Source organism: Niastella soli, assembly GCF_017742245.1.
Taxonomy (GTDB): domain Bacteria; phylum Bacteroidota; class Bacteroidia; order Chitinophagales; family Chitinophagaceae; genus Niastella; species Niastella soli.
Map to the genome: position 1 here is coordinate 57672 of NZ_JAGHKO010000011.1, position 216792 is coordinate 274463.

At 43.8% G+C, this 216792-nt stretch carries 166 protein-coding genes (1 of these 166 cut by a window edge); 102 read left to right on the forward strand and 64 right to left on the reverse strand.

Annotated features, from left to right (window positions below):
- Together lepB and J7I42_RS26440 are read left to right on the forward strand one after the other, a co-directional pair.
- Positions 1-78, forward strand: the 3' portion of a protein-coding gene (gene lepB / locus J7I42_RS26435; protein WP_209141897.1) for a signal peptidase I. The gene continues 816 nt to the left of window position 1, outside the view; the window shows 78 of its 894 coding nt (coding positions 817-894); its start codon lies beyond the left edge, outside the window; it ends in the stop codon at positions 76-78.
- A 144-nt stretch (positions 79-222) separates the two neighbouring features.
- Entirely contained in the window at positions 223-4482 is a 4260-nt protein-coding gene (locus J7I42_RS26440) for a gliding motility-associated C-terminal domain-containing protein (protein WP_209141898.1), read from the forward strand.
- 202 nt (positions 4483-4684) lie between these two features.
- On the opposite strand, the gene J7I42_RS26445 is transcribed toward J7I42_RS26440, so the two are convergent.
- The gene (locus J7I42_RS26445; protein ID WP_209141899.1) at positions 4685-5449 is read right to left on the reverse strand and encodes a response regulator transcription factor; all 765 of its coding nucleotides are present in this window, start codon (positions 5447-5449) and stop codon (positions 4685-4687) included.
- The gene (locus J7I42_RS26450) at positions 5446-8613 is read right to left on the reverse strand and encodes a ligand-binding sensor domain-containing protein (RefSeq protein ID WP_209141900.1); all 3168 of its coding nucleotides are present in this window, start codon (positions 8611-8613) and stop codon (positions 5446-5448) included. The genes J7I42_RS26445 and J7I42_RS26450 overlap by 4 nt, the downstream gene beginning before the upstream one ends.
- 208 nt (positions 8614-8821) lie before the next feature.
- Here J7I42_RS26450 and J7I42_RS26455 point away from each other — a divergent pair, with 208 nt between their 5' ends.
- From J7I42_RS26455 to J7I42_RS35750, 7 genes are all read left to right on the forward strand, one after another.
- Positions 8822-11809, forward strand: coding sequence for a SusC/RagA family TonB-linked outer membrane protein (locus J7I42_RS26455; RefSeq protein WP_209141901.1), 2988 nt, complete (start codon positions 8822-8824; stop codon positions 11807-11809).
- 18 nt (positions 11810-11827) lie between these two features.
- On the forward strand, positions 11828-13456 hold the full coding sequence (locus tag J7I42_RS26460) for a RagB/SusD family nutrient uptake outer membrane protein (protein WP_209141902.1): 1629 nt from the start codon (positions 11828-11830) through the stop codon (positions 13454-13456).
- 379 nt (positions 13457-13835) lie between these two features.
- Positions 13836-14327, forward strand: coding sequence for a toll/interleukin-1 receptor domain-containing protein (locus J7I42_RS26465; protein ID WP_209141903.1), 492 nt, complete (start codon positions 13836-13838; stop codon positions 14325-14327).
- A gap of 6 nt (positions 14328-14333) precedes the next feature.
- Entirely contained in the window at positions 14334-15635 is a 1302-nt protein-coding gene (locus J7I42_RS26470; RefSeq protein WP_209141904.1) for an SIR2 family protein, read from the forward strand.
- Positions 15632-17800: an nSTAND1 domain-containing NTPase gene (locus tag J7I42_RS26475; protein WP_209141905.1), complete on the forward strand. Its 2169-nt coding sequence runs from the start codon at positions 15632-15634 to the stop codon at positions 17798-17800. Before J7I42_RS26470 ends, J7I42_RS26475 begins: the two co-directional genes overlap by 4 nt.
- Positions 17801-17808: 8 nt before the next feature.
- On the forward strand, positions 17809-20091 hold the full coding sequence (locus tag J7I42_RS26480) for a hypothetical protein (protein WP_209141906.1): 2283 nt from the start codon (positions 17809-17811) through the stop codon (positions 20089-20091).
- On the forward strand, positions 20091-20390 hold the full coding sequence (locus J7I42_RS35750; protein ID WP_209141907.1) for a T9SS type A sorting domain-containing protein: 300 nt from the start codon (positions 20091-20093) through the stop codon (positions 20388-20390). The genes J7I42_RS26480 and J7I42_RS35750 overlap by 1 nt, the downstream gene beginning before the upstream one ends.
- 80 nt (positions 20391-20470) lie before the next feature.
- Here J7I42_RS35750 and J7I42_RS26490 read toward each other — a convergent pair whose 3' ends face one another.
- Positions 20471-23038 carry a sensor histidine kinase gene (locus tag J7I42_RS26490; RefSeq protein ID WP_209141908.1) on the reverse strand — a complete coding sequence of 856 codons (2568 nt, stop codon included), beginning with the start codon at positions 23036-23038 and terminating at the stop codon, positions 20471-20473.
- A gap of 419 nt (positions 23039-23457) precedes the next feature.
- On the opposite strand from J7I42_RS26490, the gene J7I42_RS26495 reads away from it, so the two are divergent.
- From J7I42_RS26495 to J7I42_RS26520, 6 genes are all read left to right on the forward strand, one after another.
- A complete protein-coding gene (locus J7I42_RS26495) occupies positions 23458-24051 on the forward strand; it encodes an RNA polymerase sigma factor (RefSeq protein ID WP_209141909.1) in 594 nt (197 codons plus the stop codon).
- 62 nt (positions 24052-24113) lie between these two features.
- Complete coding sequence (locus J7I42_RS26500; RefSeq protein WP_209141910.1) at positions 24114-25310, forward strand: FecR domain-containing protein; 1197 nt, start codon at positions 24114-24116, stop codon at positions 25308-25310.
- Between the two features lie 37 nt (positions 25311-25347).
- Positions 25348-28674, forward strand: a complete 3327-nt coding sequence (locus J7I42_RS26505; protein WP_209141911.1) for a TonB-dependent receptor — start codon at positions 25348-25350, stop codon at positions 28672-28674.
- Positions 28675-28685: 11 nt separating this feature from the next.
- Entirely contained in the window at positions 28686-30278 is a 1593-nt protein-coding gene (locus J7I42_RS26510) for a RagB/SusD family nutrient uptake outer membrane protein (RefSeq protein WP_209141912.1), read from the forward strand.
- A 427-nt stretch (positions 30279-30705) separates the two neighbouring features.
- Positions 30706-32094, forward strand: coding sequence for a Gfo/Idh/MocA family protein (locus J7I42_RS26515; RefSeq protein ID WP_209141913.1), 1389 nt, complete (start codon positions 30706-30708; stop codon positions 32092-32094).
- A gap of 277 nt (positions 32095-32371) precedes the next feature.
- Positions 32372-33502, forward strand: coding sequence for a flavin-containing monooxygenase (locus J7I42_RS26520; RefSeq protein WP_209141914.1), 1131 nt, complete (start codon positions 32372-32374; stop codon positions 33500-33502).
- Between the two features lie 33 nt (positions 33503-33535).
- Here J7I42_RS26520 and J7I42_RS26525 read toward each other — a convergent pair whose 3' ends face one another.
- A complete protein-coding gene (locus J7I42_RS26525; protein WP_209141915.1) occupies positions 33536-34312 on the reverse strand; it encodes an ABC transporter permease in 777 nt (258 codons plus the stop codon).
- 3 nt (positions 34313-34315) lie between these two features.
- Positions 34316-35221: an ATP-binding cassette domain-containing protein gene (locus tag J7I42_RS26530; RefSeq protein WP_209141916.1), complete on the reverse strand. Its 906-nt coding sequence runs from the start codon at positions 35219-35221 to the stop codon at positions 34316-34318.
- A gap of 162 nt (positions 35222-35383) precedes the next feature.
- On the opposite strand from J7I42_RS26530, the gene J7I42_RS26535 reads away from it, so the two are divergent.
- The 5 genes from J7I42_RS26535 (at position 35384) to J7I42_RS26555 (ending at position 44458) form a co-directional block, all read left to right on the forward strand.
- Entirely contained in the window at positions 35384-36379 is a 996-nt protein-coding gene (locus J7I42_RS26535) for a sensor histidine kinase (protein WP_209141917.1), read from the forward strand.
- Entirely contained in the window at positions 36376-37116 is a 741-nt protein-coding gene (locus J7I42_RS26540) for a LytR/AlgR family response regulator transcription factor (RefSeq protein ID WP_209141918.1), read from the forward strand. Before J7I42_RS26535 ends, J7I42_RS26540 begins: the two co-directional genes overlap by 4 nt.
- A 124-nt stretch (positions 37117-37240) precedes the next feature.
- Positions 37241-41440, forward strand: coding sequence for a hybrid sensor histidine kinase/response regulator transcription factor (locus J7I42_RS26545; protein ID WP_209141919.1), 4200 nt, complete (start codon positions 37241-37243; stop codon positions 41438-41440).
- Positions 41441-41580: 140 nt separating this feature from the next.
- Positions 41581-42567, forward strand: coding sequence for a glycoside hydrolase family 43 protein (locus J7I42_RS26550; protein WP_209141920.1), 987 nt, complete (start codon positions 41581-41583; stop codon positions 42565-42567).
- A gap of 16 nt (positions 42568-42583) precedes the next feature.
- Positions 42584-44458, forward strand: coding sequence for a glycoside hydrolase family 35 protein (locus J7I42_RS26555; RefSeq protein ID WP_209141921.1), 1875 nt, complete (start codon positions 42584-42586; stop codon positions 44456-44458).
- 101 nt (positions 44459-44559) lie between these two features.
- On the opposite strand, the gene J7I42_RS26560 is transcribed toward J7I42_RS26555, so the two are convergent.
- From J7I42_RS26560 to J7I42_RS26570, 3 genes are all read right to left on the reverse strand, one after another.
- The gene (locus J7I42_RS26560; RefSeq protein ID WP_209141922.1) at positions 44560-45354 is read right to left on the reverse strand and encodes a family 16 glycosylhydrolase; all 795 of its coding nucleotides are present in this window, start codon (positions 45352-45354) and stop codon (positions 44560-44562) included.
- A 236-nt stretch (positions 45355-45590) separates the two neighbouring features.
- Positions 45591-46397, reverse strand: a complete 807-nt coding sequence (locus tag J7I42_RS26565) for a peptidoglycan-binding domain-containing protein (protein WP_209141923.1) — start codon at positions 46395-46397, stop codon at positions 45591-45593.
- 36 nt (positions 46398-46433) lie between these two features.
- Positions 46434-46835 carry a hypothetical protein gene (locus J7I42_RS26570; RefSeq protein WP_209141924.1) on the reverse strand — a complete coding sequence of 134 codons (402 nt, stop codon included), beginning with the start codon at positions 46833-46835 and terminating at the stop codon, positions 46434-46436.
- A gap of 337 nt (positions 46836-47172) precedes the next feature.
- Here J7I42_RS26570 and J7I42_RS26575 point away from each other — a divergent pair, with 337 nt between their 5' ends.
- Entirely contained in the window at positions 47173-47595 is a 423-nt protein-coding gene (locus J7I42_RS26575) for a hypothetical protein (RefSeq protein WP_209141925.1), read from the forward strand.
- Entirely contained in the window at positions 47576-48070 is a 495-nt protein-coding gene (locus tag J7I42_RS26580; RefSeq protein ID WP_209141926.1) for a hypothetical protein, read from the forward strand. Before J7I42_RS26575 ends, J7I42_RS26580 begins: the two co-directional genes overlap by 20 nt.
- A gap of 45 nt (positions 48071-48115) precedes the next feature.
- Here the strand turns inward: J7I42_RS26580 and J7I42_RS26585 are convergent, their stop codons facing one another.
- Entirely contained in the window at positions 48116-49117 is a 1002-nt protein-coding gene (locus tag J7I42_RS26585) for an AraC family transcriptional regulator (protein ID WP_209141927.1), read from the reverse strand.
- A gap of 85 nt (positions 49118-49202) precedes the next feature.
- On the opposite strand from J7I42_RS26585, the gene J7I42_RS26590 reads away from it, so the two are divergent.
- The 5 genes from J7I42_RS26590 to hmpA all read left to right on the forward strand — a co-directional run bounded on the left by J7I42_RS26590 (position 49203) and on the right by hmpA (position 54839).
- Positions 49203-49853: a hypothetical protein gene (locus J7I42_RS26590; protein WP_209141928.1), complete on the forward strand. Its 651-nt coding sequence runs from the start codon at positions 49203-49205 to the stop codon at positions 49851-49853.
- Between the two features lie 38 nt (positions 49854-49891).
- The gene (locus J7I42_RS26595) at positions 49892-50659 is read left to right on the forward strand and encodes a carboxypeptidase-like regulatory domain-containing protein (RefSeq protein WP_209141929.1); all 768 of its coding nucleotides are present in this window, start codon (positions 49892-49894) and stop codon (positions 50657-50659) included.
- A 563-nt stretch (positions 50660-51222) separates the two neighbouring features.
- Entirely contained in the window at positions 51223-51798 is a 576-nt protein-coding gene (locus J7I42_RS26600; RefSeq protein ID WP_209141930.1) for a Crp/Fnr family transcriptional regulator, read from the forward strand.
- Between the two features lie 387 nt (positions 51799-52185).
- Positions 52186-53364 carry a DUF3179 domain-containing (seleno)protein gene (locus J7I42_RS26605; RefSeq protein ID WP_209141931.1) on the forward strand — a complete coding sequence of 393 codons (1179 nt, stop codon included), beginning with the start codon at positions 52186-52188 and terminating at the stop codon, positions 53362-53364.
- 263 nt (positions 53365-53627) lie between these two features.
- Entirely contained in the window at positions 53628-54839 is a 1212-nt protein-coding gene (hmpA, locus tag J7I42_RS26610) for an NO-inducible flavohemoprotein (protein ID WP_209141932.1), read from the forward strand.
- Between the two features lie 67 nt (positions 54840-54906).
- Here the strand turns inward: hmpA and lpxA are convergent, their stop codons facing one another.
- Both lpxA and J7I42_RS26620 read right to left on the reverse strand, forming a co-directional pair.
- Positions 54907-55683, reverse strand: coding sequence for an acyl-ACP--UDP-N-acetylglucosamine O-acyltransferase (lpxA, locus tag J7I42_RS26615; protein WP_209141933.1), 777 nt, complete (start codon positions 55681-55683; stop codon positions 54907-54909).
- Positions 55684-55817: 134 nt separating this feature from the next.
- The gene (locus J7I42_RS26620) at positions 55818-56378 is read right to left on the reverse strand and encodes a type 1 glutamine amidotransferase domain-containing protein (protein ID WP_209141934.1); all 561 of its coding nucleotides are present in this window, start codon (positions 56376-56378) and stop codon (positions 55818-55820) included.
- Positions 56379-56611: 233 nt separating this feature from the next.
- Between J7I42_RS26620 and J7I42_RS26625 the strand changes: the two genes are divergently transcribed.
- Positions 56612-57253: an RNA polymerase sigma factor gene (locus tag J7I42_RS26625; protein WP_209141935.1), complete on the forward strand. Its 642-nt coding sequence runs from the start codon at positions 56612-56614 to the stop codon at positions 57251-57253.
- 40 nt (positions 57254-57293) lie between these two features.
- On the opposite strand, the gene J7I42_RS26630 is transcribed toward J7I42_RS26625, so the two are convergent.
- Positions 57294-58355, reverse strand: a complete 1062-nt coding sequence (locus J7I42_RS26630; protein WP_209141936.1) for a DUF481 domain-containing protein — start codon at positions 58353-58355, stop codon at positions 57294-57296.
- Positions 58356-58444: 89 nt separating this feature from the next.
- Between J7I42_RS26630 and J7I42_RS26635 the strand changes: the two genes are divergently transcribed.
- The 8 genes from J7I42_RS26635 (at position 58445) to J7I42_RS26670 (ending at position 66058) form a co-directional block, all read left to right on the forward strand.
- Positions 58445-58738 carry a transposase gene (locus J7I42_RS26635; RefSeq protein WP_209141937.1) on the forward strand — a complete coding sequence of 98 codons (294 nt, stop codon included), beginning with the start codon at positions 58445-58447 and terminating at the stop codon, positions 58736-58738.
- Between the two features lie 295 nt (positions 58739-59033).
- Positions 59034-60596, forward strand: a complete 1563-nt coding sequence (locus J7I42_RS26640) for an arylsulfatase (RefSeq protein ID WP_209141938.1) — start codon at positions 59034-59036, stop codon at positions 60594-60596.
- Between the two features lie 48 nt (positions 60597-60644).
- Positions 60645-62972, forward strand: coding sequence for an arylsulfatase (locus tag J7I42_RS26645; protein WP_209141939.1), 2328 nt, complete (start codon positions 60645-60647; stop codon positions 62970-62972).
- Positions 62973-62988: 16 nt separating this feature from the next.
- Positions 62989-63984 carry a formylglycine-generating enzyme family protein gene (locus tag J7I42_RS26650; RefSeq protein ID WP_209141940.1) on the forward strand — a complete coding sequence of 332 codons (996 nt, stop codon included), beginning with the start codon at positions 62989-62991 and terminating at the stop codon, positions 63982-63984.
- Between the two features lie 28 nt (positions 63985-64012).
- Positions 64013-64207: a hypothetical protein gene (locus J7I42_RS26655; RefSeq protein WP_209141941.1), complete on the forward strand. Its 195-nt coding sequence runs from the start codon at positions 64013-64015 to the stop codon at positions 64205-64207.
- Positions 64208-64219: 12 nt separating this feature from the next.
- Positions 64220-64618, forward strand: coding sequence for a DUF1622 domain-containing protein (locus tag J7I42_RS26660; protein ID WP_209141942.1), 399 nt, complete (start codon positions 64220-64222; stop codon positions 64616-64618).
- Positions 64572-65432, forward strand: coding sequence for a pentapeptide repeat-containing protein (locus tag J7I42_RS26665; protein ID WP_209141943.1), 861 nt, complete (start codon positions 64572-64574; stop codon positions 65430-65432). The genes J7I42_RS26660 and J7I42_RS26665 overlap by 47 nt, the downstream gene beginning before the upstream one ends.
- A gap of 23 nt (positions 65433-65455) precedes the next feature.
- Positions 65456-66058, forward strand: coding sequence for a YidH family protein (locus J7I42_RS26670; RefSeq protein ID WP_209141944.1), 603 nt, complete (start codon positions 65456-65458; stop codon positions 66056-66058).
- 97 nt (positions 66059-66155) lie between these two features.
- Here J7I42_RS26670 and J7I42_RS26675 read toward each other — a convergent pair whose 3' ends face one another.
- The 7 genes from J7I42_RS26675 to J7I42_RS26705 all read right to left on the reverse strand — a co-directional run bounded on the left by J7I42_RS26675 (position 66156) and on the right by J7I42_RS26705 (position 73306).
- Positions 66156-66443, reverse strand: coding sequence for a hypothetical protein (locus J7I42_RS26675; RefSeq protein ID WP_209141945.1), 288 nt, complete (start codon positions 66441-66443; stop codon positions 66156-66158).
- A 126-nt stretch (positions 66444-66569) separates the two neighbouring features.
- Positions 66570-67859 (reverse strand): DUF3472 domain-containing protein, encoded by a 1290-nt coding sequence (locus J7I42_RS26680; protein WP_209141946.1) that lies wholly within the window; start codon positions 67857-67859, stop codon positions 66570-66572.
- Positions 67856-68557, reverse strand: a complete 702-nt coding sequence (locus J7I42_RS26685) for a beta-galactosidase small subunit-related protein (RefSeq protein ID WP_209141947.1) — start codon at positions 68555-68557, stop codon at positions 67856-67858. The genes J7I42_RS26680 and J7I42_RS26685 overlap by 4 nt, the downstream gene beginning before the upstream one ends.
- Before the next feature lie 265 nt (positions 68558-68822).
- Entirely contained in the window at positions 68823-70286 is a 1464-nt protein-coding gene (locus J7I42_RS26690; protein WP_209141948.1) for a T9SS type A sorting domain-containing protein, read from the reverse strand.
- A 246-nt stretch (positions 70287-70532) separates the two neighbouring features.
- Entirely contained in the window at positions 70533-71081 is a 549-nt protein-coding gene (locus tag J7I42_RS26695) for a hypothetical protein (protein ID WP_209141949.1), read from the reverse strand.
- 12 nt (positions 71082-71093) lie between these two features.
- Entirely contained in the window at positions 71094-71780 is a 687-nt protein-coding gene (locus tag J7I42_RS26700) for an isochorismatase family cysteine hydrolase (protein WP_209141950.1), read from the reverse strand.
- A gap of 206 nt (positions 71781-71986) precedes the next feature.
- Positions 71987-73306: a glycoside hydrolase family 28 protein gene (locus J7I42_RS26705; RefSeq protein ID WP_209141951.1), complete on the reverse strand. Its 1320-nt coding sequence runs from the start codon at positions 73304-73306 to the stop codon at positions 71987-71989.
- Between the two features lie 171 nt (positions 73307-73477).
- On the opposite strand from J7I42_RS26705, the gene J7I42_RS26710 reads away from it, so the two are divergent.
- Positions 73478-73783 carry an antibiotic biosynthesis monooxygenase family protein gene (locus J7I42_RS26710; protein WP_209141952.1) on the forward strand — a complete coding sequence of 102 codons (306 nt, stop codon included), beginning with the start codon at positions 73478-73480 and terminating at the stop codon, positions 73781-73783.
- Between the two features lie 151 nt (positions 73784-73934).
- Positions 73935-75989 carry a carboxy terminal-processing peptidase gene (locus J7I42_RS26715; protein ID WP_209141953.1) on the forward strand — a complete coding sequence of 685 codons (2055 nt, stop codon included), beginning with the start codon at positions 73935-73937 and terminating at the stop codon, positions 75987-75989.
- Positions 75990-76025: 36 nt separating this feature from the next.
- Here the strand turns inward: J7I42_RS26715 and J7I42_RS26720 are convergent, their stop codons facing one another.
- Positions 76026-76535, reverse strand: a complete 510-nt coding sequence (locus tag J7I42_RS26720; RefSeq protein WP_209141954.1) for a YqgE/AlgH family protein — start codon at positions 76533-76535, stop codon at positions 76026-76028.
- Positions 76536-76654: 119 nt separating this feature from the next.
- Between J7I42_RS26720 and J7I42_RS26725 the strand changes: the two genes are divergently transcribed.
- Positions 76655-77635, forward strand: coding sequence for a zinc-dependent alcohol dehydrogenase family protein (locus J7I42_RS26725; protein ID WP_209141955.1), 981 nt, complete (start codon positions 76655-76657; stop codon positions 77633-77635).
- A 28-nt stretch (positions 77636-77663) separates the two neighbouring features.
- Here the strand turns inward: J7I42_RS26725 and J7I42_RS26730 are convergent, their stop codons facing one another.
- A complete protein-coding gene (locus J7I42_RS26730; protein ID WP_209141956.1) occupies positions 77664-78524 on the reverse strand; it encodes an AraC family transcriptional regulator in 861 nt (286 codons plus the stop codon).
- Between the two features lie 149 nt (positions 78525-78673).
- Here J7I42_RS26730 and J7I42_RS26735 point away from each other — a divergent pair, with 149 nt between their 5' ends.
- Positions 78674-79360: a DUF3826 domain-containing protein gene (locus J7I42_RS26735; protein ID WP_209141957.1), complete on the forward strand. Its 687-nt coding sequence runs from the start codon at positions 78674-78676 to the stop codon at positions 79358-79360.
- Between the two features lie 173 nt (positions 79361-79533).
- Here the strand turns inward: J7I42_RS26735 and J7I42_RS26740 are convergent, their stop codons facing one another.
- Together J7I42_RS26740 and J7I42_RS26745 are read right to left on the reverse strand one after the other, a co-directional pair.
- Positions 79534-80409: a pirin family protein gene (locus J7I42_RS26740; RefSeq protein ID WP_209141958.1), complete on the reverse strand. Its 876-nt coding sequence runs from the start codon at positions 80407-80409 to the stop codon at positions 79534-79536.
- 102 nt (positions 80410-80511) lie between these two features.
- Complete coding sequence (locus J7I42_RS26745) at positions 80512-81093, reverse strand: Crp/Fnr family transcriptional regulator (protein WP_209141959.1); 582 nt, start codon at positions 81091-81093, stop codon at positions 80512-80514.
- Between the two features lie 25 nt (positions 81094-81118).
- Here J7I42_RS26745 and J7I42_RS26750 point away from each other — a divergent pair, with 25 nt between their 5' ends.
- Positions 81119-81853, forward strand: a complete 735-nt coding sequence (locus J7I42_RS26750) for an SDR family NAD(P)-dependent oxidoreductase (RefSeq protein WP_209141961.1) — start codon at positions 81119-81121, stop codon at positions 81851-81853.
- A 12-nt stretch (positions 81854-81865) separates the two neighbouring features.
- On the opposite strand, the gene J7I42_RS26755 is transcribed toward J7I42_RS26750, so the two are convergent.
- A complete protein-coding gene (locus J7I42_RS26755; protein ID WP_209141963.1) occupies positions 81866-82642 on the reverse strand; it encodes a hypothetical protein in 777 nt (258 codons plus the stop codon).
- 558 nt (positions 82643-83200) lie between these two features.
- Here J7I42_RS26755 and J7I42_RS26760 point away from each other — a divergent pair.
- From J7I42_RS26760 to J7I42_RS26800, 9 genes are all read left to right on the forward strand, one after another.
- Positions 83201-84910 (forward strand): putative Ig domain-containing protein, encoded by a 1710-nt coding sequence (locus tag J7I42_RS26760; RefSeq protein WP_209141965.1) that lies wholly within the window; start codon positions 83201-83203, stop codon positions 84908-84910.
- Positions 84911-85042: 132 nt separating this feature from the next.
- On the forward strand, positions 85043-86701 hold the full coding sequence (locus tag J7I42_RS26765; protein ID WP_209141967.1) for a DUF5018 domain-containing protein: 1659 nt from the start codon (positions 85043-85045) through the stop codon (positions 86699-86701).
- Positions 86702-86775: 74 nt separating this feature from the next.
- On the forward strand, positions 86776-89805 hold the full coding sequence (locus tag J7I42_RS26770; protein WP_209141970.1) for a SusC/RagA family TonB-linked outer membrane protein: 3030 nt from the start codon (positions 86776-86778) through the stop codon (positions 89803-89805).
- Positions 89806-89812: 7 nt separating this feature from the next.
- Positions 89813-91309 (forward strand): RagB/SusD family nutrient uptake outer membrane protein, encoded by a 1497-nt coding sequence (locus J7I42_RS26775; protein ID WP_209141972.1) that lies wholly within the window; start codon positions 89813-89815, stop codon positions 91307-91309.
- Between the two features lie 24 nt (positions 91310-91333).
- Positions 91334-92686, forward strand: a complete 1353-nt coding sequence (locus J7I42_RS26780) for a hypothetical protein (protein WP_209141974.1) — start codon at positions 91334-91336, stop codon at positions 92684-92686.
- Between the two features lie 77 nt (positions 92687-92763).
- The gene (locus J7I42_RS26785) at positions 92764-94140 is read left to right on the forward strand and encodes an RCC1 domain-containing protein (protein WP_209141976.1); all 1377 of its coding nucleotides are present in this window, start codon (positions 92764-92766) and stop codon (positions 94138-94140) included.
- Between the two features lie 18 nt (positions 94141-94158).
- Complete coding sequence (locus tag J7I42_RS26790) at positions 94159-94881, forward strand: porin family protein (protein WP_209141978.1); 723 nt, start codon at positions 94159-94161, stop codon at positions 94879-94881.
- A 10-nt stretch (positions 94882-94891) separates the two neighbouring features.
- Positions 94892-96127 (forward strand): S41 family peptidase, encoded by a 1236-nt coding sequence (locus tag J7I42_RS26795; RefSeq protein WP_209141980.1) that lies wholly within the window; start codon positions 94892-94894, stop codon positions 96125-96127.
- 35 nt (positions 96128-96162) lie between these two features.
- The gene (locus J7I42_RS26800; RefSeq protein WP_209141982.1) at positions 96163-97419 is read left to right on the forward strand and encodes a S41 family peptidase; all 1257 of its coding nucleotides are present in this window, start codon (positions 96163-96165) and stop codon (positions 97417-97419) included.
- Positions 97420-97672: 253 nt separating this feature from the next.
- On the opposite strand, the gene J7I42_RS26805 is transcribed toward J7I42_RS26800, so the two are convergent.
- Positions 97673-98437 (reverse strand): hypothetical protein, encoded by a 765-nt coding sequence (locus J7I42_RS26805; RefSeq protein WP_209141984.1) that lies wholly within the window; start codon positions 98435-98437, stop codon positions 97673-97675.
- Between the two features lie 81 nt (positions 98438-98518).
- Positions 98519-98695, reverse strand: coding sequence for a hypothetical protein (locus tag J7I42_RS26810; protein ID WP_209141986.1), 177 nt, complete (start codon positions 98693-98695; stop codon positions 98519-98521).
- 114 nt (positions 98696-98809) lie between these two features.
- Here J7I42_RS26810 and J7I42_RS26815 point away from each other — a divergent pair, with 114 nt between their 5' ends.
- Positions 98810-101359 (forward strand): BamA/TamA family outer membrane protein, encoded by a 2550-nt coding sequence (locus tag J7I42_RS26815; RefSeq protein ID WP_209141988.1) that lies wholly within the window; start codon positions 98810-98812, stop codon positions 101357-101359.
- Between the two features lie 9 nt (positions 101360-101368).
- On the opposite strand, the gene J7I42_RS26820 is transcribed toward J7I42_RS26815, so the two are convergent.
- Together J7I42_RS26820 and J7I42_RS26825 are read right to left on the reverse strand one after the other, a co-directional pair.
- Positions 101369-101575 (reverse strand): hypothetical protein, encoded by a 207-nt coding sequence (locus tag J7I42_RS26820; protein WP_209141990.1) that lies wholly within the window; start codon positions 101573-101575, stop codon positions 101369-101371.
- Between the two features lie 22 nt (positions 101576-101597).
- Positions 101598-101939: a hypothetical protein gene (locus J7I42_RS26825; protein WP_209141992.1), complete on the reverse strand. Its 342-nt coding sequence runs from the start codon at positions 101937-101939 to the stop codon at positions 101598-101600.
- Between the two features lie 193 nt (positions 101940-102132).
- Here J7I42_RS26825 and J7I42_RS26830 point away from each other — a divergent pair, with 193 nt between their 5' ends.
- Together J7I42_RS26830 and J7I42_RS26835 are read left to right on the forward strand one after the other, a co-directional pair.
- Positions 102133-103143: a mechanosensitive ion channel family protein gene (locus J7I42_RS26830; protein WP_209141994.1), complete on the forward strand. Its 1011-nt coding sequence runs from the start codon at positions 102133-102135 to the stop codon at positions 103141-103143.
- Positions 103144-103223: 80 nt separating this feature from the next.
- Positions 103224-103643 (forward strand): acyl-CoA thioesterase, encoded by a 420-nt coding sequence (locus J7I42_RS26835; protein WP_209141996.1) that lies wholly within the window; start codon positions 103224-103226, stop codon positions 103641-103643.
- Between the two features lie 404 nt (positions 103644-104047).
- Here the strand turns inward: J7I42_RS26835 and J7I42_RS26840 are convergent, their stop codons facing one another.
- Complete coding sequence (locus J7I42_RS26840; protein ID WP_209141999.1) at positions 104048-104278, reverse strand: DUF4287 domain-containing protein; 231 nt, start codon at positions 104276-104278, stop codon at positions 104048-104050.
- 278 nt (positions 104279-104556) lie between these two features.
- Between J7I42_RS26840 and ytxJ the strand changes: the two genes are divergently transcribed.
- Together ytxJ and J7I42_RS26850 are read left to right on the forward strand one after the other, a co-directional pair.
- Positions 104557-104895: a bacillithiol system redox-active protein YtxJ gene (gene ytxJ, locus J7I42_RS26845; RefSeq protein ID WP_209142001.1), complete on the forward strand. Its 339-nt coding sequence runs from the start codon at positions 104557-104559 to the stop codon at positions 104893-104895.
- Between the two features lie 31 nt (positions 104896-104926).
- Positions 104927-107062 carry a type IA DNA topoisomerase gene (locus J7I42_RS26850; protein WP_209142003.1) on the forward strand — a complete coding sequence of 712 codons (2136 nt, stop codon included), beginning with the start codon at positions 104927-104929 and terminating at the stop codon, positions 107060-107062.
- A gap of 309 nt (positions 107063-107371) precedes the next feature.
- Here J7I42_RS26850 and J7I42_RS26855 read toward each other — a convergent pair whose 3' ends face one another.
- The 4 genes from J7I42_RS26855 to J7I42_RS26870 form a co-directional block, all read right to left on the reverse strand.
- A complete protein-coding gene (locus J7I42_RS26855; RefSeq protein ID WP_209142005.1) occupies positions 107372-110434 on the reverse strand; it encodes a response regulator in 3063 nt (1020 codons plus the stop codon).
- Between the two features lie 12 nt (positions 110435-110446).
- The gene (locus tag J7I42_RS26860; RefSeq protein ID WP_209142007.1) at positions 110447-112663 is read right to left on the reverse strand and encodes a TonB-dependent receptor plug domain-containing protein; all 2217 of its coding nucleotides are present in this window, start codon (positions 112661-112663) and stop codon (positions 110447-110449) included.
- Positions 112664-112677: 14 nt separating this feature from the next.
- The gene (locus J7I42_RS26865; protein ID WP_209142009.1) at positions 112678-113220 is read right to left on the reverse strand and encodes a YfiR family protein; all 543 of its coding nucleotides are present in this window, start codon (positions 113218-113220) and stop codon (positions 112678-112680) included.
- Positions 113221-113423: 203 nt separating this feature from the next.
- On the reverse strand, positions 113424-114782 hold the full coding sequence (locus J7I42_RS26870; RefSeq protein ID WP_209142011.1) for a TolB-like translocation protein: 1359 nt from the start codon (positions 114780-114782) through the stop codon (positions 113424-113426).
- Positions 114783-115392: 610 nt separating this feature from the next.
- Here J7I42_RS26870 and J7I42_RS26875 point away from each other — a divergent pair.
- A complete protein-coding gene (locus J7I42_RS26875) occupies positions 115393-116685 on the forward strand; it encodes a glucuronyl esterase domain-containing protein (RefSeq protein ID WP_209142013.1) in 1293 nt (430 codons plus the stop codon).
- A 396-nt stretch (positions 116686-117081) separates the two neighbouring features.
- On the opposite strand, the gene J7I42_RS26880 is transcribed toward J7I42_RS26875, so the two are convergent.
- From J7I42_RS26880 to J7I42_RS26900, 5 genes are all read right to left on the reverse strand, one after another.
- A complete protein-coding gene (locus J7I42_RS26880) occupies positions 117082-117897 on the reverse strand; it encodes a formylglycine-generating enzyme family protein (protein ID WP_209142015.1) in 816 nt (271 codons plus the stop codon).
- A 213-nt stretch (positions 117898-118110) separates the two neighbouring features.
- Positions 118111-118839, reverse strand: coding sequence for a glycoside hydrolase family 11 protein (locus J7I42_RS26885; protein WP_209142017.1), 729 nt, complete (start codon positions 118837-118839; stop codon positions 118111-118113).
- Between the two features lie 269 nt (positions 118840-119108).
- Positions 119109-119663, reverse strand: coding sequence for a cysteine hydrolase family protein (locus J7I42_RS26890; RefSeq protein ID WP_209142019.1), 555 nt, complete (start codon positions 119661-119663; stop codon positions 119109-119111).
- Entirely contained in the window at positions 119572-120930 is a 1359-nt protein-coding gene (locus J7I42_RS26895) for an MFS transporter (protein ID WP_209142021.1), read from the reverse strand. Before J7I42_RS26895 ends, J7I42_RS26890 begins: the two co-directional genes overlap by 92 nt.
- Before the next feature lie 42 nt (positions 120931-120972).
- Positions 120973-121401 (reverse strand): MarR family winged helix-turn-helix transcriptional regulator, encoded by a 429-nt coding sequence (locus J7I42_RS26900; protein WP_209142023.1) that lies wholly within the window; start codon positions 121399-121401, stop codon positions 120973-120975.
- An 89-nt stretch (positions 121402-121490) separates the two neighbouring features.
- On the opposite strand from J7I42_RS26900, the gene J7I42_RS26905 reads away from it, so the two are divergent.
- Both J7I42_RS26905 and J7I42_RS26910 read left to right on the forward strand, forming a co-directional pair.
- A complete protein-coding gene (locus tag J7I42_RS26905) occupies positions 121491-121940 on the forward strand; it encodes a hypothetical protein (protein WP_209142025.1) in 450 nt (149 codons plus the stop codon).
- 182 nt (positions 121941-122122) lie between these two features.
- Positions 122123-122893, forward strand: a complete 771-nt coding sequence (locus J7I42_RS26910) for a hypothetical protein (protein ID WP_209142027.1) — start codon at positions 122123-122125, stop codon at positions 122891-122893.
- A gap of 52 nt (positions 122894-122945) precedes the next feature.
- On the opposite strand, the gene J7I42_RS26915 is transcribed toward J7I42_RS26910, so the two are convergent.
- Complete coding sequence (locus J7I42_RS26915; RefSeq protein ID WP_209142029.1) at positions 122946-123335, reverse strand: DUF1801 domain-containing protein; 390 nt, start codon at positions 123333-123335, stop codon at positions 122946-122948.
- Positions 123336-123930: 595 nt separating this feature from the next.
- Between J7I42_RS26915 and J7I42_RS26920 the strand changes: the two genes are divergently transcribed.
- The 3 genes from J7I42_RS26920 to J7I42_RS26930 are packed head-to-tail and all read left to right on the forward strand — an operon-like array spanning position 123931 to position 125392.
- Positions 123931-124416, forward strand: a complete 486-nt coding sequence (locus J7I42_RS26920) for a hypothetical protein (RefSeq protein ID WP_209142031.1) — start codon at positions 123931-123933, stop codon at positions 124414-124416.
- Positions 124417-124452: 36 nt separating this feature from the next.
- A complete protein-coding gene (locus J7I42_RS26925; protein ID WP_209142033.1) occupies positions 124453-125145 on the forward strand; it encodes a LytR/AlgR family response regulator transcription factor in 693 nt (230 codons plus the stop codon).
- Between the two features lie 25 nt (positions 125146-125170).
- A complete protein-coding gene (locus tag J7I42_RS26930; protein WP_209142035.1) occupies positions 125171-125392 on the forward strand; it encodes a hypothetical protein in 222 nt (73 codons plus the stop codon).
- A 70-nt stretch (positions 125393-125462) separates the two neighbouring features.
- Here J7I42_RS26930 and J7I42_RS26935 read toward each other — a convergent pair whose 3' ends face one another.
- The 3 genes from J7I42_RS26935 to J7I42_RS26945 all read right to left on the reverse strand — a co-directional run bounded on the left by J7I42_RS26935 (position 125463) and on the right by J7I42_RS26945 (position 129518).
- Positions 125463-125864, reverse strand: a complete 402-nt coding sequence (locus tag J7I42_RS26935) for a hypothetical protein (RefSeq protein ID WP_209142037.1) — start codon at positions 125862-125864, stop codon at positions 125463-125465.
- 338 nt (positions 125865-126202) lie between these two features.
- Positions 126203-127393, reverse strand: a complete 1191-nt coding sequence (locus J7I42_RS26940) for an MFS transporter (protein WP_209142039.1) — start codon at positions 127391-127393, stop codon at positions 126203-126205.
- 130 nt (positions 127394-127523) lie between these two features.
- Positions 127524-129518 carry a serine hydrolase gene (locus tag J7I42_RS26945; RefSeq protein ID WP_209142041.1) on the reverse strand — a complete coding sequence of 665 codons (1995 nt, stop codon included), beginning with the start codon at positions 129516-129518 and terminating at the stop codon, positions 127524-127526.
- Between the two features lie 283 nt (positions 129519-129801).
- Here J7I42_RS26945 and J7I42_RS26950 point away from each other — a divergent pair, with 283 nt between their 5' ends.
- From J7I42_RS26950 to J7I42_RS26960, 3 genes are all read left to right on the forward strand, one after another.
- Positions 129802-131175, forward strand: a complete 1374-nt coding sequence (locus tag J7I42_RS26950; protein WP_209142043.1) for a baeRF7 domain-containing protein — start codon at positions 129802-129804, stop codon at positions 131173-131175.
- Between the two features lie 116 nt (positions 131176-131291).
- Complete coding sequence (locus tag J7I42_RS26955; protein WP_209142045.1) at positions 131292-131849, forward strand: pyridoxamine 5'-phosphate oxidase family protein; 558 nt, start codon at positions 131292-131294, stop codon at positions 131847-131849.
- A 51-nt stretch (positions 131850-131900) separates the two neighbouring features.
- On the forward strand, positions 131901-132290 hold the full coding sequence (locus J7I42_RS26960) for an RDD family protein (RefSeq protein ID WP_209142047.1): 390 nt from the start codon (positions 131901-131903) through the stop codon (positions 132288-132290).
- Between the two features lie 49 nt (positions 132291-132339).
- Here J7I42_RS26960 and J7I42_RS26965 read toward each other — a convergent pair whose 3' ends face one another.
- Complete coding sequence (locus J7I42_RS26965; protein WP_209142049.1) at positions 132340-132876, reverse strand: pyridoxamine 5'-phosphate oxidase family protein; 537 nt, start codon at positions 132874-132876, stop codon at positions 132340-132342.
- A gap of 11 nt (positions 132877-132887) precedes the next feature.
- On the reverse strand, positions 132888-134594 hold the full coding sequence (locus J7I42_RS26970; RefSeq protein ID WP_209142051.1) for a glycoside hydrolase family 13 protein: 1707 nt from the start codon (positions 134592-134594) through the stop codon (positions 132888-132890).
- A gap of 134 nt (positions 134595-134728) precedes the next feature.
- Here J7I42_RS26970 and J7I42_RS26975 point away from each other — a divergent pair, with 134 nt between their 5' ends.
- The 6 genes from J7I42_RS26975 (at position 134729) to J7I42_RS27000 (ending at position 142294) form a co-directional block, all read left to right on the forward strand.
- Positions 134729-135070, forward strand: a complete 342-nt coding sequence (locus J7I42_RS26975; protein ID WP_209142053.1) for a hypothetical protein — start codon at positions 134729-134731, stop codon at positions 135068-135070.
- Between the two features lie 113 nt (positions 135071-135183).
- Positions 135184-137007: an ABC transporter ATP-binding protein gene (locus J7I42_RS26980; protein ID WP_209142055.1), complete on the forward strand. Its 1824-nt coding sequence runs from the start codon at positions 135184-135186 to the stop codon at positions 137005-137007.
- Positions 137008-137143: 136 nt separating this feature from the next.
- Positions 137144-137575 carry a DUF3276 family protein gene (locus tag J7I42_RS26985; protein ID WP_209142057.1) on the forward strand — a complete coding sequence of 144 codons (432 nt, stop codon included), beginning with the start codon at positions 137144-137146 and terminating at the stop codon, positions 137573-137575.
- A 442-nt stretch (positions 137576-138017) separates the two neighbouring features.
- A complete protein-coding gene (gene lon, locus J7I42_RS26990) occupies positions 138018-140420 on the forward strand; it encodes an endopeptidase La (protein ID WP_209142059.1) in 2403 nt (800 codons plus the stop codon).
- A 274-nt stretch (positions 140421-140694) separates the two neighbouring features.
- Positions 140695-141765: a type IX secretion system protein PorQ gene (porQ, locus tag J7I42_RS26995; RefSeq protein WP_209142061.1), complete on the forward strand. Its 1071-nt coding sequence runs from the start codon at positions 140695-140697 to the stop codon at positions 141763-141765.
- A gap of 121 nt (positions 141766-141886) precedes the next feature.
- Positions 141887-142294 (forward strand): response regulator, encoded by a 408-nt coding sequence (locus tag J7I42_RS27000; RefSeq protein WP_209142063.1) that lies wholly within the window; start codon positions 141887-141889, stop codon positions 142292-142294.
- Positions 142295-142426: 132 nt separating this feature from the next.
- Here J7I42_RS27000 and bioB read toward each other — a convergent pair whose 3' ends face one another.
- The 7 genes from bioB to J7I42_RS27035 all read right to left on the reverse strand — a co-directional run bounded on the left by bioB (position 142427) and on the right by J7I42_RS27035 (position 149092).
- Positions 142427-143410, reverse strand: a complete 984-nt coding sequence (gene bioB, locus J7I42_RS27005) for a biotin synthase BioB (protein ID WP_209142065.1) — start codon at positions 143408-143410, stop codon at positions 142427-142429.
- Positions 143411-143514: 104 nt separating this feature from the next.
- A complete protein-coding gene (locus J7I42_RS27010) occupies positions 143515-145023 on the reverse strand; it encodes a sulfatase-like hydrolase/transferase (protein ID WP_209142067.1) in 1509 nt (502 codons plus the stop codon).
- A gap of 5 nt (positions 145024-145028) precedes the next feature.
- Positions 145029-146402, reverse strand: a complete 1374-nt coding sequence (locus J7I42_RS27015) for a class I SAM-dependent methyltransferase (protein WP_209142070.1) — start codon at positions 146400-146402, stop codon at positions 145029-145031.
- Positions 146399-146578: a hypothetical protein gene (locus tag J7I42_RS27020; RefSeq protein ID WP_209142072.1), complete on the reverse strand. Its 180-nt coding sequence runs from the start codon at positions 146576-146578 to the stop codon at positions 146399-146401. Before J7I42_RS27020 ends, J7I42_RS27015 begins: the two co-directional genes overlap by 4 nt.
- Positions 146575-147693 (reverse strand): M42 family metallopeptidase, encoded by a 1119-nt coding sequence (locus J7I42_RS27025; protein WP_209142074.1) that lies wholly within the window; start codon positions 147691-147693, stop codon positions 146575-146577. Before J7I42_RS27025 ends, J7I42_RS27020 begins: the two co-directional genes overlap by 4 nt.
- 68 nt (positions 147694-147761) lie before the next feature.
- Complete coding sequence (locus tag J7I42_RS27030; RefSeq protein WP_209142076.1) at positions 147762-148604, reverse strand: UbiA prenyltransferase family protein; 843 nt, start codon at positions 148602-148604, stop codon at positions 147762-147764.
- 23 nt (positions 148605-148627) lie between these two features.
- Positions 148628-149092 carry a hypothetical protein gene (locus J7I42_RS27035; RefSeq protein ID WP_209142078.1) on the reverse strand — a complete coding sequence of 155 codons (465 nt, stop codon included), beginning with the start codon at positions 149090-149092 and terminating at the stop codon, positions 148628-148630.
- Between the two features lie 50 nt (positions 149093-149142).
- Between J7I42_RS27035 and J7I42_RS27040 the strand changes: the two genes are divergently transcribed.
- From J7I42_RS27040 to J7I42_RS27050, 3 genes are all read left to right on the forward strand, one after another.
- Positions 149143-150129 carry a LuxE/PaaK family acyltransferase gene (locus J7I42_RS27040; RefSeq protein ID WP_209142080.1) on the forward strand — a complete coding sequence of 329 codons (987 nt, stop codon included), beginning with the start codon at positions 149143-149145 and terminating at the stop codon, positions 150127-150129.
- Between the two features lie 66 nt (positions 150130-150195).
- Positions 150196-150573: a hypothetical protein gene (locus J7I42_RS27045; protein WP_209142082.1), complete on the forward strand. Its 378-nt coding sequence runs from the start codon at positions 150196-150198 to the stop codon at positions 150571-150573.
- Between the two features lie 116 nt (positions 150574-150689).
- Entirely contained in the window at positions 150690-151166 is a 477-nt protein-coding gene (locus tag J7I42_RS27050; RefSeq protein ID WP_209142084.1) for a cupin domain-containing protein, read from the forward strand.
- Between the two features lie 44 nt (positions 151167-151210).
- Here the strand turns inward: J7I42_RS27050 and J7I42_RS27055 are convergent, their stop codons facing one another.
- The 3 genes from J7I42_RS27055 to J7I42_RS27065 form a co-directional block, all read right to left on the reverse strand.
- Positions 151211-152275, reverse strand: a complete 1065-nt coding sequence (locus tag J7I42_RS27055; RefSeq protein ID WP_209142086.1) for an oxidoreductase — start codon at positions 152273-152275, stop codon at positions 151211-151213.
- A gap of 183 nt (positions 152276-152458) precedes the next feature.
- Positions 152459-153568 carry a D-TA family PLP-dependent enzyme gene (locus J7I42_RS27060; protein WP_209142088.1) on the reverse strand — a complete coding sequence of 370 codons (1110 nt, stop codon included), beginning with the start codon at positions 153566-153568 and terminating at the stop codon, positions 152459-152461.
- A gap of 137 nt (positions 153569-153705) precedes the next feature.
- Entirely contained in the window at positions 153706-155022 is a 1317-nt protein-coding gene (locus J7I42_RS27065; RefSeq protein ID WP_209142090.1) for a gluconate:H+ symporter, read from the reverse strand.
- A gap of 600 nt (positions 155023-155622) precedes the next feature.
- On the opposite strand from J7I42_RS27065, the gene J7I42_RS27070 reads away from it, so the two are divergent.
- Positions 155623-156630, forward strand: coding sequence for a metal-dependent hydrolase (locus J7I42_RS27070; RefSeq protein ID WP_209142092.1), 1008 nt, complete (start codon positions 155623-155625; stop codon positions 156628-156630).
- A 105-nt stretch (positions 156631-156735) separates the two neighbouring features.
- Here the strand turns inward: J7I42_RS27070 and J7I42_RS27075 are convergent, their stop codons facing one another.
- The 6 genes from J7I42_RS27075 to J7I42_RS27100 form a co-directional block, all read right to left on the reverse strand.
- Positions 156736-157911, reverse strand: coding sequence for a phospholipase D-like domain-containing protein (locus J7I42_RS27075; protein ID WP_236065604.1), 1176 nt, complete (start codon positions 157909-157911; stop codon positions 156736-156738).
- Between the two features lie 65 nt (positions 157912-157976).
- Complete coding sequence (locus J7I42_RS27080) at positions 157977-159197, reverse strand: FecR family protein (protein ID WP_209142096.1); 1221 nt, start codon at positions 159195-159197, stop codon at positions 157977-157979.
- Between the two features lie 2410 nt (positions 159198-161607).
- Positions 161608-162231 (reverse strand): RNA polymerase sigma factor, encoded by a 624-nt coding sequence (locus tag J7I42_RS27085; protein WP_209142098.1) that lies wholly within the window; start codon positions 162229-162231, stop codon positions 161608-161610.
- A gap of 527 nt (positions 162232-162758) precedes the next feature.
- Positions 162759-163196: an RES family NAD+ phosphorylase gene (locus J7I42_RS27090; protein ID WP_209142100.1), complete on the reverse strand. Its 438-nt coding sequence runs from the start codon at positions 163194-163196 to the stop codon at positions 162759-162761.
- A 30-nt stretch (positions 163197-163226) separates the two neighbouring features.
- Positions 163227-163775, reverse strand: coding sequence for a type II RES/Xre toxin-antitoxin system antitoxin (gene parS, locus J7I42_RS27095; protein WP_209142102.1), 549 nt, complete (start codon positions 163773-163775; stop codon positions 163227-163229).
- A gap of 115 nt (positions 163776-163890) precedes the next feature.
- Positions 163891-164922, reverse strand: coding sequence for a GntR family transcriptional regulator (locus tag J7I42_RS27100; protein WP_209142104.1), 1032 nt, complete (start codon positions 164920-164922; stop codon positions 163891-163893).
- Positions 164923-165137: 215 nt separating this feature from the next.
- On the opposite strand from J7I42_RS27100, the gene rhaT reads away from it, so the two are divergent.
- The 8 genes from rhaT (at position 165138) to J7I42_RS27140 (ending at position 176778) form a co-directional block, all read left to right on the forward strand.
- Entirely contained in the window at positions 165138-166226 is a 1089-nt protein-coding gene (gene rhaT, locus J7I42_RS27105; RefSeq protein ID WP_209142106.1) for an L-rhamnose/proton symporter RhaT, read from the forward strand.
- Positions 166227-166258: 32 nt separating this feature from the next.
- A complete protein-coding gene (locus tag J7I42_RS27110) occupies positions 166259-168382 on the forward strand; it encodes a bifunctional aldolase/short-chain dehydrogenase (protein ID WP_209142108.1) in 2124 nt (707 codons plus the stop codon).
- Positions 168383-168527: 145 nt separating this feature from the next.
- Positions 168528-168842, forward strand: a complete 315-nt coding sequence (gene rhaM, locus J7I42_RS27115) for an L-rhamnose mutarotase (RefSeq protein WP_209142110.1) — start codon at positions 168528-168530, stop codon at positions 168840-168842.
- 174 nt (positions 168843-169016) lie between these two features.
- Positions 169017-170291 (forward strand): TIM barrel protein, encoded by a 1275-nt coding sequence (locus tag J7I42_RS27120; RefSeq protein WP_209142112.1) that lies wholly within the window; start codon positions 169017-169019, stop codon positions 170289-170291.
- Between the two features lie 121 nt (positions 170292-170412).
- The gene (locus J7I42_RS27125; RefSeq protein WP_209142114.1) at positions 170413-171801 is read left to right on the forward strand and encodes an FGGY-family carbohydrate kinase; all 1389 of its coding nucleotides are present in this window, start codon (positions 170413-170415) and stop codon (positions 171799-171801) included.
- 697 nt (positions 171802-172498) lie between these two features.
- Complete coding sequence (locus J7I42_RS27130) at positions 172499-173725, forward strand: TlpA family protein disulfide reductase (RefSeq protein ID WP_209142116.1); 1227 nt, start codon at positions 172499-172501, stop codon at positions 173723-173725.
- Between the two features lie 281 nt (positions 173726-174006).
- The gene (locus tag J7I42_RS27135; protein ID WP_209142118.1) at positions 174007-175350 is read left to right on the forward strand and encodes a glycoside hydrolase family 88/105 protein; all 1344 of its coding nucleotides are present in this window, start codon (positions 174007-174009) and stop codon (positions 175348-175350) included.
- A gap of 93 nt (positions 175351-175443) precedes the next feature.
- Positions 175444-176778, forward strand: a complete 1335-nt coding sequence (locus tag J7I42_RS27140) for a rhamnogalacturonan acetylesterase (RefSeq protein ID WP_209142120.1) — start codon at positions 175444-175446, stop codon at positions 176776-176778.
- A gap of 131 nt (positions 176779-176909) precedes the next feature.
- On the opposite strand, the gene J7I42_RS27145 is transcribed toward J7I42_RS27140, so the two are convergent.
- The gene (locus J7I42_RS27145) at positions 176910-177353 is read right to left on the reverse strand and encodes a hypothetical protein (RefSeq protein WP_209142122.1); all 444 of its coding nucleotides are present in this window, start codon (positions 177351-177353) and stop codon (positions 176910-176912) included.
- A 303-nt stretch (positions 177354-177656) separates the two neighbouring features.
- On the opposite strand from J7I42_RS27145, the gene J7I42_RS27150 reads away from it, so the two are divergent.
- On the forward strand, positions 177657-180467 hold the full coding sequence (locus tag J7I42_RS27150) for a family 78 glycoside hydrolase catalytic domain (protein WP_209142124.1): 2811 nt from the start codon (positions 177657-177659) through the stop codon (positions 180465-180467).
- 110 nt (positions 180468-180577) lie between these two features.
- Here J7I42_RS27150 and J7I42_RS27155 read toward each other — a convergent pair whose 3' ends face one another.
- Complete coding sequence (locus J7I42_RS27155) at positions 180578-180943, reverse strand: nuclear transport factor 2 family protein (RefSeq protein ID WP_209142126.1); 366 nt, start codon at positions 180941-180943, stop codon at positions 180578-180580.
- A gap of 278 nt (positions 180944-181221) precedes the next feature.
- The gene (locus tag J7I42_RS27160) at positions 181222-181362 is read right to left on the reverse strand and encodes a hypothetical protein (RefSeq protein ID WP_209142128.1); all 141 of its coding nucleotides are present in this window, start codon (positions 181360-181362) and stop codon (positions 181222-181224) included.
- Positions 181363-181364: 2 nt separating this feature from the next.
- Between J7I42_RS27160 and J7I42_RS27165 the strand changes: the two genes are divergently transcribed.
- On the forward strand, positions 181365-181991 hold the full coding sequence (locus tag J7I42_RS27165) for a hypothetical protein (protein WP_209142130.1): 627 nt from the start codon (positions 181365-181367) through the stop codon (positions 181989-181991).
- 102 nt (positions 181992-182093) lie between these two features.
- Positions 182094-182633 carry a hypothetical protein gene (locus J7I42_RS27170; RefSeq protein ID WP_209142132.1) on the forward strand — a complete coding sequence of 180 codons (540 nt, stop codon included), beginning with the start codon at positions 182094-182096 and terminating at the stop codon, positions 182631-182633.
- A 506-nt stretch (positions 182634-183139) separates the two neighbouring features.
- Here J7I42_RS27170 and J7I42_RS27175 read toward each other — a convergent pair.
- A complete protein-coding gene (locus J7I42_RS27175) occupies positions 183140-184336 on the reverse strand; it encodes a redoxin family protein (RefSeq protein ID WP_209142134.1) in 1197 nt (398 codons plus the stop codon).
- A gap of 972 nt (positions 184337-185308) precedes the next feature.
- On the opposite strand from J7I42_RS27175, the gene J7I42_RS27180 reads away from it, so the two are divergent.
- From J7I42_RS27180 to J7I42_RS27260, 17 genes are all read left to right on the forward strand, one after another.
- Positions 185309-187705: an ATP synthase subunit B family protein gene (locus tag J7I42_RS27180; protein ID WP_209142136.1), complete on the forward strand. Its 2397-nt coding sequence runs from the start codon at positions 185309-185311 to the stop codon at positions 187703-187705.
- Positions 187706-187717: 12 nt separating this feature from the next.
- Entirely contained in the window at positions 187718-188812 is a 1095-nt protein-coding gene (locus tag J7I42_RS27185) for a hypothetical protein (protein WP_209142138.1), read from the forward strand.
- Positions 188813-188827: 15 nt separating this feature from the next.
- Positions 188828-189316 (forward strand): DUF4352 domain-containing protein, encoded by a 489-nt coding sequence (locus J7I42_RS27190; protein ID WP_209142140.1) that lies wholly within the window; start codon positions 188828-188830, stop codon positions 189314-189316.
- A gap of 10 nt (positions 189317-189326) precedes the next feature.
- Positions 189327-195983 carry a hypothetical protein gene (locus J7I42_RS27195; protein ID WP_209142142.1) on the forward strand — a complete coding sequence of 2219 codons (6657 nt, stop codon included), beginning with the start codon at positions 189327-189329 and terminating at the stop codon, positions 195981-195983.
- A gap of 39 nt (positions 195984-196022) precedes the next feature.
- Positions 196023-196802, forward strand: coding sequence for a flagellar basal body-associated FliL family protein (locus J7I42_RS27200; protein WP_209142143.1), 780 nt, complete (start codon positions 196023-196025; stop codon positions 196800-196802).
- Between the two features lie 28 nt (positions 196803-196830).
- Positions 196831-206055, forward strand: coding sequence for an RHS repeat domain-containing protein (locus J7I42_RS27205; RefSeq protein ID WP_209142145.1), 9225 nt, complete (start codon positions 196831-196833; stop codon positions 206053-206055).
- Between the two features lie 10 nt (positions 206056-206065).
- Positions 206066-206428 carry an epimerase gene (locus J7I42_RS27210; protein WP_209142147.1) on the forward strand — a complete coding sequence of 121 codons (363 nt, stop codon included), beginning with the start codon at positions 206066-206068 and terminating at the stop codon, positions 206426-206428.
- Positions 206429-206613: 185 nt separating this feature from the next.
- Entirely contained in the window at positions 206614-207723 is a 1110-nt protein-coding gene (locus J7I42_RS27215; RefSeq protein ID WP_209142149.1) for a bZIP transcription factor, read from the forward strand.
- Between the two features lie 118 nt (positions 207724-207841).
- Positions 207842-208858 carry a 3-dehydro-L-gulonate 2-dehydrogenase gene (gene yiaK / locus J7I42_RS27220; protein WP_236065593.1) on the forward strand — a complete coding sequence of 339 codons (1017 nt, stop codon included), beginning with the start codon at positions 207842-207844 and terminating at the stop codon, positions 208856-208858.
- A gap of 175 nt (positions 208859-209033) precedes the next feature.
- A complete protein-coding gene (locus J7I42_RS27225) occupies positions 209034-209933 on the forward strand; it encodes a hypothetical protein (protein WP_209142151.1) in 900 nt (299 codons plus the stop codon).
- A 9-nt stretch (positions 209934-209942) separates the two neighbouring features.
- Positions 209943-210221 (forward strand): hypothetical protein, encoded by a 279-nt coding sequence (locus J7I42_RS27230; protein ID WP_209142153.1) that lies wholly within the window; start codon positions 209943-209945, stop codon positions 210219-210221.
- 53 nt (positions 210222-210274) lie between these two features.
- Positions 210275-210532, forward strand: a complete 258-nt coding sequence (locus J7I42_RS27235; RefSeq protein WP_209142155.1) for a hypothetical protein — start codon at positions 210275-210277, stop codon at positions 210530-210532.
- Positions 210533-210963: 431 nt separating this feature from the next.
- Positions 210964-211410, forward strand: a complete 447-nt coding sequence (locus J7I42_RS27240; protein ID WP_209142157.1) for a hypothetical protein — start codon at positions 210964-210966, stop codon at positions 211408-211410.
- Between the two features lie 35 nt (positions 211411-211445).
- The gene (locus tag J7I42_RS27245) at positions 211446-211784 is read left to right on the forward strand and encodes a hypothetical protein (RefSeq protein ID WP_209142159.1); all 339 of its coding nucleotides are present in this window, start codon (positions 211446-211448) and stop codon (positions 211782-211784) included.
- A 72-nt stretch (positions 211785-211856) separates the two neighbouring features.
- Positions 211857-212789 carry a glycoside hydrolase family 43 protein gene (locus J7I42_RS27250; protein ID WP_209142161.1) on the forward strand — a complete coding sequence of 311 codons (933 nt, stop codon included), beginning with the start codon at positions 211857-211859 and terminating at the stop codon, positions 212787-212789.
- Positions 212790-213018: 229 nt separating this feature from the next.
- Positions 213019-214482 (forward strand): glycoside hydrolase family 28 protein, encoded by a 1464-nt coding sequence (locus tag J7I42_RS27255; RefSeq protein ID WP_209142163.1) that lies wholly within the window; start codon positions 213019-213021, stop codon positions 214480-214482.
- A 77-nt stretch (positions 214483-214559) separates the two neighbouring features.
- Positions 214560-216245, forward strand: a complete 1686-nt coding sequence (locus J7I42_RS27260; RefSeq protein ID WP_209142165.1) for a GH39 family glycosyl hydrolase — start codon at positions 214560-214562, stop codon at positions 216243-216245.
- Positions 216246-216792: the final 547 nt, after the last annotated feature.

The following is a 216792-nucleotide window of genomic DNA, read 5'->3' on the forward strand; positions in this document are numbered from 1 at the left end:
GATATTGCCGTTGATTCACGGCGATATGGTTTAATACCAGAGGAGAATTTAGTAGGAAAATATATGTTTTGCCTTTGATAACCTGTTGTCTTACCTGTCTTTCTTCGGGGCTGCCGTGATGAAATTCCCCATGACAGACCTTGTAAGTTTGGTTTTTTGGAGTAATTTTCCGTTATGTTTGGCCTGAACCCCTTGCCGGTACTCCTTGTAATCGCCTCTTTTTTGTTCTACACTGCAACCGCCCAGGTTAGCTGTATTCCTGTTTTTTCAAAAGAATATAAAGGATCAGGAGATGTAATGCCTGCTGCTGTCAGGTCGTTGTCGGATGGTACGTTTATAATAGCCGGTAAAGGAAGTCAGGGCGGCGCAGGATTGCCAGGTGATGGACTGGTAACAAGAATGTCTGGAAACGGAAACGTTATCTGGTCATTCCTGATTGGCGGACCAGGTAATGATGCATTTACGGGGGTAACTCCGCTTAATGATGGCGGTTTTTTGTTGTTTGGCTCTACCACTTCGTTCGGTTATACAAATGGTGCAGCCTGGCTGGTAAGGATCGATGGTGCCGGTTCCCTCCTCTGGAGCAGGCAACTGGGCAATGGTGGTGCCGGACCCGACAGAGTTAAAGCGGTACTGCAATTCAGTGATGGCGATATTATTGGTACTTATAATGCCAATGATAGTACCGCGGCAAGCGATGCGGTGGTGTTTAAAATGGCGCTTGATGGCACGCTAAAATGGGCCCATGTTTTCGATCAGGGTAATAACGATAGTTTTACCTCCATTGCATTTGCCGGTAATGTAATATATGCGGCCGGTTTTTATACAATAAACACCCGTCGCGCTGTTATTACCACCCTGAACAGTGCAAATGGCTCGCCTATTGCTTCAAATAATGTTTTTAAGAAAGACGCCACCTATGATCATGAGATCTTTAACCTGGATATCTTTAATAACAGTATTTCCTATGGGTTGTGGTACCGGCAATCATTAAATGCTTCTTATTTTTACGATAACGCGCAGATCCTGGTGAGAACGGATATGGCAGGAAATATCCTGTCTTCGTTATATACCGAGAACGGGAGTGATACCATAATAAGTACGCAAAAAAGGATGACTGACAATGGAGTCCTTGTCTTATACGCTACCCGGGGCCGAAATTACCAGCCACATGTCAGAAAGGTGAATCAGTATGGGCGATATGAGTATGTGACCAGCCTTTCACCGCTTTATTTTGAACAGGCAAAACATGCTATTGACGAAACGAATGATGGGGGAGGCGTATTTGTTGGTTACTATTACACGCTCTCTAATAGAACTTACATTATGACCATGTCGCGGGTGAATGTTGACGGCGAAGGCCCCGCATGTTTCACCAGCTCGGGCATAGGAGCATTTGCTGACAGCGCCACCCGCTATCAGCAGTCATTCACCTGGGCTTCACAGAATGATTATACGCCGGTTATAAATAATGTTGTAGCACCAACTGCTAATGTATTAGTACAAACTCAGATCCTCAATTGCGAATCTTCATTTTGTACTGATAAAACCCCTTTGCCGCCAGATTGTAACAAAACCTACCATTTGAAATTTGGCGCCCCTAAAGCTGTAACTTACAGAGATGCCGTTACCACTTCCGATGGTGGCAAACTGGCGATAGGCGATGACCGGTGGGATGGAATGGTGATGAAATATAATGCCAACGGGGATGTGGCCTGGGCAAAAACATATAACGCGTTATTTTGTACCTCAAGATTCGTCCGGATAATACAGTCAGCCGATGGTAATTATATTATTTTTGCTAACAGGGATTTCAATTTACATACCCGCAACCGCACCTTTGTTTCAGCAATAAAAATTGATATTAACGGGAATGTTATCTGGACGCGTGATATAAACGAATGGAGCAGCGGGAAAATAGTTGATGTTACTGCCACGCCAAATGGCGGGTTCGTTTTGTTGGTCAGTAATGGCGGTTCACAGACCTTAGCGCTATACTTTGATGGCAATATGAATGTCATTTGGAAAAAAGAATGGGTCGGTTATGTTGGTATAAGTTATAAAAAGGTTTTCTATAGTAACGGCGCTGTTTATTTTGCCTGTGAGAATCCTTACTATTCCAGGACTAGTAGTTTTTGGGCCGAAAAAGTTGACCTGGCAACCGGTAACCGGGGGTGGAGTAACATTTTTACTGCTGGTGGCGCTAATAGTTCCTGCATAATCAGCAGATTGTTTGTGAACAATGATACTTCGTACGTTTTTCTTACCCATATTGTTCCTATCAATTCTTTTGATAAAGTGAACTCTCCGGTAATGGTAAAAATAAACCCGGATGGTAGTTTAAACAGTGCTAAAATTTTTCAGGCTGATAATATGGCGTATTCTCCATTTTTTGGAATTAACTATGACATATACCCACTAGCAGTCGATCTCACTCCTTATAACGACTTTATACTTTCACAAAGTGTGGTGGTTGGGACCGATACGTTACTTTGTATTGCCCGGTTCGGTACCGATGGAACTGTTTCATGGGCCGGGAATTATGCTGGTACAAAAAATTATTATCCACTTAGCATTAAAGCGCAAGGTAAAGGAGTGGTGGTTTGGGGCGACGCCCGGGACCGGTATCAACCAGCAAAGAACTGGTTTTTTTCCAACGCTTTTTTTATAAAGACTGATAGCAGCGGTATGATAAATACCGGCGGTGGCTGTGACAGAACTGACAGATCATTCGTCCCAACGCCAATTAGTTTTTCTGTTTCACCCTCACAACATTCTCTGCAGGATATAAAGGCTTTCCCTGTTTTTTTCGGATCAATTACCGGAAATGCTATGAGTCTTGACGCCACACTGTTCTGCAACACACCGGCGAATTGTAATGTGGTAACTCTTAAACCGGGTAATAACGGTTGCAGCCTGCGTGATACCCTTACTTATTACCTGGCAAACAATGCCGGTTGTGATGCGGCGGCCACCTGGCAATATGATACCGCATTTTTCAAAGCAGTGGGCCTGAATGGTGATTCCATTCGGGTTGTTCCTAAGAAAACAGGCGTCTATACCATCAACGCAAGGATTGAAGGCAGTTGTATGGTTACCACACAAAACGTTACCTCCTCAGTGGGATTGTCGGCCAGCCAGATCTCGTTGGGTAATGATGCATTGATCTGCGATAGACAGAAAATAAAGCTGAGTGCAGGCCCCGGCTACGCCAGCTACAAATGGAACGACAACAGTACCGATTCCACGCTGATCGTTACACAAACCGGTAAATATTATGTAGATGTTACTGATAATTGCGGGGGCACCGGTACCGATACCGTTTTGATAAATGCAGCCGGTCTGGTCTTTAAAATAAGCGGTAATACAAACAAATGTAACAATGATGCCGTGGCATTAACTGCCAGTACAGGATATACTAATTACGAATGGTCGCCAAAGGTGAATATCCAGGCTACTAATAATACTGCGCAGGTAAATCCGCCCACTACCATGCGTTACTATGCAACTGCCGAGAAATGGCCAGGCTGTACGCTCATCGATTCCATCCTGATCACAACGCTTGTCTCGCCGCCGGTCAACCTGCCCAAAGATACCACCATATGTGTGGGTGACAGCGTCCTATTACAAGCTGCGCCCTTGTTTGATAGTTATCAGTGGAATACCGGTGAACAGGTCAGTTCAATTGTTGCCAAAACGAAAGGACAGTTTATTGTTACCGCGACCTTTAACAACGGTTGCCAGTCAAAAGATACTTTTATGCTGGATGGGTATACGAATCCTGTTCCTTTGTTGAATAAAAACAGTGTGTTATGTGCCGGAAGCACCAGACAATTGCAGCCGTCACAGCAATATGCAGGTTATCAATGGAGCAATGGAAGTACCGGTAATGCTATGGAAATAAATTCAATCGGCACGTATTGGGTTGTTGTAACAGATGGTCATGGCTGCAAAGGATCAGATACCGCCCGTATAACGGCCATTGCACCGCCGCCTGCCCATTTTCTGCCCGCCGATACCGCTATGTGCCAGTACGGGAAAATGACCATCGTTCCAAAAAACAAATACTACGCCTATCAGTGGAGCGATTTTTCAAACAGTTCTTCCCTTACTATCACTAAACCGGGCATGTATTGGGTAACTGTCACCGATAACAACAATTGTTCGGGCAGCGATTCCATCCAGGTGTTGCCAAAAGATTGTCTCGAAGGTTTGTATGTTCCCAATGCATTTACGCCAAATCGTGATGGCCAGAATGATGTATTCAGGGCATTGATATTTGGGAATGTTACCTCTTTCACGTTTGTTGTATACAACCGTTGGGGTGGAAGGGTATATGAGACTCATGACCCATCGTTAGGTTGGAATGGACAGATAAACGCCCAGGATGCACAAAAAGGGACTTATGTTTGGATGTGCAGGTACACTTTGGAAGGACAACCGGAAAAAGTAGAAAAAGGGATCGTTGAGCTCGTCAGATAATAAATGATCTTCCAGTCTCTCCCGGGAGAATACCTGGTTTTCTTCAGAAAAAGCAAAAGAATTCCCCTACAGATCCCTGTCAGACCTATTTCAGATTCAATCATGGGTTACATCGAAGGCACAAACAATTGTACGAACCGGATGGTTATATTGAGTCAGGAAAGCAATCAGCGAAGACTATGTGTCTTTTGCGTATGATATTTTATTCCCTTGATTTCATCTTCTGATACTCAGTGGGCGTCATGCCGAATTGTTTATGAAAATTTCTACCAAAGATGGTGGTTGATGTATACCCCATCATATAGGCGACTTCATAAATTTTCAGGTGCGGGCCGGCCAGCAGTTCTGCCGCTTTCTTTAACCGGGTAATATTTATCAGGTCTGCAGGGGTAAGACTTGAAATAGATTTGATCTTCCTGAACAGGGTAGTGCGGCTCATGTTCATGAGCTTTGACAGTTTATCAATGTCAAGATCACAGGTATCCAGGTTATTGCAAATGGTATCATTCAGTTTTTCTAGAAATAGCTGATCAGGCCCTGATGGCGCAATACTCTTTATAGGAACAAGCGGTGTGCTAAGAAAAAAATCTTTGATCTTTTCCCGGTTGGTGAGCAGGTTGGCAATTTGCGCCAGCAGGTAATCGGCATTAAATGGTTTCTCAATATAAGCGTCAGCCCCGGTTTCCAGCCCGGTGATCTTCGACTGTAAAGTATTTTTTGCCGTAAGCAGGATCAGGGGAATATGACTGTACTCAAATTGGGTCTTAATATGCCGGCACAATTCAAAACCATCCATTCCGGGCATCATAATATCGCTGACCACCAATTGCACTGGTGTCTTTTCAAGCATGGCAAGGGCCTGGTGGCCATTCAACGCCCGCGCAACTATATAGGCTTCGTTCAGCTCGTCGGAAATAACATCGAGCATGTCTTCATTGTCGTCAACGATCAGTATCAGCGGTTTCATATGTATGGCGTGTTTTTCAGGTTGAATTCAAAATCCTGGTGAATGGGCAGGCCTAATTCAAAAATATTCATATTGTTCAATGAGGGCTTTAACGCAAGGGTACCCCGGTGCAGTTCCGTAAGCGAAAGCGCCAGGGCAAGGCCAATACCGGTACCAGGCTGATGATCTGTTTTTCTGATGCGGTAAAACGGTTGAAAGATCTTTGATTGTAGGTATTCTGGTATAAGATGCCCATCATTTTTAAAAAGAACAAAAAACAGGGTGTCCTCATTGGTGGTGGGCAGTACCGATATGATGGCTCTTGTGCCGGCGTATTTAATTGCATTGCTGTACAGATTATAAATGATCTTGTTAAAAGCTTCCGCATCTACATATGCGTAAACCGGCGCCGCTGGCAGGTTCAGGAGCAGGGTGATGTTGTTTTGTTCTGCGAGCGAAGAAAAGCTCTTATTGGCATCTTCTACCAACTCTGAAATATTGGTACGAACAAAAGACAGTCTGAACTGATTGATCTCTGTTTGCCTGAAATCGAGTAACTGTTGCGTAAGCTCAAGCAAACGGTTGGTATTTTTATCCATTATGCGTAGGCTGTTCTCCACCTCGGGGATTACACCTTTTGTTTTTTTGATAACTTTTGCCAGTGGCACCTTGATCAGCGTCAACGGTGTTTTTATTTCATGGGCCACATTGGTAAAGAATTCAATCTTCGCCTGCAGTATTTCTTTTTCCCTGGCGATCTGCAACAATTCAAGCCGGCGTTTATTCTTTTCGGCCTGCCACCGGTTATAACTTTTTATCACATGCATTATGCCGAGTATCACTAATAAACAATAGGAGAGGTAAGCTGGTGCGCTTGTCCACCAGGGCCTGCGAATTTCAATTTTTAGGCGTTTTTCCAAGGCATTCCAGTTGCCGCTGCTACTGGCGGCTTTCACCTTAAATACATAATTTCCGGGTGAAAGATCAGTATAATAGATCCTGCGGTTTCCTTTCATGTGCGTCCATTGTTTGTCTACGCCTACCAACTGGTAAGCATATTCCTGCATTTCAGGGGCGGTAAAGCTTAATGCGGCAAAATCAATGCTGAAGGTACTCTGGTTGTGTGCGAGCGTAATAGTAGCCGTATGGCTGATAGATCTGTCGATAACCCCTTTTTTATCGGAAATATCCAACTCCTCATTATTTACCTGAAAGCCGGTGATGAATAAAGGCGGAATATAATCACTGCGGTAAAAGTCTGCAGGTTGAAAACTGATCATTCCTTTTGCGCTGCCGAAATACATTATCCCCGCGCTGTCTTTATACGCCGAACTGAAATTAAACTGATCGGTAAGCAGGCCATGAGCAAGCGTGAATACCTGGAAAGCACCGGTATGCCTGTCCATTTTTGCCAGCCCCTGCGTGGTAGTGACCCAAAGGTTTTTTTCGTGGTCTTCCAGTATGTTGATGATGTAATTACCCGGCAGGCCATCGCTGGTGGTGTAATGTAGAAAGGTATTTGTATGGGCGTTCCATCTGGAGAGTCCTTCATCTGTGGCAATCCATATTTCTTTACGGCTGCTTTCAAATATGGCATTTATCCGATCGCTTTTAAGGCTGGCGGGTTGTAAAGGGTTGTTTCGGAATGTGCGGTATTCATTTGTTTTTCTGTCAAGATAATGAATGCCATTTCCGTAAGTGCCGGCCCAAATAATGCCCCTGCTATCTTCGAGCATGGAGGTGTACCAGTTATACAGCGGCATCGAAGGTAAAGGATGGAACCGGTTGGCGGCACGGTCGTAACTATATATCCCAATCGTTGTGCCTATCAGAATGGCGCCTGTTTTTGTTTGGCCAATACAATAAATGAAATCGCTGTTGAGCCCGGTTTGTGGTCCCATATCATAGTGCCGAATGAGGGTATGCGTGTTTGCATCCATTACATCAAGACCATGTTCAAATGTACCTATCCAAATTTCACTATCGGTCACAAGCAGCCCATGAATGTTTGGATAGCTTGTTTTGGGGTGTTTATATAAGCCCGTTTTTTTATCCAGGTAATTAAGCCCGGCATCTTCTGTTCCTATCCAAAGGTTTCCCAACTTATCACCTTTTATCTCTCTTACTACATTGCCTGAAAGGGAGTTTTCACCAATTCTGGGGAAATATCTTTTGAACGGCGTTGTTTTAGGCGGATAATAATTTACACCGCCAAAGTAGGTGCCCACCCAAATGCCGCCTTCCCGGTCTTTACAAAACGCGTAAACGGCATTGTCGGAAATGGCGTAAGGGTCGTTGTATTTTTTTGAAAGGTTTATCGATTCACCGGTTTGCCAGTTCAGGATGTAAACACCATATTCGGTACCTATCCAGCATTCATTGGCCGAAGTTTGTAAAAAGTTGCGGATAAACAGGTCCTTCTGTTTTTTATCGATGTTGATGCCTGCACATTTACCGGTTCGGGTATCGAAGATCTTTACCCCGGCAACGCTGGTGCCTGCCAATATGCGGCCATCATCCAATGCAGTAATACGTTCAATCCACCGCGAAGTTACCGCTTCGTTCTCCTTGAACAGGTCGAAAGTGGCAAACGTGTCCTTTAAGGCATCGTATCGTTTCAGTTGTCCTTTTGCCGTGGAGATCCATATGTTATGGTCCGGCGTTTCACAAACACCTGTAGCCTCAAAATACGTTCCCGGTTCAAACACCCTGAGCGTTTGGGTCGCCCGTTTATAATGCATCAATCCTGCGCCGGCCGTGAACCAACAGTCTCCTTTTGTATCGCATATAATTTCGCTTACACCTGTATTTTCTGTCCCCTTTATAACACTGAATGTTTCTGTAAGGTTTGTATATTTATAAACACCTCTTTCTGTGCCCAGCCACAAATTCCCTGCTGCATCTTCCTGTATGGCATGTACAAAATTATTTCCGATGCTTCCCGGCTTATTGGTTTTCCTGAACACTTTAAAGTAATGTCCATCAAAACGGCTCAGTCCGTCTTTGGTACCAAACCACATAAAGCCCATTTTATCCTGAATGCTGCAAAGCACTGAGTTGTTCGATAGCCCATTCTCTACCTGATAATGTTTGAAGTAGTTTGTTTGTCCGTTGCCAGCCAATACGGAAAGTACTAACAGTATCGGGAATACGGCTTTATATATTAGCGCCGATATAATATTCATTTTAATGGCAATCGTTTTTGTGCTGGATAGTAAATTAAGAAAAATTATGCCTTTTGGTACAGTTGCGAAAAAAAAGTCATTTAGACGCTTAAAAATTCTTCTGTAAAGGGAAGTGGTATTTTAAGTCGATGTTTTGGTACGAGCAGTCGATATGGAAATTATAAAAGTATCGAGGTTTATACTGCCATAACACTCTAAATAAAATGCTATGAGAATTCGATTGCTTTCCAGGAAAGTAGCGGGCATCTTTCTGCTGCTTGTAACTATTTCTTTCGGCATGTCTGCCAGCGCACAATCACCCCGTAAAATTACCGGCCAGGTTACCGATACTACCAGTCAGCCTATACCCAATGTTACGGTAAGAGAAAAAGGCGTATCCAATACCGTTGCTGCCGATGCTGAAGGGCGGTTTTCGATACAGGTGCGCACCAATCATCCGGTGCTGGTATTTTCATCGGTTGAGTATGGGGAAAAGGAGGTGCCTGTAGACGATCTTTCGGTAATTAATGTGCAATTGACACCTGTAAATCATTCACTTGGCGAAGTAGTGGTAATTGGATATGGAACACAGCGGCGGGCGAACGTGACCAGTGCGGTGGCTACCGTAAAATCAGAGAACTTTGTAAAAGGGCCGGTACAGGATGCAGGACAACTGCTGCAGGGCAAAGTGGCGGGGCTTACCATTTCCAATCCAAGTGGCGATCCTACCGGTTATTCACAAATATTATTAAGAGGTAATACTACCTTGTTTGGCGCCAACGCCGATCCATTGATCATCATCGATGGCGTACCTGGCGGACTGAGAACGGTAGCGCCGGAGGATATTGAATCCATTGATGTATTAAAAGATGGTTCAGCCGCAGCGATCTATGGGGTAAGAGGTACCAACGGGGTGATCATCATCACCACCAAACGCGCCAGTGGTACCTATATCAACAAGGTTGATTACAGTACTTCTATCAGCACCCACAAGATCAGCAAAAAGCCAGAAATGCTAACGGGCGACGACTACCGGGCTCAGATCGCCGCGGGTAAACGGGATGCCAGCTGGGACCTTGGAACGTCAACCGACTGGTTGAACGAGATCACCCAGTCGCCGCTATCGCATATCCATAACCTTACCTTCCGCGGCGGCAATAATAAAACCAATTACCTGGCGTCGGCCAATTACCGTTCGCTTCAGGGCATCTTCTTAAAATCTGACAATAAAACCTTTACCGGCAGGATCGATGTGAACCACAGTATGTTTGATGATAAGGTGAAGATAAACCTGATGTTGCTGAACCAGACAGGCAATTTTACACAAACAGAGGATGGCGGAAGTTTTAACGGCTATACCTACCGTCAGGCGCTTATCAGAAATCCCACGTCGCCAATATATGATAGCACCGGCAACTGGTTCGAACAGACCGGTAACTTTAATTATGAAAATCCGTTGTCCCGTATTTATGAAAGTGATGGTGTAACCAGGAGTGTAAATTCAAGAATGAATGCAACGATCACCTATACACCCCTGCAAGGCTTGCGATTATCTTCATTGTTCTCTTACTCACGTCTGAATACCAATGCAGGTTATGCTGAAACCAAAAAACACATTTCCAATTTGCGTGATAACCTGAACGGGTATGCTGCTGTAGGTTCTTCCATCAGTATCGACAGGCTGGCTGAATTAACAGCAGAATATTCCAGATCTTTTAAGCAGCATCGCGTTTCTATCCTGGGCGGCTATGGCTACCAGGAAAATGAATCCTCCAATAACTTCATCCGTAACTGGGATTTTCCGCTCGATGAGTTTGGTTATAATATGATCGGGTTGGGCAATGCCATCAAGGAGGGCAAGGGTGCCATCTATAGTGGAAAAGCCGAGACCAACCTGATCAGCTTTTTCGGTCGGCTTACTTACAGTTATGAAGACAAATATATGCTGATGGCAAATATCAGGCATGAAGGTGCCAGTCAGCTTTATGGCGCTAATAGTCCCTGGGGCACTTTCCCGGCAGTATCTGCAGGATGGCGTATAAGCAAAGAGGCGTTTATGCAGCACCAGCAGGTGATAGAGGACCTGAAGCTCAGGGTTGGTTATGGCGTCACCGGCAACCCGCCATCGATAGCTTTTTTAAGCCAGGCATTGTTGGGTTTTGGCTCCTATATATATAACAACGGCGGATGGATACAGGTGTTGGAACCTGCTACCAATCCAAATCCATCTATTAAGTGGGAAGAAAAACATGAGTCAAACTTCGGTCTGGATTTCAGTCTGCTAAAAGGACGCCTGTCTGGTAATATTGATTATTATATTAGAAAAATAAAGGGACTGTTGTATGATTTCCAGGTACCGAGCCCACCCAACCTCTATCCATCAACCCGGGCAAACGTGGGGGAGATGCAGAATAAAGGAATTGAGATCTTGTTGAACGTGGTACCGGTAAGGACCAGGGACCTTGAATGGACAAGCAGTTTCAATTTCTCAACCAATACCAACAAGTTGATCAGTTTGTCGAATGATCTTTATCAAACTACCAACGATTATTTCACTACTGGTGGAACGGGCGAGCCCATACAAACGTATACAAACATCGTTTACATAGGGAAGCAGATTGGCGACTTTCACGGCTTTAAGGTTATTGATATTGACGATACCGGCAAATGGATCTATGAAGGAAAAGATGGGAAGCCGGTACAGTATTCCGCATTTGGTCATGCCTTTGAAGATAAAAAAGTGATCGGAAATGGTTTGCCAAAATGGTATGCCGGCTGGAATAATAACCTTCGATATAAAAACCTCGATCTCTCCGTAACCATGCGGGGCGCCTTTGGTTACCAGATCGTAAACTTCCAACGCATGTACCTGGAGAATCCGACGATTGCCAATTACAACCGCCTCAGATCATCTCGCGACAAGGTATTTGGCAAAGCAGATCTTACTGCCCCGCTTGAATTCAACAGTTACTATGTGGAAGATGGTGATTTCTGGAAGATAGACAACATTACCATCGGGTATAATTTCACAAAGCTGTCAACGAAGTATATCAAAAGCGCACGGATCTATGCAAGTGCCCTGAACACTATCATATTTACAGGTTATAGTGGAGTAGATCCTGAAGTAAACCGATTAGGCCTGGCGCCCGGTAACGATGACCGCGACCGCTATCCGAATACCCGCACGTTCACCCTGGGTGTTAATATTAGTTTATAATTCTCCAAAACATGTCATATGAAATTTTCAATAAAGAATATCATTATCCCCAGCCTGGCAATCGCAGTGATCTTAGGCGCCTGTACCAAACTTAAGGATAAACCCTATTCGGCCATTGTCTCTAACCAACTGAAACCAACTGATCAGTCAACGGCAGCGTTGCTTGGTTCAGCCTATTCAAACTGGCGTTTTGTATTACTTGACTGGGATGGCTTATGGCGCGCCCAGGAATTGTCGGCCGACCAGGAGGTAATACCCGGCCGACCCAATGGCTGGGTAGATGGTGGGGTATACAGAAGGATCCATGAACACAAATGGACCGCCGATGAGGGCATCGTAGTGCAAACATGGAACAGAACATATGCCGGTATTACCAATTGCAACCGGCTTGTTTACCAGATTGAATCGGGTATGATACCACTCACGTCCACAAAAGACGCAACGCTGGCTGAACTAAAAGCATTACGCGCTTCCTACTATTATATCCTGTGCGATTTTTTTGGCAACGTCCCTATTGTAACGCAATTCGATCTTCCTAAGGGCTTTTTGCCCGATCAAAGTACACGCAAACAGGTGTATGATTTTATTGTAAAAGAATTGAACGAGGCAATACCCTTATTGAGTACGAAGAACGATCAGAGCACTTACGGTAAATTCAACAAATGGGCGGCATATACTTTACTGGCAAAAGTTTATCTGAACGCCGCTGTATACAGCGGTACGGCTGAATGGTCCAAATGTATTGATGCCTGTAATGCGGTCATAAACTCAGGTGCAGGATATATCCTGGAAAAAGATCAGAAGAATGTTTTTGTTACCGAGAACCAAAACTCAAAGGAGATCATCTTTGCCTTGCCACTCGATGAGAACTTTACCAATAACTGGAACGCCTTTGATCTTCACATGCAATCACTATCGCCCGAGAACCAGGCCACGTATAATATGCTCTCTACTCCCTGGGGCGGCATGGCTGCTATGCCACAATTCATCAATTCTTATGATGCAGATGATACCCGTTATCAAAAAAACTGGCTCAAGGGACAACAATATTCATCAAGCGGCACGCCCCTCAAGGGTACAATGGGCGCCACAACTGGCCTGCCGCTAATTTATATCAACACCATTCCAAGTATTGCATTTGGCGAATCGGTCCATGGGTTAAGACTGGGTAAATTCGAGATCAAGATGGGGGCCGCAGTTCAGCTCAGCAATGATTTTCCTGTATTCCGCTATGCAGATGTGCTGATGATGAAAGCGGAAAGCCTTCTCAGGACCGGTAAAGCAAATGAAGCAGCCGATATTGTAACGCAAATACGCCAGCGCGCCTTTTCAACCAACCCCGCAAAGGCAACCGTTACCGGTGCGCAATTACAAGGCGGTTCGGGGTACGATTACGGAAGAAGGGATATTGATAAAACCACCAATGAAGGCGGCGCCGATATAGCCTATGGCAGATTTCTTGATGAACTGGGTTGGGAGTTTGACCAGGAAGGCCGCCGCCGGCAGGACCTGATCCGTTTCGGAGTGTTTACTAAAAAATCATGGTTCTCACACGATGCGAATAACGACAACAACAAAATACTGTTCCCTCTTCCCCGGCCAGAGATAGCTAAGAATACCAAGCTTCGGCAGAATCTTGGTTATTGATAGCAGGCCGCGGTATCTTATTGATTGCTAACTATAATAAATGCCCTTGTTCCAGAACAAGGGCATTTAAATTGTAAGAAGTTTTACGCAGCGGGATAGCCAGGCGTACTTTAACATTGGCTCTTTACTTGTTTTCTGTTAGTGGTCGAGCGCCCATTTTGCTTTATATGCAAATAAAAAAAGGTGAAAACACCTTTTTTTTACATTAAAATAAATTGTAAAATCGAGTTGGGTTTAATCCTTACCAATTACCGTGTCCCCAATAACCAGGTTGATGCCTCATCTTGTGAAATTCTTCTTTTGCCTATGACAGGCGATTATGTCCAATAGCTATGGATGATCAGTTATTATTGATTAATAAATGACCAATACTAAGCTTATGTCTGCCTTAAAAGTATTTATATCCTACTCACACCAGGATGAAGAGATGAAGAATGAGTTGCTCCTGTTTTTAACGCCTATGCAAAGTGCCGGCTTAATTACCATTTGGAACGACCGGGAGATACTGGCTGGTGATTTATGGAATGAAGAAATCATTACAGCCCTGAATGAAGCACAAATCATTTTATTTCTCATTAGCTCCTCTTTTCTTGCCTCCAGCTTTATAAATAAAGTAGAAATTATCAAAGCTATACAACGGTATTATTTAGATCGTACAATACGGATCGTGCCTGTTTTGCTACGAAATTGTGACATTGAAGATCATATTATTGAGGGAGAGAAATATAAGATCAAAGATTTTCAGGGGCTTCCTGCCAATTTCACTCCAGTCAATAAATGGCCCGACCGGGATGACGCATGGATGGATGTAACAAAGGGACTGCGGAAAGTTGTGAACCTGATGCAGAAAAGCGCTAATCTAAATCAATAAGCAAATATGATAGATAGTAAAATATTAGGTGATATTAGGAATCAACGGTGCATTCTTTTTCTGGGGCCATTAATGACAACGGTACGGTCCGAAGGAAAGGGTACTTCATTGAGTGAACTGGTTTGTTCGCGGCTTTCAAAAGAACTCGTAAAAAGTAATATTCTAAGCAGTGATAATGGCGTGCAGAGGAATCCATATTATGTAAATTCCAAGTACATCAATTTCATAGGCGGGCGAAAAGAATTTGAAGGCCAGTTTGAAAGAATTAATTCCGAATTTGTTCAGGGACCATCCTATGTATATTACAGGCTTTCAAAAATACCATTTAATACCATCATTAATTTTGGTTACGATCATCTGATGGAACGGGCCCTTATTAAGGGCGGTTATGAATTTCGTTTCGATTATTATAATTATTGTGGAGATCGAAAACAATATTTAAAAGATAGTGATGAGTTTGAGAATCCCCTTGACAAAAAGACACAGCTGGTTTATAACCTTTTGGGTTCAATTTACAATGCAGAGTCTCAAATTTATACAGAAGATGACCAACTCGAATTTATGCGCCAAATTGCAGGCGACAGAAGGATACCCGATAATGTGTTAAGCCGGATCCGTGATGATAAAGACGGCAAATCGTATATTTTCTTAGGGTTCAACTTTGAAGAATGGCCATTCCGTTTTTTACTCGACCTGCTTGACGTTCCTAAGAAAATGAAAAAATCGGCGTATCCTAAACTTAACAACTACACCATCGCCCTGGCAACTCAGGAGTTTTATACAGAGCGATTCGGTTTGGAATTTATTGATTCATCACCTGAGGAATTTGCAAGGGAACTTATAATTAAATACAATAGTGTCGTTTTTGACCATAAATATGGCTATGTTTCTTACCATGACAGCGATGAGCAATACGTTAAGGACTTTCAGCTTTTTCTTCAAAATACTGGCTTGTCTAAGCGAATAAAATTCTGGAGCAAAAGACAAATTATGCCTGGAGACATAAAAGAAGAGGCTATTAGGAATAACCTTGACAAAGCAACGATTTACATTCCATTTATAAATAAAGACTTCCTCAACGACCCGGCTCTGCAGCATGAAATGAAGGTGATGATGGCTAAGCCAAATGTGATGATCTTTCCGGTAATTACAAAAAACTGCGACTATCTATTTAAGTTCCCGGATTTGAAGCGGAAATCTGCTATGATGTTACCTAAAGAAGATAGCTGGCTGGCAACAGCGGTGAAACAGCCAAGCGATGAGGATTATGTTGCGATGATCAAAAAAATTAACAGCAAAATCAGATGAGTATTGAAAGTCTTGGTGTTGCCAAAAGGGTATCGCTTGACAGATACCCTGGGATCAGACCTTTCCGGAAGGAAGAAGCTGCTTTATTCTTTGGCCGCAACTCCGAGGTAGAGGAGTTACTCCATTCCGTTAAAGTTCATGATCTGCTTGTATTATATAGCAAATCGGGACTCGGAAAGTCATCGCTTGTCAATGCCGGATTATCACCCCGGCTATTGGAAGAGAATGTTCTCCCAATTGATATCCGGTTTCTTACTTCTGCAGAAAAAAGCCCTTACCGCAAGATACTCAACGAGGTCAAATCCTGGATCCCAAAAGATGTAATTGGAGAAATGCCCGAAGCGTTGCAAAACGATTTGTGGGCAATCTTTTCACAATGGCAAAGACCGGAAACACCGATCCTGATCTTTGATCAATTTGAAGAGTTTTTTTATTATGACCGGTTACTACAGGAAGAGGTCATTACTCATTTGTCCTATATAATGAGTACAAAGATACCTGACCAGGTTATAAATAAATTGATCAATTCAACATTCAGAGATGAAAACAAAAAGCAGGACTATCTGACTAAGCCACCTGTAAAAATGCTTTTTTTAATTCGCTCAGACAGGTTAAGTCTCCTGGGCGATCTTAGTATTAAGCTGCCACAGATCTTAAGTAACCGATACCATTTGAAGCCGTTGGGGGTGCAGAAGGCAGAGCAAGCCATTTCAATGCCCGCACAACTTATGAATAACGAGGTGATCGAATTTAATACAAATCCGTATGAGTACAGTTTGGCATCACTGAAGATCATACTTACTACATTGTCAAACAAAGACAATGAAATTGAAAGCTCCCAATTACAAATTGTGTGTCAGGAGTTGGAAAAGATCGCAGAGAGGAAAAGAGGTAATTACGATGGGGAAATTGTTATTGAACCTGATGACTTTGGCGGAGAAAGGGGAATCAAAAAGATCATCAATGATTTTTATTGGAATCAACTGAAAAAGCTTCAGACAAACGAAAAATTGCAACTGTCAGACGGCGATATAAAAGTAGTTCGCAATCTGATTGAAAATGAATTATTGAGTGGAAACAAACGCATCATCCAATCAGCTGCCCGGGTGAATGAGATTTTATGTAAAACCAATCCTAATAAAGTCAAGATCGATGACGTTGACAAGGAAGTTTACCTTACGGACGAATTATTAAAGCTGAGACTGATCCGGGACGAAGAGTCGCATTTAGGGAAGGTATTTGAGATCAGCCATGATACGCTGGTAGAATCAATTGTTGAAGCAAGGGAAGAACGGAAAAAAAAGGAACAGGCGGAGCAACTTATGCAGAAGAATAAAGAACTGGAAGAAGAGAAAAGGAGAGTAGAAAAAGAGATCAGGTTGAAGGAAAAGGCCAGAACTGAAAGGGAAAAGGCATTAGCCGCAGAACAAAATGCCATAGAAGCGGAACGCAAAGCTTTGCATGCGAAAGCAGAAGCCGAATCTGCCTGGCAAATTGCCATTGAAGAAGAACGAAATGCAGTGTCCGAAAAAAACAAAGTGTTAAAGACCCGGAAAAGATTGCGTATTGTGCTGGTGATTATGGCCATATTGTTAATTACAGTATTAGGGTTATTGTTCTATGCCAATAATAACCGTATTGAGAATAAATTCCGAAATGCTACCGGTCGTATCAATACAGGAAATTATGAGGAAGCTAAAAGGGAACTTGGTTTTGCTAAGGGATCCAGTGGTTTTTTTTGGTGGCTTATAAATTGGCCGGCGCTGGACAGATATCGACTTTTAAATGCAAAAATTGATACCCTTATAAAACATAGCCGGCAATATGAAACTCTTTTACAATTGGCAGCACGCTATCAAACAGAAAAGGGCGATAGCTTATATTATGCATATGGGTTGTATCACCAGGCAGCACGATTAGGATTTACACCCGCCAATTCAGAGAAGAGTATTGGCTTACTGTTAAAACAATTAAAGATGGATATGGGGGCTTCTTATAACAGGTATGTAGACAAGGCTGAGGCATTTTGGGCCGCGGGAGCAGTTAATGAAACTAAGTATGCATTAAATATTGCTGAATCGTTACTGGTTGATAATTTTCTAGTGCCCGCTAAATATTACCATGATAAATACAGCAATCTCAAAAAAGAACTTGAACATAAATGAATCATGTTATGAGTGGTAGAAATGTTTTATTTATAGTTTGTTTGACCCTTCAAATTAATCGTTTATTCGGGCAGGATTGTTATAATAAATTTATGACGCTTGGTGAGGATGCTATTAAAAAAAAGCAGTGGGAAACAGCAATAAAACAGTTTCAGGCTGCCAAGTTTTGTGATCCGGTTACCTACGAAAGAACACATAAATTAGATTCCCTTATTAATGCTACCTATGCAATCTGGATAAAGACTTCTGAAGCCGCGCGAATAGCTGCTGAGAATGCCGGAATAAATATTTTGCTAGGAGAATCTAATGCATTATTTATTAAAGGAAACTTCAATGCGCTTGGGGCAAAAATTAACTCTTCTTCGTATTGCAGGCGTGCTGCCGTTACCCGTTATCTTAGCGAAATTAAATCATTTATTCCTGATAGCATCTTAGATGACATAATTGACTTTACTGATTATATATATCAGGGGAAGTCCTATTTGGCTATTCTCCAAAAGAAAAAAAAGGAAAGCCAGCGGGTGGGGAGCAGAAGCAAGAATGCTAATGGCGCTGATTCTATAAAACAGGAAACAGAGTTTGTATTACTTGATTCTAAAAATAATTTCAATGTAATTTTTGCGAAACCATTGCCTGTCCCTACTGGTAAAAATTATTATCGTTTTATAAAAGGGAGTGATAGTATACTAATAAACGAGTCAAATTTTGGGCGTCTTGCCATCAAGACATATTATTATGAACCTGGTTACGATAGTGTAAAATGTATCAAGCCTAATGTTGAAAAGTCATTGAAAGAACGAATGGAAAGCGTGTACAAGGATACAATTGAAACATTGGCAGGAATGGGCATTTCCCTTGAGATGATAGAACCAGTAAAAAATGACTCTACAAAACAGCGATCAAGATTAGATATTTCTATTTATCAAAAAAAGCAGATATCACATGCGGTCGTAGAAAAGGGATTGATAAGTCTTACTTATGTAAAAAGAAACAATGAGTTGGTAGTGGTGTTGAAAAATGACACGACTAAAGGGTTTGAAATAAAAATATATTCTCTTGTTGATCTATCCTGTTTGTATGAGCAGGCAAATGTGGCAACTTACTCAAATCTGTCTGAGGTCAACAGTAGTAATTTATTGAAATTCAATATTATTGGTCAGGAAAAAACTCAGTACTACGATTTTGTTAAGGGTGTTTCAGTGCAGTTCTTGGATAAACCAAATGAAACAACAAAAATCAGTAAAAGTATAAAGTCTGGCTATATAGCCACCCTTAATTATTACACGGTACCCTCCCCGAACTTTTACACAATTAAGGTTCTTGACAACAATATGAATGAGCTGAAGCGTATTAATAACTCTAACTATGGCGGTTATAGATATATTGCGAAAAGTGACAGGTTGTTGGTTTTAGGACAAACATATAGCTCTTATATTTCGTCTACCTTTAATTGGGGGGTGCCTAAAAAAGAACAGCAATCAAAAATTGTTTTTGATACATTAAGAGTGTACTCCTTAAATGACGGTGACAGCATTATTTATACTGCTGATAAAATAAAATTTATTAATGATAGCATAGTTGCTTTACTTAAATATAATTCAGTTGAAGTTATTAATTTTTCAGGTAAGGTTCCTTACAGGCTATTGACCTTAGAAAATATTGGGCAGGTTCAATTTTCTAATTTATCTGGTTTGTTATGGTTGAAATTTAAAAATAAGGATTCAGGAAATGACGGATTTATAACATTGATCTATTCAACAAAACTTCAAAAGGAAATTTATAGGTCACAACGATTGTTGTCCAAAAGTACGGGTTATTTTTTTGCCAGTGCTACAGATGATCCAAATGTGCAGGAACTGTATGCTATAGATACTTTTACAAATGAAATGAAGTGCATGCCTGTAAAAAATATTCAACGTAAGGCCTTTTTAGATAAAAGGATCTATTTTCTTCCTTCACAGAATATCTTTTATACCATCACACCCCTGGAAGATCTCGCCGGTGACAATGAAGACAACATTTTATCAAACCAGGAGTTGATGTTAACAATCTATAAAATTGAAATTACAAAATTGATAAAACAGGCCATCGGTACCCAGATAGATGTCTATAATGTAAACAAGGGGAAACTCAGGACAATTAAAGCGCTCAGTTATTTTGATTATGCAGAACCGATCTTATTTGGTGATTTTTTATGTTATAAACCTAGTTCTTATGACGATATTGTAGGTGATGACGAGTCTGATGTTGGAAAATGTTTTGTTTTTAATATTAACTCCCTCAAGAATTAGTGAGGACTTCTGAAAAAGGGTCCGCTTTCTCAGGTGCCCAAAAAGGGCATCCAATACCCGGAGCTGATTCGCCAGTAAGAAATCCATCTCTGGTATATCCTAATCCGGCTAGCGGAGCATTTACTGTAAGTTCGACAGGCCGGTTTGAGTATGTTATAACGGACCAGCAGGGCGCACTGGTTGAGAAAGGTATTGGGGAGAATAAGACAAAGGTGGGATTGAAATTGATACCAGGGGTATATTTTATAAAAATATTTAAGGGTGGGAGCCACGAAATTTTGAAGGTGATCAAAAGATAGGGGTTCTTCTGCTTTCCAAAACCAGTGCGGGCCTCTGCACTGGTTTTGTTTTACACAGGAGAACCGTTAGATAATGCCCGTTACTTGTCAAATTCCACCTGCAGCATACAACCCTGACCGGGAGCTGAGTGAATATTGACTTTCCCATTGAACACCTCTGCGCGGTTTATGATATTATTTAACCCAATCCCTTTACGTTTGGCGGCGGGATTGAACCCTTTGCCATTATCTATGATCAGGAGCGTCAGTTTTTTTCGATATTCTTTTATGTTGATGTCAATATGGCTGGCCTCCGCATATTTAAGGATATTACTCATTTGCTCCTGTACAATGCGGTATAAGGTAAGCTTTAAGCCATTATCGAGTTTCGATTCATGAAAGCCGCTGTGATCAAAACAGATATCAATTTTCCGGGTTGCCCGAACATCTTTGATCATATCATTGATGGTTTCAATGATGCCAATGTCAGTGGCGCTGGGTGATACCAGGGCGTGCGACAGTTTGCGGATCTCTTCTATAGCCAGATGAATATGTTCTGCTGCTTTGTTGGCGAACGTCTCCCGCTCCTCGTTTTCCTGTAATGAGGTTGACAGAAATAACCTGGCTGAGGCCAGGATCTGGTTTACGTTATCATGCAATTCTTTCCCAATCTCCGATCTTTCCTGTTCCTGTGCATTTATCGTTGCGCGGGCAATCTGCCGCTGCTGATTCAACTTTACTTTCGCCAGTTCGGATTCCTGCTCATGCAATTTCTCTTCGGCCGCTTTTTGCTCGGTTATATCATATATAATACCGAACAACTTTTCTGGATCTCCCTGGTTATTTTTGATAAGGTGACCTTGCGAGCGAATGTTGCGGGTATCACCATCAGGACGAATGATCCGGATCTCAATATCAAATTCCCCACTGCCGTTCATTGTATTTTTTATGCTGCTCAACAAATATTGCAGATCATCGGGATGAACAATAGTCATTTGGTTTTCTATCGTTGGCATTGTCTCTTCAGGTCTGAAGCCAAAAATTCGATACAGTTCATCTGACCAGGTAGTTTGGTTTGTTTTCAAGTCAAATTCCCAACTGCCCAAAGAAGCCAGGTGCTCGGCCTGTTTCAATATATGCTGATTATGCAAGATCTTTATTTCAGACAGCTTTCGTTCTGTACAGTCAATGCAAATGGAAAAATACCCGATCAATTCGCCCTGTTTATTGAATCGCGGTTGTGCCTGTATGGTAAACCATACCTTATGCCCCGATTTGGTATATATTAGAATTTCTGAATTATAGATACGGCCTTTTTTTCTATTTTCATTAAAGCCCTTTATAACTTGCTGATCGGTTTCGGGCCCATATAAAAAATCTTCCAACGCTCTGCCAATGACTTCTTTTAAGGTGTATTCCGTTATCCGGGTAAAAGCCGGATTGATCCATTCTATTTTTTTATCTATGCCAACAACCACAATCGGGCAAACGGCTTCCCGGGCAATTTGTGACAGTTTTTTTAGCTTCCCCTCAGCTTTCTTTCTATCCGAAATGTCCTGGACGAGGATGCTTATCCGGTCATCTCCGTTCAAATCTTTAAACCATACCGCAGAGAATTCACTGGGAAACTGTTCGCCGTTCTTTTTGATGCCGATTTGTTCCCCCCTTACATAACCAATTCTAAATCCTTTATCTACCAGATCGAGATACTGCTTGGTATGAAGGATCATGCCTTTGCGGCCTATCTTTTTAAACTCTTCCTCATTATAACCAAACATCTCACAGGCTTTTGCATTCATTTCCAGTATGGGACCACCGGGTATAGCCAAAACATAGCCAAACAGGCCACTATTCATAATGGCCCGGTATTTGGCTTGCTCCAGGTATATCGTTTGTTCCGACAACTTTTGCTGGGTGATATTCTGAAAAGTACCAAACAATTGTATGGTTTTGTTAAATACCTGTTTGGGCTCGCCAATTGCCCGGACCCACTTTGGATTATTGAGGGTACCACAATCCAGTTCAAGATCGAAATGGGTTCCTTTATCAATAGCCTTTTGAATAGCCTGTTTCAACTGCAGGTAAGCTTCTTTGCCTACAAAAGAATGTACATCTTCCCAGTCAATGATAGTATACTTCGGCAGGTTCAGTAACTTATACATTCCATCTGTAAAGGAGAACTGATTTAATTGCACATCCAGCAACCAACCGCCTATACCGGCGGCCAGTTCGGTTTCGTCGAGCAGCTGTTTGTAGTTATTGATTTCGGTAACATCAGTAATGCTCCCTATCATATAGCGGCCACCATCAGGTTTGGTGATCACCGTTAATTTGCAATTAGCCCCAAAAATATAACCATCTTTACTTTGAACAGGGAATTCTGCCTCGGCTGGCCGCGGGTTAGGGGACCCCATGGCCTCAGTGAATGTAAGTAAAGTACAATCGTGCTGAGGCTCGGGCACCAGGGTTAAAAAGTATTTACCAATTAGCTCATCGCGCTCATATCCCAGAATTCGGCAAAAACTGTTGTTCATGTCAAAAATGAATCCTTCCCTGTCGGCAAAAAGTATTCCTACATCCAGGGAATTGAGCACTGGGCTGAGCTGCGGATTGTTTGTACTGCGTATAACAGGAGCCTTCTCCTTTTTATATTTGGGCTGTGCGCGCATATAAGACATTTTTACTGCTACCGGCACGGCGGTGCAGTGTAATACATCAAGAGTTGAAAGGTCAATCAAATGTCAGCATCATAAGGCGCTTATTCAGGAATAGGTTGAAGGCATTCCCGGTTTACAGGAATGCAGAAGGAGGCAGGATTTTGATCCCTGTTGGTAGCAACTCACTTTGAATTGTAACTAATTAAATTTACAATTTTATTTAAACTTAAGTTGAAATTATTGTGCCCCGCCGGATGTTTTATGAGGTGAATAGGAAGTTTTGGCCGTTATTTCCATGGAAATACATTTTGTAGGCGGTAGGGGAAAGGGGCGCCATTCACGAAAACCCCATATGTATATTCCTTTAAATTTACTTATTTTAGACAATTAATAAAGTGTCTAAAACATCCGGAACATATTGCGAACAAAGTGTGACCCTACGATTGCAAAAGGGCGATAGTGATGCATTTCTGGAATTGTACAACCAATACCATCAGCCACTTTATCATTACGTACTTCGTTTTGTTAAATCGCCTGCTATTGCTGAAGATATTTTGCAGGACGTATTCCTCAAAATATGGGAGATCAGGACCCGGATCAACCCTGACCTTTCTTTCAAATCTTACCTGTACCGGATCTGCCGGAACAGTGTTTTTAAGCTTTTAAAAAAGATTGCCGTCGACGAAAACCTGCGGGTGCAGGTTTTTCAACAGTTTGCGCAATCGGTTGCGGATGCTGACCTGAAAGTTTTATGGCAACAATATGAAACACTTTTACAGGCTGCTTTCAATCGACTGCCACCCCAGCGCCAGAAAGTGTTCAGGCTTTGCCGGGAAGAAGGAAAGACCTATGAACAGGTTGCTGCAGAACTGGGTATCTCCCGCAATACCGTAAAAGAACATATGGTATTGGCCATGAAACTCATCAGGGAACATCTTGATCAATTTGGCGATAACCCCACTCACTTTATATTTTTGCTATTTCTTATTAAAGAGATCCCCGCTACCTTCACCAGTTTGTCATGACCTGATTTTTTTTTCTCAGGCACCCACCCATATCCCTCAATTGAGGATATTATATATTGATTATGCCGGAAACTAAAGAATACTATAGCCAGCTTTTAGCTGACTACCTGAATAATTCCTGCACACCCCAACAGGTGGAGGAGTTGATGCAATGGCTTCAACAGGATGCTGCCAATCGTGTGTTATTGCAGCTGCTTCAGGCTGAATTTAATAAAGCTATGGAAACGGACGTGGAAGTACCTGCTGAGCTCAGCAACCGACTGCAGGCCCGTTTAATTATGGCTGTTCAACCACCTCCATCCAGGTCGTATAAACTATTTTATCGGGCAGCGGCTGCTGCGATCCTTGTGCTGATGCTGGGCGCTGGCTGGTTTTACCTGCAGAAAAAAGGAGTGGTAAAAAAGGGCTCCCCTGATACTGCTTCCACCCGGCCTGTTCAAATCCCGAAAATAAAAAAGGGGGGCGCATTTATAACGCTGGCTAACGGTGAGCAGATTGAATTGGATAAAATAGGAAATGGCCCGTTGAGCGGTCACGATAATATTATAAAACTGGCTAATGACCGTATTACATATGATACTGCATTAAACCCCAATACCGGCACTACTTATCATACATTAACTGTTCCGCGGGGAATTAAAATGATGCAGATCTCCCTGGCTGATGGAACGCTGGTGTGGCTGAATACCGGTTCCTCAATAAAATATCCCACCAGTTTTACCGGCAATGAAAGAAGGGTTGAATTGACAGGGGAGGCCTATTTTGATGTAAAGCATGATGCTGCTAAACCCTTTGCCGTTCGTACAAAAGATATTACCGTAAATGTGTTAGGTACCCGGTTCAATGTAAGCGCTTATGACGATGACGAACAATGTAATGTTGTGTTGGAAAAAGGAAGCGTGGCCTTAAGTGCTAAAGGCGCTACCGGGATACTTACAAAACAGCTGGTGCCTGGTAATTTGGCCAGCTTTAAGCCAGGTGGGGAGCGTATAGCCATAGCAGCTGTCAATACGGAAGAGTATGTGTCGTGGAAAATGGGATACCTCCTGTTTAAACAAGTGCCATTGGAGCAGATCGTGAAGCGGGTTTCCAGGTATTATGATATTCAAATTAACACGAGTGAGCTTGCCCATAGTGATGAGACATTTTCGGGAAGACTCGATCTGCAAAATAACATCACCGCCGTGATGGACCTGGTGTGCCTTGGTACTTCCTATATCTATTTACCAAAAGAACAAAAACTGGCTTTAAAAAAATAAATGCGATATAACCAAATTTGTAACTAACTGCTAACGTATGAAAATTAATTGCTGCAAACGTCCTGGTCGGGGACGTTCCAACCTGCTATTTTTAAAGATCAAGTTCACCGTTTTTCTACTATTCCTGGGCATGTTGAGTGTGTCGGCAACAACTTATTCTCAGAATACCCGGGTTGATCTTAATCTGAAGGATGCCACCTTGCCTGAATTATTTGATGCCATACAAAAGCAAACGGATTATCTTATTTTTTACCGGGACAAATTGCTGAAAAAGGAACTGAGAAAAACGGTCCATTTTGAATTAAAGAACGCGGCTGTTGCGGATGTGCTTACCCTTGCACTGGCCGAAACCGGGTTGACCTATACTGTTAATGGCAGACAGATAATCATTACTCCTAAAGAGGAGGCAACTACCGGTGTCCTCCAACGCGACTCTTCTATCGAGGGGATTCAGCTAGTTGATCCACCGAAAGCCGCAATTACTACTGTTACCAACCGACGCGATACCTCACTGGCCATCAGGGGCCGGGTGTATGATACGCATGAACCGCCTGTTGCGCTTTCCGGGGTTACCATCACGGTTAAAGGCACATCGGTTAGTGCTACTACAGATGCCGATGGATATTTTAGTATCAGGGTCAGCAAATATGAGGTGCTTGTTTTCTCAAGGGTCAGTTTCAAACCTGTTGAATATACTGTTTCGAAAAGCGACAATGCACTTAATATTTCAATGAAGGAAGTGGTGAACGACCTGGAACAGATCGTAGTGGTTGGTTTGTCGGAACAAAAAAAGAAACACATTGCCAGTTCGGTTGCCACCCTGGATGTTTCTTCGAATATAACCGGAAAACCTATAACTACCTTATCACAAAGTTTGCAGGGTGGGGTTACGGGATTACAGGTAACACAAAGTTCCGGCTTGCCGGGCGGGGATGCTGCTGCCATAAAGATCAGGGGCATCAGTACATTGGGTAATTCCGATCCGTTGGTACTGGTAGATGGCATTCCCATGGATATGAACTACATCGACCCGGTGACCGTTCAAAGCGTTACGGTGCTGAAAGATGCAGCCGCCGCTGCCATTTATGGAGCCCGGGCTGCCAACGGCGTAATTGTCGTTACTACAAAAAGGGGTATTCCGGGTAAGGTATCTGTTACCTACGATGGGTATGTAGGGATACAATCGCCCGCCTGTTTGCCAAAGGTGGTAGAGGCGCCTGAATATATGCGCATGTACAACGATGCGCAGGTAAATGCCGGAAAAGCACCTTCTTATTCCGATAGTGATATTGTAAATACCATTAATGGGGTTGATCCGGTGCGTTATCCCAATACCAACTGGATCGATGAAGTGATAGATCAGCAAGCACCGCTCACCAGCCATTCGCTTGCCGTGAGTGGCGGTAATAACGTGGCCCGTTTTGCATTGACCGGTAATTATCTGTATCAGAAAGGGATGCTGCCAATAAACAATACCGGCAGGTTTAATATCAGGGCCAATACTTCTGTTACGCTTAGTAAGAATTTTACCGTTAACCTCGATATGCTGGCCATTAAAAGAAATGTACTTACGCCTAACCGTACGGCAGGTAACAATGGTAATCGTTTGCTTGAAGATATTTACCGGGTCCCACCTACCATCTTACCCAAATATCCCAAAGTGGATGGAAGGATCATTTACGGTCGGTATGTAGATATCGTTAACCCCGTAGCATATGCTGAAAGAGGTGGACAGCGTAAATTTGAAAGCGGACAAACCAGTATTAATCTTCAGCCCAAATGGCGGGTAATACCAGGGTTGAATCTACGCGGCCAGTTCAGTTTCCGATTGAACAGCGACGTTACCCGGGATACCCGCAATACGTACAATTTTTTTGATTACTACACCGGCCAGCTGTTACAAACCTGGACGATGCAGCGTGCTGTGTCTTCTGCGCGCACTACCTATTATTACCTGGGCGCCAATGCCGATTATACCCTTACCCGCGGCAACCATATGATCTTTGCCATGGCCGGATATTCTCAGGAAGAAACCAATTCAGGCGACTGGGATGTGTCCTCCCTGATCTCTGCCTATGCAAAGCTGAATTATTCTTACAAAAATAAATACCTGTTTGAAGGTACCGTACGCACCGATGGTTCTTCGCGGTTCAGTCCGAATAACAGATTTGGCTATTTCCCTTCGGTTGCACTTGGGTGGAATGTGCATAATGAGAACTTCCTGAAAAATGTAGGGTTTATAAATAATTTCAAACTAAGGGCTTCCTACGGTTACCTGGGTAATGAAAATATCGGGTTGTACAAATACCAAACGTTGATCAATTCTTCCAGCGGCGTTGAAACAACATATGGCAATCCCGATATCACCTGGGAAACGGTGCATATGGCAGATGCCGGCGCCGATATAGGATTGTTCAATGGTAAGCTGGAATTCATTGTAGATTATTATAATAAAACAACCAATAACATTATTCTGAATCCTGCCTTGCCGTTGGTTGGTGGGTTTGAAGGTGAGGTGCCGGTGAATGCGGGTAAAGTGGAGAACAAAGGATGGGAGGTGTCGATGAATTACAATAGCAAGGTGGGGAAGAATGCAAGCATCTCTATACGTCCCGGCGTTTCATACAATACCAACACCATTTTAAGTCTGGTGGCCGGCCCCTATATAAATTCAACAAGCACTACCATCAACCAGGAGGGCAGTAGTATTGGCAGTTTGTATGGTTATAAAACTGATGGACTTTTACAGGCAGATGATTTTGATAACACCGGTAAGTCGAAGGTGCCGGTTTTACCCAATGCAGCGCCAGGCGATATTAAATACCTTGACCTGAGTGAAGATGGGGAGATCAACGCAAAAGACCAGACTATCCTTGGCAATCCGGTCCCTCAATTGAACTACTTCTCCAACTTCAGGATCTCCTATAAAAAAATAGACCTTGAATTTTTATTACAGGGCACGGGTAGAAGCAATGCCGTATTGTTGGATATGTTCGCTTTACCGCTGGACCTAAGTAAAGATGGCGGTGTTCCTACAAAATATTACGCAGCCAATTACTGGACGCCTGAAAGGACCGGTGCGCGCTATCCCCGCTTATCAACCGCCCCGGCAAATAATAAATTATCATCAGATTTCTGGTTTCAGAACGGGGCCTATGTGCGGGTAAAATTCATCCAGCTGGGTTTGGACCTTACCTCTTCTTTTATCAGGCGTACGGGCATCAACTCTATGCGGATGTACCTCAATGCCCAGAACCCGCTCACGTTTACCAGGCTTAAATTAACCGATCCTGAAAGCCGGGGTAATCAATGGACATATGGTATTATGAAAACGTACACTATTGGTTGTAACATTCAATTTTAATTCGACACAGTATGAGATCCCTTACGCTTATTATATCGTTTGTTGCCGGAACAATTCTCCTTTCCGGTTGTAAAAAATTCCTGGAACATGATCATCCCACCAGTATTTCAGATGAAGAATGGTGGAACACCTCTGCCGATGCTACCAATGCGCTTAATTCGGTTTATGTAGGAGTGCCCGACGGTTCATCTGGCCGGCAGTTGATGTTTTTATCTGCTTTAAGCGACGAAGCGGTTGCCCGTCAAAGTACGCGCGGTGATTACGAATCGTATGTAAAAGGAATACAAAATCCCACCTGGGATGTTGGCGCTGGTATTTGGGAGGATGATTTTAAAGACATCCGGCGTGCCTGCCGCTTTCTGGAAAATGTTGACCGCTGCTTTATGGATGACTCACTGAAAACCCGATACAAATATGAAGCAAGGGCATTGCGGGCCTATTATCATATGGAGCTGATGATGTTTTTTGGCGGTATTCCTGTTATAACAACATCGGTAACGCCTGCTGAAAGTTATCTGGAACGGAAAGCGGAAACAGAAGTATATGATTTTATTGTAAGCGAGCTTACAGACTGCGCCAATCACCTGCCAGCTACTTATACAAACGCCGATCTGAAAAGGATCTCGGCAGGCACCTGCTGGTCGTTGATCAGCCGGCTTGCGTTATTCTATAAAAATTATGAGGTGGCAAAAGAGGCTGCCAGAAAGGTGATCGACCTGGGTGTGTATGAATTATATAAGACTACTTCAAACCCAAAGAACAGTTATGCTGATCTTTTTCTGTACACCGGTGAAGTAAATAAGGAAAGAATATTCTTCAGGGAGAATACCAGCGGGGGCAACCAATGGAATACGTTTGCCCCTATGGGTGTGGGTGGGAAAACAGTTATTTCTCCAACCGCAGCAGTGGTGAATAATTATGAAACCAAACAGGGAAAAACGATCTGGGAGTTGGGGGCCGATTCGGCTGCTATTTATCAAAAAGATCCCAATTACAAAAACAACCGCGATCCGCGTTTGATCGCTTCCATATTGTTGCCTGGCCAAACCTATTCCTCTTATGTGTTGAAGCCGTTTGATGCGGCACAAAGCAACCTCGACCGGCTGGGTGCACAAAATGCAACGGCTACAGGTTTTTGGGTAAATAAATACCTCGACCCCAAGGATCGCACCGGAACACGGACCCTCGATTATATGATCATCCGCTATGCGGAAATATTGCTCAACTATGTGGAGGCATTGGTGGAGCTGGACAAATGGAGTGATCCCGATGTAGTGAAATACCTGAACGACATTCGCGCCCGCGCCACCATGCCGCCTGTAGATGTTGCAAAATATAATACAAAGGAAAAACTGCGGGAACTGGTACGCCGGGAACGGCAATCAGAGCTTGCTTTTGAGGGCGGCCGCTTTTATGATATCCGTCGTTGGGGCATTTTAGGCAATGTCATGAATGGGCAGGTATATGGAGCTATTGACCCCGCCACCAATCAACCGGTAAAAGTAGAAGTGCGGTCCTGCAATGTAGCCCGGGATTTTCGCTGGCCGGTGCCACAAAGGGAGATACTTGCGAATACACATATGGCGCAGAATGATCTGTATTGAGTTGACGGGTTGACCAGTTTATGAGGGAGACGGTTGATATTAGTTCATGAGTTCATGAGTTCTTGAGTTTTGCGCGAAGCGCTACGCCGTCTGCCCTCTGCCGAAGTTGAGGCTGAGCATAGGATCTTTCAAGTTTCCCGTTTCAAGCTAGCCTAAAGCAAGACTAGCTATTAGTCGGAGATTGCCGATTGCCGATTGCCGATTGCCGATTGCCGATTGCCGATTGCTCTCGGCTGAGCCGAGACCGATTGCCGATTGCCGATTGCTCTCGGCTGAGCCGAGGCCGATTGCCGATTGCTCTCGGCTAAGCCGAGACCGATTCACGGACCTGAGCGAAGCGAAGGACCGGGTTTGCCGTTTGCCGTTTCACGTTTGCCGTTTCACGATTTTAAATTCCAATAACAATTAAAAAACAAACAGTATATAAATGAATAGAAGAAATCTTATAAAGCAGTTGGGTTTAAGCATAGGCGCAACAGTTATAGGCTCAGAAGCAGTAGCCCGTTTGGCAGATGGAACACAGGTTTATGAGATACCTGGTAATCCCTTACACAAACGAATTGATAAACCCGTTACTGCCATTACGCTGGGGGCGGGTGGCCGTGGGAATGTGTATGGGAACTTTGCCGCCAAATATCCCAACCTCTTAAAGATCGTTGGGGTGGCAGAACCTATCCCCATTCGAAACGAACGATATGCCGCCAAACACCAGATCGCCGATACCAACCGGGTTGATACCTGGGAGCGGATATTCGAGCGGCCGAAATTTGCCGATGCCATTATTATTACAACGCCCGATAATCTGCACTATGCGCCTTGTATGAAAGCGCTGGAAATGGGTTATGATGTGCTGCTGGAAAAACCCATTGCGCCAACAGAACAAGAATGCCGTAACATACTTGCGCTGGCGAAAAAAACGGGTCGTATTGTTGCCGTATGCCATGTACTGCGTTATGCCCCTTACTTTGTAAAAATGAGAGAATTGATAGCACAGGGGAGCATAGGCGAGGTGATGAGCATACAACACCTGGAACCTATTGAACACAGGCATATGGCGCATTCCTATGTAAGAGGTAACTGGCATAACTCCAAACAAACAACGCCCATTATTCTGGCCAAATCGTGCCACGACCTGGATATCATAAAATGGATCATTAATAAACCCGCCAAACAGGTTGTTGCCATGGGCGATCTGAAATGGTTCAAAAAAGAAAATGCACCGGCTGGAAGCACAGCACGATGTACGGATGGTTGCACTGTAGAGCGCACCTGTCCGTATTCTGCCATCCGAACGTATCTCGATAAACGGGAACGGGTTGGCGTATTCGATCTGCCAGATGATAAAACAAAACATGCCGACGCGATCATGGAGAAATTACGCACCACCAATTACGGCCGTTGCGTATACCGTATGGAGAACGACCAGCCCGATCATTATGTTACCAATATCCGGTTTGGAGATAATGTTACAGCCAGTTTCTCTATGGAGGCATTTACCTCATATGGCGGACGCCGGACCCGCGTTATGGGTTCTATGGGCGATATGGTGGGCGATATGACTGAACTGGTGGTCACCGATTTCAGGACCGGCAAGCAAACCAAAATGGTACCCATTGCGGAGGATGTAGAAGGATATAAGAATAACGGGCATGGCGGAGGCGACTGGCTGCTGGCGCATGATTTTGTACAGGCCGTAGCACAGCAAGATCCCAAATTGTTGACCTCTACCATCGATGAGTCTATTGAAAGCCATATTATGGGTTTTATGGCTGAAGAAAGCAGGAAGAAAAACAAGATCATGGATATTAAACTGTAACCCCTTAAAAAAGACAGGTGTAAACATAAAAAGCCCCGGTGTGGAAACATCGGGGCTTCAGTAATTAGTACTGATCAGTGTATTATTAAAACAGTTGACCAGCTGATTTGACTAAAGGTTTTTAATAATTATTCTTTTCTTTTTTCATATTAAAAAATTTCTTCCTTTTTGAGCCCGCTTAGCCCCTCCCGGCTGGTGGGGTGGTGATGGCCGTATGGTTTAGGAGGTTGCCGTTAAAATCGTATATTTATAAGGTTACCAATTCAACCACGATTGCATGCAGCCATTCACTCAAACCAATACCCTCATTGTTGGGGCCGGTATTTCGGGGCTGGCAACTGCTGCCTGTTTGAAACGGCAGGGCATTGAATATGTTGCTATTGAAAAACATGCCCAGGTAGCCAGCGCCTGGCATAACCACTATCACCGGTTACACCTGCACACCAACAAACGGATCTCTCAATTACCATACAGGAAATTCGGAAAAAATATCCCCCGCTATCCAAGCCGGCAACAGGTAATTGACTATTTAAACGACTACCAGCAGACATTCAATATTCAGCCGGTTTTTAATACTATTGCTACGGCTATAAAAAAGGAGGGGGACTATTGGCTGACTCAAACTACCAATGGGAACTTTCAGTCTGAATTTTTAGTAATGGCTACCGGCCCTTACGGAAAACCAAAACCTTTTGTGCTACAGGGAATGGAAACTTTTCCCGGAAAAATATTACACAGTGCTGCCTACAAAACAGGTAAAGATTTTGTTGGACAAAAAGTGCTGGTAATTGGTTTTGGTAACTCTGCCTGTGAAATTGCGATTGACCTGTTTGAACAGGGGGCCACACCTGTTATGGCTGTTCGTTCTGCTGTGAATATTGTTCCCCGCGATGTGCTGGGTATACCTATACTGGAGTTAAGTTTAATACTGAATTTTCTGCCACCTCGTATAGCCGATCTGTTGAGTGCGCCATTGGCAAATATCCTTATTGGTGATCTTACCTCATTAGGATTAAAAAGAAAACCTTATGGGCCGCTGGAACAGATTCAGCGGGAGGGAAAGGCGCCTGTGTTGGACATTGGGACTATCCGGCTGATCCGTAAAGGGCAGATCAAAATTGTAGGGGATCTTGATCGTATAGATGGCAAACTGGTTCATTTTAAAGAAGGAACAACACAACCCTTTGATGCCATTATTGCGTGCATTGGCTACAGCCGGGATGAGATTAAAATTATTGAAACAGATAGCAACCGTTTCGATGATCTGCGGGTAAGCGCTATCCACCAACAGTATTTCGGTAAGGATGGCCTTTATTTCTGTGGATATTATGTAAGTCCCACCGGCCAGATCCGTGAAATTAGTGGGGATGCCCGGAAGATTGCAAAGGATATTTCCCGCAGACAATAAAATTTACCCGTCGTCTTTGTTTGTATTAAATGTTCAACCCCTTTCTTTCTGTTGGTATATATTCCAAAAGCCCAGCAGCAGCACCAGTACAAAACAGGTTAAGGAGTTAAAGATCAGTTTAGGTAATTGATCAGGATGTTTGGTGAAATCTGTAAAAAAAAGCAAAGTAGAATACATGTACGGATAATAAATTATCTGGTCCCACTCCATCAATACCAGGCCTGCCATCCACAGTCCGAGCCCGGCTCCCAGCGGTATAACAAAATTTCTGAAACGTACGCTCATCCAGTATTGAATAGCCATTACACCTAATATACCGGTGTATATCCTGATTGAAAGCTGCAACATTAGATGCCAGGGTATGGTTTTATGAGAAAAGCTATACTCATTTTGGAAAGCATTAATTGTATACGCTGAAGTGATCATGAATAAGTTGAACAGAATAAGAAAGCTTATGGTAAGTATTTGTACGATCACAATCTTGGAAAAGAAAATATCAGCATATTTTCTTGGTGACGTATACACCTGTTTCCAGGTCATATTCCTGAATTCCAGTTGCAGTACAAGATTTATAAGCAGGATAACATAAAACGGCAGGATCACTGCTGCGGTGTTTTTCCAGTTGTAACGCAAAAAAGTAACCCACGGAGTGCTCCTGAATTTGGGTATCATATCCGTAGCTTTCTCAATACAAATTATTGCATTGATGGCTGGAATAAAACCGGCCGCCAGCAGTGTTAACCAAAAGGCGCTGGTATGCCGCAATTTCAAAAATTCAGACCGGGTGTTTAAATAAAAGGAGGTTGTCATACATTATTCAGATGTGATGTGAACGAATAGATCTTCGAGGTTGTGCCTGGTAACGCATATCTGGTACACTTCTATTCCATGCTGAACCAGCAGGGCATTCAATTTTGCCGTATGTTGCGAACTGACAAAATCTACTATTATCTTTCCTTCGACTGTTTTAACGGAAAATTGATTGGCCAGCAATTCCATCGCCGCTGTTACATCATTTATTTCCATTTCTATTACAGATCTGGATGCTTTGATCTGTTGTAAGTCAGTTAACGTGCCTTCAAACAACATTCTGCCTTTATGGATAATACCTACCTGTGTAGCTGTTTTTTCAATTTCATGAAGTAGATGGCTCGATACCAGAATGGTTTTACCATATTGCCTGTTAAGTGTTATTATAAGTTCACGCATTTCAATGATACCGCCTGGGTCAAGACCATTTGTTGGTTCATCCAGGATCAATAGTTCCGGATCATGTAGCAAGCTTAGGGCAATGGCCAGTCGCTGTTTCATGCCCAGTGAATAGGCGCGTACCTTTTTATGACGGGCATCGGTAAGGCCAACGATTTTTAACACTTCATCTACGCGTTTCCTGGTAACCTGATAAGTTAGCCGGAAAACCTCCAGATTCTCAGCTCCGGTAAGATGTTGGTATAAGGAAGGCTGTTCTATGAGGGATCCGATCCTTTTCAGCAGCCCAGTCCTGTTCGTCATAAGGTTTGATCCAAAAATGCTGATAAGTCCTTTCTGATCTTTTAGTAAACCCAATAATAAGCGTAGTGTAGTTGTTTTGCCGGCTCCATTTGGGCCTAAAAAACCATAGATGCTTCCAGCAGGGATCTGCATCGAAATGTCATCCAGCGCTTTTTGATTGTGGAAGCTGTAAGACAGTTGATCGATCTGCACTATAGCGTTGCTCATGTGGAATGGATTGGTTTCGGTATAAAACTGCTAATAATTTGAACAACCGGAAAATGAATTCAATCAACAGGCATATTATTTATACGAACCGGACTTTTCTGCCGGTCAATATTTTACCATGAAAAAGGCGTGGTAACAGGGAATATTCACTAATTTCCCAATATGAAAAAGATTGTTGCGGGGCATATTGCAGTATGGGCACTGGCTTCCTCTTTTTTTTTGATTCCGTTATATTTATTCGGTTTTACTAACAGGACCCTGTATGCTATTCTTTGTTTCCTGACATATATAATTGTATTTTATGTTAATACGCTATGGATCCTTCCCCGTTGGATAAAAGAAAGGCAATTTCAATGGCTGGTGCTTCACTGGTTGCTTTTAATACTATTGTGTACGGTCATTAGCCTGGCGTTCAACCATTTTTTACATGTATTTACCCGACGCGGGAATTTTAAATTAGAGCTCGTCAATACATTTTTAAGAACCCTTTTATTTGTAACAATTATAATATTAGCCGGAGTTACCTACCGGTCTATTATCGACTGGTTCAGGAACGAGCAGCAGAGGCAACAACTTGAAAACGAAAAATTGCGGACCGAACTTGATTTTCTAAAGGCGCAAACCAATCCGCATTTTCTTTTTAACACACTAAATAACATCTATGCTTTGGCTTGTCAGCAATCGGTAAAAACGGCTGGTGCGGTCATGAAGCTGTCAGAGATCATGCACTTTATGATTTATGAGAGCGGAAACGGACTGGTGCCTGTTGCACGCGAGATTTATTATATTGATCAACTGATCGAATTACAGGAACTAAGAACGGCCGGCCGGCTGATGCTTGAGTTTTCGGTTACGGGAGATACCACTGGTTATTCTTTGGCTCCGCTCATACTTATGGCCCTGGTTGAGAATATTTTTAAACATGGTGTGCTGAACGATGAAAAACATCCTGTTTTCATTAATCTGTATATAAATGAAGGAAAGTTGCAGTTCTCTGCTAAGAATAAAATTAATCACGCAGCCAGTGGTTTGCCGGGAGGGATCGGATTGGCAAATGTGCGTCGGCGAATAGAACTGTTGTATCCCCAAAAGCATCAGTTTTCTATAACAAGTGACAATGTATATTATTCAGTATTTTTAGAGCTCCAACTTATATGAATCAGGATACTCCGATAATTGGTTGTATTGTTGTAGATGACGAGCCGCTGGCTCTCGGTATATTAGCCGAATACATACAAAAGGTTCCTTTTCTTAAATTGCTCGGTACCTATAGCGATCCCGTAATGGCACTGAATGCTATGCAACAACAGGTAGTGCATTGTATTGTTTTGGATATTCAGATGCCCGCTTTAAATGGATTGCAACTGGCGACAATGCTTTCGCCCGATTGTAAAGTGATCTTTACCACTGCCCATCCGAATTATGCTGTTCAGGGCTTTGAATTGAATGCAACTGATTATCTCTTAAAACCGGTTTCCTTCGAACGTTTTTTAAAAGCCGTAAACAGAGTGCTCAACCTGTTGCACGCTAAACCGGTCTTGACTGGTACGAGTGGTGAAGGATTGGTGGATACCAATGAAGTTCTGTTTGTAAAGAATGACTACAAGATCGTAAAAGTTTTAGTATCGGACATCCTGTATATCGAAGGATTGAAAGAATACATTACTATTTATACATCAGATAAGAAGATCATTACGCTTCAAAATATGAAAAAAATGGAAGCCGTTTTACCAGCAGGTCGTTTTGTACGCGTGCATAGGTCTTACATCGTTGCACTGGATAAAATAGATCACATCAGTAAAAACCGCATATTCATTCGCCAGACTGTTATACCGGTAGGTGACACCTACAAAGAATCCTTTTTTTTACTGGTAAATAACAAAAATCTTTTCTAACTCTTTTAAACCCAGCTATATATAAACGTGTATTTGACGTTTATGTTTGTCCTAATTATTTTTATATTTGCTTGTAGCGTTTTTTTAAATGGGTCCTTATTCTAACTAAACCGCTACCCAAAACTTGCTTACAAATTATACCAAACGATTGCTTGTCCAGCTTGGACTTCTGCTTGCTATATTATCAAGCTGTTTTCCTGCCATTGGCGGCGACTCCATACCTATCGGCCGGCTGAATATAGACCGTGGCCTCTCTAATAATTCCGTTCGGTGTATTTTTCAGGACCATAATGGTTTTATGTGGTTTGGCACGTATGACGGATTAAACCGGTACGACGGTCATGACTTCAAAGTATTTAGGAACGTCCTGGAAGACACCAATTCGCTGCCTCATAATTTTATCTACGTGATCACGGAAGACAGCTCCTGTAATTTATGGATCGGTACAGGCCAGGGGATTGCCATTTACGATATGGTAACGGGTAAATTTCATTTGGCATCCTACCAGCAGCAAAACAATAGCCCCCAATACCGGATCACAAGCCACGTTGGTAGTATGGCCGTTGACAAAGCCGGCAATGTATATGTTGGCACTAATGGAATGGGGCTTATGGTGGCGACAAAAGGCAGCCGTACTGCAACGCAGGTGCCCCTGTTGGAACATGGTAGCTGGACAAATGATTACAATGTTACTTCTATTCAATTGGACAGAACAGGTAAGGTGTGGTTATTTATTGCACGCCTGGGATTGTACCAGTATAATGAAAAAACACAGCAAATTGTTCCTGTAAATACAACCCTTACGGATGCTTCAGTTATACAATTTGATAAAAAGGACAACCTGTGGATAGGCGCCACCGCCGATCTGTATCAATACCAACCAGCCACTCGTTCCCTGCAACTCAAATATGCCGGGCAAAGTAGTAACCGGCAGCCAAACAGGATTGCCAGTTTACTGGTAGACAAAGAGGACAATATATGGGTCGGCACACACGGTGGCGGCGCCATGATCTTTGACCGGGAAGGACTTCCCCTAAAACAGTTGCAGGCTGGCGATAGTCCCTACGAGCTATCAGGTGAAGTAGTGTCGGCGGTATATGAAGACCGGGACGGACGAAAATGGATAGGAACACTCAATGGCGGTATTGATATCTATAATCCCGAACAGCAATTCTTTCATACTATCTCGCATACCCGGTTTGGTAAGAACGACCTGGTGAGCAATTTCGCTTCCTGTTTCCTCGAGCATAGCGATGGAACAATTTGGGTTGGAACGGATGGTGGCGGGCTCAGCATCTGGGACAGGAAAACGGGCCGCTTTTCCAATTATAAAAATAATGCCCGAAACGCGGGTTCACTGACCAACAACCATGTAAGCAGTATTATTCAGGATTACCAGGGAGATGTATGGATAGCCACTTTTGGCGGCGGCATCAGTAAGTGGGACCGGATAACAAAAACTTTTACCCCTTACAAGTGCCGGAATGAAGTGGCAGGCATGGAGAACGATAATGTGTGGATCATGTTTGAGGACACGAACAAGGTATTGTGGGCAACTACTTTTGGCAATGGAATGCTGTATTATTTAAACCGCGAGAAAGACCGCTTCGAAATGTTTAGCCAGCACCTGGTAGACCTGTTATCTATTTACCAGGATAAAGACGGTGTATTATGGGCCGGTACGGCGCATGATCTGATCAGGATCGACCGGGCTGATAAAAAACATGTTCGTTATGAGATCGGTAAACCGGTACGTGCCATCCTTGAAGACCGGGCCGGTAATATGTGGATAGGTGCGGAAGGGGGCGGGCTGATACTTTTTGACCGGCAAAGCGGCAAATTGGTAAAACGCTTTACGGTAAAAGATGGACTGTCGAACAATGGCGTATTGAACATCCTGGAAGATGGCAACGGCAACCTTTGGATGAGCACGTTCAACGGGTTATCGCAGTTCAATCCTGCAACTAATATTTTCAGGACCTATTATCAGGATGATGGGCTGCAAAGCAACCAGTTTTTGTATGGTGCCGCCCTGAAATTCCACAGCGGCGAAATGCTATTTGGTGGTATTCGTGGGTTTAACATTTTTAACCCTGCATTCATTCCGGTTGCAAAAAACAACCCGGCCGTGCTTATAACAGATATGCAGATCAACAACCAGCCATTGTCGCAGGCTGGCGCATATATAAAACAAACGTGGCAGGGAAAAATAACCACTATTCAAATGCCATTCAACGATGCATCCCTGTCTGTCGATTTTGCTGCACTGGAATATGGTAAACCTAACAAGATCAGTTATGCGTTTTTCCTGGAAGGCTGGGATAAGGACTGGAACTATGTCGGGAACACGCGCCAGGCCAATTATACCAAATTACATGAAGGTAACTATGTGTTACACATCAGGGCCACCAATACGGAAGGCAACTGGTCGTCAAATGAAATGACGCTACAGATAAAAGTGCTGCCCCCCTGGTACCGGTCGTGGTGGGCTTATAGCCTGTATGTAATACTATTTATTTGGGCGGTTGTATTTTATCAACGCTATAGAATAAACCAGGCCAAACTTAAATATGATGTAGCGCTGGCAAAAGCAAACGCCAGTAAAGAAAAGGCGGAACGCGAAAAAGCAGAAGCAGAATATAAGATCCACCTTGCCGAAACCGAGATGGAAAAAATAAGAGTGGAGAAGGAACAGGAGGTCAATGATAAGCGGCTGTCTTTTTTTACCAACATCACGCATGAATTCAGGACACCCATCAGTTTGATCATTAATCCTGTAAAAGAACTGCTTCAGGGCAGCGATATACATAAAAAGGACCAGGGCGCCCTGAAAGTTGTTTATCGCAATGCCCGCCGGTTGTTAAGCCTCGTTGATCAATTGCTTTTATTCCGCAAGGCAGAAGCCGGGGCAGACCGGCTGCGGATCGTAAAACTTGATCTCCCTGTTTTATGCAAAGAGGTTTTCCTGGCGTTTGAACACCAGGCACAAACCAGTAATATACAGTACACCTGCAAAACACCTCCTGGTCCCGTTGAGATCTATTCCGATCGCGAAAAACTGGAGATCGTTTTTTTAAACCTGTTGTCCAACGCTTTTAAGTACACACCGGCCGGCGGCAGCATTACCATGGAATTGACCTGCAATACCGATACGGTAACCTTGTCGGTGAAAGATACAGGTTATGGCATTCCCGCCCATGTAGGCGAACAATTGTTCGAACGCTTTTACCAGGTACAGCAAAATACACCGGCTAAACCTGGTTTTGGGATTGGTTTATATCTTGTAAAGCATTTCATCAACAGCCTGAAAGGTACCGTGTGGTATGAAAGCGGGGAGGGAACAGGAACGGTATTTTATATTCAGCTCGGGAAAGGGTGCCAGCATATTGACGAGGAACTGATAGAGTCGTCAGCAACGCCATCAACCGGTATTTTTGAGGAACTGATTGACGCAGAGTACGCACCTGAAATGCCTGCTAAGGACGCGAACAGATTAAGCGAGCTCGATGCACTGGTGAGTGAAAAAAAGTCTATCCTGCTTGTGGATGACGATAAACAAACGGTTGCTTACCTGTCTGGGCTCTTTGCAGACAATTTTATTGTCTTTACTGCTGATAATGCTACAGACGGTTTAAAGCTGGCCGGGAAACAGATCCCCGATATAATTATCAGTGATATCAATATGGAGGGCGTTAGTGGCATTGAGTTTTGTATCAATATCAAAGAAGATCCCCATTTAAGTCACATCCCGGTCATTCTGCTCACCGGCAACAGCGCGCAGCAAACCAGGCTGGAAGGGTTGGAGGGAGGCGCAGACGATTATATCACCAAGCCGTTCGATAAAGATCTCTTGATGGCGCGGGTGCAAAATATTCTCAAAAGCCGAACCTCTCTACAAAAGTATTTCTACAATACGATCACCTTTGGAAAGACCGCTTATAAAGTAGCACCCGAATACCAGCAATTTCTTGATAACTGCATCCGGATCGTTGAAGTACACCTCGATAATCCGGACTTTGGGATAAAAATGTTAGCCACTGAGCTGCACATGGGACAATCGAACCTGTACAAGAAAATCAAATCGATCTGCGGTCAGCCGCCAACAGCATTTATCCGGTTTATCCGGCTTCGCAAGGCGGCCAAATTACTTATGGAAACCGATAATAATATTACCCAGGCCGCATTTGAATCGGGTTTCAATGATCTCAAATATTTCCGGGAACAATTCACCAAACTATTTGGACTAAGACCCTCTGACTATGTAAAAACCTATCGCCGGGGCCGCGGTAAACATCCCGCCGCTGAGGACAACGATGATATTTAGCCGCTGGACCGCTTTTTAAATATTAATTTCCCCCTGTTTATTCCTGATTACCCCCTGTCAACGGCAGGGGTAACCTGTATTTTGCAGCTCCCGGGAACTGGTTCCCGGCGTTTTAAACTTATTAAATTGAGCTCAGGCTTATGAATTACTACAAAAGATCATTTTGTATGCTGATAGTGTTCAGTATACTGCTGACAGGCTGTTCCGGTCAGACAAAAGCACCCTACAAGCCCTCATTCACTCCAGGTGCTGTTTGGCTGGATGCAAACGGGGAAGTGATCAATGCACATGGGGGAGGGCTCTTGTATGAGAAAGGGACCTATTACTGGTTTGGTGAGAAAAGAGGAAAACGGGCCTCTGAAGGGGTAAATGTATATTCATCAAAAGATCTGTACCAATGGAAAATGGAAGGCCTGGCTTTGGCACAATCGCAGGATAGTGCCAGTGATATTGCAGTTGGCTGCATCATGGAAAGACCTAAAGTGATCTACAATGCCCGGACAAAAAAATATGTAATGTGGTTTCACCTGGAGTTGAGCGGACAGGGGTACAAGGCCGCAAGGGCCGGCGTTGCGATTAGCGATAAGGTAACAGGACCTTACCGGTTTTTAAAAAGTTTCCGGCCTAATGATAACATGTCAAGGGATATGACCCTTTTTGTTGATGAGGATGGTAAAGCTTATCATATTTATTCCTCCCGGGAAAACTACGATTTGCGAATTGTACAATTGAGTGATGATTATACTGCTGCTACAACAAAAGACAAGCTCTTGTTCAGCGAACATCGGGAAGCGCCTGCTATTTTTAAATACAATAAAAAGTATTATCTCATTACCAGTGGTTGCACGGGATGGGCGCCGAATAAGGCAGGCATTCATGTGGCAGACTCTTTATTCGGAGAATGGGTGTCGGCAGGCAATCCGTTACAGGGCAATGGGGCAGATTCAACCTATGGCGGACAACCTACTTATATCCTTCCTGTAGCAGGAAAAAGGTCTTCTTTTATTTTCATCGCTGATAAATGGAACCCAAAAGATTTAAAAGATAGTCGCTATTTTTGGCTGCCAATTGAATTCAGGGACGGAATGCCATTTATTGACTGGCGAAATGAATGGACCTGGAATTAAAACGAAAGCGCTTGATATGCACAACTCAATCGAAAAAAAGTTATTCTCTGTAGTTATTGTCATTAGTCTTTATTTTTCATCGATAGCCCAACAACCAACAATCAGCCCGGCACACAGTTTTCAGTTAGCAGATACTGCTTTTTTACTGGATGGAAAGCCTTTTCAGATCATTTCAGGTGAAATGCATTACCCACGGGTGCCGCGGGAAGCCTGGCGTGACAGGATGCGAAAAGCAAAGGCAATGGGGTTGAATACTATTGGGACTTATGTGTTCTGGAATTTGCATGAACCACAAAAAGGAAAATATGATTTTTCCGGCAACAATGATATTGCTGCTTTTGTAAAAACAGCACAGGAGGAAGGTTTGTGGGTGGTCCTTCGCCCCAGTCCGTACGTTTGTGCTGAGTGGGAATTTGGCGGCTATCCCTACTGGCTTCAAAATATAAAAGGATTGGAAGTAAGAAGCAAGGAGCCGCAATACCTGCAGGCCTATAAAAATTACATCATGCAGGTAGGAAAACAACTGGCTTCCTTACAGATAAACCATGGTGGCAATATTTTGATGGTTCAGGTTGAAAATGAATACGGCGCTTATGGAAGCGATAAAGCATACCTTGACATAAATCGAAAGCTGTTTATTGAAGCGGGTTTTGATGGATTGTTATATACCTGCGATCCGGAACCATTCCTGGCAAAAGGAAACTTGCCCGGTAAATTATTTACTACTGTAAATGGGTTGGATAAACCCTCAAGAATAAAACAGTTGATCAAACAAAACAATGAAGGTAAAGGACCGTTCTTTGTCGCCGAGTGGTATCCTGCCTGGTTCGACTGGTGGGGAACAAAACACCATAAAGTGCCGGCAGAAAAATATACGCCGGGACTGGATTCGGTTTTATCTGCCGGCATGTCGCTCAATATGTATATGTTTCATGGCGGTACTACCCGGGATTTTATGAATGGGGCTAATTATGACGATAAGCATTCTTATGAGCCACAGATCAGCAGTTATGATTATGATGCACCATTGGATGAAGCCGGTAACCCTACACATAAATACATGGAGTTCCGGAAAGTGATTGAAAAAAGTTTGCCTGCTGGCCACATCTTGCCCGAGGTTCCTGTAGCAAAACCAACGATCACCATTCCGGCCATCAGTTTTGTAAGCACCACCAGTCTGTTTGATGTATTGCCTGCTGCAAAAAAGAATGCCACGCCCTTAACTTTTGAAGCGTTGAATCAGGCTTATGGATTTGTACTATACCGCACAACGATCAATGGCGGCAGTCAAGGCACGTTAAAAATAAAAGACCTGCGTGATTATGGAATTGTTTTCATCAATGGAAAACGGGTAGGTGTTTTAGACAGGCGATTGAATCACGATAGTCTCTTGCTCCAGCTTCCCAATGGAAAATTACAATTGGATATTTTGGTGGAAAATCTTGGCCGAATTAATTATGGGCCCTATCTCTTAAAAAATAAAAAGGGAATTACTGGGGGAGTGCACTTTAATGGAAAAGAATTGAAGGGTTGGCAAATGTTCTCTCTTCCATTTAATGATAGTAAAGTTGTTGCTCAGAAAACCAGCCAATCATCGTCTGATGCTCCTGCGTTAAAAAAAGGGACCTTCCATCTGGATGCTGTTGGTGATACTTATCTCGACCTTAGCAGCTGGGGTAAAGGCATTGTGTGGGTGAACGGACATAACCTTGGCAGATATTGGAGCATCGGCCCGCAACAAACGCTTTACGTGCCTGTTGAGTGGCTGAAGAAAGGAACAAATGAAATGGTGGTGTTGGAATTGTTGAAACCCGGACAAACACAGCTACAGGCGGTTGATAAACCAATTCTGGAGCGACTGAATAAAGAAGAAGAAGGTATAAAGAATTAGGAGCTTTAAACTATAAAAAAAGCCAGGTCCTGTACTAACAAGGAGCTGGCTTTTTTTATTGTAAACTTTAAGACTGGGAAGCTGGTATTTGATAATGCTCTTTATAAGGTAGCGCTTCTTTGAATGGTTACATTTCTGGCTTTCATAACCGTGTTTCCAGTTGGGCCAGGTGTACCTGATGAACCTTCCATCTGAAGGTCAATAATTAAGTTAAGCGGTTCGTTAACGAAATTTTGACCTGTTTGTGTTGATACTTTCGTACCATCTATCCAGTATTCGATACTCACGTTACTGGTAGTGCCAATCCTTGTTAAATAAGCCGTGTAAGTATGCCAGTTGGCCGGGCCCGAGATCACAGTGCCAACACTTGACCACTGACCGTTTTCATTTTTGTAGGTGTTTGTCCAGTTGGTGGTGCTTCCTTTAAACTCCATAATATCACTTTCCGGAGGCCATTGATTAGCACCGTTTAACCAGAATGCGGGCCAGGTACCTTTTACAGATGGGCATTGGAACTCACCAGAAACCCGCCATTTAGGCCATGACGCACTAACGGTTACCTGTTGTTTGGCATAACAAGTGCCAGAGAAATAGTGAATGGCTGGCTTATCACTAACAGTACCAGGGTAGGCGGTCATTGTCAGGACCCCGCCTGAGGTGGCAATATTTTGGGTTCTCATCCGGGCCGATCCATTATGATCTATACCCCATGGATAAAAGTTGTTCCAATAGGTACTGTAAGCGCTAAATGACGTGGTGGGAAGCATGGTTACCCAGCTTAATTCAGTTGTTGCCGTTTGTTGCTCCGGTGCTGAGTTGTCTGCAGTTGCTTTCCTACAGGATACCCCTGTCATAACAGCAAGAAAAACAATAACGATTAGATTTGATTTTTTCATAATGGCATTTTGACGTTAGTTAATTTGTAGCTTCCCTATAGATCTTAAAATTTAAAAGGCAAGACAAATCTCAACTAATATCAATTGATAGAGGGGGTACATTTTCGTAAATTAAGGGGGCAAATGCTGATTCTCGCACAATGGCCGTCATCCCTTTGCAGTTCTCAATGGCTAACAACAAGGGCTATTCTGAAATAGGTTGGGTCAACGTTTTAACACCTGCTATAAATCCCCGCTTAAAATCCCTCAATCGAAAATACGTCCAACTTTGACCTTAAAAAGTTGCGGGTCCTTTTAAATACACCGATCCCGTTGCTCGATCCGTCGGTATTGGTATTTCCTTCAAGGGTTTCAAAACAATCACCGCTCACGTTTACGATAATGCCGGTGTGGATCCAATCGTTGATCGTTTTTTGCACCAGGAATATATCACCAGGTTTTACCTGCGAGGGATCATTGCGTACCTGGTTATAGGAGATCAGGTTAGCCTGTTGTTTTCCATACATCGCAACCACATCACAACTATACGTTAGGGGCATAAGGGTGGTAAAATCTTTTCCCATGCCAGACGCTGCCTGGTCAAAAATGGTTTGTACAAACCCCATGCACCACAACCAGTCATTACCTTCATTGCCCTGGCAATAACTTCTAACCCAGGGCCCAAGATTCTGGGTGCCGTTCATCTGCAATTCCATAGGTTTTCTTTCATAATGATTATTTGCTACTTTAATTACCAGGTCCCTGAAGCCTGAACCGAAGACCGTGGTTTTATAGGCGTCTATCATCGGCATGCATAACCTCCTGAATCCTTCATCGTCCACTATGCCGGTTTGATCCTGTTGGTTGGCCAGCTGAAAATTTTTTACTGCCAGCTCCGTTGCAGGGCCGAAATCACTATCAATAGAAGTAGCGCTATTCGGGCCGCCAGCCTGTATGGCATGTATGTTCAGCCATTCCTGGATCTTTTTTACATCGTTTCCCTTACTTCCTTTCTGGCACGTTTTTGAAATGATGATCTCTTTTTCGTATTGACTTTTTTTCATGTAAGAAATTTTTATGAGGGGTTAAATGATCCAATGTTAGGGCCAGTGCAGGTCTGGAGCAGGATTAGGGGCCAGGGGAACTCTTTTGCACACATAAGCCAGTATCCACACGCCGTCCAATGCAAAAGTTTCAGTTACCAATTCCGGGTTGGCTGGTGGAGCCGGCTGTGCGGCTACTTTTCCGGGTGAAGAATTATTGGGCGTCTTAATTGCCATGCCATAATATTTTGCTTTTACATACCTTTCTGTTTTTTTAACCTGAGCGGCTTGTTTTTCTATTGGAGCACTTACCGCTGCCGATCCCATTTTTCCCATTAGCGAGTTAGCTAAATACGATGCCCTTGTTTGTGTTTTAGCCCCAATTACAGGCGATACCCTGGTTGTTTTTACCGTGGAGACTTCGCTGATTTTTTCTGTCTTTAAATCAGGAAACAACATTTCGAGTGCGGGTTTGTGTAATTCGGTTAAAACAGTTTTAAGGCCCTTTCCTGTTTTCCGGCAAATGAAAGTTGAGATCTTGTGGTCAATTAGATTACATAGTTATTATCGGCAGGACTGTATTCGAACGCTAAAAATCATTTTAGCTATTACCTTTTTGGTATGAATGATCTGTTAGTTGTTTGTCAATGATTTTAGGCTGAAAAGTTATAACAATATGAAAGAATTAAAAAGGTGAAAAACACCCGTTTTTCTTCTTTCCACTTCCCCTATTCGCTCCATTTGCATCATTCATTTTTTTATTGTTTCTTACACACTCAATAAGAAAACATTATCTGTGAAAAAATTTGAATCCATCATTGAGAAGTACCAGGAAAGGGGAGTGAGGATAGACAATATTGAATATGCGATAGAATCAGTTAAACACGGGGCTAAAAGAGACCATATTCTGGAGAACCTGAGTGCTGATTACAGGGGCATGAATTTGACTGATGCCAACGGTTTGCTGAATGAGCTGTTTGCAGCCAATGGCGGGGAGTTTAAAAAGGAAAACCGGGGCGGTTACCTGTATGGCATTTTTTGTCTGATGCTGGGTCTTTCTTTGGGTTATTATTTTTACTATGTCTTTACTTATGGTGGTAGAATAAGACCCATAACTGTTTTGGGTGGTGCCATCGCTTTTACTTTTCTGGGCCTGGTTCTAACAACAAAAGCGCTGCTTGGAAAATACCGGGATTCTGATGAACCGTTTAAGGATTAATGATTCTCTACATAATTTAAAAAACAAGAATGGGAGTTCATATTTGTTTAGGGATAGTGGAGTTAACCAGGATAATGACATTAAATTGGTTTATTCCTCCTCTGACCCTTGTGATGGATTGGCTTTAATGCTCTTTAATAAAACAGAGAACTATAGAACATTACAAAAGTTAAGCGAGATCCTTACGGCGGATGAAATGCAAGCCATTAAATGTACTTATGGTGAAAAAAGTATGAGTGTTTCTGAAGGGTATGAGAATTTTGAACCTGAATATGACTCACCTGCGAAACTTCAAACCATAGTGGACAAGATAAAGCGTTTTTACATTAAGAAGATCCGTCTTGACAAAACATTGGATGACGATACTTTTACCGAAGTGCTATTTGATATTTCCACATTAAGTGAGCTTTTTTCAGCGCTTGATATTGCCAAAGAACAAGGGTTACAAGTCGCATTGACGCTAGACGACTTTTAAATAGGGAACTCCTGGCGTGTAGTCAGGCTAATAGTAAATAACCTATTACACCTGACGCTTCCTGATTGCCCTCGGCGTTGAATTCGTCCAGGTTTTAAAGGCTTTTCTAAATGAAGTAAGGTCTGAATAACCTAAGATGTCGGAAACCTCGGATATTTTTATGGCCGGGTTTTGCATAAGCTGGAAGGCAATTTCTTTCCTTATTTCTCCGGCAATGTCGCGGAAGGTGGTTTGTTCCTGCAGCAGTTTGCGTTGCAAATTGCGGGGTGTCATATTTAATGCCATAGCGGCTTCATCAATTGTAGGGATCCTCCCCTTGAATTGTGTAAGTAATACCTGTTTTAGATTTTCGGCTGCACTGTTGGTTTCCAGCAGCGCCTGCTTCTCAGTCACAAGAGAGTTGAAGAGCTGGAACATGGATTGATCGTGGGTAAGTAAAGGGGTTGATGCGTCTTCTTTGCTTAAAACAATGCGGTTGACATCTTTATTGAAAAGCACCTCGCAGCCGAAAAATTTCCGGTATTCTGAAACTTCCCGCATGTCGAAAGTCAGTTCAATCCGTAACGGAACAATGTGTTTACCCGTCAGGGTATGTAATGTATTTACGATGGCTGCGATCAAAAAATCATTGGCATGCCGGGCTGGTTCCGGATGTTTCATCAGCCACAACTTGTTCTGCGTTATTTCCAAAACAACTACCTCATTGGCGACATACGTATATTCAACCATGGGCGATCCCAAATGGCCATAACGGCACAATATCTGAAGACCCTGGTTAATGTCTTTACTGCTTTGGATCAGAAAACCAACCATTCCCTGGATCAGGTTGTTTAACTCCATGCCCACATGCAGGCCAATCAATGGATCGCCCGACAGCTTTAAAAGAGGTACCCAAATAAGCGCTGCTTTCTCCCATTCAACCATTTTTTCGGAGTCATTAATTTCTTCGGGGCTGATACCCGTCACCTGGCAAAGCGTATCGAAAGCGGCCCCAAATGAAGTAGCCGTTTGAAATATACTGCGGATGAGCGTTCCCTGACAAGCCATGACGTAAATTATATCATTTTAAGCAGAAAATACCCCTTTTTCAGCCTGCAAAAAGTAGGTGCTTTGTATTGTTAAATCAAAATATATGGAATCAAGTAAATACGTATTTTTAAAAAAATGGGTAACTGGTAACCTGGCCGTTTATTCAGGTGCGTTGGGCTTTTTGCATACGTTTATTGCGCACGGTATTACCGGCGAACACGATAAGCTGTTGACAACCCCGCAGTTTATTATGCATACAGTTTCTTTGTATGTTTTTGTTTTCTTATTGGTAAGAATGCAGAACAAAACATTTCAACAGATAGGGGAAAGGAAACCCCTGGCCGGCATCTGGCCGTTTTTGATTTGTACCCCCTGGATGTTCTGGCTGGGTTATTATACCCTCTACATTCCCTTCGATATTTTATTTATGTTCCTGTCAATTGGGATCATCAATGCCGTCCAGTTAAAACCGCTGGTAAAATTTCCAACAAAATGGGTGTGGCAATGCATCCTGGTCTATTTTCTCGCAGCTGTTACCGGTATTGTAATGGGCCTGGCCGCTTTTTTTCTTTTCTATCAGCATTGGCAGGGTATTTTGAAGGACCTGGCCATCTGGCTAACCATCAGTATTCCTGCGGCGTTCGTAGTGTCTTATGGCTTCAGATCTATTTTTAAAAAACAGCTCATCATGCCCGAAGATCATGAGGCTGATGCTATTCATGAAAAGAAAACATTGCTCTCAAAAGTTGCCTGAAATCGTCGGGTGAAATAAAAGTTCAAAAATTATTACAAATGAAACATACAATGTGGAGTGTGCTGATGCCATTCTTATACAGCGCTGTTGTAGCAGCCTGTAGCAAAGACGATAATGACAAAGAAGTCTCCGCTCAAACGCCCGGAACGAAAAATGGTACAGTGAGTGGTATAGTTACCGATGCCAAAAATCAGCCGGTGAAAGACGTTCGCATAACTGTAGAGCATACCGTATGGTATAATAGCTATCTTTTTGCTACCAGTGACAATGAAGGAAAATACCAGGTGTCGATACCTGATGATCCTGCTGGTGACTGGACGGCCAAGGCCCAGCTTACTAAAACAGCTTACGGACAAACCTATAAGTTTGACCTGGAGCCAGATAAAACCGATGCATTCAATAAAGCAGGGGGCGCTGTTCGAAACTTTAAATGGAAACTAAGCGGCCAACGGCCCGGGGGCACCGGTTTCTATGGTGCCCATGTTGATCTGTACCAGTTTGGGGCAGATGTGGATATGACCAAAATAAGGTTATCATTCACTCCTTTTCCCGGTGAGACCAGTTTTATTGATGGTACCCCTGCTGCGCCATTTGAAAGGGCTGTAGAAGATGTGGCCGGGACCTATATGGTGAAAGATGTACCCATTGGAAAATACCTCATCAAAGCAATCTATGCCGGTAAAAAATTATTACTCAATAACCGCCATATTGATGATAACAATGAAGAAAGCAAGACCGTGGTTTTTGGTAAAGCCGGTTATTTGGGTGAAACGGAGTACAATATTGAGTTCTTTGTAACGGAGTAGCAAGTTGACCGGGAGTAAAGTTGATAGAGTTGATATTGATCTTTGCCGTTTTTACTACTGACTATTGCCCATTGCCTTTATCTATTCAAGGTATGTATAGAAAAACGGAAGCATTTCGGTATAAATGCGCCCATCTTTCCCCGGTAGTTTATCAGCATGTCTGCCCAGATATTCTTCTGCAAAATGGGGGATGCCGTATTTTTCCAGTTCTTTCAAGGTAAGTCCCAGACAATACTTAGACCATTGTAGGCAATACCCAGTGCATTCCCCCATAATCAGATGCCGATTCCACCAGTATTCAATACGGTTGCTGTAACTGCTGAACTATTGGTAGTACAGTGTTGTTGATTTGAATCGATTTAGGGGGCTCATAAATTGGCTAAATTGGAAGATTGGGCCAGATTTACGGAACGGCGATGCTAAGGTTTTCTATAACGCTTTAGCGGTCGATCGTCGCTGAAATGGCTCCTTCTCCGCTCAGGGCGCCCAGGACCCCGGAATCCGGATCCGGAACAGAACCATTTTTAGTAAATTGCCTTTTTAAGCAACTAATGTATAGCCCTGTGACCGAACATCTTGTCGCCCATATAAAGAAGTTTATTTCCCTTGACGCAGAAAAAATAAGGTTACTGGAGTCTTTCTTTGAGCAAAGGACTTACCGGAAAAAAGAGGTCCTGCTGAGTGAAGGCGACCGGTGTTATGAGAAGTTTTTTATCGTAAGCGGCTGTGTGCATTTATCCTACCTGAAGCAAAATGGAATAGAACAAACCACCGATTTTGCGCTGGAGAACTGGTGGATCTCCGATTTTATGGCCTTTCAAAACGGTTCGGTCGCTCAATTTTCCATTCGGGCTGTAGAAAAGACCGAAGTGCTATGTATTTCAGCCGACAGGCAGCGGAAATTGCTGGACCTTATGCCTGAACTGAATGCCTATTTTCACCTGGTTTTTCAACGGGCTTTTGCTGCCTCTCAATTCAGGTTCAGATTATTGTCCGAGTTTTCCAAAGAAGATCTATACCGCCACTTCAAACAGCATTTCCCGGAATTCTTACAGCGTGTTCCGCAATACCTGCTTGCTTCCTTTCTTGGTTTTACGCCTGAATATTTGAGTGAGATCAGAAAAAAGCATCTTTCGTAAATATAAAATAGAGGATGTATCAAAAATAACTGGCCAGGGAAGGGCTTGGGCGTGGCAGGGAGCTTGCCCGGACCTCACAGGGACTTTATCCTTGTTAGGTCCTTGTGAGGTCCTTGTGAGGTCCTTGTCAGGTCCCTGTGAGGTGCATGGAAAACCCTATCCTGACCCCATCAATTTCCTTTGCTTACATCACCATGCCCACACTGTATATGGGGGTTCAGTGCGGGTTTGGTGCGGGTTCGGTGCGGGTTTTAATAGGGAAATGGCTTGTATCAGTATATCTGGAATGAAGCTGACTGGAATGAAAAAGGGTGCCCCAAAATTACTTTAATGATTTGGTCGCTTTGGTGCTTTTTTCGGATATTCACTATCAATACCAATTAACACATGAGAACAATTATAATAGTAACGGGTCTGTTACTGCTTCTAACGGTTGAAATACTACATATTTATTTCATTATGCCATTCCCGGGTAGCCAGCATAACAATTCCATCGGGTTTGCCTATTGGCTTGATAATAATATCTGGTGGGTCAGGACCATCACTTTGCTGACGCTTATTTATCCTGTTATCCTTTTTTTCAGGAATACAAGAATTTGGAAGAAAGTCCTGTTAGCAACAGGATTATTGCTGTATGCGGTGGTCTTTTATTTTTTTAACTTTCGTTTTAAAGCTGATAAAATGTTTTATCAGTCTGTTCATAGCCGTTTTGCTACTGCGCAAACCAATGAGATCTCCAACAATAAACTGGTCATAGGACTAGTGGTCAATGGCGAAGCAAAAGCCTATCCGGTTCAGTTAATAGGGTATCACCACCAGGTGCGCGATACCGTTGGCAATATGCCTGTGATGGTTACTTATTGCACAGTATGCAGAACAGGAAGGGTATTTAGTCCGGTTGTAAATGGAAAGAATGAAACATTCCGATTGGTAGGTATGGACCATTTTAATGCCATGTTTGAGGATCAGTCAACCAAAAGCTGGTGGCAACAAGCTACAGGCATAGCAGTGGCAGGTCCGCTGAAAGGGGCCTCTTTACAGGAACTGCCATCTACACAGGCAACCCTGGCGGCCTGGTTGCGGCAATACCCCGGATCAATGGTGCTGCAACCTGATACTGTTTTTTCAAAACAATATGCAGACCTGGCTGATTTTGATAATGGAACTATTAAAAGCGGGCTGGAAAAAAGGGATAGCGGGTCCTGGCAGTTCAAGTCATGGGTAATTGGTGTTACGCACAATAAAGTGTCAAAGGCGTATGACTGGAACCACCTGGTAAGCGCCGGCCTGATACAGGATTCATTGCCTGGTTTGCCCATGGTACTGGTGCTTGAAAAAGACAGCGCATCATTTCACGTCTGGAACCGGCAGGTAAAGGGTAATGACCTGCAATTCATCCAGGATACTACAAGAGTAGCCTTCCATGATCTCAACACAGGATCAACCTGGAATATGAGTGGTCAATGTATTAGTGGGGCGCTGGCTGGCGTGCAGTTACAACCAGTGCCGGCCTACCAGGAATTCTGGCATTCATGGCGAACGTTTCATCCGAAAACGCTTAGGTAAAGTTGACCAGGTGGGTCACTCTTCCAGAGTGACTCACCTTTTATGATATCAAGGTGAGCAGTTCGCCAGCTGGCGGACGACCCACCTAATCCTACAATGGCACAAGCGGACGCTTGCGTCATTCTATATGAGTATTAACACCTTTTTTGTAAAAATAGTAAAAGATATTTTTATCTTTTATTGTCAATGCCTAATTTTGTGTCTTCAAAGATCAGGGCCCCGATCTCTCAATCAAAAAGACAAAAAGGTATAATCTATTACATATGACAAGTGAGCAGAAAGCTATCATTCTGGCTACCGTGCCAGTATTGAGAGAAAACGGGGTATTACTGACAAAACACTTCTACAATCGCATGTTTTTGCACAATCCTGAGCTGAAGAACATGTTCAATATGGGCAACCAGAAAAACGACCGGCAACAAACGGCATTGGCACTGGCTGTTCTTGCATATGCTGAAAATATCGCTAATCCAGGTGTGCTGATGCCTGTAATTGACAGAATTGGCCATAAACATACCAGCCTGGATATTCGTCCTGAACATTACAGTATTGTAGGCAAACATCTGTTGGCTTCCATCCAGGAAGTGTTAGGAGAGGCAGCTACGCCTGCCATCATTGACGCCTGGACAGCAGCCTATAACCAGTTGGCGCAAATAATGATCGGTCATGAAGCCGGTATCTATACACAACAAACGGAGCGTACGTATGGCTGGACTGGCTGGCGGCCGTTCCTGGTGAAGAAGAAAGTGGTTGAATCTGCAGAGATCACCTCCTTTTATTTGTATCCTGCCGATGGGGGTAAGGTTGCAGAGCACCTGCCAGGTCAGTTCATCAGCTTGCGGGTTTTTTTACCGCAGTTACAACTGAAACAGGCCCGGCAGTACAGCATCTCCAGTGCACCCAATGCTGATTACTATCGCATATCTGTAAAGAAAGAAAAGGGGGCAACGCTGAATACCGATGGGTTGATCAGCAACCACCTGCATGATAGTATAAAAGAAATTGACCAGGTTGATCTTACCGCCCCTGCAGGCAATTTTACCCTGACGGGAGAAGTCGACGCCCCGGTTGTATTGATCAGCGGGGGAGTAGGCTTAACGCCGCTTATGAGCATGCTGCACAGCCTGATAGAGAAGAATCATGCATTTCCTATTACCTGGCTGCATGGCTGCCGTAATGAAAGCGTACATGCCTTTAAAGACCATATCACGTCCATCGTTACAGAAAACCCACAGGTAAAACAGCATGTATTTTATAACCAGCTTACCAGTCAGGAGAAAGAGGCGGGTATTTTGGAAGGCTACCTGGATATAAATAAAGTGCCTGATCTTGACCTTGTTGCTGATGCACATTATTTCATCTGCGGGCCAACCCCATTTATTCAAAAACAATTCAATGACCTGGTGGCCGCAGGCGTGAATAAACAACATATTTATTTCGAAGAATTTGGCCCTCAGGTATTGGCCTTGAACTAGAACTAGAACACGAAGGACATATCCGTGCCACGGTTCGAAACCGTGGCACGGTTTAACCTGGTTGATCTTATCCATTTCGGCCAATAATACCTTTTCGACTGGTTTGAATAAAAGACATTATCTCATCCCTTTCTTCACTGATGGGTAGAGACTCTTCAATTCTTAGTAATGCTTCATTGAGAGACAGGCCGCTATTGAAAATGTTCCTGTATATATCAAGAATATGATTAATGGAGGTAAGTGGAAATCCCCGCCGTTTTAAACCGGTACTGTTTATGCCGGCATACCTTAGGGGAGTATGCGCTGCTTTTACAAACGGCGGCACATCCTTATCTACTGTGCTGCCGCCTGCAACAAATGAATGCCTGCCTATGTGCACATGGTCATCTACATGACACATGCCTGCTACCCAGCCCCAATCATCAATGGTTACCGACTCATTTAACTGAGTACAGTTTATGATCACCGCATTATTGCCGATGGTACAACCCGCACCAATGCAACTGTAGGCATTTATCATGCAATTATTTCCGATGGTCGTTTTGACAGGGCTTTGGTGCGCCCGATCAATAGTTACGTATTCCCTGATTATCGTATTGTTTCCTATCTCCACATAGGTGTTCTCAGCCGTCCCCTGTTCTTCATGTGGGAAAGATGCAATGACAACTCCGGGAAAGATCCGGCAGTTAGCGCCTATTTTAACACCAGGCATAATGGTCACACTGCTGCCTATCCAGGTACCACCGCCAATTTCAACATTCTCATAAATAGTGGAGTAAGGATCTATTTTTACATTTTGTGCTACCTTGGCGCCATCCTTAATATATGTATATGGGTGTATCATGAACCCGGGCTTTGTTAGAAAACTAAGATACCTTAATTTTTTTTATAAAGCCACAGTGCTGATTTGGGTGCCTGGTGCAAAAAGATTATGCCAGGTAGCGCGTTAGCACAACCTGGCATTTAATTGATCTACACTCACGCATGCTCATGTATGCCCTCTGCGATCTCTTCCAGCATTTTTCTGTTGAATGCTTCGAGGTCTTTTGGGCTGCGGCTGGTAACAAGGCCATTGTCTACCACCACTTCTTTATCAACCCAATTTACGCCTGCATTCTTCAGATCAGTTTTAATAGAAGGGTACGATGTCATAGTACGGCCTTTCAACATCCCTGTTTCAATCAGCAATTGCGGGCCATGGCAGATGGCGGCAACTGGTTTGCCTGCCTCCAGAAAATGTTTTACAAAGGCTATACATTTTTCATTGGTCCTTGCATGATCGGGATTCATTACGCCACCGGGCACTACCAGCGCATCATAATCTTCGGGATGGGCGGAATCTATTTGCACATCAACCGGCAATTCTTTTGACCAGTGATCGTGGTCCCATGCTTTTACTTTGTCCTGCTCAGGAGAAATGATCTGGGCATTGACGCCCGCTTCCTTTAATGCCTGTAACGGGCTTGTTAACTCTACTTCTTCAAATCCATTGTCTGTGATTATTGCTACTCGCTTTCCTTTTAATTTTTGTGTAGCCATAATATAAGGTTTTTAAAATGTAAATAAGTGAGAAGGCATAAAAACTATACCTCGAAAAGAAAGATGAATAGGTGGTAATTGCTGATTTTAATCTACGATTAATCCACGGTTACACCATTGAAATTCAACGCGCAATTCGTTTGCCAACATTTCTAAGACTTGTCCAATACCAATGTCGGCAATCCCATTTTGAAAGGTCAGTCAGATATCTTTGTTATGGTAATCACATTTCTATGAGATTACTTTCTTCACCCATACTGGTTGTAAATGCCATTGCTGACATTTTAAACCAATCCGCTATGTTGAAAAAAAGTTTCCAGCCATCCGTATTGCACGAGGAGGACCTCATTAAACTCATCAGGCAAAACGACAGTCTTGCGTTTGATCTGTTATATAAAAAATACTGGAACCGGTTGTTGCATTTTGCTTTCAGGTATGTAAAAGATGGATATGTATGCCAGGAAATTGTGCAGGAATTGTTTGTACAGTTGCATACTTCGGGGGCACGGTTAAAGATCAATTCTTCGCTTTCCTCTTATCTCTTTGTCGCCATCCGAAACAGGATCTATAATTATTTGCGTAACCGGGCCCTGTATAAAAAGCATATAACCCTGGCCGGTAAAAGAATTATGTCGTCGCATAATAATGTTGAACAGGCTATCAATTTCATGGATGTGCAAAAGAAGATAAATGATACCCTGTGCGAGATGCCCGAAAAATACAGGGTGGTATACTTATTACACGACAAAAATAATTTTACTGTAAAGAAGATCTCAGAAGCCCTGAACCGCCCGGTTAATACGGTTGAAAAACAATTAAGGAAGGCTATGTATATGCTGCGGGACCGGTTGGTGATGCATGAAATGACAGTATAAGAAAGCTGGATAAGATAGTTGAAAGATAGGTATCTCTATTTTAAAATTTGTAGGATACGCTTACAGAGACCCCGAAATCGAAGTCACTGTTCTCAGATGACTGGTTGTCGAAATTTGTATAGGGATTCACTGTTAGATAGAAGTCCCTGATCAGTTGCCACGAAAAACTGGTATTGCCTGAATACCGGATGCGGCCTTTTTGTGTAAGGCCAAAGAAAACGGTTTGCGTAGAACTGATCTGGATGTCGGGATGGGAACGTTTAAAAAAGTTAAACTTCAGCAAGATGGGCACTTCAAGCAATAGCCCACTGAATTCGTCTGAGGTGCTTTTTTCCTGGTTAAAAACAAGACCCGTTATGGCATATAGCTGTGAATATTTGCGCACCATCAGCTTATTACCTCCACCTACCATTTGTTGATACCGGCGGGCAATATCTAATTCCAGGTTTCGCTGGTAAGCCAAATTAACGGCGGCAAACCAGGTTGGGCTGAAGTTATAGGCGGTGAAAAAGGAGGCCTCTTCCCGGTCTCTTGAGTATTTGGAAGAATCCAGGGTGCCGTTCATAGAAACTGCCAACTGGTAATCGAAATACCTGGTAAAATAGAATATGTTGGCACTTAGATTTAACTGGCCAATATCACTTGATTTGGTATACGTGAAACCGGTGGAGAAAGATCCGTTCAATTGCTGAAAGAAATTCTGTCCGAAGGGTGTGATGGTGTTAAGGCTGATGATCTCAGCATTAAATACGGTACTGGAATCGAGCAGGATATTTACTTGTCCATCTTTGTTTGATGGTTTTATCATCCCTAACAGGAGCTTTTTGTCATTTGTTTCAATTCTGAAACTTCTGTAGGTGGTAAGGAACCTTATTTTGTATTGTTTTACATGGATGAATTTAAGGTCCACATCATCTATGGTGATCTCTCCGTATTGGGCGCCTTTTACTTCACCTATCAGTACCTGCCCATTGTATAAAATGATGGTGTCTTTGATCTGGGCAAAAACACCATTGCCCAAAATTATAAATACCAGTAAAGTTATAAAAGTATACAGGTGACGCATATACCATAGACACTGGCGACGGGTTTGGCTCGCCATTTTTTTAAACTGTTGGCGGAATAGCCGTTGCGGGGGTGTCCTATATATACAGGAATACCATTGTGGATGGTATAAATTTTTTGTTCGCCATGACTAGCCGCAGACGATTCACCGAAGAGCAAAAGATTGCCATACTGGACCAGGCAATGAAGAAAGGCATTACTGCAGTCTTGCGTGAACACAGCCTTTCTTACAGTGTATTTGCCCGGTGGAAACAACAGCTTATAAAAGAAGAACCCTCCAACCAATCATACAGTAAAACCAGGTCGGAGCTGAAACATTTAAATGAAGAAAACATCCGGCTTAAAAAAATAATTGCCAACCTGGCCCTGGAGCTTAATAAAAAAGAGGAGGAATTAAAGCGAATGAATTCAAAACGGTAACTGAATGTATGGAAAGACGTAATTGTATAGCTATAGTCCTACTGCTTCTAATTGCTGTATTTGTTTTTGCTGCAGGAAGGAGGGATGCGATCAATACTATAAAAAGAAGCGCTATCTCCTGCGGTCCAGCCCAAAAAGCAAGCGAACATAAATCCTGGCCAAAAAACGATAATAGCGGTAATGGGTGTACGCACCAGACAGTTAATGCTGCCTTACCGGGCCGGGTAAAGCGCGCCAGGATCCATGGCTGTTAAAAGGGGATAACAATATTTCGAAACTTTATAAATCAAAACAAATGGCAGACAAAAAACCAAACATACTCTTCATCATGTCTGATGATATAGGCTGGTTTAATTTAAGCTGTTATAACCTGGGGGTCATGGGTTATAGAACACCTAACCTGGATCGTATTGCCAGGGAAGGTGCGCTGTTTACAGATTTTTACGGGCAGCAAAGTTGTACTGCAGGTCGCGCCGCATTTATTACCGGGCAGTCACCAATAAGAACGGGCCTGACAAAAGTAGGGTTGCCGGGCGCTACGCTTGGCCTGAATGAAAAGGATCCCTCTGTTGGCGACTTCATGAAAAATTTAGGCTATGCCACGGGGCAGTTTGGTAAGAACCACCTGGGCGACCGTAATGAACACCTGCCTACTGTGCATGGTTTTGATGAGTTTTTTGGAAACCTGTATCACCTGAATGCTGAAGAAGAGCCTGAAAATCCTGACTATCCAAAAGATCCCGAATTCCGTAAAAAATTTGGTCCGCGGGGTGTGTTGAAGTGTAAAGCAACCGAAAAAGATGACACTACCGTTGATCCCCAATTTGGTAAAGTTGGCAGGCAAACCATAGAGAATACAGGCCCGCTGAATAAAAAACGGATGGAAACGGTGGATGAAGAGTTTCTGGCCGCAGCAAAGGATTTCATAGATCGTAAGACGAAAGAGGACAAACCCTGGTTCTGTTACTTCAATACAACGCGGATGCACATCTGGACGCATCTTAAACCATCTTCTGAGGGTAAGACCGGTTTGGGGGTATATCCGGATGGGATGGTAGAACTGGATGGCTATGTGGGAGAACTACTTAAGCAATTGGATGATCTTAAAGTAACCGATAATACGATTGTGGTGTTCACCACCGATAATGGCGCTGAAGTTATGTCGTGGCCCGATGGTGGCACTACACCATTCCGCGGCGAGAAAGATACCAATTTTGAAGGCGGTTGGCGGGTGCCCTTTGTAATGCGCTGGCCTGGGGTTGTTGAACCCGGCCGGGTAATAAACGAGATCTGTTCCCTGCAGGATATGATCCCCACTTTTGCTGCAGCCGCAGGCGAACCTGACCTGGTAGAAAAGGTAAAGAAAGGGGCTACTATAAATGGCAAAAACTTCAGGGTTCATCTGGATGGGTTTAACCTGTTGCCATTATTAAGCGGCAAGGAAAAAGAATCGCCCCGCAAAGGCTTTTTATACTGGAGCGATGATGGCGACCTGATGGCTTTACGTGTTGGCAACTGGAAAATAGAATTCATACAACAACGAGCCCATGGATTGGATGTGTGGAGAGAACCTATGGTCTCAATGCGTGCACCTAATTTGTATAACCTGCGAGCTGATCCTTTCGAAAGAGCAACTGAAGATGCTAATGTGTTTTATAATAAATGGATGGCTGACCATGCTTTCATGCTGGTACCGGCACAGGCGATCGTGGCGGAGTTCCTCAAAACCTTTGATGAGTTTCCACCCCGGGCGAAAGCGGCCAGTTTTAGTATTAACCAGGTCATGGATAAATTAATGCCCACAGATGCAGTTTTGGAACCACCTATAAAATCAAAGGCCAAACCTGCGACTACATAAATAACTGCACAGGAAGCTGAATTAATAATTAATAAAATAATACAGATCATGGCCACCGCGAATGAACAATTTAAGGGCGTTATAAAGCTCGATGTTCGTGACTCAAAACCCGATTGGACGCCATTCGAATTAAAACAGGCCCCCAAAGGAGCACCTAATATTCTGATCGTACTGTACGACGACACAGGCCTTGCGGCCTGGTCGCCGTTTGGAGGACGGATCAACATGCCCACTTTACAACGGCTGGCCGATAACGGGCTGCGGTATTCTCAATGGCATACAACGGCCTTATGCTCGCCAACGCGTTCTACCTTCCTTACCGGCCGTAATCATCATGTGAACCGTTGCTCCTGTATAACAGAAGGTTCTCAGGGATTTCCGGGCTGGGCAGGCAGATTGCCGGCCGAGTGCGCTACTATTGGCCAGGTGCTTCAGGATAACGGCTTTAGTACATTCTGGCTGGGAAAAAACCATAATGTACCTGAAGAAGATATTTCCAGTGGCGCCAGTCGCTCCGAATGGCCGCTGTCAAAAGGCTTCGACCGCTTCTATGGTTTTGTTGGCGCTGAAACCAATAACTGGTATCCCGACCTGTCGGAAGATAATCATTTCATTGAGCAGCCATACAGTCCGGAAGAAGGGTACCATTTATCAAAAGACCTCGCTGATCAGGCCCTCAAAATGATCCGTGATCAGAAATCGGGGAATCCTTCCAAACCCTGGTTTATGTGGTTCTGCCCCGGAGCCAATCATGCCCCGCATCACTGCCCACAGGAATATGCGGATAAATACAAAGGCAAATTTGATGACGGATATGAAGCCTACCGGGAATGGGCATTGGAAAGAATGATCGCTAAAGGTATTGTGCCGAAGAATACCAAACTTACGCCCATCAATCCCATGGAGGGCGATATGGCAAATCCTACTGATGCCGTACGGCCGTGGAATACCCTGAATGCCGAGGAGAAAAAATTGTTTTCCCGGATGGCCGAAGTGTATGCAGGTTTTTCTGAATACACCGATGAGCAGGTGGGACGGATAGTGGACTATCTGGAAAAGACAAATCAATTGAATAACACCGTTATCTTTTATTGTTCCGATAATGGTGCTTCCGGTGAAGGTTCGCCAAACGGCTCCGTGAATGAGAACAAGTTCTTTAATAACTATCCTGATGAGCTGACTGAAAATATGAAATACCTGGAAACGCTGGGCGGGCCAGATACGTACAATCACTATCCAACAGGTTGGGCAGTTGCCTTTAGTACACCATTCAAGATGTTCAAGCGGTATTCGGAATATGCCGGCGGCACCTGCTGTCCATTGGTCATTCACTGGCCCGATGGTATTAAAGCCAAAGGGGAAGTGCGTACGCAGTATCATCATTCAGTGGATATTGTGCCCACGATATTGGAAATAGTAGGGCTTGAAATGCCAAAGGTATACCGGGGCGCAGAGCAATACCCGTTGAATGGTGTTTCCATGAAATACAGCTTTGATAATGCGAGTGCACCCACCAACAAAATGCGCCAGTATTATTCCATGCTGGGCACCAGGGGCATGTGGATCGATGGCTGGAAAGCTGCGGCCATACATGCACCTCTCAGTAGCAAAGGACATTTTGATAAAGACCAATGGGAGTTGTACCATGTAGATGAAGATTATTCAGAATCAACCAACCTGGCTGATAAATATCCCGATAAGCTAAAAGCCCTGATCGACGCCTGGTTCGAAGAAGCAGATAAGAATTTCGTACTGCCATTAGATGATCGTACCGCCATGGAGATCCTGGGCGTAGAGCGGCCGAAGTCAGAACCAGCCAGAACACGCTATGTTTATTATCCCAATACAGAGCCCGTCCCGGAAGGAGTGGCAGTAAATATTCGCGGCCGCTCTTACAAAATAATAGCTGATGTGGAATTAAGCCATGAGGTAGCTGGGGTCATTTTCGCCCATGGTTCCCGCTTTGGCGGTCATACGCTTTTTATCAAAGACCGCATGTTGTATTACGTATACAATTTCCTGGGCATCATGGAGCAAAAGTTCGTGTCAAAGGTGGTTAATGCCGGTAAACATACATTGGGAATGGAGTTTATGCGGGAGAAGGCCGGAGAACATGGCGAGTCACTGGGAACAACCAGGCTGTTTGTGGATGGAAAGGTGGTGGCCGAAGGGCCCATGAAAACCCAGGCTGGCAAATTCACTTTATCGGGTGATGGGCTTTGTGTAGGGTTCGATAGTGGGGATAATGTAAGCCAGGAATATAAGAACCCGGCAAGATTTACCGGCGGCACCATACTGGGTGTGGGGATCGATGTAAGCGGGGAAGTTTATCTGGACCTGGAAAAGGAAGCAGCGGCTGCGCTATCAAGGGACTAACGTTAAAACGAAAAAAATGGAAACGCAAACGCAATCAAAGACAGTTCGTAAAGAAACAACCATTGAAGATCGCTCCAAAATGGTTTTTATTCCGGGTGGAAAATTTATGATGGGCTCCAATAACTTCTACCCGGAAGAAAAGCCAGTTCATGCCGTAACAGTTGATGGTTTTTGGCTGGATAAATATACTGTTACCAATGAGGAATATAAAAAATTCGTTGACGAAACCGGTTATATAACGGTGGCGGAAAGACCGCTGAAAGCAGAAGATTACCCTGGCGCCAAACCCGAAATGCTGGTGCCGGGCGCACTGGTTTTCAAGAAAGCAAAAACTGCGGTCAACCTGAGTGATTATTTCAACTGGTGGGCATGGGTGCCCGGCACAAGCTGGAAGCATCCCAAAGGACCAAAGACCGATATCAGGGGCATGGAAAAACACCCGGTAGTGCATGTGGCGTATGAAGATGCAGAAGCGTATGCAACCTGGGCAGGAAAGGAATTGCCAACAGAAGCGGAATGGGAATATGCAGCCCGGGGCGGACTGGAAGGGATGAATTATACCTGGGGCAATGAAGACACGCAATTGACCAAACCAATGGCCAATACCTGGCAGGGTGAATTCCCGCATCAGAATTTATTGATAGATAAATATGAAGGCACTTCGCCCGTGGGTTCGTTTGTACCAAATGGATATGGTTTATATGATATGGCTGGTAATGTATGGGAGTGGACAAGCGACTGGTATGTGGCGAATTTGGATGAAACGGCTAATAAAGTAAAAACCTGTTGTACTACGCATGTAAATCCAAGGGTAGTGTCGGCTGAAGCGAGTTATGATCCCTGTCAGCCTACAATAAAAATTCCCCGGAAAGTAGTAAAAGGTGGATCGCACCTTTGTGCGCCCAACTATTGTTTGCGGTATCGCCCCGCGGCACGCCAGCCGCAGATGATCGATACCGGGATGAGCCATATCGGGTTCAGGTGTATAGTGCGAAAACCCGAACAGGAATAAAGTAATATGAAAACAAAAATAAGCAACAATGGGAAAGGTAGCCAGTACAACAAAAACAAAAAAGGATGCTAGTTTTAAACCTGCCAATATACAGGAACATTTGATCTTTAGCCGTGCGGTGGAAGCGGTGATCTGGGGCATGCCGGCAGTAAATTTTGAATTTCGTTTTTATGGACCAGAAGAAGCGTTGTTTAATATAAAACCAGGAAGCTGCCAGATATAGAGAACGTGTAACATGCGTGAATTGATTGAAAATATGACAGGGGCTTTAGATGCATGGGGCGAATTAACAGAAGTAGTGTTGAATGCCCTTTCATTGGTGTTTATTGTCGTTGGGGTTGTCATTTCTTTAATTCGAAGCATACAGGAACGGCAACGCCGGCCCGGTATGCATCCCATGCATTCTTATTTTAGAAAAGTATTTGGCGGTTGGTTGGTGGTAGCGCTGGAAATTCAACTGGCCGCCGATATTGTTGGTACTATTGTTTCACCTACTACTTCTCATCTTATTGAACTGGGCGCCATTGCGGTGATACGAACGTTCCTGAATTATTTCCTGAGTAAAGAACTTAAAGAGGAAACAGAATATGGAAAAGGACTTCTCACACAAAAACCTGAAAGGAGCGTCGTTTAAAAATGAGGACCTCGCGCATGCTCGTTTTGCGGAAAGTGATCTGCGTGGCGCCGATTTCAGTGGCTCAAATCTGGATGGCGCCGATTTTACCCATGTAAAAACAGGGATCACGCCTATTAATATAGTGCTGATATTTCTGACAACGCTCGTTGTATCTGCCTTTTCCGGTTATGTTGCTATGTTGGCGGGGCAAACAGTTCAGGAAATGCTCGATTCAAAAGTGACCAATGTAAGAATGGCGGGCATCATTTCTATAGCAATTACCATTCTTTTTATTTTGATCTCTTATTGGCGGGGTGTAGGTCGTGCCGTTAGTCAATTGATCATTCCCGCTATAATTACAGCTTTTATAATTGGAATAATTGCAAAAGTTTCAGGCCTTGGTACAGGCATGGGCATGCTTTATTTGATCTTGTCATTGGTGCTGGTGGCCGTGATGTTTGTGGTGGGCACCATTGCCCGGGCAACTGCGGGCGCCCTATCGAATATCCTGTTTTTAATAGTGGCTATGTCAGGTGCTTTCTTTGGGAGGAGCGTGGGTGGCGGCATCGGCACGGTGATCATGGCGCTCAGTTGTGCCATCATCAGCAAAAAAGCATTGAAGGGTGCGCCCGGTTTTGATTCCTTAAGAAGGATCGCTGCGATCATTACCAGAAAGTATGGCACTTCTTTTCGAAATTCCCGTCTCACGGATGCCGATTTCTCGCGTTCCCATCTTCACAATTCCGATTTCTCAGAAGTAGATACGTCGGCGGTACACTGGGGCAATTCAAAAAAAATAAATTGTATCTCAAATGAAAAGATATTGGCATGATCGACCATTTTTAAAATATAACAATGGAAGACGATAAGCATAAAGACAATCCTAAAACGGGTGATCTGGAAGATGACAAGGTCACTGATGTCCAAAAGAAGATCGAGGAAAAGATAGCAGAAGATGAATCATTGGGCGGAGAAGCCATCTCCAGTGAGTTGTCAAAGGACAGGACACATATGTCCGAGCACCGCACCAGGATGTCGGAACACCGTACCGGGTTATCTGAACACCGTACTGAGCTCTCAGAACATCGTACGGAGTTATCAGATAGAAGAACTGATCTGTCTTTTGAAAGGACCGCCCTCTCTTATGAGCGCACGCTCATGTCGTGGATAAGGACCGCTATCTCATTGATCTCATTTGGGTTTACTATCTATAAGTTTTTTGAAGAAGTATATAAAGGGGATGAGCATCCGCGGCTGCTGTCACCGAGAAAAGTGGGAATGATCATGATCCTGTTTGGGTTTATCGGTTTGTTGTTTGCCCAGTTCCAACACCACATCGCCTATAAAAGATTAAAGGAAGAGTATCCGCAGATCCAGCGATCGCTTTCATCGGTATTAGGTATTTTGATCCTTATGTTTGGGCTTATCTTATTTCTTGCTGCTGCTTTCAGACAATAAATAAAAACAAAAAGGTGCACCCATTACAGGTACACCAATTTTTCAAGGAAAGGCGAAGGTTAATTAAAGGGACCGGTTTTTCATCAGGATTTTACATTTAATAATATCGGGTAGGTTTCATTTTGCCGTCAAATTGTAAAACATAATACAACCTGTCTTTGCCAGCGACACAGGTAGTGAATGATTCCACCCAACCATGAACAGTGGAATCATCTACCTGGTGCTTTTCTGTCAAAAAGCCATTTGAAAGGGTATGAGACAGATCTATAAAAAGGCCATCTTCCCTGCCAGGAAAATGGTACACGTGAATACATGACCTTTCAGTATTGGCAGCAGGTGATAGTTGATCATGATGGGCTAACGTTCCCAGAAAAACATTGACCATACTGGCAGGTTCCTGTTGTCCGAAACATGAAGGATACAGGCAGACAATAAAACTCAATGAAAAGCAAAAAGACCGGGTAATCAACCGCATCATGATAACTAATAGGAAATGGTTCTTGAGGGACGTTTAAGGTAATTTATTAAGGTCTATCGCCGGCGCTACTTGTTTGGCCGGTCTTTCAAATAATGTTTTATAGGTGGTATACTTATTGAAAAAGCCACAGTTCTTCAAAAAGAACTGCCCTTTTTCAGTACCACCGGTATAGTCCATGCGATAACCTATTCTGGCGGTATTGTCGTAGGTAAAGCTGGCTTTGTTCAGCTCTATCCATTTACCATTGTTATCGCAGATCCATTGGTTGCCGTATAATACCTTGCGTGCTTTATCGCCCTGGTTTGGATTGAAGTTTTCCAAAAAGGAATGAAAGCGTTTCAGGTAGGTATTGGTTTTGGGCCGTTTAAAGGAGGCCATCAAAAGCCACTCATTTTTTTCGGGCGAAAAAAAGTAGGCGGTATAGATAGTATTGTTCTGGCCATCAGGTTCGCCCTTCAACAGGAATTTATAGGTGGTGCCTGCTTTCCAGTTATAAGGCATAAAACTTTGACCGCCCGAACCTTCGTTGCCAAAATCCTGTGCATTTACTTCTGCCCCTTTTTTCAGCAGCACAATGCGCTCATCGGCAGGAATATTCTTTGGGTCATTGGTGGTAAACGGGCTCCATACCGAGAACAATATTCTGCGTTCGGTCTCAGAATTCACCTGCATCCCAAAATATCCCTGGCCAAAACCACAGGCCATGGCGTAAGTGCCTATTACATCCTCGCCCTTTGGAAAAGTTACTTCGTTGTAAAACCATTGTGCTTTTACACTGTCGGCAAAGGCATAGTTTAAATGAACGGAAGGTCCTCTGCGACCCCAGTAAAAGAACTTGCCTTCGTTGTTTTTAGTATATACAGTTTCTGCATTTATTACAGTGCCGCTGATTGCGTAATCACTAACATCGGCAAAATGCTCGCCTGATTTGGTAAGGCCTTGCAAGGTAATTTTTATATAACCGGTGTCTTTCAATTTCCATTCGCCTGCTTCATACAACTGGAAATTGTGACCTTTTATCATTACTATTTTAAGCTCTCCGTTGATGCCGATCTGTAATTTACTTTCGTTGTCTGTTCTTGCCTTTATCGCAAGCTTTAACACACCGGATTTATTGATGCGTAGGTAGGTGTTGAATTGTGTTTCTTTGCTCACCCAGTTTTCAATGCCGGCATTGGTGATCATGTTTGCATTGCTGGGCGCGTTGACAGCCCAGGTGTTTCCACCCAATGGCAGAACGATCGCGGTATCTATACCATTCCCTGCCTTAACTGCAACGCAGAAAAGCAGGGAACAGGTAAATAACAGGGCTGTATATTTCATGTAGTTCTTGCTGATTTGTGGTTTACCTGATAGGTACGATCCAGTAACTTGAATGTAGCGCCGATGTCATTATCAGCAGGCGCCCTCCAAATGGCAGGTTGCGAACCCTGAGCCAATAACTGAATACCGTTAAGTACATAGCTATTAATGACCCCTTTAACATTGTCAAAGCTCAGGGCGAAACCTTTTCCGCTAATGGTAAAATTACCAGTGGTTTCTGTTGCCTGCAGTCTTCCGGGCCCAGCCGACCATTGACCGTGTACCGACCGGGTTGTGATATTGGATTTTTCACAAGCTACTTCATAATCTGCTTCCAGGAATGGTTCTGCGTTCTTTAGGGTGTATCTTATATTGACTAAATATTCTTTGCTTGCTTTTTGTTTTATAGCAATTGGTTCGAAAGGCGGTTTAAGCCGGGCGCTCATTTTGGAACGCCCGGTAAACTCATACGGATGATTGACATAAATGGGAAGGCCGTAGCCATTTAATTCCCTGTTTGACGGAACTTTAAATATTTTCCAGGAGTCGTCTTTATATTTATTTTTATAGAAATCGAATGACTGTTGATGTGGGACCTGTACCCAGTTGAATTTCCTGTCACCATTTAATGAAAAGATATTTGTAAATAAAGCGCCGGTTGGCAAAGCCATGGCAGCCATCGTTAAACCGGTATTTTTTATAAAGTCTTTCCTGTTCATTATTTGGATGAGTTTGCGGTAAAAATAGCCGATCACTACATTGAAAAACCACGAACACGTTTTTGTTCTATTTTTCTGAAATCCCCGTCCGGCGCTAGTTTTACCGTTCTCTGAAAGGATGGCGAAGAACTATAATATGAGCCTTTTTTTAAGGGCTGTTGGATGAAGTCAATGAAATAAATGATGAAATAAGTGAATGGGGGGATCAATAAAAAAAGCTGCTCAAAAGTAATTTTGAAGCAGCTTTCTTACTAAGGTTGCCGAATTATTTTTGCATCACTAAAGACTTACCCCGCCATTCCTTACCATTAAATACAGAAAGCATATATACCCCAGCCCGCAGCTCAGCAACCGGTATTCTTACCATACGCAATCCCTGCTTGTATTGAAGGCTCTTGCGTATGGTGCCATATTGGTCGGTGATCTTAATGCCATAGATCAATTCCTGTTCACTGCTTTTCGCAGTTGACTGATCTGATGTAACAATTACTTCGCTGCTTGCCGGGTTGGGCGATAGGCTGAACCAGGACCCTGTTCTTACTGAAGTAGTACTAAAGTCCTGCACGTAAGTGCCACAGGGACCCTGAGCAGTTAAGCGGATAGTACAGGTATTGGAATTCCAGGCAACATCTGGCGCCTGAACAGTCATGCTTACGCTGCCGCCTGAAGACCACCAGGATGCGCCAGATGGTACAGCTATTGGTGTCCAGGTGAATCCTGAATAGTAGGGGTCTGTAATATTATAGGTTGCAGTTCCTGATCCGCCGGGAATAAGGAATGAAAAGGAGGATAATATGGGTCCGTTATAATTATTTGAACTTGAAAAAGCAACGGTATTGCCCAGTGGCAGATAAGGATCTACGGCAATCCGTTTTACTATTGTGTATGGTGCGCCACAGATTGGAGTAATGGTAGCAATAAGATCAACATTGCCGCTATTACTTCCCTGTTGTTTATTAACTGTTACAGTCGGGGAGCAGGTTGCGCCCGAAAGATAGGCATAAGTGGTGTTGGAGAGCGTCCAGCAGATGGATGCACCCGCCGGTAAATTGGTAATACTATAGTTTTGGGAATTGACGCCGGTGCACATGCCAATAAGCCCATCAATGGTTTGCAAAGGCGTTTCATCTATTTGGATTTTGTGTATGTGTACCCAGCCTTCATTGGTGCCCGGGGCGCTTTGGGTTGAAAACCACACATATTGCTTGCATTCCGTTAGATCAAAGGAAAGCACTTGCGACGTGGGGGTCATAGTACCAAACGGAGATGTTCTGGTAGAAATGTCTACTTCTGCAACATCCATATCGGTGCAGACATTTGCGTTGAATTCCGGATTATCGGTGAAGCCTACCTGTAGGGATGGTCCCGTGAGTTGGTGGTTATCGTCGACAAAGCTACCAGTAACGGTTATTACATATCTGACGCCCTTTTTAAATGGGTATTGGATAACAAACCCTCTTCCTCTTGCAAAGGAACCATCTGGCCTGCGGGTCATCATATCGATGTTTCCATGCCAGATATCTGAACATCCATGTGTGGCGATAAATGGGATATTAGGATAATTGTCAAAATAGCCACCACCGGCAAGCTGGCAGGCTGGACGGTTACAGCCGGCAGTGGTTTGCGTAAATGTATTAGTGCCAACATCCCAGACCATTGAGTTAGTGGTTTGGGAAAAAGAAAAAGAAACAAACAGGTTGATGAGTAGAGTAGATAAGATTCTTTTCATATAAGCAAGGTTTATTGATGACGTAGCTTTGAGGGAGCAATTATAAAATTTACACCTTCTTTAAAAAAGAACCTGCGAAAAAAGCATCAACCTGATAAACGTGTTGTTTTGGGGGATATCTGTGACAATTTAGCCAATAACCGTGTGTGTTTGATATATTGAATAATGTAATGCAATGGCCGGTGTCAATGGTCAACAAAAAATCCCGCCTGGCGGGATCTTTTGTTTATTATGAGTGTGACAACTTTAATTATGCATGACCTCCATGCCTACTCCTAAGGCGGCCCGTTCAATACTGGCTGCAAAGAGTGGTGTTTCCGATCGGTTGTGATTGATGGAGTGTGGCTGCCGTTGCGCCCGGAAGGCTTCAAAGGAAATACCCTGGCGATCGAGGCCCTTCATCATTTCGTCTGTTGCAGTTGATACCACCCGGTTGGTAAACTCACATTGGGTGGCATTAATAGCCCTCACGCTGAGTTCCCAATGTACATGCAGGGTTAACCGGCCGGTTGGACTGAACACATCTGAAAATGATGTCAGGATTAAATGATGCGGCTCGGAGAGTTCTTCCTGATAATGTTGTACCATAGGGCTTCCGCCGATCACTTCTACGTTGATCGACATGCGACGGCCATCGGTACCCACTGTTTTTGCTGCGGAAACATGCGCCGGTGAACAACTTTGATACTCTGCTTCCGACAGGTTGAATGCCCATTCGGGTATATTGATGCTTTCAATTGGCGCATTGATAATAGCAGTAAAGCTGGAATCAACCAACTGTTCTACAAGTTTCATATAATTAGTTTTTTAGTGATTATAATCGGCTTCATGAGCGGTTAACTCCTTTTCCTTCAGCATCCCGATCAGTTCATCGGTGGTAAGAATGGCATGGGCAAAATTAGGGCCATTGATATCATGGGCCGCATGCATGTTCTCCCAGGAGTTGGCAGCGGTGGCGTCTCTTACCAGCGTTACATGATACCCCAGTTCCATCCCATATCTGCCCGTGGCTTCTATACAGGTATTGGCAATCATACCGATCAGAACAATGCGATCAATGTCGTGCTGTTTTAACTGTTGATCGAGGTCGGTATTAGCAAAGCCGCTCGATGACCAGTGTTCTTTGATAATGGTATCACCTGGCTGTGGTTGAAACCTTTCATGGAATTGGCCACCCCAGCTGTCTTTAGCAAAGACCTGCCGTTCTTTGGTGCCCAACTGCAGGGTAGTGGGGTATTTCCAGTTATTGAAATCAGTGGGTTCTGAACGATGATGTGGAACGTAGAATATTTTTATTTGCAGCTCACGGGCAGTTTGTATGATCCTGGCCATATTATTGAGCAGGTTTACCCCCTCGATAACTTCTTTTGATTTGTTGTACGACTTGCCATCGGGGTGTAAGAAATCATTGTAAGGATCTATCAGCAGCACGCCGGTCCTTGTGGTCTTATAGGTGCCATATCGAGCAAAAGCCCTCGTATTAAATGTATCCATTGCATTAACATTAATAGTTGGATATAATAGGTGCGTAGGGTGGAAGAATATTCAATATAAGGCGGCTTCCCGGGGAAGTATGTTAGTATCGCTGATCCATTGGCCAGTAGTTTACAATCGGTATACAAATATAATATGAAAGACACCTCCTGAACAAGTTTTTTGGTGCTGTTCAGGAGGTGTTGCATTGACAATAGTCAAATAATTTATTGAGGTGCGCCAGTAGTTACATTAATACCTGTAATACTGGATGAATAAGTGCTTACAAAAGCATTTCCACTGGATACGGTTATTCTGGAACCATTGATAAATGATGCTCCATTAATATAGTTGGCTGTCATGCCGGTAGTGGCCGTGATCTTTACATTATCAAAAACCAGATCCGTCATTGGTTTTTCTGGTACCGCCCATAAAAGACCCGCTTTGGGCGAGCCGGTTGCGGTGATGTTCTTAAAAGTAATATGCTTCCATACTGGAGTGGTGGTGGTTATTGCTTGAGCCGCATCTGCTGAGGCACTTGATGGAATGGTATTATCCGGGTAATACTCGCACAGGTTAATTGGACTTGATACATTGGTCATCGTTATATCGGTATACGTTAAATATTGTACGGTACCGCTGCGGGTGCGATTAGATTTAAGATGAATTCCATTGGAGGTGCCGTTGAAGGTGCAATTGCTTACTGTGATGTGATCGATGCTGGCGGCATAACTGCCAATTGATAACCCGTGACCTGAACCGAATGTACAACCGGTAATGGTCACATACTTACTGTTGTTGTTCATGGCGATGTTGTCGTCGCCACAACTGATATTGCAATTGGTGATATTGATGTTGGGCGACCAGGTATCGATGCCGTCGGTGTTAGGCGAGGTGGAAGGTGAACTGATGGTCACTCCTGAAATAGTAACGCTGTTGTTGTTCTTACTAACACTGATATGACTGTTAGGTGCATTCTGGATCTTAATACCTGATATTTCTACAGTAGTGGCGCTGCTTAATCCGATCATTGCCGGACGGGCAATAGCCGCGCCTGATGCTTTGGTGTCCTTATAGGCTGTCCACCAGGCGGATCCCTGACCTTCAATAGTTCCAGGCCCGCTTACTTTTACGTTGGTCAGTCCACTCATATCAATAAGCGATGCTACATCTGCTGTGCCGCCCGAGCCGGGATACGTACCATAAGCCAGTGCTTTTAAGATAGTACCGCTGGAGAGTTGTAAACCTACATTGTTCTTTAATTTAACAGGCCCGCACAGGAACGTTCCCGAAGGTACTACAACAGTTCCGCCACCGGCTGCTGAAGCCGCATTGATGGCATTGAGCACGGCAGTAGTATTGTCGGAAGAACCGGTAGAGGCGCCATAGCTCGTGATGTTAAAAGTTCCTGCAGGAATTACCGGTACAGAAACTGATTCGGTGGTTGCGGTGCGGGAAGGTGTTGTTGCAGCAGCAGGTGTTTCCTTTTTACTGCACCTGGTCACCAACAGGCATGACATAGCAAGGCAAACAATCGTTTTTTTCATACGTAATCGTTTTTGAATTGTTAATGGTTTATTTGCAAGCGGGCAAAACTACAGGTAGTAAGATGGAAGGATGTTTAAAAACCGGTCGTTTTGGTTTACTAATTGGTCATGGAACTTATTCAGCATATATAGTTCTATCTTTAATATTGAACCATTCTAAAGGAACAAGCAATGAAAACGCCATTTATACTCATTAATATATTTACTGTAACTCCTGACAATCAACAACGCCTGGTCGATCTGCTGACAAAAGCAACAAAAGAAACGGTAAAAAGCATGGACGGGTTTATTACCTCCACGCTACACCGGAGTATTGACGGAACAAAAGTTACGATGTATGCCCAATGGGAAAGCCGTGAAAAATATGAGGATATGAGGCGGAATGCAACTGCCTCACCCTATCTGGAGGAAGCGCTCAGCTTTGCAAAATTTGAAATAGGTGCGTATGAGATCGTTGAAATCTTCAAAAAGGCTTAGGTAGTGGATGTACGACGGATATTACAGAAAAAATACATAGAGACTTCCCTGATTTTCAGCCCGGGCACAATGGCTTTGACGCATATCGCAGGAATTTATATCTGTTTGACAGGATGTGTACTATAATCCACTTTCTGATCGTTTATTGTGAATGATCCCGAAAAAACTGCGATTGATTGCCTGCACATTTGTCCTGGGGTGGCCTGTAACCGGTGCTTGTCAGGAGTTGAAAGACCCCAAGGAATACCAGGCGGTGCTTTCTGCCGTGGCTGCGGCTGTTAAAAAGAATCACTATAATCCGACGCCATTCAATGATGAACTTTCCGAGCAATGGTTCCAGAAGTTCCTGGAAACGGTCGATCCATTGAAACAGTTTTTTCAGCAGTCAGACCTGGTTGCCCTCAAAAAATACAGCACACTGCTCGACGATGAACTCCAGGGAGAAAAGGAACTTAAGTTCCTGCCCGCTGTGGTTGCCCGCTACAGGAACAGAGTAATAGAAGCGGGCGCCGAATACAGCAAACTATTGAAAGAACCATTGCACTTCGAACAGGAAGAATATATCCATTATGATGGCAGCGCTGTTTCCGACTTCGCACAAAATGCAAACGCATTGACCGATGCCCGCCGCAGGTATGTGAAATACCTGGTGTTACAAAAACTGGTACAGTTACAGAACCTGGACACGCTTTCACGCAGTGAATCGCAGTTGGAAGAAATAGCCCGGCAAAAAGTGACGGTGAAATTGGAGAAGTGGATGGAAAACAAAAAAGCGGAAGCCGTTCAGGAAAAGCTATTCGGACAATACGTGAATTGCTTTACTCATTTAATGGACCCTCACACTACTTATTTTTCTACTACAGAAGCTAAAAAATTCCGGGACAAAATAGGCAACAAAGTGGCCGGCATAGGAGTTACCCTTGTTTTGGATGAAGAGGGTGCGAAGATCGTACGGCTGGAAAGTACCGGCACGGCTGCCATGAATGGGTTGGAAGCGGACGATGTGATCGTTCGGGTGGGTGAGGGGCTCACCGGTGAAATGACAGAGCTCGCAGGACAGTCGTCAAGCGAAATAGCGAACCTGGTACGTGGGGAAAAAGGGACTTCGTTACGGGTGGAAATAAAGAAACCAGGTGGGAAGCTGGAGATAGTCACCATGCAACGGTCTGAGCTCGACCCGCAGGAAACTGCGGTAAAAGCACTTATAGTGCGACGAAATAATAAGAAGGTCGGTTATATAAGTTTTCCGATCTTTTACCAGGATGTGGATCCCGCTGGGCCGCAGGTAGCCACCGATGTGGCCCAGGCCATCAATCTGCTCAAAGAACAACATGTGGATGCTATTTTATTCGACCTGCGCAGGAATGGCGGTGGTTCGGTACAGGAGGTAATACGGATGGTATCGCTGCTTATTAAAGGCGGGCCGGTTGTACAGGTAAGGGAGCGGGACCGAATGCCAGTATCGCGCAGCAACCAGGATGTGAAAATGCCTTTTGGTAACAAAGGGGTGGTGGAACAGATCTATGATGGTCCGCTGGCTGTATTGGTAGATGAGTTCAGCGCCTCAGCGACAGAAATATTTGCATCGGCCATTCAGGATTACAAACGAGGTGTAATAATTGGAAGCACTTCTACTCATGGGAAAGGCACTGTGCAAAGAACAGAGCCATTAGAGAACGGAAAGTTAGGTACCCTTAACCTCACTCATTTCCAGTTTTACCGGATAAATGGAGCCTCTACACAACGAAAAGGCGTGATCCCTGATATCGTATTGCCCGACCCGAACGAGTGTTTGAAGACGCGCGAGAAGGACATGCCTTCCGCTTTGGCCTGGGATATGGTGTCGCCTGTTCCTTATGAAGCCTGGAAAGGAAAACTTGACCTGAAAAAGCTGAACCAGTTTGCCGCGAACAGAATTGCTGGTGATACCGCATTTTCTATAATAGTAAAAAATTCAGCTCAGACCTGTGAACAGATCATGAAAGACATTCCATTAAAAATGGACAGCTATAAACAGAAGCTCCGGCAACAGACTGATCTAACAGCGGTCAATACCCGCGCTTTACGGTTGCCTGCCGGCAGGGAAATGGACCTGGACGTTTTGTATCCCCGTAAGAATGAGATTTGGATCAAGGGGGTGCGTCAGGATATTTATATTGAACAGGCCGTAGCCATTGCGCTTGAAATGTGCAATGATAATAAGTAACAGCATACTGTTTTTATAGGTGAGTGGCAGGCCGTTTTAATCTATTCTTTTATACAATTCTTCCCAAAGCGATTGTTCCGAAGCCTGGAAAAGCGTAGTAGCAGATGCCTGTACGGGCAGCCAGCTTCCTTCTTTGATCTCCTCTTCCAGTTCGTTCGCATCCCAGCCGCTGTAACCGATAAAGAGCCTGAGGTGGTTTATTGCGTCGCTGGCGGTGTTGAGGTATTCAACGGCCTGTTTAAAGTTACCGCCGTAATATACCCCATCACCTACCAATGTACCTTCAGAGATAGTCCCGGGAATCCGGTGGATGAAGTATAGCTTTTCTCTCTCTACCGGTCCGCCTTCATACAGCAGGAATGGTTTGCTGGTCCGGAACTCCGTCAGTTCATTAAACTTTCGTTCAAATACCTGGTTCATCACAAACCCCAGGGCACCCTTCTCATTGTACTCCGTTATATAAATGACCACTTTGTCGAAATAAGGATCATCCAGCGCAGGCGCGCTGATCAAAACAGAACCGGCTTTAAGTGTTTGATTCTCCATAATTCAATAAGAGCCGCAAAGATGGAACCATTTTGCGATAATTTGTACTGAAATATGTCGGGAAAATACAACAAAAGGCCCCTGGTCTTTTGGACCTTTAGGTAGTAAAATCAAGGAATATGAAAGCATTAGTATTGAATAGTTTCGGTTCTGCGCCTGTATTGCAAACAGTAGATAAACCGGTCCCTCATGCCGGACAGGTACTTATTAAAGTAAAAGCAAGCGGGCTCAATCCACTCGATGTTAAAATTATGACCGGTCAGGCCGGACATGCGCAGGCAAAACTGCCCGCTATATTGGGCGTTGATGTTAGCGGGATCGTAGCGGCAGTGGGAGAAGGGGTATCGAATGTTAAACCCGGCGACGAAGTGTATGGCATGGCGGGTGGGGTAGGAAATAACCCGGGCAGCCAGGCTGAATATATGACAGTCGATGCCCGGTTACTCGCGTTGAAGCCAACCAACCTTTCTTTTCATGAAGCGGCTGCCGTACCATTGATCTTTATTACAGCCTGGGAAGGCCTGGTTGATCGTGTTAACGTGCAGCAGGGACAACGGGTCCTGGTCCATGGCGGCGCCGGTGGCGTTGGGCATATTGCCGTACAAATTGCAAAAGCTCGGGGGGCGGAAGTATTTGCCACCGTACGAAAACCACAATTTGATCAGATAAAAAGGTATGGTGCGGTGCCCATCGATTATACGGCAACGACAGTGGAGGAGTATGTGAATGAATATACCGGTGGAAAAGGGTTTGATGTGGTCATGGATAATGTGGGTGGTACCACGCTCGACGATTCCTTTAATGGGGTAAAACAGTATGGTCATGTAGTGAGTATAATAGGGCGGGGAACACACAGCCTGGCGCCACTGGCGTTACGCGGCGCTACCTATTCAACCGTTTTCACGTTGATACCGCTGTTATTTGATAACGGCCGGGCGCATCATGGGGAGATCCTGCAGCAAGCCACTAAATTAATAGAAGCAGGGTTGGTTAAACCGGACGTATCTCCAGCTGTATACAGTTTGGAAACAGCAACGGCAGCCTATGAGGAGTTGAAAGGAAAGACAGGAAAAGGAAAGGTCGTAATTGACGTAAATTAAAATAGTGATGATCGCAGCAGTTGATTATTTATACAGTAATTGACTGCTGCTGTTTTCGATAGGCCGTTGGGGTGAGCCCCTTATATTTTTTAAAAAGCCGGTTCAGGTGACTTTCATCGGTAAAGCCGAGTTCAGATACAATCTCATTGATGCGCATATCGCTGTGCTGTAACCGGGTTTCAACCAGCTTCAGCTTGTAATTGATAATATACTGTTGAACGCTTTCGCCGGTATGTTTTTTAAAATAGCGGCTGAGATAACCATCTGCAATCCCAAGCTGGCCGGCGATGATGTCGGCCTTTAATTTCTCCCCATCGTAAATGTTTTCCTGAATATAGTTGAGGATCTTAACAACGGTATTGGTGGTGTTATCTACCACTTTGTTTGACATGGTCATGCCGATATTTCTTGCTACGATGGTGATGACCGTGTTCACGATCTGTGAAATGATCTCCTGGTGATACAGTTGTTTCTGTGTCCACTCCCCCAGGAGCGATTCCATCATTGCTTTTGCCAGTATTTTATCAGGCGGATTGCGCAGAATGCAACCCGGTTGATGGCTGGCGTTATTCAGCATATATTCCAGTTTTTGGGTCCATTCTTTGTGCCGGGGATCGTTCTGTTGCTGTGACTTTACATAGATGTCGTTAAAGCGAATAAATACCAGTTCAGTAGTAGTGTCTATTTGGAAGGAATGCCAGTCTTCCGGTGTAATGAGGAACAGGTGACCGGGTTGATAGTTGAAATTGTTTTCATTGATACATTGAACACCGGTACCACTGGCTATATAAACCAGTTCAAAGAAGTTGTGTTTGTGTGCCGATTTAGGGCAAACGTCTACCTTGGTATAATAGATCTCAAAAGGCTGGTAAAGACTTTCCTTCTGCATATGCCATAAAGTAACGTAATTCCATGTAAATAGTTTGTTAACGAGAGCTAATATCCTCATTTACAGCCTAAATTAAAGGAGGTAGGATGCAACCATTTTCTTTCTCTGACCTTCTTTTATGCATTATTTTAGCAAACAACACTTACGTCATGATGAAACGCCTGCCAATTATTGTTTTATTGACATTTACGTTGCCTGTTCTTTGTTGGGCACAAACCGACAGCGCGGCCAAAGCTGCAGCGGCAACAGCTAAATCTAACGCAGAAGTAGAAAAGAAAGCAGCGGAATGGGCAGCCGGATTGAAGTTAGCCGATGCGGGAAAAGAGAAAAGAGTAGCGGCGGCTGTTACCACGCATTTAAAGACCATTCGCGACTGGAACAATGAGCATCCTTTCACTACGGTACCTGCGGGGATAAATCCAGCTACTGGTAATAAGCTGTCTGAGATGGACCGCCAGATCATTGCCAATTCTGCCATGCCGGCTTCCGTACATAAAGACCTGATGGATATCTTAAATAAAGACCTTACGCCAGAACAGGTAGAGTATATCCTCGATCAGTATACCATTGGTAAAGTGGCCTTTACCATGAAGGGCTATAAGGCGATCGTTACTGACCTGAAACCGGAAGAGGAAGCTAAGATCCTGGAGTATCTAAAACAGGCCCGTGAGCAGGCGATCGATTATAAGAGTATCAAACAGGTATCTGCCATTTTTGAGATCTATAAAACAAAATGCGAGCAGTATTTGAACAGCAATGGCCGCAACTGGAAAGAATTGTTCAAAGCGTATGTGAATAAGGTGAAAGCTGAAAAGGCAGCGGCGGGAAAGAAATAATGGTTAACCAGACCTGTAAGGTTTGCCATCGGGTGTTGAGCAATCAGTGGGTTTAAGCGATCCTGACAGGTCTGGTCCCTGGTTAAGTTTGCATTACTTTAAACAAGACCTGTAAGGGGCGCATAAACAGGCAAATGCAAGCTCAAATGGCGCACTTTACAGGTCTTTCACATTTATTGATAATTGATGATCCCATATTTACCCGCATGAAAATCCCGGTAGGCGGTGGCAATCTCCTGTTGGGTGTTCATTACAAAAGGCCCGTACGAAACAATGGGTTCGGTGTATGGTTCCCCACCAAACAAAATAAGATCGGTGGCGGACTGGCCCATATTACTGATCTCGATTGCTGCCTGTTCGTTATCAAACAACAGAAAATCGCCCCCGGTGAATTCTTCATTATTCACTACAGCACCCTGTAAAGGAAGAAAGGCCGCATATTCCCAATCCTTATTGGTGTCGATGGTAAAATGACCGCCTGCGTTCAGGTGAAGATGATAGAGTAATTGTTTTGTATAACTTGGGATCTTTGACACCAGGTTTTCATATTCACCGGCAATTACTTTCAGCCAGCCTGCATTGGCTGGTAATATGTGTTTAGGCATGTCGCCAGCCTGCACCGGAAGATAATCAGGCCGGGTTGCCTTTTGACTGGCGGGTAAGTTGATCCAGAATTGCATGGCATGGGTTAACAGATCATTTGCTTCAACGTCTACATTTACCGCTTCATCATGTATAATGCCATTGCCGGCTTTCATCCATTGGGCGCCACCTGATCTTACTTTGGCGTGATGCCCGGCACTATCATGGTGATCAGCTTCCCCATTGATGATATAGGTAAGCGTGGCAATGCCCCTGTGCGGATGAGCACCTGTGCCATCAACTTCCTTAATGGGGGCATTGGGGGAGTGGCTGGCGGGCATCAGGTGGTCTAAAAAAACAAATGGGCCAACGGCATCTGCGTACCGGTTGGGTAAAATGCGATTGATCTTGTATTCGCCAATATCGGCCCGGTGGCCCTGCGAGGTAAAAATGATTTTCTTCTTCATTGTTGTGTATCCTTTTCAACACAAAATTGCAACCAGCGGGGCCCGCAAAACGATGATAAATGTCACAAAATAGTGGTGTAATAAGTCACAATAAAAGAGGTGTTATTTCTTTGCGGCATGACTACGCAGGCGGCTGAGCGTTTCCCGGCTGATGCCCAGGTAAGAAGCAATGAGGTGCTGGGGGAAGCGTTGCAGGAATTCAGGGTAGGTTTGAACCAGTTCGGCATATCGTTCTTCGGCCGACAGGCTAATGGAGGAAACTCTTCGTTGCGTGGCGATGGCGAAGTTATCGTCCATCTTTTTTGTCATTTCATTAATGGCTGGAATGGCGCTTAAACTGCCCAGGAAATCGGCTCTTGTAAGCGTTAATAGTTCACAATCTTCCCAGGCGTCGATATTGTAGCGGGAGGGGGTGAGCATGATATAACTTTCCCGGTCAGATACCCACCAGTTCTCAATAGACAACCTTAGGATATGTTCTACGCCTTTGTCGTCAACCCGGTATTGCCGCATGGCCCCTTTTACAATAAAGGCGGCATATTTGCATACTTCTCCTTCCTGCAAAAAGAACTGCCGCTTTTTTAATTTCTTAGGAACAAATACTTCTTTGATCACCTCCACCTCAGCGGCGGTGAGTGGGGTGGAGGAGTGTTCACTGATATATGTCAACAACGTTTCATGCATGGTTAACGGGTTGAAACAAATATAAATGATCTGTAGTATTTTGTGTGGCATGAAGATCATCATTATTGGCGCTACCTCGGGTATGGGCAGGGAACTGGCCCAACAATACCTGGCATTAGGCCATACGGTGGCCATTACCGGCAGGCGGGCTGAATTATTACTGGAATTGAAAACGCAATTCCCAGCCCTGTATACCGGCTGTTTTGATGTGCAGACTGATGATGCGGTGGACAGGTTGCAGCTGCTTATTACGCAAATGGGCGGTCTTGATCTGTTGATCTATAGTGCCGGTTATGGTGATCCTTCTACAGAATTGGTTCCGGCAATTGAAATAGATTCCACGGCCACCAATGTGATGGGTTTTGTAAAAATAGCTACCTATACTTTTAATTATTTTCTGCAACAAGGTCATGGCCAGCTGGCGGTGATCTCCTCTGTGGCGGCGCTAAGAGGCAATAGCTGGACGCCCGCCTATAGTGCCAGCAAGGCCTACGTTAGCAATTATGCGGAAGGACTGAACATAAAAGCCCGTAAGCTTAACACAAATATTGTGATAACGGATATTCGTCCGGGTTTTGTAAAAACCAAAATGGCCAAGGGGAACGGACAGTTCTGGGTGGCGCCGGTTGAGAAAGCGGCCCGGCAGATCAGGGCGGCCATTGACGCTAAGAAACGGGTGGCCTACGTTACAAAACGCTGGTGGTTGATTGCTTTTATTATGAAACGACTTCCTTATTGGTTATATAATAAGATCGGGTAAAGGATTGCCGTATTAATTACTCCCCGAATTTATTGGAGTCTTCGTGGAATCACTTGCTACAACCGGGTGATCCTGTTTCCACATGTATTTAAAGGACTCTCCACAGGCTTTGATGTAGGAATAGTAATCATAGTCTGTTTCAAAGCCCTGTATTGTTTCATAAGTGGGGCGGTATTCAACCATAAATGAATCCAGTGCCGGTGAGGTAAGCCCGGTAATACGCCTTACCAGCGCTTTGCTGAAGCGATGATCTACATATTTATCCTGCTCCTGTCGGATCAGAAAAGACCGGAAGCGGTCCAGTCTGGCCATCCTTTTTGCATTAAAGATGGCGTCAAAACTTACCCCTACACCAAAGCTGCTGGGAGTGCTTAGGTAATCTGGTGCAAAGTCGAAGATCTTTTTGTTTTCCTGGCGGTTGGCCAGAGAGTCCATATGGTAACTGGGCTGCTTCACGGTTACTGAAGGCAGCATATCAACCGATACAGGCAAACTGATATCCAGAGGCTGATCGGGTGTTAATCTGCTAACAAGAAATTTATCGGTAGCTTTTCCGAGGTAGGAAAAATATATAGAATCGTTGTTGGGTACTTTTATTGAATAATGCCCCAATGTATCAGTGATAGTGCCTATACCGGAAGTACTCAGCACGCTTACATTGGGTACACCATAACGGACCTGCTTATCATACACGGTACCTTTTATCACCACCTGGGCAACGGTTACCTGGCATAACAGAACTAAAAACAGCAATAAAATATTACTACGAAGGATCATTAATCGCATCATGCTCGCCTGATTTTAAAGGCATTAGTATCTGGTCGGGAGTTTTCCTGGGTGTGCCCTGTAAAAATAGAGATTTCCTGGAATAATAATACAAAACAAGACAAACCGGGTGCTTTTATAGACGAAACCAATTAAACAATTCCCTGTACTCCATCCTATATGCAATCCCTTGCCGCTGAAGCTTTATTAGTGCAATCGAATTCGTAGTTGGTGGCTTACATGCTGCTCGTTTTTTCCAAACCCCGTATTTAGTAGATATACATTTTTTTTAATAGGAATCATCCATTATACGCTTTGGTATTTTTTCGAATATGAAAAAATAGCGGATGAATGGGGTTATTAGAGTGATGAATTTCCGGTTTCAATATATAAATATTCGTCCCTTGGAAGGCCCAGTTCATCAAATGTTTGCTCAGGTAGGTACAATGCAACCCCACAGCCACTCCATTGCTTGGTAACTTTCACCAACACATAAAAGATTTGAATCTCATTTTTCGTCAATCAAAATCAGTCACCGAGGCATCAACAAATTGGTGTCTAAAACTCCAAAACCATAATTGCATGATGAGAATGCCCTACTATCGCTTGTCGGCGAAATTATTGATCTGCTCACTATTTACCCTGTTACTTGTAAACTGTAAGAAATCGGATAAGGTGACAACTCCACCCCCTGCCATTTCTTACAAGCAGAAAGTTATCTCCATTGCTGAGGACGTGGCTATGACTCCGGTGAAGCCCGATAGCACCGGCGGTCCTATTGCTGAATATACCATCAACCCATTGCTTCCGAAAGGGCTTTCTTTGAATACTGCAAATGGTGAAATAAGCGGTACGCCAAGTGATACACTGCTGCCTACAAAATTTGTAGTTACAGCAAGAGGTACTGGTGGTACTGCAAGCGATACCATCACCATGCTGGTAGGTACTGTTGGTTTTAATTATGGGCCAACAGGGGTATTCACTTTTGAAAAAGATTCAAAGGACCTGATCACTACGGCTATTGCGCCTATGGTACTGGCTGGTAACTTCAACCAGTATTTTTGTTCTCCTTCTCCGGATAGTCTGAATTTTAAAACAGGTCTTGTCTTCAATGCAAAAACGGGTCAAATTAGCGGTACACCTACCAAACTGACCAATACCTTAAATACTGAAATTCCCACACCGGTATCTTTTGTTATTACAGGTATTACCACCAACAATAAAGCCGCTTCAACAACCATCAGCATAATTGTTAATGATAAGAAGCCAGCATTTCTGTATACTTTCAACGGTACTTTCACTAAAGATCTCTCTATTGGATCTACGCTGAACCCGACTGTATTAACTACTTCCGGTTTAATTAAAAGATACCGGCTGGCGCCTGGCAGTCCTGCATTGCCTGCAGGGTTAACTCTCGACAGTACTTCTGGCTCAATAACAGGAACGCCTACTGCAGCGGCCAATGTAACGGTTGTTGTGCGAGGACTCAATACCGGTGGGTATCAGGACGTGAATGTGCGCATGGTGGTCAATGCTACCGCAATACCTTCCCAGGTAAGTTATATGATGTCATTATTTAATGGTAACCTTATAGACACGCTCTGTCCCCGGATCAACTCAGGTAATACCATTTACCTTACAAAATTGCCAACGGAGACTTTAGCCGGGGCCAACGTTTATTTGAATCCGTTAATAACTGCCGGTCAGGTGAGTGGTTATTCAGTTGCTGCGACACCATTTGTTACTGGTGAGTCGCTGAACATCAATTCAACTTCTGGTGTTATTTCAGGAACGCCTCCCGGGAATTTTAGTGGTGGCGCAACTCCTTCTCATACTGTTACGCTTACCAATCCTGCCGGCATTGCATATAATGGCTCATTTACTATGAATATAGTGGCTAATGATCCTTTCTTCACATACAATTCAACCGGTAAGGGCACAAACGCAACCAATAACTATTTGTTTGTACAAAACCAGCCGGTGAATGTTGCCAGTAGTCCTTATCCTGGGTATACATCAGCCGAATTGTCGCCTGTGAACGGTGCCGGGGTTGTAAGCTATTCAGTTATTGCGCTGAACCCTGACAGAAATCCATTTGCTCCAGGCACCGGTTTAACACTCAATACAACTACCGGTGTTATCAGTGGCACTCCCACAATAAATACATACAATTTTAACTCTCATGCTTTTTATGATTGTGTTGTAGTAGGGAAAAAAGCCGATGGCAGCTTTACCCTGTATAAATTAAGGATCAAAATTTATAGAACGCTTGCTGAATGGAGCCTTTTATAAAAATCTGAATATTCCAATACCTGTGATGCCTGCTTATGGGCAGATCGAACCCTTAGCATTTTTTTGATTGAGACTATAGATTACAAAGGGGTCCCGATTCCTCGGGACTCCATTTCTAAAAAAAACAATTCAATGAAATATACCTTCCCGAAAACAATAGGCACTTTTCTATTAGCAGTTGGTTTGTTTAGTTGTAAAAAGGACAAGGATGGAGGCGCAGCTTCCTTCCAGTCCATTACTTTTAAATTTGGTGCAGACTCAACTGCCATTACCATCGATAACGCGGTGCAGGAAATAAAGCACATGCCCCGTGGCATTGATGTAACAAAACTGGCCGCTGCAGCGGTGCTGCCTGCCGGTTACAGCATCAGCCCCGATCCTTCAACTGCTACAGACTACACCAAAGGAGTAACTTATACTGTTAAGACCGGCGAGGGTAAAACCTATACCGTACAAATAACTGTGCCCGTTTATGATCCGGTAAACAATCCCTATGGTATTTATAATGCCAAACAGTTGAGCAACGTCCGTAATGGCCTCAACGAAAGCTACATGCTGATGAACGATATCCAGCTGCCTGCGCTCAATGCAGCTGGATCATCAAGCACCGGTATCAGCGACTATGAGGATTATGGCTGGTATTCTATAGGCACAAAGTATGTTGATGGTGGCCCTGTGGTATTCAGGGGTTCACTCGATGGACAAAATCACGTAATAAAAGGTTTAACCTGCCTTTTCCGCGACAATACCCAGCCAACCGGTATCGATGCTGGCCACAGATACAAAAGTAATAGCGGCCTGTTTGGTTATGCGGTCAAAGCCACCTTTAAAAACATCGGGATTCAACTGGCTGCCACCGGTATAGTTGAAAGATCCGCTGATGGAAGCAATGGATTGGGCTATATAGGCAGCCTGGCCGGATTTACAGATTCCTGCACCTTTACCAATTGTTATGTAAACGGTAATAATACGGTTGTAACTGGTAGTCAATATACCGGTGGCCTTATAGGATCGGCTCAAAATGCAACCGTTAGTAAATGCTACGCGAACATCACTGCACCTGCAGGTAGTTATGCGGTTTCAGCTAATGATGCAGGTGGTTTAATTGGTACTGCCTATAATAGTGAGATCGCTGATTCCTATGCTGCCTGTTCAATACTTGGTACTGTAAATGTGGGGGGGCTGGTCGGGGCTGTAAATTCCTGTACTGTAAAAACCAGTTATGCATCAGGTAATGTAGTAGAATTACCTTTTAATACCACCAGTAGCCTGACGGCACCCAATAGTATGGGCGGTTTGGTTGGTACTTTGTCTTCAATTCCAACTATTGCTTGCAAAATTCAGAATTGTTATGCTACCGGGGCCGTAACAGGCGCCAATGGCACCAATTCAGATTTTCATAAAGGTACCCGCATTGGCGGGCTGGTGGGGCAAATAGCTACTTCTGCCAACATAGTATTGGTTACCAACTGTTATGTATGCGGTGTTGTATCGCGTGTACACACAAGTGCCACTGCGCCATTCCTTATTGGTGCACTGGTAGGCACCACACCGAATGGTATTTTTATTACCAGTGGTACCTGTACCAATTATTGGGATAAAACAACCACGGGTCAAACCAACCTGGGTGGCGGTAATGGAAATTTTGCCTTTGACAATGCCTTTACCACCAATGGAAAAACAACCCAGGAAATGAAAGCGGCTGCAACTTATGCTAACTGGGATTTTTCATCTGTATGGAGTGTGGCTTCCGGCACCAATAACGGCTATCCGTATCTGCGTTCGAAATAAATATAAACAACAAAAACTACAGGACTGAACATTTCCTGAACGGTTTTCATTAAGGATGAATTTGTAAGCGAGTTATGAAGAAAATTCTTGTTCCCCTATCCCTGGCAGCCCTGGTGTCAGGTGTGCTCCCTGCCCGTTCTCATGGGCAAACGCAGGGAGCCCGGCAAACAGCGCCCAAAAAGTCAGACACTGTTGTAATCCCCCCTTCACAACGTTTGAAAAACTGGAGCGACAGCAGCACCGCCCAAACCCTGGGTGATGTGGTTGTGGTGGCTTATGGTACACAAAAGAAAGCATCTTTAACAGGCGCCGTTGCACAAATAAGCGATAGTCAGTTTGCAAAACGGCCTATCACCAATATTCTTGATGGTCTCACAGCCATTGGGCCCGGTTTGCAAAGCACACTGAGCAGTGGTCAACCGGGAAGTACTTCCAATCTCCGCGTAAGGGGGTTTGGGTCTATTTCTGCCGGGAGTTCCCCGCTGATGGTGGTTGATGGAATGGTGTATGATGGCGATCCCAGTGGTATCAACCCCGCCGATGTTGCTACAATGTCGTTGTTGATGGATGCCGCTTCTACTGCTTTATACGGTTCACGTGGCAGTAATGGCGTCATCGTGATCACCACCAAAAAAGGAAGCAGAGGTAAAAAAACAGCCGTTCAGTTCAAAATGAACCAGGGGGTGAATGTGCGGATGCTGCCTGAATACGCTCAGGTGAATGCGTATGAATATTATCCGTTGATGTGGGAGTATTACCGCAATGGCCTGGTCAGCAGTCAGGGCGGGTATTTGGCCAATAAATATGCAACGGAAGGGATCAAAGAGAATCTGGGTTATAACCCTTTCAATGTGCCCGATGATGAGATTGTAGATATAAATGGAAAGCTGAACCCCAATGCAAAATTGTTGTATGCCGATGACCTGGACTGGGAAAAGGCGGGCACGCGCAAAGGGTTCCGCCAGGATTATACCATGTCTTTCAATGGCGGAAATGAGAATGCAGATTATTACGCATCGGTGGGTTATATAACCGACAAGGGTTATACCCCCACAGCCGATTTCAAACGCTGGAATGGAAGAGTGAATGCCAATGCCCGTCTGAACTCTTTTATAAAAGCCGGTGTGAATGTATACGGCTCAACTACCAATACCAATCAAACCCCGGCGTATGGGTCCGGTTATATAGTTAACCCTTTTTATTTTTCGCGAACTGTGGGGCCCATCTATCCGGTTCATGCGCATGATCCTAATGGGGCTTATGTGCTCGATAAAAATGGCCAGCACATTTATGATGATGGTATTCATACCAATGGTAACCGGCCTTTTTCACCGGGCCGTAATGCACTGGCCGAAGGGGAATTAAATGTGAATTACCTCACTGGCATAGCTATGGGCGCCCGTACCTATGTTGATGCAACACTGGCAAAAGGCCTCAAATTGACCACCAACCTGGGGCTTGATCAGGAAACAACAGAATCCTACAGTTATCTGAACCCAACCATTGGTGACGGTTCACCAGCGGGATCGTTATCGAGAGGCAATGCACGCATGAAGAGTTATTCGTTCAATCAGCTTTTGAATTATAATAAATCCTGGGATGGACATAGTATAGAAGCGATGATCGGTCACGAAAACAGTAGCCGTGAAACCATCAGTTCCAACATAACGGTAAGGAACCAGATTGCTCCGGGAAATAAACTGGAACTGGAAAACTATACTACCGTTACAGAAGCTCCCACTTCCAGTACAGTTGAAAAACGTATTGAAGGGTATCTGTCAAGAATAAACTACGATTATAGCAATATCTATTATTTGTCGGCTTCGCTTCGAAGAGATGGAAACTCTCTTTTTGCAGCAAGTAAACGGTGGTATAATTTCGGAACGGTATCGGGCGCCTGGCGCATCAGCAAGGAAGATTTTTTCCATTCTTCCTTTGTAAACGACCTGAAGCTGAAAGCTTCTTATGGCTCGGTGGGTAACGATAATGTAGGTACTTATGTTTACCAGAGTGGTTATATGGTCAATAACAATGCCCAGGAGCCTGGTTACATTTATGGCCTTATTGCCAATAAAGATCTTACCTGGGAATCGAACCGTAGCATGAATATCGGGGTTGAATTCTCGCTTTTTAAAGGAAGGATCTCGGGAAATATTGATGTATACAACAGAATTACTTCAGGACTTATATTCAATGTGCCCCAACCATTATCGGGTGGGGGTACCCCCAGCGGCGCTTTCAGCATCTGGATGAACGTTGGTAACTTATATAACCGTGGTGTTGAACTCACCTTAAATACAGAGGTTATTAAAGGCAGAAACTTCAACTGGGACTTTACGCTTAACGCAATGACGGTAAAGAATAAGATCACCTCAATGCCCGAATCGATCAAGGAAATTATTTCCGGTACTAAAAAACTGGAAGTAGGGCATTCTATTTACGACTTCTATCTCTATTCCTGGAAAGGGGTAGATCCCGCCAATGGAGATGCTTTATATGAGCTGGATGATAAGATTGCCTATGAGGATAATGCACCTTATGACGATCCTGATAAAACTATCAAGGGCGTACGTTATACCACAGCCTCAGCGAGAGCGAAGCGTGACTATCAGGGTTCAGCCATCCCTGATCTGCAGGGAAGCTTTCGCAGCGATATGCGTTATAAGAATTTTTCGCTCAACCTGGTGTGCACTTACCAGATCGGTGGCAAAACATACGATGGCGTTTATGCCAGTATGATGACGCCCTCTTTTGGTAATTCACTATCTAAGGATATCCTGAAACGCTGGCAGGCTACAGGCGATCAAACGGATGTTCCGCGTATGGACTATTTGAAAGGTGCCGGTTTTGCCGGTTCTTCAAACAGATGGCTGGTAAGCGCCACCTCGCTTACGGTGAATAGCATCAACCTGGGATACGACTTCAATCGCGCAGCTTTACAGCGCCTTCATTTATCAGGATTGCAAACCTACCTGAGTGTAGAAAATGCGTATCAGTTCTCGGCCCGCAAAGGCATGAATGTTCTACAGACGTTCAGCGGAACAACCGGAGATGTATACCTCCCCAGACGAGTTTATTCATTAGGTGTAATTGCAAATTTATAATACAGACATGCGACTTAATAAAACTTTTCTCTTTATAGCGGTGTTCGGTTTGCTGGCGTCTTGTAGCAAATCATATCTGGAAACAAAGGCTACAGACCGTATACCTGAAGATGAGGCGTTGACCACTACTGCAGGATGTTGGAAGTTGTTGAACGGTGTACACCGGATCATGTATTCAAGCCAGTTAGGCCGTCAGGACCTGGTAGGACAGGGCTCCAATATGATGTTTATGGATGTTATGGGTGATGATATTACCATTTCCTCTACCACCGACTGGTTCATATATCCCTATTTATGGTTGAGCTCGCACCGGAATCAGACTTCCGCCCTGGTGTATTTCAATTATAATTTCTATTACGAGATCATCAATAACATAAACCTGTTGATCGATCACGTAAATGATGCCAGGGGTAGTGATGAAGATAAAAAAGCCATCCTGGGCCAGGCGTATGCATACCGGGGCTGGGCCTATTTTCAAATGATACAATTGTTCGGGGAGCGATATGATGCCGCTGGTGATAACGACGGTCCCGGACTTAGAATAACGCTGCATTCGCAGGAGAAAGCCACTCCCCGCGCCAGTGTACGGGTGGTATATGACCAGATCAATGCCGATCTCGACAAGGCCATTGATCTGTTAGGCGGTTACACCCGAACTAATAAGTCGCACCTCGATAAAAGCGTGGCGCAGGGATTGAAAGCAAGAGTGGCCCTTACCCAGCAGGACTATCAGGTGGCGCTTGACATGGCAAAAGCGGCGCGTACCGGTTATACCCTTATGGATTCGGTTACCTACATGAGCGGGTTCAATGATTACAATACCCCTGAATGGATGTGGGGAATGCACCAGCAGGAAAATCAAACCACCTACTTCGCTTCCTTCTTTGCCTATATGTCGTGCAATTTCCCGGCGCAGAATATTCAGACCTCGCCAAGGACCATCGTGGATACCTTGTACTATCTGATCCCATCAACCGATGTTCGCTGGCAGTTATGGGATTCTACCGGTACCAACCATTCATTTCCGGTTCCACTGGATGCTGACGGAAAAGAAATTGGGGCCCGGGTGAAATTTATGCAACGGAAATTTAAAGTAAAAGACCCGGCCATGAGTATTGGCGATGTACCGGTGATGCGGGCGGCTGAAATGTATTTAATAGAAGCAGAGGCAAATTTTTATTTACACAATGATGCTGCTGCTCAGCAAGTATTGTACGAACTGGTAAAGAAAAGGGACCCGGCTTATAAGATAACTACAAAAAACAGGGATGCATTAGAGTATGAAATTTTTGTTCAGCGCAGAATAGAGTTGTGGGGCGAAGGGTTCCGGTTCTATGACCTGAAACGGCTGGATATACCATTAGACCGGTCCAGGCATGATAGGGCCTGGTCATCATACCTAAAGAGGACTGGAAAACCCAGTATAGATGAGCGATGGCAGTTCCTGATCCCGCAGGCGGAGATCGATGCTACGCATGGTGTTGTAAAACAAAATCCTTTATAAAGAACTTAAAAACTACATACTGTTATGAAACAAAGAATTTGGAGTCTGTCACAATTCCTGGTAGTAATACTACTGATGACAGGTTTGCTTATACAATCCTGCTCTAAAAAAGTAGGCGATTCGAATCCGGTTGATGACACGCCTGTAGAAACAGAGACCATGAGGTTAATTCCTGACAGTATGCTCAGGGTGTATTTGAAGGCAAACATTTGTCCCAATGCGTTTGATAAAACCGGAAAACTGATCGATATCACCAGTCCCGAAGTGAAGAATTTTGCCGGCACTATGACAATTGACACCCTCACTTGTCCCAACCCGTTTGTTCACTCCCTGAAAGGCATCGAGTACTTCTCGAAAATGAGCAAACTGATCGTAAAGAACTGCCCGGTAGATTCAGTAAATCTGAGAGCTACGATGGCGCTCGATACCATCAAATTGCTGACCAATAAAGATCTGCAGTATGTAAATGTGAAAGGTTGCACCAGTATGCGTTTTTTAAGAGCGGCTGCCATTCCGATTACTACGCTCGATCTGTCGAACCTGACGGCGCTGAACTATGTTAATTTAATCTCCCTGACCCGCCTGAGTACGCTGAAAACAGATAACGATGCCAATCTGCGGCACCTGATGACCTTTGGGATGTCATCCTTAAAAACAGTGAACGTATCTACCAATACAGAGTTGCGCAGGTTGTACCTCGAAGAATGTAAGGTGGTGAATACACTGGATATAACCAAGAACCGTAAGTTGGATCAACTGGTTGCCACGTATTGCGCCCCGCTGAAAAGCGTTGATCTGTCAAAAAGCGATAGCCTCAGGATCATTTCATTGGAGGGCTGTGGCGTGGATACGGTCGATTTCAGTCACAATCCCGAACTACTTTCTGTAGTGCTGATGTGGACCCCCGTGCGCAATCTCGACATGAATGCCAATCCGAAATTACGGTTACTCTGGCTCGATGGTACTACCCAGCTTAAAACATTAGATATACGTACACAAACGAATTGGGATTATTATTTCTATACTTCGAAAGCGCTTAACTACATGTCAGATGATGACGCATACATGGTATACCAACAGGGTCGAATTTCACCGATACGCACAGATGTTTATAATACGGAAGCAAAGGCCAGCCGAAAAGATTTAGGCGATGCCGAGAATTTATACGCAGGCTTGCGTGTGCCCCAGTACCTGGATGCCAACGGACTTACCCTTAAACAAATAAAGATCAATGTTGCGGCAAAAAATAATTATTCGCTGGTAATGTCCAGAAGAACGGGCGGTCTGGTAACACCACCACAGGTCACCGTGTATGCGGCCGATAAGACCACCGTAGATTGTAACGATTATGACCCCCTAACTTTCAAGTGTAACTAGAAACCGTAAGTATGTTCAGTAAAGTAAAAAAAATACCGGTATTTTCTTTTTGTCTCGGCCTGGTTTTACTAGGGGCCATGACAGGGTGCAATAAAGACCCTGAATATATTCCTGTTCATGATAAGAGCACTGTTATTTTTGACTTCTGGTTAGAGAAAACAACCAGCAACCCGAAGTTGAACAGGCCCTACCAGGGAATGCTGCTGGGCGATACCGCAATAAGATTGATGGTTGACTATGGCACCGATATTACTGCCCTGGAACCCACTATTACTGCTTATTCCGATAGCGTTGAGCCAAAGGGTAAACAGAATTTTACCAATCCGGTCAGATATACCGTAACGAGTAACGGCAAAACTGCTGCCTACACCGTGCGGATCACGGTGAATCCCATACAATCCCCCATAGTAAAATCCATTGCGGGTGGCTACAGTCAGGTATTGGCCCTGAAGAACGATGGTACTTTATGGGTTTGTGGTAGCAATGCACATGCCCAATTGGGTGTAGGCGATTACAGCAGCCGTAACAGGCTTACACAGGTTCCAATTTACGATGTTGACCAGATCTTTACCGGGGATGCGGCCAGCATTATCAAACTGAAAGATGGTACCGCCTGGGGCTCAGGGAACCAATTTGGTCAACTGGGTCTGGGGCACATTAACAGTGTGGTAACCTTTAAGCGGGTCCCGTTCCTGGATGATGCAACACAGATCGCTATCACTTTCAACGAAGTGTTTGCACTGAAAGGAGATGGTACCGTTTGGGGCGCTGGCAGAAATTATACCCAGGCACTGGCGCAGGGCGATAATGAGCTGCGGGCAACATTTGTAAAGGTCCCCGTCAGCAATGTAAAACAAATTATTGGCTGTGGCGATGATCTCCTGGTTCAAAAAAACAATGGTGAAGTATGGGGTTGGGGACTCAATTTCAATGGTGAGCTGGGGCTTGCCGACAAAACAAGACGAACCACTCCGGTTTTATTACGCACGCCTTCAGCAGGGGTTGCAAAAATATTTACCAGTGGGTCCACTACCTTTTTGTTAGATAATAATGGCAAGGTTTGGGGAACAGGTGCCAATGGCCGTGGTCATTTGGGGATGAGTGATTTTAAGAATCGCGATACATTTGCCCGGATTTCCTTTTTCGATACAAAAGCAATTGATGTTATCGTCCCTCATACCGGGGCTACCTTTTTTAAAGAAACAAACGGTACGATTTGGTCTGCTGGCGATAACGTATATGGGCTCATGGGCAAAGGCACCACCTCTATTGTTTCCGATAGCACTCCCATAAAATTAAACGGTTTTACTGCCACCACCCTTACAGGAACCGGTGGCGCCTCGTATGCCCTGAAAGGGGATGGTACTTTATGGGGCTGGGGAGCCAATGCTGCAGGAACGTTGGGTACCGGCCTCGATACCACCTATATTTCTTCTCCTATTCAAATAAAATAAGTTTTCAAAAAAATAAATATGCGTAAAAAGATCTTTGCAATGCTGGGTATTTCTACAGCATTGCTGTGTGGAAACCAGGTAAATGCACAATGGCATGTGGGCATTGAAACAGGTGTTAACCGGAATTATCTTACAACCAATACTTCCGACAAACCTTTTTTTGAATACCAACCATCATATGGTTATTCTGGCGGTGTGGCTATTCGTTATGAATTTCCCAAGCTCTCCTGGTTCGGCGGTATTCAGGCGGTACCGACCTTTGTTCAGAAAAATTACCGCATCCAGCGCACCGGTTTTTATTCTGATATGTACCAGCAAACCACCAACAATTTCGTGGAACTACCGGTGATGGCGCAATTCCGGTTTGGCGGGCATTTTAAAAAAGAGCAAAGCCTGTACGGTATACTTAACGTTGGGGGGTATGGTGAGTACTGGGTGAGTGGTCACGTGAAAGGACGTACGCTGTCGCCCATGGACCTGGAAAATTACCTGCCTTTTGATGAACCCTATACATTCAATTCCACCAAAGACAGACGTTTTCAATGGGGTGGACTGGCCGGCGTTGGGGTGCAGTATTCGCCCAATAAAAAATATGTGTTTTCACTGGAAGGCAGATACACACCTTCTTTTTCCGATATGCAAAAAGCATATTCCGAAAACCAGACACCCCGGTATAATGATACCTACAGCCTGTTGCTGAGCGTTCAGTGTCAATTGCCGGTATTAAAACATAACAAGTAAAGCATAGTGCATGTCAGGAATTAAAATAATTTTCAAATATACCGTTGTGGTGGGTTTGTTTGCGGGATTGTATTCCTGCAAACGCGAAATACCAAAGCGGGAGCTGATCAGTAATTATGAGATAAACGATTTTTCAGAATTATTTCATGTATTCTGGACTGGGCTCAACACCAATTACCAGTTCTGGGATGTAGAAACGGTGAACTGGGACAGTATGTACCGGGTCTATAAGCCAAAATTCGATTCGCTGAATTTGCGTCCCTATTCCGATACCACCACCAACCTGGGTTTTCAATACATGGCCGATATGACCAAGGACCTGAAGGATGGTCAGTATGTACTCCAATTGTGGTCGGGTGGTGATTACCGGTTTGAGGACAGCCTGTATAAATCGTATATCAGCTTTATTCCAAAATTGCAAAGAACACAACGCATCCGGCCCGCCCTGCCCGATACCTTGTTCGATTACATTTCCCAGTATAATTACCTGGATGAATTTGACTATGGTGTTTATAAGAATTATAATACCAATGTGGTTTCACAAATTACTACCGGAAGGATCAGAAAAGGGGCAAAGGATCTTTTGTATACCGGTATCAACAACTTTATGTTGAAAGAATCGTATGATGCCAAATACGTAACCTACCCACCCCGCCCGGTAATCAAAAACCTGTTTGACAATATTCACAAGGGCAACTGCGATGGCATTATCATTGACCTTCGTAATAACCGGGGCGGCAACCTGGAGGACGTGGATTTTTTTGTAGGTCAGTTTACGGCAAAACCGGCTTTGTATGGCTACATCAGGTATAAATCAGGGAGTGGCCGGTTAGATTATACGCCTGCATTGCCTTTGAATATTACCCCGCAAACGGGGGCTACCGATTTCAAAAAGCCCATTGTAATACTGGCTGATATTTACTCTTCAGCGCTTTGTGAATCGGTGATCCAGGCATTTAAAGGCCTGTCTAACACCAAAGTAACGGTCATCGGCGAGCGCACTTATGGCACCGCCGGCCTCATCACCGGTAACGATATCAGTACGAACGGAGGTTCCTTTAATATGGGTTCTTTTGCAACTGCCCGGATGTCGAATGCCGCCTTGCTGGACAAGAATCATAAATTTAATTTCTCCGGTATCAGTCCCGATGTGGAAGTAACGTACGATGCGGCATCTATAAATACCATGTTGCAAACCGGCGTCGATATTCAACTGGAAAAAGCGATAGAGTTTCTGAATCAATAGGGGAGATAATCATTTTGCGTTTTAATGTTATAATTATGGTTACACGTATTAATAATCTGATAAATAAAATAAACAGCAGGTGGGGGCGAAGCGCGCTGCTTTTGTTGGTGCTGAGCAGCACCTTAGGCGCCTGCAGAAAAGAAGTTAAACCGGAGCGGTTGACCAGCTATTACGGGAGGTCTTATACGGAGATCTTTGAAGCGTTCTGGAATGGGATGAATACCAACTATATGTTCTGGGATGTAGAAACGGTTAACTGGGATAATATGTATAAGACCTACAAGCCCCGGTTTGAATACCTTGACCAGACTAAAAATGACCCCCAAAATCCCCAGCGGGCAGTACAGTTCCTGGTTGATATGACCAAGGACCTGGCGGATTCTCATTTGTCGCTGAGCTTTAACGGGTTGACTGACTATATGATCAGCGGTTATCCTGTCACAGGCACCAACGTTTTCAATCCTTCAGCTATCAGGCATCAGTTAAGAGGTGATGAACTGTATGTTCCCAGGAGCACATTCGATGTGATCATCCCTAAATACTATCTCACCAAAGCTGAGATGGGGACCGGAACTGCAAACGATGGCACTGTCTGGCGTATTAATATGGGAATAATCCCCCGTAATAATAAAAATATCCTGTACCTGGAGTATAAGGATTTTGAATTGCAAAGCCAGTATTATGCAGTTAATACCACCGCAAACCCGGTAAAACCGGTGCTGGATAATTTCTTCCGGTATACAAAAGATCCCTCCATCGATGGATTGATCCTTGACTTACGGGGAAACCCCGGTGGCAGTGTGCCTGACCTCGATTTCCTGTTGGGCCGCCTTGTTACATCACCGGTGCATGTTACCAATACCCGCACCAGGAATGGAAATGGCCGGTTGGATTATACTCCCTGGGTAAAAGGTTATGTGCATCCGCAACAGGGAAGTACTGACTTTAAAAAACCTATTGTCGTATTAGTAGATAAGAATTCGGTGAGTATGTCGGAGATGACCTCCATGTCAATAAAAGCCATATGGCCCAACGCAAAACTGGTTGGTGAACATACCTGGGGGGGTACCGGACAGATACCATCTTCAGATGTAAAATACATGGGTGGCCAGTTTGTTGCGGCCAACTTTGTACAGGTATATTGTGCGGGGGTGGAGTTAAGGGATGTTAACATGGTCTGTTATGAAAATAAAGGCCTCACGCCCGACATTCAAATAGCTTATGATACCACCGCTATCAAAAGAAATATCGACGTACAGTTAGAGAAAGGTTTGGAAGTGGTGACCAAATAATTCAAAAGATTTGATACCGGTCAATGCCGGGGAATTTCCGCTATGGGTCATCGGGAAGTGCCCTTCCGGGAGCCACTCCCCGGCGCCGACCGGTAAATAATAGATAAATGAATTCATACCGGTCCATGCCGGGGAAGTTTTCGACTGGGTCATCGGGAAGTGCCCACCGGAAACCCATCCCCCGGTAATGACCGGTAAATAAAAAAGTCCCCTGACGATCTTGTCGGGGGACTTACATTTTTATAAGTTGTTATTAAAACTTGATCTGCAATTTCTGGCTAACCAGTTTGTCGTCTTTGTAATACTCGTACAGCCATTCTTCATTTTTCTTAAATACAACGCCAGCCACAGAACCGTTCTGTGCAATGAAATAATCGGGCGTGGAAGTTTTCAGTATGGTCAATACCTTTTTGGGTGTGGTATCTATCAACTGAAATCCATTGGGGGTGGCTTGTGCATATAAAGTACCGGTGGCATCTGTTATGATAGTTGCAGCAATTACAGCCGTCGCAACTGCCGCCGGGGTTGTGGCTACCGGCGCAGCAGGTACAGGTACTGCACTGGCGGTTGGCGCTGGCGCGAATGTACTGCCATCATACTGATAGGGAGCTGCTTTCACAGAAGTATAGGCATCTCTTAATGCACCATCATACGCCGGTTGAAATTCCTTTTCGCGGCTTTTACCTTCTTTACTTTTAAAGATGATATTGCCCTGGCAGTCCTTTAACTGGATCGTAAGATTGGTAACAAAGAGCCCTTTTTTCTCTGTTACATCGGCCAGTAATGCGCTGCACTTGTTGGCAGCTACATCCTGTGGCAACTGGCTGTTACTCATAATGGCAGTAAAGCCTTTTTCTTCTAGCAGGTCTCTTAACGTAGTGTTCAATCCATATTGGTTCTCCGACTTGGAAAAGGAGAACTTTTCGGGTACAATCACATACTTGAAATTATTGATACTGGTTTGTGCATGGGCGGTTATGGCAGCAAATGCCAGCATAAGTAAAACGGGTGCTTTCATAATATAACTTGCTTCAGGTTGTTACGAATTTAGGTAAAAGTAAAACAAGTTATTAAAAAAGAGCGATCAGGGATAATCCGCTTATTTACTGGGTATTACACACCAAATGGTATTGGTGGCATCATCCGCTACCAACATATAATTCTTTGTCATAGCCACGCCCACGGGCCGGTCGTATACTTCGCGGTTATTTTCATCGGCTATAAACCCGGAAAGAAATGGTTGCCGCATCCAAAAAGGGCCACTGCGATCAAACAAGCTAAATATATTCTAAGCATAACGATCATATTGCATGTATTGCTTCAACTCATATGCCCTCCGTACTATATCTAACAGGAATGACTTTTGCAAGGCTCCCCAAAAGCCGCAACTATGACCAAACTTGCCCTGCTAATTGGTTTACAATCCGTTGCTCTTATGCAAGCATTGGCTCAATCGGTACCCCTTACAGATTCATTAGTGGTAACCCGGCCGGCTGGCAAACAATACATTGCATCGGGCAGTAAAATGTTCTGGTGGGGCGAACACTATCGCCGTGAATGGGCTACCGAGGTGCGTTTCCCCGTATTGAACCTCGAGACGGCCAAGGGCGGATTAACTCCCCAGAAAATGGGCGGTGGGCATCAAACCAAAACACTTCGGTTAATTGGTGGCGATGGAAAGGAATATGTGTTGCGCACCATTGATAAAAGCCTGGACGTATTGGTGCCCGACGAGTTTAAAGGAACATTTATAAACGATCTTGTAAACGATCAGATCAGTACAGCGCACCCTTATGGTCCCGTGGCCATTGCCAAACTGGCTGATTATTTACACATACTACATACGAATCCTGTAATATTATATGTTCCTGGTCAGCCGCGGTTGGGCGAGTATGATTCGGTCTTTGCCAATAAATTATGCCTGTTGGAAGAAAGGCCTTCCGGAAAAGGATGGGACCACACCGCATTAAGCGATAATGCCGATGATATAGACAATTCTGAAAAATTATTCGAGAAGCTATTTAAGAATACGAAGAACCAGGTTGATCAACAGGCGTTCCTGAAAGTTCGTCTGTTCGATATGATCATAAACGACTGGGACCGGCACGAAGATCAGTGGGTGTGGTGTGCCCATGAAGACAGCTCCAGGACCTTATACGAACCTTTTGGCCGGGACCGCGACCAGGCGTTTTCCAGAACGGATGGTATTTCCCTTTGGTTGATCTCAAGGCCCTGGGCCTTACGGCCTTTACAAAATATGCATTACAAGGTAAAGGACATGCTGGGACAAAACTTTTCAGCCCGTAACCTTGACCGGCAGTTGCTGAACCAGCTTACAAAAGAAGACTGGGAGCAAACGATCCACACGGTTCAACAGGCATTACCCGATTCGGCTATCCGCGCCGGTATCAATACCATGCCGGATGAAGTGAATGCCATCTCTGGTGATTTCCTGGTGAAAAGATTACGGCAGCGAAGAGATCATTTGCCTGGTTACAGCATGAAATATTATCGTTACTTAAGCCGACATGTCACTATTACCGGATCAGAAAAGAATGAGTCCTTTATTTTTTCAAAGATAGATAACAGGCATCTGGCGGTGACCGGCCTCAATGAGAAAAGCGATACATTCTATTACCGCGTGTTTGATCATAATGCCACCAAACAGATCAATGTATATGGACTGGAAGGTAAGGATCGGTTTATTTTTACCGGCGATGGAAAGAATAAATTCCTGATCCGGGCCATTGGTGGTAAAGGCGTTGATAGTTTTATAACAGCAGGAGAGGGCAATGGTCAAAAAGTACGGGCATATGATCATAGCGATAATAATTTCTTTGCTGATCACCAGTTCAGGATCAATCATAGTTCAGACAGCCTCTTTGACTACAAAAGGAATTCGGTTAAATATGATTGGTGGATACCCCTGATCATTCCCGGGTACAATCCCGATGACCAGGTTATTTTAGGACTGGGGCTTTTATACAAAAGACAGCAATGGGGCAAAACGCCTTTTGGCTGGCAGCAAAGTTTTGTGGTGAATTATGCATTTGGTACCGGCGCACTGGGTTTTGGTTATAAAGGACTGTTTAAACAAACCTTTGGTAAGTGGGACCTTAATCTGGCAGCAGCCTACAAGGGACCCCGATATATTTTAAACTTTTATGGTTTAGGGAACAATACCGAGCTGTTGGTAAAATCAAGATCTTTCTATCGCACCAAAGCAAAGAACTGGTATGTTAGTCCGGGTATTAGCAGGGATTGGAGTAACAGCTCCCTGCGGTTTGGTTTACAGTTTGAGACCATGCAGATCCTGCCTAACGAAAATAAGTTTGTGTCGGGCGCGTACTCGGAATTGGATTCAGCCGTGTTTGCTACCAAATATTTTGGCGGAGTGAATGGTACCTGGCAATATTCCTCCCGGAACTCCTTAAAGTACCCTACGAAGGGACTCGGTATAGAAACCGGTTTTTCCTATTATAACAACCTGCAACAAACGTCGAGACAATTCCTGAATTTGAATGGTTCCGTAAGTTTGTATTACACTTTCTTCAACCGGTTAACCTTTGCGCATCGCAGCGGCGCAGCAACCAACATAGGTAACTACGAATTTTACCAGGCCAATACACTCGGTAACTCCGAGAATTTAAGAGGGTACTGGCGCACCCGTTTTGCGGGCAGAAGCAGTGTGTATCAAAATACAGAGTTGCGGTACCGGCTCGCTAATTTAAGAGGTTATGTATTTCGTGGTCAGCTTGGCCTGCTGGGATTTTTCGATGACGGACGGGTTTGGATAAAGGGGGAGCGCTCCAATGATATACATACGAGTTATGGAGGAGGTATTTATTATCTCCCTTATAATTTAATGGCGTTTACTGCCTATTTCTCTACTTCAAAAGAAGTGTCGTTTGTAACATTAAGGGCCGGTTTCTTTTTTTAAACGGGTTGATCAATAATCTTCGAGCGGTTTGCCTTCTTCTGTTTCTGGGTCTTCATCAACCTGTTTTCCTTTCAGGTTTTTGGAGGTTATCAGCTCGGCTTTTCCTTTTTCCTGTTCAGGCATTTTATCAACGCCCTGTTTGTCCCTGTTCTCAGGAACGGTTTCACCGCTTTTTGTTTGTTTGGATTTATTATGGGCGGGTGCTTGGTTTTTCATTATTAACAGTTTAATAGTTATACTATTTCAGTTCTTGCTGTAACCTGTTGTTGATCGCTTCTTCCAGTGATTCCGGCCAGGTAGCTGCATCCTCATCTATTGCCGTTAAACGTTTGAGGTCTGGGTCCCAGGTAAATATATGTTCATCACCGCCGTTTACACTCACATAAAATCGTTGTTCGTCATTGTAGGTAAATGCCTCCGTACTTATCTGGTAGGGAACATCATCTACCAGCAGATCGTACAATTTGCGATTCTGTGGTTTTCTTTGTGTTGGGCGATTGTCGGCAAAGGCCTGGGCGAGTTGTTGACTGGCCACTTTTCCTGAAGTGCCTTGTTTGTTTTTGACTCCTTTTCCTGACATAGTATTGATTTTAAGCTCCTGTGCACAGTAATTATGCCAGCAGGTACTGTCTTAAGTATTCAACAATACGTGGAATGTATGGTGCTGGCATTAAAATGGCTGAGGGAAATGTTTGCCCCGATCTTTTACCGCACTGGCATAAGAATTAATGTGAATGTGAGGTGCAGTTTGCTATTTTTAAAATGCGGGTGCCATGCAAATAGAAACGGGCCAGAATGAATCTAAAAAAGCCGAACGTGTTCGACAAGCAAATGTAAATCATACAATTTGGCTGGGTACTTACATAATATTGGGGTTGATATGCCTTGGAATTTACTTCGTTGTACGGCTGCGGGTTTTGGGCATCGTGACAAGGTATCATACACTCATCCAGAAATCCTTTCTTGCAGGCTTTTTTATTTTCCTTGTACTTACAACATCCAGATATGCGCAGGCCCTTATTAGCAAGTATAAACATGTAAAAGCCATTGCCTATAATCTCATACAACTGGTGCGCATCATTGCCGGGATCGGCATAGGGATGATCATAATAGCATTTCTGTTTCAAAACTGGTACACGGCTGCTGTTTCTTTGGGTTTGATCTCCCTGGTGCTTGGGTTCGCCCTGCAAACACCTATCTCATCTTTTATCGGGTGGCTTTATATAATTGCAAGAAATCCGTATAAAGTCGGTGATCGCATTCAGATCAATGATTTCAAGGGCGACGTGGTTGAAATAGGCTATTTGGATACCACGCTTTGGGAATTCAGTGGCGATTACTTAACCAATGACCTGCCGAGCGGCAGACTGATCCGTTTTCCTAACACCCTGGTATTTCAATATGAAGTATATAATTATTCGTGGCGCAAGTTCCCTTATATCTGGAACGAGATCCCGTTTCATATAGCTTATGAAAGTGATTTTGCCTTTGTGGAAGAAGTCCTGCGCCGGATCACAAAAGACGTGTTGGGACCTGATCTGGAAGAAAAAGTTAAAGAGTTAAAAGTACTGGTAAAACAAACAGCCATTGATGAACTAACCATCCGTGAATACCCGTTTATAACCTTACGCATAAACGCTAATACCTGGGTAGAAGCATCGGTGAACTACCTCGTTGATCCCAAAAAAGCATCTTCTGTCAGAACAGAAATTATCAGACGGGCCGTTCCTGAATTACTCAGGCAAACTGATAAGGTCATGTTCCCTAAATCGAATAACCGATAAGACAGTAATGTTATGTTAAGGGTATTTCTATCCTTAATACCTGGAAACAATTACTTTTGCCGCCAATAATTACAGGTATTATGGAATATTCAAAGACCTATACGGCAAAAGACGAGCACATAGACTTTCAGAACATTATGGATGGCTTATATTATCCTTTTTATATGGAGTGGTGCCGGCACGATTACATCAAAGAAGTGCTGGGTTTTGATTTTATAAAGGAAGCAGAGAACGGGGTGAACATGGTATTATCAAAATACACCTTGCAATTTGTTCGGTCTTTGAAAAAAGGAGATGAATTTGTTGTTACCTGCAGCCCCCTGGTAGATAAAACCAATAAATCGGTATTGCATTTTAAACAAACCATTCTGTTGAATAACAAGGTGGTGACCAAAGCGGTTTTCTCCGGTACCTGCGTAGGCGCCAATGGCAGGCCCTTTCTGCCAGAAAATTTACTGGAAAAGCTGGCCGGTGTGCCCGAATGGGATGGACAATTATAGGCCGGAGGGACGCAAGCCTGGAAAAACTACCACATTTTGACCATTAATTGTCAAATGTTAGCCATTTATAAACTGTAAAAAGCGTTGGCTACCAATAGGAAAACCGACCTAAACCCTTGCAGGACAGCCCTTTTGCAAATTTTTTGCAGGGTTTGCCATCATTAAATCGGTAAAAAGCTGGTTAGGCAGGTCGTCAGCAGCGCTGTACTTTTACATCATCAACAACGGTAGCACGGAAAGAAGCAAAGAAAATGAGAAGCTACCCGAAGCCAAAAGCTTCACACACAAATTAGATTTATCTTTTTTTCATATGGCAAGCAATCGTTAGAGGTCGTCTGTTTCTACAGAGGACTTTTTTCTTTTATGGCATTTCCCAGTGTAAAGTCTATTTATAGTTTTACCTGCTATTTATCCCCTTCTTTCTTAACTCCCTTGAACAAAGCAAATAACGCCATTGCATGGCCGTGCCCCAGTTCAAATTCATCCTTCAGCCATTGAACGATTTCCCCTGCTTTTATGCCTGCGGTTAATTTTCCCTTGGTGAGAAAGCCTTTCTTCTCGGCCAGCTTTTTGAATTCAGTAGGTGTTTTACCGGTCTTAGTCTGTATGTTGTCTAAATAAGCCTGAAATGACATATGGTTGTGTTTATATGTCAAAGGTATTCCAGTGGTATAAAACGACTGATGGCTGAATGTGACAACTTAAAGGGGCGTTTATGACATGTAGTAATTGAAGCGATTCGCGCCAACCGCCATCCCGTGATCACTATGGTTTTAGTGAGTTTTTCCTGCTGCCTTTTCAGATGCTTTTTATATATTTCGCTTCAGGAAATACGCCAGCCGGGGCGGCAAACAAAAGGCTTCCGTGGTTGTTATATCTCAAATCATATTATCTTAATTATTTATTTTGCAGCATGAAAAGTTGGAAAAGCGTGGAAGTGATAGAAGATTTCTATACCCTTTTGGAAAATTCGAACTCAAAACCCCAGATCATCTTCAAAGACAGCAGGACTTGTGGTATTAGTGCCCATGCAAAACACCGGCTGGAAGACGGGTTTGAACATATAGCAGGCAAGGCCGATTTCAATTACCTCGATCTACTGACTTACAGACCAATTTCTAACCTGATAGCCAAGGAGTTAAAAGTTACTCACCAGAGTCCCCAGATCATTTTAGTAAAAGACAAACAAGTGGTCTATACATCTTCGCACCATGCTATAGATCCGGCAGTTATAGCTCGTCATTTGTCGTAATTTTTACGACATTTGCCCTTTTTCAATCACTATGAAGGTTTGCATTGCTGAAAAGCCAAGCGTGGCCCGGGACATTGCAGCGGTAATTGGCGCCAAACAGAAAAAGGATGGTTATTTGGAGGGAAACGGGTACCAGGTTACCTGGACCTTTGGGCATTTTTGTACCCTAAAGGAACCACATGATTATACCGATCAGTGGAAATACTGGCGGCTGGAGGACCTGCCCATGATCCCCCCGAATTTTGGCATCAAACTCATCAACAACGATGGTGTACAAAAGCAGTTCAAGGTAATAGAACAGCTGGTACAGCAATGTGAAGAAGTGATCAACTGTGGTGACGCGGGCCAGGAAGGGGAGCTGATACAACGCTGGGTGTTGCTCAAGGCGCAATGCAATGCGCCCGTTAAAAGATTATGGATCTCCTCTCTTACCGAAGATGCCATTCGCGAAGGTTTCCAGAAATTAAAAGATTCCAATCAATACGATAATTTATATGCCGCAGGCAGCGCCCGTGCTATTGGCGACTGGCTGCTGGGGATGAATGCTACCCGTCTGTTCACCAAAAAATTTGCCTTGGGAAAAACCGTGCTTTCCATTGGGCGGGTCCAAACCCCTACACTGGCCATGATCGTGGCCCGGCAAAAGGAGATCAATGCATTTGTTTCTGAAGAATACTGGGAGTTAAAAACAGTGTACCGCGATGTGGAGTTCACGGCTACCATCGATCGCATAAAAGTGTTGGACAGGGCTGAAAAAGGCCTGGCTTATTTGAAAGAACATCCTTTTGAGATCACTTCTTTTGAAAAGAAAGAAGGGAAAGAAGGCAATCCCCGGCTGTTCGATCTGACTGCCTTACAGGTGGAAGCCAATAAGAAATTTGGTTATTCTGCAGATGATACCCTGAAATATATCCAGAGCCTGTACGAAAAGAAAATGACCACTTACCCAAGGGTAGATACCACTTACCTCTCGGAAGACCTGCATCCAAAAATTGAGGGTATTATGCGCGACCTGACGCCTTATGCGGCTTTGACGGCGCCGGTGCTGGCCAATCCCATCCCGAAATTAAAAACGGTTTTCGACGATAAGAAGGTTACCGATCACCATGCCATCATTCCAACCGGCGTATATCCGTCAAATTTGTCGCCAGAAGAGAAGCGGATTTACGATCTGGTTGCGCGGCGTTTCATTGCAGCGTTCTACCCTGAATGTAAAATTTCCAATACGACTGTATTAGGCAAGGTAGGGCAGGTGCCCTTTAAAGTGACCGGTAAACAGATCCTGGAACCGGGCTGGCGGGAAGTATATGCCAATGATGTAAAGACCGAAAAAGAAAAAGAGGAGGAAGAAGAAAAAGTACTGCCCGTGTTTGTGGTAGGTGAGAGTGGTCCGCATACTCCCCGCATCCATAAAGGAAAAACTTCTCCGCCCAAAGCATATACGGAGGCTACTTTATTGCGTGCCATGGAAACGGCGGGTAAACAGGTGGATGATGAAGAAATGCGCGAGTTGATGAAGGACAACGGTATTGGACGCCCCTCTACCCGTGCGAATATTATTGAAACCCTTTTCCGCCGCAAGTACATTGAGAAAAAGAAGAAAAATATCTACGCTACACAAACCGGTATCGATCTCATAGATACCATACAGACCGAACTGCTCAAAAGTCCCGAGCTCACGGGGATCTGGGAACGTAAATTACGCCTTATCGAAAAAGGAGAATACCCCAAGGATACGTTCAAACAGGAGCTGATACAAATGGTGATTGACCTTACAATAGAAGTAAAAACGGCTACGTACAGATCAATTACAATTGTGGAAAAGCAACCGGAGAAGAAAGAAAAAGAAAAGGAGAAGGACGACAAACCCAAAAAGGAAGCGAAACCAAAAGAGCCTAAGAAGGCTGTTGTGATTGAAGAACAGCAATGCCCCAAATGCAAATCGCATCCATTGAAAAAAGGGAATACGGCCTATGGTTGTGCCAATTTCAAGGTTTGCGGTTTTAAAGTGCCATTTGAAGTGTTTGGCAAAAAGCTCACCGATAAACAAGTTACCGATCTGTTAACCAAAGGTAAAACGGGTAAAGCAAAGGGGTGGATGGTAGGTGGAGCGGAACAGGAGGGGAAATTGAAGTTGAATGATGTGTTTGATTTGGAGATAGAGTAGGTAAGTTGATCAGTTGATCAGGTTAACAGGTTGACACGTTAACAGGGAAGGGTTGATAGAGGGGACAGAGGTGATAGCGATGATAATAAGGAAAGTAAGAAAGATAGGGTATGAAGTAGGCCGAAGAGAGGTATCGAGCCGAAGGCGAGAATTTTCTCATTGCCTATTTCCCACTGCCTATTGCCGACACACCGCCCTGAACGCAGCGACGGAGCTATTGCATCGAACGCAGTGAGATGCCCTGGTTTTATTTCCCGTTTCACGTTTCACGATTTCGCAAGGCAAAATTGCCGATTGCCGATTCACCACTCACAAGCCGTTCCTGCAATATTTACTGACAATCGCGTGGATCTCTTCCAGCTTAAATGGTTTGGAAATGTAATCATTCATCCCCGATTCAAGACAACGTTCCTTGTCTTTCTCCATGGCATCGGCCGTTAGCGCTATAATAGGTGTTTTATGGTGCTTTGTCGTTAACGACCGTATATGACCAGTGGCTGTAAAACCATCCATCACCGGCATGTTGACGTCCATAAACACCAGGTCGGGCTCAAATTCTGACACCATTTCCAGCGCTTCTTTACCGTTTGTGGCTTTTATAACATCTATTCCCATCTTTCTCAGCACTTCCGAGATCAATAACATATTCATGGGTTCATCCTCCGCTACCAATACCCTGGTTACACTCGGCATAGTTTCAATCACAGGAATAGTTTCATGAACTCCATTTTCAAATGCTTTGTTGAAAATAGTTGATAAGATAAAATTTAACTCATGCAGTTTTACTGGCTTCGACAGGAATTTATTGATCCCTATTTTTTCGGCTTCCTGTTGGTATAAAGTTTTTTCCAAAGAACTGAGCATTAAAATAAACGGTTCTGTATGTCCTTTCAGGATCTTTTTTATTTCTTTTACAAGCGATATTCCGTCCATTACCGGCATCTGATGATCGGTAATAATAAGGTCGAATGGTTCATTTTTACTAACCGACTGAGCTATGATTGAAAGCGCTTCCGCGCCACTATAACAGATTTTACAGGGAATGTGCAGGTAGTCAAATATGCCGCGCATGAGTTTACAATTGGTTTCATTGTCATCAACTACCAGTACTTCCCGCAGCAGGGGTTTTGACTCGAAGGTTATAGGCGGTGTAGCATTGGCTACTTTTAGGGCAAGGCTGAAAGTAAAACTACTCCCACTGCCGGGTATACTATTTACTGCCAGGCGGCCTCCCATTAATTCGACCAGCCTTTTTGAAATGGTAAGTCCCAGTCCGGTACCTCCATACTTGCGGGTAGTTGAGTTGTCTGCCTGGGTAAAACTTTCGAAAATGTCATAGAGTTTATTATCAGGGATCCCAATCCCGGTATCTTTCACGGTGATGTCGATATCCATATACATGTTGCCATTGCAGTGGTGCACCCCGTTTGGTTGTACATTCACAAATATTTCACCCAGGGAAGTAAATTTGACGGCATTGCCCATTAAATTTGTCAATACCTGCTTCATTCGAAGAGGGTCTCCAATGAGTTGCGATGGTAATCCCGGGTCTATTGAACATACCACTTCCAATCCTTTTTCGGCTGCTTTAATGGATAGGATATCTACGGTTTCTTCTATCAGCTCAGAAATACTAAAAGGTACTTCGTCGATCAGCAGTTTACCTGCTTCGATCTTTGAAAAGTCAAGAATATCGTTGATTATATTCAACAGGTTATAAGCTGACTTGCCCACATTTTTTAAATATTCCCGTTGTGTCTTTTTTAACTCTGTGGTCAGTACCAGGTCGGTGAAACCAATGATGCCATTCATTGGAGTTCGCAATTCGTGGCTCATATTGGCCATGAAATCACTTTTAGCTTTACTGGCTTTTTCAGCATTCTCTTTTGCAACAATGAGCTGCTGCGACATTTGAATGCGTTCGATGGCAGCACCCAGGGTAACGGCAAACGATTTAAGGATCGAGAACTCGGTGTCTTTCCACAGTCGTTCATAGCAATTGCTTAAGGAAACAAAACCCCAAAATTGATCCTTGATAAAAATGGGAATAACAACTACGGACTTAACATTCCTTTCTTCAAGTATCCGTTGCAATGAGGGGTCTTCCATATTGCTGGTAAAGCGATAAAGAACGCCGTTATTTTTCAATATCGTATAAGCATGCGGCATGATGTTGATGCTGTAATAGACGGGGGAATGGGCATCAATTTTATCGGCATGCTTCAACCATCGCATAAAGGAATCGGCGTATATAAGGCCGTCTTTTTCATTGTGGCGTATTTTGTAGATATTTATACCATCTACATCAACCCCCTTGCCTAATGACCGGATTGTTTTTCCAATGGCTTCATCCAGCCGGTCGTTGGAGATCAGTTCATAGGTGGCCTCGGCTACCGCCTGCATCAACTGGTCTTTCTTGTGCAGGTTATCGGTTGCTACTATTAATTCCTTTTCACTTGTTTTCAAATTATCGCGCATGGCAATAAGCGCTTTACCAAGTGTATCTTCTTCGCCCAATGGATCGAACGGTATTTCGAAATTCCGTTTTCCTATCTGAAGGGCGAATAAACTGGTGACCCGTAACTTTTCAGAAAGATTATTTACCGCCAGTACCATTTCACCAATTTCATCATGGGTAGTATGATGAGTTAATTTGCTGGTTATTCCTTTTCCCAGGTCATTCACAATATTCCGGATATGATTGATGGGAGAAATGATCCTTTTGATCAGGTATAAGGAAAGAAGCCAGCCAGACAGCACTAAGGTTATAGTCAGAATAATGATAAATGTGCGTAGTCTTGTTCTTGAGTTTTCCAGGTTTTCACTGGCACGAGAATAAATTCTCCAGCCATAATTGTGCATGTTTAGCAGGGAGTTCATAATGGAAGCTGTTTGCGGCAACACTTCATCTTCTAACTTTCGTTCCGCTTCCATTTTTGCCACCGGGTCATCATAATCCGTGAATTTTTGTAAGGAATACATGATCTCCTTTTCTACTCCCAGTAGCTGTTCATAACGTGCAAACACATTTTGCAGGCTGTCTGTGATATCTTTTTGTCCCCATTCTTCAGTATAGGTTATTATTCTTTTTTTTAACTCGCTATATCCCGGCCCGTGAATTTTTCTGAGCAACGCTTTATCTTCTTCATTAGTGCGCAAAAATACCCAGTTAGTGGTGTACATCTTTGACTCCAATACCATTGCATTTAGATCATCGATGCCTTCCATGGAAGGCAATACCACAGCTGAGATCCTCTGTGATAATTTATGGTTATGTCTGAGGGTGATAATGGTGGTAATGCCATTGGCAACAAACAGTATTCCCATAAAATAAAAGCCCAGCTCTATTCTTTTTCTTATACTCAGTTTCATTCGCTGTTTTTTTTATTTTAACTGCCAGGTACATCCACCCATTACCATGAAAGGGGTTTTGTCTGTATAGAAGAATTCATGGGCCGTTTGGTTCAGTAGGTTTTTTCCGCTGAAACACAACTGAAGTCCCTTAACCGGTTCATAAGAGATACTGGCGTTTAGGATCAATTTTCCCCGCAGGTGATCGATACCATGGACCCCATCATTATAGACGAGATTGGTCAGGTGGTAATAATCCTGTTTGGTATAGTAATAACTGTTTACTGTGATATTTATGTTAGGAGCTATTTTATAATCAATTACGCCGCCGCCATATAAAGCGGGGGTGCTTTTCAATGTACTGTGGGTGCCAATGCCTGAATAAATATCGTCACCGGGCACAGTACCGGGCACAATATTGGGTACAACACCAGGCATATTAATGGATGCTGCATAATCAACTATTTGGGTGCGTTGCAAAGTAGCAAACGGCTTTATTTTTAACTTTTTTGTGTTTACTGTTACCGAAAAGGTCAGTCCTGTCTGATCCAGTTGCATAGGTAAATTGGTGGCCTTCACTTCTGTTATATGTATTGTGTCAATACCAGTGATCATAGTATAAGGCATCTGCGTAATAGCCGAATTGTAATTTTTGGAATGGATATTGAAAACTTCCACATCCAGGCTCACCATACGGCTTATGTTACTTCTATAGCCAGCCTCCACCATTTTAGCTGTAAGCAATTGAAGATTTTTGTTTCCGCTCAAGGCCGTCACTCTATAGGTGTTAACGCCTTCAGGGATCAATTGAAATGTTTGTGCAACGTAGGTATCGAAGATATTCGCCGAACGCGGTGCTCCTGAATACACCAGCCGCAACAGGTTCTTTGTATTAAGTTTCCAGGTGGCAGCCAGTTCAAAAGACAGATAGGTTGTATCGGGATAATTAAAGTGGCTGGCCGCCAATCCACCAACGAGGCGTAGGGTATTGTTCAACAATTTGTATTCTCCGCGGAGCGATGCCGATTGGGAATTTATCACTGTTCTCGCATTGAACATGCCGGTATAGTGCACCTGATCGGCATATTTTCTGTCGTCGTATATGGCACTTTGAATACTTATACCTGGTTTTATCAAAAGGCCTTTCCGGGCAAGATTGTATTCGATATTGCCATTTATAATTTTGAAATCGTATTTGTTTTCCGATGAGTAATCGGATAACTGCGTGCCTTCGTTATAGGAGAACTGGCCCGTTAACCCGTTTATATTACCCTGCAGATCGACATACCGGGTATCGGAATGCGCGTATGACAATGGCGTGAACCCGTTTTCTGTGGCAACCCGTTGGGCAAGTGAATGCTGCATGCCGGTAGAAAAATTGAATTTCGATCTGTCCGAGATCCGGTAGCTGGCGAACAGGTTACCAGCTATTTTTTCCATTGAAAGCCGGGGCTTCGGATAGATTGTTCCTAAATCCCGCACCGTATCTTGTTTCAGGTCTATTAAATACGCCGGCTGGTCAAAGTATTGATTCCTGTTGTATTCAAAATAGCTTTCCTGTGACCGGTTTCGGTGTTGATAATTTCCAGATGCAATAATACTTAACCGGTTAAACCGGTATCCGATGGAGGCATTATCAATAAAAGTATGGTTGCTGCCCTGCTGGTTGTTCACCGTTGCATACAGTCCCTTTTTTTCAATTTGCCGGGTTATGATATTTATAACCCCATTCACCGCATTGGGGCCATACAAGGCCGCCGCTGGTCCGCGGACCACTTCAATTTTTTCTACATCATGTAAGTCAACAGGCAGGGTCTCCCAAAATGTGCCGCCCCGAAGGTAACTATATATAGGCCGGTTATCTATCATAACCAGTGTAGTGGTATTGGAAGTAAGGTCGAACGAAGCGTTGGGGGGGACATTATCCATACCTCTTAAGTGAATATCGTAATTGCCATTGCTTTGTTCCCTTACAATAAGACCTGGTACCAGGCGCAAGGCTTCCATAATAGAGGAACAACCAGTCTTCTGGATCTCTTCCCTGGTCAATACGGATGCTGATAGAGGCGCATCGAACAACATTTCGGCGCTTTTGGACGCCGAAACAATTTTTACATTCAACAGATCTTTCAGGCTCAGGCCTTCATAGTTATTGGCAGTAATGGTATCGGTTTGGCTGAACCCTTTATGCAAAAGAGTGCCGATGGTTATTATTGTAATAACCAGTTTTCGGGTAACGGATTTTCCCATTTGCTTTACAAGCTTTATTTTACGATGGTTCCCAGGTTTAACAATTCAGTCGCTATATCCAATGTTCGCTTTTCAATAGCTGTTTTATTGATTTCCAGTTTGAGATGATCGTCTACAATTACGAAGTTGATACAGGAGCCCTGACGGGCAACACCTTCTGATTCGCTAACTAACAGAGTTGGCATGCCACTGGTACTGGTGGCAATTCGTTTTATGCTACCACTTTCTTCATCGCTGATGAATAATATCTGACAGTTAAAATTGGGAGCGGATGCTGAGAATTTTTTTACAGCGATAGCTCGGCCGCTAACAGCTTTATTGGCTGTAAAGTGTGTAAGTTCATCATATAAAGGGGTGTCGCCTACTATTCCAATTACAAAATCTCCTGCGTTTTTTTCATAGGGCCAGTTAACATATTTGGTGAACCGGTAAATGATATTGGCCTGAATGGCATAATTGCCTTGTGACCAGGCTTCAATGAGTGGAAAAAAAAGAAAGACAAATATTACCAGTACAGCCTTGAAAAGGATAAAGGGAACCTTAACATGGGTTTTCATTTTTATATGGTATGTTCATAGCGTTAGTTAGGAAATTGGGTTGTTCAATTATTGGCACTTCATTGTAAGGCTGTTCAATAATTAATATCATGTGTTAAAAATACGCTAATGTATGACCCAGTAAATGAGTGGAAATACAGATCATTAAAAATTTAGATAAATACCTATTGACTTCATTAAAAGAAACCACTTAGTTCATTCATTTAATTATACTTCCTGTTCAACCATTGTTTTGGTACCGGAATTATACAAATGTTCATTGACCGGTTATCTGCCGATAACATGGCTGATTGAATTTCTATTTTGGTGCCATCGGGGCTCATGGTTGGATGCGGGTGATCGGCCGCGGTAGCCTTGTGGCCGGTAGAAAGCAGGAGCATTTCGCCGGTATGCCGGTCGATCAGATAAATACTGCGCGAGAAATCGTCGCCTACTGCCCAACGTCCATCGGCAGAGCCCCCCACATGCCATAAACCGCTGCCACTTTTTGTTTGTCCGGCAATCACCATTTCTCTTGTTCTTAAATTTACAATGGCCAAACCCGTGGGTTTCTCCCGCGTGCCCGATGGACCCCAGGCGGCTTCCTGTCCGGGGTTCACCCCATTCCAGGCAGTTCCCGTTGCACCATTGTTGTTGGCGTTGGCTATTTTGCGATGGCCCATGATGGCCATGGCTACTTCATCTTTTGTGATAACGGCTTCATGGGTTACCCATTCATATTCTGATTCGGGATACAAAGGCCGTAAGCCCGTGCCATCGGCCATTACCGTCCAGGTACGTTGGGGTGATTTGCCGCCGGTTTCCCAGCAGAACACGATCTCACCAGGCACCCAGGGATTGGTTTGGATATGTCCTATTTGAAATGGAACGGAGACAATGTATTTCATTTCACCGGTTGTAAGGTCCATGCCTGCAAGCCCTGAAGGACCGGCGCCCATATTACGCGGACCGAAATTGCTTTCCAGTTTAATGCCAGGTGCCAGGTGTTTAGCTGCTTCAGACCGGTTAACACGGAAGTACACGTTATTTTCTTCAGCGTCGAGTGCCATATCGCCGCCACCATTTAAGGAATCTGAAATAATACCGCATACGCGTTGATATACGGATGCTGGTTGCATATGACCGGCTTTGCTGTCGGCAAATACTTTGGCCAGGTCTGTCTCTATTACTTGTAAAGCGCTGTTGCGTTTGGTGGTATCGGTGGGATGCATGTAGTACAGTTTCATTGATTTTCTTGCCACACACAACATGCCGGTATAACCACCTTCAGTTACCTGTACGTGGTCGCCTGTTTTTTCATTCACTGCCAGTACTTCGTTTTTCGCCCGGTTACTGCGGAATATAAGCCACTGACCATCGGACGTCCATTGATTATGGGTTTGATAAATTTTTGAATCGCCGGCAGGGGTGCTTGTTAAAAAAGTAAGCGGTACGCCGGTGACCGGGTCTTTTATTACTTTTCTTTCCGAGGGGAACCGTTTACCAATTTGTGCGTGCAGGGAAGGGGTGGATAGCAATGAAACAAATAAAGGGGCTATCAGTAATGAAGTTTTCATTTTCATACAGCAATTCAATTTGTTCGCCATAGCGAGATCGTTCATTCAAATATATTGGTTGTGACCATGATAACCATCCTGTTGTATAGGGCGGGGGTATTTTTTATCAAATTTTAATTTGGATATTGTTATTAGGTTATTAAGTTCTTGAGTTTGTTGGTTTTTGAGTTCTAAATTTCCGGGACCGAACATCAGCGAGGTAAGCTGGAAGCTGCAAGCCGGAACTGTGGGATGGTGCCGGTATTGTGCTGGGTTTGCGGTGCAGGTTGTTCGGATGTTGTTCGGATTCTCTTCGGGAATGTTCGGGTGTATCGAGGGAAAACCCGAACAAAGTCCGAACAATATCAACTTCAATACCGGCAGAAGGCCAGAGCCAGCCAGGTTTTATCAATAATCATTGAAGACACATTTAGACCATTGTAGACCATGGTAGACTCTAATTGGAAAACATAGAACATTGTAGACGGGGATAGGCATGCCTGTGATTTACGTACCAATAAACCCATGTACCTTTGTATTGTATTCGCGGGTTTGGTCATAACCCAATAACCTAAGAACTTAATAACTTAACCTTAGCATGTAAAGAGCAACACTTCAAATAGTTAATCTTGAACTTATGAATAGTAAGCGCTTTTATTTAACGATTGCGACATTATTGGTTTACAGCCTTGGATTTAGCCAACAACAAAAGCTTGCCGATACGGTAGCCGGTATTCCGGTCAATTATAAGGAAGATAAAGCAGGCACGTATACCTTGCCCGATCCATTGACATTGAACAATGGTAAAAAGGTGACCAGTGCCGACGGTTGGATGAAAAAGCGCAGACCGGAGATTCTCAACATGTATCAGGAGATCCAATTTGGTAAAGCGCCCGGCAAACCGGACGCGATGGCTTTTAATGTCTTTGATAAAGGCACGCCGGTGTTCAATGGTACGGCCATTCGTAAACAGGTGACTGTTTATTTTACCAAAGACACTTCAGACCATAAAATGGACCTGTTGATCTATCTGCCCGCCAATGCGCCAAAACCAGCTCCCTTGCTGCTCAATATTTCCTTTGTGCCTAATTGCTTATCAGTTGGCGATTCTGGCGTAAAAAAGGGTTTTATGTGGACGAAGGAAGGCAAGAAAGTATCCGCCACCCAAACGGCTTTCAGGAAGTTTGAGGTTGAAAAATTCATTACCAATGGTATTGGCGTAGCGCTGGTGTATTATGGTGATATAGAACCGGATTTTGCCGGCGGTCTTCCTTATGGCATTCGCTCGCAATACCTGGGGGCCAGTGGAAAACCGGCGCCTGAAGACTGGGGGGCCATTGCAGCCTGGGCCTGGGGCTTAAGCCGGGCTATGGACTATTTTGAGACCGATAAGGACATCAATGCCAAAAAGATCGCCGTAACAGGTGCTTCCCGGTTGGGTAAAACGGTCTTATGGACCGGCGCCCAGGACCAACGCTTTGCCATGGTCATTGCCAGCATCTCGGGGGAGGGCGGGGCTGCATTGAGCCGGCGCAATTTTGGGGAGACCATTGGGCATATTACAGACCCTGCCCGCTATTTATATCAGTTTGCTGCCAATTACCACGACTATAGCAATCGGGTAGACCAATTACCTATGGATGCACATATGCTGGTGTCGTTGATAGCCCCCAGGCCATTGTTATTGCAAACGGGGAATACCGATTTCTGGTCAGACCCCAGAGGCGAGTATCTGTCGGCCCGGGCTGCCGAACCGGTGTATAAATTATTTGGAAAAACAGGCCCTGGCGACCATGATTTCCCTGCTCCGGGCGATACCAGTTTATTAAATCCGCTTGGATATTATATGCATGAAGGCGGGCATGCCGTATTACCCACTGATTTAGATGTATTTGTGACATTTATTAAGAAGTACCTGATAGCGAATTAAAAGGTCTCTGTGACAAATAATAGTCATGGCCGGCTGTTTTACAGGCGGCTTTTTTATGAATAGATAACAAAAATAGCTGTCCGAAAAAGCCCTGGGGATCACAGGAATTATTCGCTGAAACCGTTGTAGAATACCGATTTAGCTATTTTATTGCAGGCTTTGCCATCATAAAATCGGCGAAAACCTGATTATGAGGGCAAGCAGGCGCGCTGTACTTTTACATCATCAACAACGGTAGCACGGTAAAGAGGAAAAGAAAAAGAGCGCTACCAGAAGCGAAAAGCTTCACCCACCTACGCTAAAGCTTCGGTGGGCAACGCAACAAGATTTATCTTTTTTTTCATATGGCAAGCAATCGTTAGAGGTCGACTGTTTCTACAGAGGACCTTTTTTCTTTTATAGCCTGCCCCGGCATATCCGTAACCCCTGATCGGGTCCCTTGCCATTTGCCTCGTAACCGGCCCTGAATGCCGGTTCACAACAAAAATCAGCCCCCATCCAGCCTCCGCCCTTCCAGATGCGACCTTTCAGCGTATCCTGACTATCCCAACACCATTCGCGTACATTGCCCGACATATCGTAGAGGCCTATCTCATTGGGTTGTTTGCTGCCTACCGGTTTTGTTTTATTCCTGTTCTTTTCCAATGCCGGCCAGCTCCAGTTGCCGGTTAAGTATTTGTCGCCCGAGTTCTGCCAGTACCAGGCTATGTTATTGATGGCATTACCGCCACTGTAAGCATAGTTCTTACTCATTTGTCCACCACTGGCTGCATATTCCCATTCTGCTTCGGTAGGCAGGCGGTAGCCATTGGCGTTCGCATGGGTGGTTATCGTCCATTTTATCTCATCGAGTTCATTGGTATGTATTGTATCCCTTTTATCCTTATCGATAGTGTAGTATGGTTGTAATCCTTCCTGTATACTTCTTTTATTACAGTACTCGATACAATCGTACCAGCTAACTGTTTCTACTGGTAATTGATCGCCTTTGAATGCAGAAGGATTGTTGCCCATTACGGCTGTCCATTCTTTTTGGGTTACTTCAAACAGGCTGAGATAAAAATCGGGTAGGGTGATATTTTTCCCATAGTAATTGGTATGGGTGCTGGTAAATCCACCGCCCTTTATAAAAACAAAGTTGTCAGGTTTCCTTTGGGCGCAGGAGAAGTTAATGACCATTACTGTTACCAATAAAATATGTTGTTTGCTCATTGTATTTCCTTTTGGATCAAGAATGGCACAAGGCCACAGGAAGTCAAGACTTGCATCCTGGTTCTTGGGCCTTGTGCCTTGCCTCGCATGCGTAGCTTTAGCGTAGGCTTGCCTCGCCCGCCGAATCTCAGCGCAGAGGCAGGGCTTACCTTACACGCCGCAGCTTTAGCCTGGGCGTTTGCCTTTGTCCTTGAGCTTATTACTTTAGATCTATTACCACACGGTAGCGTTTATATAACCGCTTTTGTTACCCCAGGCTTCCAGGGCCAGGATCTGGTAATTGTAGCTACCAAAGCCCTGGCCGCCGCGGCTGCGCCAGTTGTTGATGTGGTTGGTCATGTTAACCGAGCGGTTTGATCCGGTGGAGGAGCCGCCCCAGGTGTCTTTGTACTGCCAGAAGGTGGCGGTGCCAATAATAGAAGGCGCATTGACCCGTTGCTGTTTGTAAAAACTGTACGAGTGCCCATCACTGCTTACATTGTTAATATAGGTGCCCCCGGTTACGCTGCCCATTTCAGCAACATAATATTCGATCAGCGGGTTGGTAGTCCAGCCATAGATACCAACGAAGTTGTAACTGCCGCTGAGCGCGCCAACATTATAGCCGATGTTTCGGGCTGAACCGGGATTCCAGCCTTTACCACCCACAATGTCGGTAACGTTACTGTAACTGATGGCGAAGTTGCCTGCGTTGCCAAAAGTGATGCTGCCTGATCCGCCTTCCCGGTATAACGACCAGAAATACCCGTTATTGGTCCCTGTACTTTCAGGTTGGGCATTCTCGTTTACATACCCGGTTTGGCGTTCTCCGACAGGAGTTGTTTCGGCAATGCTTTTTTTGTTGCAACCGGCTGTGATGGAGGAGCCGGTAATGAGCAGCAAAAGGGCTGCTCCGGAGGTGACCTTCCTGGCCACTTCCGATAGGAAAGTGTTTGATCTCATAATGGCAAAAATTGTTAGTGAACTATAAATTTAATTAAGTCTTTTCAAACAATGTAACCGATTGCAATAAAAAAGTTTTATGACGACCGTAATTCCCGCAGTACATATGGGTATTATAATATGTAACCGTTTACATAATAATGCCTGAAAATGCACAATATGGGAGGTATATTAGTGCTGAAATATATGTATGTAGGGGAGTGAAACGGGGCGCAAAAAAACGCCAACGGTTGGTTGGCGTTTGCGTATAAAGTATATGTGGGAGGACGTTATTGAGGCATCCACTCGTTTACTGAAACAACGGTTGCCTGACGAAGAAATACTTTAGTGGTTAACACGCGGTGTACTTCCTCATCGGCGTCTGCGCAGCCATCTGCCAGTACGGTAAGGGCATAATCTTTATCGGCTGCTTCGCGCAGGGTTGATAATACTACACCGCCAGTAGCCACACCCGTTAGTGTCAGGTGGTTAATACCCTGTGAACGAAGTACAACTTCCAGATCGCTGCCGGTAAAGGCGCTTACTCTTTTTTTGTGCACCACGATGTCATTTTCTTTGGGTGCAAGGGCGGGGTGAATAACTGAATAGGTTTCCATGGGAATGTTCGCTATTCTTTCTTTGAAGTTGTGAAAACCTTTGTTGTTAAGGTTTATCTCCGGGAAGCCGGGTCTAAAAGTAAGCGTTACATAAATAACAGGGATGTTATTAGTGCGGGCCTTTGTAATGGCTTCCTTAATTGTTTCCAATACCTTGTTTGTGTTGGGCAGGTTCTGCAAGATGCCCAACTGCATGTCCATCACTAACAGCGCTGTTTGTTGTTTCATGTAGATGTTGTTTAGTATGATTGATGGTTCTGATACCGGATGATTCTACTTTGGTATTTTTCATTTCGCCTGAAAGGAACTTTGAAAAAACGCCTGCGATCACCAATGCAATAACGCCTTGCGCCAGGATGCAATTCTGTGGGCCTATATAATTGGATAGCCAGCCTACCAGCAAACTGCCAATAGGAATGGTGCCAAAAGCGGCCATGGTAAAAAAGCTTACCGCCCGGCCACGCATGGCAGGGGAGGAGGCCAGTTGTATAATTGTATTGCTAATAGGGATCACGGACATGGTGCCATAACCAGCCAGCGTAGCCAGTAATAAATTCAAGGGAAATAAATGCGTGTAGGAGAACGCGATCAGCGCCAGTCCTACAATAATGATGTTGATGTGCAATATCTTTTTCATATTATGGCCGGGTTTACGCGAAGCAATGGACAGCGTGCTGATCACGGCTCCCAAACCAATAAAGGCGCTAAGATACCCATAGGTAGCAGCATTGCCTTCGAAAATTTCTTTGGCGTATACAGGTATCAGTGTATTGTACGTATTTACCAGCAGACATGTTAGGGCCAGCAACAGTACTGTATTGCCAATTTCGTGATGGCGCTTTACATAATTTAATCCTTCTGTAAAGTCGGCAGAAAGCTTTTTCCGGGCAGTGGTAATCAATTGTTGGGGAACTTTCATCATGAGCAGGGAGGCGATCACGGCTATGAAACTGATGGCATTGGAAGCAAAACAAACACCTGCACCATAACGGGCCAGTACAAAACCGGAAAGCGCCGGGCCTAACAGTCGTGACAGATTGTTAAGCGATGAATTAATGGCTATTGCATTGGGCAGGTCTTCTTTGTTATCGATCAGGTCGTTTACCATCGATTGACGGGCCGGTACTTCAAAAGCATTGGCAATACCCAGCAAAACACTTAAAGATAATATTAACCAAACCTGATGATATCCTGTAATGTAGAATACTGCCAGCAGGGTTGCCTGCAACGCAGCGACGATCTGCGTAATGAGCACCAGTTTTTGTTTGTTATAGCGATCGGCGGCAATGCCACCGGCGGGGGATAGTAAAAAGGATGGGAACTGTTCGGCAAAAGTGGTTAGCCCGATCATGAATACGGAATGGGTCATGGTGTATACTACCCAAATAACCGCGGTACGTTGCATCCAGGTACCTACTCGCGAAATCAGCTGGCCGAAGAAAAACAAACTGTAATTGCGGCTCTTAAACGATCTGAACGTATTAGTAAAACTCATTTCTTCTCCTCTTCTTCTAACATTTTATTAAAAATCAGTTAATCAATCAGCAGCAGCCAGTTTGTCAAGTATGGGCACTACTTTCTCCAGTAATGCCACTTCTTTATCTGTAAGCAGGGTCTCTATCCGTTTTTGCAGAAAGGCATCTCTTTCATACCTGTTTTGTTTTACCAGTTTTTCACCGGCAGGAGTAAGAGAGATATGCGATTTGCGTTTATCATCGGGCGAACCGGTGCGGGTTATCAGTCCCTGTGATTCAAACTTCTTCAGGATCTGCGACATCGATTGTGTGGTAATGCGCGTTAGCACCGCCAGTTCCGATGCCAGGATGAAATTGTTCCTGGCGATAAAACCGATGGTCTCCAATTCTGTCATGGAATAGGATGAGGTATACGAGGCTTGCTTACGCAATGCCTTATGCAATGTAGCAACTGCCATACGCAGCGATGATGGTAACCGGTTTTGTGCCATTAGTCAATCAAACTTGTTAGTTTACCTTACAAATTTACGATTTTTAAGTAGCACCCGGAATTTATCAAAGTTGTATTAATCTTAATTTAATGTCAACGCCCGATCAAAAAAACTCCCCGGCTCAAGATAACCTCAATAATGTGAAGTCATTGACGGAAGTAGGCGGCGTGTTTGTCCTGTCGTCTCTGCCGTTGTTGCGGGATATTTCGAGTTTAAAAACTTTGAAGCAGGTAGGTGACAGCTTTATGGTGCAGTACCTGGACCAGCTGACCGATCAAACCCTGGCCAGCTTTTCATCCCTGAGGTCCGTTGGCGGCGATCTTTCGCTGATATCTTTACCCAATTTGGTCAGTCTCAACGGATTGTCGTTATTGACCGGCGTACAGCGGGTTTTCATTTACGATAACCAACAATTGACCAATTATACCGGGTTGAAAAACGTCATACCAACGCTTCCTGGTGCTAACTGGCAGGTATCCAATAACAAATACGATCCCACCTATCAGGATATGATTGCTGGTAAATACGTGGCGCCATAATAAGCTGGTAAACAATAGTAGTAAAGCACGCCCCGTGCGCCAGCTTGCGTACGGGGCGTACAGTTATTGGCAAATCTTCACGAAAAAACCCTTAAATGACACACTTATTTGATTTAACAGAAAGAAACAGATAATTTTTATAGTTTCGCATCCGTTACTTTGTAATCTTGGACTGATTTGCTATGAAGACAATAACCACTTACTTATACATAATTCTGCTTATAGCAGCCATTTCTTCCTGTAAAAAAGATTCAGCCGGCGGTAGTGCCAGTACTAAAGTAGTGTCTTATACCGAGGAGATCACGGCCGTGGGAAGTGGTCGTGTGGTGGAGTCATATGATGTCAATTACGACGCCCAGGATAGAATTACCAGTGTGCAGTCAACTACCAGACCAGGTCACCGGATGGTGTATCAGTACTCTTCAGAGAACTCATTCACTTACGATAAAATTGAAGACAATAAAATTAAGGTACACCATATTTATTTTGTCAATAACCTTTCTTTAATAGACAGTACCTGGCATTACGAGAACAAGAGTGATCCGAACTATACGAACGACACTTTATCGGAAAGGTTTTTTTATAATGAAGACAAAAAGCTGGTTAAACAAAAGCAATACCTGAATTCCTATCTGTTGCCGCCGGTGTTATATAATACCGTCAACTATCAATACGATCTGAAAGGTACGCTTACCAAAGAACTGGATGGCGAAGGTGAAACTTCTTATAGCTATGAAACTGACCAGGAAAATACCGTACAACTGGAACCCTTCTATTTTCCATATAATAAGCAACTGCCTTCCCATACCTATACAATGCGTCATGGTACCACCACTCAGGTAATCCATGGATACGCTTTTGATGACCATAAAAGAGTAAAAACGGATACAGCTACATCCAATGATGGCCGGGTAACTATCATAACGATCAGGAATTATACCTATGAGCGCTAGGGTACACCTGAGGTTATGTAGTTGTTAAGGATAATGAATTAAAACACCTGACCTATTTAAGTCTTTCCAGCACCCCTTTGCGTTTTATTAAATTCTTATAGTCCCATTGAACGGTCTGTGATTTTTTTAGCCATCTTTTTAGATCAGTTGTATTTACTTCATCAACTGTAGTATAACGTGCTTCCGCTGCTTTAAAACTTCCTTCTTTTGCCAGGCCAGGCTCTTCAAAAGATTGGCCACTCCAAAAAAGTAAGCGTATACAGGACTTTAATTTACTGTAACCAACAATAGGGTTGCCATCCAAAAACCAAACCGGATGGGCATGCCAGATCTTGTTTTCTGCCTTGGGTAAATGGCGATCAATTTCCTGTGACAGCAGCTGGCAAATGGCGCTATCGTTGGTTGATTGTGAGTCATTATAGGCCTGGACTTCTTTATTCATTACTGGTGTTTTTGATGGTAGTTGATCTTGTTAATTTACAATTTATTTTCCTTTAGATTCGGCGGTGCTGGAATTTTTAGCGAAGTGAGTTGTAGCCTGGTCTTCTAAAATTAAAGCCCTGACATACAAATCGTCAGGGCTTTATATTTAGAATGGCCCACCATTCAGGTAAGCCATTCAGGGTTTATCACAGGAACGCCGTTTGAGCGCTAATCTTTTTACAAAGCTATTTTAGCAGGAGGCCATTGCCCGATCGCAATCGGTGAAAAGGCGTAAACAGTCGGCAAGAAAGGCCATGTTTTCATTAGCCGCATTCAACGACTCAAAATGCCTGTTGACCGATCGGTAAGAGGGGAACTGCTGTCGCCGTTCTACTTTTGAGGTGTCAATAAGGAAGTTTTCAGGGCGGTTATAAATATACAGTGAGTTTTAGGTAGAGGTCCCGACGGTTCTGTCGGGACTTTTTATTATGTGATCATTAAAAATGGTCAATACATAAGTGGGGGTGAACGACTGAATTTGCCTGTTCAACGACTGGCAGCTGAAAGGCGGTTTTGGTGGGTGTACATTTAAATCGCAATTAAAAATTAAAACTATGACACCGCAATTTCCACTAATGAAAGTAACCTACATGGTCCCTTCTTCAACACTCAGGTCTTCTTCCAAACGCCTGCCATTGCTGAGTCTTACCCTCGATTTTAACAATGGATCATTGAACCTCGATGCCGATTGGCAATATCTTATGCAGTTGAACGGACATAGTAAGCGGGAGTGGTTTACAAGATCACGCGAAAGGGTGCAAATAGCCATGAATATTCGTGGCAATCAGCCTGTTGATCTGGCAGAGATAACTGAAGAGGGGTTGTTGCTCCCACTGGATGGAATTCTCAATGACCATTATGGGGCAGCTAGCTGTACTGGTTTACTGGTCATTGACACCGTAGGCATGTATTCAGGCGCAGTCAATAATGATTGGGATATTTCTATTTATCTCTACGACCGGCAACAGAACAACATGGAATTTAAAGTAAAGGTGCCCCTGCTTACAGGCGCAACAAACTTTTTTGAATACGCTAACTAAAAGTCGATCTTAATTTACTGTGCAAAAACTGCTGCTATGACATGTCTCATTATTGATGACAATGCAATTGCCCGCTCAGTATTGAAAAAGCTGGCGACCCAGGTGCAGGACCTTGTTGTTGCCGGAGAATGCACTACGGCCATGGAAGGATATAATTATCTTCAGGAACACACCGTTGATTTTTTGCTGCTGGATATTGAAATGCCGGGGATGACGGGCCTGGAACTTACGCGTAACCTGGGCAATAAAAAACCTGTTATTGTTTTTACCACCTCAAACAAAGAGTATGCACTGGAGGCATTTGAGTTGAATGTAGCCGATTATTTATTGAAGCCGGTTACAGCCGCGAGATTTCTTTGTGCCATTGAAAAAGTGCGGCAGTGGTTAGGCGACAAGGAAGCCATTAAGGTAACGGACGATCCTTTTATTTTTGTCCGGGATTCCAATATTGTGCGGCAACTCAAACTCGATGAGATCCTCTATGCCGAAGCCATGGGCGATTATGTAAAACTCTTTACTGCCCATAAATTCTACGCCATTCATACTACGCTCAAGGCGGTGGAAGAACGGTTGTCGTCTTTAGACTTTATCAGGACCCATCGTTCTTACCTGATAGCCCTGAACAAGATCGATGTAATACAGGATGGGGCATTAGTGGTGGCCGGTAAATCTATACCGGTGGCCGATGCTTATCGAAAAGCCCTGAATAAACGGTTGAATATCTTGTAGTGTCTTAACGTATAAATTCCGCAAAATGAAAGTCTTTGTTTTACAGGCAGGTCTGCTTGCGTTATTGTCTGCCTGCCACACAAATGATCATCCTGCTGCATTCCAGGAACATGTAAATAGTTTGCAACTCAATTTTAAAAAGCCATATCAACCGGCTGGTGACTGGCTAACGGATAGTCTCAGATCAGTGCGTGCAAAACAATCGTATGCCGCGGTAGAGCGGAAACTACGCGAAAGTGATGATTGATGTGGTATAAATAATAAAAGCCCCAACATTACTGTCGGGGCCACTTGCGGATCTTTATTGTGGTCGGTTATTACTTCACTTTGTTTACCACTGTTTGTTCAACATAAGTCTGATTTTTGTTGATGCTATATACTTCAGTGGTATTATTCTTAAAAGATTTTACAGTTACATTCAGGGCTTGCTCTTCAAAGCCATCAGATTTCAACAGGAATTTCTTGTTGATACCAGAACCTTTGAATTTATTAGTGTACACTATATTACCAGCTTCATCACGGAAAGTAACAACGATCTCATCTTCATCTGCATTGATCAGGCTCAGTTCAAATACAGGTGAGTTGTTCAGGTTGCCGATGAACTTCAGTTCAGTGACAGCAGCTGTTTTAGGCTCTTCATTAGCCAGTGTTACAGTTGAAAAACCTACGGTTAAAGTGATTAAGGTAAAAAGGGCGATTGTATACTTACTTGTTTTCATAATTGTAATCTTTTATAGTTATATTTCTTGTTTACTTATTTTTCCGAACGTTTCACCGGTTGTTGGTGTTTGTTGCGTTTCGTAATGCAAACATACATCGGGGTTGGGCCTCCTGAAAATCAACATAAGGCGGTTTTTAGTATGGGTAAGACCTTTATAAAAAGTTAAAACCCGCTATGGTAGCGGGTCCTGTTAAGAATGGCTCATGATGCCCAATCGTTTTTCACGTGTTAAGATTCCCCATAATGAGGAGTAGAACGCGTATGTTTTGCTTTTTATAGCTCGTCTGTTAAAAGAAATAATTACCTCAAGGCTGATAAACTAACAGCTGTTATTAGTTACATCTTTGTACTATATACCAACACCACTGCAACCAGTCCCGCTACAAAAAAGCCGGTTACCAGTGCACCAACGCCATGTATCAGCTGATTGCTGATAAAGGTGCCAATACCGGAGCCTACAAAGAAAAAGATGGTGCCGTATACGGAAGCCGCCAGCCCGGCTTTATCACCCAATGGTTCCAGTGCAATGGCTGAGCTATTAGGGTCAGCTGCAATGAATATGCAGGAGATGAGCCCAAGCAGGATAAAAAACAGCGGTGCAGGCGGTGGGTCACCCAATATGTATGTTGACAAAAGAAGGATAGTAGCTACTGCAAAGAAACCTGCTAATAAAATGCGGATTGTTTTGCGTGCGCCGTATCTTTTTGAAAAGTAGGAATTGCTCACAGCAGAAACAGCCATGAAGAGACCAATTGATCCGAATATAATAGGAAATAAGGCTGGCCGTTGATAAATAGTGCCAATAATGCGCTCCGAGCTGGAGATATAGGAGCTGAATACTGAAAAAAGAAGCGTGGCAATGGTAACGTATCTTAAAAAGATGCGGTTCTGTATAATGGATACCAGCTTGTGTGCTGTGCTCTTAAGATCTCCTTTTGATCTGGCCGATACCGGATGTGACTCTTTCATGCGGAATGACCAAATAAATACGATCACGGCAAAGGCTGGAGGAATGGAGAAAACCACCCGCCAGGAAAAGTATTTCAACACCAATGCACCTAACGCAGGCGCCACTACAGGAGTGAACAGAAATACGAATAGGACCAGCGACATAACCCTTGCCATGGCATCACCTGCATACCGGTCACGTACAGCTGCAATAGAGGTCATAAAAACAGCTGCAGCTCCCATGCCGGCAATAAATCGGAAAACATACATCCAGTACAGGCTACCCGCAAATGCGGTACAAAAGCCAGTGATAACATACAAAACAATACCGGCCCGTAAGATAGGTAAACGGCCCAGCCTGTCTGTAAGGTAACCAAACAATAGCTGGGTTACCTGACCCATAAAAAAGCATGAAACCAGTTGAGCGGTCTCTGTACCTGAGTTGCCTGATGAGAAGTGTTTACGTACATCTGCAAAGGCTGGCAGCATAATGTCTATACCCAATGCCGTCAGGATCATAGAACTGGCCGTAAAGGCAATAAATTCCTTTGATACCAATGTTTTCTTTACAGGGTCCATACTTATTTATAAAGAATAAATTATGGACAAAGTTGCAGAAAACTATCGGGTATCAACGGTGGTAATGGAGACATTTTTAGGGGGTAATTGCGTCAATTACCCCCTGTTTCATAATGTGACTGATGTTTTTTCACGGCTTCTCTTTCCCTTCTACCAGCAATTGACGCAGGTTTGATAGTAACTGATCTGAGGTATTGGAGTTGGTAAGAATTACGTACCCCATTTTCAGGTCCTTGTATACTTCAAACCGGCATTTGAAATCACCGTTATTACCGCCATGGCCAAATGATTTGCCATAGGGCGTTTCCCTTATTTCCAGGCTCATGCCCATATAAGTTGGGAACCTGGGGTGATAGGTAGTATCTTCAGAATGTTTTGAAAGAATGGTGTCGTACATAGCAGCAGACAGCCCTTTTTGTTCTAACAGATAAAGCGCAAACTTTGAAAAGATGATGGCTTCGGTATGCATGGAGGCTGCCATATTCGGTTGTTCGGGCGCATCGATCTTATTGGGCAGTTTGTTGTAATGCCCATTGGCCTTCATGTGTAGGAGGGAGTCATTTTTTGAAAAGAAGGTGTGGTACAACCCAATGGGCTCAATCACCTCTTCCTGTAATACTTTTTCTACTGGTTTGCCGGTGATCTTTTCTACCACCATTTTCAGGTATTGGAAACCTTCACCCGAATAACCAAAGGCGGTTCCCGGGGTGAACTTAAGGTCCAGCCGGCCGTTTTCGTTCATCCAGCGCCAGTTAGGAAACCCTGTTCGATGTGTTAATACATGGCGGGCGGTGATCAACTTATATCGCTCGTCATGTTCAATGTCCTTGTAGGGAAGGTATTCATGCAATGGTTTGTCGAGGTTAATAACATCGCGTTCTGCCAGCCGTTCCACCGCAAAGGCAAATACGGGTTTGGTAATGGAAGCGGCTTCAAATAAGGTGTTATCATCTACCTTTTCACCTGTCATGCTGTTACGAACGCCATAGGTTTTATGATAAACCATTTTCCCATCTTTTATCAGCGCCAGCGAAACACCGGGTATACCATAATACTTCATGTAGGTTTCAATAAAATTGTCTAACTGGCTGGTGTTGGAAGATGTAAAATCAAACAGTATGCCTTTATCGGGAAGCAGATCAGGGGCAGGGTTAGAAGGAAGAATAAGATCGCGTGCTATGGTTTTTTGTGCGGTCTTTACTTCCACCGTTTCCGGTTTTTTCTGCATGGTGCCATACACTTTGTCGTCGGTTTGATAATAGGTATCGTATAAACTGATCTCGTATTTACCAACAGGAAGGGTTGCAGAATAATTTCCCAGGCTGTCCAGCGCGGTTTCAACCCACCCGTTTTTATTGGCGATCAAACAAACCTGTCCGGGTAATTTCGTTGTTACAGGTTTATCCCACTTTAATTTTCCCGAAAGGGTACCCAGTTTGGCGTTTGTGGGCAGAATAAGTACATCGCCCAGGCTGTTAGGATTCATATATTTCTCACCTCCCTTGCCCCAGGCCGAATAGGAAAAACTGCCATCCCCGTCTTTATCGAAAACATGGAAATCGAAACCAATCGATTTACCAACTACCAGCTCATTGCCTAACTGCATACGCCATTCGTAAATACGGGTGCTGCCATTTCGAACCATGGCTACCTCCATAATGCTCCAATTGGCGGTACTGGCAAATGGATCATAAAAAGCGTTATTGATATTGCGCAGTTTCTTACTGTACATAAAAGAGGCCACACCTGATCCTGATAACAGGTGGCGGGCATCAATACTTACTTCCAGTCCATCCTGCGTATTCCAGCGTACATTGTCAGACGTGTCTTCAATAAAATCATCATCAGTTATGGTGAACGCAACATATAAAGAGTGATTATCGAGCCGGTAACCCAACTGAAAGAACCCCGAGAAGTCTGCTTCGTTTTTAGGGTTGGTAGGGGAGAGGTCCATACCAATCGGGTACTTTTGGGCATTGCCGGGCCAGTCAGACAAATTACCGTCAACAGTGATTGGACCAAGTGGATAAGCATAGGCAATGTTGCCATTATGACCCAAAACAGGGATCGAGGCGAGCCAACAGCAGGTAAACAGGGAGATGATTTTAATGAGGATGTTTGACATGGTAACTAGTTAATTGAAATATGACGATTGGCGGAGTAGGGAGGTTACAGGGGAACGGCGGATATCTTAAGGTAGTATTTATTGTCAATATGTTGCATGAAAGGTGACGAATGGCAACGAAAATGTTTAACCACCAAGCTTTTTTATTGCGGAATATTTAAAGCATTATGGGCTATAAATACCCCATTTAGCTATTGGCAATCAATAATAAGTTCGGTTATGGTGTCCGTGACTATAAACAACGCTGGTATATTTATTGAGGCGTTACTGAAAACGATATTGTATGGGAAAGGATAGAGAAAATAAATGGCAACCGGGTAAAGGAAAACCATCCGGTGCAAACAAAAATCAACCAGACATTCCGGCCGACCTGCCGACCAAACATCCCAATAGAAATACAAATAAACGAGCTGATCATACAACCACAGGGTCCACACAAAATAGAAACACCAATACTGGTTATAATGAAATAGTAACGAAAACACAGGTGGAAGAGCTACCCGGTATATTGACCAGGGATGTTTTTATTGAGCTGACTGGTTTTGACAAGCCGCCCTGTATCAGTTTACTGATGCCAACACATAAGGCGGGCGTGGAGGTAAATGAACAGGCCGATATGACAGCATTTAAAGCCGCTTTGCAAAAGGTTGAAAAAATGCTGAACGAAAAAGGGATTGATCAATCCTCCATTAAAGACATGTTGCAACCAGGATATGATCTCTTAAAAAATAATACATTCTGGCTTTCGCTTAATAATGGATTGGCGGTTTACATAGCCGATGGCTTTTTCAAATATGTAAAACTGGGTAATCCGGTAATACAATTGATACAGGTTAATTCTTCATTTTATGTAGGCCCGTTGGTACCCTATATGGTTAGAGGGGAGACTTTCTATTTGCTCGATATTGCTAAAAAATTCCCCCGTTTTTATCGGGCCGATGGATTTGGCATTGAGCGATTACAAATAGATGAAATGCCTTTTGGGGTAGATGATGTGGTGCACTTTGAAGAGAAAGATGGCGATATGTTATTCAGATCTGGCAGTGGCGGAAAAGGCGGCGCTAACTTCCATGGCACAGGCGGCGGAAGACCTGAAGAAAATGAGAACATTGCTACTTACCTGCAGGAAGTGGATGATACGCTTTGGGAAACCCAGTTACATGGGCAGAACGCCCCCTTATTACTGGCTGGACAGGAATTCCTGATCCCTATTTATAGATCGGTTTCCAAATATAAGAACATCTGGCCCGAAGCATTGACCGGTAATCATCATCAACAAAACGATAACGATATATATGAAGAGGCGATGAAGGTAATGAAACCCTACTTTGACCAACCATTACAATACGCGCTCGAAGATTATCTTAATAAACTGGCAACAGCCCTTACCTCTTCCATGGTCGATGCCATTATTCCGGCCGCTTATTACGGAAAGATTTCGCATTTGTTTGTGAAGAAGGGCTTTCAGGTATTCGGCACATTTAATGAACAGGAAAATAAACTGGCTATGCAGGAGTTGGAAGGAAATATGAATAATGCGGATGATCTGGTTGATAAAGCAGTAATAAAAACCATTCAAAACGGCGGAGAAGTATATTATCTGGAAGCAGACCAAATGCCAAATCAAAGTGAGCTGGCGGCTATATTCAGGTATTAGTGTAAGATGGGTTACCCACCGGTTGGCGGACGGCTCACGTGACTGGTTCTTCAGTTGGAGCCCACGAGATAGCATGTCGTGGGCTCTTTTTATCTTTGTACCCTTAATCGATTCCTATGGGTAAATTTTTTGATTCCATTCAGCCCCATCATGCTGAGTTTATTGAAAAGCAAAAAATGTTCTTTGTGGCCTCTGCGCCGTTAAGCGGTGAGGGGCATGTAAACCTCTCGCCCAAGGGGCTCGACAGCTTCCGGGTATTATCGCCTACCCGGGTAGCTTATCTTGATATCGTGGGCAGCGGCAATGAAACCTCCGCGCATTTGCTGGAAAATGGCCGCATCACCTTTATGTTTTGTGCATTTGAAGACGCCCCCAACATTCTGCGGTTATATGGCAATGGCGTTACTGTTTTGCCAGGCGATGCGCAATGGGCGGAACTGTCGGCCTTGTTCACCCTGCACTTATCAACCCGGCAAATAATTGTGGCTGAGATCCACAAAGTCCAGACCTCCTGCGGTTTTGGTGTTCCCCTGTACGACTATCTCGGCGAAAGGGACCATGCACAAAAATGGGCTGAGAAAAAGGGGCCCGAAGGCCTGGAAGCCTACAAAGAGGAAAAGAACCGGATCAGCCTCGACGGATTGCAAACAGCCCTGGGGGTGGCAACCGGGTAGTTTTGTAAATAGCCAATTCTTTCCTATTATGTGAGTCCTTAATAAACCCTTATGAACGAAAACTACCCTTTACTGAAAGACAGAATTCAATCTACTTTTATTGACTTTATTTTTCTGATAGTGTTGCTGGGAATAGGATCTGCGATTATGGATAAGTTTGAAAACGTCCCAGACTGGGTACCTATGACGCTGTTTATTGGTCTTTTTATAGTATATGAACCACTTTTTACAACCCTGGGTTGTACGATGGGTAATAAGATTAAAGGTATCCGGGTTAGAAAGCATTCAGATACCAACCGAAAGATCAATTTTGTTGACGCCCTCATCAGGTATGCGATAAAATGTATGTTGGGCTGGCTTTCATTTGTAACTATTGGCTCAAACCCAAAGCGCAGAGCCATTCATGACCTGGTTGTCGGTAGTGTAATGGTAAAAGTATAACCTGATAATTTAAAAGGCTCACAAAATGTTTATGAGCCTTTTGATATTGCTACATATTCAACTTCCCTTCAATAGAATCATCCATTGTTTTGCCGGTTGCTGCACCAGTCATCATTTTTAAGAAGGCAATGGCTTTGCCATGTTTGGTGTCCCAATAGTACCCGTCCTGTGGAATAAATTTTATGACTGATATTCTGGGGTCATCTTTGCCTTCAGTGAACCAGGTTTTCATAATTGGTTCCCACAGTTCGTCAATTTTATTCCGGTCATTTACAATTTCTGCTTTGCCGGTGATGTACATAAAATCGGAATGGGCTGAACCCTGGAAGAACAGTTTTACCGTGCAGTTTAGCGTTATGTCCTGGTTCTTATGGCTGTCTTTAGCGCTTAGGAACCACAAATTACCTGCGTCATCTATTTGTTGAACCGCCATTGGCCGTACACCGCTTGTTTCGTTGGTAGCATGCCCCGTATCGAAAAAGCAGGTCTTTGTTTTATCAATAAGCTCACGGAGTTTTTTAACGGCAGCTTCATTGTTAAGGTCTTCGCGGTTTTTTTCCTTTTGTTGTTTGTTAATACTATCCATAAAAAACTGTTTTATTTTAGTTTAAATATCAACGCCTGCCAGGGCAACAAGGTAACATGATGCCCTTCCTGTTGCAGCGACGTTTCATTGTTACTGATCAGTTGAAATTGTTTTTTATGTAATTCTTTGGGAATAGTATAGGGTACCAGTTCGTCTGAAAAATTAAGCACTATTAAAGTGGCCGTTTTTTCCAGCGTGCGGGTATAAGTAAAGATCTGTTCATGTTCCGGATCATAGAGTTTGTATTCGCCATAGATCAACTCCAGGTGGTCTTTTCTTAACTGCACCAGGTGCCTGAAATAATTCAGTGGAGAATTGCCATCCATATCCTGCGCTTCCAGATTGATGTATACATGGTCGGGATTTACTTTTATCCAGGGTTCACTGGTTGTAAAACCGGCATTGGGCGTAGCATCCCATTGAAAAGGCGTACGGCTGTTATCGCGGGCGCCAAACTGCTGGTCTTTAATGAACTGATCCAGGTCGCCTTTTTGAAATTGCAGGTAATGGTACATGTACAGGGTCTCAATGTCGCGGTAGTCCTGGATAGATTCAAACTTGATATTCGCCATGCCCAGCTCATCGCCATTATAAAAAATAGGGGTAGAACGCATGGTCAATAAAAAGGTGATCAGCAATTTGCTGGAGGGTACCCTGAACTCAGGTTTATCATTGCCCCATCGGGTAAGCATCCGCGGTTGATCGTGATTGCCTAAATAGATAGTGCCCCAGCCTTCTTTGGAAAATACATCATTCCATTCGGTATACAGTTTTTTAAAGGCAGGCAGGCTATAGCCATTCGGATCAGGACGTTTAAAACCTTCTTTGGCGTAACCCAATCCCATGCCTTTAAAATGATACAGCATATGCAGTTCCTGTCTGTCTTCATGCACAAATTGCAAGGCTTCCTCTTTTTCAATACCCGGTGTTTCTGCAATGGTCACCATGTCAGGGTACTTGCTTAGTACTTCCAGATGCATTTCATGCAGGTATTCATGCAGTTTAGGTCCCTTTGCATAAAAGTAACTCCAGTCGTTGTCATATTTTTCTTTCACCTCTTTTTTCGAAAGCACCGGCCAGCTTGTATCTTTTGCGATATAGGAGATAGCATCCAGCCGGTAGCCATCAATGCCTTTGTCGAGCCAGAAGCGCATCATTTGATAAATTTCCTGCCTTACTTTAGGGTTCTCCCAGTTCAGATCAGGTTGTTTGTTACTGAAGTAATGCAGGTAATAGGAGTTGGTAGCCGCATCAAATTGCCAGGCATCGCCTTTTTTGTCGAAAAAGCTATAACGGTGTGGCGGCTTCCCTTTTTCGGCCGGCCACCAATGGTAATATTCGCGATAGGGATTATCCCGCGATTTCCTCGATTCCACAAACCAGGGATGTTCATCGCTGGTGTGATTTACCACCAGGTCCATCAACAACTTTATACCTCTGGCATGCAGACCAACCAGCAGGGTATTAAAATCGGAAATGGTGCCAAATGTGGGCATAATAGCTTCATAATTACTGATATCGTACCCATTGTCGTCATTGGGCGAAGCATAAATGGGGTTCAGCCATACCAGGCCAACCCCAAGGCTTTGAATATAATCCAGTTTTGAAATAAGTCCGGGCAGGTCACCAATGCCATCGGCATTGCTGTCTTTAAAACTGCGGGGATATATTTGATAGATCACTGTTTCCTTCCACCATTCTTTATCCTTTATCTCCATATATAGTAATTATTTTTTAATGTCTGAATCAGTTTGCAATCTGCATACCATAGTAGCCGCCGTAGCTTTAGCGAAGGCGGCTTCACCTGAGCCAGGGCTATGGCGACCGGGTATAAGTTTTGAAAGTATAGGTTATGAAAAAGCGAAAACGTCCACGTACAGACCCGAACAACCAGGTTCATAGTGAATTTGAGACCACAATTGGTAATAGTTTCAATACGGTGCGTAAGGAAACTCCCATAAAAAATAAAAATGAGGCAGATGAAGACGATCCACTGAACGAGGTGCCTGGTGATGAATATGACCTTGTAAATGAAGGGGATATAGCAAGTGAACCGCCGAAGAAGAGTCACAGCCGGAGGAAAGTTGATAAGATGCCCCTTTTGATCGGGATCTTAGGCATAATCGGATTGATTGGGGTGATAGCAGTGGTAAGGGCAATGAGTGCTCAGACTGACCAGAAGTTGCCCTGTTGATCAGTTGGAAAGTTAAAAAGTTGATAATTAATTGGAGAGCTGAGTATGCGCTATCTTCTCAACTCGTCAACTCGTTAACTGATTAACTTTTTCAACCTACCTTTGGCCCTCGAATGAAACATTTAAAAGCACTAGAAAGATACTTCTGGAAGTACCGTTTGAGACTATTCCTTGGGATCGTTTTTATTATAATTTCCAACTACTTTGCCGTACTGGCACCCCAGGTTACCGGCTACGTGTTCGATGTAGTGCAACGGGCTTTTGGTATTGAATCAAAAAAAGAACCCGTACAATACGACTGGCTGGTAAATTGGTTCATTCATTTTGCCGAAAAGAGCAGAACTATTTCCGTCATTGCTTTTTGTGGTATTGTTATTCTGGTATTGGCCCTTATTCGTGGAGTTTTCATGTTCCTGATGCGGCAAACGATCATCGTTATGAGCCGCCACATCGAATATGACCAAAAGAACCAGATCTTTCAACACTACCTCACCCTCGATGTCAATTTCTACAAGACCCACAGCACCGGCGACCTCATGAACCGCATGGCCGAAGATGTTAGCCGGGTGAGGATGTTTACAGGGCCAGCCATCATGTATTTAATAAATCTGGTGTCGCTTATTTCGCTGTCGGTATATTATATGGTGAAGAAAGATGCGTTGCTTACCCTCTATGTATTGGCACCGTTGCCAATTCTGGCCGTCACCATTTATGTTGTAAATACCATCATTAACAAAAGAAGTGAACGCATACAGGCTTTGTTGAGCGATCTAACTACCAATGCCCAGGAATCTTATTCCGGCATCCGGGTTATTAAGTCGTTTGTTCAGGAAAAAGCCATGTACCGGTTTTTTGATAAGAATAGCGAGGAGTATAAAGAAAACGCTATTGGACTGGCTAAAATGGAAGCTTTGTATTTTCCTTCTATGACCCTGCTTATTGGGCTCAGTACGTTGTTGGCCATCATGATTGGCGGCATTTACGCAATTTATGGCAAGCACGATATTCATATGAGTACCATTGCCGAGTTTGTGATGTATATAAACATGCTCACCTTCCCGGTTGGCGCTATTGGCTGGACGGCAAGTATGATACAACGGGCGGCCGCTTCTCAAAAACGTATTAATGAGTTCCTCGACACCAATTCTGCTATAGTAAACCCCGTACATCCCGTTAAACCGGCGTTACAGGGAGCCATTACATTTGAAAATGTTGACTTTGTATACCCAAACACTGGCATTCAGGCGCTTACCCATTTTAACCTGCATATAAAAAAAGGACAAAAGATCGCCATTATCGGACATACCGGCAGTGGTAAGACCACTATTGCGCAATTGTTATTACGCATGTACGATCCTACAAAGGGCAAGGTAAGCATTGATGGTACCGATCTGCGTCAGACAGACCTGCAGGATTTGCGCCGCCAGATCAGTTATGTGCCGCAAGATGTATTCCTCTTCAGCGATACCATAAATAATAATATCCTGTTCAGCCCTGGGGGGACCGTTAATAACGAAACCGTAGTAAAAGCAGCCCGTTCGGCCAGTGTTGAAAAAGAAATAGAGCAGTTTCACGAAAAATACGACACCATGGTAGGGGAGCGGGGAGTAACCCTAAGCGGCGGACAAAAACAACGTATCTCTATTGCACGCGCTCTGGCAAAGGACCCGCAAATAGTGGTGTTTGATGATTGTTTAAGTGCCGTGGACGCCCGTACTGAGAAAGAAATACTGGGTAATCTAAGTATATACCTCCAACATAAAACAGCCATCATTATCACCCACCGCATTTTTACTTTATTCGATTTTGACACCATTGTAGTGCTGGATGAAGGGAAGATTGTGGAGACCGGAACACATAACGAATTATTGTCATTGAATGGATATTACGCGTATTTATACGAACAACAGCTGCAACAGGAGCGGGAAGAGGGCTAAAACGATACACAATTGGGGATAAATAAGGGAAATTACTTCGTAAAATGCTAATGAAATTTTGTTGATTCTAAAACAATATTATATTTGTAACGCTTTTTTTTGTGAAAATTTGATAATTGTTAACTGCAAAACTTAAATGACTGTGGCGTACGAAAACAACGACAAACGTATGGAAAGCGTTTATAGCAAACGCATAAGAGCTGGGAAAAGAAGAACCTACTTCTTTGATGTGAGGGCTACCCGTGGAAATGATTACTACATTACCATTACGGAGAGCCGCAAAAAATTCAACGAAAACGGGTACGACAGGCACAAAATCTTCCTTTACAAAGAAGACTTCAACAAATTTCTGAAGGCATTGACCGAAGCAGTAGACTATGTGAAAACTGAATTGATGCCCAATTTTGATTTTGACGCCTACAACCACGATCAAGTTGCAGATACAGATATCGATGATGTTATGGACGCCGCCCCTGCTGCTGCACCCGCTTTACAACCAGTAAGCAGTGCTGCCACCAATGGTGCTGGTTCAGCTGCAGATGCCGGTGAAGAAGTTGACAAATGGTAATTTCCCATAAACGGTTTTATGATCTAGCAAGCTCCCAAAAGGAGCTTTTTTTCTTTTTAGGGCAGTAGGCGTTTTTCGGCCGGCTGCATTGCTCGATCGCCGTCTCCTGATTCACTCATTTGTACGTTTTATTCGTTATTCAGCATCCTGATCCTGAAAACGTATTTTCTTTTTGCCTTTTTCACATTGCCCATAGCCCATAGCCTTTTCTCTCTGTTTCCCCCAACCGCAAAGCATCTTTTGCAAACAATCTCTTCTATTTATATACCTGATATTCTTTGTATTAAGGCTGATTGTCTGTTTAAACTGACAAAATATGTAGTTATTGACCTGAAACCCATGCCTTTATTGCACTGGCATTAAACTTGACATATATGGCAATTGCCTTCAATTCATGGTATTTTAAGCAAGAGTATGTTATTTTGTCACAGATAATCTTTGTATGAAAGAAGCGAAAATATTATTCACGCCTGAAGATGAAATGGATTTTATTCCTATTATCCCTCTCAACGAAAATGAAGGAGATAACAGTGCAGATATAGTCATTCCGTCCGAACTGGCCCTGTTGCCACTGCGTAATACCGTTTTGTTCCCCGGGGTTGTTTTACCAATTACCGTGGGTCGCGATAAAAGCATAAAAGCCGTAAATGACGCCTATAAGGCTGACAAGCTGGTAGGGGTTATAGCACAAAAAGACAGCAATGTGGAAGATCCGGCGGTTACCGACCTGGAAGACATAGGCACGGTAGCCAAGATCATAAAAATGATCAAAATGCCCGATGGCGGCACCACTGTCATTATTCAGGGTAAACGCCGGTTTAAAATAAAAAGCATTACTGCCGAAGACCCTTATTTCAAAGCCCAGGTAGAACTGCTGGAAGAGCCGGATGCCCCCAAAAACGAGGATTTTAATGCCTATGTGGCCACTATCAAGGAACTGGCTGGGCAAATCATTCAGCTGTCGCCCAATATTCCCTCCGAAGCCTCCATTATTTTAAAAAATATAGAGAACCCCTCTTTCCTTATTCACTTCATAAGCAGCAACCTGAACACCGAGTTGTTGGAAAAGCAGAAACTGCTGGAAATGAATAATATCGAAAAGCGGGCTGACCTGTTGATGAAGCTGTTGCAACGGGAACTGCAGTTTGCCGAGCTTAAGAACAAGGTGACTACCAAAACCAAGACGGAGCTCGATAAACAGCAGCGCGAGTATTTCCTGCAACAGCAAATGAAAAGCATTAAAGAAGAGCTGGGCGGCGATACCAATGAGCGTGAGATCAAGGAAATGATGAAAAAGGCCGACGCCAAGAAATGGTCTGAAGCGGCTAAGGAAATGTTCAAAAAGGGCATTGAAAAGCTGGAGCGCATGCATCCCAGCACCCCCGATTACTCCGTAGTGTACAATCACCTCGACCTCATGCTTGAACTGCCCTGGGGTGAAGTGACCGAAGACCAGTACGACCTGAAAAAAGCCAAGAAAGTGCTCGACCATGACCATTATGGCATGGATAAGGTAAAAGAGCGTTTGTTGGAATACCTGGCCGTATTAAAGCTAAAGGGCGACATGAAAAGCCCCATCCTGTGTTTTGTAGGCCCTCCGGGTATAGGTAAAACCTCCCTTGGTCGCAGTATTGCCACCGCGGTTAAACGGAAATATGGCCGCGTAAGTTTAGGTGGCTTGCACGATGAAAGCGAGATCCGCGGTCATCGCAAAACCTATATAGGGGCCATGCCGGGCCGTATCATTCAATTATTGCGGAAATTAAAATCATCGAACCCGGTGATCATCCTCGATGAAATTGATAAAGTGGGGAGCGATTTCCGCGGCGATCCATCATCAGCTTTGCTCGAAGTGCTGGACCCTGAACAGAATAATAATTTCTACGATAATTACCTGGAGCTGGAGTACGACCTCAGTAAAGTATTGTTCATTGCTACTGCCAATGACATCAATAATATTCAACCCGCGCTGCGCGACCGACTCGAGATCATTAACCTGAGCGGGTATGCTGTAGAAGAAAAGATACAGATAGCCAAACGGCACCTGGTACCCAAACAAAAAGAAGCGCATGGATTAAAACCGGTCGAATTTAAAATTGGCGATAATATTCTGGAAAAGATCATTCAGAATTATACCAGGGAAAGCGGCGTTCGTGAGCTGGACCGTTACCTCGCTTCTATAATGCGCTACGAGGCAAAGGAATTTGCCATGAATGAATCGGTAAAACCCTCCCTTACCGAAAAGGATATAGAAAAGATCCTGGGCAAACCCAAGTATAACAATGAAATGTATAAGGCAGCCAATATGCCCGGTGTGGCCATTGGACTGGCCTGGACATATGTAGGCGGCGATATCCTTTTTATGGAAACCAGTCTCAGTGATGGCAAGGGAGAGTTGAAACTGACCGGTAACCTGGGCAATGTGATGAAAGAAAGCGCTGTAACTGCGCTAACTTATTTACAATCCAATGCTAAAAAGATAGGGATCAATCCATCGCTTTTTGATAAAAAGAACATTCACGTGCATGTGCCTGAAGGCGCCGTGCCGAAAGATGGTCCAAGTGCCGGTATAACTATCATGACAGCCATTACATCGGCTTTAACAGGCAAACGGGTAAAACCTTATCTGGCCATGACCGGTGAAATTACCTTGCGCGGTCAGGTGTTGCCGGTAGGGGGCATAAAAGAAAAAGTGCTGGCTGCCCGCAGAGCAGGCTTGAAAGAGATTGTGATGTGCTGGCAGAATGAACGCGACATAAAAGAAATTGAGCCCGCATTTATAAAAGGATTAACATTTCACTATGTAAAAACAATGCAGCAGGTATTGGATATCGCATTGGGATAATGGAATGTCAGATCAGCTGGGCCTTTAATTGGATTTTAATACGGACAATGACATCTTTTTGAACAAATAACTGATAAACCCTGTTAGTATAATATTCAACCGAGATTTTTTTTCATGTTGGTTGTTTTAAGGGTTAAAGAAATTCCTCCATGTCAATGGAGGAATTTTTTTTTTGTATCCGCCGTAGCCTTGGCAAAGGCGGATTGTGCCTTGTTTCTTTTTTGCTATTTTCGCTTTGTCCGCCGGAGCCCTGGCGTAGGCGGATATGCCCTCCATGAAAATCAAACTGCTTATATTAGGTTTTTTATTTATCCTTGCCCATTCAAATGCGCAAACAGTAGGGGGGAATACGGTCTATAATTTTTTAAAGCTCTCCAATACGCCCCAGTTGACTGCCTTAGGCGGGATCAATATTACCAATCAAACCCACGACATAGGGCTTGCATTCAATAATCCGGCTTTATTACGGCCTGAAATGCATACCCAAACCACCATGGTCTTCAATTCCTTTTATGCGGGTATAAAGAACTATCACCTGATGTCGGGATATCATGCTAATGCGCTCAACACCACTTTTGCTGCTGGTATTAATTATTTTAGTTATGGATCAATAGCCGAAACTGATATGACGGGGAATGTGCTGGGTGCCATGCGACCAGCAGATTATGTTGTGCAGGTAAGTGCCACCCGCCAATATGGGGAGCGCTGGCATTATGGCGTTACTGCAAAATTCATTCATTCATCTTATGGTATCTATCGGTCATCGGGCATAGCTATGGATATGGGAATTGCCTATGCCGATTCCGCTAATTTATGGCAGGCCTCGTTGGTGGCAAAGAATATGGGCGCCCAGGTAAAACAATATACCGGCACTGCTAGTGGCGATCTGCCCTTTGATCTGCAACTGGGTATTTCCAAACGGCTGGCCCATGCGCCATTGCAGTTTTCATTGACTTTTTTCCAGCTGCATAAATTTGATACTCGTTACAACGACACTTTATTTAACAATGAAACAGGTTTAGCTCAGGATAGCAAGGAAAAAAAATATATATTTGACAAGTTTTTCAGACATGTTATTCTGGCTGTGCAATTATATGTTGGTGATAAAGTAGAAGTAACAGCTGGATACAATTACCTCCGCCGCAAAGAACTGAACATAACAAACGCCGGCAACGGACTAAACGGTTTTTCAATGGGTGTTGGCGTGTTATTCAAAAAAATCCAAATCCGCTACGCGAGGAGTTATTATCAAAATAATTCTTCCTATAACCAATTCGGCTTAAACCTCAGGCTAAACGATTATTTCGGCTCGGGCGGGTTGTTGAATAGAGCAGGAAATAAGTAATTGTTTTCCCTTAATTAATCTTAACCGCTTTCCTTAAACTTTAAAAATTTAAGGGACATGGAATCCTGTTTATCCCACAAAATCAGTAATCTTAATTTTCGCCAAATAAACCTTTTTCTTAATGATCAAAGTGATTATAGCAGATGATCACAAATTAGTACGCGAAGCCTGGAACCTGCTGCTCAGCAGGGATAAAAGGTTGTCGATAATTGCCATATGTGAAAATGGTAGGCAGGTTATTGAAGCCTGCAAAACGCTTTCACCCGATGTGGTTTTAATGGACATAAATATGGAACCGGTGAGTGGTATCGAAGCTACCAAAGCCATCCGGACCCTTACTGATGAGATCCGTATTATTGGGATCTCTGTTCATACCGATCTTCCATACGTTAACGCACTTATGCATGCGGGTGCCAATGGCTATGTTACCAAAAACTCTTCCGGCGAAGAAATGATCCGCGCTATTATGCTGGTGATGGAGGGCAAGCAATATTTCTGTAAGGAGATTTCCGATATAATTAGCAGCTGATTCGATGATGTAGGAAGTAGGAGGTAAGATGTAAGAAATTCATGACTCATATAATAAAAAAGGATCACCTGTTTTGCAGATGATCCTTTTTTTATTTGTATTTTTTACTTCCTACTTCTTACTTCGGCTGTTTTATCCAACAAGCTCTTTTTCGTCTTTGAAAGCTTCGCGAGGGGTGATCCCCAGCAGATTGAACATCGCCTGATCTTCATCAAATGAAGGGTTGGGTGTGGTCAGTAATTTCTCCCCGGTAAAGATGGAGTTGGCGCCGGCCATAAAGCACAATGCCTGGTCAGAAACGCTCATAGTAGCACGGCCTGCACTTAAACGTACCATGGCTTTTGGCATCAGGATGCGGGCTGTGGCGATCATTTTCACCATATCCCACACATCTACTTTCTGATTGTTTTCGAGCGGTGTACCGGCTACAGCTACCAACGCATTGATGGGCACACTTTCTGGGTGCTCAGGCATGGTGCTGAGCGTATGCAGCATTTTAATGCGGTCTGCATGGGTTTCGCCCAAACCAACAATACCACCACAGCAAACGGAAATACCGGCTTTACGAACGTTGTCCAGGGTTTCCAGACGGTCGTCGTAGGTACGGGTAGTAATGATCTCTGTATAATATTCTTTAGAGGTGTCCAGGTTGTGGTTGTAGGCATACAAACCAGCGTCGGCCAGTTTCTGGGCTTGTGTTTCGTTAAGCATACCCAGGGTACAGCACACTTCCATTCCCATTTCATTTACGCCTTTTACCATGTCAATAACACGGTCAAAGTCGCGGTTGTCTCTTACTTCACGCCAGGCAGCACCCATACAAAAACGGGTGGAACCGGCTGCTTTTGCCTTGGCGGCATATTCAAGCACCTGGTCTTTTTGCATTAATGCATGTACATCAACACCTGTACTATAGCGGGCAGCCTGCGGACAATAAGCACAGTCCTCCGAGCAACCACCGGTTTTTATAGAAAGCAGGGTACAAACCTGTACTTCTCCTGTGTCGTTGTACTGCCTGTGTACCGTGGCAGCACGATAAATGAGCTCAAGCAAGGGGGAATTGTAAATTTCCTGTATTTCTTCAATCTTCCAGTCGTTTCTGATAATTGCATCCATACCAATTAATTATAAATAATTTTTTAAGTTAGTGCTGTAGTTTTGTTTCCCTGTTTTGATGCCCTAAGGGGGTGTGAAGATAGGGAAAAATCATCTATGCGATTTTATCGTAAAAGTACTGTGCTGTCCTTTAACAGGGGCAGCTGGTTATTGAAATATTTGTTCAAAATAACCCTGAAGCTGTTTACCGGGCTTATGCTGTCATTGAGATACTGATATTGTCCGTCTGAAAAATACCAGGCGTTCAAGTTCATAAAATTCATATTGCGTGGTGTATTGGGCTCATTCTCCCGGTAGCCATGATCGCCTTCTATAATAACTACCCGTGGGCGGGTAAAAGGTTGGCTGGCTGCCTGTACAATAGAATCTATCCAGGTATTTGTATATTGTAATTGCTCCAGGTAAAGGCCACGGTTGTTTCTGGTGTCATATGTATCGTTGGTATATAGCTGGTTGGGTACGCCTTCCTTATCAAAGTAAAAAGGTGAATGTGGCATCATAATGTGGCAAAACACAAATTTGGGTTGATTATTCTGCGTTTGTAATGCCTGTAGTAAAAGTTGCAGATGCTGGCGGTTACGGGCAATAAAATTTGTTTGCGTGGCTTTGCGCGCTGCCAGGTTTTTTTTAATAAGAAAAGGTAAGTGCAATGTATTAATGTTCCATAAAATGTCTTTTTGAATACACCCCCAGATGGTTTCTTTATACATAGTGCCATTTTCATAATCGTTAAAATAGCGTGATGTATGCACGGGATACTTGTCCAAATCGCACAAACCGTAATTGTAGATGGTATAGCCAGCATTTGCCAGCAATTGTGGCAGGTGGCTCATTTTTAAAGAATACCAGCCTTTTAACATGGTATGTGCATCTGTAAATTCGTTTTCAAGGGGGGCATTAAAATACTGCAGGTTTAAGGTTGAAGCAAGGGAAAGGGGGGTTGAATTGTAATTACTTTTTGAATTATGAACAATATAAAAATGGTTGGCAAGCAAAGTTGAATCGAGCTGGCTGTTGTTAAACCCCAGATATTGTTGCAAACCAACCGAACTGGCATATTCATCAAATACAATAAAGAAAATATCGGGTTGGTTTTTAGCGGGCCCTGTAATGGCTGCGGTGACAGGCGGGTTGTTAGTTGCATACGTTTGTGCCTGCCGGCTGGTTAACAGTTTGCCAGCTATTTGCAACCCCTCTATGGCGGTAAGCAACAAAAACAGATAGGTGAAGTATTGAGCTGTTTTTTGTATTTGCCGGCTGCGTTTAATGATCAGGGAAAATGCTATAAAGACAATCAGTAAAAGCGGCAGCAGTATTTTATAGGAAGCAATAAACCGTAGTATGGGCGTACTTTTAATAAAATCGTGGAGCGCACCAAAAAAGAAAAAAATGATCAACGCGCCGGTAGTCCAAACTCCCCCTTTTGCCCATGTTTTAAACAACCATTTGCCGGAAAGTAACAGTCCTGCAGCCAGTAAAACATAATACAACAAATACTCCACTGTTAACGTTGCCGGTATTAAGCGAAAGTATTGGTTCAGCGCATGCAGTACAAAAAAAAGTGGAAGTAAAAAAGTATGAAATGGTAGCTGTTTAAGGTGTGCTGGTGGCATAATGGTTATCCTTTTCTTTTCATATAGTACAATATCCGGTGGGTGCCGGGAACCGGTACCTTTTCAATGATGCTGAAATACCTGGTGAAATATTGCTCAAAATGGTGCACATCGTAATCAATGAATGTATCGGGTCTTGTCTTCAACATCTGCTGTACCTTTTCATCTTCCTTTGGCACAAATTCAATGATCAACTGGGGGGCTATGTCGTTGAAATAATCAGCCAGTACCGGTAACGAGATGTTCTTGCCAATAACGAGGTGGTGAACAAGGGCCAGTGCTGCTACCAGGTCGGTTTTAATGCGGTCATGAAAGGCAGCCCTTTCCCGGTTATGAAACCCGATGGCCGGGGAAGGGTTGGCTATGTCGAGCATCAGGGGCGTTATATTCCCGATATTGTTATTCTTTATCTCCTGGTAAAGCCTCGAGATACAACGGGAGTCTGAATCGGTAGCTATGACCTGCATGCCATGGCTGGCGAAGAGCCGGGAAAAATAGCCATCATTGGCGCCCAGGTCAAGCACACTACGGGCGTTGTTTGACTGGCAGAATTGCTGAATGATCTTTTCTTTCTCCTGTAAATATTCCTTGCTCAGAATGGTATCTTCGTAATAATTGCTCCAGGTTGTTTTATAGGACTTATTAGCCGGAAAGTCGGTGATGATGTTGACCAGGTGGCTGATCACATCCAGCAGTTTTTTCTTGCTGAATGCCGCGGTTTGTTTGTTGGCCCGCGAGCTGGTTGTGGCGGTATGTTGCAGGTATACGTGCAACCATACACCCAGGCTCAGGCGGCTTTTTAGGGGCAACAGTTTGGCCACAAAATCAACCGGGATCCCATCAATATAAGTGCTGAGTATTTTTTGAATATCGGTCTTTAGGTAATGTTCCAGGTATAATGGGAACAGGAAACATTGACAAAACTGCCTGTACGCGATCCAGGGTTGTTTAGGATCGTATGTATCGAAGGACAGTGTATCTATGAAGATGGGCTTTCCTTTGTGGAATTGAATATTGTAGGGCGTGCCGTCCTTCAATATCATGCCATGGTGCAAGGCTGTTTTTAACACCGAAAGTGTGAGCAGGGCTGCGTCCTGCAGTTGTTCAAAACACCATTCGTAGGCGTAGCTGATAGGGGAGATGGGTTGGGGCAGCAGGGTAGTGTACCATTCTGCCAGGCCCGTTTTATTTTCAGCTATTTCCTCATGGGCAATAAGCTGATGGCGGTCTACCAGCTGTTTGTACAAACCGGAATCCAGCAATTGACGGTATTGTGCAGCGTAATATTGATTTACCTGCCGGTATAACATTCCTTCCGACTCAAATACAAAACCCGAAGGGTCCTTAAATGAGGAAGGATGGCGTGTATAATTTGTCATTTAGCTATATCGTCTCCCTCAGTATCCTCTTTTTTTGGCTTCCAGAAGAAAGCCTTAACTTTCCACCATAGGTTTTTAAAGTAGAACAGTGCTCCCAAAATAGCGGCAATGATCATTTGTATCAGATAACTGCCGCTACCCGGGTCTACATATAATAGGATACTTGCTTGTGTCACAGGTAGCTTAAATTTGTTTTCGGCGTTAAAGATAATAAAGTCTCATACATTAAGCGAATGGTCTGCTCTATATCGCTCTTATGCAGCATTTCAACCGTTGTGTGCATATAGCGCAGCGGAATTGAGATCAGTACTGATGGACAACCATCATTGGCATAGGCAAATGCATCGGTGTCGGTACCGGTACTGCGTGAAACAGTGCGCATCTGCACTGGAATGGTGTTCTTTTCAGCTACATCCGTTACCAGGTTCAGCAGTTTGTTATGTACCGCCGGACCGTAAGCCAATGAGGGGCCTTTTCCGCAAGCTACATCTCCCTCAATGATCTTGTTGATCATGGGGGTATAGGTATCGTGCGTAACATCGGTAATGATGGCCACATTGGGTTTTATGCGACGGGCGATCATTTCAGCACCACGCAAACCAATTTCTTCCTGTACGGCATTTACAACGTATAAACCGTAGGGTAATTGCCTTTTATTTTCTTTTAATAAACGGGCTACTTCAGCGATCATAAAACCACCTACGCGGTTATCGAAAGCACGACCTATATAATAATCATTGGCCAGCTCATCGAACCCATCCTGGTAGGTAACAACAGCGCCAATGTGTATACCCAGGTCTTCCACCTCTTTTTTATTACGGGCGCCGCTATCGAGGAAAAGGTTCTCTACTTTGGGTTGAGGGTCCTTTGCATCGGGGTTGTGTAAGCGGGTATGAATGGCAGGCCAGCCAAAAACAGCTTTAACCGGTCCTTTCTTCCCATGAATAAATACCCGTTGTCCGGGGGCTATCACATGGTCAACACCACCATTGCGTTTCAGATAGATCAATCCTTCGGGGGTGATGTAGTTTACAAACCAGCTGATCTCATCGGCATGGGCCTCTATTACCACTTTAAACTCAGCTTTGGGATTGATAACGCCTACAGCTGTACCATAAGGGTCAACAAAGGTGGTATCAACCAGCGGGGACACATATTCTAACCATAATTTCTGTCCGCTGCTCTCAAAGCCAACAGGTGAAGGATTGTTTATATAATTTTGGAAAAATTTAAAAGCCTTATCGGTCAATGTGTATGTACTTGCAGAAGCGGTCGTTTTACTTTTAGCCATATTTACAGTATTAAAAGATAAAATCCTGTTCTATATATGATAAAATTATCGATTTAATTGGCGCAAAATTACTTATTTGGGATGAATATCGTCAATAGTGACGAAAACATCATCAATCCATCCAGCACAAAATAATAAAGGTAATCGCTGAAATTCTTTTTGGCTACCGGGTATAACAGGGCGGTTATAACGCCGGGAATAAGTAAGAGAACAGTAGTGAGGGCCGAAAGTTCATAGAAATATAAGGCTATAGTGCTGATTGCAAACCCTACCAGGGTCAGGGCAAACAGCTTATTGATGCCCGCTACGTTAAAATAAGTGATCATACTGCGGATGCCCGATAGTTTGTCATAATCCCGGTCGCGGTAATCGAAAATGATGCAAATAGCATAAATGAGCAAAAAACGGCTGGTGCAGAACAATACCGTAGCCATGTTCCAATGATGGTCATCAATGGCAATGGGCAAAAAAGTGGTTACATACATCCATACAAAAGCCAGGAAAATAGTTTTGCCTATCGCAATCTTGCTGAGCCAGGCAAAAGGGCCAAATTGTAGTTTGGGGGCTGAATACAGAAAGGTAAGAAGTACTGCGCCGGCCAGCCAGATCCAGTGTTCAATGAATTGAAAAAAATACCAGATAGAAACAAGGGTGCCAATGGCAGTAAGCGCCAGGTGCAGTGTTTTATGATGCTCCGTCCAGCGGATGCGGGCATTTTCACTGGTAGCATCGCCACTCAAATACCAATGGAAATTATAACTGCAAAGGGTAGAAAAAAATACAAACACCAGGTACGCAAGATGGTTGTACTGCAGATGGAGTAATTGATTGGTTTGAATTACCATCATCAAGGCACAACCGGCAATAAACAAACTGGTGAACAGAAACAGATCAAATAAATATTTCAACATCCTGAATCACTGTGGTCCGCAAGTTAAGACCTTTCTATTACAAGTTGCTCAGTTGTTACTGTATCACTGACATTTCCGCCTCTGTCTTTCACTATGATTTTAAAAATAATAGTGTCTGGTTCCTTGCCATTTGGTGCGTTCGGCTGATTGCGGGGGTTCTCTGAAGCAACAAGATCTGTATTTAATATCGTCAGTTTTATTTCGCCTTTTGATTTTTCAGGGAAATCTGGAAGCCTGTAAGGTAAAATGGGGAACTGCACTGGCTTTTGAATGGAATTAAGCCGCTCTTTATACAAATAAACCGAATCCAGGTCGCCCTGTTTATCGGTAAACCCTAATAATATTTCTGTATAACTACCGCTTAATACCGATACCTGGGTAGGGTTAACTGATTTTATTTCAACGGTAGGTTTGTCCTGAAACTTATCTTTGCCGCAAGCGGCAAACAGTATTAAACCAAGGGCGCTATATAAAACAAGCTTTTGCATATGTTGTTATTGTCGTGACAAATTTAAAGCCTAAAGTCTGCAATAAATTTATGATTTGTGAAATTGAAGATAAAATTTTTACCCTGGAACCGGTTGATTTTGAACAATTGGCACTCGAGGTCTTCCAATTCCAATACAATAATAATGCTATTTATCAGCAATACGTAAATGCATTGTCAATAGTTGGGTCAAGCGTGCGATCAATAGACCAGATCCCTTTTTTGCCTATCCGGTTCTTCAAAACGGCCGATATAAAAACCACCGTTTTTGAACCGGAAGCCGTTTTTGAAAGCAGTGGTACTACCCAAACCGTCAACAGCCGCCATTATGTAAAGGACCTGGCCATTTACCAGCGTAGCTTTTTACAGGCCTGGGAGCAGTTTTACGGCCCTGTGCAAGACTGGTGTGTGATAGGGCTGTTGCCAGCCTATCTGGAACGCCAGAACTCCTCGTTGGTGGTAATGGTGAATGAAATGATCAAGCTGAGCGGGCATGCACAAAGCGGCTTTTATTTATACGAACATGAAAAGCTGGCGGCTGTATTACAGGAACTCGAAAGACAGGGCCAAAAGACCTTATTAATCGGCGTTACCTTCGGATTGCTTGATTTTGCGGAGCAGTTTCCCATGCCATTAAAACATACTATTGTAATGGAAACCGGGGGGATGAAGGGGCGCCGCCGGGAAATGACCCGCGAAGAAGTGCATACCATCCTTAGCATGGCCTTTAAAACCCCGTTAATTCATTCAGAGTACGGCATGACCGAACTGCTCTCACAGGCTTATTCATACGGACATGGGTTGTTCGATTGCCCCCCATGGATGAAGGTGCTGGTACGACAGGATGATGACCCGCTCGATGTTCGGGTAGCCGGCAGCGGGGTTATAAATATCATTGACCTGGCCAACCTGTATTCCTGTGCCTTTATTGCAACCGATGATGTGGGCACTGTACAGGCCGATGGAAGTTTTGAGGTGCTGGGCCGCGTTGATACCAGCGATATTAGAGGCTGTAATTTGTTATTAGCCGGTATTTAGATTTTAACAGCCTCTTATGCAACGATATAGATATATATATAGTCAATTACTAAAAGGAAACCGAATATGAAGTTATTAGTATTTTTAGCTATGGCCGCCACCATGCCAGCTTTATCATCCAAGTGTAACAAAACTCATAAACCCGATGAGTTTTTACAAGGCAAGGTGATCAGAATTTCATGCGCCAGCTTTGTTGTTCAGGTAACGAACAACGATTCAATAGGTGAAGATGGCTGGAAGGACCAATCGAATAACAACGCATCATATGATAATGTGTTTGCCGCAAGCAACCCCTGTAAATTACCTGCAGGTGTAAAAGCAGGCGCCACTATTAAGTTTAAGGTCAGCCCGGCAAAAGCAAATGATTGTATAACGTGTATGATGTTCGATGCGCCACCCACCGCCCGATTCGATATCAATGAAATGACGGTGGTAGAGAAATAATAATGATTTAAATGAATACAAAAAGGGGCATGCCAACAGGTGTGGCCCTTTTGTTTTTAAGGGCAGTCTGGAGTTATTTTAGTAACTTACTGTACAACCCTTTTAACCAAAAAGTCATGGAGACCAAAGCTACGCACGGTTTTAAAATTGATGCTGGTCAGGACCGCTTCGAGGAAAAAATTACTTTTCTGGGCGGCACCTTTGAGTGTAAAGTATCAGCCAATGACAGCAGAAATGGTTTATGTGTATATGATACTACCAAAATGAGTAAAGGCGGTCCGCCTTATCATTTTCACTATACACAGGATGAGTGGTTCTACATTCTGGAGGGCGAATTTGTTTTCAAGATCGGGGACGATATATTTAATGCCAAAGCCGGTGATGCCGTATTTGCACCCCGGCAAATTCCACACACCTTTGCCAAAATAGGTGATGCCAATGGCAGAATGCTGGTGGTATATCAACCTGCCGGCACCATGGATGAATTCTTTCAACAGGCCAGTCAGTTGCCTGATGGTACCCTGCGCGATTTTGAACGGTTATACCGCATTCATGGAATGGAAATAGTTGGCCCGCCCCTTAAGTTTGAATAAACCCTGCATCGCCCTCCGAAGCTTTAGCGAAGGAGGGCAAAACACTATCTATAATCAACCGCCAGTAACCCCGTACAGGGAATGGTGCATTGTTTTTGATGGCTTTCAAAGGCCAGTTCTATCAGCCGGATGGTGTTATAACCATGTTCAATTCTTTCCTGCACCGGTCTGCCGTTCACCAGACTTTCATACAGGTTGTAGTAATAGGCGGCATAGTCTCCTCTAAAGGAAGGAAAAGGCCCGCGAATCAGTTGTCCTTTAATTTCTGTATGCAGCGTGCCATAAAATTCTTCTTTTTCCTTGCCCCAGTTCTCCCCAACAGGTAATTCACCGGCGCGCAACAGCGCTTCCTGCGGATCTTCGCCCGATTTTACAAACGATCCTTTGGTGCCATGGATCAAATAGCGCGGCCCGGGTTCCCGCACCAGCATACCCGCCTGCAGTATTACTTTTAAAAAGCCATAATCGAGCCGAAGGTCAAAGTAATCATCCACTTTGGCATGAGGTCGTTGTTTCCGGATGTCGGCAGTAATGGTTTGTGGCATGCCAAATAAATATAAAACCTGGTCAAGCAGGTGGGGGCCAAGATCGAACAAAATACCACTGCCTGGTAATACATTTTCACGCCAGGCTTGTGGCCGCGCCTCGGCGCGATACCGGTCGTAATGCCCTTCAAAAGTGTGTACCTCACCCAGTAGCTTTTTGTCGAGAATTTCCCGGATGGTAAAAAAATCGCTCACATAGCGGCGGTTCTGATATACACTTAATATTTTACTATTACTATTGGCGATCTCCAGTAGTTGTAAGGCTTCTTTGGAGGTATTTGTCACTGGCTTTTCCAGTACCACATGTTTGCCGGCTTCCAGTGCTGCCTTGGCATAAGGGAAATGCGTTTCATTGGGCGTGGTGATCACTACCAGGTCGATCTCCTCATTTTGCAGCAGTGCTGAAAAATCTTTCACCACCTGCACAAAAGGATATAATTGTTTTGATTCCTGTTTATTCCGTTCTACCACAGCAACCAGTTGGTAGTTGTTATTGGTGGTTATAAAAGGGGCATGAAATACTTTGGCAGATATTCCAAAACCAACAAGGCCTACTTTGATCATGGTTTTTCTTTTATAAAAGTATCATTAGTGAATAAAGAGTTATTAAGTTCGTAGGTTCTTAAGTTCAAAAGTTAGATAAAAACAATACGTACCAAAGAACTTAATAACCTAATAACTTATAAACCTGAAACCCAGAACTTTGAACTAAAAACTTACAAACTAAATAACTACGAACTAAATAACTTACAAACTGATCTTCCTATCGCGGGCAACTATCTTCCATTCTCCGGTGAGTTTCCCATTTTCAACAGTATACCCTCGCTCATGCAATGCAACGGTTGGACAAACATGCATCGGAATGCCATACAATACATCGCCAGGTTTAAAGGAATGGCCTTCGCCGGCAAATAAGACCAGGTGTTCTTCGCTATGAGATACTGCTTTTAGTTCCGGTGCCTGGGGAAAGAAAACCCTTTTGGTTATTTCATTTTCAGCGGCAACTGATTTATGGCCCAGGTCAACACAAATATGGGTGCTGTTGGGCAATGACACCACACGGGTTACTACAATGGCAGCAATTTGAAAAGGTTGTTCGGTGCATTGATCGAGGTAACTTTTATCCCAGAAAACAAAAGTGCCCGGACTGCATTCCACCACCGGTCGTTTGGCGTGAATGGAATAACTGGGCGAGCCACCGGCAATAACGTTTATCTTGTTATAGCCGTTCTTTTGCAGTGTCTGTAACAACTCTTCTACTTTAGCAAAAGCTTCATTGCTTACGGCTGCACGTTCTTCCAGGGTGCCGCGGGTATGTCCGTCATAGGCATGCAACCCCGCAACAGACAGGCCCTTGGTTTGCGCGCAATATTTGTATAATTCAATGGCTGGTTGATCCGGGGTAATGCCCGTACGGTTCTGCCCGATATTTAAATCGATATATACTGAAATGGTAGCGTGCACCGCAGCAAAAGCTTTAGCTATAGCTTCAGCGCAGGGGATATTATCGACCAGACAGGAAAAATGGGTGTTGGAGTATTGTTGCGTTACTTTAACAAAGCGGGCCAGTTTAGGACCAATAGGTTGATAGGCCAGCACCACATCAGGCGCGCCGCATTGACCCAGCATTTCGGCTTCAGCAATAGTAGCACATTTAAATTTGGTAATGCCGGCAGCCAGCATCAGCTGCGTGGCTTCTTTTGTTTTGTGGGTCTTTGCATGCGGACGCAGGCGTTGCACATCATCGATCATTTCTTTCAGGGTATCAATATTGGCCTTAACCCGTTCAGGAAATATTACCAGGGCGGGCGTATCCAGTTTGTCGATATCCTCGATCAAATACCAGTTTGTATCCATGGTTGGTTTTTTATATTCGTGCACTGACAGAAGGCAATTGTACAGTAATGCTGCCGGAAATTTTTCAGGTTTGCCGTTTGCCGTTTCACGTTCCAACCAAAGGTAAGTATTATAGCAGGTACGAAAATAGCGGCCCGTTACACAAAAATATCCATGATCAAAACTCCAATGAGTCCCATAACTGAAACAATGGTCTCCATCATTGACCAGGAGCGGATGGTATCGCGGATGCTGAGGTTGAAATATTCTTTATACATCCAGAAACCGGAATCATTTACATGGGAGAACAACAAGCTTCCGGCGCCAATTGACAATACCATCAGATTGGGATTAACCTGCATTTGCGGAATAATGGGCCCGATGATCCCGGCAGCGGTGAGACCCGCTACGGTAGCAGAGCCAACGCAAATGCGAATTACCCCGGCTATCAGCCAGCCCAGTAACAGCGGATGCACAGGCCAGCCTTTTATGCTTTCAGCAATGGTAGTGCTTACGCCACTGTCGGTGAACACCTGTTTTAGCACACCCGCGCCGGCTACCACCAGTAAGATCAACGCCACATCTTTTATGGCATCGCCATAAATATCCATGATCATTTTTATCGGTTTGCCGGTATGAAGACCTAAGGAAAAAGTAGCTATCAGCAGCGACAACAGCATCACGATCACCGGATCGCTTATAAAATCATTCAACTGTTTCGGTGTGCCCGACAAAGACGTCACCAGGGGAATGATAGTGGTTATTGTTAACAGGATCACCGGCAGCAGGGCCGTTAAAAAACTATTGGCGGCATGCGGCAGGTCTGCATTGGCGATCACTTTGGGTTGAAACGTTTGCAATGGTTCACTTCGAATATGCTTCAGGGTTTTGGAAAAAAGTGGTCCGGCCACAATAATGGCTGGCACGGCCAGCATGATACCGTATAACAGGGTAAGACCCATATTGGCTTTCAGTTGCGTTACCAGTGCGGTGGGCGAGGGGTGGGGCGGTAAAAAGCCATGGGTCACCGATAAGGCGGCCAGCATGGGCAAGCCAATATATACAGCGGGAAGTTTGTATTGGTATACAACCGAAAAAATAAGAGGCACCATTAACACAAATCCTACATTATAATACAGGGGAATGCCCACTACAAAACCAGTTACCATTAATGCCCATTGCAGGTGTTTTTCTCCAAAAGTGCGCATGAGCACCTGGGTGATCTTTTGGGCAGCGCCGCTTTCTGCCACCAGCTTCCCAAGCATGGCGCCCAGGCCAATGATCACAACCAGCGAACCCAATGTATCGCCAATGCCTTTTTGTACAGAAGTGGTGATCTTATTTAACGGAATGCCGAGCCAAAGGCCGGCACCTATGGAAACAATAAGAAAGGCTAAAAATGGATTGAATTTTGCCCAGGATATAAGCAACACCAGCGCAATTATGCAGGTAAAGACAATAAGTATTGTTGTCATGGTATATGGATATGGCAAGTAATGGTAGCGGGTATACGAAATTCCCCAACTAGTGGTCATATTTCCCCCCGCTACTAATATAGCATTCTTTTACCGAAAGGCAATGCGGAAAGGGCAGAGGGGAGAAGGCAGAGGGCAGAGAAGAAAGGCAAAAGGCAATAGGCAATGGGGAAAAGGCAATAGGAAGATGCCTCACGAAATCGTCAAACGTCAAACGGGAAACGTGAAAGGGTTCGCGACAATCGAGATGCTCTTCGGCAATCGGCAATCCTGAATCGGCAATGGGTTCTCGAAATTCGAGCCTTCCGCCAACTGGCGAATGAAAACGTGAAAAAACGCCCCTCGCTTCGCTCGGATCTGTGGACTTAGAACTCAAAGACCAACGAAACAAAAAATAGAGAACTAAAACCATAGAACAGAGAATCGTAAACTCTGAACCCTGAACTCGGAATCCTGAACCTGGGACTTTCAACTTTGTATAAAGAGAGAACCACCCGTTGTCGGAGGCCCACTTATAAACTATGCTTTCATCTCTGCCCTCTGCCTTCCTGATCAACTGATCACTGGTCAACTTTACCAACTTATACCTAACTTGGCGCTATGGATTCACTTACGCATATAGTATTAGGTGCTTGTATCGGTGAAGTGTTTATTGGGAAAAAGTTCGGCAAGCGGGCTTTGTTGTTGGGGGCAGTGGCGCAAAGCCTGCCCGATATAGATTTTGTTGCTTCGTTCTGGATGACGCCCACCCAGGACCTGATTGCCCACCGGGGCATTACCCATTCGTTATTGTTCCTTTTGCTGGTTACACCATTGTTGGCCTGGCTGGCCAACCGGTGGCGCCGGCCCCATAATATTGCCTTTACTACCTGGCTTTGTTTTTTTGCTACGGAACTATTGACGCATCTGGCGCTTGATTGCTTTAATGCCTATGGCACCGGGTTATTGGAGCCCTTCTCGCACCAGCGGTTTTGTGTGCATGCCATGTTTGTGGCCGACCCATTGTTTACCATTTTACCGCTGATTGTTTCAATAGCCTTGTTATTTATGAAGACCGATCACAAAAGAAAACGCTGGGCGGCGATAGCCATCGGCTGGTGCGTTTTCTATTTGTTTATTGATGTAGTGAATAAATCGATTGTTGAAGGCGCCGTAAAACGGGTGACCGGACAAAAGCATATTACCTACCGGCGGCATTTTACTACGCCAACGCCTTTAAATAACCTGTTGTGGTATGTGGTGCTGGAAGACGATAAGGGGTACCATATCGGCTACAGATCGGTGTTCGACCGGAAGGAGGATATTGACTTTACTTATTTTCCCCGCAATGATTCCTTATTAAACCCGGTGAAAGACCTGGATGAGCTGAAGGACCTGTTTATCTTTTCTCAGGGTTATTATACCATTGAGAAGGATGGGAAAACGCTCGTATTTAATGACCTTCGTTTTGGGCAAATGATAGGCTGGTACAAACCAAGGGCGGGTTTTGTGTTTCATTATTATCTGCAACGGCCTTATGGCAATGATATGATCGTACAACGCGGCCGCTTTGCCAACTGGGATAAAGCGGTGTTTATGTCAATGTTGCATCGGATAAAGGGGGAGTAGCTATAAGGAGCTCCCCACTGGCGAGGCCTGCTAACGGCCTGTTGCAGGTCCTGAACGGGCCTGCACTGAGTGGAGTCGGAGTGTCGCGGACGGCATTTTATTAACTCACCTGCTCTGCTTAAAGTAGAATGTAAATAAATAAACTATTATCCGCACCAGCCAGTAAGCACAATATTGAATAAACCGCTGGAAGAAGTTATACTTTTTATTAAAACCATCAACCGTTACCAGCACGCAGTCATTTTCAATTACCGCTTCCAGCTTTTCGTTCACCAGGGAGGCAAATTCCACATCGTTTACATCGATATTCAGCTCCACGCTGGCATATGCACTGATATCATTTACATTATACGAACCAATGGTGACCCATTTTTTATCGCGGGTAGCCATTTTGCCATGTAAAACGGCCTTGTTATATTCATACAATCTGATATTACGTTTCAGTAACCAACGGTACATATAACGTTCGGCATGTTTGGCCAGCGGCACATCCGATTTGCCGGCTACTATGACCTGGATATCTATATTGCGTTTTGCCGCCCTCGACAAGTGATGCCTGATGATGGTCCCCGGTAAAAAATACCCCGACATAATGATCACGTTCGATGTGGCTTTTTTTAGCATATCGATATAGCTCCGTGAGATCTGGTTCTTGCTTTTAGCCCAATCGTTCCGGCGAATGCGAAGGAGTGTATTACCAGTATTAGGCAGGTTGGGTATATTATTCCGGAGCATTCTTTTAAATGTCATTTGACCGGGCTTTGTCCACAAGTCGGTACAGATTTTAAACAGAACGCCCGCTGCCGGTCCTTCCATATACAGCGCCCAGTCGAGCCATGCCGGTTCATCATGAATATCATTATAGCGATTGCTGATATTGATGCCGCCTACCAATCCAAAATGGCCATCAACCACCAATACCTTTTGGTGCATGCGGCGGCCAAAGTAAAAATGTTCGCTTTTTAAAAGCGGTTCAAAAAAGCGGAAGTGAACACCGGCTGTTTGTAATTCTTTAATAAATCCGGTCGATAATTCTTTGGAGGCATAGCCATCGGCCAGCAGGTAAACTTTAACGCCCCGTTTGGCAGCTTCCATCAGCGCGGCGCCTACCATTCTGCCGGTCTCATCACTTTCATAAATATATACCTGCAGGTGGACAGAGTGCTGTGCCAACTTGATCAATCGGGTGAGCACGGAGAAATATTCCCTGCCACCCCTGACCAGTTTTACTTTATTATAGGGAAGATAACCTGTAGAATTTTTATCGTAACCACGTAACATAGCTGCCAAGCTACAAAAATTATGTACGCGGTGTTAATGACTTTGAATGGGTTGCCGTCAGCTGATTATTTTTTACCAGGGTGAACAGTAACGATGCGGTTCGAAATAGTGAACCTAACGCCGCCCGTATACTCCAGCATTTGCAATACGGTCCATATGTCTGAAGCCCGTTGCACTTCGCCACTGAAATGCAGGGAGGGTACGCCTTTATCGTATGCCACATCCATGTCGTACCAGCGGGCCAGTTCATTCATGACCATATTGAGCGATGTGTTGCGGAAAACAAAATCCCCGTTCTTCCAGGCAATTTCCTGTTTTATGTCGGCTTCTTCAACCGTAACATTGGAGTCTTTAGCTATGAGTTTTTTGCCAGGGGAAAGCATATTGGTTTTATTATTCCGGTTCACTTTTACCAGTCCTTCAACCACCGTTGTTAGCGAACGGTCATCTTCTTTATAGGCAGAAATGTTGAAGGCAGTACCAACAGCCTGAACTTCCATGTTGTCAACCGAAACGGTAAATGTTTTTTTGCGTCCGGAAGGCAGCAGCGAGGACTCTACTTCAAAATATCCTTCTCCGGAAAGGGCCACCCGGCGATCGGGGTTATTGAAGTGTATAGGGAATTGCAGGGTGGAAGCGGAGTTCAACCAGATATGAGAGCCATCTTCCAGAATAACCTCGTATTCGCCACCACGGGGTGTACGAATGGTGTTGAATACAGTTGCATTTGAAGGTTCACCGGTTAATTTATATTCCAACAGTCCGTTCCTGATTTTTTTCACAACCACATTGCCTTGTTGGGCAACATCGCCATTATTCATTTCACTCAATGCAACGGTTGATCCATCGCCCAGGATCAATACTGCTTTTTTTGAATCAGGTGCAATACCAGGGGCTTTCTTTTGTGCTATTACTACAGATCTGGCGGCTGGTATTTGTGGCTTGTTTAAAGCAAAATAGGCGACCCCTCCGGCCACCAGGATGACTAATGCGGCAACCATGTACCACCAGATCCGGAAGTACAGGCGTTTGCCTGTCTGTTCAGTGATGAAGAGTTGCTGAGATAGTTTCTCATACGCCGCCTGATGGTCATAGGAGCTCAATTCGTTCAGGTCATTGCCCAGCTTCTCCTGATCGAGCATGTCTTCGTATAATTTATTGTTGTCGCCATTTTCCTGGAGCCAGGTTTCCAGCTCCTGCTGTTCCGTTGGGGTCAGCTTATCCTGCATGTTCCCAAGGATCAGCGAGGCGATGTAAGTTGCTTTTTCAATTTGTTGTTCATTCATAAGAAAAGTTTAATACATGATTAATGGTGCTGGCTGCTGCTTCCCTTTTCAAATTCAATTTTGTGCAGCAAATTAGGTGTAGCGATTTGATGGTACTGTAAAAACAACATTTCATATGTATTGTACTAAAGGGTGTAGTGAAAATCTTTAATAAATTCCCGAAATCGTAAAATAATATTTAAGGAATGGGTAGGAATGCTAATGGTTTAGCCAATGGATTTAGTGTTTCTCTTAATATTATCGTAACAATCGAAGCTTCAGAAAGACAGCCCTCTAATATTATAAAACAAATAATACCTACGAATGATCTAATAAAATATCAAAAACCGAAAAAGTAATGATTGTAATCAAGCAAAGTATGGTAATTGTTAATATGAATGGGTATTTATTGATAAGTTGCTAATCAGATGATGAGTTGCAAGGATAACTTATTTACAAGTTAACACATTAACTGGTTACTCAATACGGAGTGGAAAAGTTGATCAGTTGATCTGTTGACCAGTTGATCAGGTTAAAGGCAAATAAACACATTAATTGATTATTCAATACACTGTCTACAAGTTGAAAAGTTGACTAGTTGACCAGTTGATCAGGAAGGCATGTTGATAAGGTTGACTGGGTTGATAAGGATGATAAAGGAAGTAGGAAGTTGATCAGACAGCTGGTGGCTTGAGGTGTTGGCCTGAAGAAGAAGTCTCAATGCGAAGTAAGCGGAGTTAGCAGATGACGAGAACGGAGTAGGTAGATATACGAGGTATATTGATTTATAGAAAGTCTACAGCAAGGCAAGAAAGGCGAAGCGTTTGCGAGCCTTGAGCGGTATAAGCGAGTTGTGTAATAGGCGACGGTTCGTGTTTCAGGTATACTTGGTAGTTTATGGTTCGCCGCATAAAGCGAGAAAAACGACACGTAGCGAACCATGAGTGAGTAAGTCTGCTATGTAATAAGGTAGAATGCGTAGCGAAGGATGTTGAAAGTGTACGAGGTGCGCTAAGTGAAAGATGAAGCGTAGCGAGTCGAGAGGGAAGTAGCTCAACTATGTAATAAAGCAGGTAAGTATTCGAAGTATAACTTGTATTTATTTGGTGCCGCATGAAGCGAGAATGGTGAAAGGCGTACAGAGTGCGCGCAAAGTAGGAAAAGCAACACGTAGCGAGTCATGAGCAGTATTGCGATCGAAATCAAAGTGTAGAAAGTGTGGGAAGTAAGAAAGTTAAATCGAGCAGCGCGAAGCGGAGCGAGTAACCCTGAAGATCGGGGAGAAATAATTTGCAAAGTAGTAAGGTTAAAACGAGCAACATGGAACGAATCGACCCATGCAAAGCCTATTGCCTATTGCCTATTGTCTATTGCCTATTGTCTATTGTCTATTGCCTATTGTCTATTGTCTATTGCCTATTGTCTATTGCCTATTGCCTATTGCCTATTGCCCGGGCTAATAAAAAAGCCGGGTAAGACTACCCGGCCGTGGGGGATTCCTGCGCCTCTTCTGTACCATGAAGAGGGATAATTGATGCACATGAGGAATGCGAATAGAAAAGTAATCCTGCCAGGCAGAATATAATATCCTAATAAGACCACAGGGCATTTGCATGCCATATGGACATTGTAAGTTTGTTTTACAAACTAATCAGAGATGCCTTTGGAAAATTGAACTACTACTGGGGAGCTTTCAGGTACTTTATTCTACATACACTATGTATATCTTCGTGCATAGTAGAATCGGGTTTTGTTGCCTACGGGCAAAAAAATAGCTTTATAAAGAGATTCGAATTTTAAAAAGAAAGGGAGAGTAGAAACACTCCCTTGTAGTGACCCAACCAAACAGTCACATGAGATTCCCGCTCGACATTCCGTCTATTCGTCTGGCTGAAAGAACAAATAGTACAGATGATCACATCGGGCGGACAAAAAAGGCCTTGTTAAGGCTAATTGTTCATTTATAGTTCAGGGTTAATAACAATTGTTGTGGGTGCTTGTATCTCACATTTCATATACACATATCTCATACAAATCTCATGCATCCACTTAGGTTGCTACCTTCAATGGTCTTATAACCCCTTACACTAATATCGCCTGCAACAGCATAAACAACTCTTAACGCCTGCCTAAACAATATTGTATCCTGTACCTAACGGTACAGCATCTGCTGTGTCTTCTTAAATATTATTTAATGAAATTGTCAAAATGTTTTTGATGGCTATACTCTATAACAATTCTCATTATATATATTTAAGCGTAAAGAACACGTGTTAGTGTGTATCCCGCACGGCCGAGTAATTATCAGTTTAGTATTAAAACAACTAAGTGGCCAATTATTACTAGTCTAAACCGAAAAAAATTTAATAAAAGTGAAGAAATGCGTATTTCCACCTATTTTACGAGGGTGTTTTTACAATAAAAAGGTAATTTAAGCGGTGATATTCAAGTTTTGGCAGCTCTCTGTAGTAACCTTTAAAAAACCACATAGTAGTAGTAGCGCCAACACATCACGGTCACGAAGCCTGATCTTTAATAATTGAATGGCCCTTACTTTTTGATTCCTAACGGTATGAATAGAAATGTTCAGCAGATTTGCTATTTCCTGGTTCCTTAATCCTTCCAGGTATCCCATTTTAAGCACCTTTCGGCATTGTTCAGGCAGATTGTTGATCTCTTGCATTATTTCTTTTAATACTTCCGCCCTGATCATTTCATTTAAAACAAACTCTTCTTTTTCGCCCATTAGGTAGGCCAATTGCTTTTTGCTGAGAGAATCGCGTTTGGCTTGTTTTAAATGATTCAAACAGGCATTACGTACCGTGATGTACATAAAGGCCTTTATATTTTGCGTGGTCTCAAAATCAGACCGCTTATTCCATAGTTTAATAAAAGATTCACCAACAATATCTTCTGCAGCAGCTCTGTCGGTAAGCAGGCGTTCGGCAAAAAGGCATAACGGACTGTAAAACTGCTTTAACAGCGTTTGTAATGCCTCGGGACCCCCATTTTTTAAAGTATCGATGATATCATTTTCCGACTGAACTGAACGCATTAGAAAGTGAGTTTTTCTACCTTGGTTAAAAAGTCAGTTTAATTTACAATAAGTTACGGTAAATACTAAACGTTTTGTGTATATGGCATGCTATTCTTTTCTTTATTTCTGGTTCAGGACGCATGGGGATACTGGCAAAAATTAGATAAAATAAGATAAGGAAGGTCGATCGTGATCTGCTACCGGAAAATAAATGGATAACCGGGTGGTAGTAACTGCAAATTAATATTATAATAATCTTTATGAGTACAAGATTACACGTAAAAAACAAATTCTCAAAATCAAGTATAGATTAAGGTGACTCCGTTACCGCACAAATTATCTTATAAAACGCACATAATGACAGGAATCGTATCGTGCTTGCTGCATTTACTGATTATGATCAGTACGCAAAAACAATATTGCAATAAATGTATGCCAAAATGTGTGTTGTTAACGAAATTGGGTTTAAACACCTTTTTTAGTCTTCCCAACGATCGACCTTCCTTTCGCTTCTTGTCGCTGCCCTTTGCCAAACTGTTAGAAACTTACCCCTTGTAACTGATTACCTCCGTTATTTTTACCAAATTGATCAGGTGATGATTTGTATTCAATACAAAATTGTATTCCTGCTCAATGATGGGCGATGGGATCTTAAAAAGCAAATGATCTGCCTCTGCCAACAACAAAGAACCCAGGTCCCGGTTTTCCTTGCTATATGGCCGCTGTAACCAGTTGACTGGTAAGTCGCTGACCTGGAATGTTCGAATGGAATGCTCGGGTACGTCAAAGGTGATATAAGAAAGGGCAGGGGGCATGGTTTCCAGGCTTGTATGCCGGCTGTATTCCAGTAATGAAAGCGCCCGGCTTTCCGACAGATAAATACAGGGAACACCTAAATAGTTCCATCTGCCACCATTCATTTTGGCGCCCACCCCCGTTAGGTCATGGGCATGTTTCGTTTTTCCAATCCTGTAAAGCTGCATATGCCAATTGCCGTTAGGTTAATAATAGAACTAGTACACCCCGTATTCAATACGGCCTAATTCTTTTGTTACTTCTTCAATACCGTACAGGGTATCTAACATGTCAAGGGGCGCTTTGCCACCCAGGCTCCAGCTTGGTTCCCGTATCCAGCGATTAAAGTTATCCCTGTTCTCAAATACTTCCCGCCCATAATCAAGGACTTCCGCCAAATACATTATGCGCTCACTGGTTGACCGGTCAAATTTTTCCTCGCCTTTCTTCTTAATAAGGGTGGTGCGCGAAACCGATAATAGAACGCTTAAAGTATTGTAATCCAGATCGGTTTCTGATTTAATAGCTTCCAGTTGTTTTTTACTGATGCCATTTTTTACTATGCCGATCTTGTAATGGGAGGTGAGTGATTCAAAATTAAAAGGCCTTTTTACCGGCCCGGTTGTTGCTGACTTCTTTCCTTTTGGTGAGGGGTGAGGAGCATCTTCTGATACGAAGGATTCGACGGAGCCTGTTGTATAGGCATTGTGTGATTCATCGCCAATAATAGCATTATTGGTTTGATGAGGATTTTTAAGCTCATTCATAAGGTTAATGGTGTTTCCACAAATTTAAAACTTTCCACCTATTGCTTACACCATTTCCCTCCCTTTCTACATTTTATTGATTCCAGGCAATTTTCCAGACAAGTTAGGGTACACGTTATAGTGATGAACGTTGTGTCAGGTAAAAGGGGATCTCAATATGTTCGGTCGATTGGTCCAGTATCAGCTGCGCAGTCTTTTCTCCCATCATTTGAAAATCTGTAGAAATGGTAGTGATGCCATTGAGGATGATCTTTTTCAGTGGCGTTTCGTTGTACGAAATTACGCCTACGTGTTTGCCTACTTTTAATTTGGTGGCTAGTATTTTTTCTATCAGTATCACCAGGTCGTTCTCCATGAGGTTGATAAATACTTCTCCCTCCTTAATTGGCTCATTGGCTATATCATGTACTACTTTGTAGTTGAAGGCATATTGCTGGCAGAAACGGTAAAAACCTTTTAATATTTCAACCGGATGATACGTGTATTCGGGGAAAATGATCTTGATGGTATGGTATTTACTCAACGGCTCCAACGATTGCTCCAGCGCATCATAAATATCTTTTTCAAAGTTCTCGTAAACGGCGCCGTATTTACCTTCAACGCCCGGTACCAGTTTATCCATCAGGATCAGTTTCTCTTTGGGCAGGGTATTGATGATCTCGACAGCGTTTTCGCTGCCTTCGAGGAAATGTGGAATGATCACATAATGACTGTAATCATTTTTCTTATTATGAATAAGCCGTTTAAAAAAGGCGAAGTCATTATTGTAAATATAAAAATCAACTGAGGCCATTTCGCCCAGGGAGGCCACAAACGCATCGTAAATGATCTTTTTGTGTGGGCTCAGTTTATTGAAAAGAAGAAATATCTTTAGGTGTTGTCCTACCTCTGTGTTTTTTACAAAGTACCCTTTGCCAGGGACCGACCCCAGAATACCGATTTTTTTCAGGTGCTTGTATCCTTTTTCGGCCGTATCTCTTGAGATCTCAAATTCAAAGCTCAGTTCATTGATCGATGGCAACAGCTCATCTTTCTGGATCTTGCCTTCCCCAATAGCTTTTATAATAGAGTTGGCAAGCTGCAGGTACTTGGGCGTGGCAGAGTAATAGTCGATAAATAAATGCTGAAATATGGAATCTTTTTTCATGATAACCTCGTCAGATGATCCGGGTGCAATAGCACCGCAACAAACAAACCATCAACCTTTTTTTAATCCTCCCAAACTTAGTTAAAAAGCTAAATATGAGCAGTTTTTTGATTAAAAAAGACCATGATGGGCCATGATGGACTAATAATCGGTATCTTATACTTTCACCTTTTTAATCCGGCATAAGGCTGGCCATATCGAAAAAATTGCTACAAATGAATGCTATTCTTGGAGTTATATTTCACTTTTTAGGCGGATTTGCAAGCGGAAGTTTTTATATACCCTACAAAAAAGTAAAGGGTTGGGCCTGGGAAAGCTATTGGATCGTAGGCGGTCTGTTTTCCTGGCTGATAGTACCACCATTAGCAGCGTGGTTAACCATTCCCAACTTTTCGGAAATTATTAGACAGGCTGGTGGTGCCACAATAGGCTATACGTTCTTATTTGGTATCCTGTGGGGAATTGGCGGATTGACTTATGGCCTGGGCGTGCGTTACCTGGGAGTTTCGCTGGGTAGCAGCATCATCCTGGGGTTGTGTATGGTGTTCGGCTCTCTGATCCCCTCCATCTATTACGATATTTTCCCAGCCGAAGGCAAAGATACTTTTAGTCAGCTGATAGGGAATAGCTGGGGGCAAACCGTCTTATTAGGACTGGCAGTTTGTATAATTGGCATTATCATTTGCGGAAAGGCCGGTACCAGAAAAGAAAAGGAAGTATCAAAAGGCGGAGTAGATCCACATGGGGTGGTGACTAAGACCGAATTCAAGTTCGGCCTGGGTTTAGCGGTATCCATTATTTCGGGTGTGTTGAGCGCCTGTTTCAATTTTGGGTTGGAAGCCGGTAAGCCGATGGCAGAAGTGGCCAATAATTTGTGGAAAGCAGCTCACGCCGGTGAGGGTGAGTTTTTATATCAGAACAACGTAACATATGTGGTAGTGTTATGGGGTGGGTTAACCACCAACTTTATCTGGTGTATGATCCTGAATGCCCGCAACAAGACCTTTGGCGATTATACCAACAAAAAAACGCCACTGCTGAGCAATTATGTTTTTGCCGCATTGGCCGGTACAACCTGGTTCCTGCAATTCTTCTTTTATGGCATGGGAGAAAGCAAATTGGGCAATGGCCCCAGCAGCTGGATCCTGCATATGGCCTTCATCATCTTAACGGCCAATGCGTGGGGTTTGATCCTGAAAGAATGGGCAGGCGTAAGTAAGAAAACTAAAACAACGGTTATTATTGGCATTATTACCATCATTGCTTCCGTATTACTGGTAGGATATGGTAACTCGCTGAAATAACATATACAAAGAACAAATTAAAGAACAGAACTATGTCAGCAACAAGTGCAGTAAAGTTTAAGCATGTAAGCTATTTGTGGGACGATGCCAAAGCGGCCGCCCTGCAAGGCGATGAAGTAGCATTGTTAATTTACCGGAGTAATTTGCTGGGTGCCGATCTGCGCCTTACAAACTACGGCGGTGGCAATACATCTTGTAAGGCCATTGCCAAAGATCCCCTTACCGGTAAAGAAACCGAAGTGATGTGGATCAAAGGCTCAGGTGGTGACCTGGGTACTATGAAGAAAAGCGGTCTTGCTGCTTTATATGTTGAGCGTTTACGCAGCCTGAAAAACGTTTACCGCGGTATCGAGCATGAAGATGAAATGGTAGAACTGTTCAATCATTGCATTTTTGACCTGGCTTCAAAAGCCCCTTCTATCGATACCCCGCTGCATGGTTTCCTTCCTTTCAAACACATCGATCACCTGCATCCTGATGCAGCCATCGCTATTGCCGCTGCAAAAGATGGAAAGAAAATAACACAGGAATTATTTAATGGAACAATAGGCTGGGTTGAATGGCAGCGTCCTGGTTTCGACCTTGGGTTGAAACTGGCGAAATGCCTGGAAGAAAACCCCGGCATCCGTGGCATCATGCTCGGTTCACATGGTTTGTTCACCTGGGGTGATACTGCTTACGAAAGCTATATCAATACTCTGGAAGTAATTGAACGCTGTGCTGAATACATTGAAGAGAACGTAAGCAAACAAAAAGCCGTTTTCGGTGGTGCTAAAATTCAGTCACTGCCCGCAGCACAACGTACTTCACAAGCCGCTGCACTGGCGCCTGTATTGCGTGGTTTCTGCAGCAGCTATCAGAAAATGGTTGGCCACTTCACCGATGATGAAAGAGTATTGAACTTCATCAACTCAAACGATCTCGACAGACTGGCTCCCATGGGTACCAGCTGCCCCGATCACTTCTTGCGTACAAAGATCAGTCCGCTGGTGTTGAACCTGACACCTGGTGAAGACCTGAGCGACGTAAACAAGATCAAAGAGAAACTGACACCACAGTTCGAAGCGTACCGCGCTATGTATGCAGATTACTACAATACCTGCAAACATCCCAACAGCCCGGCCATGCGCGACCCCAACCCAGTGGTTATCCTGTACCCTGGTGTAGGTATGTTCACTTTCTCAAAAGACAAACAAACTGCCCGCGTAGCAGCGGAGTTCTACATCAACGCCATTAATGTAATGCGTGGTGCAGAAGCTATTTCATCATATACTTCGTTACCCCGTCAGGAAGCTTTTAACATTGAGTACTGGTTACTGGAAGAAGCCAAATTGCAACGTATGCCCAAGCCCAAAGCTTTAAGTGGCCGCATTGCACTGGTAACCGGAAGTGCTGGTGGTATAGGGAAAGCTATAGCCAAAAAATTTGCCGACGAAGGCGCTTGTGTTATTATCAATGATAACGATGCTACCCGCCTCGAAGGTGCTAAAGAAGATTTCAGTAAATCATACGGAAAAGACGTATTCGCTGCAGTTGTACTGGATGTTACCAAAGCCAGCGATATCAAAGGCGCTACCGATGCAGCAGCCCTGGCTTTCGGTGGTTTGGATATCGTAGTGAACTGCGCCGGTCTCTCAATTTCAAAACCAATTGAAGAGCATACTGAGAAAGACTGGGATATTCTGTATGATGTACTGGTAAAAGGCCAGTTCTTTGTAACCCAGGCTGGTGTTGAGGTGATGCGCAAACAGGCTATCGGCGGCGATGTGATCAACATCGTGAGCAAGAACGCCCTCATGAGCGGTCCCAACAACGCAGGTTACGGTTCTGCCAAAGCAGCCCAGTTACACCTGAGCCGTTTGAACGCAGCTGAATTAGGAAAAGATCACATCCGGGTGAATGTAGTGAACCCCGATGCGGTTATCAGTGACAGCAAAATTTGGGAAGGTGCATGGGCTGAAGGCCGCGCCAAAGCCTATGGCATTACAGTACAGGAATTACCTGGTTACTACGCCAAACGCACTTTGCTCAACGAAATAATTTTACCCGAAGACATCGCCAATGCCTGCTTCGCAGTTACAGGTGGTTTGCTGAATAAGTCTACTGGTAACGTTATTAATGTTGATGGCGGAGTTGCTACCGCTTTTGTAAGATAAATTTCCAGAGATAGGAAGTAAGATGTAAGAAGTAAGAAGAGGTTTTCGAACCTGTATTTCCTACTTCCTACCTCATACTTCCTACTTCTGTTTCTTAATAAGTATAGGAATCACTTTAAAAGATCGAGCACAAAAAACATTGCTTATGCCACGTATAGGAATCAAGATGCAACTCTTTAAGGGACAGGAAGCAGAGTACAAAAAACGTCACGATGCCCTGTGGCCCGAACTAAAGGAATTATTGCACGCAACCGGCATAAGCGAATATTCGATCTTTTTGGATGAGACCACCAACAGCCTGTTTGGCGTTTTAAACATAAACGACCCCGCTGCGTTGGACAATTTACCCGCTCACCCCGTTATGCAAAAATGGTGGGCGTACATGAAAGATATTATGGAGAGTAATGCAGATAATTCACCCATTAGCATTCCGTTAAAAGAGGTGTTTTATTTGCCCTAGGAAGAAGAAGTAAGAAGTAGGTGGTAAGAAGAAAGCAGCGTTCGCCATTTTTGAGCTCGCTATTAGTTCTTAACCTCGCAAATGTATTTCCTACTTCCTGCCTCAGACTTCCTACTTCAGTATCTTTGGTGTATAAAATTTTCATTTACAAACAATCCTCTTAAATACGATTGTATGCTGATAGATAAGTACAAAATAGACGAGCACAATAATAATCTTCTTAAAGATCATAAACGCCGCTTTGATTTTGCAGCAGAAGGTGTTGCCGGTTTAGATAGTATCCTTAAAAAACTGGTCGACTTCCAGATTGCCATCCCCAGTTGGGCATTAGGCACTGGTGGTACCCGTTTTGGCCGTTTCTCCGGTGGTGGCGAGCCCCGCACACTCGAAGAAAAGATCGAGGATGTAGGTTTGTTGCATTCACTTAACAAAAGCGGTGGCGCTATCTCGCTGCACATTCCCTGGGATATTCCAAAAGACGCCAAAGCTATCAAAGCCCTGGCTGCCCAGCATGGTTTGCGCTTCGATGCCGTGAATTCCAACACGTTCCAGGATCAGCCCGATCAAAAGCACAGCTACAAATTCGGCTCTCTGCAACACGTTGATAAAGCTACCCGCAAACAGGCTATTGATCATAATATTGAAGTAATAAAACAAGGGGTAGAACTGGGCTCAGATTCTATCACTGTTTGGTTGTCGGATGGCTCCTGCTTTCCCGGTCAGTTGAATTTCCGTAAGGCATTTCAACGCACACTGGATAGCCTGCACGAAATTTATGCAGCGCTGCCCGATAACTTTAAAATGTTTGTTGAATACAAAGCGTTTGAACCCAACTTCTACTCAATGACAGTAGGCGACTGGGGACAATCACTGCTGTATGCCAGCAAACTGGGCCCCAAAGCTTATACGCTGGTTGACCTTGGCCACCATTTGCCCAATGCCAATATTGAGCAGATCGTAGCCCTGTTACTGAGCGAAGGCAAACTCGGCGGTTTCCACTTCAACGATTCTAAATACGGTGATGATGACCTTACTGTAGGCAGCATCAATCCTTATCAGCTGTTCCTGATCTTTAATGAACTGGTAGAAGGTATGGATGCCCGTGGCATGCAACACGCTACCGATCTGGGTTGGATGATCGATGCATCACACAACGTAAAAGACCCGCTGGAAGATCTGCTGCAATCAGTAGAAGCCATCAAGATCGCTTATGCACAGGCGTTGCTGGTTGATACCAAAGCATTACAGGCTGCCCAGGATGCCAGTGATGTGGCCAAAGCACAGGAGATTTTGCAACAGGCATACCGTACCGATGTACGTGCATTGGTAGCTGAATCCCGTTTGCAAGCCGGCGCCGCATTACAGCCATTGCAATTGTACCGTCAGCTGAAAGTAAGAGAGAACTTAATAAAAGAGCGCGGTCAGAAGACCGTTGCTACTGGATTATAAAAACCGTTACAGGTTACAGGTTACACGTTGCAGGGTGGTTTTACCCCTTGAAATCTGTAACTTGTAACCTGTAACTGTTTCTTAATATTACCGAACGAACTAGTGAGTGAAATAGCGACTAATGAACAAAACTTCCGTCATAGCGATTTTTGATATTGGTAAAACCAATAAAAAGTTATTCCTGTTTGATGAGCAGTACAATATTGTGTTGGAGAAAAGCCAGCAGTTTGCAGAAATAACCGATGAAGAGGGAGATGCCTGTGAAGACCTGACCGCCCTTACCAACTGGGTACGTAGCTGTTTGCAGGATGTGTTTAATGACCCGCGTTTTCAGGTGCGTGCATTGAACTTCAGTACCTATGGCGCCAGCTTTGTTCATATTGATAAAGAAGGAAAAGCCGCCGCCCCATTATACAATTACCTGAAGCCATATCCTGCCGATCTGCAGGAAGGGTTCTATCAGAAATATGGTGGCGAAATAACCTTCTCCATTTATACCGCCTCACCGGTATTGGGTAACCTGAATTCAGGCATGCAATTATACCGCCTGAAATACCAGAAACCCGAGTTGTTCGATCAGATACATTATTCCCTGCATTTACCGCAATACATGAGCTACCTGGTAACCGGTCGCGCTTATAGCGATATCACCAGTATTGGGTGTCATACCGGTTTATGGAACTTTCCGCAGAACCATTATCACGAATGGATCTATCGGGAGGCCATCAACGAGAAACTGGCGAATATTTTCCCGTCAGATCAATTAATGCCTTCCCAATGGCAGGGGCAGGCCCTGCTCACCGGGGTCGGACTGCATGATAGTTCTGCCGCCCTGATCCCTTATTTGTTTCACTTCACCGAGCCATTTGTGTTGTTATCAACCGGTACCTGGTGCATTGCATTGAACCCATTTAACCAAACCCGGTTAACGTATGAAGAGTTGCAACAGGATTGTTTGTGTTATATGGAATACCGGGGCAAACCCATCAAGGCATCGCGTCTGTTTGCCGGGTATGAACACGAGCAGCAAACAAAACGGCTGGCAGCCCATTTTAATGTAGCCCTCGATTATTACAAAACGGTAGCCTTTAATGCTGATCTGTTATCTTCCGCTCCTGTAGCCTCCGGCCCTGGTGCCGATAACAAGACCGGCAGATCAGCTATGGTACAGGAGTCAGCATTTGGCGCCCGCGACCTCAACAGCTTTGCTACCTACGAAGCCGCATACCACCAGTTTATGGCCGATCTGATGACGCAACAGGTAGCTTCGCTGAACCTGGTGTTGCATAACAGTCCGGTTAAAAAGATCTTTGTAGATGGCGGGTTTGGCAAGAATCCATTATACATGAATCTGCTGGCAAATGCATTCCCCACGCACGAAGTATATGCGGCCTCTATGGCCCAGGCATCGGCATTGGGCGCTGCACTGGCAGTTCACTCCGCCTGGAATAAAACCAATCCATCTTCTGATCTTATTGAACTAAAAGCCTATTCACTTGTAAAAGCATAAATTAGTTTTTGCTTTAGATCGCACCCTTGGACCTACGCGAGGTCTGCAATCAGGGAAAACCTACGTACTAAAGAACTAACAAACTAACTAACCAGATAACAAAGCAGGGTCATCCTTACGGGCGACCCTGTTTTGTTATAGGTATACTCCATGGGAGATATACACCTGTTCCGGCTAATACCCGGACATACAGTAACTATTAGCCGGAGATATCCCGTTCCTATAAAGGGGCGGGATATCTCCGGCTTAACTACGGGATATATACGGGATATCTACGGGATATCTATGGTAATAGCATGAATATAAAGTAGTTCTGCAGGCCTGTAAATATGGGTTTGCATAAACTAAACCAGGAGGGTGGGACAGCTATTCCTGGGGTATGGTTACATCCTAAGTGAGCAGGCTCATCAGCCTGTTTTGCTACTAATTACAAACAGCGAGAGCTAAACGAAGAGGTGTCACATTAAATAATTCTCGTATTAGTATATGCGCACTTATCGCCAAAAACAACACGCTTTTGGCTTAAAATTACACGCTTAATAAAAAAGAACCGACTACATTACAATTTGTAAGAAATCTTGTTTATGTTAGCTGCCTGAAAAATTGATTTCCCTAAACCTGTACTGGTGACAACCGATTGCAAATTCTTCCCCCCGATAAGTACTTGCTTAGGGCTGCTATTGACAGCCATGGACATATGAAAAAGAGATTTTTCCCCTGTATCATTTTAATACTGTCTTGTATTGGTTCCTTCATGGAAACTTACGCCCAAAAAGGCGTGGACAATACTTTATTTCAAATTGAAGGACAGGTTCTGGGAAAGGATACCGGAAAGATCGCCATCTGGTATACAGACGCATTAAATCAACCCCATTACGATCAACTTTGGCTTGATCAGGGCAGGTTCACATATGCTGGCCATATACGGGCTGTCGGTGAAGTTACGATCGTGACCGATCTGAATTTCAGATATTTTGATGACCTCAGTTTTATCCGGCTAATAGCAGAGCCGGGTTTAATAAAGATCGTCAAAAAAGTAGGCGTTAAAAAAGCCGCCATTTCCGGGTCAACTGCACAAATAGAAAAGGAGAAATGGGATAATGTTAAACGGGAGTATACCGATCCCGAAGAGCGGTGTTTTACAATACTTGATTCTTTAAGACTGCTTGATAAAAAAAATAATCAGCTTATTCATTCGGCACAAATTGATTCATTGCTTAAGAAGGCGAGCGTTTACAGGCAAAAGGGGTACAAAATGGATGTTGGTTATATTGTAAAGCACCCTGAGTCGTATGTAAGCGGGTATCTTTTATCAAAACTGTACAGGCAACTGTCCATTGATTCGGTGATGCAATTCTATACAACCCTGGCCGATAGCGTAAAGCTCAGTACGGTGGGTTGCGAGCTGCTGACGAAAATATATGCGCTTACTGATAACAAAGAGTTCAAGGCTAAATACCCATTATTCGACCCGGAATTGAATAAGCAGTTGCTGGAGGGGACCATGCATAATTTCACTTTAAAAGATATTACCGGTAACCCGGTTGACTTTAAAAAGTTCAAAGGGAAATACCTGGTCATAGATATTTGGGCAAGCTGGTGCGGGCCCTGTATTGCCAATATGCCTGCGTGGAATGAACTGATAAAAAAATATGATAACAGTTTAATTCAATTCATCAACGTGTCGATAGATATTGACACAGATGACTGGAAGCAGGCTGTAACGAAACACAATCCAGGGGGTGTTCAATTGCAGGAGCCGTCTGACTTCAACGGTTTATTTGCCCTGTATTGCAAGGTAAGGGCCTTACCTAAAATCATAATTGTTGACCCGGCTGGTAAAATTATAAACTATGAAGGGCCACACCCTAACCAACCGGAATTCAAAATATTATTAGACAGCCTGGTTAATACAAAAAACTGACCAATGTCATTAAAAACATTGCCTATAAGCACAATGAGCTAGATCATCCAGTTGTGATCTATGTTTTAACAATTGAGATAACCGCTCCGTTTCTACGTAGCGGTTTTTTATTTGTAATTGGCAGGATAGCACAGGATTGTGAGGTGTGGGCACAGGGTTATTTTTAGTTATTGAGTTCATGCGTTTTTAAGTTATTTAGGTCATATGTTCTTTAGTTTAAATGTAAGTAACTTAGGAACCCAATAACTCACTAACTAATTAACCAAGCACGATTGAAGCATATGAATAAAGTAGCTCACACTTTAGCAGGTTTACTCATTGTATCGCAAGCTTTCTCCCAGGCGAAACCCGGTACTGATGTTACCGCACCACTGCACGCTTTACAACCCGATTATCCCGTTCCTTACGGCGCCATGAGCGAAGCCGATATAAAGAAAGTATTGGATAAGGTATTCAATTACCTTGATGGGGTTACACCGGCGCAAATGATCAACAAACAAACAGGGCAGGAGGTGACCGATGCGTCACAATTTGATACGGCCTATGGAATAAAACCTGGTGATTTCCGGCTTACTGCCTATGAGTGGGGGGTAACCTACAGCGGTATGTTGTTGGCTGCAGAAACCAGTGGCGATACCCGTTACAGCGACTATGTAAAAAAACGATTGTCTTTTATAGCCAAATGGGTACCGGCCATAAAAAAGAAAGTAGCCGATGGTTCATTAAAGGGTAATTATGTTTTTCGTCAACCTGTAGAACCGCATGCCCTGGATGATTGCGGCGCCGTTTGTGCCGCCATGATCAAAGCTACCCGCAGCGGAATAAACAATGACCTGCGGCCGTTGATCGATAATTTCATAAACTATATCAGCACCAAAGAATATCGTTTGCCCGATGGTACGCTGGCCCGCAACCGGCCACAGAAAAATACCATGTGGTTAGATGACCTGTATATGGGCGTGCCGGCGCTGGCCCAAATGGGAAAGCTTACGGGCAAAACAAGTTATTATGATGATGCCGTAAAACAGATAAAACAATATACCCAGCGGATGTTCGATAAAGAAAAAGGTGTGTACATGCATGGCTGGGTTCAGGAGATGAACCCGCATCCGATGTTTTACTGGGGGCGTGCCAATGGCTGGGCTATTATGGCCATGTGTGAATTGCTGGATGTGTTACCGGAAACTCATCCCGGTCGCCCATTTGTATTACAGCAATTGCAGGCCCATGCAAAAGGACTGGCAGCTTTTCAATCAGGTTCCGGTTTCTGGCATCAATTGCTGAACCGCGAGGATTCGTACCTGGAAACATCGGCCACTGCTATTTATGCTTATTGTATAGCCCATGCCTGTAACAAAGGCTGGTTAAATGCCAAAGCCTATGCGCCTATGGCCATGCTGGCCTGGAATGCAGTCACCACAAAGGTGAATGCTACGGGTCAGGTAGAAGGAGTTTGTGTGGGTACGGGTATGGCTTTTGATCCGGCGTTCTATTATTATCGCCCGGTGAATGTGTATGCCGCTCACGGTTACGGACCGGTTTTATTAGCCGGGGCTGAAATGTTACGGTTAATTAAAAATGATGCTTTTAAGATAAACGACAGTTCATTGCAATATAATAAGTAACCAGTTCTTTAGTTTTTTAGTTTGTTAGTTATTTAGTTAATGGGTTTTGAACTAACAAACTGATAAACTAAAAAACTAACAAACTATACCCATATGAAATCGATAGGGTTGTCATTATTACTAATAACATCTGTAATAACTACCTATTCCCAAACTACGAGCTTTAAATTCGACTTTGGTACCACTAAAGCGGCCAACGGTTATATAGCCGTTACACCCAATACCCTCTTTTCAAAAGAAACCGGGTATGGCTTTGAAGCAGGGGCTGTGGTGCAGGCCATCGATCGGGGTGGCAATGCGCTTACCGGGGATTATCTAACCAGCAACAAACCCTTTTATTTCTCTGTTCAATTGCCCGATGGCAATTACGATATAAAACTGATCCTGGGTGATGTGAAGGGAACATCTGCCACCACGGTGCGCGTAGAGAACCGGCGGCTGATGCTGGAGAACATTCGCACTGCAAATGGAAAGCAGGTTACCAAAACCATTACTGTTCATGTTAAAGACAGCCTCATCAGAGATGCACAACAAAAAGAAACAGGTACAGTAAGATTGAAGTCGCGCGAGTATACGTATCGGCATTGGGACAACCTGCTTACGCTGGAGTTCAACGATTCCCTGCCCAAAGTATGTGCGGTGGAAATAACACCTAACCAAAAAGCCACCACTGTTTTTCTGGCGGGCAATTCTACGGTAGTTGACCAGGACCGGGAGCCCTGGGCTGCGTGGGGACAAATGGTCCCGCGTTTTTTTGAACCTGGTAATATCGCCATCGCCAATTATGCCGAATCGGGAGAGACCATGAAAGCCTTTGCCCGGGAACGGCGGCTGGAGAAAGTGTTCAGTCTGGCCAAACCGGGTGATTATTTATTCATAGAATTCACGCACAACGATCAAAAACCCGGCGGCAATCACCTCGATCCGTTCACTACCTATAAACAGACCATCAAAGAATGGATAGGGGAGGCACGCAAAAAAGGCATGACGCCTGTGCTGGTGACCTCTATGCATCGCCGTAATTTCGATTCAAGCGGTCATATCATCAATACCCTGAGTGATTATCCCGAAGCTATGCGGCAAACCGCGGCGGAAGAAAAGGTAGCGCTCATTGATCTGAATGCGATGAGCAAGACCTTGTATGAAGCCTGGGGACCGGAGCAATCACTCAAAGCATTTGTACATTATCCGGCCAATACTTTTCCCGGACAGGAAACTGCCCTGGCAGATAATACGCATTTTAGTCCGTATGGCGCTTATGAACTGGCGCGTTGTGTGGTGAAAGGAATGGTGGCTGCCAACCTGCCCATTGCGAAATATTTGGTCAAGGAGAAAATAGCCTTTGATCCGGCACATCCAGATGCAATTGGTCAATTTTACTGGCCTTTAAGCCCGGCTGTGACTGCGGTAAAGCCAGATGGGAATTAGTTGGTTAGTTGATCAGTTAACCAGTTGATCAGTTGACCAGGGCCGTTTCCCGTTTCACGATTTCCGGTCATAATGCAAACAACCGCCTTGTGGGCGGTTGTGCTGATAATGTGTGCAGATAATAAAATAGATCAGTATTTTTTAAAGTTGTCTGTTTGGTCCTGAACGTTGCCGGGAATGGTTCTGTCTATCCAATGCAGCGTTAATTCGCTGTCATTGATCTTAATGATCTCAGTGGTATCGCCATTTGCTATGAGCAGGTTCGTCGGTCCTTCAATAACTTTATAGTTGATAGTAGCGCTGCTCTGGCGATCCTCGCTGGTAATCCTGTTCCCTCTGAATTCCAAAGTATTTTCTCCCTTGGAAAAGATGGCAGCATCATTGATCACATTTCCATTAAAACTCAATGTCCAGTGTGAATCTGTCTGATACCATTTCCCTTGCAGCTTTTCGGGAAGGGTTGGGGCTTTTTTGTTATCAACTGTAATATTGTTTACAGTATTGCTTTTATTACAGGCAAGGGCGAATACGGATAAGGTTAACGCTAAAGCAAGGGTACACGGGGGTGTTTTCATACGATTTTAATATATGGGTTTTAAAGGGCGGCGCAAATGTATAAGTTGCACTCGGGGTTTGCAAGCTAGTTGCACAAGGGGAGGTAATTATATATAAAGCAGCCAAATAATTGACCATTTTAACGTTGACCATTCACGATTTTATTCTTACTTTGGCTCGCTCTGTGAATCAGATCACTATACACTTCCCTTGTTATTATTACGATAGTCGCGTTCGTATTTTTTCGAATGTGGGTTCCCTGGTATATAATAATGGATAACTATTATCGTTTTCCCTAAAACCTATTCAATATCTTATAAGGCATGAAAAAAAGTACACTTGTAGCCTCTCTCTTAGTGTTGGTTGGTTCTGTACCCGGTTTTGCACAGCCTCAACAACCTGCAAGACCCGTCGTGGTGAATCCGCGCGTTGAAAACCTTACTAATCCTGCAGGCCTCGAATTGACGCAGCCCCGTCTGAGCTGGGAAATAACCAGTACTGCCCGGGCTATTATGCAAACCAAATATCGCATTCTGGTGGCCGACGATTGGTCAAAACTGGTCCTTAACACCGGTAATATCTGGGACTCCAAAGAGGTGACCAGCGAACAATCGCTGCTGGTGCCCTATGGTGGTGCGCCGCTCAAGGCCGGTCAAACCTATTACTGGAAAGTAATGGTATGGGATAACCAGGGCCAGCTGTCTGACTATAGCAAGGATACCGCCAAATTTACCATGGGTTTAATGCAGCCTGCCGACTGGAGCAATGCCCAATGGATCGGTTACGATGAACTGGATGCGGCCAAAAGGTATGTGCCCGGTGTTCATGCCCCCGGCGCCAACAAAGATTACAAAGCGGTGGTAAGCGGTAATCACGTATTGCCATTACTCCGTAAATCATTTACAGTAAGCAAACCCGTTAAAAGAGCTACTGCTTTTGTTACCGGGTTAGGTCAATACGAACTGCACATCAATGGTGTTAAAATAGGCGATCAGTTTATGTCGCCCGGCTGGACAAACTACGACAAACGCGTTTTATACGACGTATTGGATGTAACCAGCCAGGTTACCAATGGCGACAACGCCATCGGGGTGATGCTCGGTAATGGGTTTTATAACATTCCCAACGAGCGTTACCGCAAAGCGTTGCTGGCTTATGGCAACCCCAAAATGATCATGAAACTGGTGGTTGAATATGCTGATGGTACCAAATCGGAAGTGATCTCTGATAACAGCTGGAAAACAGCCCCCGGTCCCATTACCTTTTCAAGTATCTATGCTGGTGAAGAATACAACGCTACCCTGGAACAGGATGGCTGGGACAAAGCAGCTTTCAACGATGGCAGCTGGAAGGCCGCGGTTGCTGTAAAAGCGCCTGCAGGCAAACTGGTTGCTGAAACCGGTACCCCGGTAAAAGTAATGCAAACCTTTGCCCCGCAAACCTGTGCGAAGAACAGCGATACTACTGTACTGTTTGACTTCGGACAGAACGCCAGCGGTGTTATCAAAATAACAGTGCGTGGTCAAAAAGGACAGGTAGTTCGCATTTTCCCTGCTGAACTACTTGGTGAAGAAAAACGCGTTAACCAAAAGAACAGCGGTAAGCCATATTTCTATTCTTATACCTGTAAAGGTACCGGTGATGAAGAGTGGACACCCCGCTTTTCTTTCTATGGCTTCCGCTATGCAGAAGTTTCATATGCAGCGCCAGATAGTATAAAAAGCAAAAAACTGACTGCCGTAATTAAGGATATCAAAATGCTGCATACCCGCAACTCGGCTCCGCAGATAGGTAAGTTCGATAGCAGGGAAGACCTGATGAATGATACCTATACACTGATCGATTGGGCTATCCGCAGCAATATGCAAAGCGTATTGAGTGATTGTCCGCACCGTGAAAAACTGGGTTGGTTAGAACAGTCCTACCTCATGGGCGAATCGATCCACTTCAATTATGACATTTACAGTCTGTATAAAAAGATCATTGCCGATATGATGGCCGACCAAACCACAGATGGATTGGTTCCTGATATCGCTCCGGAATTTGTAAAGTTTGATGACGGTTTCCGCGATTCACCCGAGTGGGGCAGTGCCGCTGTAATACTACCATACCTGATCTATCAATGGTATGGCGATAAAACGGTGATGCAGGAAGCATGGCCTATGATGACCAAATACGTGGCTTACCTGAAGTCAAAAGCCAATGGTAATATCCTGTCGCACGGTTTGGGCGACTGGTACGACCTGGGACCTAAATTCCCCGGCCTGGCCCAGTTAACTCCTAAAGAACTGACCGCAACCGCCATCTATTATTACGATATTGATCTGGTATCAAAAATGGCGAAGCTGATGGGTAAATCAGCCGATGCTACTCAATATGCTACTTTGGCTGCTGATGTGAAAAAATCGTTCAACACGAAATTCTATGATGCAGCTTCTCATAAGTATTCAACCGGCAGCCAGACTGCGATGGCCATGCCTTTAGCGGTAGGACTGGTTGAAGACGCTAACAAAGCAGCTGTGCTGGACCAATTGAAAACAGATATCATCACCAACGAAAGCGCGCTTACAGCCGGTGACATCGGTTTCCATTTCCTGGTTGATGCGTTAACCAAAAATGGTTCTTCTCAGATGGTGTATGATATGAACAGCGACGAAAAAGTGCCAGGTTATGGTTACCAACTGAAGAAGGGGGCAACTGCCTTGACCGAATCATGGGCAGCGTTGCCGGAAGTATCGAACAACCACCTGATGTTAGGTCACCTGATGCAATGGTTCTATGATGGCGTGGGTGGTATACACCAGGAAGATACATCCGTTGCTTACAAGAACATCATCATCAATCCCGAGCCGATCATGGGCTTGGAAAAAGGTAGCGTATCGTTCAACTCACCATACGGTAAAATTTATTCTGAGTGGGATCACCAATATGTATTCCACGTATTTACCATACAGGTACCACCAAATACAACAGCTACTATTTACCTGCCTACCCCGCCCAATGCTAATATTATGGAAAGTAATTCACCAATGAATTTACACAAGGAGATAAAGTCGTTGGGGTATGAAAAAGGCCGTCAGATCTACAAAGTAGGATCAGGTAAGTATAAGTTTATTATCAAGAAAGGCGCTTAATGCTGAACAATTAACGCAAAAGATAAAATACAGAACGCCCTGATCTCGGCTCAGCCGAGATCAGGGCGTTTTTATTTTGACGTTATGTAATGCCTGTTATGGCAAGGCCATTATTTTTTGCTTTCTACCACTGCCAGGTTGTTGATGAGCCGCCATTCGTTATCCGTATCCAGCACGAGCGAATTGTATGAAACAAAGTAGTTTTCTGAACTTTCCAGGCGCAGTTTGACCAATGCAATAGTGTTACTTTCATCTATTTGTTCAATCACCATTTTTCTCGGCAGACCGCCGAAAATGCCATCCCGGATATTTTGTAGGTACTTTTCCTTGTCGATGATCGTTACCCCAGGTGTTCCCATAAAACCATTGTTTGTTACCCGGAAGTCCTTATGAAGCACTTTATCTAATAATGCTACATCGCTGTTATCGCCGCCTTTTACAAAGTTTGTGATGGCTTGTTCTATTTTGTTTGACATAAAAATCATTTTACTGGTTAGATGATTGTGGTTGTTATGATAGAAAAACAGCCGAGTGAACGAAAACGTGACAACAATTTTAAAAAATTGGAATGTTTTTTTATTGCGGGTGACCTTGTCGCTTTTTTATTAGTTTTAGTGTACGGTTAAACGAAAATGATAGCAATGATCAATTTTTGGCGAATAACACTTAACCTTTTACAGCTTGCAGCATTCCTGTTTTGTGTCTTTAATTTAATTTTCTTATTCCTGGCGCACGGCAGTGGTCACCATATCCCTTATAAAACGAATATGATCCTGGGATTGCGGTGTGGTGGGTCTTTGATGGTATTGCTATTGTGCCGGTTGGTATTATGGGTGATGAAAAGAAAAGAATCTGGCGTTAAGGATTTATCTAAAATGTATTCATAATTCGCCATGTATGTTAAAATTATTTCAGTTGAAAACAATTCCCTATTTGCTCTTCATTTCACTGGTCTTCGCTGGGTGTAGCGATGTTGCCACTACTGAAAAAAGTAAAGGCGCCGATTCAACCAAACGAGTTGGCAGTTCTACTGTTAAAGCTGTTGAAGAGAAGGGGGAGTATAATGAGGAGGGGTATAATGAGGAGGAGGAGATCAAAAATTTTATCAGGCAAATGTCTCAATTATGTGAGAATCCGGTTATAAAAGATACTGTTTTTATTATGGGAAAGGATTCTGTTTCCTTAGCCTTTAATCATAATTGCACAGGTGACTCTTTTCCGCTGCCTGCGAAGTATCTGGAAACGTATAAACTGGACCGCTTTACCGGGCATTCCTTAAAAAGCGACATCGCGGTTAAGAAAAATGGAGTAAATGTTTTGAATAAACGAATAGAGAAAGGGGATTTTGAATCGCTTATTGACGGAAACCTTAAAGAATATGGCGTTCTGTTGTATCCACACATTGGAGCGGTCGGTGATACCATTTACATCGATTATAGCATTTCTATACCGCTTACAGATATTGGGATTGGGGTGAGAGCCAGTATTTTGAAAGATGGCAGTGTTCAATATACTCGCAACTGATACCTACGCGTCATTTCAAGAATAACATGCAAGTCCATGGCTACACGGGGACTTGTTTGTTGTGATTTCCCAGGTACGGCCGTTAAACCAAGGAATTAAACTATGCGCACATACTTATTTTTATCATTGTTGATAGCAGGATGTAGTTATTCCAGCAAACATAAAGGAACAGAGCTGACCTTCATTGAAGATGTTAAAAGTCTGGTGGGAAAGCCGGTCAAAGGACTGCGATCGGATAATATCAGCTTGCTTGGCGAAAGTATGATCGTAAAGGACACTGTTTTGGAAGATGAAGGAGTCAGCTGGAACGGGGCCGTTCTTTATTATAAACAACAGGGCGCCATTTTGCTTGAATCAAATTGGCAGGACAAAGAACATGTAAGCAGGATTACATTGCTCGATCCCTTGTTGAAAACAAGGAATGGTATTACTATCGGGTCCGAATATCGGGAGATATTACCGGTGATCGATTTTAAATCGTGGGTGAATTTCCCTGACGGTTATATCATGTTCAGGGATATGAAAAATCCATGGATTGTATATTCAATGAATACGGATTCTTCCGCCGGGCTTTTAAATCAACCTCTTGATCAAAAGACGATCCCCGGCACATTAAAAGTTGAAAGCATCATTGTTCAGTGATCGTTATTTTAGCTTTATGTGAGTACAGTATGGCCTCTGGACACCAATAGTAAAATCGGCTGAAATCCTTCATGGGTAAGGGATTTGTGTATCAGGTAGGGGCTTTGAGATCATAAGATGGCTTAAAACATGGTTATGATAGTAATTTGCGACACCGTACTTTTACATCATCAACCCGCCTACGCCACTCCTTCGTTAAAGTTTCGGAGTGCAAAGCAAGGCTACGGCGGGCGAAGCAAGAAAGTAGCGGAAGAATGATCAGAAGTAAAAGCTTCATTCCAAATCAGATTTTATCTTTTTTTCATATGGCAAGCAATCGTTAGAGGTCGACTGTTTCTACAGAGGACCTTTTTTCTTTTTATGGCAATCCCCAACAGTCCTGCATAGCCGGTGTGGTAATCTATTCAAACCTGAGTCTGGTGAAATTTCTAAAATCTGGTATTGGTAACAAAATGCAGGTTCAATTCCTGTTCGATACTTTACAAAGCGCCGCAGGCCATATGCACTTATCTGATGGTAATTACAAGAACGTCAATTTCTTTTTGATCTTTCACAAGTTCAAGGCCAAGTTTTGCTAAACTGTCTTTTGTTGATTGTAAACGGTCAACATTGTTTTTAAAAAATTCTATATCATAGTATTTTGTCAAACCTGTGGCATCATAAATTGGATAACGCAATTCGTTTTCTATATAGCTGATGAATGTTTTGATGGGGATACCCTCTCCACTGAATTCTAAACCGGAAGAAGAGAACCTATTGTATGATTTCGTTGATTCCTTTATTGAAATTTGTTTCCCTTCAATGAGTTTTAATACATAGCAGGGTATGGTCCTTTTTTGTACCTCGCCTTTAACAGGGAGGTGATCGTTAAGCTCTTTTTGGAAGAGTGCTTTTAGATTTGCTTTGTCATTTTCTGCTACAATAAAGTCAATGCAATAGGAATTTTGATTACTTTCTAAACTGTCCTCTTTTGTAGGATATATTATTTTTCTAGTGGTTGAGATCTCATAGGCATCTTTTAAAATTATAGCTGGAACGAGATTGATTATTGTTATTCGTCTGTTTCCGAATGTCCCAATTCGTGGCTTTTTCATCATTGGTGTTATTCCTTTTAACGCTGGCTGTAATACGAAGGAATATATAGTAGTACTATCTAGGTTTACCGGATTTTGGTCTTCAGATAATAATTTTGTTCCTCTGTTTTCTGATAAGTTAAGCTGATTTGCAATTATTAAATTATTAATTACTGCACTATCTATTTTTACCATTTCAGTAATGCTTACAACATAATTGTTTTTGTCAATAAGAACAGCGTGACCTGCAGTTTGTAAGTCAAAAATATTCCATAAGTTATTTGAAGGGTCAGACGCAAACCAAATTTTACTTGGCCTTTTTTGTAAAAAGGTTTTTAGCTTTTGTTCATTATCATTAGATACTCCTATTATTTGAACTTTGTCGCCGAATATTTTTTGAAGCTTACCCAGGTTTATCATTTCAGGTATACAGGGAGCACACCAGGTTCCCCAAAAAGCAAGTATTGTCGGCTTGCCTTTTAAATCTGAAATGTCAATCGTTGTACCTGGAGCGTTTACAAGTTTATCAAAATAATATTTAGGGGTCTTGTCACCAATTTTAACAAGTCCCTGTCCAAAAGAAAATGCAGCCGAGAAAATAAAGGCGGTTGAAATAATAGTAAGTTTCATTATGTTTTGGTGTTTCCGTTAGTATAACATACAGTACTTAAATTTAAGGCTTAACCGACGTTGGAACAAAAAAACAGAAATGATGATCAAAGCGCTAGCATTCGCCCGGGAGCTGAACAACAACGTTAGCCGGTACGCTGAAAGGTTTGGCGGGCTAAGTCGGGTGGTAAATCATTTTCATGCTTTACCGATCTGCCTGAAGTTGATTGGAGTATTTCTAATGAGTGGCGATCGCATCGACAGATCACAACTATTCTCACACGTCTACTCAATTAAAAATTAAATTTCTCTGAGTCAAAGTACAACAAGCATTTTGTCTCTCACGGGATCGTATAGTTCTAATTTATATATTAAGTTTGTTAAATGTGAAGAATGGGAATGGCCAGGCTTTACCCCAAAGAAAAAGATATCAACATGTAGTGGAGCTGATTAAACCGATAGGTGTGTTGTTTTAAACAATAGGTGCGTAGATTTTGCCAAAAATCGTGTAAATGAAATTAAGACTGTTGGTACTGCGTTAATCACGTGAATACAAATACATATTCGCATTTTTCTTTTTACTTTCTTTTTTTATACCTTTGAGTCATCAATAAATGTAGTTGGCATAAAAAATAAACCATAGCACTTTTCCCATGCTATTATTTTTTAATATTATTTCCCGAATGCCCATTATTCCTTTATTGTTAATGAAAATGTAGAAGACTACAGCTATTTTAATTAATGCTAGTAGATTGTTCCAACATTAAATTTGATTGAATTTAATCGATTCAGGTGGCATCGGTCTGCTTAAAGATCAGCTACGTGTATGCATTTATAAATACCAACCCTAACCGACTTAATCATGAGGAAACCATTTTTATTCTATTATCTGCAAGCAAACGATCTCTTCTCTGCACCGGAAACTTACTACCGGAAGTAGTACACTATTAACATATTGAATTTTGATTCCGCTTTGATTTACAAATGCGAACTATGAATGCTATGTCTATACGGCAGGTAATTGCTATTGTCTGCACTTTATTTTTTATAAGTTTTGTTGCTGTGCCTGCTTATTCGCAGGAAGGAAAACTACCCGGGGCAGATTCCATTGCCTCTAAAGTAACAGGGGAGGCTAGACGTGAATTATCGGGTATCAAAGATAAAATGCATTGGCCGGTAACGGATACCACGCTGCCATTAAAGGAACTGAGATCGGGAAAAAAGGAATTGATGGGTTTGGTAGCTGAACCGATGGCTATGCGACAACAGTTGGCCTCAAAGATCGCGTTGTTTGATGATGGTAAGTTTGTTCAACCCGGAAAGGTAAACGCCTCAATTGATTATACGTATCTGAGAGATACTTCGGGTATGGAACTGGGTGCTTTAAAAAGCCTGGGCAGTGTTTATAGTTATAACCTAAGCGGCGGTGTTAGTTTATTTGATCTGCCGGTGAACCTGGCATTTAAAGGAATGAACGGGGTTTATAGCACCGACTACACGTCCTTTAATAAATTGCTGCAATTCAATTTTGATCAGAAAAAGTACCTGCAGACCATTCAGCAAAAAGCAGCTGAGAAGCTTGATCCTGAAACGCTTACCGCGTTAACAATGAACCGGATCAATGCTATAAAAGCAAACTATGAAAAGGCGCTGAAAAATGAGATTGCAGACCTGCAAAATGATTATAAAGAGAAGTATAAAACAGCCGTGCAATTACCTGATGGGATAACCGATCTGTCAAAAACCGATCAGTCGGTGTTGAAATCAAGGATAATAAATGAGGTCAATGCGGCTTCCCCGGCTATGAAAGATTCAATTGCAGCTGGTAATGAGGCGCATGAGGGAAAGCTGGCGATGCTGGAGAAAGTGTATCAGAAAATCTTAGCGAGCAAGGAAAAGTTTGAGAACAATAAACAGGTAAAACAGCTGAAGTCGAACCTGCCTTTTACCAAGGACAATTATAAAACGTTTTTAAAGGACCCCACTAACCTGGAAAAGCTCGTTGATGAGCATATGGAATTAGGCCCTTTGCAGCGAATATTCATGAATATGAAAAAGCTGAACCTGGGACAGAATGCGGTAAAAGATGGCGACTTTTCCTTACAGAATGTGGTGAATTCAGGTATCAATACTGAATTCCAAAATAAAAAGGCGAGCGTAGGGTTTATTTATGGTAGAAATAATAACACCAACAACTGGTTGCAGTCGGGATTGACCAGTGGTGTTACCAATGAATATTCCAGTGTTACGGGGTTTAAATTTGGCACCGGTACCGGAAGTGCTTCCCAACAGTATCTTACGGTGAACTTTTTTGACTTCAAGGATTTTTCACAGCTAGGTAATAGCGACAAACCGCTTCAATCGGCATACATGGCGATGCCGCAACGCCGCGATGGGGTTATCTCTTTTCATTCTGATTTTGAAGTAGCGCCTAAACACGCTGTAAAACTGGATGTGTCAAAGTCTTTTGGTTCCTATATTAATAATATTTCTGCCGATAGCCAGGCTTACAAGGCAAACCCGTATAGTAGTTTATTAGGAAATGCCGGTAAATCGAATTACGCGGCCATGGTAGATTACAATGGCGAGATCTTAAGTACTGATGTGCACGTGTTTGTAAAAAAGGTAGGCTTGGGCTATAACAACCCTGGTAACGTTTTACTGCGGTCGGGAGAATCAAAAGTAGGATTTGGCGTTGCCAGAAAAATGAACAAGCAATTGACCCTGCGTTACAATATTGATTACAGCAAAAGGGATTTTGATCCGGCAAAACTGTATACTAATAAGGCATTGAATAACAAATTGCAGGTAAACTACCGGATTAATCGCAACTATCGGATTGGATTAAGCTGGCAGCATACGGCCTATAATTCAAAACTATTTGCGGAAGGGACCAATAAAGGAAACAATTCCCGGTTACAGGCAGATGGCGCTTATACCGTGCGGGCGTGGGGCAAAAAGCTGATGAACAATATTACTGTTAGCCGGCAGGTAATGAATATCCCCATGTTGCTGGAGGAGAATTACAAGAGCACTGCGGTGCTGGTAATGCATTCCTCAACCATGACGGTAAATAAAAATCCTTTATCGCTGACCTTATTATTAAACAGATCGAATAATAAAGATTACCTGTTCAATACCTCTATGTTCTCTTCCGAATCCAGCTATTCATATCCAATAACAAGTACGATCAGACTGGGTAATAGCCTGGGGTATTATGACAATGCTGGCTGGAACAAACAGGTAGGTATTAAACAACAGGTAAGCGCGGTGTTAATGAGCAAGCTGAACATCGATGTAGACCTTACTTATAAAAAAGCGGTAAAGACCATCCGGTCAGAACTGGCAAATCAACTTTTTGTAACAGCCGGCATGCACCTGAATTTTTAAATGAAGCGGATTATGAAACTATTCAATATTATTTTAACCGGGTTATTAATTGTTTCTACTGCCGCAACGGGGCAAGTGGTAACTTATTTTCAACCTGAGGTATATGGCAGAACGGTTGATGGCCTGGGCTCTTTCCAGGTGCAGAACCTTACAGGTGCTGCACTAAGGAGTCAGGTAGTAATAACCGTTCAGGAAAATGTAACTAAATCACCGGTTGTTACCATTACCACACCGGTTACCACTATTCAACCGGGAACGAGCAATTTCCCCCGGAATGTTTTTGCAGGCAGTCTGTTCCGCTTTTCCTCTAATGCGTATGCAAACATTACCAATCAAACCAAAAATTTTCCCCCTGGCCAATATACTTTCTGCTATCGACTGGTGAGTGCTGATGATAAGCAGTCAGATGATTATGAAAATTGTTTTGACGCCGAGATCCAGCCATTGGTGCCCATGGCGCTTATATACCCGGCTGATGGCGATAAGATTTGTGAAAAGCGGCCTTTATTGACCTGGCAACCACCCATTCCGTTTAATTCATCTATGCGGTTCAGGTTATTGCTAACGGAAAAGAGAGAAGGGGAAGCAATTGAGAATCTGCTGGTGAATGCCCCTTTGTTATTACTTGACAATATTACTACTACCAGTATAAACTATCCCTCCAGTCATCCGGACCTGCAGGAAGGGAAGACCTACGTATGGCAGGTGATAGCGCATCAGAATAATCTGGTGATCTCCAGGTCAGAGATCTGGGAGTTTACGATACAGTGTACAGAGCCCCATAAACAACTGCCAACAGACAGCTATCGCGAATTAAAGCAAATGGTGAACGGTAATCACTATATAGCCAACCGGGCCTTAAAATTCGCTTTCCAGAATAATTACAACCTCAAACGGTTGACTTATGCTATTTACGATATCGGCAATGGGATGAAAAAACTGAAAGATTGCCCCGAAGTAACATTGAAACAGGGATTAAATGAAGTGGATATTGATCTTACGGAACTGGAGCTGGAACCAGGTAAGCATTATTTGTTGAAAGTGTATCCCTTCAATGAGCCGGATGTGCAATTGCGCTTTATTTACCAGGATAAGGATGTTGAATAAGAAATCAAATTAACAATGACAAAAGAAATCATTTGTGTAACCAGGTTTATGTGCCTGGTGTGTGTGGTCATGTGTTTACAGGCATGCCGGCAATCTGTTGTTATAGCAAGACCAGAAAGGCATTTGGCGGAGTTACATAAGAACGGGGCGGATCTGTATATAGACAGGATTGACAGCCGCCTGGTAATGAAAGCCGATAGTTATGATACCTATGTTGCTTATAAAGTAGATTTCAGGGACAGTGTACAGGGAGATAAAAAGCTAGAACAGGAGCGAAATGTTTACTATGATTACAAGATGGCCAATGATTGGAAAGTTGTAGTTGATAGCGACACTATTTCTCCTGTTTTTTATCAACCCGTGACCGGTCTCAATGCTATGAATAAAGAAGGAGTACTGGTGTTTGAGTTGCCGGTTGGTAAGCATCCTGATGCATTGTTGTATGATGATTCATTTGGCGACTGGCAGAAACAATTTATTGCTTTAAACCCCACTTTAAAATAGGTTAAGAGAAATGCGTAACAGAACTAAAAAATGTACGGCCTGGTTCTTTCTGATCGTTTTCGGAATAGAGACCTTCTTCCCCGGAATGGCGTATGCGTTAACGTCCGGCCCTGCGCAACCGGAGTTGACAAAGTTTGAACCTGCAGGCGTGAATGATATGGTTGATTTGTTTTCCGGAGATTTGAAATATAACATTCCATTGGTTGATGTGGGTGGTTACCCCATCAATTTATCGTATCATTCGGGTGAAGGAATGGAAGATGAAGCTTCATGGGTAGGTTTTGGCTGGACGGTGAACCCGGGGACCATCAACCGGTCTGTACGGGGATTACCCGATGATTTTAAGGGGGATAATATTGAAAAAACATACGATAGGAAAAATTTTCAAAAGATTGGTGGTACGGTAATCTTAAAGCCTTCCATCTTTGCCTGGGAAATTGGTAAGCTCTCTGGAAGTCTCACCTTTAAAGTGGGTGTATATAATGATAATTATTATGGCGCGGGAGCGCTGACCGGATTAAGTGTTAACCAGGACCTGGCGCAAAATAAAAAAACTTCACTTACTGCTGGATTGGATATAGGCCTCGACAGCAGGGGAGGGGCAACCTTTTCTCCTTCTTTGTCCTTAAGCCGGGAACATGATTTTATACAAGGAGAAACCGTAAGAAGTTTATCGGGTTCCCTGGCATATAATACGAGGGCTGGTTTAAAACAAGTAGACCTTGGAGCAACCTGGTCTACACATACAGGCAGTTTGGCCTGGTCTACCTTTAATTTTTCTGCTGTAAAGTATTTTGGTCAAACCTATACACCCACCTTTAATACAAATACGGCTAATGATGGATATACCTTAAACTTTGATCTGGGGCCAAGCCTTTTTGGCGGCTACCTGGGTATAGGCGGCAGCGGTTATTTTTACGAGGAAAGAATATTGCAAAAGAAAGTAAGCGCACCGGCTTATGGCTATATGAATTATTTAGATGGCCGTAAGAACACCAACGCGCTGGTTGATTACAACCGGGAAAATGAAGGCCCCTATGTGCCCGGTTCCCCGGCTATTCCCATACCGGTTCCCACCTTCGATTTGTTTATGGCTACCGGGCAGGCAGGTAGTCAGCAGTTCAGGCCTTTTTTCAATGGCAATTATGTTGTTTTTGATAAGATGCATAGTAACAGAACGGTCAATGCATCTGCAGGAGTTACTATCGGTGTAGGGCTTTATCACAAGAATGGCGGCAGGATCGACTATACCGGTGGTAACGCAAGCACGGGAAAGTGGGTAACCAATAATAATTTTCTGCAAGAAGGAGAACCTGAGTTTGATCAGGTCAATAAACCTGGTACGGAAGCTGTCAATTTTAAGAGCACCGGAGAAATTACCCGCGCTGATAAAGGCTACCGGGATAACATTCAGGAAGAAAAGACCGTTCAGGTAGTAACCAACGGTGCAGGACACTTCTTCACTGGCCCAAAAACCTGGAACGCATTTAAAGTTAAAGATGAGCCGGAAGTTTCAACCGCCAATAAACCCCTGAAAAAAAGTGACCGGGACAGGCGAACAACAGTAATAAGCTATTTAGATGCCGATCAGGCATCGAAATACGGGCTTGATAAACAAATTAATGGAGTAGGCAGAATGACAGATGGCAGACTTCCGCATCATCTGTCTGAAATTACGGTAACGGATAATGGCGGCCAGCGGATGGTCTATGGGATCCCTGTTTATAATAAGACCCAGGTGGATGCCAGTTTTTCAATCGACAAACCCGATGGTGCCAAATTGGAAAGGGCATTAAAAACAGGTCTGATAGAATATACAGCCGGGGTGGATAATTCTACCGGCAATCAAAAAGGGCGCGATAATTTGTTTACGAGGGATGTAGTGCCTGGTTATGCCACTTCGTTCTTACTAACTGGTATTTTATCGCCTGATTATGTTGATGTAAAAGACGATGGTATTACCGACGATGACCTGGGCACTGCCTATAAATTTAATTATACAAAGACCACCGATCCTTCTAAACCTTTCAAATGGCGTGCTCCATATGCGATCAATACCGCCAACTACAACCCCGGATTTGAAAGTGATAAAAAAGATGACAAAGCCAGCTACACCTATGGTGAGAAAGAATTGTGGTACCTGAATAAGGTAGAAAGCAAAACCATGATAGCTGTTTTTGTAACCTCAGACCGTGAAGACGGGTTGGGTGTGCAGAATGAGAATGGTGGAATAAATGGTGATGTAAGACTTAAAAAGCTTGACCGGATAGAATTGTATTCAAAAGCCGACTGGGTGAAAGATGAGACTTTAGATAAAAGAAATGTAATACCTGTTAAAGTAGTTCATTTTGAATACGATTATTCAACGCATCCCAATGTGCCTAATAATACAGGTGCAGCAAAAAATAAAGATGGTGGAACCGACGTGGGTCAAAACGGTGAGCTGAATGTAAATAAGGACAAAGGAAAGCTGACCTTAAAAAAGGTGTATTTTACATTTGGTAAAAACACGAGAGGTCAATCCAATCCGTATGAATTTTCATATGAACAACGGAAAGTATCTGATGTGTTTGGCTCAACCTTTTTAACGCCTCCGGCTACTTACCAGGACCCAGTTAATGTAACATTAAATAACCCTGAAATATCAAATAGTTATACTACCCGCCAGGTGGACCGCTGGGGTACCTACAAACCCAGCTGGTATAATCATTTAACTGGTAATTCGGCTACTAATGGCCAAATGAACAATTCCGAATTTCCTTATACCATCCAGGAAAACAATCAGGGTAATTCGGGTACAGACTATCGTAAGTTGGCGGGCCATTTTGCTTCCATGTGGCAATTGAATAAGATCGTGACCCCGACGGGGAGCACAATAAGCGTAACGTATGAAGCGGATGATTACGGCTTTGTTCAGAACCGGCGGGCTATGCAAATGTGTTTTGTCAAGGGTATTGCTTCTATTGCTAATAACAATACTACTAATAGTACCGGGATGATAGGATCAGATGGGTTTACGGTTGAGTTGCCTAAGGATGTTCAGCAGGCAGATTTTAATAGTAAATACCTGGGGGGGGAAGATGGCCAACCGCTTAAAAATATATATTATAAGATCTATACAGATCTGGATAATACTGGTCATAAAGAGTATGTGCAGGGGTACGCTGAGATCGATTATCCGGCTTGCCGGTGGATCGATGATAAAACCGCCTTTATTGCGGTAAAAAAGATCGATCAGGTTAACCCGGTAACAAGAGCGGCCTGGCAAATGCTGAAAGCTGATCTGCCCCAGTTTGCCTATGATAATTATGATAATTCAGATGTTTCATTTGGTAAGGGCGCAATAAAGGCACTGGTACAATCCCTTGTAAATGCGAAAGAGTTTTTCAGGGGATATGAGAACAGGGCAAAACATAGAAGTTACGGCGACAGGATCGAATTGTCAAAAAGCATGATCCGCCTGTACAATCCCGATCAAAAGAAAATGGGCGGCGGCGCCCGGGTAAAAAAATTGACGATTGAAGATGCATGGCACGATATGTCGCATAGCTCCGGGAAAACGGCTATGTACGGGCAGGAGTATAATTACGCTATAAAAAAGACAAATGGGGAGGAGATCTCCTCCGGGGTGGCGGCTTATGAACCACAAATTGGTAATGAAGAAAACCCCTTACATCAACCCATACCCTATACCGAAAAAGTAAATTGGGCGCCTGATAAATACCATTTTACTGAATTGCCTTTCTGTGAAACCTTTTTTCCGCCGGCTTCCGTAGGCTATAGTAAGGTGACGGTTACCAATTTTGGCGACACCTATGCGCAACAGGGCGGGCTATTGGAAAAGCACACCGGTTATATTGAAAATGAATTTTATACAGCAAAAGATTTTCCTACTTACGTAGATTACATGCCCCTACAAGCTACTGAGTATGAAAACAACATGCTCCTGAAATTATTTGCCTTCACTTATATAAAAAGGGTAACCACTTCCCAGGGTTTTAAAATAGAATTGAATGATATGCATGGGAAGCCCAAATCGGTTAAAATCTTTAATAAAGGAGGCGATGAGATCTCTTCTACGGAAACGTTCTATAACGTGGATGATGATAAGGCGGCAGAAAAGCATTTGAATAACACGGTTGATATTGTAGAGGGAAATACCGGTGGCAAAATTGAGACCGCAGTAATGGGAACAGACATCGATCTTGCAACAGATGTGCGTGAAAGTGAGAATGGGACCTTGGGTGCTGGTATTGGCGCTTACTATGGCGCTATGCCATTTTTTCCTCCATTTATCCCTTATTTACCGTATGCGGCGGTTAACTATAGCGCTAATTATTCTAGAACCACTTACCATTCTGTTTCATTAGTGAAGGTTGTTCAAAAGTATGGTATAGTTAAAATGGTGCGTACAACAAAAAACGGTTCCTCCATCGAAGCTGAAAATTTATTATGGGATGGAGAAACGGGAGCTGTTTTGTTAACCAGGACACAGAACGAGTTCAATGATAATATTTATTCTTTTACTTATCCTGCTTATTGGGCGGAAGGCCAGGAAGGCATGGGCGGGGCGTACAAAAACAGCGGCGCCCTGCTACTCAATGTAGCCATGCAGTCGCCGAATATTATACCGGATCAATATAAAAACGTTGTCTTTCCCGGTGATGAGTTGATCAGTACCGCACATAAAGGATGGGTTATACAAACTAATGATGGCCAACTGCGGTTTATTGACAGGGCGGGTAATCCATTATTAGGAAGTGGTAACTATGTGGTAGCCCGCTCAGGCCGGAGGAACCAAACTTCCGTCAGTGCCGGTAATATAGTTTGTTTAAACAATCCGGTTATTGGATCGGGCGACAACAGGCGATTGCAATTTACTGTGGGTAATAAAGTACTGGATGCAAAAGCGGTGTTGTATGGTAATGAATGGGGGATGCCCGTAGCCAATAAATTAGAGACTGTTACAACCTGCAAGCGTTTCAACGGATACAATTCAAATAATACAAATACCAAACTTGAATATCATAATAGGTGTGATGACTTTAGCGCATATTTAGTAATTAATCAACCCCCTCCAACACCGGTAATAATCAACCGAAGTTCTATAAACTTCCTTTCATTGACAGATATCCCAGCCGGTGCAACCATCGTGTCAGCAAAGGTGAAGCTTTATCCAAAAACTACTAGCGGTGCAGCCACCTCGCTTATTTCCAGGATAAAGACCCCTTTTTATTGTGGTATGCCAGGACTTACCTGGGAGGGGCCTCAGATCTCAACTGCTAACCAGGTACAGTTACCGGCTTTTCCTTTCGTTACAGCTCCATATGAATTTGACGTAACGGCGATGTTGAATGATTGGTATACTTTACAGGATAATCCTCAATTTGGAATTGGTATAAGGCTGGTAGATGAAAGTCCCACAAGCGATAAATTTGCCCAATTTCGTGGCCCTTTTACCGGGCAGGGACCTTCACTGGAAATATGTTATCAGTATAATGGATGTTTTGATCCGGTCAATAAGAACATCAATCCCTATGTGCAGGGTCTTTTAGGTAACTGGCGGCCAAGGCAAAATTTTTCTTTTGTGGTTGACCGCGAGCAAAAGCCTGGGGTGTCAACACAACCTGATGGAACTAATATTCGCAAAAATGGCGCTTATGTTACCTTCAATCCATTCTGGGAGTTCAGGCCATTGGGCGGTTTATACAGCAACGTACAGCCTGAAAGATCGTTGACAGCAGAACGATGGGTATGGGCGGCCAAATCAGTTTACTATGATCAAAAGGGAAATGAAATAGAAAGTGTAACGCCCCTGAACCGCGACCGGAATGGTGAGATAGATGTTTCTAACAATGGGTTGCGGTATAGTTCGGCTTTATTTGGTTATCGGGAGTCTGCAGCCATTGCAGTAGCAGCCAATGCGCGTCATAACGAAATAGCGTTCGACGGATTCGAGGATTATAATTTCTCGCTACAGACGGTAAACCCAGTCGAAAGCTGTCCTATGAAACGTCATTTCGATTGGGGAGATATTTCACTAACAAATACTAATTCAGGTAACTGTTTAAATACGCAGTTTGTACATAGCGGTAAATACAGCATGAAGCTGAATAGCGTGCTTGTTTCCAAACCGGCCGGGAATGCGGCCCCGCCTGCCACTATTCTTTCTTATGATAACGCGTTGGGTGCCGCCAAACTAGCATCAAATGAACTGGCTACTGGTTTTTCACCTATTGCCGGAAAAAAATACCTGTTAAGTCTGTGGGTGTATGATAATAAGCCCGCGACCAATAAGATTGACGGGTTATCAGTAAAAATAAATAACCAGGCGCAGGACCTCACGAATACGATCGTACCGGTAGTAGAAAAATGGAAGCGGTTGGAATTGGTATTTACAGCAGGTACCAATTTTAATCTCCAGTTGTCAAAGTCAGGAGCTGGCGAGGTTTATATCGATGATGTACGCATCCTGCCTTATGACGGCCACCTGAATTCATATGTATATGATGACCGCACCATGCGGTTGATGGGCCAGCTGGATGAAAATAATTTTGCCACATTTTATGAATATGATGATGAGGGTACGCTCATTCGGGTAAAGAAAGAAACAGAGCGTGGTATAATGACGTTGAAGGAAAACAGGCAATCATTCAGACAGCGGTAATAAAAAATAAATTATTCCGGAAGTGTAACAGTTTTTAATATGATGAAAAGAAAAATAATTCTGATTATAGGATCAATAGTACTGCTTTCCGCAGCGGCAATAGCAGGCAACTGGGCAGGGTGGTTTACGAAGACGGTCACAAATACTGAACTGCCAGATGCAAAGGAGGAATATAAGCGGATCGCCGAACGGCTTAAGAACGATACGGCCGTTAATATAGAAGGATTGATCACTTTGTATGATGGGGAAAAACCCGGTGTAATAAAGGAAAAAACAACTTACCGGTTGATTAAACACCAGGACCAGTATTATTCACAATTTGGTTTGCTGCAGTCATTTTGTAATGGCAGCATGGTAGTGCAACTCGATACGACGAACCGGGTGATCGTGGTCGCTGATGCAAATGACGGGAGTGGAAAACGAAAAAAGAGCATGCAGCCATCTCTCGACGTTTTATTTGATGAGAAAGCAGATTTTAAGATCACCGGCCAGATTGTTCAGAATGGTAACAATGAACGTACTATTTCATTTCAGGACGAATTCAGACCGGAGATAAGATCGTATGCACTCACGTACGATCCTGCAACCTACCAGGTAAATCGGGCAACGATCCAATGGTGGAAGGATGGCGGCGCTTTTAAAGAATCAGTTGATACCAGCCGCATATGGATCAGCCAGATAGATTACCGGCGGTTAACCCTGGTTGATATGAATATCAATGAAGAGATCAATAAAATAATTACCATAAAAAAGGATCAGGTCCTACCTGCATTGCAATTCCAAGACTATCAATTGCATGTAGCTAATCCTGAACAGTAAGACTTTCTTTATGACGGTAAAACACTTTATGAAAAGACTCCTGGTATTGGTTATCCTGGTTTGCTTTCCGGTTTCTATGTTGCTGGCGGCCAGTGAATCCTATATTAAAATATTGTCTGGAAAATTAAAGCAGGGAGATGTTTGCGAGGTAATAGATGACAAGTTTAGGGACCTGTCGCTTGCCGACTGGAATAATATCCAGCACCTGTCTGTTGATAATATCCTTTCTTTTGAATTGCTGTTTGATACCCCGGAATATTTCCAGGACAGGACTTTTACCTGTACGTTAAATGTATCAATAAAGTATTTCACCAGCCGTGACCAGGTTGTGCCGGATGAAATTAACAATGTAGACCTGGTAGTTAAGTACCAAAAGGGTAATAACGCAGTGTATCCGGCAACTGCTTATTATAAATTTAAGAATGCATTTAAGGTTACTGTTACAGTAAATTCAATCACTTCCCCGGAGTGGGGTAGTGCACTCCCTGGTGTTTTCAGGCTAAAGAACCAGATCCTGGTTGAAAGGAAGTACCCGTTCAGGGGGAGTGTTACCGGCCCATTGACTACTAATTTGCAAAATAGTAATGGAAATAGTAACCAATTGTCCGTGTCCTGGAATACAACGCAATGGGGTGATCCGGAAGAATACGATGTTGAATGGACCTTTATCGATGCACAGAGCGATAATGGAAAAGAGATTGTAAATACATATGGAAGTGGCCAAACCTTACCGGAATCCAAAGCTACTGAGTGGATGGTAAATAATAGTTCGAGGGTTACCGTTACCACGCCCACTTACACTATCAATTTGCCATATCCTAATGGATACATCCTGGTGCGGGTGCGGGGTGCTTCGTACCAGGCAGGTACCAATTTGCGATTGCTTGGCGATTGGAGTTATAGTAGCGGCCCGGGCGGAATGGCTGTGTGTGAACCGGTAACGGCGCATGAAGCAAGTATGAACTATCAATATACTGCTGCCTTTGCTGAAGAGGGAAAACGCAAAGAAGTGATCACCTATTATGATGCTACCTTGCGCAACAGGCAGGCAGTGACATTGAATAACAGCGATCTTACGCTTATCCCCAATAGTACAGCCGACGAGCGGCAGGAAACAGCTGTTGTCGCGGAATCTATTTATGACGAGATGGGACGGTCTGCGGTTAGTGTATTACCCGCGCCAACCAACAGCAAAAGTTTAAACTACTACGAAAAGTTCAATGTAAATAACAGTGGGGAACCGTTTAGTCACAAGGATATTAAGTTGCGGGATAATTGTAATATAGATGAACCCGGCATGGATCCCAATTTTGGTGCCTCTAAGTATTTTTCGGCTAATAACCCTTTTAAAGCCGACGATCATTTCTATTTTACAAAATATGTACCCGATGCACAAGAGCATCCTTATGCATTGACGGAATACATGCCTGATAATACAGGGCTGGTTCGCCGTCAGGGCGGAGTGGGTAATGGGTTTACAATTGGCAGTGGCAAGGCTACCCAATATTTTTATGGAAAGCCATTGCAAAAAGAGCTGGACCGGTTATTCGGCTCAGAGGCGGGTGATTTTTCACATTACCTGAAAAACATGGTAATAGATCCCAATGGCCAGATAAGCGTTAGTTATATAGATGCCAACGGAAGAACCGTGGCCACAGCGCTGGCCGGTGGATCACCCGATAAATTAGATGAGTTGCCATCTGCGGCTGCCGCTAAAACTGGATCAGAAGCGAGCATACCTTTCAACGAAGACCTGATTGCTCCCAATGATCTTAAAAGAGATGCCAGTGCCTTGTCAATGAGCTCTTCTGCCACTTTTATGGCATCAACAAAGGGGATATTTACCGTACATTATTCAGTGAACCCGGCTGCTTTAACCACTACGCATAGCCAGGGCCAGTTTTGCAGTAATTGTTATTATGAAGTGTTGGTAGAGGCGCGGAATAGTTGTGGTGCACCCTATGGTTCCACCACCAGTGCACCGTTTACCTTAAATGACGTTGCATGCAATCCCAATGCTGCCCCTTATACCGGAAAGCTGGATATTAGGGTCGATGAGTTGGGGTCATACAATGTTACCTATACCTTGCGGTTGAGCGAGCAGGCGATCAACTACCAAACGCAATATTATCTTGACCACAACAGCGATCTGAAAAAGCTGCAGGCTTTTTTTGAAGAGAAGCTGAAAGAGATAGATCTGGCAGGTTGTTATAGTTCCTGTGAATCTTGCAAAACATTGGGTAATACCCCAGCTGCCTTCCGGCAAAAAGTGCTTGACCTGCTGGCAACTGACAAGTTTACGGGTATTCAGGCCAGTAGTGAAATAAATACCTGGATCGATAATACCTGGAACGATTTAAAAGCAAAATGTAATAGTTTATCCTGTAATAGTTTGACCAACGCTACTTCAGCCTGTGAGGATTACCTGGCCAGGATGAAAACAGATGTAGTGCCAGGAGGCCAGTATGCGTTAATAAATTATGATGAAACCCAGGGAATTTATAGTTATAAAGAGAGGGGAATAAACGTATTGCGTTTTTATAACGACGGCAGCAATCAGGATATCTGTAACACAAATTATGTGGACGCAAACGGGAATACGGTAAATATAAGGGATTTGTCGGAGTCGGATTTTATCAAGGCATATATAGACCATCCTGAATGGGCAGATAAGTTTGTTAAAAAACACGTGGAGTATTGTAGTTATGTGTTCTGTAAAGATCAGAATTATTCGCCCGTTAGTAATAATAATGAAGCCAGCTACAATTTTGATAAAACGTTACGTGACATGGTCAATACGGGTGATGAAGCTGTCAGCAGAGGTTTTTATACCCGGTCGAACATGAATGCGCTGCTGAATGTCGATCCTTTCTTTAATGGAGGTCGCGGCAGCAGCATGAAAACATCCATGAGTAACGATCTGATAAATCTTTCTAAGGTAATTGGTTTTAATGTTTCGGGAAAGCCTGTTAAAGATATCTTTCAATTTGTTGATTGGATGTTGTATTGCAAACCTGTAACAAACACGAACGATCCTGACATCTTCATGAATACCTGGTCATCCTGTGCGGTAGATCCCACCTGCCGTTCTACATCGATGGAATGGGAGTTATACAGGAATTATTATTTGCAATTGAAAAGTAAATATGTTCGCCAGGTAAAATCAACATCAGATCAGTCATGCAAAAATTGTTTTATTGGAAATGAGGCAGCTACTGTAGCTTGTAATACCCCACCGCTAACCTGTCCTTCACCTGCTGAGTTTACTGCGGAGAGAAGAAATTACAGAGATTTTTGGGATGATATTTATGTTGATATGCTGTATTATTACCAGGATTTTTATATTGTACATCCCGGTGGGCCAGTAAACAGGGATGTAACGTTAAAGGTTAGAAGGAATTATGGTCCTGAAACAAATTTCGCATATGACTATATCTGGGTAACTATCCCTGCAGGCAAATCGGAGGTAATGGCAGGTTTTGAGGTTACCTGTACAAGCGCCCGTATTACGTGCCATTCCAACAGCTTTACATACATGGAAGAATTAACCTGCCCGGATGTTCCTGTTCCAATAGAATCAAGCTGTCCCAATGATCCTTTGCATGCAGCTTACCAGGAAAAATCACGGATATTTAATGAGTATGTAAACCTGGAGGGTATAATAAACTGCCTGAATTCTGGTACTAATCCGCTTCCTTCTGATGCGCAAAACATCGATAGGTATCGTGCCGAGGTCTTGAGTAGTATTGACGAAGAAAAGGCGTTATGGATTAATCAATTAACAGCGGTACGGAATGAAGAGCCAGCGTTCAGCAGCGTTTCCCCTAACACCATTTTGTTATTAGCTGAAGATCTAAAACAAGTAGCAATAACCAATGTTCAAAATGCAACTACCCCCGAAACCATCCGGATTGCAAGTTCGATAGCCAATGGCGGCGCCACTGCAAAAGGGTTTCACAATTTTGCTGAAGTATTTAGTTATTATATTAGTTCCTCGGTTATTCAACAAGGCTTTAGTGCGGATCTGTTGGAAAGACCTTATCCGCATGATAAAACGCCAATTGACGTTAATCCTTCTTCGGGACAGATAACCAGCGATATCTGCGCTAATCTGAGCTTATTAAAAAGCAGGTACAGCGCTTCCGGGTTTGGAGGCAGTTTTTATGAGTACCTGAAACAGGAGTTGGAGGATGATATGCAGCTTACCAGTGACCAGTTGCTTGACCTGGAAGCTAAATGTGCGGCTGGTTGCAGATATATGAAAGACCCGGTGTTATTCCCTGTTGCTTTGACCACGCCTGTTTCTGCTAATAGCGATCATCCGTTTATAAACTGCAGCAGAATGGCTGGTCTGCAGAGTCAGTTTAACGCTGCGTATCCCGGTGTGAATGTGAACAGTAAGCTGTATTATCTTTTGTTTACTAACTTCTGTAATCATAAACTGGGCTATTCATTGGGCTATACTGAATATGAAGCATTTTCTCAAAAATGCGGTAGCAACAGTACAGCAGTATTATATAACAAGCCGGCGCAATCTGCCATACCTGTTGATGAATTTGCCTGCGAACGAAATGCTATAATGGGAGCTTATGAAAGTGCAGGCCAGGTATATGAAATGTACATTGCAGTAGAACGCCAGCGATTCAGGAACAGGTATATTTCCAAATGCCTTGCAACGCAAGCCAATGCATCCATTGAAGGGAAACAGTATGAATATCATTTCACGCTGTATTATTATGACCAAAGTGGTAACCTGGTAAAAACCATTCCGCCTGAAGGCGTACGGTTGTTAACAGAGGAACAGTTGGCACAGCTTAAATATATGCGTGCTACAGGGTATGCCCTGTGCGGTAATGACGGCATTACCAAAGAAACGGATAAGAATATTGTATTAAATACACTGAGCTCCAATTTTACGACTGCAAAGTCATTGGAGTTGTGGTTAAATAATATGGATGCCATTGCCGGTGGCCAGGTGCGGTTTATAACACCAGACCATAAATACATGTACCAGGCTGCTATAGCCAATAAGAAGTTGTGGGTGGAATTATACACATTGCAACCGGGTACAGCCGGAGATATCGCCATTACTCAAAGTAACCAGCTGGTGGCCGATATAAGTTCGTTTACCATTCAGGAATGGTCGCATGTGGTTATACAATCGAATAACCTTACGAGTGATCCCTGGGATGCATATTTAAATGGTGTTAAATTGACAATGAATACGGGTGCCAATATGCCGGGTTATCCATTTGATTGGTCAATTACAGCCGGTTATACCCTTCCTGATGAGGTGATGGGGCCTGTAAAACATGTAAGGTTATACAGCCAGTTGTTGGGAAGCACCCAAATAACAGAGAATTATTCCAATCTTTGTTTTTCCATTGCCAGCTCGTTACAGGGGCAAGGGTCGCCCTTGTTAATTTGGGGGAATTTTGATAACGGCATCCATAGCCAGCCAATAACTGAAACTGCTTCTGTTTCAAATCCTGGCGCTTTGCAGGTAAATGCCAATCTGAATATGGAGCAATCCTATCTCCCTAGTGTCGTTAATACATTTACGGTAGAGTTTTGGGTAAATCCGCAGGGAACGCATGAAATTGATGCGGAGGATATCGTTGGTACACAGGGTTGTATTGATCAAAAATATGCAATCTATCCGAGCTATGGAGGCAGTAGCAGTTCAGGTAATGCCTGTATGGGCGTTTCGGTAGGTACGAACGGCGTGAGTGTATATGAACATGCAGACGGGTATATGCCGCCATTACTGGCATGGGCGGGTACGGTTAAAGGCTGGACGCATGTAGCAGTAGTATATAATAATAAAGTTCCTTCTTTATACATTAACGGACGGTTTGTAAAAACCGGTCTTACGTCAACTAAGCAAACGATAAGCCCCAGTTATAATTTTGTCGGCGGCGGTTGGGGTTATATGCCCGGTGGGATCGATGAAGTACGCATTTGGAATATGGCCCGCACCGAGCAGCAGATAATGGACAATTACGTTAAGGGAATTGCTGATCCTGCATCTGCAACGGCGCTGGCAGGGTATTGGCCGATGGACCCTGAAAATGGCAGCGTGTTGGCTGATCTAAGCAGCAGTAATCATAACGTTGCACTACCGGGTTCAGGCTATAGCTGGATAACGGAAGGCGGTAACACTGCTAAAGTAGAAGGTGCAGTAGCGGCAGGTAGTTTTATTGTGCCCCAACATGGGATGGCGACAACGTATATGCACAACAGCCTCAACCAGGTAGTGAAGCAGGTGTCGCCGGATGGTGGTACGGCCCGTTTCTGGTACGATCGGCTAGGTAAGTTGACGGCTTCACAAAATGCGGAGCAATTACAGCCCCTGGCGCCAGGCGCAAGCAGCAACCGGTACAGTTATACGAAGTATGATGCATTTGACCGGATAGTGGAACTGGGAGAGAAAACAAATACCGGTGTAGAAATAAATGAAACAGTTGCCCGTAATAATGCCACCCTGCAGAACTGGATGCAAAGCGGCCAGAATGGACAGATAACCCAAACCATTTATGATGAAGCGCCGTCCTATGCGCCTGGTTTGCTGACCAATTTACGAAAACGAGTGGCCGCTAGTATTGTACTTTCTGGCGCTATCGGTTCACAACGTACAGCGGCAACTTATTATTCCTATGACATCAGCGGAAATGCAAAAACCCTGTACCAGGAAAATAGCAAATTGTTGGAGTTTGATGCATTGACCGGCCTGAAACGGATCGATTATGATTACGATCTGATCAGTGGAAAAGTAAATAAAGTGAAATACCAGGAAGGGAAAGGCGATCAGTTCTATTATAGATACCGGTATGATGCAGATAACCGGGTAGTGGACGCCACTACCAGCCGGGATGGTTTGATCTGGAATACGGAAGCCAGGTATCGTTATTACCTGCATGGACCATTGGCCAGAACGGAGTTGGGAAATATCCAGGTCCAAGGGCTTGACTATGCTTATACATTACAGGGCTGGATGAAAGGGATCAACAGCCAGCAACTGGATGCCAGTAAGGATATGAACCAGGATGGTTTAGCCGGAACAACATTCCAGTACGTTGCACGGGATGTAATGGGCTTTAGCCTGGGTTATTATAATGGCGATTACCAGCCAATAGAAAGCGGTGCACCTGCTTTTGGGATGAGCTACCAACCGTTAGGGACTGCAGTAAGCGGAACTGATCTGTTTAATGGAAATATCAGCAATGCCACGCTGGCCATTAATAAATTCGATAATGGCGCAGTAAAAGGGTATAGCTATCGGTATGACCAGGTAGACAGGTTAAAACAAATGCGGATGCATAACCTGGCTGCCGGTGGTTCTAACTGGAACATCAACAGCGGCGTTATGCAGGATTACCAGGAAGACATTACATACGATGGCAACGGGAATATTTTTACCTACAAACGGAATGGTAATATTGCCGGCAACTATCCCATGGATGATCTTACGTATCGGTATAACCTGAATAGCGATGGGAAGCTGGTGAACAATAAACTTCGGAGTGTAAAAGATGATGCATTAGACGGAGCTTATGGAACAGATATTAAGACCCAGCCAAACCTGGATAATTACAGATATGATCAGATTGGTAATCTGATCAAAGATGAGAAAGAGGGAATTGACCCAATATCCTGGACGGTATATGGTAAAATAAGCCAGCTTACAAAAAATGGACAGAATATTCAGTATGCTTATGATGCAGCCGGCAACCGGATAAGTAAATTAGTAACTGGTTCCGGTAACAACATCTTGTATACCTTCTATGTGCGGGATCCGCAAGGCAATGTATTAGGGGTTTATACAAGAAATGCATCCCTTATTCCCTCACCAGATGATAAAACAAAGTGGACAGAACAACACCTGTATGGAAGCAGCAGGTTAGGTATTTGGCAACCCAATATGGAGGTTGCCACCACCTGGCAGCCGCCTGGAGAAGGGAATGGACAATTAAATTTAGGTGAAAGGGCATATGAGTTGTGTAATCACTTGGGCAACGTACTGGCGACCATTAGCGATGATAAAACCGGAATTGATGATGATAATAATAAAATGGTCGATTACTACACTGCCAATGTATTAACGGCCAGTGACTATTATCCTTTTGGGATGCGAATGCCGGGCCGTATCTTTAACAGTGGAAATTACCGGTATGGGTTTAATGGCAAGGAAAATGATAATGAGGCAAAAGGGGAGGGGAATCAGCTGGATTATGGCATGAGGATTTATGATCCGAGAATTGGAAGATTCCTTTCTGTAGATCCACTAACAAGAAGTTATCCTTGGTATACGCCCTATCAATTTGCGGGTAATAAACCTATTTGGGCCATAGATTTAGACGGCTTAGAAGAATTAACGACTCAGCAATTAGAACAAGCGAAAAGAGAGAATAACGCCAGGTTGGAAACCATAAAGTCAAATGCTCGTCTTTATGGAATTTCTTTACGCGGTTCAAGTGATGCCATTTATAACGCTAATACTTTGGGTATTTCAGATTGGACGGGTGCCACAGATAATTTAGAGGAATATTCCGATGTGGAGGAGCAAAAAGCTTATTTAACTGGTAAGATTGCAGGAAATATAATTGTTGGAATACAGAGCACAATAGAAGTAGGCGGAGGGTTAACTGCTTCAAAATATGGATTAAGGACAGCGGCAGTTACTGGTGTTGAAAGTGGCGGATCGGGAGTGCTTGTTGGTGGAGGTATAGCTTTGGGTGGATTGATAGTAGCTGGGCATGGCGCCTTAGTAGGTAAGATCGGGGCAACTGGTTTGGCAGATGCGATAAAAGATCTATATAAAGTAAATGCCAATAGTACCTCGAATGCCTCCGGTCAGCAAGCAAAAAGCGCAAATAATGGTACTACTCCTTCAACAGGAACTGGTGCAAAAGGAACTTATAAGGACGTTGGTGGACATCACGTTCATGCAAAGGCTGGATTTAAAGATAATCTTTCGTATGATAAGAATGTAGGCTTCTCTATAAGTCAGGATTATATGAAGTCTAGAAATTGGGATCACCAACTTATGACCAATAAGCAAAGAGAGTTGTTTAAAGAACTGGCAAATAGCGGAAGAGCTAATACTTTGAAAGAACATAGCAGGATCGCAATAGAGGCTTTAAAGGCTGGTGGTGCTACTGATATGGAAGCCAGGAAGTTGGTAAATGAGTCTTTAAAAAATTTACAATCGCAAGGGGTGACATATCCAACAAACATCCCATGGCATTATTAAATTATTAAATATGAATGAGCAATTATTAAATTTTGGTAAGCAGTACATTAAAGAAGTAAGAGATAATAGTATCTATACTTTGGAAAATATCATCAATGGAAAGATGAAAGGAGAATTGAACCAGGAGATGTTTCGATTGATAAACAATTTGCCTCAGGCGCAAGTTGAGCTACTTAAACGTGTTGCATATAGAATGATTGATCTTACATTACATAATACTTTAAATATGTTTGAACAATCCGATTCTTGGGCTATATCTAATGTGTCTGAAGGTGTAGAATCGATCAATGATATCTCTGACGGTCTTGCAGGGGAATTATATACTGAAGATGGGTGGATTAAGCAGTTTAGTGAGTATCCAAGTAGTCTTTAACTTGGTATTGGTCAATAATTAGTCTGAGAAAAGTTTCAATAGCGTTGTTTCTTTTTAAATAGAAGGGTGCGTTCCGTAGAAGGCGCAAGCCTCCACTTGTGCCTTCTATGTGGTTTATTGGTTAATAACCGCTCTGTAAACTGAGACCTGACTTAATATTCTTTACCCTAAAAACGAAATTATAAATGTTGAAATCAGGAATTTCTACCCTGTTCATCATGCTTGCCCTTCAATCGGGCTTGTTCGCACAGGTATACGTAAAAAATACCGGAAACGTGGGCATTGGCGTTACCCAGCCAACGGCCAAACTGGAACTTCCCAATGCAGGCAGTGCCAGTTTACGCGTGGGTGTAACCAGCAACATGGCCAATACCCATGCACAATTCATAAACTCATTGGCTGTACTGGCTGATAACAACAACCAGCTTTCCTCGCTAGGCGCCGTAGCGTGGAATTATTTTAATAATGGCAATAGTCCTTCCTGGTCTGGAGCAAACCTGAATTATTTTGGTAACGGTATGACCGGAAACCAATATGGGCTGTCCGCATCTAACCTGGGCGCACTGGTGTTCCAGAATGTACAGAATGGATTAATAGCATCAAATGGCGCCAATATCCATATTTCTCCACAGGGTAATCTGTCTACCACTTTCCACGTAAATGGCAATGTGGGCATTGGAACCACCAATCCGGATTTTAAATTGCAGGTGAATGGCTGGTCCGAATTCGGTGATTCGCATGATCCTACCAGATACGGTACATTGCAGGTGACCAGAAACCCAGACCAGGGGGATGAAAAGTTTCATATTTCGTTTATCCGTGGTGGAAATGCCGTTACAGGCATGGGGTATGCCTACAATAGCAATCTTTTTGGTATATGGGCTTCACCCTATTCTGGAACTTATGGTGATCCATCAATAGGCATTACCCCTGATGGCAATGTGGGCATTGGAACAAGTTCTCCTTATTATAAACTGGATGTATTGGGAGATGTTAGAGGATTTAATTTTTATGCATATTACTATGGTTGGGCCGATTACGTTTTTAATGCTGATTATAAATTACCTGCTCTGCGGGATGTAAAAAGCTACATTCAACAACACCATCACTTACCGGATGTGCCTTCTGAAGAAGAAGTAAAAAAAGATGGCATCAATCTGGGTGATCAGCAGGTAATACTGCTGAAAAAAATAGAAGAATTGACCTTATATGTTATTGAACAAAATGAGAAGCTGCAACAACTGGAACAAAAGGTGAATGACTTGCAGGAAGAGAATAAAAAACTAAAGAAGTAATGCGTACGCATGTAGCTGATAAAGCAGCTGCAATAAAATTGGTTAAAAATGGATGGCCGGGCATACGCCCGGCTTTTTCTTTTTTAGCTCCAAAAGTTGGATTCTGTAAATTGCACCCATGACCAACCCAACCACCACCATCCCCGCAGCCGAGATGCTGCAATTGTTTAATGCCATTCTACTGAAGCAAGGGCTTACGCCTGAGAAAGCCATGCAATGTGCGGAAGTATTCACCAACAACAGCATTGATGGCGTATACACGCATGGCGTGAACCGCTTTCCGCGGTTTGTTGAATATATTCAGAAAGGGTACATCGACATACAGGCAGAACCTACCCTGAAACACCAGTTTGGCGGGGTACAGCAATGGGATGGTAACCTGGGGCCTGGTCCGTTAAATGCCATCCACGCCACTAATAGCGCTATGCAGCTGGCACAGCAGTATGGCATCGGCTGTGTATCCCTGGCCAATACCAATCACTGGATGCGCGGTGGTACCTATGGCTGGCAGGCAGCTAAAGCCGGGTTTGTATTCATCGGCTGGACGAACACCACCGCCTTAATGCCCACCTGGGGCGCTGTAGACAATAAACTGGGCAATAACCCGCTGGTTATGGCTTTGCCTTACGAACAGGAAGCCATTGTGCTGGATATGGCCATGTCGCAATATTCGTTTGGGGCACTTGAACTGGCCGATATGAAGAAGGAACAATTGCCGGTATACGGTGGTTTTGATACTAACGGACAACTCTCTACCGACCCTGGCGCCATTCGTCTCTCACGCCGGCCCCTGCCCATTGGTTACTGGAAAGGAGCGGGGTTATCGCTGTTGTTGGATATTCTGGCTGCTGTACTGTCGGGCGGATTATCAGTAGAAGGGATCACCCGGCAAAAAACGGAGATGGCCGTGTCGCAGGTGTTCATCGCCATCGATACCAATAAACTCGGTAATCATGCGGCCATAGCACAGGTAGTACAAAACATTATTGCCGATTACCATCGATCAACACCCGAAAACAATAAAGCTATTACCTTCCCCGGCGAGCGGGTATTGCAAACCCGGCAGCGGAATTTAAGACAAGGGATACCTGTGGTAAATGAAATATGGGAAACCGTGAATAAATTGAATAAATAAGGGCTAGCGGCAGGGGTTGGTAATATTTACCTGGGTGGGTAGTGGAAATACGAGTTAGTGGTTAGTAAAAACAAGTAGTCGTTTTCAAGTATAGGGGTCCAACCTTTGGTTTGCAAGCAGTTGCAGAAACAACCAATTATTTTTATCTTTGTGCCCGGTAACCCAACCCCTAAACATGAATAAAAGTGTAATGCGTTTACTCGCATTCCCCCTTTTTATTGGTGTATTTTATTCCTGTCAGTCAAAAAAGACTGGAAAAGGTCCTGATTCGGTATCCCCTGCAATAATAAAAGCAATGGATACGGTCTCCACTGCAATGGATACTGTCTCCACTGCAATGGATACGGCCACTGTTGCAGAGGAAGAAAGCCCGCTGGTTGATTCCAACTTCAAAAATTTCCCAATAGATTTTAGTAATGATAGCGGTCATTACCCCGCCAGCATCTTAACTACCGGCCAATTTCATGAAGATGAAGTGAGCAGGGAAGACCTCAAACGTACCTGGTTTGGGATCTTCAGAAATAATGGGGGGTACTACCTCGACAGCGCCACCATTCGTACAAAACGGGTGGAGGATCCCGTGCTTGATGAAAATGGAAGTAAAACCGGCTGGGAGATCAATACCACTAATGCTGATACCTCCATTTTGCTGATTGCAGGGATTGATGGGTTATCAAAAAAGGCAATTGTGCCGGCTCAGCTATCTAAAAATCAGCTATTACCAGGAGAAAAGGTCTCATTTACCTACAATGGAATAGTATATACCCTATTTGCCACTGGAGGTATGAAAAAAACGAGCCCTAAGAGTGAAGCCTACGTTATTAATTACGAGTTATTCCTTAAAGCAACTATAAATGGTGTTGAACGCAGACAACTGTTGATGTCAGCAGCTGCATTGGATGATGCGATGGCGGAGATCCTTTTTGCTGGTGACATTGATGGCGACACCATTCCTGATCTTATAATAAATACATCCTATCACTATAATGCTGAAGTGCCAACGTTGTATTTATCAAAACCTGCAGGTGCCCAATTACTGAAAGTAATGGGATTGCATGTGAGTGTAGGATGTTAAATAAGAATTATGAAAAGACACTGGTCGTATTATGTATCTCCTTTCATAATTGGGGCTGTAGGATGCCTGGTCCCTGTAGCATTGGGCATTCTTGCTCTTAAACATGAAGGAATTGACCAGTTCCTGGTGATCCTGTTTTTGCCGGTATGCCTGATTTTGTTAGGATTGGATTATTTTATAAAATCATTGACAACCGGTCGTGTTCTATACATCTGGATTGTGGAGGTAGTATTATTTGCTGTTTTATTTTTTTGCCTGAACGGTTTTTCCTTTGTTCAAAGGTGCTAGTGTTGTTATAAAACGAAATATCATTATAAAAGACCCTAAACTGTTGACCCTTTATGAGAAAGTATATAATGTACCATTGCTCGCCCTTTATCGTGGCAGCCGTACTTTGCCTGATACCAATTGTGTTTGGTATAATTACTATAACCAGCAGACACGGTGTAAGCCTGTTATTATTCCTTCCTGCATTACTGGTATTTTTGTACATAGACCACGTCATAAAATCATGGACTAAAGGAAATGTAAACTATGTATGGGCCATAGAAGCCCTAACGGTTTGCGCTATCTTAGTAACGTGGCGGTTTGCGCTTTAAAACATAAAACCTCTTTGCCGTTATGGAGCGACCATTGCTGTATCGTTTATCTCCCTGCATAATTGCTTTTATAATTTGTGCGATCGGGATTGTTTCGGTACTGTTAGGTAGTGGGTATAATTATTTTTTTAAGATCTTGTTTGGTCCAGCAATACCGATATTTTTAATTGCTGATGCAATAGTAAAGTCAGTAATAAAGGAGCGTATATTATATCTCTGGCTTATTGAGTTAGTAATAGTTGGCATAACAGCTTTTGTGATCAGGTCCTATTTCATATAAATCGGCCCTTTCCTTTTCAACCTGTTAACCAGTTAATCCAGTCAACTTTTCAACCAAGTTTTCAACATTACAAGAAAAGGAACGGTATTTGGTTTTTAGAATAATAGCAGCAGGATGGTGTGATATTATTCTAAAACTTAATTTGATCACTATGAAACCTTACCAGTTTCTTCCTTTGTTTGTAAGCGTTCTATTCGCCTGTAACAGGAATGATAGCAAAAAGGCGCCCATGTCCATTCAGGCCCCACCCACCATCGCAGCCCTTACCAATATCCCCGGCGCAGAATCATTCGACAGCTTTAATACAAAATTCCATACCGACTCCGGTTTCCAGCTTTCCAGAATTCCTTTTCCCATAGACGGCCAATGTGTAAACGACGTGGAGAATACCCGCTGGTCAAAAAAGAACTGGGAATTCTTAAAAACACCCGTCAGCCTCGATGTAGATACAACAGAATGCAGGCACAGCCTGGTCATGAGCGACTCCATGGTCACTGAAAAGTTCTGGATCGATCAAAGCGGCTTTAAAGTGGAGCGCCGGTTCAAGTTGAGAGATGGCAAGTGGTTCCTGGTGTATTATGACGACATAAACATGTGATCAACCATTATTATAAACCTTCACACCATTCTTCCATGCGAAAAAACTGGCCTTATTTTATCGTAGCGTCGTTCCTTAATGCCGTATTGATAACCGGCGCATTCCTTGAATTTAAATTACGCGGCATCGCGGTGTCAGAACTGCCCACGCCACAACCCACCTGGTACGAGCTCAATCCCTTTGTGTTTTCCGGTGGCGTCTTTATGATCAGCTTCTTGCTAATTATGGCTATTATAATCATTAAAGACCTGCCCTCCTACGTTAAAACTACGGCGGGCAAAGTAGGCGGCGTTAGCAATAAGCTGCAGACCTTTAATGATAGCCTGGCGAACCCTCAGGCCACCCCGGTGAGCGGTCCGTTTGATGTAGCATAACTCGTTTAGCGTACAATTGACACTTGATATTCATCATTTGTCTTATATTGCTGCTTCAAACGATGTTCCATAATGAAGATAATCTGCTGGCTTTTACTCCTTTTTGCCCAAATCACTTTTGTAACCGCACAAAGCAATAAATCCGTATATCTCTTTTCTTACTTCAAAAGCAATGGTGAAGATGGCTTACACCTGGCCTGGAGTGCGGATGGTCTGAAGTGGACGACATTGAAAAATGACAGTTCCTTTTTAACGCCCACCGCCGGGAAAGACAAACTCATGCGCGACCCATGCGTTATTCGTGGGGCCGATGGGCTTTTCCATATGGTTTGGACGGTAAGCTGGAGCGAAAGATCTATTGGCTACGCCTCCTCAAAAGACCTGATCCATTGGAGCGCACAACAGACCATTCCTGTAATGGAACATGAGCCAACCGCCCTGAACACCTGGGCGCCCGAAGTTTTTTATGACGATGCCAGCAAACAATACATGATCTATTGGGCGACTACCATCCCAGGTCGTTTTCCCAATGGCGATACTGCCAGCGATAAAAACCATCGCATCTATTATGTAACTACCAAAGACTTTAAAACCTTCAGCAAGGCGGCACTTTTGTACGACCAGGGCTTTAATGTGATAGATGCCACTATTCAAAAGAATGGCAACCAGTATGTGATGTTCCTGAAAGATGAGACCCGTTATCCGCCACAAAAGAACCTGCGTACAGCCCTCAGTACCACATTGACTGGCGGCTATAGTACGCCTTCGAAACCCATTACCGGAAATTACTGGGCAGAAGGGCCCACGGTGTTAAAAAAGGACAACCAGTGGATCGTGTATTTTGATAAATACCGCGACCATAAATACGGCGCCGTTACTTCTACCGATCTTGTACATTGGACTGAGATCTCTGATCTGCTGGAAATGCCAAAGGGCATCAGGCATGGGACGGTGGTTACTATTACGAAGAAGGAGTTGGATAAACTGTTGAAGGAAGGGAAATAGGCAATGGGAAAAGGCAGACGGCAGACGGCAGAAGGCAGAAGGCAGAAGGCAGAAAGCCTCTGCGCGGCAACGGATTGTTCTTCGCTACGCTCAGAGCCATGAACTCAAACCCTACGAACCTACTAACCTAAACTTAGAACCCGAATGAGTAAATTCCCTTCTCAGGATACCGCAGGACAGTAAGAGAGCCGTTTCCCCTAATTTTACAAGCATTAATGCTTGCCTGGATATGATGAAACGGTTGACTTTATTGAAATTCGCGATAATTTCCTGTATTGCCTGTAGCATAGTAATGGCTGCCAACAGCCAGCTTGCCACTCGGGGTAAAAAGCCTTCCGGACACAAAGAACCAGCCTGGGTAAAAAAAACGGGCGCCCGCAAATTCCCTTCCTCTAAAAAGAAATTCTCAGTTAATCAATACGGTGCCAGGCCAGATTCGCAAACGGTAAATACCAAAGCCATTCAGACCGCTATTGATGCCTGTGCAAAGGCAGGCGGCGGTATCGTAGTATTTGAACCCGGCAGCTATGTTACCGGTGCCCTCTTTATAAAAAGCAATGTACAGCTGCAGCTCGATAAAGGCGTGGAATTGCTCGGCAGCCAGCACTTTGACGATTATCCCGAAATAGATACCCGCATCGCCGGCATTGAAATGAAATGGCCCGCAGCACTGATCAATGTGATCGGTGAGACCAATGCAGCGCTTACCGGCGAAGGGACCATCAACGCCCGCGGTAAGTTCTGCTGGGATAAATACTGGGCCATGCGAAAAGAATATGAGCAAAAAGGCTTGCGCTGGATCGTTGATTATGATGCCAAACGCGTGCGTACCATCCTGGTCCAGCATGCAACAGATATCTCCATAAAAGGCATTACGGTTAAAAACGCCGGTTTCTGGACGGTACAGTTGTTGTATTCCTCCTACGTTATTGTAAATGGAGTGATAATCCGTAACAACGAAGATGGCAAAGGCCCCAGCACCGATGGGGTAGATGTTGACTCTTCTACCTGGGTGCTGATAGAACATTGCGACATCGATTGTAACGACGATGATTTTTGTTTAAAAGCTGGTCGCGACTGGGACGGTTTACGCGTAAACAAGCCAACTGAATATGTGGTGATCCGTGATTGTATGGCGCGCAAAGGCGGTGGTTTATTAACGCTTGGCAGCGAAACTTCCGGCGGCATCCGCCATGTATACGCCACCAATTTATATGGAAAGGGTACTGGCAATGGCTTGCATATAAAGTCAGCTACCACCCGCGGCGGTACCATAGAAGATATTCATTTCCGCAATATTCAAATGGATAGCGTAGGAACAGCTTTTCAATTCACGATGAACTGGAACCCGGCTTACAGCTATTCAAAACTGCCCGGCGGCTATACCTACGATTCCCTGCCAGCGCACTGGAAAGTGATGCTTAATAAAGTGGAACCGGCTGAAAAAGGTATCCCGCATTTCAGGGATGTATATATCTCAGATATAAAAGCGGTAGGTGTAAAGAAAGTGGTGAATGGAGCCGGGATGAAAGAATCGATGTTACAGGATTTCCATTTCAACAATGTAAACGTGCAGGGCAATACAGCCGGTGGGGTTGATTTTGGAGAGGGATGGAAGTTTGATAATGTGACCATTGCCGGTTCAGATGGTAAAGCATTACAAGTTAGTAACTCTGAGGGTATGAAGTTGTGATAAACTATTTAGTTATTAAGTTCTTGAGTTTGTGAATTAAGAACTAAATAACTAACATACTCAATAACTAATGAACTATGTCAGTAAAGAAACGAATTGCTTTTGTCATTTCCACGATCCTCGTTATTAATGTATTCTCCCAGGAGAAAGCTACTATTCAAATAAACTACGCCAAAGAGACCGGCGACATGAAACCCGTATGGGCGTGGTTCGGGTACGATGAGCCGAACTATACTTACATGAAAGACGGGAAGAAATTATTGTCAGAGATCGCGGCATTAAGTCCCACCCCGGTACACGTACGAGCCCATAATTTATTGACCACCGGCGATGGAACGCCTGCCCTGAAATGGGGTTCTACCAATGCCTATACCGAAGATGCAAATGGTAATCCCGTTTATAACTGGACCATCACCGACAGTATCTTTGATACCTATATTAAACGAGGCATGAAGCCCCTGGCGCAAATAGGGTTTATGCCTGAAGCCTTATCGAGCCATCCGCAACCCTATAAACACGACTGGCAGCCCGGGCAACCCTACAGTAAGATCTTTACCGGTTGGGCATACCCGCCAAAAGATTATAAAAAATGGGGAACGCTTGTTTATGAATGGGTAAAGCATTGTGTTAACCGGTATGGAAAAAAAGAAGTGGAAAGCTGGTACTGGGAACTATGGAATGAACCCAATGGTGGCAACGGTTACTGGAAGGGAACGGTTCAGGAGTATTGCAAATTGTACGACTATACCTCCGATGCCGTAAAACGCGCCTTGCCAACAGCCCGTATTGGCGGCCCGCATGTAACAGGACCCTCTGGTAGCGGTGCGGCCCAATTCCTCAAAACATTTCTACAACACTGCATCAATGATACCAATGCCGTAACTGGTAAAACAGGAGCGCCCCTTGATTTTATTGCCTTTCATGCCAAAGGCGCGCCGCGTATCGTGAACGGACATGTACGCATGGGCATCAGTAACCAATTGCGTGATATCTCGAGCGGATTCGAAATAGTGGCTTCTTTTAAAGAATGGAAGGATTTACCAATTGTAATAGGGGAGAGTGACCCCGAAGGTTGTGCCGCCTGTGGTATGGCTACCAATCCGGAGAATGCCTATCGCAATGGTACCATGTATTCATCGTATACGGCGGCTGCCTTTGCACGCAAATATTTACTGGCTGATCATTTTAAGGTAAACCTGTTGGGCGCCGTATCCTGGTCATTTGAATTTGAGGACCAACCCTGGTTCTATGGCTTTCGCGACCTGGCCACTAACGGCGTTGATAAACCGGTATTGAATGTTTTCAGGATGTTTGGTGTGATGGGCGGAAAAAGGGTCGCAGTGAACAGCGATCAGATGGTTCCCTTAATCAATATCCGCGATTCAGGGGTGCGCAGGGACGCCACGGATGTAGGTGCCATCGCTGCAAAGAGCAATCAGTCGGCCACTGCCATGATCTGGAATTACCACGACGATGATACCACCGGTATACCTGCAACAATAGTATTGCAATGCACAGGGCTTCCGGGCAAACAGGTTACCCTGCAACAATACCGGATAGATGCGGCGCACAGCAACTCGTATGAAGTTTGGAAGAAGATGGGTTCGCCGCAAAAACCCACGGCTGAACAGATCGCGCAATTGGAAAAGGCCGGACAACTGGAGCAAACTGGTACGTCAAAGGAAACCATAAAAAACGGGTCATTACAATTGAACATGCAACTCCCAAGACAGGGAATCGTCTTTATAAAGATGACCTGGTGAAAACTAAGGCCTACCTGGCGCTCCGATGCAATGTAGGGGAGGCTCTGATGCAATTGTGCGGGGTTGATGAGGCATAAACGGATGCTTGCGCCAGGAAGGTGAGAACATGACCTGTCAGGTCTGTCCATCATGGTAGCCCGGCAAGTTCAAAAGGCAGACCTTACAGGTCTTCCCTCTAATGGCGCAAGTATCCGCTTGTGCCGGGTAGGAAAGTATAAGACCTGTCTTGTTTGAAAACCCGACCTGTCAGGTCTGTCCATCATGGTAGCCCGGCAAGTTCAAAAGGCAGACCTTACAGGTCTGCCCTCTAATGGCGCAAGTATCCGCTTGTGCCGGGTAGGAAAGTATAAGACCTGTCTTGTTTGAGAACCCGACCTGTCAGGTCTGTCCATCATGGTAGCCCGGCAAGTTCAAAAGGCAGACCTTACAGGTCTGCCCTCTAATGGCGCAAGTGTCCGCTTGTGCCGGGTAGGAAAGTATAAGACCTGTCTTGTTTGAAAACCCGACCTGTCAGGTCTGTCCATCATGGTAGCCCGGCAAGTTCAAA

Excerpts from the sequence above, each read along its gene's own strand:
- J7I42_RS26445 (WP_209141899.1), bottom strand. The coding sequence starts at position 5,449 with ATGAAACCGCTGATACTGATCGTTGACGACAATGAAGACATGCTCGAT.
- J7I42_RS26450 (WP_209141900.1), bottom strand. The coding sequence starts at position 8,613 with ATGAATATTATATCGGCGCTAATATATAAAGCCGTATTCCCGATACTG.
- J7I42_RS26455 (WP_209141901.1), top strand. The coding sequence starts at position 8,822 with ATGAGAATTCGATTGCTTTCCAGGAAAGTAGCGGGCATCTTTCTGCTG.
- J7I42_RS26460 (WP_209141902.1), top strand. The coding sequence starts at position 11,828 with ATGAAATTTTCAATAAAGAATATCATTATCCCCAGCCTGGCAATCGCA.
- J7I42_RS26465 (WP_209141903.1), top strand. The coding sequence starts at position 13,836 with ATGTCTGCCTTAAAAGTATTTATATCCTACTCACACCAGGATGAAGAG.
- J7I42_RS26470 (WP_209141904.1), top strand. The coding sequence starts at position 14,334 with ATGATAGATAGTAAAATATTAGGTGATATTAGGAATCAACGGTGCATT.
- J7I42_RS26475 (WP_209141905.1), top strand. The coding sequence starts at position 15,632 with ATGAGTATTGAAAGTCTTGGTGTTGCCAAAAGGGTATCGCTTGACAGA.
- J7I42_RS26480 (WP_209141906.1), top strand. The coding sequence starts at position 17,809 with ATGAGTGGTAGAAATGTTTTATTTATAGTTTGTTTGACCCTTCAAATT.
- J7I42_RS26490 (WP_209141908.1), bottom strand. The coding sequence starts at position 23,038 with ATGCGCGCACAGCCCAAATATAAAAAGGAGAAGGCTCCTGTTATACGC.
- J7I42_RS26500 (WP_209141910.1), top strand. The coding sequence starts at position 24,114 with ATGCCGGAAACTAAAGAATACTATAGCCAGCTTTTAGCTGACTACCTG.
- J7I42_RS26505 (WP_209141911.1), top strand. The coding sequence starts at position 25,348 with ATGAAAATTAATTGCTGCAAACGTCCTGGTCGGGGACGTTCCAACCTG.
- J7I42_RS26510 (WP_209141912.1), top strand. The coding sequence starts at position 28,686 with ATGAGATCCCTTACGCTTATTATATCGTTTGTTGCCGGAACAATTCTC.
- J7I42_RS26515 (WP_209141913.1), top strand. The coding sequence starts at position 30,706 with ATGAATAGAAGAAATCTTATAAAGCAGTTGGGTTTAAGCATAGGCGCA.
- J7I42_RS26520 (WP_209141914.1), top strand. The coding sequence starts at position 32,372 with ATGCAGCCATTCACTCAAACCAATACCCTCATTGTTGGGGCCGGTATT.
- J7I42_RS26525 (WP_209141915.1), bottom strand. The coding sequence starts at position 34,312 with ATGACAACCTCCTTTTATTTAAACACCCGGTCTGAATTTTTGAAATTG.
- J7I42_RS26530 (WP_209141916.1), bottom strand. The coding sequence starts at position 35,221 with ATGAGCAACGCTATAGTGCAGATCGATCAACTGTCTTACAGCTTCCAC.
- J7I42_RS26535 (WP_209141917.1), top strand. The coding sequence starts at position 35,384 with ATGAAAAAGATTGTTGCGGGGCATATTGCAGTATGGGCACTGGCTTCC.
- J7I42_RS26540 (WP_209141918.1), top strand. The coding sequence starts at position 36,376 with ATGAATCAGGATACTCCGATAATTGGTTGTATTGTTGTAGATGACGAG.
- J7I42_RS26550 (WP_209141920.1), top strand. The coding sequence starts at position 41,581 with ATGAATTACTACAAAAGATCATTTTGTATGCTGATAGTGTTCAGTATA.
- J7I42_RS26555 (WP_209141921.1), top strand. The coding sequence starts at position 42,584 with ATGCACAACTCAATCGAAAAAAAGTTATTCTCTGTAGTTATTGTCATT.
- J7I42_RS26560 (WP_209141922.1), bottom strand. The coding sequence starts at position 45,354 with ATGAAAAAATCAAATCTAATCGTTATTGTTTTTCTTGCTGTTATGACA.
- J7I42_RS26565 (WP_209141923.1), bottom strand. The coding sequence starts at position 46,397 with ATGAAAAAAAGTCAATACGAAAAAGAGATCATCATTTCAAAAACGTGC.
- J7I42_RS26570 (WP_209141924.1), bottom strand. The coding sequence starts at position 46,835 with ATGTTGTTTCCTGATTTAAAGACAGAAAAAATCAGCGAAGTCTCCACG.
- J7I42_RS26580 (WP_209141926.1), top strand. The coding sequence starts at position 47,576 with ATGAACCGTTTAAGGATTAATGATTCTCTACATAATTTAAAAAACAAG.
- J7I42_RS26585 (WP_209141927.1), bottom strand. The coding sequence starts at position 49,117 with ATGGCTTGTCAGGGAACGCTCATCCGCAGTATATTTCAAACGGCTACT.
- J7I42_RS26590 (WP_209141928.1), top strand. The coding sequence starts at position 49,203 with ATGGAATCAAGTAAATACGTATTTTTAAAAAAATGGGTAACTGGTAAC.
- J7I42_RS26595 (WP_209141929.1), top strand. The coding sequence starts at position 49,892 with ATGAAACATACAATGTGGAGTGTGCTGATGCCATTCTTATACAGCGCT.
- J7I42_RS26605 (WP_209141931.1), top strand. The coding sequence starts at position 52,186 with ATGAGAACAATTATAATAGTAACGGGTCTGTTACTGCTTCTAACGGTT.
- hmpA (WP_209141932.1), top strand. The coding sequence starts at position 53,628 with ATGACAAGTGAGCAGAAAGCTATCATTCTGGCTACCGTGCCAGTATTG.
- lpxA (WP_209141933.1), bottom strand. The coding sequence starts at position 55,683 with ATGATACACCCATATACATATATTAAGGATGGCGCCAAGGTAGCACAA.
- J7I42_RS26620 (WP_209141934.1), bottom strand. The coding sequence starts at position 56,378 with ATGGCTACACAAAAATTAAAAGGAAAGCGAGTAGCAATAATCACAGAC.
- J7I42_RS26625 (WP_209141935.1), top strand. The coding sequence starts at position 56,612 with ATGAGATTACTTTCTTCACCCATACTGGTTGTAAATGCCATTGCTGAC.
- J7I42_RS26630 (WP_209141936.1), bottom strand. The coding sequence starts at position 58,355 with ATGGCGAGCCAAACCCGTCGCCAGTGTCTATGGTATATGCGTCACCTG.
- J7I42_RS26635 (WP_209141937.1), top strand. The coding sequence starts at position 58,445 with ATGACTAGCCGCAGACGATTCACCGAAGAGCAAAAGATTGCCATACTG.
- J7I42_RS26640 (WP_209141938.1), top strand. The coding sequence starts at position 59,034 with ATGGCAGACAAAAAACCAAACATACTCTTCATCATGTCTGATGATATA.
- J7I42_RS26645 (WP_209141939.1), top strand. The coding sequence starts at position 60,645 with ATGGCCACCGCGAATGAACAATTTAAGGGCGTTATAAAGCTCGATGTT.
- J7I42_RS26650 (WP_209141940.1), top strand. The coding sequence starts at position 62,989 with ATGGAAACGCAAACGCAATCAAAGACAGTTCGTAAAGAAACAACCATT.
- J7I42_RS26655 (WP_209141941.1), top strand. The coding sequence starts at position 64,013 with ATGGGAAAGGTAGCCAGTACAACAAAAACAAAAAAGGATGCTAGTTTT.
- J7I42_RS26660 (WP_209141942.1), top strand. The coding sequence starts at position 64,220 with ATGCGTGAATTGATTGAAAATATGACAGGGGCTTTAGATGCATGGGGC.
- J7I42_RS26665 (WP_209141943.1), top strand. The coding sequence starts at position 64,572 with ATGGAAAAGGACTTCTCACACAAAAACCTGAAAGGAGCGTCGTTTAAA.
- J7I42_RS26670 (WP_209141944.1), top strand. The coding sequence starts at position 65,456 with ATGGAAGACGATAAGCATAAAGACAATCCTAAAACGGGTGATCTGGAA.
- J7I42_RS26675 (WP_209141945.1), bottom strand. The coding sequence starts at position 66,443 with ATGGTCAATGTTTTTCTGGGAACGTTAGCCCATCATGATCAACTATCA.
- J7I42_RS26680 (WP_209141946.1), bottom strand. The coding sequence starts at position 67,859 with ATGAAATATACAGCCCTGTTATTTACCTGTTCCCTGCTTTTCTGCGTT.
- J7I42_RS26685 (WP_209141947.1), bottom strand. The coding sequence starts at position 68,557 with ATGAACAGGAAAGACTTTATAAAAAATACCGGTTTAACGATGGCTGCC.
- J7I42_RS26690 (WP_209141948.1), bottom strand. The coding sequence starts at position 70,286 with ATGAAAAGAATCTTATCTACTCTACTCATCAACCTGTTTGTTTCTTTT.
- J7I42_RS26695 (WP_209141949.1), bottom strand. The coding sequence starts at position 71,081 with ATGAAACTTGTAGAACAGTTGGTTGATTCCAGCTTTACTGCTATTATC.
- J7I42_RS26700 (WP_209141950.1), bottom strand. The coding sequence starts at position 71,780 with ATGGATACATTTAATACGAGGGCTTTTGCTCGATATGGCACCTATAAG.
- J7I42_RS26705 (WP_209141951.1), bottom strand. The coding sequence starts at position 73,306 with ATGAAAAAAACGATTGTTTGCCTTGCTATGTCATGCCTGTTGGTGACC.
- J7I42_RS26710 (WP_209141952.1), top strand. The coding sequence starts at position 73,478 with ATGAAAACGCCATTTATACTCATTAATATATTTACTGTAACTCCTGAC.
- J7I42_RS26715 (WP_209141953.1), top strand. The coding sequence starts at position 73,935 with ATGATCCCGAAAAAACTGCGATTGATTGCCTGCACATTTGTCCTGGGG.
- J7I42_RS26720 (WP_209141954.1), bottom strand. The coding sequence starts at position 76,535 with ATGGAGAATCAAACACTTAAAGCCGGTTCTGTTTTGATCAGCGCGCCT.
- J7I42_RS26725 (WP_209141955.1), top strand. The coding sequence starts at position 76,655 with ATGAAAGCATTAGTATTGAATAGTTTCGGTTCTGCGCCTGTATTGCAA.
- J7I42_RS26730 (WP_209141956.1), bottom strand. The coding sequence starts at position 78,524 with ATGCAGAAGGAAAGTCTTTACCAGCCTTTTGAGATCTATTATACCAAG.
- J7I42_RS26735 (WP_209141957.1), top strand. The coding sequence starts at position 78,674 with ATGATGAAACGCCTGCCAATTATTGTTTTATTGACATTTACGTTGCCT.
- J7I42_RS26740 (WP_209141958.1), bottom strand. The coding sequence starts at position 80,409 with ATGAAGAAGAAAATCATTTTTACCTCGCAGGGCCACCGGGCCGATATT.
- J7I42_RS26745 (WP_209141959.1), bottom strand. The coding sequence starts at position 81,093 with ATGCATGAAACGTTGTTGACATATATCAGTGAACACTCCTCCACCCCA.
- J7I42_RS26750 (WP_209141961.1), top strand. The coding sequence starts at position 81,119 with ATGATCTGTAGTATTTTGTGTGGCATGAAGATCATCATTATTGGCGCT.
- J7I42_RS26755 (WP_209141963.1), bottom strand. The coding sequence starts at position 82,642 with ATGATGCGATTAATGATCCTTCGTAGTAATATTTTATTGCTGTTTTTA.
- J7I42_RS26760 (WP_209141965.1), top strand. The coding sequence starts at position 83,201 with ATGATGAGAATGCCCTACTATCGCTTGTCGGCGAAATTATTGATCTGC.
- J7I42_RS26765 (WP_209141967.1), top strand. The coding sequence starts at position 85,043 with ATGAAATATACCTTCCCGAAAACAATAGGCACTTTTCTATTAGCAGTT.
- J7I42_RS26770 (WP_209141970.1), top strand. The coding sequence starts at position 86,776 with ATGAAGAAAATTCTTGTTCCCCTATCCCTGGCAGCCCTGGTGTCAGGT.
- J7I42_RS26775 (WP_209141972.1), top strand. The coding sequence starts at position 89,813 with ATGCGACTTAATAAAACTTTTCTCTTTATAGCGGTGTTCGGTTTGCTG.
- J7I42_RS26780 (WP_209141974.1), top strand. The coding sequence starts at position 91,334 with ATGAAACAAAGAATTTGGAGTCTGTCACAATTCCTGGTAGTAATACTA.
- J7I42_RS26785 (WP_209141976.1), top strand. The coding sequence starts at position 92,764 with ATGACAGGGTGCAATAAAGACCCTGAATATATTCCTGTTCATGATAAG.
- J7I42_RS26790 (WP_209141978.1), top strand. The coding sequence starts at position 94,159 with ATGCGTAAAAAGATCTTTGCAATGCTGGGTATTTCTACAGCATTGCTG.
- J7I42_RS26795 (WP_209141980.1), top strand. The coding sequence starts at position 94,892 with ATGTCAGGAATTAAAATAATTTTCAAATATACCGTTGTGGTGGGTTTG.
- J7I42_RS26800 (WP_209141982.1), top strand. The coding sequence starts at position 96,163 with ATGGTTACACGTATTAATAATCTGATAAATAAAATAAACAGCAGGTGG.
- J7I42_RS26805 (WP_209141984.1), bottom strand. The coding sequence starts at position 98,437 with ATGAAAGCACCCGTTTTACTTATGCTGGCATTTGCTGCCATAACCGCC.
- J7I42_RS26815 (WP_209141988.1), top strand. The coding sequence starts at position 98,810 with ATGACCAAACTTGCCCTGCTAATTGGTTTACAATCCGTTGCTCTTATG.
- J7I42_RS26820 (WP_209141990.1), bottom strand. The coding sequence starts at position 101,575 with ATGAAAAACCAAGCACCCGCCCATAATAAATCCAAACAAACAAAAAGC.
- J7I42_RS26825 (WP_209141992.1), bottom strand. The coding sequence starts at position 101,939 with ATGTCAGGAAAAGGAGTCAAAAACAAACAAGGCACTTCAGGAAAAGTG.
- J7I42_RS26830 (WP_209141994.1), top strand. The coding sequence starts at position 102,133 with ATGCAAATAGAAACGGGCCAGAATGAATCTAAAAAAGCCGAACGTGTT.
- J7I42_RS26835 (WP_209141996.1), top strand. The coding sequence starts at position 103,224 with ATGGAATATTCAAAGACCTATACGGCAAAAGACGAGCACATAGACTTT.
- J7I42_RS26840 (WP_209141999.1), bottom strand. The coding sequence starts at position 104,278 with ATGTCATTTCAGGCTTATTTAGACAACATACAGACTAAGACCGGTAAA.
- ytxJ (WP_209142001.1), top strand. The coding sequence starts at position 104,557 with ATGAAAAGTTGGAAAAGCGTGGAAGTGATAGAAGATTTCTATACCCTT.
- J7I42_RS26850 (WP_209142003.1), top strand. The coding sequence starts at position 104,927 with ATGAAGGTTTGCATTGCTGAAAAGCCAAGCGTGGCCCGGGACATTGCA.
- J7I42_RS26855 (WP_209142005.1), bottom strand. The coding sequence starts at position 110,434 with ATGAAACTGAGTATAAGAAAAAGAATAGAGCTGGGCTTTTATTTTATG.
- J7I42_RS26860 (WP_209142007.1), bottom strand. The coding sequence starts at position 112,663 with ATGGGAAAATCCGTTACCCGAAAACTGGTTATTACAATAATAACCATC.
- J7I42_RS26865 (WP_209142009.1), bottom strand. The coding sequence starts at position 113,220 with ATGAAAACCCATGTTAAGGTTCCCTTTATCCTTTTCAAGGCTGTACTG.
- J7I42_RS26870 (WP_209142011.1), bottom strand. The coding sequence starts at position 114,782 with ATGAAAATGAAAACTTCATTACTGATAGCCCCTTTATTTGTTTCATTG.
- J7I42_RS26875 (WP_209142013.1), top strand. The coding sequence starts at position 115,393 with ATGAATAGTAAGCGCTTTTATTTAACGATTGCGACATTATTGGTTTAC.
- J7I42_RS26880 (WP_209142015.1), bottom strand. The coding sequence starts at position 117,897 with ATGAGCAAACAACATATTTTATTGGTAACAGTAATGGTCATTAACTTC.
- J7I42_RS26885 (WP_209142017.1), bottom strand. The coding sequence starts at position 118,839 with ATGAGATCAAACACTTTCCTATCGGAAGTGGCCAGGAAGGTCACCTCC.
- J7I42_RS26890 (WP_209142019.1), bottom strand. The coding sequence starts at position 119,663 with ATGAAACAACAAACAGCGCTGTTAGTGATGGACATGCAGTTGGGCATC.
- J7I42_RS26895 (WP_209142021.1), bottom strand. The coding sequence starts at position 120,930 with ATGAGTTTTACTAATACGTTCAGATCGTTTAAGAGCCGCAATTACAGT.
- J7I42_RS26900 (WP_209142023.1), bottom strand. The coding sequence starts at position 121,401 with ATGGCACAAAACCGGTTACCATCATCGCTGCGTATGGCAGTTGCTACA.
- J7I42_RS26905 (WP_209142025.1), top strand. The coding sequence starts at position 121,491 with ATGTCAACGCCCGATCAAAAAAACTCCCCGGCTCAAGATAACCTCAAT.
- J7I42_RS26910 (WP_209142027.1), top strand. The coding sequence starts at position 122,123 with ATGAAGACAATAACCACTTACTTATACATAATTCTGCTTATAGCAGCC.
- J7I42_RS26915 (WP_209142029.1), bottom strand. The coding sequence starts at position 123,335 with ATGAATAAAGAAGTCCAGGCCTATAATGACTCACAATCAACCAACGAT.
- J7I42_RS26920 (WP_209142031.1), top strand. The coding sequence starts at position 123,931 with ATGACACCGCAATTTCCACTAATGAAAGTAACCTACATGGTCCCTTCT.
- J7I42_RS26925 (WP_209142033.1), top strand. The coding sequence starts at position 124,453 with ATGACATGTCTCATTATTGATGACAATGCAATTGCCCGCTCAGTATTG.
- J7I42_RS26930 (WP_209142035.1), top strand. The coding sequence starts at position 125,171 with ATGAAAGTCTTTGTTTTACAGGCAGGTCTGCTTGCGTTATTGTCTGCC.
- J7I42_RS26935 (WP_209142037.1), bottom strand. The coding sequence starts at position 125,864 with ATGAAAACAAGTAAGTATACAATCGCCCTTTTTACCTTAATCACTTTA.
- J7I42_RS26940 (WP_209142039.1), bottom strand. The coding sequence starts at position 127,393 with ATGGACCCTGTAAAGAAAACATTGGTATCAAAGGAATTTATTGCCTTT.
- J7I42_RS26945 (WP_209142041.1), bottom strand. The coding sequence starts at position 129,518 with ATGTCAAACATCCTCATTAAAATCATCTCCCTGTTTACCTGCTGTTGG.
- J7I42_RS26950 (WP_209142043.1), top strand. The coding sequence starts at position 129,802 with ATGGGAAAGGATAGAGAAAATAAATGGCAACCGGGTAAAGGAAAACCA.
- J7I42_RS26955 (WP_209142045.1), top strand. The coding sequence starts at position 131,292 with ATGGGTAAATTTTTTGATTCCATTCAGCCCCATCATGCTGAGTTTATT.
- J7I42_RS26960 (WP_209142047.1), top strand. The coding sequence starts at position 131,901 with ATGAACGAAAACTACCCTTTACTGAAAGACAGAATTCAATCTACTTTT.
- J7I42_RS26965 (WP_209142049.1), bottom strand. The coding sequence starts at position 132,876 with ATGGATAGTATTAACAAACAACAAAAGGAAAAAAACCGCGAAGACCTT.
- J7I42_RS26970 (WP_209142051.1), bottom strand. The coding sequence starts at position 134,594 with ATGGAGATAAAGGATAAAGAATGGTGGAAGGAAACAGTGATCTATCAA.
- J7I42_RS26975 (WP_209142053.1), top strand. The coding sequence starts at position 134,729 with ATGAAAAAGCGAAAACGTCCACGTACAGACCCGAACAACCAGGTTCAT.
- J7I42_RS26980 (WP_209142055.1), top strand. The coding sequence starts at position 135,184 with ATGAAACATTTAAAAGCACTAGAAAGATACTTCTGGAAGTACCGTTTG.
- J7I42_RS26985 (WP_209142057.1), top strand. The coding sequence starts at position 137,144 with ATGACTGTGGCGTACGAAAACAACGACAAACGTATGGAAAGCGTTTAT.
- lon (WP_209142059.1), top strand. The coding sequence starts at position 138,018 with ATGAAAGAAGCGAAAATATTATTCACGCCTGAAGATGAAATGGATTTT.
- porQ (WP_209142061.1), top strand. The coding sequence starts at position 140,695 with ATGAAAATCAAACTGCTTATATTAGGTTTTTTATTTATCCTTGCCCAT.
- J7I42_RS27000 (WP_209142063.1), top strand. The coding sequence starts at position 141,887 with ATGATCAAAGTGATTATAGCAGATGATCACAAATTAGTACGCGAAGCC.
- bioB (WP_209142065.1), bottom strand. The coding sequence starts at position 143,410 with ATGGATGCAATTATCAGAAACGACTGGAAGATTGAAGAAATACAGGAA.
- J7I42_RS27010 (WP_209142067.1), bottom strand. The coding sequence starts at position 145,023 with ATGCCACCAGCACACCTTAAACAGCTACCATTTCATACTTTTTTACTT.
- J7I42_RS27015 (WP_209142070.1), bottom strand. The coding sequence starts at position 146,402 with ATGACAAATTATACACGCCATCCTTCCTCATTTAAGGACCCTTCGGGT.
- J7I42_RS27025 (WP_209142074.1), bottom strand. The coding sequence starts at position 147,693 with ATGGCTAAAAGTAAAACGACCGCTTCTGCAAGTACATACACATTGACC.
- J7I42_RS27030 (WP_209142076.1), bottom strand. The coding sequence starts at position 148,604 with ATGTTGAAATATTTATTTGATCTGTTTCTGTTCACCAGTTTGTTTATT.
- J7I42_RS27035 (WP_209142078.1), bottom strand. The coding sequence starts at position 149,092 with ATGCAAAAGCTTGTTTTATATAGCGCCCTTGGTTTAATACTGTTTGCC.
- J7I42_RS27040 (WP_209142080.1), top strand. The coding sequence starts at position 149,143 with ATGATTTGTGAAATTGAAGATAAAATTTTTACCCTGGAACCGGTTGAT.
- J7I42_RS27045 (WP_209142082.1), top strand. The coding sequence starts at position 150,196 with ATGAAGTTATTAGTATTTTTAGCTATGGCCGCCACCATGCCAGCTTTA.
- J7I42_RS27050 (WP_209142084.1), top strand. The coding sequence starts at position 150,690 with ATGGAGACCAAAGCTACGCACGGTTTTAAAATTGATGCTGGTCAGGAC.
- J7I42_RS27055 (WP_209142086.1), bottom strand. The coding sequence starts at position 152,275 with ATGATCAAAGTAGGCCTTGTTGGTTTTGGAATATCTGCCAAAGTATTT.
- J7I42_RS27060 (WP_209142088.1), bottom strand. The coding sequence starts at position 153,568 with ATGGATACAAACTGGTATTTGATCGAGGATATCGACAAACTGGATACG.
- J7I42_RS27065 (WP_209142090.1), bottom strand. The coding sequence starts at position 155,022 with ATGACAACAATACTTATTGTCTTTACCTGCATAATTGCGCTGGTGTTG.
- J7I42_RS27070 (WP_209142092.1), top strand. The coding sequence starts at position 155,623 with ATGGATTCACTTACGCATATAGTATTAGGTGCTTGTATCGGTGAAGTG.
- J7I42_RS27075 (WP_236065604.1), bottom strand. The coding sequence starts at position 157,911 with ATGTTACGTGGTTACGATAAAAATTCTACAGGTTATCTTCCCTATAAT.
- J7I42_RS27080 (WP_209142096.1), bottom strand. The coding sequence starts at position 159,197 with ATGAATGAACAACAAATTGAAAAAGCAACTTACATCGCCTCGCTGATC.
- J7I42_RS27085 (WP_209142098.1), bottom strand. The coding sequence starts at position 162,231 with ATGCGTTCAGTTCAGTCGGAAAATGATATCATCGATACTTTAAAAAAT.
- J7I42_RS27090 (WP_209142100.1), bottom strand. The coding sequence starts at position 163,196 with ATGCAGCTTTACAGGATTGGAAAAACGAAACATGCCCATGACCTAACG.
- parS (WP_209142102.1), bottom strand. The coding sequence starts at position 163,775 with ATGAATGAGCTTAAAAATCCTCATCAAACCAATAATGCTATTATTGGC.
- J7I42_RS27100 (WP_209142104.1), bottom strand. The coding sequence starts at position 164,922 with ATGAAAAAAGATTCCATATTTCAGCATTTATTTATCGACTATTACTCT.
- rhaT (WP_209142106.1), top strand. The coding sequence starts at position 165,138 with ATGAATGCTATTCTTGGAGTTATATTTCACTTTTTAGGCGGATTTGCA.
- J7I42_RS27110 (WP_209142108.1), top strand. The coding sequence starts at position 166,259 with ATGTCAGCAACAAGTGCAGTAAAGTTTAAGCATGTAAGCTATTTGTGG.
- rhaM (WP_209142110.1), top strand. The coding sequence starts at position 168,528 with ATGCCACGTATAGGAATCAAGATGCAACTCTTTAAGGGACAGGAAGCA.
- J7I42_RS27120 (WP_209142112.1), top strand. The coding sequence starts at position 169,017 with ATGCTGATAGATAAGTACAAAATAGACGAGCACAATAATAATCTTCTT.
- J7I42_RS27125 (WP_209142114.1), top strand. The coding sequence starts at position 170,413 with ATGAACAAAACTTCCGTCATAGCGATTTTTGATATTGGTAAAACCAAT.
- J7I42_RS27130 (WP_209142116.1), top strand. The coding sequence starts at position 172,499 with ATGAAAAAGAGATTTTTCCCCTGTATCATTTTAATACTGTCTTGTATT.
- J7I42_RS27135 (WP_209142118.1), top strand. The coding sequence starts at position 174,007 with ATGAATAAAGTAGCTCACACTTTAGCAGGTTTACTCATTGTATCGCAA.
- J7I42_RS27140 (WP_209142120.1), top strand. The coding sequence starts at position 175,444 with ATGAAATCGATAGGGTTGTCATTATTACTAATAACATCTGTAATAACT.
- J7I42_RS27145 (WP_209142122.1), bottom strand. The coding sequence starts at position 177,353 with ATGAAAACACCCCCGTGTACCCTTGCTTTAGCGTTAACCTTATCCGTA.
- J7I42_RS27150 (WP_209142124.1), top strand. The coding sequence starts at position 177,657 with ATGAAAAAAAGTACACTTGTAGCCTCTCTCTTAGTGTTGGTTGGTTCT.
- J7I42_RS27155 (WP_209142126.1), bottom strand. The coding sequence starts at position 180,943 with ATGTCAAACAAAATAGAACAAGCCATCACAAACTTTGTAAAAGGCGGC.
- J7I42_RS27160 (WP_209142128.1), bottom strand. The coding sequence starts at position 181,362 with ATGGCGAATTATGAATACATTTTAGATAAATCCTTAACGCCAGATTCT.
- J7I42_RS27165 (WP_209142130.1), top strand. The coding sequence starts at position 181,365 with ATGTTAAAATTATTTCAGTTGAAAACAATTCCCTATTTGCTCTTCATT.
- J7I42_RS27170 (WP_209142132.1), top strand. The coding sequence starts at position 182,094 with ATGCGCACATACTTATTTTTATCATTGTTGATAGCAGGATGTAGTTAT.
- J7I42_RS27175 (WP_209142134.1), bottom strand. The coding sequence starts at position 184,336 with ATGAAACTTACTATTATTTCAACCGCCTTTATTTTCTCGGCTGCATTT.
- J7I42_RS27180 (WP_209142136.1), top strand. The coding sequence starts at position 185,309 with ATGAATGCTATGTCTATACGGCAGGTAATTGCTATTGTCTGCACTTTA.
- J7I42_RS27185 (WP_209142138.1), top strand. The coding sequence starts at position 187,718 with ATGAAACTATTCAATATTATTTTAACCGGGTTATTAATTGTTTCTACT.
- J7I42_RS27190 (WP_209142140.1), top strand. The coding sequence starts at position 188,828 with ATGACAAAAGAAATCATTTGTGTAACCAGGTTTATGTGCCTGGTGTGT.
- J7I42_RS27195 (WP_209142142.1), top strand. The coding sequence starts at position 189,327 with ATGCGTAACAGAACTAAAAAATGTACGGCCTGGTTCTTTCTGATCGTT.
- J7I42_RS27200 (WP_209142143.1), top strand. The coding sequence starts at position 196,023 with ATGATGAAAAGAAAAATAATTCTGATTATAGGATCAATAGTACTGCTT.
- J7I42_RS27205 (WP_209142145.1), top strand. The coding sequence starts at position 196,831 with ATGAAAAGACTCCTGGTATTGGTTATCCTGGTTTGCTTTCCGGTTTCT.
- J7I42_RS27210 (WP_209142147.1), top strand. The coding sequence starts at position 206,066 with ATGAATGAGCAATTATTAAATTTTGGTAAGCAGTACATTAAAGAAGTA.
- J7I42_RS27215 (WP_209142149.1), top strand. The coding sequence starts at position 206,614 with ATGTTGAAATCAGGAATTTCTACCCTGTTCATCATGCTTGCCCTTCAA.
- yiaK (WP_236065593.1), top strand. The coding sequence starts at position 207,842 with ATGACCAACCCAACCACCACCATCCCCGCAGCCGAGATGCTGCAATTG.
- J7I42_RS27225 (WP_209142151.1), top strand. The coding sequence starts at position 209,034 with ATGAATAAAAGTGTAATGCGTTTACTCGCATTCCCCCTTTTTATTGGT.
- J7I42_RS27230 (WP_209142153.1), top strand. The coding sequence starts at position 209,943 with ATGAAAAGACACTGGTCGTATTATGTATCTCCTTTCATAATTGGGGCT.
- J7I42_RS27235 (WP_209142155.1), top strand. The coding sequence starts at position 210,275 with ATGAGAAAGTATATAATGTACCATTGCTCGCCCTTTATCGTGGCAGCC.
- J7I42_RS27240 (WP_209142157.1), top strand. The coding sequence starts at position 210,964 with ATGAAACCTTACCAGTTTCTTCCTTTGTTTGTAAGCGTTCTATTCGCC.
- J7I42_RS27245 (WP_209142159.1), top strand. The coding sequence starts at position 211,446 with ATGCGAAAAAACTGGCCTTATTTTATCGTAGCGTCGTTCCTTAATGCC.
- J7I42_RS27250 (WP_209142161.1), top strand. The coding sequence starts at position 211,857 with ATGAAGATAATCTGCTGGCTTTTACTCCTTTTTGCCCAAATCACTTTT.
- J7I42_RS27255 (WP_209142163.1), top strand. The coding sequence starts at position 213,019 with ATGATGAAACGGTTGACTTTATTGAAATTCGCGATAATTTCCTGTATT.
- J7I42_RS27260 (WP_209142165.1), top strand. The coding sequence starts at position 214,560 with ATGTCAGTAAAGAAACGAATTGCTTTTGTCATTTCCACGATCCTCGTT.